Genomic DNA, 230,686 nt, shown 5'->3' with positions numbered 1-230,686 from the left:
AAAATACCCCTTTTCCTGGGCATAATCAGGATTGTTCCCCACTTCTGAAAGCCCGGTTTTGATAGCAGAATCTGCTTCACGGATTTTTCCAAGGTTCCGGTAACAGATAATTAACTGATGCAGACTGTTCAGATAGCCTTTTTTATTGTTGAAAATCTCATTCGGGTGTAGGTTTGACTTTGATTTCTGACCGTAATAATAAATGCATTGCTTAAATAAATCCGAAGCCTCGGCATAATATCCCAAATAGCTTTTGACAACTCCAATATGATATAAATTCTGAAATTTTAAAAATTTATTGTCTGTGTTTTTTGAATATTCATAAGCCGTAAGATACTCATTAAGAGCCGGTTGATATTTTTTATAATGATAATAATAAACAACCCCTTTTTCTATATATGCCGAGCTTATCAGGTCTTTATTTTTTGAGAGCTTTGCAGCCCAGACTGCGCTATCAGCATATTTTAACTTTTCTTCGTTTGAGGATGAATAAAATACTCCGTCTTTATAGCCCTGAAGTAACTTCTCATAGTTTTTTTCCTTTTTAGCTTTATTTATATAAGGTTGGATTAATGGAAGTGCCTTAGAATTATTTTCCTCAAGATTTTCATATCTGAGTCTGAGTTTATAATAATCGCTGTATACTTCTTGACATGAAAGAAGTCTAAAAATTACTACAAATACTAAAAAGTATAGTTTTTTAATCACAATTATTAGTTATATGGTAAAAGTTTATAACCAAAAATACATAAAATCAATTGAATTTTATCAAACTACGTTGAATTAAATTAAATTTTTAAAGACAAAAGGAAAATCAGCGTAAATCATTGATTTTTAAACATTTAATCATGTCCTAATTCATAAATTAGGACGTCATAATTTCTGAATAGAGACAACACTTGTTTTTTTTTTTGATTTTTAGCATATAAATTCGACTTCAGAATTCAGAAAAACTAAACCGGCCGGGATAACCTTTAACTCAAGATTATAAAACTTATGAAAAAGATTATCTCAATAAAAATCATTTCATTATTAACTATAGCTATTCTCACAACTGCATTAAAATCTTGCAGAGAATATGAAGAAGAAATTTATCCTGAAAAAAACAACGTTTCTACTCTGAGCATGAAGATTGTAAAAGGCCAGCAAAAATCAGAACAAGATACAACCAGTGATCCACCTATAAAAGGAGGAACACACTGGAAACCAAAAAGATTTATCAAGTCACCTGATGCAGTGCGCAATGCAAACCAGTGATTTATAAATAACCATGTTAAAAACAATTAACAACAAACAAAAATTAATTATCATGAAAAAAACAATTTTTTTAGCAGCAGGTATTGTTGCTCTGTCTTTGATGTCTTTTGCAAGCTCAACAAACTTAGGTGTTATCCAATTCGATGGAGATGTGATCTCTATGAAAGATACCGATAAAGTGACTCCGGAAGAGCTAAGCTTTTTAAGTGCTAACGTAGCCGGATGGACATACTGCGACAAACAATCTGAAACAAACCAATGCTATACGAGAAACAGAAATTTCCCTTATACAGCAAGCTTTGAAGTTCAGAAAAGATTAAAATCTATCATCGCAAAATATCAATAAATATTTTCAGGATGTCTCTTTATCCTTTTCAGAGGCATCCTTTTTTAAGGAAATTTCTTAAAGTAAATTTATCATTCACCGAAATATAAGAATAGGTGATTATAAATAAACCAATTTTAAATAACAACAAAATTAATTATCATGAAAAAAACAATTTTTCTAGCAGCAGGTATTGTTGCTCTGTCTCTGATGTCTTTTGCAAGCTCAACAAACTTAGGTGTTATCGAATTCGACGGAGATGTGATCTCTATGAAGGATACTGATCTGGTAACTCCTGAGGAACTGGGCTTTTTAAGCGCGAACGTTGCCGGATGGACATACTGCGACAAAAGATCTGAAACAAACCAATGCTTAACAAGAAATAGAAATTTCCCTTATACAGCAAGCTTTGAAGTTCAGAAAAGATTGAAATCCATCATCGCAAAATATCAATAATTGATCAGGATACCCCTGATCGGGGTATCCTTTTTAACTTTCAAAAGAAAGCTTTATGAAAAATACGTTTTTCGAATATGCAATTCTCGCTTTGATTGTTCTTAAAATAATCATTACAGGAATTCTGACTACTACTGAGTCTTTCTGCAGCTTTTACAAATATGAAAATCCTTTTGAAAATGAAGGAAATGAATATGACAAAACCTTTGCAGCCTATACCGGATTTGATACGGGATACGGTTTTTTTGCGCCCAATGTAGCCAGTAATTTTGTTATTATTTCTAAAGATCTGAAGAGCGGAAACACTTATCTCTCAACAGATTTGTTGAGCACCAAGGAAGGAAAGTTGAGATTTTGTAATCTTAATGATGTTTACATGAAAAATATCACTCCTGAAAATAAAAACAGCACAGATGTCAAAATAAATCATATTCTGCTAAAACAAGTAAATAAAGCATTCGAAAGGAAGTATAATAAACAATTTCAATCTACAGCATATTTATACGACCATAATTATCTAACGGATCCAGACAAAAAAACAAGACTCATAAAAATAGACCAGGTACAATGAAAAAAACTTTATCTACATATTTCAACAAGACATTTACTCCAAGCTTTATTGTTTTTCTGAGAGTGAGTATCGCTTTTGTACTACTTGTCCATTTTATTTCCATTTGGAATGATTTTGAACTCTTGTACAGTAACAAAAGTATTATTCCCATCGAAATCCACGGAACAGTCTACGAATACAATATTATTGCATATAGCCAGATAGAGACCTTTTTATCCGGTTATTTCCAAAATCCAAATCTCACATTCAAATATATATACGTTGTACTCACTGTTTTTATTATGTTAGGTTTTTTCAGCAGAATTTCAGCGATGTTCCTATTAATTTTACAGGTTTCGTTGGTGAAAAGCGCATCACTTTTCATGTATGGTGTAGATTTTTTTGCAAGCATGTCACTCTTTTATATTTTTCTGTTTCCTACAAGCAGCTATTTTTCTGTTCAGAAGAAGTTTTTTCCTAAGACAATTTTAAATTTCCCCATACAATCTCTGAATATCTCTAAAAGGATTTTACAGCTTCACGTGTGCATCGCCTACTTTTTTTCAGGTCTAGATAAAATATTGGGCTTCAACTGGTGGAACGGAGAATCTGTATGGAAATCATTGAACCTGCCAAATTTCACACGTTTTTTACATATCCCTTCTTTTTTTGACGAAAAATACAGCATAATGTACATTATCAGCGGCTGGGCAATCATTTGTGTTGAATTATTTTATCCTATATTTATCAATATTAATAAAACAAGAAAACTTTGGCTTACTTTAACGATTCTTATGCATATAGGTATCATCATCAGCTTTAATTTATTCTTTTTTTCATTAATCATGATCATTTGGAATTTAACATCATATTATTTTAATTATTATGAAAAAGATAAAATTTTCTCAGAGAATTCTACTGCTGGTACTGTTTACAATTAGTAATATTCTTCTTTCTCAATCTTATAAAGCTTTTTACGAAATGAAGTGGGGAAATAAAAATGATACTACCAAAAACCAGGAGCTCTGTACTCTTATCATCAATGAAAAAGGAAACTCATATTTTCAGTCTTATGAAAATTTCAGGAGAGACTCTACCCACACAAAAATTGTTAATGAATATTTTGCAAACAAAGCCGGAGGGCTAAGGCTGGGTGATGATGCCAGTAATGCAAAATTCCGCTCACTTATTATCAAAAATGTATCAAAAAACGATATTATTGTGGAAGAACGTTTCTTTACAAGCATCTTTTCTATCCATTATAATACAACCAAACAAAACTGGAAGCTCATCAACAAAACCGATAAAATCTTAGGGCATTCCGTAAGTATGGCCACAACAGATTTTGGAGGAAGAAAATGGACCGCCTGGTATACCACGGAAATCCCAATCAACGACGGACCTTATAAATTCTACGGATTACCCGGGCTTATCCTGAAAATATCAGATTCTGAAAATGAATACAACTTTGAAATAAAGGGAATCGTAAAAGAAAAAAATGATCTCGAACAAAGGAATTTCACGTATGATCAGCCTGTAAATATAACCCCGAAACAATGGGATGTTTTCTGGAAGAAGTACACAAAACAGCCGTCAGTAATTTTTGAAAACTTAAATACCGACCAGACAACTTATGTTATTAACGGACAAGACGTTAACTCTAAAGAAGTAAAAGATAACTATAACCGTAAAGAATTAGAATATTTAAAAATCTTTGAAAATCCAATAGAGCTTGCTCCAACTTATTAAATTTAAACTAATACCTTCAAAATAGATTTAATTGCTATTTCGTAATTAAATTGCAAAGGTTCAGTAAAATGGACCTTTTTCCACAAAATTTATTCTCAGTTATTTATATCGAAAAGAGACTGCTCCACATTGGACAGTCTCTTTTCTTTTTAAAACATTAAGGATTTACAATCACTTCCAGCCTCCGCCTAAGCTTTTATAAATATCAACAACTGTATTCAGCTGTTTTTGTTTTGCCTCAACCAGTTCCATTTTTGCATCCAAAGCATCTCTCTGATTCAGAAGAACTTCCAGATAGTCTGCTCTTGAATTCTTAAATAACTGATTTGCAATATCGATAGATTGTTCCAAAGCCTTCGTTTCCTCAGACTTCAGTTTGTAATACTGATCTATATTTTTCACTTTAGACATTAAATTAGCAACATCCAGATACGCATTCAGAATCGTCTTGTCATATTCATACAAAGCCTGAATCTGTCTTGCATCTGCCGTTTGGAAATTTGCTTTGATAGCACTTTTGTTGATCAATGGGCCTGCCAGTTCACCAACAAGACTCGAAGCAATAGATTCCGGTAATTTTACCAGATATGATGGCTTAAATGCTTCTAATCCCAAAGTTGCAGAGATTTCCAATGAAGGATAAAACTCTTTTCTTGCTGCTTCTACGTCTAATTTTGATGATTTTAATTCTAATTCAGCCTGTTTAATGTCAGGACGGTTCGCCAATAATTGGGTCGGAATTCCTGTATAAACCGTTTGCGGAATGGTAGTCATAAAATCTTCTTTCGTTCTCAAAATTGTTTGCGGATAACGGCCACAAAGCGCATTGATCTGATTCTCTTTTTCGGTGATTTCCTGGCGGATGGTATATTCCGTTGCTTTTGATTTTGCTAATTCTGCCTCGAATTTTTTCACCGCCAATTCAGTAGCCGCCGCAGCTTCCTTCTGAATTTTTGAGATTTCCAGAGCCCTCTGCTGAAGCTTAATATATTGTTGAATAATATCCAGCTGATTATCCAAAGCCAGCAATTCATAATAATTGTCCGCCACTTCTTCAATCAAATTGGAAAGGACAAAATTTTTCCCCTCCACCGTTGAAAGGTAATGGGCAACTGCAGATTCTTTTTCTGTTCTTAATTTTTTCCAGATGTCGATTTCCCAATTGGCCATTAAGCCGCCTTCAAAATTTCCAAGCGGGTCCGGCATTTCTCTTCCAGGCTCAATTTCTGTGGTGGCATCGCCGGCTCCTTCACTTGTGTAGCGGCCGGCTTTTTTTACTCCCGCTCCGATTCCTGCAGAAACCGTTGGTGTTAATTTTCCTTTTTTAGCTAAAACACCGCTTTTTGCAATCTCAATTTCCTGCAGAGTGATCATTAACTCCTGATTATTTTTTAAAGAAGTTTCAATTAAAGAAACCAGATTTGGATCTGTAAAAAACTGTCTCCAGGGAGTTGTTCCACTGTTATTGTTGGCATCTCCCTGTTCTTCCTGGTTAAAATTCTGAGGTACATTTTCTTTCACCTCATCTTTTACAACGGTCGCCATCGGCGCCTTACAGCCCGCTAAAACAAGCGATAAGGCAATGGCTGCTATATATTTATTATAAATCTTCATGTTTGTCATCGTGTTGATAAGGTTCTGTTTGTTCTGTTAAAGGATTTTCCTCTTCATATCTTGCCAGTCTCGATTTTTCCGCGATCGTTCCGAAGATATAATACAATCCTGGAATGATCATTAATCCGAAAATAGTTCCGATCAGCATACCTCCCGCTGCGGCTGTACCAATGGTTCGGTTTCCAATCGCTCCCGGTCCGGTTGCCATTACCAATGGAATCAGACCTGCGATGAATGCAAATGATGTCATCAAAATCGGTCGGAAGCGGATGGCCGCTCCTTCAATTGCCGCCTGCGCTACCGGAATTCCTTCTTCCGCCTTCTTCTGTACGGCAAATTCTACGATCAATACGGCATTTTTACCTAAAAGACCAATCAACATGACCATTGCCACCTGAGCGTAAATATTGTTTTCTAATCCTAATAATTTTAAGCATAAAAAGGCTCCGAAAATACCCGTCGGCAACGATAAAATGACTGGCAGCGGAAGAATGAAACTTTCATACTGAGCCGCAAGAATTAAATAAACAAATCCTAAACACACCAGGAAAATAAATATGGCTTCATTCCCACGGCTTACCTCATCTTTAGAAATACCTGCCCAATCAATGCCGAAACCTCTCGGAAGTGTCTTATCAGCTACCTCTTTAATGGCTGCAATCGCCTGTCCGGAGCTATATCCCGGCGCAGGAGTTCCGCTTACTTCCGAAGAATTATACATATTATGTCTCGTAATCTCCGATAAGCCATAAACCTTTTCCAAGTGCATGAAATCTGAATACGGAACCATCTGATCTTTATCGTTTTTAACATATAATTTCAATAAATCCGTCGGTAATGCCCGATATTGCGGGCCTGCCTGAACAATCACTTTATAAGGTCTGTCGAAACGGATGAAACTCGTCTCATAATTTGAACCTATTAAAGTTGATAAATTATCCATTGCATTTTCTATTGTAACGCCTTTTTGTTCGGCCAAATCATTGTCAACCCTCAACATATACTGAGGAAAACTTGCAGAATAGAAGGTAAATGCAGAACCCAGCTCAGGACGTTTTTTTAATTCATTAACAAAATCGTTGCTTACTTTTTCCATTTTCTGATAATCACCACTTCCGGCTTTATCCAAGAGTCGAAGCTCAAAACCACCCGCTGCACCATAGCCCGGAATTGATGGTGGCTGGAAGAATTCTATATTCGCGCCCGGAATATTTTTGGCTTTTTCTTCAAGTTTTTCAATAATTTCGGCGGCTGATTCTGAACGTTCATCCCAGCTTTTAAGGTTAATCAAGCAAGTCCCGGAGTTGGAACCCGTACCTTCCGTTAAAATTTCGTAACCTGCCAGTGACGAAACGGATTGTACCCCATCAATATCTTCAGATTCTTTTAATAATTCTTTCGCAATCTGGTTGGTTCTTTCCAATGTAGACCCCGGCGGTGTCTGAATAATCGCATAGATCATTCCCTGATCTTCCGCCGGAATAAATCCTGAAGGCAATGAGTTACTCAGGAAAAATGTACAGGCGCAGAAAGCCAATAATAAAGGCAAAGTGATGGTTTTCTTTTTAACCGTTTTATTCAACATTTTCTCATACTTTCCGGCTCCTTTTGTAAATAAACCATTGAATTTATCTAAGAAAATAGTAATCGGAGTTCTTTTCTTCGGTTTCCCGTGATTGTTTTTTAAAATTAAAGCACATAAAGCCGGAGTCAATGTCAAGGCTACAACTCCCGAAAGGATAATCGCAGAAGCCATTGTAATGGAAAACTGACGGTAAAATACCCCAACCGGGCCGGACATAAACGCAATCGGAATAAACACGGATGCCATTACCAAAGTGATCGCGATAATTGCTCCGCTGATTTCGTGCATGGCTTCTTCTGTGGCTTTTAATGGAGATAAATGTTTCTCTTCCATCTTGGCGTGAACAGCTTCAATAACCACAATCGCATCATCAACCACGACCCCAATTGCCATTACAAGGGCAAAAAGCGAAATCATATTCAACGTAATTCCGAAAGCGGACATAATTGCAAAAGTACCCACCAATGAAACCGGAACCGCTAATGCCGGAATTAATGTTGAACGCCAGTCGCCCAAGAATAAAAACACCACGATGGCCACCAAAATAAAGGCTTCAAATAAGGTATGAACAACCTTTTCAATCGATGCATCCAGAAATCTTGATACGTCATAGCTGATATCATAGTGCATGCCTTTTGGGAAGGTGGTTTTCTGCAGTTCTGCCATCAACGATTTTACATTTTTGATAACGTCACTGGCGTTGGAACCGTATGATTGCTTAACGGTGATCGCGGCAGAAGGTTTTCCGTTTAATGTAGAATAAATATCATACATCGAAGAACCGAATTCGATATCTGCAACGTCTTTCAACCTGATAAATTCTCCGTTTGGATTTGCTTTAAGGATAATATTCCCGTAATCTTTTTCATTGTTAAAACGACCCGGATATTTTAAAATATATTCAAATGACTGCGATCTTTTACCCGAGCTTTCTCCCGTTTTTCCCGGCGAAGCTTCCAAACTCTGGGAATTTAACGCTTCCATTACTTCATCTGCTGAAATGCTGTAAGCCGTTAACCTATCTGGCTTAAGCCAGATACGCATGGCATATTCCCGTGTTCCCAAAATATCTGCGAAACCAACGCCACTTACCCTTCTCAATTCAGACATCACGTTGATATCGGCGTAGTTGAAGAGGAATTTTTGGTCGGCCTTCGGGTCATCACTGTATAAATTAATATACATCAACATGTTAGGTTCTTCACGGGTGATTTTTACCCCTTCACGGACTACCAGTGGCGGAAGCTTGTTAACAACCGAAGATACACGGTTCTGAACGTTTACAGCCGCAACATTCGGGTCGGTTCCCAAATCGAAAACTACTTGAATAGATGCTTCCCCGTCGTTTCCGGCATCGGAAGTCATATATTTCATTCCGGGAACACCATTCAGACCTCTTTCCAAAGGAATAACCACGGATTTGATCAACAATTCGTTGTTGGCTCCCGGATATTCTGCAGTGATGTTTACTTTTGGTGGCGAAATGGACGGAAACTGGGTAACCGGTAATTTTACCAGGGATAAAACTCCCATAAATACGATAATCAGAGAGATTACGATAGACAGAACAGGTCTGCGAATGAATTTCTTAAACATAAATAATTATGAATTATTAATGATGAATGATAAATGATTAAATCTGAACAGTTTATATGATCAATTATCATTATTTTTTACTCTGCTTTTAATTTCAATGATTGAAGAACTTTTCTTGGATCCTGAGCTTTAGTCTGAACTTTTTGATCATCTTTCACTTTCTGAATGCCTTCCAGTAAGATTTTATCTCCTGTAGAAAGTCCCGATGCGACCACATAAACATCCGGAAGCTCGTAAGCGACTTTAATATTTTTGGATTTAATAACTCCATTATTTCCGACTACGAAAACGTATTTCTGATCCTGAATTTCGTAGGTTGCTTTTTGAGGTATAATCAGAGCATTTTTCAGCGGTAAAGTCATTCTTACTTTTCCTGTTTCTCCATTTCTTAATAACTTATCGGGATTCGGGAATTTAGCTCTGAAAGCGATATTTCCCGTCTCACTGTCAAATTCCCCTTCAATGGTCTGAACTTCACCTTTTTGAGGGAAAACATCACCGTTTGCCATGACCAAAAAAACCTGGTTGCTTCCCCTTGATGCTGCATTCGTCTGATAACTTAGATATTCCGGCTCGGAAACGTTGAAGTACGTGTAAACATCGTTGTTATCGGATAAGGAAGTTAATAAATCTCCTTCGTCGACCAGGCTTCCTAATTTCAAAGGCAATCTGTTGATAATCCCTGAAAACGGTGCTTTAATGTCCGTGAATGACAAATGGATCTGGGCTAATTTTGCTTCCGCATTGGCTGCATCTAATTTAGCTTTTGCCATGGCCCTTTCGTTTTTGGAAACGATGTTGTTATTGGCCAATGTTGTTGAATTTTTAAGCTCAATGGTAGCCTGTGCAACCTCGGCTTGTGCCTTTAATAATTCTGCCTGATAGAGTTTAGGCATAATCCTGAATAAGGTCTGTCCCTGATGAACATACTGCCCTTCATCCACAAAGATTTTTTCTAAAAAACCTTTTTCCTGTGCGCGGACTTCAATGTTTTTTACAGACCGGATCTGAGCTACATATTCTTTGTCAATCACCGTATCCATCACTACCGGAGTAGTTACGGGATAAACTGCAGCTTCTTCTTTTTCTTCTTTTTTCTTGTTACAGCTGAACAACAAAAGACAGCTTAGCGCAATGCTTGCGACAACTCTTTTCATCATAATTCTAGAGTTTATATAAATCGTTAATGTTTTAATTGAAATAAAAAATGGTAATGAGAATAGCCACGATGTGATGATTACCGCAAACACAACGCAGAATATTTCCCGCCGAACAGATCAGCAGAAAAAAGACGAAAAAATGAATTTTAAATTCTGATAGAACGAATCAGAATGAATTTTTTTACAGTGGCAAACTCAGATAGAAAGCCGTGAACGGTTGGCTTTAACTTTTTGAATTTTTTTAACCCAAAAATATAAACCAATGTAAAAATACTCGCAAAAACAACAATATCCTGTAAAGTATCTGAAAATTGGAAGTCATCTTCCGCAAGTTCCAGTGAATAAACATTTCCGGTATCGTCCGGCGCCTGTTGTATTGAGAGTTTTTCGTAGGTTTGATTCAGGCGGTTTGTCTTTTTGGGTAAATTATGGGAAGCTTGTCCCGAAAAATTATTTTGTAAAGTTTTGACGTTGATTTTGCTTTCCACTACAAATAGCAGAAAAAGGCTTGTCAAAAAATAAACGATATAATTTCTCATTTTTACAGATGCAAATGTAGGTGTTAGTTTGAATACATTTCCAAACAACTTGGTAATAAATCACATATATTAACAATATTTAACGCTCCTTTAAATAAGCTGAAAAGGCCTGCATAAAGCTTTTCCGGTAAATTGAAATAAATAGCCGAAGTATTTCTGGGTGCGGTTACACTTCAACTTTGTTTAAGAAAGTCTGATTAAAATTTTACTGATACAGGAACCCAAAAATGAATCTAGAAACTTTTTATTTAAGATAATTGTGGATGATTTTTTAACATTATTTATTTTGCATTGGCTTTTTTTGCTGTCATAATTTGAAAAATCGGGAAAATCAATAACCTTATTATAGAGATTTCATAAGTTTCACTGCCTTTTTATTATTAAAGAAATTAATTTTATTTCTTAAAAAGTATTATATCGGGAAAATGTATAAGGATAAACAGCAATTTCATTCATCAGTTTAAAGGATTAACCACTTCCCATTTTAATATCAAAAAAATTGAATTAATATTGCCGGAACTTTAAATGATAAAAAACAAACTACAAATGAAAAAAATTATTAAAAAATGCACAGGTCGATATTGAAATTTTCTTTTCTTAACAAAAAGCCCTCTATCTATTTCTAACAACCAGAAAATAAATTATAAGTCTAATTATTTTTAATGAATTTAACGGAATAAAATATCCATTAATTTGATAATGGTGCAAATTTTTAATTAATTTATACAAAATTAACATAATTAAATTAAAAATATTTGTAATTTTATAAAGTATTAATATTAAATTCATGAAACACCTAATCACTCATCACTATGAAAAAGTTATTCTACATCAGCACTATCATTGGCTTATTGGCCTTTATGATAACAGCATGTAAGCACCAGGCAAAAGAAGAAGTTGTCCTGCAAAATCCAATGAATGATAATGCCGATAAAATCACAAAAAATGTTTATACAGATGAATTTGGAGATCGGCTGGAAGTAACAATAAACGAGACCCAAAACACAACAGTAGTACGTCTGGATGGAAAATCTTATGAATTGAAAAAAAGCGAAGAATTACCGGAATACACTGCCACAGATGCTGATTATCAGTATTCTAATATTAGAGGAGATATTACTTTCCTGAAAAAAGACTATAATATGGTTCTTTTTCATCACAAGGAAAAGCCTTCTTCCACTAATACTAAAATGGCCTCGTATTAAACTAAACACCTAATTATTAATATGAAAATAAAAGAAATATGAAAAAAGTACTTATATATTTCAACGTCTTGCTATTAGCAATTGTTGTAACCTCTTGTATGAGCACCATGCCAACACCAAATCCTCCTACACCTCCTAAGAACACAAACAACATCACAGGAAAGATATGGAAGCTTACCGAACTGAACGGACGGCCGATAAGCCTTAAAAACCCAAGTGCAAATCCATATTTCAGGCTGAATACAGCAAATATGAGATATGAAGGGCACGGCGGATGCAACGGAGTAGGCGGAACTTTTGAAATCAAACCGGATATGATGCGTATCAAATTCAATCAGGGGATGTCTACGATGATTGCGTGTGATGATCTGGAAACCGAAAGGGCTTTTGTAGACGCGCTGCTTGCATCAGATAATTATTCTGTAAACGGAAATACACTGACCTTAAACAAAGCCAGAATGGCCCCATTAGCTAAATTTGTTTTGCAGACCCATAACGCGAAATAACCATTTAAGAAACACATCAACATACATGTAAGGCGCTTTTACTTTTGTGAAAGCGCTTTTTTGTGACTTATTTTAATAATGATTTATTTTAAATAAAAACAGGACAAGATTCCTGTATCTTGCCCCGTTTTACAGCTTATATAGCTGATTTAATTATAAAAAAAACACATATATCTTTGCATGAAAATGAAGCAGGAACTTAGATCTAACTTCATTCCCGCTTCTCACTATAAAATAAACTCGATTTTTCTTTTATACTAATTATATCTATTTAATGGCAGTGGCATAGATTGAACTTTCTGACCATGTTCCTCCATACGACCTAATGAAAGTCGCAGAGTCAGGACCTCCCCCGGTTACTGTTTGACCAGCAATATATCTGTAGGTTTTAGCAGCATTGGTATTATTAGTAATAAAAACAGTGCCTTGAAATACATCAAACTGTTGTGGATTTCCGGTGGTTCCGGGACCTTGTACTCTGAAACTCATCAAAGTGGGCCCTCCATTAACATCACTAGACCTGTTTGCAGTCGCACCAACCGCCATAGCTCCTTCTGCAAAAGTACTCCTTACAAACATCCAGTCGTCATTATCCAGTGTTCCGGAAGTCTGTGCAAGCTGAGTAATCGTAACAGCCCATCTTCCCGGAGGAAGTGTTATAAAACGTCCTGTATATTTAAGTGTTCCATCATTAGCAAAGGGTATACTGATTCCTGCATTTGCATCCATCCCTCCAAGTATCGTTTCAGATGCTGGGGTTTTCCATTCTGCCGTACCATTGGTATCTGTTGCAGTAAGTACTGAGCCTACCTGAACAGTTCCTGCCGTAGCATTTTCAAACCTTCTGGTACCGATTGTATGGAAATTTGTTACCGGAACCGTAGTACCGATACCTACTCTTCCATTTTGGTTTAAAGTAATAAGCGGACTTTGTGTAGAAGTAGCCCCTGCATATAGTTGTAAAACATCTGCCGCCGCTCCGAATCCGTAAAAGTCATCTCCGGCCGCGCTGTTCCAAACTGCTAATTTTCTTCCACTAGATGCACCTAAGTCTAAAAGATTATTCGGGGCTGCTGTACCGATACCGATCCTGTTATTTCTCGCATCAACATTGAAAGTATTTCCGTCCACCGTAAAATGACTTGTCCCTGTAGCAGCCGTACTTGTAAAGGCCAGCGTGTTACCCGCCTGAGTTACTGTACGGTTTGCTGTAAGAGATCCGTTTGTGTTATATATATTTGTATCAGTGTCTATTTGAGTGGGAACTTCGGGAATTAGTTTTGTCCAGACTACTCCATTAAAATAATAGTATCCGGCCGCATCTATATTTGCTGCAATACCCGCCTGTGTACCAGTGGCAACACTATTCACGTAAATCATTGTGGAAGTGGCAATCCCTGTCATAGATTGAGCTCTCAGTCTGTCCACATTAGGAATCAGCAAACCTTCCGGAGTTCTTGTGTTACCTGTGGCTGCTTTCGCGGTAATATCTAAGGTTGCTCTAGGGCTAGGTGTGTTGATACCCACTTGCGCGTAAGCTAAACCTGCCAATAGAAGAGTAAAAGCTAAAGTAATTTTATTTTTCATTTTCTTTAGTGTTTGTATCATCTTTCATTCTATTAATCAAATGTTTAATATTTTTTGAAAGCTGAAATTGTTTGAGTTTGTTTTTGTTGTTTTGTTTGTTCTTAATTCCGCAGTTAATACTGTGGACTTAGCGTTATTTTGAAGATAAATAACCTAACTTTCGTTGTCTTGGGAACTATGTATTTGTATTTTTAGAATCTATCTTTTACGAGAATAAAAATCGGCTGTCTGGAAAAGATCTTCATTAATAAAAATTGTACAATTGCTCTCATTTTGTTTTTCATTTTTTTTCTATGCGTGTTAAATTCTTTATCGGTTATCTTAATTTTGTTGCGCTTCAAATATTTTTGGATTAAGATTATCCGACATCGTCATTCCTGGTTGCAAATGTAGAACCAACAGACTAAAAACAGTCTACTGCATTTATACTTTTGACAATTAAAACACTCAAAATCAAAACATTAAAAAACACCCTTCAGTAGAAGTGAAGTATAAAAAAAATGAAAAATTTGAGGAAAATAGTGGAGTTATTTAGCTGAAAAAGTTAATTTCAGCATCTTTGGTATACTAAGAATAATAGAATTGTTGTCTCAGGATTTTTTAAAAATAAAAAAACAAATCAGAAGTGTAACGTTCACAAGAACGGCAAAAGCATTGGACAAGATAATAGGCAATTCATCTTTTATGAAACCGTACCATACCCATAATGACAGCCCAGTAATGAGTACCAGAAGCATCAGCCAGGAAAGATTTTCGGCGTCTTTTTCTTTAATTACTTTTACCAGTTGCGGGATCATTGAGATCGAAGTAAGGATTCCAGCGACAATGCCTAAAAAATTTTCGTTCATAAGCTTAATTCTTCATAGATGAAGATAAGAAAATTCGCAGTATTTTGAAAATAATAGTATTATTTTATTGTATTAAGAACTGCACTTAGTTCTTCTTCTTTTCCAAGTCCTATTTTAGATTTTATTTTCGTTTTATACACCCTTACGCTTCCTGGAGTAATATTTTCCAGCAAAGCGATCTCTTTTGAAGATAAATTCATGCGGAAATACACGCAAAACTTAAGATCATGTTCTGATAAAAAAGGATACATTTCGGACAGCTTTTTCATAAATGCATTACTTTCTTCAGAGCTTTCGCTTACAAAATCATTGTTTTTCTCATCAATCTGAAGAAGATTATTAATTTTAAAGAAAAGATCCTTTACCGTTTCTTCAGCATTAATATTCTTAGATTTCTTTATTTTTTTAAGGTTTTCAAGAAATGCTTTTTCGGTTTCTATTTTAAGGTTCAGATTCATGTGCAGGTTTTTTATTTTTCCTTTTTGCATCTGTATATCTTTTTCCAGAGTTTCTTTACTGCTTTCAAGCAGAAGATTCAGCCGCTCGAGTCTTTCTTTTTCCTTTTTATTCCTTTCTCTTATTTTTAATATGATATTTACAGAAATTATTATGGTTGCAAGAACCAGGCTTAAAAGCAGCATATTCTTCCTGCGATGATCCCTTATTTTAAAATCAAATTTCTGGTTGATATTTTTTATGATATAGCCGTTCAACACATCAGAGATATTATCTACTTCTTTCGTTATTTCATCATTATATCTCTTATTGAGTACATCCAGCTTATCGGAGAAAATTTTCATATTCTGCATATCATTTTGTCTGGCAAAATATCTCCGTAAGAGGGCGCATGCAATGATCTTATTCTTAGTATTGGTTAAGCTCGGCAATATACCGATCAGTAGGTTTGCCAATTTTCTTTCTTTATCCGGTTGCTTTGTCAGCTCATAAAGCTGAAACAACTCATCAGAATTACGGACAATATTAAAGTGATACTTTTTGGCTTTTATCTGAAAATTTATCTGTTCGTTAAAATAAAGCTCAGCTTTTGCATAATCTTTTTTTTCAAGGTAAAAACTTCCAAGATTTCCTTTCATTATATACATGAAAAACAGTTCATCTTCGGTAAGATTTTTTTTATTCCTTAACAGTTGTATCGCAAAACGAATATGATTAATTGCAGAATCCACACTGCGAAGCTTACTGTTGCACATCGCAAAATTATTGTACATGGAGGCTATATATAAAACATCACTTTTTTTAAAATTTCTCAGTGCTTTGGCGAAATATATTTTAGCTAGAGAGTAATTTTTATGTTTAAAATACCACCTCCCTTTTGCATGGTAGAGATGTGGCAGGAAAAAGTGGTTCTCTTTTTTTTCATCTATTTTAATGGCTTCATTCAGGAATTGCAGAGAAAGTTTTGGGGATGTATCTTCAATTTTAAGCGAAAGAAAAAAATTACACGCTATTGTAATGTAGTCATTTTCATCATCATTAATTCTTAAAAGTTCATATATTATGGATATCTGTTTAGATTTATTATCGGGATCCAGAAATGATTCTACATATTTGCTGCTCAGCAGATATTTGAGATCTTTTGTCGTCTGATATTTTTTAAGTTCTCTCTTATAAATAGCATAAACTTTCCACTGGTGTTGGTTTATTTCTGTTACTTCCTTATCTATCCCATGAAAATAGTCATTATCATTCTCAGAATGACAAGAATTCATTATCAGTAATGATATGAGGACAAAAATTAGCTTACGAATCATATTTCCAATTTAGAAAAAAAAACCATTGAAAATCTGAGCAGACTGAAGATTATGCAAATTGACAATTCTGATCAACCCTATCAATAACAAACTGATAATCAGATTAAAAAAATTAATTTAAGATGCAAAATATACCGTATTTTGATAACATCAAGAAAATTGGAAATATCTAAAAATTGAATTGATTTTTCTGTTTTTTGTTCTGTTTGGAAACTTTTGCAAATGAAATTGGAATTTATCCGAGAATGGGTTAAAAGTTTAACCAATAAAATCAAAAACTTCAAATATTGATTAATAAAACAAATTCGTTTAACCACCTGCCTGTTACTTTTTAGATTTTCGTCTAATTTGAAAAATAACATGTTTAAAAACACAATGCATTAAAAATCAAATACATAATAATTTACAAGTTAACACTTACTTAGAAGAAACAACCGCTTTGGTTAACACGAATTAACAGGCAAAAATTTCAATCTCAGGTTAACAGCTATTAGATTTGCTTAAACAATTTCGAAAAAGAATTCCAACTTATAAAAAAAAATTGTTATGAAATCTTTTAAAAATATAAATGCAGGAGCTTTAATCAAGCTAAGATTTTTAGAATCCGAAATGGAGATTGCCAGAGTATGTAATTTTTTTAATTGTTCTGAAGAAGAAATTGAAAAAATGTTTGACTCGAAAAGTATAGATACTGATATTTTATTAAAATGGAGTAAACTCCTGGAATATGATTTCTTCAGAATATACTCACAACATCTGATACTTTTCTCTCCTCAAAGCAACGCATACAGCGGCAATAAAGAGAAGCCGAGCGATATGCCTCAATTTAGAAAAAACATCTACACGAAAGAAGTAATAGATTTTATCACGGGGCTTATCACCTCCGGGGAAAAAAATATCGGACAGGTTGTAGAAAAATATAGTATTCCCAAAACAACGCTACACAGGTGGATTGTAAAATATCAAAACCATGAAAAGAGAATACATAAGGAATATAATACATCAAATATTAACAATTAAATTCAGTATCATGGAACGTAAACAGCCCAATTATAAATTGATATATAGTGATATTATCAGCATCAAATGCCCGGGAAAGAAGGAGGAATGCAGACCAATTCTCAACAAGGAAGTGATCTCAATACTTGATGTGATAAGGCTTAACCTGATAATTTTTGGCATCAGGGATAAAGAAACGCAGATCTTCAATCAGAAACACCGGTCTTATGATGAGAAAACAATTATTGAAATCCTAGATTATCAAGTAAAAAATAATCTAAACAACACCCAACTTGCCAATCATTTCAAACTCAGCAGAAATACGGTAACAAAATGGAGAAAACACTTTAAGAACAGGCATTTGCATTCTATTCAAGGTTAGTTAATATCTTAAAAAAACACAACTAAATAAAATTATTGGCTTTTGTGGCTTATCATGTTCATCTGCTCATCAGAAAATATTTAGAAATGAAGCTAAATATCCGGAAGGCAAAATCTTGTTCCATAATCAGTAAATAATGCCGTTTGAAAAACCCGGAATATTGTCAATAATTTAATTAACAAACCTTACTGAATGTAAATGCTTTTAGAACAATACAGTATTATTAGGTGGAATAGGATCAGCCAAATAGCCAATTGCAGAATTTCATCCCAATCTAAGGTTGGCTATTTGCTTCCTATTATAAAAATTACATTTCATGTTTTATATAGTGTGCAAAATAGGAATAGGGACTTTCACCAACGTGCATCTTGATTGTTCCTTTCCTATTTTATAAAATTAGAAAGATTAATCTCATTATTAGTAAAGTGTGTTTACAGGACTGCAAACATTTAAACATTAAAAGAAATGTTTGCATCCTGTTTTTATCAAAACCAATCACCCAACTCATACATCTTCATAGTATTAAGTAAGTGAATAGGATTGCAAGTATCCGAGTCTTCAAATTTATATCTGTAAAACTGGATATTTGCGCCCTATTTTTAAGAAGTATTACATTTTTCATTTTTTGGCAATATTTTTTTATCAGAGATTAGTTATCTCATCATTTTGTTGTTTTTAATGTTATTGCCTACTCTATTTAAGTTTCCACTTTGTGGGAACTTTTTAAGTATAAGAAACTATTTATTTTAAACTATTTTGAATATTCTTTTGATATTATTATATAAAATTCACTCTTTATTGTTTAATTTTATGTAAAATATAAAACCTAAAAGAAAAAAGAGGTACCACAAAATAAATGACGAGAAGCGAATTATGCCTAAATGATTAATATCCAACTATTTAATATAACCAACAACCATAGTTTGTATTAAGAATAAATCCATAATAGCAATATTAATATATTAAAATCAACTTAATAATATTGATATAATTTAATTTTGTAGGATAAAACATGAATTATGTTCCTAAATTGTTATTTCAAAAAAGCATTTTATGTATTATTTTTATTTTTGATTTTACCTTTATCTGCACAGACTTATACTATAAATGAACTGGACAGTATCACGGAAAAATATCGGACAGAAGGCAATATCCTGAAAAGCATCAGCCTGAATAAGGACGCGATAAAGGGAAATGGTAAAAAAAATAATATTGAAATTTCCATTGCTGCACACATCAATCTGGGCGGCCTGCTTTGGTATCTTCATAAATATAAGGAAAGTCTCAACCATTTGGAAATTGCTGAAGATCAGCTGGAAAAAACAAAAAATCCGTTCCTGATAGCCAAACTTTATGGTGAATACGGCAGAAATTATGCGTCTCTGGGACTGATCAATCAATCAACAGAGAACCTTAATAAATCAATTTTCTATTCTCAAAAAATCAAAAATAAAAGCCAAAGAGAAAAGCTTCTTTACTATCATTACACCTGGAAACTTCAAAATTTTGAGGAACTGCATGTGGTAGATTCCGTGAATGCGGTGTTTAAAAAACGGCTCGAACTTACTGCGCAACCTTTGACCTACGTTCATATTGCAGAAAAATTTCTGAAAAATAAGGAATTGGATTCTGCGGAAAATTATTTAAACAAAGCCATAAAAATCTCCGGAGATTACAGCCCTTATCAGAAATCCATGACATTGTTAGCTTTCGGAAAACTGTATTTAGAAAAAAAAGAATACGAAAAAGCACTGGAATATTACTTTCAATCCCTCGCTCTTTCGCAGCAGCTTTCCAGAAAAAATGATATCACAAATACTTATAAAGCTATTTCTGACACCTACAAACTGATGAATGATGATGTTAAGAAAAATGAGTTCCTGGAAAAATATTCAGATTCTAAAGACAGTATCGATGAATCTGAAAGAGAAGCACTTAGGATTCCCGTAGATAAAATCATAAGCAAGGAAACAAAAAAGGAAAAGAAAGAAAGAACCCAGGCATACGTTATTATTGGAATTATTCTTTTAGTTTCGGCTGCCATATTGGTAGTTCTAACAAGAAAATATATTAAAAAACAAAAGGAAACCGAAGAAATCATCATCGAAACCCTTCACGAAACAGATGAGCTTAAAAGTAAACTTAATGTAGCTTTTGACGAATTATCTAAGCTCGCCAGTACAAATGATCCCTTTTTTCTTACCCGTTTTAAAGAAGTTTATCCTGAGTTTTACGAAAAACTTACCAGCACCTATCCACATCTTACCGCTAATGATATTAGGTTTTCAGCTTTTCTTCGATTAAATCTTTCAACAAAAACCATTGCTCAATATAAAAATATTTCTATCCGTACCATAGAATCCAGAAAGTACAGATTAAGAAAAAAATTAGAGCTTCCTTCGGATGTTGACCTTAACAAATGGATGATGGAACTTTAATTTTTCACCTTAAAAAATAGATTATTATATCCTTTAAATTTTTTTTAAAGGATTTTTTTATGATAAGTCTAAAAATTTACTTTTTTGATACACTTCAATTTTACTGCAAAACAAATCATAAATACCTAAAATTCAATACATTAAAAACTCGAAGTAGTATTGCAGTAATGAATTTATCTAAAATTCATTATACATTTGCCTCAACATTCTCAAGTTAGTATTTAAAACACAAATTTGTTCCCTAGTAAGGATTTTTTTTTAAATAGTGGGTTTAAAGGCAGTTGGCAAAAATGCCCACTATTTTTTTAACAAGAGAATAATGAAAATCAATTTAAAATAAAAGATAGCTTTTTAATTATTAATAATTTACAAAATTAATTAGAGTGAAGTGGAAGTAGGAAAGCAGGTATTTTAATACAAAAACTCATCCCGTTTTATATTAAGTATTTGCTTCCTCTTTTTTTAAATTAAAAATGTTCATAATAAGGTTGAGGTAGTGGGTGACATTCAACAACTTACTCACTACTTCTTTTTATTAAAATAAAGGAATACTTGTCATTTGACAAATATATTTTGATCCGATTATTTTTTAAATTACTTACAACTGTTGTTTATATGTAGTTTGTTATTGTAAGTAATTTCAAAGTAGGCTTGTAAATGCTTTTGGCTAGAGATTCATCCCGCTCTTTCCGGAACTTTTACGGCCTACTTTTCTTTAAACCTATCCAGAGAAACCTCCTCATGCAAAGGAATATTTTCTTCAATAAAATCGTAAAGGCTTTTGGAAAAATAGCAGCCATTCAGGATTCCTCGCGCACCAAGTCCATTGAAAACATACAAATTTTCATGTTCCGGATGTCTCCCAATGATCGGTCTTCTGTCTTTCACTGTTGGTCTGAAGCCAAAGTTCACCTCATTGACCTCAAAATCATAAGGATAAAATTCTGATAATCCTTTTACCAGTTGTTCCACAGCAGAATCATCAATATGGCTATGCAGTTGTTCCCGGTCGTAAGTTCCGCCGTAGAAATATAACCCTCCATTTGTCGGAAACAAAAAGTGCTTCTTTTTAATCGTAATATTTTCAGAAAGAGGCTCAGAAAGTTTTACTTTAATGTGATGGCCTTTATTCGGGATTACAGGAATATCTGAAAAATAGGGATTGTTTTTTACTCCCATACCTTCACAGAATAGTATATTTTTAAATTTAAAATTCTTATAAGTAGAATTTGTAGTATTAATTTTAGAATAATCGAATTTATCCTTAATTAATTGCTTCTTACTTTCTAAAAAAGCGAATAAACCCATGAAAAATCCACTTACATTAAGTCTGGCAGATTGATTGACCTTTCCTGAATCAAAATCGTTTTTTACAGTGTTTAAATGAGTGAATTTTTTATCTAAAAAATTAATTAGCTCATCATTTTGAGATTTTTTCAGCCAAAGTTTCTGTTCATTTTCATCATGGAAAATTCTGTGAATCGGTTCTTCTATGAAATAATTTTCACCGGTGTAGGCTTCAATTTCTTTTAAAGAAGATATAAGAAAGTCGATCTGCTCCTGGGCCTTCCAAAAAGTTGTAAACTTTTTAAGGACAACAGGATTAATGATTCCCGCAGAAACTTGTGACGCACTCTTCTTTCCTTCCGAATAAACAACGAAAGACTTGTTATTTTTTATAAGCTGGTGCGCGAAAAACAAACCTGCATACCCGTCACCAACAATGATATAATCTACATTTTCCATAATAAAAAAACCTGAGTAAAAATACTCAGGTTTTGTATAACTATCAAGTGAAATTTAGTAATTCCACATATCATTTTCCATTGCAAGGATTTGTGACTTGATTCTGTCACTCTCCTCAAGCTGCTCATCAGCATCTCTAGGGATGTAATCTTTGATAACTCCATCACCTAAACCTGTTGAAGATTTGAAAATTACTGAAGAGAATCTTCTAGCGTTGATCAAATCATCGAAAGATAAATCTGCAGACGTATTCTTTCTATTGAAAACGTAGTTATTAGCTAAAATATCTCTCGCGTTCGGATAATATACCCAGAAAAGATCGATCAAATCATTAGCTCCTTCAAGAGGCTGCCCATCAGGACCTACTCTACCGATCATCTGTGGATCAGGACCCATTGCAGCAATACCAAGAGGTCTGTACTTCAATGCTCCGTCTCTTTTGTCGATGAACCACATACCGAATACTTTAAGAACTCTTACTTTATCAGTAGTCGTTTCATAAATATCAGTAAGCTCTTTTTTCTCCTGCTCAGTCAACGGACGTCCACTGTTAAGGATATTTACCGCTTCATCATCAACACGTACACTCACCAATCTGTCTTTGATCTGTTGAGGAGTAAGTCTTGTAACAAAGTTTTCATCGTCATAAACTTCTTTGATGTCGCCGCTTAGAGCTCCATCAAGTAAAAGCTTGTAAAGAGATTTTGTCTCTGTAGATAATAGTCCATCTGGATTGTTATAATAGAAAGGTTGATTGATCTTATCATTCATATCAATAACTTCCCAAACAAACATGCTTTTCAGGATATCCTTGTCATCAACAAATCCGTATTCCAAAGGTTTTACTTTTTTGTCAATAACAGTATCTCCTACTTTCATTTTGTTCTCAGCTCTCATTTTTCTGAATTCTTCCGGAGAAGAAGCATTCAGAATAGTCTGGGAAAACATGAATCCCGAAACTAATACTAAAAAACTGCTAATATATTTTTTCATAATATTCTAATTAGTTTTATTGGATATTAATTAATACAGGTGAGATATTTCCAATTCTTTGATCTCCTAAACCAGTAGCCGTTGCTTTAATTTCAAATATGTAAACACCGTCTCCAGGTCTTAAGTTTTTGAACAATCCTGCTGCATTATTTAACGAATTACCTTGAATCTGCATTGAAGCTCTACCAGGTACTCTTACCATGAACGATGTCACGTTAAATGATACCGGGAAGTCAAAGTCTGGAATAACAGCTTGTAACTGTTGATTCTCAACTGATGTAGCTGGCATTGTCAAGCTATTCTTACCTCTGATCTGACCTTGTGGCGGAGGTACATTTTTAATTCTGTACTCAAATACCTGAGATAATGCCTTACCATAAGGATCTGTTCCTGATAAAGTAATTTTCAGAATATTTCCTGCACCTGGTTTTACATCCCATTTACCTGGACCTGTACTCTTCACAACCGCTCCTGGAGCAGATAATGAAAGTTTAGAGTTATCAGCACCTAAGATAGAACCTGTAACCGGGTTATCAAGACCTCTGTACATTACATTCATCTTATCAGCAGAAAGTAATAATCCTTTTTGAAGTTTTACTTCCTGAGGACCAGCAATTACGTTATAGGTATGCGTGAATGGGAAGCTTTGCGCTTTACCAGAAGCATCTGTTAATGTAATATTTCCACTTAAAGTGTGAGCTCCGATTGCACCTGTATTAAGGGAAGCATATCCTTTTCCGTTTTCCTGTCTGCTAACACCAGAGATGTTAATCTTGTTACTTGTAGAATAGTTTCCTAACATAATAACAGCTTCAGCAGGCTTACCGGCAACTACATCTACCGGAGCAGAAACGATTGCCTCATAGCTTGAGAACTTGATACTTGCATCAACTTTTTCCTGTAACATCAATGCCAAAGCATCAGATTGTACATTTCTCGCATCATTCTGGATAATCTCTAAATTTGAGATTGCAGCAATTAATGGCTGGTGATAGAACTTGTTTTGGAACCAAGTTTTCTCATTCGGAGATTTTCCTTTTGGATATTCAGCAATTAAAGATTTATTAGCTCTTTCTACTAAGTCTTTTAATTGAGGATTATTACCAAAAGTTGTGTTAATATAATTTCTTACATCATCAATTCTCGCTTTCAGATCTGTAGCTCCTTTTGAAGGTGTATTTTCGTCTCCTTCTCTAAAGAAATATTCTGTAGTAGCTTCATTATTATTCAATGCTGCGAAATTTTCACTTACATCGATATCTTTTCCTGTTTTAGGATCTTTATCATGAAACTCTGATTTTTTCTTTAGCAAAACTTTAATTTTCTCCGCATCGCTTACCAGCAAATTGATCTTATCTCTTAAAGTTTTATATTGCTCCCAAGGCTGCGCATAAGTATCTGGTACCTGCTGAGCTTTTGCTTCAAGAGTCTTTTCGAAAATCTTTTCGTTTTTCTTCTCAGTTAAAGATCTAGTTTCGTTAAGAGCCTTTGTAGAGTCATAATATGATCTGATGATTTCTGCATCAATATTTAGGGCCATCATAGCGATGAACACCAAATACATCAGGTTGATCATTTTCTGACGAGGTGTCTGTTTTCCTTGTGCCATTCTCTTTTTCTTGTTTTTTGATTAAGTAGTTAAATTTAGAAATGGTTTGGAAATTAAGACTTCATGGCAGTTAACATACCACCGTAAACTCTGTTTAAATTGTTTAAGTTTGAAGTTAAACCTTGTAGTTCCTGATTGAATTTTTCTGATTGCTCAGCAGATTTTTGCATATCTGCTACATATTTATTAGCAAATTCTGATTGTCTCTTACCGCTTTCCAACTGCATTGCATATAAAGCATTCATGCTTTCCATGTGTTGAGCAGCTTTATTCAATTGCTCGTTATATTTATGAGTAGAAGCTGAAACGTCAACAGTTTGGTTGATCTGATCAACTGAACTAGAGAATTTGTCGATACCAGTTCTTAATCTTTCGAATAATTGAACGTCTAATTTTGCATCCTGAAGCATTTTGTCCAATTTAGTTGAAAGAGAGTTTTCTAATTCAGCAAATTGAGCGGCATTGCTTTTAGCCACATTTGAATGTAGAGGATTTGGGTTTGCATGTTTATCTAATAATTCAGGATATACATTTTCCCAAGCATAAGACTCTTCAGATTTTGGTGGGTCGAAAGCGAAGATGATGAAGATGATCGCTTCTGTGATAAGTCCCACTGTAAGAGCCATGTTACCATTAATAGGTCCCAGAGTAATGTGAGTAATTTTAAGCCAAGCTCCAAGAATTACAATTGCAGCACCGAATGAATAAAAGAAATTCATCCAAGCATCTTTAGTCTTAAACATATAAGTCAGTTTTTTAATGTTAAATAAAATTGTTATTGAAAAATAATGGTTTATAGAATTATCTGTTAACTCTTCTTGGTTTAACAGCAGCTTCAGGGATATCCTGTACAGTTCTAAATCCGATATAGCTTCTCGCTGAATCTTTTCTTTCCCAATCTCTTGCACCAGTCATTAGCATATATCCAACATCTTTCCAAGAACCACCTCTTACAGATTTTCTTGAATCCGTTTTATCTTTAATAGTAGGATTTAGTGTAGATGCAAATCCGTAAGTAGAATTGTTATATCCAGATTCTGTCCATTCAGAAACGTTTCCAGCCATGTCAAATAACCCAAACCCATTTTTCTTAAATTTCTTTACTGGAGCTGTATATGTATAAGTACCTTTCTTATCGTCTTCCATATAGTTACCTCTCTTAGGTTTGAAGTTTGCCAGGTAGCAACCTCTGTCATCCATTAAATAAGGACCTCCCCAAGGATAAGTAGCATTTTCCATTCCACCTCTTGCAGCATATTCCCATTCGATTTCCGTAGGAAGTCTGAAGATCAATGGTCTTTGTTTTCTTCTTTTTAAGCTTTCATTGTAATCAGATTTTAATTTAGATCTGAAGTTACAGTAAGCTCTTGCCTGATCCCAAGTCACCCCAACTACAGGATATTCCTTGTAAGCTTTGTGCCAGAAATACTGTTCAAACAAAGGCTCGTTGTATGCAAAGTGGAAATCTTTTACCCAAACAGTTGTATCAGGATAGATTGCGATGCTTTCACTTCTAAGGTAGTTTACTCCTCTTTCTTTATCAGCTAAAGCAGCATCCATATCTCCCCATCTGTAAGTATATTTCAGTTTACTAACGTCAAGAATTCTTTCATTAGCAATTCTGGAAGAAGCCGGTAAATACATTGATTCTAAAACTTCGGCGTATTCTACATCCGGATATTTAGTTGTATTCCAATGCAATGGAACTTTCCAGTCTAATTTTTTAGTTGGATCAAAGCTGTCATCTTCTCTTCCTCCCTGTCCTTCCAAATATTCCTGATAAGGTGTTAAATTTTCTTCTTTTTGAGCAAGGTAAGCATAATCTCCGATAGCTGTTCCTTTTCCTTTACCTTCACCACCTTCTCCAGCAGCTTCAGCAAGTAAAGTTCTAGCGATAGAATCTCTTACATAATTAATGAATACTCTGTATTCTGCATTAGTAGTTTCTGCTTCATCCATGAAGAAAGCAGAAACAGTAACAGTTTTCAAACCTGCTTTTTCAGGGCTGTTTGTAGGATCCTGATCAGCCAGACCAGCAACAAACGATCCTGCAGGAATGGCAACCATTCCGTATGGTCTTTCCGCTACAAATGATTTTGTTTTTTCTCTTGGTATCAACTCTCCTTTTGTTCCTGGTTTCCCCACAGAAGAAGTACCACCACCTGAACAAGATACCGACGCTACTGACGCAGACAATAATAAAAGAAATATCCTTTTCATGTTAATTTTTATAATTAAGCCGTAAATATATAATTTTTTTAAGAAACTTTTAAGATTTTTTTTGAAATAACGGAAGAAATCTAAATTTATTTTATTTACAACAAATTTTTATTCCACAGTTACGGATTTCGCAAGGTTTCTCGGCTGATCAACATTAGCTCCTCTATACACAGCAATATAGTACGCTAAAAGCTGTAAAGGCACTGATGCAACGATCGGCGAGAAACATTCCGCCGTCTCAGGAATTTCGATCACATAATCTGCCATCGCGCTTACCTGAGTGTCTCCTTTATTTACAACAGCAATAATTTTCCCCTTTCTCGCTTTAATTTCCTGAACGTTGCTTACAATCTTATCATAATGCCCTTTTTTAGGAGCAATAATCACGATCGGCATATTTTCATCAATTAATGCAATCGGGCCGTGCTTCATTTCTGCAGCAGGGTATCCTTCGGCATGAATATAAGAGATTTCTTTCAATTTCAACGCACCTTCCAATGCGGCAGGATAGTTATACCCTCTTCCTAAATATAGGAAATTTGTAGCACCTACGAAATCTTTTGCAATATTTTGCACTAAATCGTGTGTAGAGCTTAACACATCTTCAATTCTTTTAGGAATAGCATCCAATTCAGCAATAAGACGCATGAAATCTGCATTTCCTAAGTTACCGTTATGTTTACCTAATTTAAAGGCAATTAAAGTAAGAATAGTAAGCTGTGCAGTGAAAGCTTTTGTAGAAGCCACCCCGATTTCCGGACCTGCATGGGTATATGAACCTGCATCCGTAATTCTCGCAATAGAAGAATCTACTACATTACAAATACCATATATAAATGCTCCTTTTTCTTTAGCTAATTTTAACGCAGCCATTGTATCAGCCGTTTCTCCGGACTGGGAAATTGCGATAACTACATCTTTGTCTGTGATAATCGGGTTTCTGTATCGGAATTCTGATGCATATTCTACTTCAACCGGAATTCTTGCATATTCTTCAATAAGATATTCACCGATTAATCCTGCATGCCACGAAGTTCCACAAGCAATGATGATGATTCTGTTCGCATTCTTAAATTTCTCAATATGATCCCAGATTCCTGCCATTTTTATAACTCCTTCCTCAACAAGAAGCCTACCTCTCATAGTGTCATGAACAGATTTTGGCTGTTCAAAAATTTCTTTAAGCATAAAATGCTCGTAACCACCTTTCTCGATCTGCTCCAGACTCAGCTTTAGTTCCTGAATTTCAGGCTCGATTTTAGAGTTATCATTAATTGTTCTGATGTCAACTCCACCTTCCAGTGAAATGGTAGCCATGTGTCCTTCTTCAAGATAAATAGCTTCTTTTGTAAACTCTACAAAAGGAGAAGCATCAGATGCAATGAAGTATTCTTTATCACCAATCCCGATTGCCAAAGGAGAACCTAATCTTCCTACCACCAATACCCCCGGATAATCTTCGTGCATCACCGTAATGGCGTAAGCACCGTACACTTCGTTAAGAGCATATCTTACAGCAGTCGGGAAATCCGTCTCTGCATTAGCATCCATAAAATACTGGACAAGATTTACCAGTACTTCCGTATCAGTTTCGGATTTGAAAGTAAATCCTTTTTCAGTAAGCATTGTTTTAATGGTATCATAATTTTCGATAATACCGTTGTGAACAAGTGCTATTTTATCATTATTTGATAAATGCGGGTGAGAATTTCTGTCGCTCGGAACCCCATGAGTTGCCCAACGAGTGTGTCCCATCCCGATTTTAGCTGTTCCTTTTAACTGATTTGAGATGTTAACAAGATCATCAACTTTCCCTTTTGTTTTTTCAACCTCAAATTTATTGTTAATACTTTCCAGAACAATTCCGGCACTGTCGTACCCTCTGTATTCCAGTCTTCTAAGACCATTAATTACTATATTGTAGGCGTCTTGAAAACCTGTATATCCAACAATTCCGCACATATTATATTAAGATTAAGTGTTTGTTTAGTTTAAATTTTATTTTGTACCGTAAATAACTTTAAGCTGTACTCTGTTTGCATTACCTGCCTGAGACCCTACAAATACTGCTCTGCTTGTATTGTATGCTCTGGAAGTAAATCTGGCTCCTGCTAATGTACCGTCAGTATTGCTTTGGAAGGATCCCATATCAATTCTGAAATATTTGGCTGCGTTGCTTTCCTCTCCTTCAACAATATTTTTAACAGACTTGGTAACAATAAATTCATAATATGTTGGATTTTTATCCAAATCATAAATTTTATAAATACTGCTAAATCCTGGAGATCCAATCAAATTTAAAACATCTGCCGTAAAGCCTGTTGTAGTTTTATTATCTTTTTTGTCTTTCTGTAAGAAAGTAAATGCTGTTGGTTTAGCATAATTATTATTCCAATCTACAGGATCAGTGTAAATTCTGATTTTAGCACCAATGATTGCTGCTTTTTTATCTTGATATAATTGCTTAAGCTCATTAATTGTTGCATCAGGAATCTTAACTCCTATTGAAGGGCCTCCCATTCCCTGTAAAAAGAGCTTTGGAGCGCCATTGTTTTGATCACCAATCGTAGCAGATGACCATGCAGAACCTGTTCTGTTATACTCATATTGTCCAATATGTGTATTTGCAGAACCTAATGCAAATGTATAAGTTGCTTGAGGTCTTGTTGCTGGTGTAACATCTGTTTTATCATATTTATAATACATGATAAGCTCCATATCGTTTGGAGAAAACTGGAATAAATAACCATCCGTTTCCTCGACAGAAATTCTAAGTCCTCTAATATGTCTGATAAAGTTAGAAGCATCCTGAAGCTCAGGCTGATCTTTCTTTGCTATAATTTTATTCTGGAAGAAAGTTTTATCCAATGGAATTCTGATTCCCGGGCTTGAAGCCGTAAATAAGGCAGAACCGTCAGAATCCTTTGTAATTGTTACTGAACTTACCTTTCCCTTAAATTCTTTCGAACCCAAAACAGTAGGATCAAATGCAAAAGCCTGGTTGGATTTTACAGTATCGGAAGAACTTTTTAAGAATTCAGTTACTTCATTTACTTTAATATTAAGTGTTTTTTTTGCTTTACCATATTTTACAACAGGATATGTGTTTACGACTTTTTTAGCATCCACATTTCCATCAACACCGGCGAAAACAAAACTTTCATCTGTAGTTGTAGTTACAGAATCACTGGCATAGGTAGGTTTCATTACCAAAACCACAGAATCTACTACTGCATTGGCCCCAAAATCAGGATCATAAGTAGATAATCTCAACTGAGTAAGATAAGAAGCTTTTTGTCTTCCGAACTGAGGTTCATCAAAGGCTCCAAGAACGGCAGAGCTAAGTTTGGAAGCTTCAGTTCTGATACTGTCATTATTATCAATATTAAAAGCAACAACCTCGAAAGACTTTTCGTTGCCCTGTGCTGCTCCGTCTAAAAATAATTGTTCACCTAAGCTGTCTGCATCCGGCTCACAATTATAAAGCAATACACTTCCAAAAATCACCATAGACAAAACGGTGATCGCTTTTTTAATAGTATGAGTCATTAAAATGTGTTTTTTAATAAAGTTGATTTATAGAATCTACGGTAAGATAGTCTGATGTAGGAGTTGCTGTTTCGTTGAAGGCCTTGTCCAGGTCTTCATCCAGAAATTCGTCTCCTTTCACCACCATATCTACATAGTTCATACTTTCGATTACAAAAGTTTTTACACTTGGATTATCTAACGCTTTTAAACCTGAAATATTATCAAACTTAAGTTTTTCATCAATATTCTGATCCAGCGCCGCATCCTTTTCATTATATAAGGAAAGGACAATTTTCGCGTCTTTAAAGTAAGTATCAGATTCGTAATACGTTTTCAGATAGATTGGGACAAACGAAGCCATCCATCCGTTCAGATGAATCACATCAGGCACCCAATTCAGCTTCTTGATCGTTTCAATCACGCCTCTTGCAAAAAAGATCGCTCTTTCATCATTATCGTCGAAAGCCTTGCCTTCATCATCGAAATAATATTGTTTTCTTTTGAAGTATTCGTCATTATCAATAAAGTAAACCTGAAGTCTTTCCCCCGGAAGAGACGCTACTTTAATAATAAGAGGCTGATCCAGGTCATTAATAATAATATTCATCCCTGAAAGGCGGATCACCTCATGAAGCTGGAATTTTCTTTCACTTATTTGTCCAAATCTTGGCATAAAAACTCTTACATCATTGCCTTCATTGTGCATCTTAAGTGCCATTTTGTTTACCACTGCAGCCATATTCGTATCTTCCTGATATGGATACATTTCTGTAGTAATGTACAGTATTTTTTGATTCGGCATAAACTTCTATCTAATTTTTTTTAAAAATGCTTTAATGCGCAAAATTACGAAAAAACATCCAACATTAATTTAATTAACATTTTTTTACGATAATTACCACCCTCAAATTATTAAAAGACCCTCAATTTGTACAATAATTATATGATATTTTTAGTATTTTTGAATTACTATTAAAATAAACTATGGAAGTTCTAAAAAGTAAAAAAGTTCTTCAGGATTTCATTGAAAGACAGAAAGAAATGGGTAAAAAGATAGGTTTTGCACCTACCATGGGAGCCCTTCACAACGGTCATTTGTCACTGTATGAAAAGGCAAGGGAGGAGAATGATCTGGTCGTATCATCAATTTTTGTTAACCCTACCCAATTCAACAATCCGGAAGATCTTGAAAAATATCCGCGGGACATCAACAGAGATATTCTTATCCTTGAAAATTCAGGCTTGGTAGATGCTGTTTATATTCCTGAAGTGATGGATATTTATCCGGAAAAAACTGAAAGTCAACATTATGACTTCGATGGTTTGGAAAATGAAATGGAAGGAAAGTCAAGACCGGGACATTTTGACGGTGTCGGAACAGTGGTTGAGGAACTTTTTAATCAGGTAAAACCTGACAATGCTTATTTTGGAGAAAAAGATTTTCAGCAATTGGCCATTATCAAAAAAATGGTTGACAAAAAAAAACTTCCTGTTAAAATAAAAGGAGTTGCTATTTACCGGGCTGAAAACGGGTTGGCTTTAAGCTCAAGAAATCAAAGATTACAGGAAAACCGTAGAGAAGCCTCCAAAATCATTTATGAAACCTTAAAAAAAGTAAATGACTGGTTCAGGGTTGTAACAATTCCCGAAATCAAAGAAAGAGTACAGGATATTTTTGATAATCAACAAGGGATGCAGCTGGAATATTTTTTAATTGCAGATGAAGATACTTTAAAAGAAACCGATTTTTTTTACAAAGACAGAAATTTCAGGGCGTTTATTGTGGTGGTAGTTGATGGGGTGAGATTGATTGATAATATGCATTTGGATTGAGGTTGGATTAAGATTGAAAACTTATATAATACGTTGCTTTTTGAAGTGACGTTTTTTATTTAAATTAATCTGATTAATATACTACTTTGAGATCCTTCGACTGCGCTCAGGATGACATCGCTAATACTATCCGTAATTAATAAGCGTGTAATTCTGAGCGCAGTCGAAGGGGGCTTTTGCAATAAAATTAGATTTAAAATAAAGGAGGAGTTTTGGTTGAGAACAACATATATAAAAAATCAAAGGCCTCCTGAAGGAAGCCTTTGAAACACCAAATCACAAAATATTAATATGAAAAAAATTTACTTTTCAGTAAACTTGTGACCCGGCTGGGATTCGAACCCAGGACCCATACATTAAAAGTGTATTGCTCTACCAGCTGAGCTACCGAGTCGGCCACAATTAACAACGATAAATGTAAAATTATATTTTAAATTTCCGAAGTAATTATTTTAAATTTTCTGCAGTGTGCCTGCGACTGGACTCGAACCAGCACATCCTTAGGAAACCACCCCCTCAAGATGGCGTGTCTACCAATTTCACCACGCAGGCAAATAAAATCACAAATTTTCGTAATTTTTTTGCTCGTGACCCGGCTGGGATTCGAACCCAGGACCCATACATTAAAAGTGTATTGCTCTACCAGCTGAGCTACCGAGTCGGCCACTTTATTATCAAGTTTTCATTTAAGTAATGTCCCTTGTTTTAAGTGGTGCAAAGATATAGCTTTTTTTTATTTCTCAAAACTTTTTCGCAAATTTGTTTAAAAAAAATTCATGATAATTTCACTGGTAGGATACATGGGAAGTGGCAAATCTCACATTTCCAAAATATTAAGCGAAAAACTAAATTTTAGATTAATTGACCTTGATAAAGAGATTTCCCGAAGAAATAAATTAACCATTCCCGAAATCTTCGAGAAAAAGGGTGAAATATACTTTAGAAAGCTGGAAAGAGAGGCACTGGAAGAAATCCTTGCTTCCGAGGAAAATGTGGTTCTGAGCCTGGGTGGAGGAACTCCCGTTTACTATAATAATATGGAAATTATCAACCACAATTCGAAGAGCGTTTTTTTGAAGGCTTCCGTGGGTACTTTGTCTGAAAGACTTTCAAAACAGAAGGAAAAAAGACCGCTTATTGCAAATATTTCCGAAGAAAACCTGCCGGAATTCATAGCCAAACATCTTTTTGAAAGAAATCAGTTTTATAATAAAGCACAGTTTAGTGTAAATACAGATACCCGGGAGCCTGAAGATATTGTCACCGAAATAATAGAAAAGCTCTATCTCTAGAGCTTTTTTTAATCTTCTTTTTCTTTCGGATCATCTCCCGTTTCCCCAAAGAAATCATCCCAATCTGTAAAATCTCCGGCAACGTCATTTCCTACATAATCATCCATATCCCGTCTGTCTTTCTTGGTAGGCCTTCCTTCCCCTTTGATTCTATAATAATCCTGAGACATCTTACGCATTTTCAGCAATTCATACTGTTCTTTGTCGGTAACATCTTTTATATGGAGGGGGACCAGCTTTGCCCCGATCCTGCTTTTAGGAATCTGAATTACTTTAATTTTATAATCAATTTGATTTTTACGGATTTTAATAACATCTCCTTCTTTTACCTCTTTTGATGATTTTACGGTAGACTCTCCTATAGATACTCTGTTTTTCTTAATCTCCTCAGTAGCAATGCTTCTGGTCTTATAAAAACGAATACTCCATAAAAATTTATCTATTCTCATAATTTTTTATACTTTTGTCGTTATATTATTTGTAAAGTAATTAAAGTTTTTTGAAAAATGAAAAAAATATTTTTATATATCCTTGCTGGATCTCTTTGTTTCACGGCATGTAAAAAGGATGGTGATGATGTGGCAACTTTTACAGAGCCTGAAGATATCGCAACAAGAAATTCATATGACGAGCAGGCGATTCAGAAATTCATGGATGAGAATTACCTGGATGTACAAGGAAATATAAAAGCATTTAGCACAACAGATACAGCTGATGACAATTATAAAAAGTTATCCCAGATGAATCCGGTTAAGCTTCCATCGGGAGTTATATATATTGTAAGAGACGGCGCTCAGCCAAATCCTGGAAAACCTATCACCAATGATGGTAAAACCCAGATCAGAACAATGATCAGAGCCAATTATTATCTTGCAACAGATACTGATGGAAATGTGGCTTTTAATCCTGCATATTCGGCGACTCTGTTGAATACAGTTAACGGGTCCGGATCTCCTATCACCGATCCTCTTTTTTATTATGTTAGAAAATCAGTTTTGGCTGCTGCAACTACAGATGCTGCAAAACAGAGAAGCTATTACGAAATTGAAGGTCTTCAGGAAGGATTACAATATTTTAAAGCACATGATAACAAGCCTGATGGTGATCCTTACAATTTACAGGGCGTGATTATTGTTCCTTCAAAAGCAGCTTTTGCGAGGGATTTGCATTATAATTACAATGGGACGTCACTTCAAAATAGATCTTTCGTATTCAACTTTGAAATATTCAATGCCCAAACAAGGCCTACTCTTGAAGAAAAAAATTAATTTTTTTAAATCATAAAAAAAGCGTTTCAATTATTGGAACGCTTTTTTATTTTTTAATATTTAATAAGATCTTGCTTTCTGCTTTACATTCCCTAATATATCCGGGAAGTAAAGGTCTGCCAGATGATCAAACTCATCTCCTCTCATAAACATGGTGGCATCAACCTCTTCATAAGAACTTTTCCCTGCTGCGGCAATAAGTTCATTACACATGTGAAGCGTATTCTTATGAAAATGATAAACCCTTTCCGCTTTATCGGTAACGTCCAGTCCTTTGATCAACATTTTATCCTGTGTGGCAACTCCGGTCGGACAATTATTAGAATTACATCTTAATGCCTGAATACAGCCCAGAGAAAACATAAACCCTCTCGCATTATTACACATATCCGCTCCCATTGCAACGGCTCTCAAAATATCAAGACTGGTAAGTACTTTTCCGCTGGCGATAACTCTTAATTTATCTCTTAAATTAAAATTTTTAAGCGTCCTGTTCACAAAAATTAAAGCAGGTTCCAAAGGCATTCCCACACCATCGGAAAATTCCGGCGGAGCGGCTCCGGTACCACCTTCTGCACCATCAATAGTGATAAAATCAGGATAAATTTTTAATACATTCATCTGAACGCAGATATCTTCAAACTCTTTGGTATCACCAATACATAATTTAAATCCGACAGGTTTCCCCCCCGAAAGCTCTCTCAACTGCTGTACAAAGTTCAACAGACCGGCTGCATCAGAAAATGATGAATGCGATGGTGGAGATATAATGGTCATTCCCGGGGTGACGTGACGGATCTCCGCAATTTCAGGTGTATTTTTTACTCCCGGCAAAACTCCTCCGTGACCTGGTTTTGCGCCTTGTGAAAGCTTAATTTCAATCATTTTCACATTAGGTATCGTAGCTTTTTTTGTAAATAATTCCGGACTGAATTTTCCTTCATCATCTCTGCAACCGAAATAACCTGTTCCAATTTGCCAACACAAATCCCCTCCTTCCAAATGATAAGGTGAGATTCCGCCCTCTCCTGTATTGTGATAAAAATTACCTTTTTTAGCACCTCGGTTTAATGACATTTGAGCTCTGTCACTTAAGGAACCAAAACTCATTGCCGAAATATTAAATATCGAAGCGTGGTAAGGCTGCGTACATTGCTCTCCGCCTACCCAAACCCTTGGAAGCTCTTCCATAGGAGATTTTGCATAAATGGAATGTTTAATTCCTTCATATTTTCTGTGATTAATCTCCAACTGTGTTCCAAAAGCCACCGTATCATTGATGTTTTTGGCTCGTCTGTACACCGCAGAACGTTCATTTCTCGGAAACGGTTTTCCGTCTGTTTCTCTTTCAATGAAATATTGCTGCATTTCGGGAGAAATACTTTCGAAAAAGTACCTCAGGTAGCCCAATACAGGGAAATTCCTCAAAATAGCATGTTTCGTCTGATAAGCATTGTAAACTCCCAACGCATAAATTGCGGATAACAGAATCGGTATCCAGTAATGTGCTTTTATTAGTAGCGCTATAATCCATGTAGCGACAACTAATACAATCCCCCAAGATAAAAACTTATCTCTCATGAATGTAGTATTTAAGGTTAAATATAAATTTAGTGGAAATTTTGCAAAGAGACTATGCTTTTGCTAAAAAACTTTCGTAAGACGATTGCACAGAAACCGTGCCATCTGACAGGATTTTTTCTAAATTCAAGAATTCGATTTGATTTACTGATGCCTGATCAAAATCTTTCTGTACTCTCACATAATTTTCTGTGAAGCCAAACATTTTTCCGTCTTTATTTTCGTGTTCCCAAAGTACGGGAAGAGTTTTTCCAAGCTGGGTCTGGTAAAATGCCATTTTCTTCTTTTCAGATAAAATTCTAAGCATTTTATTGCGTTTTTTCCTTTCCGGGATAGGAACTATGCCTTCCATTTCGGCAGCTTCGGTATTTTCTCTTTCAGAATATGTGAAAACGTGTAGATAAGTGATGGGAAGCTCATTGAGGAAATTATACGTTTCCATGAACTTTTCTTCAGTTTCGCCCGGGAAACCTACGATCACATCAACACCAATAGCCGCATCAGGCATTACCTCGCGGATTTTGATCACCCTTTCTTTGTAAAGCTTCGTCAGGTAACGACGTTTCATTTTTTTCAATAAATCATCACTTCCCGACTGCAAAGGAATATGAAAATGCGGAACAAAACTTTTACTTTTAGAAACCAGATCGATGCTTTCATCTTTTAAAAGATTCGGTTCGATGGAGGAAATACGGATTCTTTCAATTCCGTTTACCTTATCAAGCTCTGAAATTAAATCCAAGAAAGTATGTTCGTGTCGTTTGTTTCCGAATTCGCCTTTACCGTAATCACCGATATTAACACCCGTAAGAACAATTTCTTTAATATCTCTTTCGGCAATTTCTTTAGCATTTTTAAGAACATTTTCGATGGTGTCGGAACGGGAAATCCCTCTTGCCAAAGGAATCGTACAGTACGTACATTTGTAATCACAGCCATCCTGAACTTTCAGGAAAGCCCTGGTCCTGTCACCAATGGAATAGCTACCGATAAAGAAATCGGTTTCTTCAATTTCGCAGGAGTGAACGATACCTTCATTTTCGGATTTCTCCAAATCATCAAGATAGCTTAAAATATTGAATTTTTCTTTGGCTCCCAACACCAAATCCACGCCTTCAATTTGGGAAATTTCTTCAGGTTTCAACTGCGCGTAACATCCTACAATCACCACCAAACCTTCAGGATTGGCCTTCATGGCTCTTTTCACGTGAAGTTTACACTCACGATCGGCATTTTCCGTTACGGAGCAGGTATTAATGACATAAACATTGGCTTTTTCGTCAAAGCTCACTTTATCATAACCTGCATCTGTTAATTGACGGGCAATAGTAGATGTTTCCGCAAAATTTAATTTGCAGCCAAGGGTGTGAAATGCGGCAGTTCTCTGAAAAGTTGACATTTATGTACTCCTGATTTTTCTGGCTGCAAAGATAGGAATTTTAATACTGATTTCGAAATTGATTCAGTCTATTGCTTAAATTCATCCCGGATTTCGGAGCTGTTTTGATAACAAACGGGCGATGAATTTGAATTTGAATCATTTCCGGAAAACTGATTTTTCATATCATTATTAAATTCCTGCGATTTGTTTCTGGCAATGGATAGTGTTTTCCAATCATCGTTTTTCATCATTTTTGCGATGTAAACAATTTGCCCGATATGGTAAGGATAATGCGCTAACTGACGGAAAACCGCATCAATAACGGAATGTGCTTCTCCTCTTATGTAAATGGTAGCGTACAAATTTTCATCATTGATTTGATGTAATGCTTCAAAAAGACATTTCCAGCCTTTTTCCCAATAATCCAGGACTTCCTGTTTGGTTTTAAAAGTATTGACAAATTCGTCGTCACGGTTTCGCCAGGATTTTTCGCCGTCTTCCGTCAGAAAATTCATCCATCTTGACAGCATATTTCCTGCAATGTGTTTTACAATAACTGCAATTGAATTACTTTCTTCATTGTACTGCCAGAAAATCTGTTCATCGGAAAGCTGTTCGAATGATTTGTCACCAAGTGATTTGTAGTATTCAAAGCGTTTTATGAATAATTCTTTCATGCCTAAATTTTATTATCTAAGTTAAAAAAATTTCAGGGGAAAACTTGTTTGAGCTTTTATTGTTTAATTTAATGGTGTGGAATCTATTTTTAACGCGAAGATCGCAAAGACTTTTTTTAATAATTGTGAATATTTTTTGTTCGCAAAGGCGTTCTATTCAGCAAAGGCTTTACACAAAGTTTCGTAGGACTGTGGGTTTGAGCTTTTTAAATTAATATTTTGCTGAGATCCTTTCAGGATGACAAACAGAGTGTTGAGTTGTCAATTGGATGAAAAAAGACTACAAGTCGTTGGTGATTGAGATTCTCGAAATCATCGTTCCTGCCACCCTAGCCCCGATCGCAGCATTTGTTTGAGCTCATTTTTTTTGTTTCGGCGCGGCGGCTTTGCCGCCGCGCCGAAACAAAAAAAATAGCGAGTGCGGAGAGCGGGAAATAGCTCTTGAAGAAAGGAAGAAAGAAAGGATGATGGAAGCTGGATGATGGAGGTTTACATGATTGAGAATATTGGTTCGTGGCTTTGATTCATAAAAAACCGCCACAATTGCGGCGGTTTTATGTTTAAATTATAAAATTTTATTCTCTGTTTTTCACCATTACCCAACCGGAATATTTGAATAAGGTATTCTTTTTATCATTTTCATTCCATGTTACAGAATACCAGTATGTGCCTGTAGGAACGTTTTTTCCTAAGGTAGTTCCATCCCATTTATAGCCATTTGACTTATCTGCCTGGAAAATTTTAGTCCCGTATCTGTCAAAAATATTGAAGATCAGATTCTGTTTGCTTCCCAAAGCTGAATAATCAATAACATCGTTGACACCATCTCCGTTCGGCGTAATGACATTGACTAAATTGGGAACTATAATTGTCACGTCAATAGGCTCACAATCATAAGCATCTTTTACAAAAATATGACCGTCACCTCGCGGAACATTGCTAAATACATTAGAATCCTGCCAGTTGACATCGTCCATGGAATATTTGTAAGGCGGTGTTCCTCCCGTAACATTGACGGTAACGGTATTGCTGGCAATATCAATATTGGAAATTACCGGCTGTTCGGAAGCATAGACTTTTACGGTTTGTTTGGTTATACATTCCCCTGTTTTCAGCTTAACCCAATAGGTCCCAACTCCTACATTATTAATGGTCTGAGTAGTTGCGCCTGTGCTCCATTCATAGCTCGTGAATCCCGGGCCTGCGTCAAGAGTCGTAGTATCTTCCATACAGATAATTTTATCTTCCAGAATATTGGAATAGGTTGGCGGAAGTACGATCAAAGTTACTTTTGCGATACCAAAACAGCCGTTTCCGTTGGTAACTTTAATAAAAATAACACCATTCGGAGCGATATAAGCAGTAGGAGTGAGAATTTCATTAGTTCCGTTCTCCGCATCCGATAAAGATGGATAATATTGTTTTGTACCTGTTTGTGACGTTACCGCAGCAAGAGTAAGATTAAATAACCCTGTTGAAGGTGTAGATTCTATAAAGCAAGTCCTTAAAGCAGCTTCAGTTACGACAACTACCGGATAAAATTTCAGGGTAATTATGGCTATAGCCGTACATCCGTACTGGGAAGTAATTTTCACATAAACCGTTCCTTCGGCAGAAACAAAATTGGTAGGATTTGTAATTTCATTAATTCCTGCATTAAGATCAGAAATTGTGTTATAATATTGCTTAGTGGCCGTAGGATCAGAAAAGACAGCGGCAGAAGTCAGGTCAAATGTTGCCATTCCGGCATTGTTATTATTACAACTAAAGAGATTGACATTAGTTCCAGCAATATTTCCGAGCTTAAATTTAAAAGGTCCAACCTGTCTGCATGAATTAATAGGATTATTTGGATTTGTAGGATCCTGATAATGGATGCTATAATAATAAACCATTGTTGTACTGACAGTTTGTGGTGTCAAAATAGGATTGGCACCTGACAGTGCATCATTTGGAGAAGTATGATAGGTTACGAAAAAATTCGGATTTCCGTTAAGAATTCCCGCCGATAAAGTATTGAAATCAACAATAGCAGGATTTTCACATACAATTACTTCTCTTGGATCCGAAGGATTCGCGGCCGGAATTCCCGGTGGATTAAAAGGGTGCGGCTGTATGGTAGGATCAGTAAAAGGTGACGCAAGTGTTGCAGTTCCACCCCAGGTTAAAGAAAACGGGGCCATCGTGGTGCTGCCCGCTCCTACCCAGTTATCAATGTATAAATAATAGGTCTGGCCCGGTAAAACATCCAGGTACTTGCAATAAGGGGTCAATGAACCTCCGGGAGCACTTGTAATGGTGCTTGTCATATTCAATCCTGTGTCTGCCCCTACTCCGATAACGGTTGCCGCGTTACAGCGGATGGGCGCTCCTAGGCTTCCGCAACTAACATTCGGGCCATAAATAGCCCAGTCGTAATCCGCATCCGGATCAGTGGGAACAAGATTAAAAGTAAGCGTTCCGCCGGTGGCAATCGTAATTCTGTACCATATAGAATTATGCTCTCCCGTAATCATACATCCTCCCAAACTTTCATTCACAGCACCAATTCCCGTAGGAGAATAGGTAATATCCGAGTTTCCGCATACCTGAAGTGCGGAAGAACAGTCTGCTTGCGAAAAAAATAATTGGGATAGAAAAAAGTAGAAAAGTAGTAGAATTTTTTTCATATATTTTTCAATTTGATTATTAGTTAAAATGATATAAAGTCGTGTGTATCAAATATAAACATTTTACGTTAATAATTGCAAATTTTAAAAAAATAATTCAATGAAAAAGGAAAAACAATGAATTTTTATCAAGAAATTACTTAATACTAGTAATATTCCCGCAAAGATTTTCCAGGTGAAAAATTTTATGAAAAGGGCTTTTTACCTCATTCAAATGTTCCTTATCCTGAATAAAAGTATATCGTGAAGCCAGGGAATTCATATCCGAAACAATGACAAGCCAACACTCATCCACCGTATTGTCGTAATAGGGAAATTTTTCGTTTTTCTTTTCAATCAGCTCTAAAATTTTCTCAGAACAAAGCTCATCAAAAAGGTTCATATTATATTCATGGGTAATGAAAACATTTCTCCGGTGAAAAGATTTTCGCAAACGTTTTACACATCCGCAGGGTTTTCCTCTTTTGATGCTTTTATAAATATTTAAAATAATTTCTTCGTGGCTTTCAACAGTATCAAGTTTAATATTTGGGTAGAATTCTAAAAAATAAACACCACGATATCTCGTAGTGTCTTCTTGTTCCAATAATATTTCTGCCTGACGGAAGATTTTGTTTAAATTACTTTCAACCTTTTTCATTTCAAGATGGTTGATTACTTCTGTCAATTCAATACCAATTTTTTTGTCGTTAAATTTTGCGATAAAGTCCGGACTTTCGCAGGTAAGATTTTCAAACTGTACTTCAGGAAAATGGTGCATGAAAGAGTTCAACAGCAAAATTTCAGACTTCTTTCTGTATTTCTCACGGTCATGAAGCAGAGATTCATCTATTTTACGATGATACTTCTCTATCGGCTTTTTTTTCAAATGTCGATTCAGATAATACAGACTGAGATTCTTAATCAGATCTTCTTCAGAAAATGTCTTTTTCATGTGTTAATTTTTATAATTAATACGGAACACAAATCTATTGTTTCACATCATGAAAGTTTTGATTATCAAAAATTTACACATTAAAGGTAAGTAAAAAAACTATTCAGTGTATATTTTAAAATTAATTTATCTTATAATTAATATAAAGTTTATTTTCATAATCAATACCTTTGGCTCTTATTAAAAACCCGTGTTTATGGATTTTAAAAATTTTAAAATACCCTACAGCGTCAATCCTCAATATTCTAAAAAAGTAGCCTATTTTTCAATGGAATTTGCCATTGAGCAGGTACTAAAAATATATTCCGGAGGTCTTGGATTTTTGGCGGGATCTCACATGAGAAGTGCTTACAACCTTAAGCAAGACCTTATAGGAATCGGCATTCTCTGGAAATTTGGTTATTATGATCAGGCAAGAAATCACGATCAGACTTTACAACCGGTCTGGACGAGAAAGATGTACAGTTTCCTTGAAGATACGGGCATAAAATTCCAAATCGAAATCCATAGCGCACCGGTTTGGGTGAAGGTATGGTATCTCGATCCCGAGATTTTCAATACAGCACCAATGTTTTTGCTTTCAACAGATGTTCCTGAAAATGACCATGTTTCAAAAACAATTTGTCATAAATTATACGATGCCAACGAAGCAACAAAACTAGCCCAATACATTCTGCTGGGAAAAGGCGGAGCAAAATTACTGGATGAAATGAACGTCGTGAGAGATGTCTATCATCTGAATGAGGCTCATGGACTTCCTGCTGCTTTTTATTTGCTGAAAAAATATAATGGAGACCTGAACAGGGTAAAAGAAAAATTGGTTTTCACAACCCACACTCCCGAAGAAGCCGGAAATGAGAAGCATAATATGCACTTGTGCTATGATATGTCGTATTTTTCAGGATTCAGCATCGAAGATGTGAAAAGCATTGAAGGCTCTGATGACGACCGTTTCAACCACTCACTTTGTGCTTTGAAAATGGCAAGGGTTGCCAATGGGGTTTCACAGCTTCACGGCGTGGTTTCCAGGACGATATGGAGTAAATATCCGGGAATTTGCGAGATTATGTCTATTACCAATGCTCAGGAATTCAAATATTGGTCTGATAAACCATTATATAATTCTAAAGATGAAAATGACGAAACTGTATTTGATTACCGTAAAAAGCACTTAAAGAAAAGACTTTTCAAAATTGTAGCCGATCAGACGGGAAACTTATTTAATCCAAACATTTTCACCATAGTCTGGGCAAGGAGATTTGCCGGTTATAAGCGTGCTGACTTGCTTTTACATGATAAAGACAGATTTTATAAGTTATTGAATAACCCGAAATATCCGGTACAAATTATCTGGGCCGGAAAGCCTTATCCAATGGACTATTCGGCGATTTCTACATTCAATTTATTGGTTGAGGAAAGTAAAAACCATAAAAATATGGCAGTTCTTACAGGCTATGAGCTTTCTTTAAGCAAATCTTTAAAACAAGGTTCAGATTTATGGCTGAATAATCCGAGGGTTCCGAGAGAAGCGTCAGGAACTTCAGGAATGACCGCAGCCATGAACGGTTCTATAAATCTCTCCACAGACGACGGCTGGATCCCGGAATTTGCAAAACATGGAGAAAATTCCTTTGTGGTTCCAAAAGGTGATTATTCTAATATGAGTATTTATGAACAGGATAATTACGATTTAAATAAATTATACGAAATCCTTGAAAATGAGATCCTTCCTACTTATTACGACCAACCGGATAAGTGGAGAAAAATCCAGTATAATTCTATGAATGACGTGAAATCGCAGTTCAACAGCGACAGAATGGCGGATGAGTATTATAGAATTTTGTATGATTACAAAGGTTGAGATTAAGACTGAGGTCTAAAATATAAAAGTTTGTCATTCTGTAAAATATCGGCGATTAAAACCTAGATTCCTACAGAATGACAAACTTATTTTTAATATTAATTTTAAACTTAAACTAATCTTTTTTCTTTTTCTCCTTGGGCACTTTTAAGCCTTCTTCTCTTGCTTCAGAAATACCTATGGCTACAGCCTGTTTTCTGCTTTTCACTTTTTCTCCGGAGGAAGATTTCAGCTTTCCTTCCTTGAATTCGTGCATTACTTTTCCTACTTTGTCCTGAGCTTTTTCTGAATATTTTGTCTTACTCATGATAAAAAATTTAAGATTTAGATAAGGATACTCCTATTTCATACACTTTAGCGTGTTTCAAATATTTTGAACGCTCTCTTGAAGTTACCGATTCAAAATGATCATTTTTAATAACAATGATCGGATCTTCAGTATTTTCTATTTCGAAATTGGTTAAATATCTTTCATCTGGTGGTGACTGCATCAGTTTTGCTTTAATTTTCTGCAATTCATCTGCATACTTTCTAAATCCGGGATCAGAAGAATGAATAAATTTGTATTCGTTCCCTGCATCTACAAAAAAATGCAGTTGTTTTTCGATCAGTCCGGCCTCATCCGTAATATCCGGATTGTCGTTACCGTCTTTGAAACTTACTTCCACCAGATCTCCACCTTTTTTATTTGCGCATTCTTCCGCATCTTTAAAACTTGAAAAACCTGTATATATAATTTGATCACCCAAAACGTATCGGTTCAGTTTTTGGTTAAAAGCATTCGTTTCCATAATTATTGCTTGATTTGATTTATATACTAAGAGTATTCAATTTTTTTGCCAAAAGTCTACTTTCAAAAGCTTTTTTATGCATTTATAAATTATTATATTTGAAATCTTTAAAATTTGAAATGAAAAAATTCTTACTAACGCTTACAGTTGCCGTTGCACTTCAGAGTTTATCGGCACAGGAGATCACTTTAGATAAAATATATTCAGGATATTACCGCGGAAAAGGCATTGCCGGAATCGCTTCCATGAAAAACGGTGAAAATTATTTAGTCATTGAGCCTACCGGAATTGCAAAATATTCTTACAAAACTTCTCAGAAAGAAGGAAATATTGTGGATGGGCAGTTCGATAGCTATGAATTCTCTGATGATGAATCTAAAATCCTTTTATTAAAGGAAAGTCAGCCTATTTACAGACATTCTTTTTTAGGAAAATTTGATGTTAAGGATCTGAAATCAGGAAAAACCATCAGCTTAAATGACGGGAAGCCTGTTCAGGAACCAAGATTCTCTCCTGATGCGACGAAAGTGGCTTTTATTTCTGAGAATAATTTATTCTATCAGGATTTAAATTCAGGAAAAATTACAAAAATAACTGAAGATGGCATTAAAAATAAAATATTAAACGGCCTTGCAGATTGGGTGTATGAAGAAGAATTCGGGCACGCAAGATTGTATGAATGGACAAAAAATTCTGATGCCATTGTTTTTGTAAAATTAGACGAAACCGAAGTTCCGGAAATCTACATTCCTATCTACGGAAAATCTCTGTATCCGAAGGAAATGCGTTACAAATACCCGAAAGCCGGAGAAAAAAACTCTGTTGTTTCCGCTCACATTTATCAATTAAATGGTGGTAAAAAAACGGAAATAAATTTAGGAAATTTTAAGAATTATTATATTCCAAACGTTATTCAGACGGCAAAACCTGACGAAATTGTTTTAATTACTTCCGAAAGAATTCAAAATGCTTCTGATGTTTTAAAGGTAAATACAAAAACGGGATCAGTTCAGAAATTATTCACGGAAACCGATGAAAAATGGATCGATACCGACAGTCCGACGTTAGAGTTTTTAGAAGATGATTCTTTCCTTTGGGGCTCCGAAAGAGATGGTTTCCGCCATCTGTATTGGTATGACAAGGACGGTAAACTAAAAAAACAAGTCACAAAAGGGAATTGGGAAGTGACTGATTATTATGGCTTTAACCCAAAATCAAAAGAAATCTACGTTCAGACAACAGAAAAAGGAAGCATCAATAAAGTAGTTTCTAAAATCAATATCGAAAACGGAAAATCTCAGTTGATTTCAAATACCGAAGGAAATAATTCTGCCAACTTCAGCAAAAACTATAATTATTTCATCGAAACATCTTCCACCGCAGCAAAACCTTTCACTTATGTTTTAAAAGACGGAAACGGAAAAGTGGTAAAAGAACTTCAAAATAACAACGACCAGCTTCAAAAATTAAAAGCTGATAATTTTGTTGAAAAAGAATTCATCACTATTCCAAATGAAGCCGGAGATCAGATGAACGCATGGATTATGAAGCCTAAAAATTTTGATAAAAATAAGAAATACCCTCTGTTTATGTATCAATATTCAGGTCCGGGATCTCAGCAGGTTGCCAATTCGTGGGACAATGGAAATGCAATCTGGTTCAATCATTTGGTTCAGAAAGGTTACATCGTAGCTTGTGTTGACGGTCGTGGAACGGGTTACAAAGGTGCAAAATTCAAGAAGGTAACCTACATGAATTTAGGTAAATACGAGATTGAAGATCAGATTGCAGCCGCAAAATGGCTTGGAAATCAATCGTATATCGATAAAACCAGAATCGGGATGTTCGGATGGAGTTACGGAGGCTATATGACGAGTCTGGCCATGACCAAAGGCGCTGATGTTTTCAAGGCAGGAATTGCAGTTGCACCGGTTACCAATTGGAGATATTATGATACGGTTTACACGGAAAGATTCATGAGAACACCACAGGAAAACCCTGATGGATACGATAAAAACTCGCCAACTGAATATGCCAATTTGTTAAAAGGAAAATTCCTGATGATCCACGGAACTGCCGATGACAACGTACATTTCCAAAATTCTATGGAATTCTCGGAAGCTTTAATTCAAAATAAAAAGCAGTTTGAATTTATGGCTTACCCTGACAAAAACCACGGAATCTATGGTGGACAGACAAGACCGCAATTGTATCAGAAAATGACTGATTTCATTTTGGAGAACTTGTAAAAATAAATATTCTGTTTGTCATTCCACAGAAATTTAAGCTTATTATTGTTGAGATCCTTCCTCGTCAGAGTGACAAATTGAATTTAAAACATAATAGTCCCTTTCAGTAATTTTTGAGAGGGATTTTTATATTTATAGAATTAATCATTTTGGTTAAAACTTATTTATTTTATCAATTAAAATTAAAAAGCTATTTTTGGGAAATTTGAAACTTGAAAATATGAAGACTAAACATCCTAAAGGGTTGCCTTTCCTCTTCTTTACTGAAATGTGGGAGCGTTTCGGGTACTATCTGATACTTGGAATTTTTGTTTTATATGTAATCGAACCGACCGGTATGAAAGGAGGTCTTGGACTTCCCGACAAAACTGCCGACGATATCTTCGGGACTTATATTGCGTTGACTTATTTAACGCCATTTATCGGAGGTTTCCTGGCAGACAGAGTGTTAGGATATATTAAATCCATTTATCTCGGTGGGATTTTAATGGCGGCAGGATACATCGGAATGGGTGTTTTCAAGGAATTACCCTTGTTTTATGGATCTTTAGCATTAATCATCATCGGAAATGGTTTCTTTAAACCAACGATTTCTACATTATTAGGAAATTTATACTCTGAAGAACCTTATAAAGCCAATAAAGATTCCGGGTACAATATTTTTTACATGGGAATCAACATTGGAGCGTTTATTTGTAATATTATTGCTGCTTTTATGCGAAATAAATTCGGTTGGGGTGAGGCCTTCATCACTGCCGGAGTCGGGATGCTGATCGGTCTTGTTATTTTTTCCATCGGTAGAAAACATTACATTCACGCAGCTCAGATGAAGCCTGTACAGGAAGGCGATACAAAGCTTTCTGAAATTTTATTAAAAGTTTTCGTTCCTGCTATTATAGCCGGAGTTATCGGATGGTTTATTCCTGGTAATATTTTTGGAAGTGACAGTACGGATGCATTTATTTTTGCCTGTATTCCTGTTATTTACTTTTATGCTTCGCTTTATTTTAAAGCAAAACCGGAAGAAAAATCTTCAATCGGAGCCTTATTATCAGTGTTTTTGATCAGTATGTTTTTCTGGGCAGTTTTCAAGCAAAACGGAACAGCTCTGACAAGATGGGCCAATTATTATACCGACAGAAGTGTTCCGGCAGCTATGGAAAAGCCTTTGGAAGGAATTTATATGGTTGACGGAAAGAGCTATGAGGACAAAGAAGTTCCGGTTTACGATGATCAATATCAATCTCAAAAGGATAAAGACGGAAACACAATCAAAGTACAAGGAAAAGATGTTTATTTTAAAAACATTTCATCCGAACAGCGTGCAGCATTAGAAAAAAATCCTGAAACCAAAGTATATCTTTACAACACCGAGTTATTTCAATCGATAAATCCGTTTTGGGTAATTGCTTTAACGCCGGTCATTGTAGCATTCTGGGCCTTTTTGAGAAGAAGAGGAAAAGAACCTTTAACGCCTACGAAAATCGTGTTGGGATTGTTTATTTCAGCCTTATCCTGTTTGGTTATGGTTTTGGCGGTCATGGCCGGAGACAACGGTGCGGTGAAGGTTTCACCTTGGTGGCTGGTCGCGGGTTACGGGGTAATCACAATTGGGGAATTATGCCTTTCTCCAATGGGACTTTCCTTCGTTTCAAAGCTTTCCCCGGCGAGGATTACAGCATTAATGATGGGTGGATTTTTCCTTGCCAACTCAGTTGGAAACAAGCTTTCGGGAATTCTGGCAAGTACCTGGTACAGCTATGACAATAAAATGAATTATTTCCTGGTAAACTTCGCTTTATTGATATTTGCTACACTTTTAGGCCTTTCTATGTTAAAAAGATTAAACAAAATCATGAAAGAAAAAGGACATTAATCTTTTATTTACAATACATAATATCAAGCTGTGGAGTTATTCTGCAGCTTTTTTGTTTAAATATAAAATTAAACCTTGCTGAAAACACAAAAAAAACTATATTTGTCAGTCTTAACAAAAATTAACAATAAAAATGGATAATACTGAAGCATTAAATCCAAAACAGGATGAATTTGTAGAGAAAGGCAATTCCAGACATCCAAAAGGATTATGGGTACTTTTCGGAACAGAAATGTGGGAGCGTTTCAACTTTTATGGGATGAGAGCACTTTTGACGCTCTTTATGGTAAATTCCTTACTAATAAAAGAAGCTGATGCAGCGATCATCTATGGTGGATTCTTAGCTTTATGTTATTTAACTCCACTTTTAGGAGGTTTTATTGCCGATAAATACATCGGAAACAGAAATGCCATTTTAATCGGTGGATCTTTAATGGCAATCGGCCAGTTCTTATTATTCATCAGTGCTTCTACTTTTTCAGGAAGCCTTGATAGTGCTAAAATGATCATGTGGCTTGCTTTATTCGTTATTATTTTCGGTAACGGATTCTTCAAACCAAACATTTCCTCGATGGTGGGAAGCCTTTATCCAAAGCAGGAAAAATCAAAATTAGACTCTGCGTTTACGATTTTCTATATGGGGATCAACATCGGGGCGTTTTTAGGGCAATTTATCTGCCCGTACCTTGGTGACGTAAAAGATTCTGCAACAGGAGTGAGAGATATTTTCGCTTTCAAATGGGGATTCCTTGCAGCTTCTATCGCGATGATCATTGGGACCATAACATTCTTTATTCTTAAAAACAAATATGTAGTAACACCGGAAGGAAGACCTATCGGTGGTTTACCAAAACATAATACCAGTGCAGATTTTGAAGAAGGTGAAACTCAGACAGCAAAATTCTCAGGACAATCTTTAGGGATTACGGGGCTTATCTTTGTTGCCTTATTCTTCGCTTTCAGATATTTATTGGTGGGACAATTCGGATTTAATTCTGTTGAAATGGGTCAGCTAATCAAAGGAATTATTTATCCTTTCATTTATGCAGCCGGTATTTCTTTGGCATTCCTGATCATGACTTCTGCCGAAAATAAAGTGGAAAGACAGAGAATCTGGGTAATTTATATCGTATCATTCTTCATTATCTTCTTCTGGGCAGCTTTCGAGCAGGCAGGATCTTCATTAACGTTTATTGCAGACAACCAAACTGACAGAAACATCTTCGGATGGAATATGCCACCTTCAATGGTGCAGATTTTCAACGGAATTTTCGTTGTTATGCTGGCTGTTCCTTTCAGTTTATGTTGGGATAAATTAAGAGAAAAAGGAAAAGAACCGGTTTCACCACTAAAACAGGCTATCGGTCTGGCTTTAATTGCTTTAAGTTATTTCATCATCGCACACAACGTAAAAGATCTTGGAAACTCAGGATTATTGGCTATCAAATGGTTAATGCTACTATATTTCATCCAGACTTGTGGTGAGCTTTGCTTATCTCCAATCGGTTTATCATTGGTTGGTAAACTGGCTCCTAGAAGATTTGCATCTTTACTATATGGAGTTTTCTTTATTTCCAATGCGGCAGGATATGCTTTGGCAGGTTCGTTAGGAGCATTGATTCCTGCAACGGGTGATAAGTTTAAAAAAGCACAGGAGATCGGAGTAAATCTTCAGGATGTTTTAGATAAAAAAGTAACTTTAACGGCTGATCAGGCAGTGGCTTTTGAAAAGGCTCAATTACCTTTGGCTAACCCTACTTTTGCAGGATTTGAAATTCATAATTTATTCGAATTCTTCATGGTTTTCGTTGTACTTTGTGGTATTGCTGCTGTTATTTTAGCTTTAATTTCTCCAATTTTAAAGAAAATGATGCACGGTGTAAACTAGCTCGCATCAATAAAATATAATTAAAACCTCTGTTAAGTCGGAGGTTTTTTTTATTTTCGTGTGTTCTTACAATTAGATTCTAAATGTGACGCACTGCGTCACGAATTCAAATTATAGAATAATCCCAAATTAAAATTAATCATATACAATTATGAGCTTAACTTTAGACGAAATACAAAATTTTAAAGGAAAATACCCAAAACAAATCTGGAGCCTTTTCTTTTCCGAAATGTGGGAACGATTCTGTTTCTACGGAATGCGCGGAATGTTGGTTTTCTTCATGATTTCCCAACTTAATTTCCATGAAAAAGAAGCTAATCTTCAATACGGCGCGACACAGGCTTTTGTGTATGCTTTCACCTTTATCGGAGGGCTTTTTGCAGATAAGATATTAGGATTCAGAAAGTCGCTTTTCTGGGGTGGACTTTTAATGATTGTAGGAAGTTTAATTTTAGCAACAGATCCACATAAATTCTTTTTCTTAGGAATCGCATTTACGGTTGTGGGGACAGGTTTTTTCAAACCCAATATCTCCTCAATGGTTGGGCAATTGTACAAACCAAATGATTCAAGAGCAGATGCCGGATTTTCACTATTCTATGCAGGGATCAACCTTGGAGCCTTGCTTGGTGGATATTTATGTATCGCAATAGGAAAAGGAGAACTTTTAGGCCATGTAATTCCGGAAGCAATAAGATGGAATATTGCATTCGGGTTGGCTGCAATTGTAATGGTCATAAGTTTGATTAATTTCGTTTTTACCCAAAAAAGTTTAGGAACAATCGGACTTCAGCCGGGGCATCCTTTAAATGAAATAAAATCTGCACCTATCGAAAAATGGAAGGAATATGGAGTATATATCTTATCATTAATTTTCGTTCCGATCATCATGATCATGGTTGCTAAAACAGCATATACAGATTATTTTATGTATACAATCGGTCCGCTTACCCTTCTTTACCTTTTCTATGAAATGTCAAAAGTAACACCTTCCGAACGTAAGAAACTGTGGGCGGCATTGGTTTTTATCTTATTCTCAATTTTATTCTGGGGAATTTATGAGCAAAGTGGAGGTTCGTTAAGTATTTTTGCAGCGAAAAATTTAAATAAAGACCTTCTTGGCCTAGATCCGAATGGAGTTAATAATTCCGGGGGAGCATTTTTCATTATTTTCCTGGCTCCATTAATCGGATTGCTTTGGATTTGGTTAAATAAAAGAAAAATCGAGCCTAATACCATTATAAAATTCGGGTTAGGATTTATCTTTCTTGGACTTGGATATTACGTCCTATTCGCAACAAGGCTGTTTGTAGACCTTGCAGGAGTTACTTCACTTAATTTCTTCACCCTTGCTTTATTGGTCATTACGTTGGGAGAACTTTGCCTTTCACCCATCGGATTATCGATTATGACTAAGCTTTCCACAAAAAACCTTCAGGGGATGATGATGGGAATGTGGTTTCTGGCCTCGGCTTACGGACAATATGTGGCCGGAATTATCGGTGCAGGACTTGCAACAGCAAAAGAAGGCTCTACCAACTATGATGCTTTTATCACTTATACTAATGGATATAAACAATTGGGATTATACGCTGTAATTGCCGGAGTGGTATTAATTTTGATATCACCGTACGTGAAAAAATTAATGCAAGATGTAAAATAAAAGTAAGCGGAATTATGCTTATTTTTACATAAATAACAAATTATGAAGAAAATTATAAGCCTAATTCTATTATTTTGTGTAAGCTTTAGCTTTGCGCAGGTAAAATGGATGACGCTCGAAGAAGCCTTAAAAGCTCAAAAAGAAACTCCCAAAAAGATACTGATCGATTTCTATGCAGACTGGTGTGGTCCTTGTAAAATCATGGATAAGAAAACATACGGGCATCAGGTAATTGCTGATATTCTGAATCAAAATTATTATCCAGTAAAATTCAATGCGGAAGAAAAAAATTCTATTGATGTTTTCGGAAGAACGTTTTCAAATGCCAATACAGAACAAAAGAAAGGAAGAAATTCTCTACACGAATTTACAGAATACATGAATGTAGGAGCGGTTCCAAGCACTGTTTTTCTGGATGAAAGTGGCGGGCCGATCACTATTTTACAAGGTGAATTATCAGCAAAAGAATTAGAACCTTATTTAGAGTTGATTTCAAAAAATCTTTTCAAAAAAATCCGCTCGAGGGAACAATGGGAAGATTATCAGAAAAAATTTAAATCTAAAATAAAAAATTAAAATATAGAAGGCTTTCAAATCGAAAGTCTTTTTTAATGTCGATTTTTTCCCGAAATTCGTGGCTCTTTTAATGACACTAGAAACTTCCATAGAATACGTCAAAGGGATCGGTCCCGAAAAAGCCAAGCTCATCAGAAATGTGCTGGGAGTTTCCACTGTAGAAGATCTTTTGAACTTCTACCCTATCCGTTATCTTGATAAAAGTAAGGTTCACAAGGTTTCACAATTGGCGGGGGTAACTACTGATGTTCAGTTAAAGGGAAAAATCACAAGCGTACAGGAAATTCAAACCGGGAAAATAAAAAGGCTTTCTGCGAAGTTTAATGATGATACAGGTTCAATGGATCTGGTCTGGTTCCAGTATTCGAAATGGATGAAGGAACAGCTCCCGATTAACCGTGAGATCTATATTTTCGGTAAGATCAATGTTTTTAACAATCAATTTTCTATGCCACATCCGGAAATAGAAATTGAGGAGAAAAAAGATGCTGATAATCGTTTAAAACCAATTTATCCAAGCTCAGAAAAATTAACTAAAAGAGGTTTAAATCAAAAATTCTTTCAGACAGTTTTAAGAAATATCTGTAAAGAAATTCCCAATCTTATTCAGGAAAATCTTCCGGAATATATGATGAAATCCTTTAAATTTTTATCAAGGCAGCATACCTATCTTAATATCCATTTTCCAAAAGATATGGGACATTTTGAGAGGGCAAATTATAGATTAAAATTTGAAGAATCCTTCTTTTTTCAATTAGGATATGGCTTAAAAAAACTTCATCAAAAAAGTCATTCCATAGGAAATCCTTTTCCGATTGTAGGTGATTATTTTAATGATTTTTATAAAAACCATTTACCATTTGATTTAACGGGGGCTCAAAAAAGAGTCTTAAAAGAAATCCGTCTGGATATGAAAAAACCGATCCAGATGAACAGGCTTCTGCAGGGAGATGTGGGTTCTGGAAAAACCATGGTTGCCTTATTGACGATGCTTATTGCAAAAGATAACGGCTTCCAAAGCTGTATGATGGCTCCAACGGAAATTCTCGCCCAACAGCATTATAACGGAATCAAAGATCTATTAAAAGACACTGAAGTCAATGTCAGATTGTTGACAGGTTCCACAAAAGCATCCGAACGGAAAATTATTCATCAGGAACTTGAAAACGGTGAACTTTCTATTTTAGTAGGAACCCATGCCGTTTTGGAAGATAAAGTAAAATTTAAAAACCTTGGTTTAGCTATTATTGATGAGCAACACCGATTTGGCGTTGTACAAAGAGCAAAACTTTGGGCAAAAAATAAAATTCCTCCCCATATTCTGGTAATGACCGCCACTCCCATTCCGAGAACGCTGGCTATGAGCTTTTATTCTGACCTTGATGTTTCTGTGATTGATGAGATGCCGGTGGGAAGAAAACCTATTATCACAGCTCACAGACGCGAAAAAGACAGGGCTTATGTCTATAATTTTTGCCGTGAGGAAATCCAAAAAGGAAGACAGGCTTATTTTGTTTATCCTTTAATTGAAGAATCCGAAACATTGGATTATAAAAATCTAATGGAAGGCCTTGAAAATGTGATGGATAATTTCTCACATTACAACGTAACCATGCTTCACGGGAAAATGAAGCCCGATGAAAAAGATGCTGCTATGCAATATTTTGCGTCGGGAAAAGCGGAAATTATGGTGGCAACAACAGTGATTGAAGTGGGCGTAAATGTTCCGAACGCTTCTGTAATGGTGATTGAAAGTGCTGAAAGGTTTGGCCTTTCGCAGCTCCACCAGCTTCGTGGACGTGTAGGTCGTGGCGCGGAGCAAAGTTACTGTATCTTAATGACTTCCGACAAATTATCATCCGACAGCAGAACGCGAATTAAGACGATGACGGAAACCAATGACGGCTTCAAAATTTCAGAGGTTGATATGCAATTGCGTGGTCCCGGAGATATTCTTGGTACGCAGCAAAGCGGTATTGTCGATTTCAAAAGGCTTGATCTTGTAAACGATTCTGCTATTATAAAAGCTACGAAAAAAACGGTTGAGAAAATCCTTGAAACAGATCCTTTACTCACACATATTGACAATCTGGTGATGAAAAATTATTATCTGAGAAATTATAAAGGCAAAAACAAGTGGAGTAAGATTTCATAAAAAAACCGCGAAAAGAAAAAAAATCTTTACGCGGTCCCCCTTATAAAACTGTTATTTTGAAGAAATTACTTTATTTTGTTAAATAATTTACTTTACTTTCAATCATTAATATTTTGTGATTTAGTATAAATTTTAATTGAAACTTAATTAAAAAATAAAAAAACAAAATGAATTATGTTTCCAACTTGTTATTATAAAAACTAACTGTTTTTCGCCAAAGGATGTAATGAAACGAATAGAATTTCCTTTAACTACTCTTGAGTTTTCATGATTGTACCGTTTTGTTTAAAGATCTTCTATGCTTTAATTGGAAATTGATATAATTCATTTTGTTAACTAACATTGTGATTTATAATTTAGTTTCTATGTTGAAACAATTATTTTCCATTCATTATGCTTTTTATATAGTAAATTTGTGTTCCAACTTTACACTACAAAATGCTTCCGCCGCAAAATAAATCTTATATTTTTTTTCGTTAAATATAAAATTATCACCTTTAAGTGAATATTGCGAGACAAAGATAAAAATTAAATTTTAATCTGAAAACAGATAAAGCAATTTTTTTTCACACTTTCATGATAAAATTATTTTTATTCAAACCTGAGGTATGATACTGCCAGTTGAGGGTAACTATTTCTGCCACAACTTTCTTCAGATTATCATAATTGTCGGGCTTTTTCATAACAATATTAGCCCCATTTACAAAAATCTCCTCTTCTTCAGCTGTCGAAAAATGATCAGAATAAATAGCAATCACCATATTGTCAAACCTAAAATCTGTTTTAATTTCTTCGATGTATTCCAGGCTGTTTTTCTTTGGAATCTCTTTTTCCATGAATAAAATTTCTGGAATCTGAGCCTCTTCACTGTTCAGATAATCCATCAGATTTTCTCCATTACCGAAAATCTGGATCTTAATTCCTACTTTTAAATCTTTAAATACCTTTTTAAAAAGAATCCGGTTTTCCTCACCATTATCAACCAGAATTACATTTAGATATTCCCTATTCATACTGCATCTTAATATTACTGATCATACTTTGAGCCTTTCTTCTCTTGGTTACAATTTTTTGAAATTGAGAGGGCGTAATCCCTGTAGTATTTTTAAATTGAGTGCTCAGATGGGCAACACTTGAATAATTGAGTCTGTGGGCAATCTCCGTAAGACTTTGCTTATTACTGATTATCAATTCCTTCGCATACTCGATTTTCTGAATAATGATAAAATTTTCTATCGAAGTATAAGTAACCTCCGAAAACAGATTCGACAGATAACCATAGCTATGATTAAGTTTTTCTGCGATATAAATTGAAGCTTTCACCGGAATTACCTCATCAGAAAAAACCAGCTCCACAATAACATCTTTGATCTTTTGAACTAAAGCTGTTTTCTGGCTTTCGATAATCTCTATTCCGTAATCTTCAAGGTTTTTCTTAAAATTTTTGTGCTGTTCCTGAGTAAATGATTCGTAAAACTCAACCTCCCCAAAATTCAGCAACCGGTACTTCAAACCGTGTTCTTTAAGCTTTTCATCCAACACTTTTTTACAGAGAGCATTGAAATCAAATTTTACATACATTTTCATCCTTTCTGCGTGTATCAAATTTTAAGTAAATATAGTAATTTATTTCAATAAAAAGTGAAATAGACTACAAATTTAAATAGAATTCCACAAACGCAAAAAACTCCTGCATTGTGGAATACAGGAATTTAAACACTAAGGATGAAAAAAATATACCGATAAAAAGCAAAAAACTGCTTAAGACCAAGCATATGAATGTATTGTTATGAAGTGATTTGGTTCTGATACAAAGATGTACAAAAAAAACACTTCACCTTTTATAGAATTACGCTTAAATGTTATAGAATTTTAAGTCAATTATTTGTGAATTAAAAACTCCATAAGATAATCATCCATTACAAAACCATTACCAATATTTAAAACCACTTCATTATATATTGTAAATCCCTGAGATTCATAAAAATTTTTCGCAATGTTCACTTTGTTTACATTTAAGATAATCCTCTGATCCATGCTTTCCGAAACTTTTTCTTTCAAAAAATCAAGCGCCCTTTTGCCGAAACCTTTTCCTTTACTTTCCGGAACGAGATAAATCCGGTGTAGTTTTGTTGTTCCTTCCTCATATCCATGTTCATACCCGATGAAACCTTCGAAAGAATCATTATTCTCATCAAAAATTAAATAATAATGATAATTTGGATTCTCCAGATGATTTGAAATTTCTTCTTTCGAATACATCTCTCTCAACATATAATCGATTTGTTCATTGGAAATAATTCCCGCATATGCACTCACCCATGATCTTCTCGCCAAGTCCTGAATCAAAGGAATATCATTTTCTGTAGCTTTTATTAATTTCATTAAGTTTAAATTTTTAATATTGTTTTTTAACGCAAAGTTCGCAAAGATTTTCTTTAAATTGTTTGTGCTTATGTTTGCCAAGGCGTTTCACTCAGCTGGGATATTATTAAAAAAGGCGAAAAGCCTTAACTTTTCACCTTAATATGTTTATTGTAACTTTAAAAAGTTACTGGAAAAATCACAATTCACTGCAAAGCAAATTGACAATTTCCCATTCTAAATGTTCGCCATCTCAGCTTTAATTTTTGCATGAAGCCCTTCTGAAGCAGGAACCAGGGGAAGTCTCAAATAGTTTTTAATAATTCCTTTTTCCGCTAAAACAACCTTGATTCCGCAAGGATTTCCTTCAGCAAAAATCAATCTTGTGATTTCAACCAATTTATTGTGGATTTCATACGCTTCTTTCACTTTTCCGTCAAATGCCAACTGAACCATGGTAGAAAATTCTTTCGGATACCCTTGCCCGATCACAGAAATTACTCCGTTTCCGCCCGCCAAAGTTACAGGAAGTGTAAATTCATCGTCTCCCGAAACCAAATTAAATCCTTCCGGTTTTTTTCTTAAAATATCAAAATACTGTAAAATATTTGGTGAAGCTTCTTTAATTAAGAATAAATTAGGGAATTCTTTTGCTAAACGTAAAGTGGTTTCTGCCTCAACATTTTGTCCCGTTCTTGAAGGAACATTATAAATAATAATATTTTTTCCTGTAGAAGCCAGCATTTTATAATGCTGATAAAGCCCTTCCTGATTAGGTTTATTGTAATATGGAGATACGGAAAGTACCGCTTCAAAAGCTGATAAATCCGTTTCTTCAATCTGTTTCTTAACTTCAAGCGTATTATTTCCACCAATTCCCAGCACCAAAGGCAAGCGTTTATTATTTACCTTAATGATATGATCTACCACCTGTTTCTTCTCCTCGTCAGAAAGCGTTGCAGCCTCTGCCGTAGTTCCCAAAACAACTAAATAATTGGTTCCGTTTTCAATATTGTACTCAACAAGTTTCGTCAAACTATCGAAATCAACGGATAAATCTTCATTAAAGGGTGTAATCAATGCCACACCTACTCCTTTTAAAATGCTCATCTGTTAAAATTATTTTTGTCAAATTTAATAATTTAGACCAAGAATTTGTAATAAATAATAATGTTTTATTATACATATAATTATATTTGCATATACTAAAAGATATTATGAAATCGCTATGACTAAAATTATCTTAAAAAACTTTTAAGTACTGGCGATTGCATATGATCTTTAAAAAAATTAATTTGCTGAATATGAAGAATAAATTCTTGTTACTAGGAATTGTTTTGGCTACACTTTCCGCTTGTAAGACGGCTTCTCCGTTACAAGTGGCAAATGTGCAGACCCAGAAGAATATTTCTATTAATAATGAGCTTAAAAATGATGAGGAGTTTGTAAAAATTATTGAACCTTATAAGCAAAAATTGGATAAAGAGATGAATCAGAAGATCTCCCACACCAATGTAGACCTTACAAAACAAGGCGACAATAGTAATTTGGGCAACCTTTTAGCAGATTACACGTTCGATGGAGCTGATGAATGGGCGAAAAAAAATCTTCAAAAAAATATCGATGCTGCGTTGATCAATATCGGAGGAATCCGAACAACGATCGGGAAAGGCGATATTTTACTAAAAAGTGTATTTGAAGTAATGCCTTTTGAAAATGAAGTGATTATCGTAAAAATGAAAGGATCAGATTTACAAGGGCTTTTTGATTATTATGCAAAAACTCAGGTGAATAATCCTGTTTCTCATTTATACATTGAAACCAATAACGGGCAATTAACAAAGTCTTTAATCAACGGAAAAGAAGTAAATCCGACCCAGGATTACTACATTGCAACCTCAGATTATCTGGCTTTGGGCGGTGACAATATGAAATTTTTCGCAAAAGGAGAAGCAATTTCAACAGGAATTAAATTAAGAAATCTTTTCATCGATTATTTTAAGAAAAATCCTGAAGTTGTGGCCAATACGGATGTTCGTTTAAACTTTATCGGTAAGAAGTAATGGATAGAAAAAAGTTTTTAAAAGCAATAGGTAGCGGAACTTTAGCAATGGCTTTAGCTCCGAATATGATAATGGCGGAAGAGCTGAAAATTCTTGATTTAAAATCCGAAAATAAGCTTACAATTCTTCATACCAACGACCAGCACAGCAGAATAGAACCTTTTGATGCAAGTTATACCAAAAATCCCAATCAGGGTGGTTTTGCGAGAAGGGCAACCTTAATTCAACAAATCAGAAATCAGGAATCAAATGTTTTGCTTCTTGATTCAGGTGATATTTTCCAGGGAACTCCTTATTTTAATTTTTTTGGAGGTGAACTGGAGTTTAAATTAATGTCCATGATGAAGTACGACGCTTCTACCATGGGAAATCATGATTTTGATAACGGATTAGATGGATTTTTAAATGTTTTACCGAATGCAAAATTCCCTTTTATCTGTTCGAATTATGATTTTAAAAATACAATTCTCGACGGAAAAACTTCCCAATACAAGATTTTTAATAAAAACGGGATTAAAGTCGGGATTTTCGGAGTGGGAATTCAATTGGAGGGATTGGTTGGTAAAAAGCAATACGGCGAAACCGTTTATTCTGACCCAATTGATGTTGCCCAACATTATTCAAACTACCTGAAAAACGAACAAAAATGTGATCTTGTGATCTGCCTTTCACACATCGGCTATGATTACAAGGATGAGCCCAATAAAGTAAGCGATAAAATTTTAGCCTCAAAAACGGAAAATATTGATCTTATTTTAGGAGGTCACACCCATACTTTCTTACCAGAACCTCAGACTTATCAAAATAGACAAGGCAAAAATGTTCTGGTAAACCAGGTTGGATGGGCCGGACTTCTTTTGGGCAGAATAGATTTCTTCTTTGATTCAAATAAAAACGTAAAACGTATTTCCTGGAACAATCAGGCAATAGACAGCAGCATAATAGCATAAGCATGAAAAAACTCTCTTTAATTTCTCTTGGTGTTTTAGCATCCCTACAATTTGTAAATGCACAGAATATTTCTTCAAAAAAATGGGCAGATTTGTTTTCCTACAACAATGTTTTGGCCATGAAAGAAGATAATGGAAAAATAGTGGCAGCCGCAGAAAACGGGATATTTTATTATACAATTTCATCAGGTGAAATTACCAAGCTGTCTAAAGCAAACGGCTTGCATGAGGTGAAAATTTCTGCTTTCGACTATAATCCTCAGACAAAAATAGGGTTGATCGGTTATCAGAACGGCTCTATGGATGTTGTTACTCCGGACGGAGTTACCTATATTGTGGACATTCCAATTGCTACCGGCTACAATGCAAGCAAAAAAATCAATCATATTTCCATTACGGGAGATCTGGCTGTCATTTCCGTAGGATATGGAGTTTCTATTTTTGATTTAAAGAAAAAGGAATTTAAGGATTCTGCATTTTTCCTTACAGGAGGTGTGTATGAGGCTAGTAACGAAGCAACAATTTTCGGGAATAAAGTATATTCCGTAACTAATACAGGGCTAAAAAGCCATGAAATGAATACAACTTTCCCGGTTTTCTCAACGTGGTCTACCGAAATGGCAGGTTCTTTCAAACATATAGATTCTGAATCTGTACTTACTTTTTCATCACCCACTACAGCTTACCTTTACAATGGGGGTACTCCTACTCCGCTATCACAAACGTTCAGCAATGCTCGCGATTTGGTTGTAAACAGCAACAGTATTGTTGTCACTGATGTGAACAGGATTTATACATTTAATACCAGCGGAAATTTTAATAATAGTGTAACTTTCGGGGAAGAATGTAATACCGCAATCGCCATAGGAAGCAATGTCTATGGTGGGACTGTCTTATCCGGAATAAAAAACGAAAGCAACAATTCTTTCAGACCGGATGGGCCTTACTTTAATTTTGCCTATAAAATCAACTTATACGGCGACAATCAGATTTTAGTATCAACCGGCGGTAGAGGAAACAGATTCAATACGCCTATCTCAAATCCTAAAAATCCAGGATTTTATTATTTTGACGGAATGCAGTGGGTTTATTCATCGTATTTCACATCAGGGACTAAAGTATTCAATGTATTGGATGCTATTGCGAACCCTACCGACAGTAATGAAGTTTTCTTCACAAATTATGTTTTCTCACCGGATCAGGGAGTTTACAAAATGAAGTATAATTCTGCGAATAAAGATTTTGAGTTTGTGAAGCAATACAATCTGGGAGCTACAAGCATTTATTATACACGACCGGTTGGTTTTACTTATGATGATCAGAATAATTTATTTGTTACCGTAGCTTTTACTCAAGATGCGTCAAGTGGATTAGGTTTCTATGATAAAATAACAGACCAATTTACAGTAAAAAGCTTTGGATACAGTAATGGATCCCAAAAGCCGCTGTTCTATGAAAAATTATTGTGGATTCCTTTACCAAGAACGAACCAGTTTTTGGCCTATGATTTAAAAAGTACCCCTTCCAATCTTACTGACGATACAGACTATATTTTAAACCAATCCAACGGCTTTGCAGCCAATTCCGGGGGATCAGTTTCTGTGGCCATTGACAAATCAGGGGATGCATGGATAGGAGGTGATATTGGTTTAAGAATTTTGCCTAATGCTGTTTCGGCAATTAAAGATCCTAACAGTGCGACGGTAGAACCTATTATTATTGAGCAAAATGGCCTTGGTGAAGAACTTTTCAGAGATGCCCAGATTTTGCAGGTTGAAGTGGATGCAGGAGATCACAAATGGGTTTCTGTAGACGGCGGCGGTGTTTATTACCTTTCCGCAGATGGGCAGCAGACAATTAAGCATTTTACAAAAGAAAATTCGCCATTACCTACCAACAGTATTACAGATATCAAAGTAGACAGAAAAACAGGAAAAGTTTATTTCGTTTCTTATGACGGAATTGTGACTTATCAGGGTGATGTTTCAGATGTAACATCAGATTTCGGAAACGTTCTGGTTTATCCGAATCCTGTTGTTTATTCTAATTTTAAAGGAAAAGTTACCATCAAAGGCCTAGCGGAAGTTACCAATATCAGAATCGCTGATGCAACAGGAAATGTGGTACATTCTGCAGTGGCAAGAGGTGGATATTATGAATGGGATCTTAATAATCAAAGAGGAAAAAGAGTGGCTTCAGGGATTTATTTTGTTTTAATGACCAATGAAGACGGCTCAGATAAAGCTACTGCAAAAATAGCTGTGGTCAATTAATGAATTCACAAAACGGATTTTTATTATCATACATAAAATACGGTGAAAACGATGCTGTCCTGCACTGTTTCACGGAAGAAGATGGCTTTCAGTCTTATTTTTTAAAAGGAATTTATGCCAAAAGAAATAAGAAGAAGGCTTTGCTTCTGCCTTTGAGCAAGCTTAATTTTTCTTTAAATCCATTAAAAGGAAGCGGCATACAGACCATTTCCAAATTTGAGATGGTAAAAAGCAATGATATTTATTCGGATATCAAATGTAATTCGGTTGTGTTTTTTATTTCAGATTTTTTAAATCAAAACCTGAGGCACGAAAATAAAAACCAGCATATTTTCTTTTGTCTTGAAGAGTTTATTGATGAATTGGAAAACCAAAATTACCAGTCGCACTTTATATTTTTAATTAAAATCTTAAAAATTAATGGAGTCGTTCCCTTGCTCAATGATGGAAAATATCTTGATCCGGAAACCGGAGTTTTTACTCAAAGTATGACCCATCAATTGTTTGGTGAAGAAATATCAGCGCTCTGGAAATCTATTCTCTATTCTGAAAATCCTTATCAGATAAAAATTCGTTCGGCTTTTAGAAAAGATTTTTTAGACAGCCTTTTGGTCTACTACCACTATCATATCACCGATTTCAAAACTCCGACCTCTCTTGAAGTAATCCAACAGATATTTGAGTAAATCACAAGATATTGTTTAGTGACCCTGCACTTTGTCAAAGTTTAAAATCTTTGACAAAGTTAATTTCTCACAATTAAAACCACTGCCTATTTCACACCTCCCGGCATTCCCGTTTCAGACTCTGCGATTGATTTTTTTGAAAATCTTGGCATAAGAATTTTTGCAATTAAGCCCGTCCAACCCGTTTGATGGGAAGCTCCCACTCCACGGCCGTTGTCCCCATGAAAATATTCGTAAAATAAAATATAATCTTTAAAATCCGGATCAGACTGAAATCTTGGATACTGTCCGTTGAAAGGACGGTTTCCGTGTTCGTCCTTTAAAAATATTTTAGATAATCTTTCACTTAAAGCATCAGCAATTTGATCCAAATTAAGGTAATTCCCACTTCCCGTAGGATATTCTACTAAAAAATCAGGGCTGTAATAAAAGAAAAACCGTTGTAAGCTTTCAATAATTAAAAAATTAATCGGAAACCAGATCGGGCCTCGCCAATTACTGTTGCCCCCAAAAAGTCCACTGTCACTTTCTGCCGGAGTGTATTTTACGGTGTAATCATTTTCATTTAATTTAATATTAAAAGGCTCTTTCTCATATTCTTTCGACAAAGCACGAACCCCGAACTCACTTAAAAATTCATCGGGATTCAGCATTCTGCTCAGTAATCTTTTCAAACGATGGCCTCGGAGAAGTGAAAGCAAATGCTTAGAATCCTGCCCCTTTACTTCCCAATGGGAAACCAGCGCTGCCAGTTCCGGTTTATTTTCCAGAACCCATTCCATTCTTTGTTTGAAGTTTGGAAGATTCTCAATCATTTCATCATCAATAACTTCCACCGCAAACATCGGAATTAATCCAACTACAGTCCTTAATCTCAAATACATATGGCTCCCGTCACTCAAAGAGAGCGCATCATAAAAAAACTCATCTTCCTCATCCCAAAGGCTAAAATCTTCATCTCCCATATTGTCCAGCGAATTGGCTATGGAAAGGAAATGCTCAAAAAACTTCATTGCCATTTCTTCATACACATTGTTGTAAAGAGCCAACTCCAAGGCAATTCTCATCATATTCAGCGCAAACATGGCCATCCAGCTGGTCCCGTCAGACTGCTCCAGATGTTCACCATCCGGAAGTGGTATGCTGCGGTCAAAAATACCGATGTTATCAAGTCCTAAAAATCCTCCTTCAAAAATATTGTTTCCATTGCTGTCTTTTTTGTTGACCCACCATGTAAAGTTCATCAATAGTTTCTGGAAAGCACTTTCAAGGAATTCCAGATCAGGCTTTCCTTTTAAATATTCATCAATTTTAAAAACCCGAAAAACCGCCCATGCATGCACCGGAGGATTCACATCATTGAAATTCCATTCATAGGCTGGAAGCTGGCCATTGGGGTGCATGTACCATTCAAAAAGGAAAAGTTTTAACTGATGTTTTGCAAAATCAGGGTCAATCAAAGAAAAACTTATCGTATGAAAAGCCAGATCCCAGGTTGCATACCACGGATATTCCCATTTGTCGGGCATGGAAATAATATGCTCATTGTTGAGATGTTTCCATTGAAAATTACGGAGCTTTTCACGGGATTTTGGCGGAGTTACTTCTGCCGGATCGCCTTTCAGCCATTTTTCAACATTGTAATGATAAAACATCTTGCTCCAAAGCATTCCTGCAAAAGCCTGCCGTTGAACCAGCTTTTCATCTTCCGTTTTTATTTCTTTTTGAATTTCTGCGTAAAATTCGTCGGCTTCCTGTTTTCTTAAGTTAAAAATTTCATCAAAATCTTTAAATGGTTGTTTTAAGTCTTTATCTGAAATCCTGAACTCAAATATTTTTGTTTCTTTTGGTTTAAAGTTTTCATCAATAAAAAATGCGGCTTTTGTACCGAAATCTTTCGGATTTACGGATTGAGAGTTTCCGTTGACTACAAAATCATTGATTCCGTCTTTACTGTATTTTGATTTATTGGGGCATTGGTAAATCTTTTCATTATTGGTTTCATTATCACAAAACAAGACTTTTGCCGATTGTTTTGCGTAAATATTTTTTATTTCTAAATCTTTATGATGAACGGTAATGGAATCAGATTCTTCACTGGTCATTTGCGGTTTATATTCATCGTAGCCCCAATTCCATGTGTTCCTGAACCAAGCTGTCGGCAAAATAATCAACGGAGCTTTGTTTTCAGATTTGTTGACGATCGTGAGTTTCACCAAAATATCATTCTGGCTTTCTTTTGCATATTCAATAAAAATGTCAAAATATTCGTTTTGGTCAAAAATTCCGGTGTCGATCAATTCGTATTCAGGATCCTCTTTCCCTCTTCCGGCATTTGTCATTAATAAATCTTCGTACGGAAAGGCATTCTGTGGATATTTGTACAGCATTTTCATGTAAGAATGTGTGGGCGTAGAATCCAGATAATAGAAGTATTCTTTTACATCTTCGCCATGATTTCCTTGTCTGTTCGTTAAGCCAAAGAAACGTTCTTTCACTATTTTATCCTTTTTATTCCAGAATCCGATGGAAAAAATTAACTTCTGTATATCATCACAAATTCCGCAGATGCCCTCTTCTCCCCAACGGTAGGTTTTTGCTTCGGCCGTGTCGTGAGTGGTATAGTTCCAGGCGTCACCGTTTGCACTGTAATCTTCACGTACCAATCCCCATTCACGGTTGCTGACGTATGGACCCCATTTTTTCCAGGAAATATCTGATAGTCTTTCTTTTTCTTTCATATTGGTGATGATTTTTTAATATTTCTACAAAAAAGTTTGCCGTTATTTTGTCATTTCGAACGCAACGAAATGGAGTGAAGAATCTCTAAAATAAAGCCTAGACTCTTCCTGCGTCAGAATGACAAGCCGGATGGTGATTTTCAGTATTGACAAGTGAAACAGATTCACTATTCACTATTGACAGTGATAACCGACAATTAAAACGGCTGACATTCCTGTTACGACTGAGATGCGCCCCGGATTGAACGGCCTGTCTGAGCTCTTTTTGTAAGCCCGGAAGATGCAATGGCACAAAAAAGCGAGTAGTGAAAGCCGGAAATGTGCGCCTAAAAACCTATCCACCCGTTGAAAAACTCTCAAAAGTGGTCATACCACCATCCACAAAAATGCTGGCTCCGGTAATGTAATCCGATAAGTCGCTCGCTAGAAAAGCAGCCAGATTTCCGATGTCCTGCGGTTGCCCGATTCTGTTGTAAGGAATAAGTGTTAAAAGTGAATTAAGTGCTTCCGGACTGTTCCACGCGTTCGTATTGATAGGCGTTTGAATGGCGCCGGGACAGATAGAATTCACTCGGATTTTGTCTGCTCCGTATTCTTGAGCCAACGTTTGCATCAGCATCCTGATTGCGCCCTTGCTTGCCGCATAATTGGCGTGGCCTGCCCACGGAATAACCTCATGAACAGAACTTATGTGAATGATTTTTCCGCAGGCAACTGAGCGTGAGGTGTCTATTCCGCGGCGAAGAAATTCTTTAATGGCTTCTCTTGCGCAAAGAAATTGCCCGGTAAGATTCACTCCAATCACAGCATTCCATTGATCCAGCGTCATTTCCGTGAATTTTGAATCTTTTTGAATGCCGGCATTATTGATCAAAATATCAACGGTCCCGAATTCTGAAATGGTATCCTGAAACATTTTCACGACCTGATCTTCTTTAGAAACATCGCATTGATAGGTCATTCCTTTTCCGCCAGCGTCGGTAATTTCTTTTAAAACTGCCTTTGCTTCATCCGTAGACCTTTCCGAAGAGTGATTGACAACGACCGTCGCGCCCGCCGAAGCCAAAGATTTTGCAATTCCCGAACCAATTCCGCTGGAGGCTCCCGTAACTACAGCAACCTGATTTTGAAGTGAGATTTCCATATTTTATTATTTGATGTTACTCAAATTTATGGAAGAATTACGCCAAATGAAGAATTTGCAATTAAAATTTTCTTAAAGTTTTTTGTACATTAAATATTGCAGACCGCTACGTCCCATCCTAGTTTTTCCATCGTAATGATAGCCAACTTTTAAGTATAGATCATAAGCCGAAATATTATTCTGATTGACAGCAAGTACAATTTCGTCGCAGTTGGTGAAATTTTTACGCACAAAATGATCTGTTTCCAGCATTGCCGCCTTCCCTATTCCTTTGCCCTGCATTTCTGGTTTGATAGATAGAGAGCGCAATAGTGTGGAGTTTGGGTTATCCGTTAAGTCCAGCTTATCATCACCGAAATCCAAGGTGAAAAATCCTGCAATTTTCTCATCATTGACAATGATTACCGGAAATTCCAGCCCCGTGTTTCTTTCTGCAATTCTATTTAATGCATATTCTGCTGTTGAAGTATACTGAGATTGAATTTCGTCCAAAGTATAATCTACCTCCGGAAGATCTTCTTCTGTGAAAAATTTTAAGCTAACCATAGAATTAATGATAAATATCTTCATACATAACTCCTGCACGAATTTCAACAGGAAGTTTGTTTTCTTCAGGAACAATCGGGCAATTGTAGTCGTAAGCGTTGTAAGCGCAGTAAGGTTGGTATGATTTGTTGAAATCCAGAACGATTGTATTTCCTTTTGGGATAGTTAAATCCATATATTTTCCTCCTCCGTAGGTTTCTTTTTCATTGGTTGCATCACGGAAAGGCAGAAATAAATAATCCTTATATTTTTCTTGTTTGATTAAATCTAAACTTTGATACAGCGTTAAAGTGTAAGATTCACCGTCCAGTTCAAAAGTTGCTTTGCCATATTCTTTATAAGATTTTGTTTTTCCGGAAGAGGTCGGAAGATCAAATGGCTTCGAGTTTTCTGTTTTGCTAAACTTAGCTTTAATTCTGTATTTTAAATCAAAAGGAAAAAAACGATGTCCTTTGAAATTTGTAAAATTTTCTCCCCGTAAAGGTGTTTCTTTTGGATTTGAATATTCCGCATTTAGTTCTTTTTGAAACTTTTTCACTTCTAGCTCTTCTTTGGAAACCTTTTTCTGTGAAAAAATGAATAACGGACAAAATATTAATAGTAAAATATATTTCTTCATGAATGAATTAAAATAAAAGTTAAAGCTATGAAATTTTAATTTTATCCTTATTAAAAAATGGTTACAAAATAAGTTAATACGGTCAAAAACATAAATAATTCTTAATAAAATTCAAAACACAGTTTCTAGCATATTTTTTGAATAGAATGCAAAAATACTATGATGAACAGAAAAGAGTTTATAAAATCCGGTTTCCTTGCGATAGGAGGTTTTTATTTTTTAAATTCCGGTGTATTGAAAGCCGGCCAACTGCAAAAGTCCAATATTAAAGGAGTTGATGCACCCATAATCATTGTCGGTTCGGGATATGGAGGTGCAGTTGCGGCATTACGCCTTTGCCAAGCCGGAAAGAAAGTAGTGATGTTGGAAATGGGCATGAATTGGGGGAAATCTGGACTTCCTTATTCCAGCTTATTAAAACCTGAAAAAAGTGCGGCCTGGCTGAAAACAAAAACCATTGCTCCTTTTTTCAATATTTTTAGCATAAAACCTTTTACCGGTGTGCTGGACAGATTAGATTTTGAACATATCAATATCTGGGTCGGAAGAGGTGTAGGAGGCGGTTCCCTAGTAAACGGAGGAATGGCTGTAACTCCCAAAAAAGATTATTTTAAGGAGGTTTTTCCTAATCTTGATACAGAAAAATTTTATAGCGTCTATTTCCCGAAGGCGCGGCAGGAACTGAAAGTGAATATCGTTCGGGAGGAGTTTTTAAATGAGTGTCCGTATTACAAATTCAATAAAGTGGGCGAAGAAGAAGCTCATAAAGCCGGTTTTAAAACCATGCGCGTCCCTAATGTCTACGATTTCAGCTATATGGAAAAGGAATATAAAAATGAAGTTCCTCGCTCTGCACTTAACAACGAAGTCATTTACGGAAATAATTACGGAAAAAACAGCCTGGATAAAACCTATTTACAAAAAGCTTTAGAAACGGGAAATCTGGAAATCCTCGATCTTCATGCTGTTGAAGATATTAAATTGAATGAAGATGTATCCTATACTTTAAATGTCCGACAAATCAATACTTTAGGAAAAACCGTTTCCGAGAAAACTTTTCGTTGCCGGAAGCTGATCCTCGCTGCCGGAACTATGGGAACTTTACAGCTTTTGTTGAAATCAAATGCGGTTAATAATTTTCCTGTTAATGAAAATATCGGTAAAAATTGGGGAAATAACGGAAATTTTATGACCGGAAGAAATTGGGTGAGACCACTAACGGGCGGAACCGGCGTGAAGCAATCCACAATTCCGGTAGGCGGAGTTGACAACTGGGATGATCCTGAACATCCTTTCTTTGCAGAAATTGCACCGCTTCCGATGGGCATGGATGTTGCGACTGCTTTGTATCTGCAAATTAATAAAGTGGATAAAAAAGGTTCCGTATCTTACAGCAATGGTAAGCTAAATCTCGATTGGAACGAATCTCATACTTTAAAAATGAAGGAAAACGTCGATTTTTTCATCAAAAAAATGAATAAGGCGAATGGTGGCACAAGAGCTCATTTCCTTTTTAAAGACGGTTTTGGAGCCAATATTTGTTATCATCCTTTGGGTGGATGTGTTTTGGGAGAAGCAACCAATGAATTCGGTAAGGTTAAAAATCATCATAATCTTTTTGTATTGGATGGCTCATTAATTCCGGGAACGATTGGGGTGAACCCTTTTGTAACTATTGTTGCCATTACGGAATATTGCATTGAAAATTTAATTAAACAGAATGAATTTGCTTGATTATTATTTCCCACAGATCACACAGATGTTTGCGCATATAAATCAACCATAATTATCTGTAGAAATCTGTGTAATCTGTGGTTTAAACTCAATTATTAATAGGATTCTGAAATCTTCACCCTGTAAATATCTGATGAATTCCGTTTTATTGAACCAACAAAAAATCCACCTTCTTCGGGAATCACTTCTTTTAGATCAAAGCTTTTACAATCTCTAGGAAGGCCTGAAAACACCAAAGTAAACCAAAAATCCTGCATAAAAGGAACTGCCGTCCAATTAGGAAAAATAGTAATATTTTCTGCGTGAATCAACCTGCTTTTGTGATCGGAATGATTATCAAAAAGATACGTGGAATGCCAGATCCTGATCAGGTTACCCAAAAACGGTGAAGCCGGAAAACAACAATGCACAATGACCTGCTTTTCCTCTTCTATTTTGGTTTGAAGAGACTCCAGGAGTTTTTTTACGATGACAGGTTTTACAATTGTATCAGACATTTTTTATGGGAATAAGTAATTGATAATGAGTAATAGGCACGTTGAAATACTCATTGCCCATTATTCATTCTTTATATTTCAATATTCAAGTTCTAATTTTTCTTTTGAGTAATTTCTTACTTTTTCTGTGAGTTCTGGGTTGCCGGCAAGTTTTTGTCCGTAAGAAGGAACCATTTCCAGTAATTTATCTTTCCATTCTCCGTGAAGCTTTTCGGGGAAGCATTTTTCTAAAACATTGAGCATGGCATAAACGGCTGTTGAAGCGCCTGGTGAAGCACCTAACAGTGAAGCGATCGTTCCTTTTTTATTAACCACAACTTCGGTCCCGAATTCTAGTTTCCCACCTTCACTTTCATCTTTTTTAATGATCTGTACTCTTTGTCCGGCCACTTTCAGTTCCCAATCCTCTTCTTTGGCATCTTTAATAAACTCTCTCAAATGCTGAATTCTCTGGGCTTTTGTCATGGCAACTTGCTGAACGAGATATTTCGTTAAAGGAATATTATGCCACCAAGCCCCGAATAATGATCTTAAATTTTTTGTATTCACACTTTCAGGTAAATCAAGATAGCTTCCTTCCTTTAAAAATTTTGTTGAAAATCCCGCAAACGGGCCGAAAAGCAGTGCTTTTTCGCCATCAATAATCCTTAAATCCAAATGTGGAACGGACATCGGCGGCGCATCCACAGTTGCTTGTGTATAAACTTTTGCGTGATGTTTTTCCACTAACTCCTGATTGTGAGTTACCAACCATTGCCCGGAAACCGGGAAGCCTCCGTAGCCTTCACTTTCTTTGATATCAGAGCTATCCAAAAGAGGTAACGCATATCCTCCAGCGCCGATGAATACGAAGTCTGCCACGACTTCCTGCTTATGATTATGAATCCTGTCTTTTACTTTCATTTCCCATGTTCCGTCTTCTCTCGGGTCGATATCTTTTACTTCATGATACAGGAAAACCTCAACATTGGAATCTTCCAAGAGATGTCTTCCCATTTTTCTTGTCAGCGTTCCAAAATTCACGTCTGTTCCCAAATCCATTTTGGTTGCAGCCATTATTTCAGAAGGGTTTCTTTTGCTCATAACCAAAGGAATCCATTCTTTTAATTTTTCGTGATCTGTTGTGAATTCCATTTCTTTAAACAAAACAGATTCGGACATCTTTTCGTATCGTTTTTTAAGATATTCGGCGTCTTTTTCTCCGAATACCAAGCTCATGTGCGGACAGGAATTGATGAAATTTTTAGGATTTTTAATGTATCCTTTTGTTATTAAATAAGACCAGAACTGTTTAGAGATTTCAAACTGCTCGGCAATGCTTTCCGCTTTTGAAATATCGATGGTTCCGTCGGATTTTTCGGGAGTATAATTAAGTTCACAAAACGCTGAGTGACCGGTTCCTGCATTATTCCAGGCTGCTGTACTTTCTTTTGCAAACCTACCTAGTCTTTCAAAAATTGCGATCTCCAGATTGGGATCAAACTCATGCAATATGGTAGCTAATGTGGCACTCATAATTCCGCCACCTATTAGAACAACGTCGTATTTGGGTTTCGGCGTTCTGCTTGTAAGCGATTGTGACATAACTTAAATTTTATTATCTCAAAGTTCGGGAAAAGTTCTTAAAATAAGGGGGTGTTTGGAGATTTTAACAATGTTAATTATTGTAAATTATTGTTTAAAATCTTAAAAATTATTAAGAAGCTAAGATTTCTTATTTGATAAATATATTGGAGATGCTTCGATTCCGCTCAGTATGACATCACTAATACTAACTGTCTTATTAATGGTTAATTTGTAGCGATGTCATACTGAGCGGAATCGAAGCATCTCCTAATTTTAAATTAAATTTTAAAATTAATTCAACTTTGTAGTCAGTTTTTTGAATTGTTTTTCTGCGTTTTTTCCTTCGTAGAGAATTCCGTAGATGGTGTCAATAATTGGTAATTTAAGGCCTTTTTCCTTAGCTGTTTTATAAATTGAATCGGCTGCATAATATCCTTCTGCTACCATGTTCATCGACTGGATTGCAGATTTTACGGTATACCCTTTTCCGATAAGGTTTCCTAAATTTCTGTTTCTTGAAAACAATGAATAAGCCGTTACCAATAAATCCCCTAAATAGGCACTTTCGTTAACATCTCTCGGTGCTTCGTAGATGGATTCCAGAAAAGCTTCCATTTCACGGATCGCGTTTGAAACAAAAACAGCCGTAAAGTTGTCTCCATAGCCTAAACCACTTGCGATACCCGCTCCAATGGCGAAAATATTTTTTAGAATCGCACTGTACTCATTCCCTAAAATATCTTTGCTGGAATGGACTTTAATAAAATCAGAATTAAAGATATCAACTAATTTCTGTGAAGTTTCATCTTCCACAGTGGCAATGGTAAGGTAAGAAAGTCTTTCCATCGCAACCTCTTCTGCGTGACAAGGCCCTGCAATAACCGCCTGATTCCTGAAACCAATTTTAAATTCATCTCTTAAATAATGAGCCACTACATCATTCACTTTAGGAATAATTCCTTTAATGGCAGAAACGAAGATTTTATCTTTATAATCACAAGTCATTTTATCCAAAGTATCTGAAAGATAGATAGATGGTGTTGCTAAAACAACAATATCGCAAGCAGAAACCAATTCATTGATATCTGTAGTCAGCTTTAAATTTTTAAGGTTGAAAGTAGCGGCCGTAAGGTAAGTCGGGTTGTGACCGCGAAGCTCTATGGCTCCCTTTACAAACTCACTTCTTACACACCAATGCACCACTTTACAGTTTTCGACAAGCATTTTTACGATAGCAGTCGCGAAACTTCCGCTTCCTACAACACCTACGGAAACATCAGTCCTGTTTTTTTTCGGATTCGATTCTGTATTCGTTTTCTTTTTAGCCATAATAGAAATGTGAACTGCAAATATATTAAAACAAAGATTGAAGCAAAGTTTTCAGGGCATGATAAAATCCATTTTTAGATAAAATTAACACTTAAACACAATTAAATATTTAATTAGCCGTTAATTACAGAAATAACTAAAGTTTTGTTAAAAATAACTCTGAAAATTTATTTCTAATTAAATTTGCAACTTTAAAACCGTTTTGTAATTATACTAAGAGAAGAAATATGAAGAAATTTCTAAGCAGCAAAAGGAACGTAAATCTCCTTCTAGGAGGGCTTTTACTAGTAGTTTTTGCACAAGCCATTTTCATAGCAAAGCTGTACTCTTCAAAAGATGACAAGAGCTATGAGGTAAATCTTGTAAAAATAAACACTGAAAGAGACAGTGTGGATTACTTAAAAATGAAAACAGATCTTACTTTAGTGGATCAGACTGTAGCTCAGCTGAACTCTTTCCTAAAATCTAAAGATGTTTCCAGCGAGAAAATAATGGCTTTGAGCCAGGACAGTATTTCAAATTCCGTTTATCTGGCAAAACAAGCAAACCGATACAGCCAGTATCTGATGGATCTTCAAAATAAGCTGATGCAGGTTCCTTTGGGAATGCCGACTGACGGATATATATCATCCAATTTCGGAGTGAGAAAGAACCCGATTCCGTTTAAAACCGTTTTTGCATCTGTAAAATCAAATACTACTGCGGAATCCAAGCCGGTCGCTGTTGCCGCTGCTCCGAAACCGGAAGTAAAAGCTGAACCGGTAGAAAAATTCATAGAAATAACCGACAGCTATGGAGAAAAGAGACAGGTAAAGGTAATGGTAACACCAAAAGCAAATCCGACACCGGCTGCTCCTGCTCCAACTGCAAATTCAACAACAAAAGCTGTTGCTACTAATACTTCCAATAAACCTGCGGAAAAAAACAATCCACCTGCGGAAGCTGATCAGATGCAATTCCATAAAGGATTGGATATTGCTGTTCCTTTCGGATCTGACGTAAGGGCCGCCGCCGCCGGAACCGTAATTTTCTCAGGACAAAAAGGCGGTTACGGAAATTGTGTGATTGTTTCTCACGGAAATGGATTGGCAACGCTTTACGGGCATTTATCTCAGCTTGTTGTAAAGGCGAATGATAAAGTGAAAGTTGGGCAAACTATTGCAAAATCAGGGAATTCCGGACGTTCTACTGGTCCGCATCTTCATTATGAAGTACACAAAAACAATACTCCAGTGAACCCGAAGCTGTTTATGAATCTTTAAAAGAATTAAATTGATATAGAAGTTTCGGCGGCACCTTTGGTGCCGCCGAAACTTTTTAAATATCTTTAGAAATTAATAGACCGCGGTAAAACGTAGAAAGCCTGTTAGAAATGCTGATAAATGATAGTAAGAAAAATAGTTTACGTCTTTACTTATTGTTTTTCAATCGGATTATCAATTCTATTATAGATTTCCTTAACAAAGTTTTCCTGTTTTTTAAGATATTCCCCTATTGTACTGTTAGATCCCGGCATCTTCATCGTATTTAATAATTCAGAAGGTACTTGTTGAATTTCTGCCATCTGTTCTTTGAGAGGATTAGCTTTAAATTCATTTTGTGCTTTATCAAAACGCTCTTTTGTCACTATTTTAACTGGACTTTGTTTTCTCCATTCATCTTCAACTTTTTTATTCCCCATTAATGTCCATGCATAGTTTTTTTCTGAATCTTCTATCTTCACTATCAAACCAGGAAGTCCGCAAAACTTATAAGGTCCATCTTGAAAAGGTATATCTTTACTAAACCAAGCTACCCATTTTCTACCTCCGAATTCTGTAGTTGCCTTTTGGACTTTGTATTCGCCTATTACCTCATTTTCAGGTAAAATATCCCACTTAAATTTCAAATTACTTTCATAACCATATTGTCCCTCCATGCTTATATCATCTATAAACTGTTGTTTCATCTGAGGATAAATTTTTACAATTTCATAGGTGAATTTAGGCTTCTTTATAATTTTTGCAAAATCTGGAAATTCTTTTGTTCTCTCTATTTTTTTCAGCTCTGATTGCAGAATTGTATCTTCTTTTACTAAGGAAAAGGTATAATCTTTATAAATCGACTTTTTCTCATTAATATCCAGAATAGCAATTGCCGAATCTAAAGTTGCTGAATCTTTCTTAGGCTTAAATGTATGTTTATAAAAGAAACGGTTTACATTTTTATCAACTGTCTGCGCATTGGCAAAAATCATCAAACACATCAATAGTATGGAAAACTTTATTTTCATTTTTTGTATTTTGATAATGAGTAGCCCTTAAGCTTAATTTGTTACAAATCATATTTTTCGTGAATTTTAGCTGTCATAATCTATTTTATATCAAAAAATGTTATCCGTATCACCAGAAAGCCCCTGAAAAAGTCGTCATTACATAAAACTTATTCAGGGACTTTCGTTTGATTTCAGTTTCGGCGGCACCTTTGGTGCCGCCGAAACTTTTTAAATATCTTGAAATTAGTAAGCCGCGGTAAAACGCTGGCGAATATGATTATTTTGCTCCAATTCATCTACCAGAGCCACTGCAACATCTTCTACAGAAAGTACACTTCTTCCATTATCATCAAACACGGGACTTTCCAGAGCTGTTCTGTATTTTCCGGTTCTTTCGCCGGGATTTCCGGCATTCATTTCGATGGCGGGACTGAAAAAAGTCCAGTCTAAGGTTTTATTCTCTTTAATTTTATTCAGATAATCCCTTGCTGCTGTTGCTCCGGGCTTGTATTCTGCAGGGAATTCCGGGGAATCTACCAATTGATTTCCGTCGATGTAAAGACTTCCCGCTCCTCCAACGGTAATCAATCTTTTAACACCCGATTTCTCAACTGCTTTCTCAATATTAATAGAACCATTTAAGAAATCTTCATACAAATTCGGATTTGTCCAGCCTGCATTGAATGCACTGATTACGGCATCAGTTCCCTGTAAAGCACCAGCCAATTCATCAATATTGTTTACATCAACACTTTTTGCCGTTACTTTGTCTTTCTGTTGAACTTTTGAGGCATCCCTTACGATCGCTTCCACTTCATAGCCCCTGTTTAATAATTCATTTACTACCTCTGTTCCCACAAATCCTGTCGCACCGATTACTGCTACTTTTTTCATATTTTTTTATTTAAATTAATTGTAATAATATTTGTTACATTTATGATTAAAAAAATTTTATTTGAACTGATCACTGAATTCTTTCAATGATTTATTACTTAAAAACTTTAAAACCAACTTATCTGTTTCAGAAAATAATGTATTTAGATGATTGTTGATCTCTTTCCCAACGCTACAAGCTGGATTTGGGTTATTATTTTTTTTTCCTAAAACTTCTGTGTTTTTTATTGCTAAATAAATATCCGAAATACTTATTACATCAGCATTTTTCGCCAATTGGCATCCTCCTTCCTTTCCTTGTCTGCTTATAATAAGACCCGCTTGTTTTAGAACACTCATTTCTTTACGGACAATCACGGGATTTACGTTAATACTACCTGCAATCCATTCGGAAGTCAGCCATTCATGGGGACTTTGTGCCAATAGGGTCATGATATGTATTGCCGTAGCAAATCTTGTGTTGTTCATCTTATTATGTTGCAAAGATAACAAATTTTTAAATGTAACAAAAATAATTACAATTAAATTTAAAAAATTTACCCGATGCCGAGTAAATTTTAAACTGTTTTAAGTTATTCTTATTTTATTTCCAACAATTCCACTTCGAAAACAAGCGTACTGTTTGGTCCGATTTCTTTGCTGATTTGTTGATCGCCGTAAGCCAGATGCGGAGGGATAATTAATCTCCATTTGCTGCCTACAGGCATTAGCTGAAGAGCTTCTGTCCATCCTGCAATTACCCTGTTCAGAGGGAAAGATGCAGGTGTTCCTCTTTTTACGGAGCTGTCAAAAACTTTTCCCGAAATTGTAGTTCCGTGATAATGGCATTTTACGGTAGATTTTGGTCCCGGCTTTTCACCGTTGCCTTCCGTGATGATTTCGTATTGCAAACCGCTCGGCAAAGTAACCACACTTTCTCTTTTGCCATATTCTTCCATATATTCTTTACCGTCATTCAGGTTTTTTTCTGCCAATTCTTTTTTACGTTTAAATAACATATCTGCTACTCCCATAATTATATTTTTTACAAAGATAGGATTTTTGGGCGGGAAGATGGAGGCTGGGAGATAAAAGAGAACCGGTTAAATTATTTAAATATTTTATTTTTAACACATTAAACTTGCAAACTTCTGACTTCCAACTTCCATCTTTTAAAAAGTTCAAATATCATTAATATTAAATTAATAGCAATTCGGAAACTTGGCGTTATAATTGAATTTAAAAATTAAATGCCAAGTCCACTAAAATATAATAAGAAATTTGATGCGCTGACCGATGAGGAAAAAGAACTCCTTGAAATCAACAAAAAAAGTATTGCCGATTTTGTTGAACAGTCGCCTTCCGTGAGTGATGTGAATTATGCAACCCGAAATGCTCACGCAAAAACATATGCCGTTTCAAAGGGTGAATTTTTAATCGATAAGAAAGTTCCGGAAGAGCTGCAGCCGTTTTTTGATAAAGAAAAATATGATTTGATTATCCGGTTTTCTAATGCACATCTTAAAATCAACAGAGGCAAAAAAGATATTCCCGCTTATGGTTTTGCAGTGAAAATAAAAGATGAAAACGGAGATCTGATCGCCAACTTTCCATTGGTTAATTTTCCATTATTCCCGATAAATTCTGTGAGTACTTTCCTGAAGTTATTTACTTCCGTTAATAGGTTTTTTGTAAAAAAATGGAGCTCATTTTCGTTGATGCTTCAGATTATAAAAGTTATTCCTTCCACTTTTACAGGATCTTTTTTAAAGAATATTTTTAAGCTTTGGAGAAAAAGAAACGATTTTATTTTATCATTTAATTATCATTCAGTTGGAGTTTACCGTCTTGGGGATTTTATGATAAAAATTAAACTTAAGCCAAACTCTGTTGACAGAAATTTTGGAAAGAAATTAAAGGTAAAGGATGCTCTTGAAAATTATTTACAAAATAATGATTTTACTGCAGATGTTTTAATACAAATTTGTTATGATGAAAAAAATCAGCCAATCAATCAGCTGAATGTTGAATGGAAAAATTCTCCATATCTTAAAATTGGTGAAATAAAGATTGAAAAAAATTCCCTTTTGAACCCAAATGCCTGTGAAAACGAACTGCTTTCATTTAATCCTTTCGACAGTAAACCTTTCTTTCAGCCTGTAGGAAAAATCCAGAAACTGCGTGATGAAGCGTATAAGGTTTCGATGCAGACAAGGCTTAAAATCAATAAGCTTTTGAAATACAGGTAAAGTTGAGTTATGAGTTATTAATTATGAGTTATGAGTCATGTGAACTTTTAATTTTAAATAAAAAAGGCTCTACAATTGTAAAGCCTTTCTGTTTATTTTTGATTTAATCTTCTATTTTATCTTTTTCATTATCGCCGGTTACTTTTTCCGGGAACATCACAGATAAAAGAACCGAAATTACCAATACTCCTCCCACAATTCCTAATGAAATAGGCGATGGAATATGGATCCACGGTGCAATTAACATTTTAACTCCAATAAAAGCAAGGATAATTGCCAAACCATAAGGAAGCTTGCTGAACATGTGAATGAAATTTGCAAGTAAGAAGTACAATGATCTAAGCCCTAAAATCGCGAAAATATTCGATGTATAAAGGATAAACGGGTCATTTGAAATCGCAAAGATCGCAGGAATGGAGTCTACCGCGAAAAGTACGTCTGTAAACTCAATTACAGCAACCACAACCAATAGTGGTGTTGCCATTTTGATTCCGTTCTGGATAGTGAAAAACTTATCACCATCATAATTATCCGAAACTTTCCAGAATCTTTTTACAAGCTTTGCTCCGGGTGTATCACCAAAGTCTTCATTATCATCTTCTTCACCTTCACCCCAGGATTTAATTCCGGCATAGACAAGGAATAATCCAAAGAGAGTCATTACGATATTGATTTTAACCGGGTGTCCGAAAACGTTCATTTCAGGAAGATAAGTAAGGTTGATAAGCCCAACTCCCGCAAAAATAAAGATCGCCCTGAAAACCAACGCTCCAATAATTCCCCAGAAAAGAACCTTGTGATGCAGATGCTTAGGAACTTTAAAGAAGCCAAAAACGAGGATAAATACAAATAAATTATCCACCGAGAGCGCCTTCTCAATCCAGTAAGCTGCCTGGTACTGCGTGAATTTTTCCACCGCAATCGCATGACTGTCCGGGCCTAAGTCTGAATTGTAAACCCAATACACGACGCCCGAAAAAACCATTGACAGCGAGATCCAGACAATTGACCAGATAGTAGCTTCTTTGGAAGAAACTTCATGACTTTTTTTGTTAAAAACCCCTAAATCCAGGAGCAACATGATAACGACCGTTATCGCAAATCCCCAAACCAACCCTGGATGAAGATCTAAAATACTAGTATTTTGTCCCACTTTTGTATGTGTTATTATATGATAAAGCAATAGCTGCACGATGTACAATTATTGCCGGTTTAATTTATATTTTTAAAATCCAATACGGTAATAAGTTTTGGCTAAAGCCTGCACTTATTGATATTCGATTTATAAATAATTATTTTTTACAGTTTCAATTGTTTCCTGTAATTTTTTGTCTTTTGTAGGGTCACCAATTGCGTTGAATTTCCACTCGTTGTTTCTCTTGTAGAAAACTCCCATTACCATCGCAACATGGCCTTTGAAAGATGCGTCGTTTGCAATGTCGTACTTTGCAAAAACTTCTCTTACATTCGTTGGAGTTCCTTCATAGATTCTGATCGATGCAAAAGGAATTGTCCCAAAATCCTGGCCTTTATAGCTATTCAAAACCAAAGCAACGTGTTCTACACTGGGTTCAAGATTGCTGAAATCCACTGTGATTACTTCGTTATCAAGACCGTCGTCACCATTCACATCACCTGTTAAATCATCGCCGCTGTGTCTTACAGAACCGTTTTTAGATTTAAGGTTTCCAAAATAAATGATTTCAGTCGCATTCTTGTTGGAATCATATAAAATACAGCTTCCATCCAAATCCACCGCTTCCCTCGTAACTCCACCGAAAAAACCTTTTTTCTCGATTGCTCCCCAGTTGATTCCCACACAAGCCTGTGTAAGAGCTGTCCCGTTTTCCTTCGTAAGGTTAATTCTTTGACCTTTCTGTAAATTAATAGCCATCTTTTTATGTTTATTGTTATATATTTCGTTAATTATTTAAATTTAAATTCAACATCGCGCGGAGGATATTTGTTTCCTCATTGACATCGAATATTTTACTCATTATATCAATACTTTCCAGGTTTCGAAGATAGTCTTTTAAAACAGCTTCTACATCATCGGGCAGCTTCCGTTTTCTCTCGTGAATGGTTTCTTCCAGCTCTTCATTCTTTCTTTTCAATTGATTGATGATCGAAATCTGATTGGATTCATTTTCGGAAGTATTTAAATAAGATAATTCATCATCAATTAAATACATTCGTTTTTCCTCAACATTAAATATAAAATGTTCATTAGACTGAAAAATCTTAAACAATTCATATTCATTCCTGTCAATTCTATATCCACACACAAAACGAACTTTAAACTGCTGTATATTCAGCTTACCCAACAATTTTCTTTCAATCGAATAATCCTGATACTGATAAGATGGAACCGGATGCGCTTTTAATTTGCTTTCATCTGCTTCCGTCCTGTAGAATTCTGCGGCGTATCTTTTTTGAAAATACAAAACATCATTCCAGTTCAGGGTAAATTTATCCTCCGTAAGATCTTTATACAGATTCCTCAAATGCTGGGAAAATATACCGCTGTAGATTTTCCTGTCCGTTTCAAAACTATCGACTTTCCTTTCCTCGAAAGCCTCAATGTATTGATTATTAATATTAATCTCGTTAATAACAGCTAATAGATCGTTTTCCTTTTTCTTTTTTATCTTGGTAAGCAATTCTATTAAACTGTCGGTGTACTGAAGGTGAAAAAGCTCTAATTTATTGTAATCTAAAGTCTTATTTTCTTCAAAAAGCTTGTGTATGATATCCGTTTTGATGTAAATCGAAATGATATCAACATTTTCAAAAAAATTCGAAAGAAGCTTAAGTTTTGTTAACCTTCTTTTACTTTGAGATAGTATGCTTACAGCTTCATCATCCACCTTTGTACTGTATTAACTTCTGATATTTGCTTTTAATTCATGTTCCAATGTCTGAAGATCCTGATCCAGCTTTCTTCTGTTTTCCGCGCCTTGTTTTTGAATCTGTTTTACTTCATTCAACGTATTGATCAACATAGTTGTTGTTTCTCTCAATGTTTCGGCAGACACAATGGTTTGTTCGTTCGCTTTGGCAACATTTCTTGAATTCTGACCCAAACGTTCTGCATTTTTTCTCAAAATTTCTTCTGTTGTAGAAGATACTTTCTGCTGAATTTCAATATTCTGCTGCTGTCTGTGCATCGCAACCGCCAGAGAAAGCTGGTTTTTCCAAACCGGTAATGTTGTTGTTAAAATCGTCTGCGCTTTTTCAGCAATCGAAACGTTGTTATTCTGCACCAATCTGATCTGCGGAAGAGACTGCATCATGATCAGACGAACGACTTTAAGATCTGCCAACCTCCTGTCCAGCCTTGCAATGAAATCTCTCTTGTCTGCAATCTGATAATCAGCATAGCTTTGAGGATTTGTTTCCATTTCCGCCAATTCCTGAGCTGCTTTTTCCATTCTTAAATTTCCTGCAATCACAAGATCTTCAATTTGCTTGATGGAATTTATATTGCTGTCAAAAATCGTCTGTAGAACAGCATTATCTTTAGAAGAAGTGATAATTCCTGCGTTTACTTTATGCGAAATCTGGTCAATATTATTAACGATTTTATCATATTTAGCGAAAAGATTTTCTACCTGCGTCATCATTTTCTTCATAAAAGGCAATCTGCTTAAAAAACCTTTTACAGGATTTTTGTTGTTGATTTCATCAACGTCCACATAGTTTAATTCGACTAATAAATTATTAATCAATTCTCCTACTTCACCGGAATTTGATCTTCTTACATTTCCTAAGAAACTGTCACTCTGGTTGGCCAAAGTTTTCTGAAGGTCTGCCCCGAAATTCACGATAGATCCAGGGTTTGTTTCGTCGATAGCATTCGCCATCGCTTCATATTTCTGACGCTCTTCTACCTGTAATTGGTTTAGATTTACATTTCCGTCTCTATCCACAAGAACCGGAGCTGTTCCCTGAGCCGGCTGGCTCGGTTGGGCTGGTTCAAAGGTTTTAAGAGGCTCAATAGGCTGAAGCGGGTCAATGGGTTGATTAGATTGGTTATCCATAATAATTATTGATAAATTGATACAAATTTCTCAAGACCTTCTCTCTGTCCTGATCCTACTGCTTCGAATTTCCATTCTCCGTTTCTGTTGTAGATTCTTCCGAATTCTACTGCTGTTTCGATGGAGAAATCTTCGTCTAATTCATACTTTAAAAGCTCTTCATTCGTATCTGTATTGAAGATTCTGATGAAAGAATTTCTTACCTGCCCGAAGTTCTGCTTTCTTGCGTCTGCATCGTGGATTGTTACTACCACTGTAATTTCCGCTACTGCAGGGTCTATTTTAGTTAAATCAATTTTAATCTGTTCATCATCTCCTGCACCGTCACCCGTCAAATTATCACCCGAGTGGATCACTGCTTTGTCCGGAGATTCAAGATTGTTGTAAAATATAAAGTGATTATCAGAAACTAACTTTTTATTTTCACCCAACAAAAATAAAGATGCATCCAGATCAAAAGCGGTTCCCGTTGATGTATTGTTGATATCCCAACCTAAACCCACTGTGAATTTTGGTGCATTTATATTTTCTCTCTGTCCTTTCTGTAAGTTAATAGCCATAATATAATTCAGTTTGCGTTAATGTATTAATGTTATTTTCGTATTCTTTTATTAAATGATAATTGTTACTGATCGCCAGTTCCAGAAGATGTTCCATCTGTTCCTTTTTTACTTTAGACGAAAGATATTCAAAATTACTTGATTCCAGGCCTAAAATATATTTTACAATCCTTGTATTAAACTGAAAACTTGGCCTTACCATTACTTCTGCAATGTGTTCTATATTTTTCACTGCATAATAATTAAAATAGTTTTCAATCTTCGGGTCAATATCAAAATTCATCAATTCTGCATAATACATGAATAAAAATTCGCCTTCAACGTTATATTGCTTTAAAATTTTATTCACAGTGTACTCATGACTTCCCGTGATTTTGATATCGTCTATAAAAATACAAAGTTTTCCCTTTAAAAAGTCTTTATCAAGATAATAAGTATCATTGGCTATCAAATTTTTACGGTCTTCAAAACTCAGATTTCCATAATCTGTTGTATAAGTATGATTTCTGTTAATCTTTGATAAAATGCTGGATTTTTTTCCTTTTTGAAATAAATAATAATCCAGCTGCTTTTTAAAGTAAAAACATAAAAAATTAGAAGCCGTAGGAATTGCCATGTACGGGCTTGGCAAAACCACAATTTCTTTATCCGTATTTAAAATTTCTTCGTGCCCGGAAATAAATCCTTCAAACAATTCTTTCGCAAATTTCTCTGCATACGACTTATCGCCATACTTAAAATAGCTGTATTCTGCGGGTGAAAAAGTGAACTTATCCGCCGAATGAATGTGGTGTAAGCTGTATCTTTTATTCATATTATATTTGGTGTTTAAGTAAGTGAGCATTAAAACCAAAGTCTTTTGCGCCTTTGTAATCGGCAATCGGGTTGTCACCGATGTGTAAAATCTGATCCATTGCTAAATCTCGATTTTTAATCAGATTTTTGACCTCCTGAAAGATCTGCGGATTAGGTTTTGAACAATTAATCTCATCTGAATAGATATGGAAATCAATGTACTGATCAAGATTTTCTCCAACCAAAAATTTTCTCATTGTTGTTCCCTTGATAAAACCGGTATTGCTCAGGATATTTATCGTTTTGCCCTGGTTTTTAATTTCATCAAAAAAATCATGTAAATTTTCGAAAATCACAACCGGCCTATATTCCAAAAATAGTTCTTCACTTTTTAAATAGAATTCGTTTAATTTCTCTCTGTTTAATTGCTTTAAATCCACATCTAAAGCACCTAAAATCAGTAAATAAATCTCAAAAGTGTCCACATTTCCACCAATAACTTCATTAATGGAGTTGCAGAGATCATCGTAATATTTTACGACTTTCGCCACTTCATCAATAGGTTTTTCCACATCAAAAAATGATGAGAAAAGCTCAACTCTTTTTGCTTTGAATTCGGGGTGAGATTTGATTAAGGTAAGCCATAAGTCAAAGGAAAAATGACTGTGATTCTGAATGTCGATATCTGTTTTCAAAACGTTTTAAAAGTTAAAAGTTTTATTTAGCTTTCTTGAAAAAGATTTAATTTTTGTATCATCAATTGTGTTTGAATTTTCTGTATTCTTCCCAAAGATATAATTTTTAATATTACCGTCTTGTTTTTTATGATTTTTTAAGATTTTAAGTCTTATAAGTTTTGATTATCTAAGATAGATTTCAACAACATTATCGTCTTCAGAGTGCTAAAAATAACTGGATTTAACACAATATATCCCTTAAGAATGAAAAAATTACACGATATCCTTATTATTAACTAATTAAATATTAAAGCAATACAAATAATGCAAATATATTTAATCAAATACATAAAACACATTACAAAACTATCAAATAATCAATACTTTAACAAAATTTAACTATTATGAATTAAAAATATAATTACATTTATAAAACTTAAAAAAATTATCTATGAAAAAAATTATTCTACTTTCTTCTGTACTATTATCGTTACTTTTCAATGCGCAGACCCCTGCTTATGTACCAACTTCAGGACTTGTGGCCTGGTGGGGATTCAATGGAGCTGCAAACGATTCGAGCGGAAACGGAAATAATCTTACCGTAACCGGAGCTACACTCACAAACGACAGAAACGGAATGCCTAATGCAGCTTATGCTTTTGATGGGTCAGGTTATCTTTCAAAAAGCTCTTTATCCTACACTTTCTCACAGACGGGATCATTCTCAGTATCTTTCTGGATGATGAAAGCGAACAATAATGAGGGTGTTGCCATGATGAGTGGTTCCGGCACCTCAGATAATTTTATCTGGCTTGTACAATGTGACGCCTTCAAAACCATTTATGGTACTACCAAACAAGGTCAAGCATGGGTATGGGTGAATGCCCCTGCATATTCTACATCAAACTGGGAGCATTATGTAGCAGTTTTCAATAACCAGAGCATGGAATTGTACAAAAACGGAGCATCTGTTGGGACTGGAACTAATTCTTACACAAACACGTTGCAGGCTGCATTGCCATTCTACATCGGAAGAGCCATAAGCGGTGGTAATATCGTGGCTAGTATTGATGACGTAGGGATTTGGAACAGAGTGCTTACACCTACTGAAATTACTCAATTATACAGCAGCACTTTATCTACCAATGAAATCGGGACTTCATCAGCTGGAAGCATCGCACCTAATCCTGCAGGAGATTTTATACAAATTAATTTACCTGTAAAATCTTCACAGAAATACAAGATAACAGACATTAATGGCCGTCTTGTTTCCCAGGGAAATATTTCTAATGAAAAGAAAATCAATGTTTCTCAACTTTCCAAGGGAATATATTTCATAGAAATTGAAGGGGTGAAAAGCCTGAAATTCCTAAAAAAATAAATTGATTAAACAAATGACCCATCCGCTTTTAAGAATTTAGAAGCGGATTTTTTATTGGTAATTTTAATGATAAATTGTATAAAATTTTGCCATTTAAATATTTTTTCTAATTTTGCAAGCGATTTACAATCAAACAATGACAAAAAAAATGGTAAATATTATTACAAACAATCCTATCAGAGCTGTGTACTTTGGTAGCACTAAATATTTATCTGAATAACGATCGACCTTTAAAAACAAAACATATTGAGGCCTATCTATTCAGATAGGTCTTTTTTGCTACCCTACTTTCAGCTTTTAGTCGAAAAGGCTGTCTCATTTTTTAACGAAAAAGAAATTTCTTACTAAAATAAAAGTCAGATAAGAAATCTTTACGCTTAAAACATCAATACAACCTTAAAATCAACAATTTAAATTTAAAAAAATGAAGTACAATACACGAAATATAGGGATAATAGCACACGTCGATGCAGGAAAAACAACTTTAACGGAAAGATTGCTGTATTACACAGGAATGATTCATAAAATCGGGAACGTAGACGATGGAAATACTGCGATGGATAGAGACATTCAGGAGAAAAACCGGGGAATTACCATTTCATCTGCAGCAATTTCCACACAATGGAAAAAGGATCAGAATGTTTTCAATATCAACATTATTGATACACCAGGACATATTGATTTTGCAGTGGAAGTTGAACGTTCGTTGAGGGTTTTAGACAGCGTTGTTGCAGTTTTCTGCGCTTCTTCAGGAGTTCAGCCTCAAACGGAAAATGTCTGGTTTCAAGCTGAAAAATATGGAATTTCGAAGATTTGCTTCATCAATAAAATGGACAGAATGGGAGCTGATTTCTTTGCTGTTTTAAATGAAATTAAAACTAAACTTCATGCAGTTCCTTTGGCTTTACAAATCCCGATGGGTTCTGAAGACAATTTTGAAGGAGTTATTGATCTGATCAAGCAAAAAGCTTTGTATTGGATCGATGAAAATGGTGAAACAATTATTGAACAGGAAATTCCCGAAAATTATAAAGCTGACGCCAAAGAATGGAGAATGAAATTAATAGAAACTTTAGCCGAACAGGACGAAATATTTTTTGAAACTTTCTTGAGTTCTGAAGCTCAAATTTCTGAAGAAATGATGATTGAAGCCATAAAAAGAACCTGTCTATTAAGAGCAGTTGTTCCCGTCTTATGTGGTTCTGCTTTTAAAAACAAAGGAGTTCAGCCGTTACTTGATGCGATTGCAAGTTATTTTCCCGCCCCGAATCAACTACCTTCAATTAAAGGAAAAGATGCGAAAACGGAAAAAATAATTGAGCTTGAAAGAAATGATGAAGAAAATTTTTCCGGACTTGTTTTCAAAGTCGTTATTGACAAACACATGGGTAAATTGGCAATGCTTAGGATTTATTCAGGAAAGATAAAATCAGGACACACGGTTCAGAATGTAAGAACTGGTGAAAATTTTAGAATATCGAGGATTTTACAAATGCAGTCTGATAAAACATTAACCATTGAAGAAGGAAAAGCCGGTGATATTGTAGCCTTAACAGGAATAAAAGATGCTAAAACCGGTGATTCTTTATCTTCAACTGAAAAAGCCGTATTGCTAGAATCCATTACGATTCCAGCTCCGGTTATCCGGGTTTCGATTGAGCCGAAAACAAATGCTGATGAAAAATCTTTCGGATTGGTTTTGGCTAAAATACAAGAAGAAGATCCATCGTTGGTCGTTGAAAGAGACCGACAAACCGGTGAAACTTTGTTGAGTGGTTTGGGAGAATTGCATCTTGAGGTTACTTTAGAAAAGATTAGGTTGAATCATGGAATTGAAATCAATCAGGGAAAGCCTAAAGTTTCTTACAGGGAAATTTTAACAAAAACCCGAAAATACAGGGAAAAACTTGTCAAGCAAAATGGTGGAAGCGGACAATTCGCAGACATTACTTTTGAAATAGGGCCTCGTGAGAATAATGAAACCGGCTTGGAATTCATTAATCAAATTAAAGGCGGTGTGATTCCTGGTGAATTTATTCCTTCGGTAGAAAAAGGGTTCAGAGAAGCAATGGAAAATGGAACATTGAAGGGCTATCCTTTAGAAAATATGAAAGTTACTCTATTGGACGGTTCAGCTCATAGTACAGATTCTGCTGCATTTGATTTTGAAATTGCTGCAAGAGACGGTTTCAAGGCGGCTGCAAAAAGTTGTAAACCGAAATTACTGGAACCCATCATGCAGGTTGAAATTCAAAGTATTGAAGAATACACCGGAATTGTAACGGCAGATATCAATAAACGAAGAGGGATTATTACTTCGATTGATGAAAAATCAGGAAGAAAAACCTTCACTGCAGAAATCCCGTTGGCTTCAACTTTCGGATATATTTCCGATTTGAGAACACTGACGAGCGGTAGAGCTTCGATCAGCATGAAGTTGTCACACTATGCTTTAGTGCCGGATTTCATTGCCAATACATTAATAACCTAAAAAGCGAGGGCTGTAAATTTATTTTGCAGTCCTTGTTTGGGTTTTAAGGTGAATTGTCAATTGTCAATTGTCAATAGTGAATTTTATCTCGTGCATGTTACTGGTTTGCAAATTTTTTAGCAATTTTTTTTAAATCACTCACTCTCTCAAACTCTCAACCCTAAAACACCGCAACCTTCCTACTTTCCAGGCATCACTTTATAAGTCGGGTCCTCCTGAATATTAACTTCAATAACTGCTTCTGCATTTTTTAAAAGTTGAATACAATCTTCACTTAAATGTCTTAAATGCAGCTTTTTATTCAGTTGACTGTATTTTTTTGATAATTTATCTAAGGCGTCAATGGCACTCATGTCAACAATCCGGCTTTCCTTAAAATCAATTATGACTTCATCAGGATCATCGGCGGGATCAAATTTGTCTGTGAAAGTCGTTACAGACCCGAAGAACAACGGTCCGTAAATTTCATAATATTTAATTCCATTTTCATCAATATACTTTTTTGCACGAATCCTTTTTGCATTATCCCAGGCAAAAACCAAAGCAGAAATAATAACTCCCACCAAAACAGCCAAAGCAAGGTTGTGAAGAATAACGGTAATTAACGCGACCGTAATTCCGACAAAAATATCAGATTTTGGCATTTTGTTGACAATTCTGATGGAAACCCACTGAAAAGTACTGATTGCAACCATCATCATCACCCCAACCAGAGCTGCCATCGGGATTTTCTCAATAAAAGGTGCCCCTACCAGAATAATAATTAAAATTGTTACTGATGCTATAATTCCTGAAAGCCTGGCTCTGGAACCGGCATTAAGATTCACCAGCGTTTGTGCAACCATCGCACAACCACCCATTCCTCCGAAAAAACCATTTGTAATATTGGCTAAGCCCTGAGCTACGGATTCTTTATTAGCGCTCCCTTTAGAATTAGTGATTTCGTCGACCATTGATAGCGTGAGAAGTGATTCTATCAAACCAACTCCCGCCATTACTATGGCATACGGAAAAATAATCTGTAAAGTTTCTAGGGAAAAAGGAATCCCCGGAATATGAAAATTCGGAAGGCTTCCGCTTACACTGGCGATGTCTGCAACAGTTTTAGTATTAATTCCAAAACCCAGGACGACTCCGAAAACAATTACAATTGCGACCAAAGAAGCCGGGACAACTTTCGTTATTTTTGGAAAGAAATAAACAATTGCAATAGTCAAAGCCGTTAACCCCATCATTATATATAAAGATGAACCATGCAGCCAACTCACAGCTCCGTTTGCGTCCGTAATTTTAAATTGCTCGACCTGCGCCATGAAAATAATAATAGCAAGACCATTCAGGAAACCATACATTACGGGTTGCGGAATGAGTCTTACAAATTTTCCAAGCTTAAAAATCCCAACCAACATTTGAAAAACACCTGCAAGAACTACGGTTGCGAAAAGATATTCCACACCATGGGTTTTTATTAAAGCTATTAAAACAACGATTGTAGCTCCCGCCCCACCAGAAACCATACCGGGACGGCCACCAAAAATTGCAGTAACCAAGCCCATTATAAAGGCCGCATACAAACCAATTAGAGGAGAAAGCCCAGCTAAAATCGCAAAGGAAAGTGACTCCGGAATCATGGTCATAGCTACTGTAAGACCAGCAAGGAGTTCGTTTTTGTAATTTATTTTCTTCGAAAAATCGAATAATGCAACAGTATTTTTCATTCAGCGGCAAAGGTAAGCACTTAGATTTTTTTCTACAATGTTAATAATACATATTTAAGAATTCACAAAATGTTGATCGTGATAATGCGTCTTTATCAAAGCAGAGCATTACATAATATTTCACACTCTATTCCATTTATCTGATTATTTTTAACCAAAACTATATTTTAACAAAAAATTTTAATTTGTTTTTTGGGTTTAATTTCTATTTTTTTATATATTTGAATCTAGGGTAATTGATTATTTTTTAAAATTATTAACCAATTTTCAAAAATCAGTTAAAATATTTTACAAAATAAGATTGCCGTCTATCATAATTAATTACATAAAGAGAAATTGCATGAAAGAGTTTTAAATAGGTAATATATTATTCGATACTTATAAAAAGGTCAGGATATAAAGTTTACTAAGCGAAAAGGATGAGACAAAGGATATCGCACAAAGCATTGAGGGATGTATTATGACGCAAAATTCTTCACATTTACACTTTAATTAATAAACATTTTAATTCTTAATCAGGAACTTACCTTGATCAGAGAGTGCATTTGGTTTTATCTTCAGATATTAGTTTAAAATTTTAATTAACCTTTACTTATACTTACTCAATAATATTCCTATTCCATGCAAGTTGTTTTTAAATAAGTTTTTAACAAAAATGCTATACAAAGAAATAAATATAGGACAATTCATTAAGGAGAGGGTTGATGAATTGGAGATTACAATGGAAAGGATGTGCAATTTCCTGAAAAAAGATGAAGAATTCATTGAAAAAGTATTCACTAGCAAATCCATTGATACAGATCTTCTTTTAAGATGGTCTAAACTGCTGGAATATGACTTTTTCAGGCTTTACAGTTCGCATCTTATTTTATATTCACCGCCGTCAGCTATTAATAAGAATAATAATCCAAAATCTGAGAAAATTCCTTATTTCAGGAAAAATATTTATACTCAGGAAATAAAAGAGTTTATTATTAAAAGAATTCAGTCCGGTGAGATGACACAAAGTGAAGTTATTAAAGAATATTCTATTCCTAAAAGTACTCTGCATCGCTGGCTTCAAAAAAACGACACCAACTAAAAGTAAACACATGCGTCCCAATTATAAAAAAATCTATCAGGATATGCTGAAGCAGGATCAGCCTGAAAAGTTACAAGATCCTAAAATCCAAACACTTCTGAAAAATTTAAAAACTACGGAAGATGTTCTTAATTTCAATGAGCTGGTCTTTAAACAATCTAAGGAAAGTCTAAGGAACAACCAGAAATTGAAAACCTATGACAAGAAAACAATGCTGAAATTGTTACAATATCAAAAAAAGCATGGCTTCTCAACAAGCTATATGTCTACAAAATATAAAATAAGCAGAACTACTCTCGCAAAATGGAAAAAAACATTTGAAGAAGAGATTCAATAAAAGTCGGTAAATGCCGACTTTTTATTTTATATTTATATAGCTTTATTTTGTTACATTATAATCCATGAGATGAAAATTAATATAAGTAAAAAACACAACATATTCAAAAACAGCATTTTATTACTGTTTATACTATTTTCTAATATTGCTATTTCTCAGACTCATCAAGAGGAAGAGATTGATGTGCTTCTTCAGAAGGCAGAGAACAGCAGGCGCCGTTTCAACCATTTAGAGCAGCTACAATATGCTAAAAAAGCAAGTATCGTAGCTGAAGAGATCAAAAATTCTCAGAAAATTGCAGAATCTTATTATAGCATGGCATTGGCATTAGCGCTCATGGAACTTCCAAAAGAAAGCTTTGTATTTGTAAAAAAAGTTTCTCAAGAGCCTTATTATCAGAAAAGTAAACTACTTCAGGCCAAGTTGAAGGAAGTAAAAGCCTTCGATTATTATGCACTGGGCTTGACCTCTCAGTTTGACAAGGAGATGCCAGGAATTGTAAAGCTCCTAAAAGGCGAAACCAGTAAAGATGCCATTATTTTATTACAAAGAACATATTTGAATATCGGGGTCGGAAAACCGGATTCTGCAAAATATTATTCAAAATTGTGCTTTAATGAATTAAAAAAAATTCCAGAAAAAGATATTCACCTTGAATTATCTGACTTCTATCGTTATAAAGGAACAGAATTTTTAAATAAAAAACCTGATTCTGCTTTATATTATTATCAGAAAAGTCTTGCAATAGACCAAAAATATAAAGATCCTATTCTTTTTCTTGATTATACGGCTTTGGGAGATTATTATTCCGTACAAAAAGAATATCAATCTGCAATAGATTTTTACCAGAAGGCCATTCAGAATATTAAAGAACAAAAAATTTCGCCCTATCATTTTGTAAACAATGATTTATATAAAAAAATCGCCGAACAATATGAAAAGCTGGGAAATACCGAAAAAAGTAACGAATACAAAAAAATCTATCTTGATCTTCAAAACAATCTACAGTCTAAAAGAAGTGCTAACGTAGATCATGCACTTAAAATTATTTTAAAAGATAAAGAAGAAGAGCATAAAAAAACTGAGAACAATAAATACATTTGGATTATTGGCGGAATTCTGCTTTTAATAATAATTTTTATTGTTGTTTTTAATATTTTAAGGAAAAATTTAAAACATAAGGAAACCCTTATCACTGAAGTTCATTCTACATTGCAGGAGAAAGAAGAAATTATTTCTCAAAAAACGGTGGAAACAGAAGAACTTCAACTTAAAGTAAATGATGCTTATAATGAAGTGATAGAGCTTGCCAAAAAGAATGATCCCTCTTTTTACTTTCGTTTTCAGGAAGTGTATCCTGATTTTCAGAAAGAACTTTTGGAATATAGCCCGGGACTCAGAACTTCAGAATTGATTCTTTGTGCGTACACATTTTTAGGTTTCAATGTAAAGGAAATTGCAGATTATACATTCAAATCTGTGAACACGGTACGGAACAGAAAACAAAGTCTCAGAAAAAAGTTTGGTTTATCTGGTGAACAAGATATGGGTATTTGGTTAAGAAATTTAATCGATGATAAAACCTAAAACAAATCAATCTCTCTTAAAATCAAATAGTTAAATAAAAATAGTATATGAATAGTATACTATTTTTTTTGTCTTTTCATGAAATTTGTTTCCCTTTGTACCAGAAATCAACAAGCAATCTGAAAATTATTTTTTTCTAAAAAGATTTAAAACGATTTAAAAAATTGCCGAAAGGTTTGACACAAAAACACAAATGAGAAAATGAAATTCTATGTCGGGAACGTCCCAAAGAATTCCCGACGTAAATTTCAATTAAAAAACACAAATGCTGAAAAAAAGTAAACACAAATGAAAGGAATGGAATTCAATGTCGGGAAAGCCCCAAAAGTCCCGACTTGATTCCTGACTTAAGCATTAAATGAAAAACACAAATGAAAATACAATGAAATTTATGCTGGAAACATTTAAATCCTGTCTTAAACTTTATTGAAAAACACAAATGCTGAAGAAAAAGTAAAACACAAATGAAAGGAATGGAATTCAATGTCGGGAAAGCCCCAAAAATCCCGACTTGATTCCTGACTTAAGCATTAAAAAATGAAAAAACACAAATGAAAATACAATGAAATTTATGCTGGAAACATTTAAATCCTGTCTTAAACTTTATTGAAAAACACAAATGCTGAAGAAAAAGTAAAAACACAAATGAAAGAATGGAATTCAAAGTCGGGAAAGCCCCAAAAGTCCCGACTTGATTCCTGACTTAAACTACAAATGATTAGAAATAACAATTAAAAGACAAACATAATAAGGGAAGAAATGGATAATATAACACATATATTATCCATTTTTGTTTTTAATTGTGACAAAACACAGCTATAACAATTTTCCGCACAATTATTTTATTAATTTATAAAGAAAAACTTACAATACATTATTATTTATTAACAAATATTATTCATTACAATGAACAAATAAATTAAAATGGGTATATTTTTATTTATTTTCCAATTAACAACCTTATTTTTGTAGTTAATTAATCTATTCATAATTTTAACTTTAGGGGCGAAAGTTAGTATGGAAAAACTACCTACTTTTTTTAAAAGCAGCATTTTATTGCTTATCATTTTGTTATCAAATCTGGCAATTTGTCAGGACAAGCATTTGCAGGAAATTGATAATTTACTTCTCAAGGCTGATAATTTCAATAAAAAATTTCAGGATATTGATGAATTGAAGACCGCAAAATCAGCCCACATTTTAGCAGAAAAAATTGGGGATGATAAAAGAAAAGTAACGAGCAGCTATTATATCGCCCGGTCCTTATTCAATCTTGGGCTTCAAAAAGAGAGTCTTTCTTATGTAGAAAGAATGGATTCTGAGAAATATCTCTCAAAAAATCCTGTTCAGAAAGCTTTGTTTGAAGAGTTGAAAGCTTATCTGTATAGGTCATTAAATTTAAATTCACAGAGTAAAAAAGAATTCAAGACGGCTTTTTCTTTATTGGAAAATAATAACAGTGAAGAAGCGGTAGAAATCAGATCAAGAATTTACGCAAATCTTGCACAAAATACTCCCAATACTGATTCCACATTAATTTATTTAAACCTACAAAAGCAAGAACTAAAAAAATTACCTGAAAACAAGCATTATTTGGCTTTTTGTGAACACTATAATTATCTTGGAAATATGTATTTGCAAGAAAAAAAATCAGATTCTGCGCTTTATTATTATAAAAAAAGCTATCAATTTAAACAAAAGTACAAGGATCCTGTATTATACGAGCAGTATTATATGTTCGGGTTCTATTATCAGGAAGGAAAACAATACAATAAAGCGTTGGAATACTATCTCAAAGCTTATGAGAATATGCGGAAATATACATCTGATCTTAGATATTTTAGTAATATTTACGCTCAAATCTCATTTTTATATAAACAATTAGGAGACTATAAAAAGCAAAAAGAGTATGAAAATCTAAAAAAACAAACAGATGATAAAATTCTTGAAGAGCAAAACCGTAATATAGAGTATGCTTTAAATATGATTTTGAAAGACAAAGAAAAAGAGCTTGAAAAATCAGAGAATAAAAAGTATGCATGGATTACAGGAGGAATTCTGCTTTTAATAATAATTTTTATTGTTGTTTTTAATATTTTAAGGAAAAATTTAAAGCATAAGGAAACCCTTATCACCGAAGTTCACTCTACATTGCAGGAAAAAGAAGAAATTATTTCTCAAAAAACGGTAGAAACAGAAGAACTTCAGCTTAAAGTAAATGACGCTTACCATGAAGTAACTGAACTGGCTAAGAAAAACGACCCTTCCTTCTATTTCCGTTTCCAGGAAGTTTATCCGGATTTTCACAAAAAACTTATGGAATTCAGTCCGGGGCTTAGAACATCAGAGTTGATTCTTTGTGCCTATACATTTTTAGGGTTTAATATTAAGGATATTGCAGACTATACTTTCAAATCTGTCAACACCGTACGGAACAGAAAACAAAATCTCAGAAAGAAGTTTGGTTTATCTGGTGAACAAGATATGGGTATTTGGTTAAGAAATTTAATCGACAATAAAAGTTGAAACAAATCAATCTTCCTTAAAATCAAACAGTTAAACAAAAATAGTATATAAATAGTATACTATTTTTTTTGTCTTTTCATGAAATTTGTTTCCCTTTGTACCAGAAATCAATAAGCAATCAAAAATTATTTTTATCTAAAAGATTTAAACGATTTAAAATTACAGAAGGTTTGACACAAAAAACACAAATGAGAAAAAATGAAATTCTATGTCGGGAACGCCCCAAAGAATTCCCGACGTAAATTTCAATTACAAAGCACAAATGTTGAAAAAAAGTAAACACAAATGAAAAGGAATGGAATTCAATGTCGGGAGAGCCCCAAAAGTCCCGACTTGATTCCTGACTTAAGCATTAAAAAATGGAAAAACACAAATGAAAATACAATGAAATTTATGCTGGAAAACCTTAAAGTTCCTTTATAAATTCATTACAAAACACACAAATGCTGAAGAAAAAGTAAAAACACAAATGAAAGAATGGAATTCAATGTCGGGAAAGCCCCAAAAGTCCCGACTTGATTCCTGACTTAAGCATTAAAAAATGGAAAAACACAAATGAAATACAATGAAATTTATGCTGGAAAACTTTAAAGTTCCTTTATAAATTCATTACAAAACACACAAATGCTGAAGAAAAAGTAAAAACACAAATGAAAGAATGGAATTCAATGTCGGGAAAGCCCCAAAAGTCCCGACTTGATTCCTGACTTAAGCTACTGAAGAGGGATAACAATTAAAAGCAAAACTCACAATAAGGGAACTCACAGAATGGGTAATATCATGCATATTACTTATTCTGTTTTTTTGTTTTGACAATAAACTATTAATTCCTGCTACAAAATTTATCAATATGCTAATAAAAAATTATATTAAGTTATTATTTCCAATAAAAATTATTCATTATAATAAGAAAATAAGTTAAAATGAAAGTATTTTTATTTTTTTCCAATTAACAATCCTATTTTTGTAGTTTTATTAATCTATTCATTATTTTAACTTTAGGGGCGAAAGTTAGTATGGAAAAACTACCTACTTTTTATAAAAGCAGCATTATATTGCTTATATTTTTGTTTTCAAATCTGGTATTTTGCCAGAATAAACAACTGAAAGAAATTGACAAACTTCTCAACATATCTGAAAAAAGACATGCAGAATATAAAGATTTCGAAGAATTACAGATTGCAAAAAGAGCTAATCTTCTAGCTCAAAAAACAGGTGATTCCAAGAGAATCGCAGAAAGCAGCTACCTTATCTCCAGAGCATTATCATGTCTGGAACTACAGAAACAAAGCTTATCTTTTATACAAAAAACCTTTGATCAAAAATATACTCAAGATGATATTCTTCTCCAGGCGAAATTAAAAGAAATAAAATCATACAATTTCTATGTTTTATCCTTAAAATCTCAAAGCTCACGGGAACAACTTAGCATTATAAAACTTTTAAAGGATAAAAAAGATACTGCTTCCATACGTGTTGTTGCAAGAACTTATGGCAATATTGGAAATCGCTATTTTGATAGAAATAAATTAGATTCTGCTTTTATCTATTATAAATTATCCGGTAATCTGCTTAAAAAATTAGATGAAAATAAAGCCTATAATTCTTTCTCGGAGCATTATATTGCTTTAGGAAATGCTTTTTCTCAAAAAAAAGATTTTGATTCCGCTTTCTATTATTACCAGAAAAGCTATGAATTAAAACTAAAATATGAAGATCCTATTCTGTTTGTGCAATACATGATTTTTGGCAACTATTATAAAAATCAAAAAAAATATGATCTTGCCCTGGACTACTATGTAAAGGCCATCCAAAATATAGAAAAACATTCTATTAATATGGCTCCTTTCAATTCTCTGTACAAGAATATTTCAGAAATATATGGCATTCTTGGTGATAAAAATAAACAAAGTGAATACGAAACTATTTACATCAATGAAGAAAACAAAATAGCATCAGACAGAAGTAAAAGCATGGATTATGCACTTAATATTATAATTGATGATCAGGAAAATAACTATCAACATTCTAAAAGAAAAAAATATATCTGGATTTCTGCCGGAATCTTGCTTTTGATAATAATTTTTATTGTTGTTTTTAATATTTTAAGAAAAAATCTAAAGCATAAGGAAACTCTTTTCACCGAAGTTCACTCTACATTGCAGGAAAAAGAGGAAATTATTTCTCAAAAAACAGTGGAAACAGAAGAGCTTCAGCTGAAAGTAAATGATGCTTATAATGAAGTGATTGATCTTGCCAAGAAAAATGATCCGTCATTTTATTTCCGTTTCCAGGAAGTTTATCCCGATTTTCAGAAAAAACTTATGGAATATAGCCCGGGACTCAGAACTTCAGAGCTGATTCTTTGTGCTTATACATTTTTAGGTTTTACTATCAAAGATATTGCAGATTATACATATAAGTCTATAAACACGGTACGGAACAGAAAACAAAATCTCAGGAAAAAATTCCTTATTCCTACTGAACAGGATATGGGTATTTGGCTTCGGAACTTAACCAACAAGAAGACAAGTTGAGATTAAAACATATTTTTAACAAAAACAATTAATCAGATCTAAGAGTCAGCTTAGATCTTTTGTTTGTCTATATAGAAAGAAAAATTAAAAAAATTAAACAGTAATTAAAAGAAATATTAATTGAATTAAAGAAATTACTACAAGAAGATTATTTTTCGAGTCTATAAAAACGTAAGAAAATAGACCATTTAATGAAATTTATATTATTGAAAATCAAATCATTAAATAAAGATAGTATTCAAATGGTATATCGTTTTTTTTGTTCTTGTACGAATTTTGCTTCTATTTGTATCAGTAAAATTGATCACAAAAAATTATCAAACAATTACTAAACACAAATGATGAAAAATTTTTATATCAATTAATTTCGCCCCAACTTTGATATAAAAGTAATTACACAAATGAAAAAAAAACTAATCAATTGAATTTGGTTTTGACAAAAAACTAAAAACACAGATGAAAAAAAATTTTTAATGAAAAGGGCAATATTAAAATTTAATATTGCCTTTTTTTATCATTTGTTTCTGAACCGTATAATATTTCTTTATATACTTTCTTTAAAGCCGAGGATTTACAATTCGTCGGCTTTATGTTTACAATAAACTTCCAGTTAAGTATTATATTGCTTCAGGCACCAATGTAAAATCTTCGCGATATTTTTTGCATCGTCCACACCTCTGTGATGGGTGCCTTCTAAGGTAAGATTTAATTCATTTAAAGCTCTCGCCATTCCAACACTTTTTCTTACGGTTGGATGTAATTGTCCAAATAATGTTTTTACATTAATATGATCGCCACTTAATGGATAATCTACATTGAATTTCCTTGACTGGTTTTGAAGCATATTCAAATCATAATTTCCATAGCTTGCCCATGTCAAATTTTCTGAATCGTACTCTACTCTCAAAATATCTAATGCATCTTCTAGTAAAACACCGTCATTATCAAGCATTTCCTGGGTAATGGATGTCAGTTCCGTACAAAATGGACTTACTTTTGAATATTGAGGTTTTACTAAAATCCCTTCATTTTTAGAAACCATACCCGTTTTTGCATCCATAATACAAACCCCTATTTCTATGATTTCATTTTCCTGACCTTTTGGCGGCCGGTCATCCCAGCATGTAGCTTCGAGGTCTATGATTAATATATTATCTGTTGTTTTCATTTTATTTAGTTTATCACACCATCATATCAGCACAATTAGAACTCGCGAAAGCATAAGGTTTTGCTTTAAACACATATCCCATTCCCAGAATATATCCCATTGCATCTTTCAAAGCGACGTTGGATTTGAAATCCGGATCGGTATTAATGTCTGCGTGCACCTCCATTTCCACATCATAAGTTTCCAAAATAGAGCAAATTGCATAGGCAATTTCTACGGATTTGTTCACTTCATTCAGCATTCGCTCTTTGATACTGATACTCTGTATTTCTCTTTCTTTTCTGATAAAAGTAAACGCTCCTTTTCCCTCACGAATAATGACTACTGCCGTGGCATAATTAATGGTGTCACCATAAACGTGTGAATCTGAACCCACGCAAACTTTCAGTCGGTGACCGTTGGCCTGTTCGCGGATGATGGCTTCTTCTACCAATTGTGTGATAGCATTATGGAAAATTTTTCCAGTCATGTTTTGCCATGTTTGTTGTTGCGTTTCCATTTTTTCTACATGTTTTAAATTTGTTTTGTTTAAATTTCAATTTGTTAGTTGTGAATCGTCAATTTTTAATTATTGACCATCCATTTTTCTGCATTCCGAACTGGATTTGAACCAATTACCATCAGTTTTGGAGACTGAGATGCTGCCATTACACTATCGAAGCAATTTTTGTTGATTCATCAGGACTCGAACCTAAACAACAAGAGTCAAAGTCTTATGTGCTGACCAATTACACTATGAATCAGTTTTTTGAGTTATGAGTTATAAATTATGAGTTTTGAGTATTACCCATTGCACATCACTAATTACTTATATTCTGTACTCTATAAGGGAATCGAACCCTTATTTTCTGCTCGAAAGGCAGGCGTCCTGAACCGTTAGACGAATAGAGCAATTAAAACAAACTGACTAGGAATCGAACCTAAACAACAAGAGTACATTTCCTGCATGCTGCCATTACATTATCAGCGGTTTTTGTGGAAGTAATAGGTTCGAACCTATTCAGCAATAAAGCAACAGATTTACAGTCTGCCCCGACTCTCCAACTTCGGCGTACTTCCCTTTTCATGAGTAACAAGTAATGGTAATGAGTAATTTTTCCAATTAACTTTTAACTCTAAATTTTGTGAAGAAAAACAAAGCTTGTCATTATTTTTTTAGTTTGATATAAGAACTTCTACGCTCGACAAACTTTTATTTTTCTTCGGAACTAATCTCATTTTAGTTATTTGAGATGGTTATGGGATTCAAACCCACTCAGTTTTCACAACGGTTTTGCAGACCGCCCCGACTCTTCCACTTCGGCGAACCATCGTTTTTATAAGTAATCAGCAATTAGTAATGAGTAATTTTTTAAACTATTTCTAACCTCTAATTTCTAATCTTAAAAAATAAAGCCTGTCTTAATTTTTGTTTGATATAAGAACTTCTGCGCTTTTGACAAGCTTTATTTACCTAAAAATTTATATTATGTTAACCCTCCATCTTTCACCCCTATAGTTTTTGAGTCAAGAAAAAGCCTGTCTATATTATATCGTGTTTTTGGCTTAAAGATCTTCTGCTCTCGACAAACTTTTTCTTTTCTCTTTGAAACAATTAACATTAGTTATTGCGATTCCAGAAAGATTCGAACTTTCAACTATTGGCTTAACAGGCCAACGCTCTACCATTGAGCTACGAAATCGTTTTTAATTTATGAATTGTCAATATTATTCGCCTCACTGTCAATTTTTTTTAAAAATTCACTTGTGAAACAAAATTCACTATTAACCATTCACTTTTTCGTCTGGAAAGCAAGATTCGAACTTGCGACCTCCCGCGTCCAAGACGGGTAAACAACCACCGTTATCTTTCCAGTTTTCAGATCCACTTCAATTCTTCTCCGAGAGACAGTCGGGTCAGAAATCTCCGTGAATCATTGCGGTCTATGCGAGAATCGAACTCGCAGTGCCCAAGAGACAGTCGGACAGGTTAGCCATTACCTCAATAGACCATTTTTGCGGAGAGCAAAGGAATTGAACCTTCACTACTGTCTTAGAACTCATTAGCAGTAAGCCACAACAAACCAATATTTGCCTACCCTCCTTTTGTGACCTCGACAGGACTCGAACCTGTAACCCTGGGTTTAGAAAACCCATGCTCTATCCATTGTGCTACGAAATCATTGAAATGTGAATGATCAGCTGTCAATCGTTTTGCCTGTCAATTTTTGTTAGTTCACTTGTGAAACAAATTCACTATTGACCATTCACATCACGTGTAATCCCAGAAAGAATCGAACTTTCAACCCCCGGTTTAAAAGACCGGTGCTCTAACCAATTGAGCTATGAGATTGTTTTTAATATTGTGAATGGTTAATTCACTTGTGAAATAAAATTCACTACTGACCATTCACTTTAATAACTTTGGGTCTCTCCGGGGATCGAACCCTATTCTCCGGTGCCACAAACCGGCGCTTTACCAAATAAGCTAAAGAAACCATAAAAAAAGCACCTCTTTTCGGGAGGTGCTTTATATTTTTTGACGTGTCACTACATTAGCAGACCCGTTTATATAAACACCTTTCATCCATAAATTCACTATCAAAAATACATACGCATCCTTTCGGCTCTTGTCCGTGTAGTCTTGAATACTGATTAGATATGTTATGTAATTGTTTCATTTTATTCTTGTTTATAAAAATTGTTTTTTTTTGAAAAGATTGAATCGTGTTGCTTTCAATTTTCGGTTGCAAAGTAAATAGGATTTTTTTGAACTCACAAATTTATTTTTCAATTAAGTATTTGAAAATCAAATAATTATATTTAAATTTTAAAATAGGAAATTCCTGTCCGTAATATTTTACAGATGTCTTAATTACCTAAATGACTGTCTCTCATCGGGTTACTTATCACGCTTTATTTTCTTATTAATTGTTCATTGTTGATTAAATAATTTTCACTTTTATGGTTATTTTTTTTCATTCTAAATAATTTCTGCCTTAAAAACACAAAAAACGCCCCGGCTATCGAGGCGTTTCTGCAGTATTTTGATTAATTTTTTACGAGTTTACAGTAAATAATTTCCAAAGCAAGCACATTTCGCCTCATTCCATATCATACATTCATAGCCAAACGATCCCTTTAGTAGAGGTCGATCGCATGGATTTAAACTGATATGTGCTCTTTGTGTTGTCATTATTTTTTCTGAGGCAAAGATAAATGTTTTTATTAAAAGTTTGTTATTTGTCATTGCGAACAGACGGAGGTCTGCGAGCATAGTTCAGAAGCATCGAAGCAATCTTAATGAAAAAGTGAGCTTTAATTTAATACAGATTGCTTCACCTTCGGTTCGCAATGACGGAAAATCAATTCCTAAACATCCGGTTTCTGCCCGTTTTATACCTCGAAATATCTTTCAAAATCACCTCATCATTAGGATTGAAATGCTTTAATTCATTCACAATCTCAGAATGGGTGGCTACTTTCTCGGCAATAATTTCGTAGGCAATATTTCTGATCGTTGACTGTAATTTTTCATCTTTTTTAAATTCATACTTCATTGCTTCCAGATAAGTAAGCTTTTTTTCCTCGGGAGTTTTCTGATACAATTCCAGAATTTCCTGATCAAGTTTTTTAACCTCAAAAATATTAGCAAAATAATTATTCAGACAATTAAAAGCATCCTTATCTTCTTCCCAGCCTTTCAATAAAATCTTCTGAGCCTCCTCGGGTAATTCCATCTTTTTACGATAAATTAGAGAGCCTTTCACCATTTGATTATTGCTTACATAATCGTCCACAACCATCTGATAGTAAGTATTTGCATTTTTTGCATCGTTGATTTCTCTATACAAATCCCCTACTTTTTCTTTTTGCTCAAGTTCTTTATAAAGGTCAATTGCTTTTCTGTACTGTTTTGCTTTTTCATAACAATTGGCCGCTTCTGACTTATTTTTTAATTTTTTAAGATAAATCACAGCTGCTTCATTATAAAAGCTTCCTTCTTCCAATGTTTTTGCACCACGATAATTGTCCCGAAGAAGATTCATGTAGACTCTTGCTGCTTTTTTATAATCTTTCTCGTCGATATATTTTTGGGCAAGCTCTTCATATTTACTCCTGATTCTGTCGAAAAGTGAATTTTCCACATAAAAACTTCCGCCTCCTGCTCCATGTCTTCCACCAGAATTCCGTTCTTTTTCTTTGTCTTCCAAGCGGGTAAGGACAATAAAAATGATAAAAGCAATAATGATAAAAATCACCAAAGTCCCTACCACACTCCAAAAACTCTGATGAAACAGCTGCGCCAAAATCCCGATCACCTTAATGATCACTAGGATAAAAAATGCCGCCATGAATTTATCTATAAACTTCTGCCTATTCATCTTTGTCTGATTTTAAAATGGTTTTGTCTTCGCTGAAAAGGCGGTAAAGCAGCAGTACAACACAGACAATGAGAATCCATACAAACCAGTTGTAGCCGAACATTTCGATTAACGGATAGAAAATATACGCCAACATCGCAACCAATATAATAATAAGAAAAATTTTAATTCCGTTGGGAACATTGTTGCCTCCGATGTTTAAAGATTTTCTTTTTACTATAAAAGAATACAGCCCTACAACTCCAGTCATGAAAATTATCAACCAAATAATTTCCGAGAAAGAAATAGTATGCTTTGAGTACGGTTCTTCCTTTTCAAATGTTTCGGCCTTTTTTGATGTATTAGGATCAATCGGCGTTTCCGGATATTCTTTTGTTCCGTAAAGACGACCCAGAGAATCTTCAATCAAAACCTGTTTCTTTTTCCAGATCTTTTTTACAATTCCCTGGTCGGCAGGTTTCCCTGAACTAATTTTTTTAAGGGAATCTGTAATTTTTTTCTTGTACTTTTCTTCGCTTTGCGCTAAATATTTTACAATTTTTTTGCTGTAAACAGTTTTCAAAGAATCTGTCGCGGTCACTACTTTATTTTCTATTGAATCAGCTTCTTTGGAAATTTTTTCAATAGGTCTTCCTCCATTTTTCAGGTATTCTTGATAAGAATTTTCTTTCTTATAATCATGCTGCATTAGATTTGCAATCATATGCTCGTTCATCAATTCACGTCTTTTTACACCGTACATCGAATCAATCTTCATATCAATATTAGTAACCCCAGATTGGTAAGCCACAACAGGATTCATCATATTTTTATCTGCTTCAGAAACTTTTCCTGATGAAACAATCGGAGCCGCCTGTCCGGGCTCATCCTTACTCACGTGCATAAAAAATCTGAACAAGGCAATGGCAATCAAAAACACCCAAAATACCCAACGGTATTTTTCAGAATAGGTGGAACTGCCCCCATCTGAATTACTGCCGAACAATTTTCCAAGCCATGTTTTTTCCAAAAATTTAAACTTCCTAAAACCATCGCCTCTGGAAGTTCCCATAATATCAAGAGGAACACCTAATTCTACTGCCCGGTCGGGATATTTTTCAATATAATTTAAATATTTTTCAATTTCTTTTTTGTTTCCTTTCATCACTTTTTGCAGGTCGAAAGGGAGGTTTTTCATCCACTCTTCTTCCGTTTTCGGCGTTTGAAGAGCTTCTAGAATCTTCTCATCATCCATTTCTACAGTGTAGCTTTTAATTTCCTGAGGAATTTTTACACCATTTAATGGTTTTTGAAGTTTGTCTTCCGCCTGTTTTGGATTTTGAATTAATGAGATCCAGTCGATTTCCTCATTTAATTTAACTAAACCAAAATCAGGATGCATGATCAAGAATTCAGCATCAATATTTTGCCAGTCTTCCGGATTGATTTTAGGATAAAAAGTTGTGTTTTCAGGAATGAAAAATTTACTATCAACACATTGAAAATAAGAATTTTTTCCAATCTCGTTAGGAGCAATGTCTTGGAAAATTAAAAAACAGCCATACAGAATATTCGATTTATTTGATGGAATCGGAAAAGACTGAACTTCATTTAAATTTATGCCTAAAATTTCCATCTCATAAAGCCATGTCAAAGGAGAGGAACCCTTTATTAAAAGTCCTTTTTTAGGATAATTGTTTTTCGGAAAAGGTTTTATTCTAAGCTCCATATTCCCAGATTTGATCTATAAATCTTTCCAGACATTCATTATACATATCCTCCAATTTTCTCACCTTTAATAGTGTATTTTGAGGTAAATAATATTCTGAACCTCCAAATTCCGTGTTCGTTGCCAATGCCAAAAATCCGTAATCCGTCGATGGAATATAAAATTCCGGAATGTTTTTATTACTGCTTTTAAAAGTCAGCATTCCCCGAGAATCTGTTATAATTTCGCTTCCGTCTGAAAAAGTAAACCGGTTTTTATTCTGTTCAGCATAAATTCTTAATTGATGCCTGTTTCTGTATAACGTTATTGAATTATCGTATAATTTATTTAATTCATTATTCGAAATCACCAGATTTTTTTCTGTATTGATTCCAATATTGCTGAAATTATTTAAAATCTTAATTCCGCTGTTAGATAATTTTTTAATTTCAGCTTCGACTTTCAAAGTGTTTTTATCCAACTCTTTTTCGTTTACAAATATTTCTTCCAAATAAATATTTCCATCAATATTTATCTTACAGCTATAAGGAATGTCATTTTGATGAAGATAAAAGCTTTTATCAAAATATACCAATTTATGGTTGATTGGAATATTTTTCCCGGTCAAATTCAACTCAGAATATTCTTTTGTATTTAAATTTAATTTAGAAATTAATTTTTTATCCGGCTGATACTGACATAAAATAAATTCCTGCTGTTTATTTCTTGCCAAAGCAAATTGCCCTTTCGGTTTTACGGAAATATCTTCAATCAAAACTTCACAGCCGTGATGAATTTTATAATAATCGTAATAGTTTTTATTGTAATAATTATCTGACAAATAAGTCCTTAACAACTGTTTTTTATTGCTTAAAATAAAAAATTCGCCTTCATATAAAAAAGTTGCTATTTTATTAGCAGGTACAGGAAACAAAATTGGATAATTCAAAGGAACATCCGCTTTTTTTCCGCCTGTAGAAGCATTACCTTCTCTTCTCTGTCGTCGCTCCGGCGGATTCGCCCACAATTCCTGTAACGGAAGCACGATTTTCTGGATATGTTTTCTCGTTCCTTTATGATGCTTGTAAAAGTTCAGTTCGCCATCTGCGGAAGTTGTCACCAGAAATTTCAGCCTGTCTCTGTTTTCATGAACGACTTTCTGAACCTTTTGATTAATCAGATTTTCATGATGGGTAATGAAAAAAACTTCAAGGTCTTTTTCTGTATGTTCTTCATTAAAAAACTTTTCCAACGCCTGAGAAACTTCCAAAACAGGACTCACCTGATTCAGGTTTTCTATAACTTCTTCTACTTTATTTAGGGAAATCGGGATGTTGGTTTGCCCCAACGCAAAAACTTTGCATTCTGAATGTGCTTTCGGATGTTTGATCACCGCAATCGCCGAGGCAAACGCCAAAACCTTCGGAGTTCCCCAGTTTTTCAGGGAAGTATCAATTAAAATAACTCTCTCAAAAATGTTTTCCTCCGGCGGAATTTCCCGCTGAATATACAAAGCTTCATTGTTCGCAATACGGCTCATGAAAACCTCATCTTCATTGGCAAATTCCGATAAAAGCATTCGCGGCAATTCTCCTTTATTGGTCATATCGGAAATCCCTCCAATCGGCTGTTCACCGGGAGAAAGATGTCGCATCGGGATTTTCAGACCGCTCCAGATTCTTTTGATTAAGCTTCCGATCTGGAAAGTTTTTGGCTCTTCAATTAATTCCTGAATGAAGTCTTTGTCGGTTTCTACGGTAGTTTCTTCCTGTACAACTTCATCTTCAAGCTCAGGAATTTCCGCAACGCCCTTCATGGCTTCGATGATGGATTCTGTGGTAGGAAATTTTTTCTGAAGAAGTGCTAAAGATTTAATATCATTATTGACAACCGAGAATATTAATTCCTTTTTTTCAGCAGATCCTGAAATTCTATAGGGTCTTTTCTCAAATACTCTTATAATTAATTCTGAATTACCTGCAGAAAGAATGTTATGGGTATTTTTAAAAATTGTTTTTAAAAGGATAATTTTATTCTGTCCTTTTTTGAACGAATTACCCAGCCGATTTAAATTTTCTAAAAAATTGATAGCAAGATCAATCTCCTTACTTTTATCTACTTTAAAGGATTTGCTTTGTTTTTTTAAATAATAAAAAATGCCATCCATATTCAAATATCCATCCTGAACAGCGTACAAAACAAGAAGTAGCGAACCAAAAGACGGAAATCCCTGATCTTTCAACTCCTTCAAAACCTCGATTACATAAGGCCTGTAAGCAATTGCTCCTACATTCGGGATTGAAATAAGGTTGTTTTCATTATAACCGGTAGCATCAGGAACATCCTCATCAGTTGTCCACTCCCAGAAATAATTTTCGTATGATTGGAAATATTCGGTTAATTCCATTCTTTTGTTTTTTCAGTGAGACGAAACGAACTTAGGGACAGTTTTCGGAAATCATTTTTATTAATAGGCAAAACACTTCCATCTTCATTCCATAAAAGCCATTGATCCTGATCTGCATTATATTTTCTCTGTAATAAAGAACTTAAATTTTTAAACTCAAAATCGAAACCTGTCGGCAAAAGATGTCCGTTTTTCGTCCAAAAAGTTTTTCCAGGAAGGCTCAACAATGGATTTCCTAAAAATAATGCTTTATCATTAATAACAATCCAATCCAATTTTTCAAGTTTGAATTTTGGTAAAGCAATAATTATCTCTTTAATTTCAGCTATTGGACTTAATAAGGCGATTGCGGGCTGCTCTTCCTCGCTTGGTCTTAATTTTACTTCAATTTTTTCATCAATTCCAAAAAAATTCTGGTTTGATGGAGGAAAAGTTAATCGCAATGCTTTATCAATCGAAGTCCAAAGCAAAGCTGTTCTCACTTTTTTACTTGGAACCAAGGCATCTTTCCGAAACAAAAGCTCTTCCCTTAGTTCGTATATTAAAAAATTGGGCAGCTGCTGAATTTCCGGTGAAACAGCCTGTTCATCGGTAAGACCTTTCAGCCAGATGACATCATTTTCCAATGCGACCTGTACATTTTTCCAGTCGCGGATTGATCCTAAAAAATCTTCATCCGCACGGGGAAGTTCCGCCCAAAATTCTTTTATACGCTCTGAAGAATCTTTTGCCATAGACTTTCAATTTCTTGTTGGATGTATTGTTTTTGTTCAGGATTTTTGATCCAGTCGCAACGCGTTTGAAGGTATCTTAATTTATCTTTAATTACATTTTGTTCTTCAAAACTCAAGGTTTCGTTGTTCCATTTTTCCACAAGAATTTTCACGTCTTTCATGACTTCTTCCGGATTTGGGGTTTTGTTTTGTAAGGCTTGTGGATGAGATTTCGGGTTCTCATCTTTTTCAATGGTTCTGTTGATGATTCCTTCAAGAATTTCGATCTGTTCTTCGGTATCCCAAATATGTTTCAGCACCCATAAATCAGATAAAATCGCTTCATTTCTTCCGCAAATCAAAGCACTTGCCGCAATCAGATTCTGGAGTTTTACGGCTCTACGGTCGGAAATTGCAATTCCTGTGTTTCTGAGATTGATAATTGTATTTAAATATACTTCGTAAATCGGTTTTAAATCTATTGTTTTACATAAATTCTGCAGTTCCCTGATCTCATCTGAAAGAATTTCGGGAATTTCGGTTTCCGTGTTATTTTCCAGTTTTCTTCCTGCTAAAAGTACCTGTTGCAACAACTCAGGGTTTACATAATCTACATTGATTCTGATCAGAAAACGGTCGAACAGAGCATTCAATGCTTCATCTTCGGGAAGAATGTTGCTCGCTCCCACGAACATCAATGCGGGAAGGTGTTTTGTTTCCTTTCCTCTTTTAAAAATCTTTTCGTTTAAAGCCATTAAAAGGGAGTTCAGAATCGCGGAATTGGCATTGAAAATCTCATCGAGAAACACCATTGACGCTTCCGGCATCATGCCTTCCGTATTGGTTAAAAGCTCTCCTTCTTTCAGCTTTCTGATATCAAAAGGCCCGAAAATCTCATTTGGTTCCGTGAAACGCGTTAAAAGATATTCGAAATTTTTGCCGTCTTTTACGGTTTTTGCCAACGTTCTTACAATAGCAGATTTTGCCGTTCCCGGAGGACCGTACAAAAATGCGTTTTCCCTGGCCAGTAAACAGATTCCTAATAAATCAACGACATCACTTTTTCCTACGAAAGTATCTTTGACGTAAGTAAGTGCTATATTTAATTTTTCTATATTTTGGTTCATTAATTAAGTTTTAAAATTTCCACCATTTCTTCTTTTTTGGTTTTTCGCCTTCATTATTTTCATCTTCTTCATTTCTTTTTTTAAATGAGAAGGCAATTCTCTGATAAGGATCTGTAATATCAAAATACAGCTCTGATCCATCATTGAGCGTAAGAACATCCATCACTTTATCTCCATTATTGATGAGTCTTTGTCTTATATCCTGTTTATTCAAATGATACCTTATCAAATCTCTTTCATCCGAAACTCTTGTAACGACATAAGGTGAACCTTTTGTTCCGTCACCTGTTTTTTCAATGCATTCAAAAATAATCTGGGCGATCATCATCTCAATATTCATCCCTTTTTCATCGCCTAATTCTTTATATGCAAAAAATTTATAGATATGAACACCGGGACTTAATAAGATATTGACGTTCACATATTTTATAACTTCCTCAAACTTACCTTCATCCAACAGATCCTGTACATTTCCAGTATCTTTTGAATAAGGATCATAATCAGGATCATTTATCACAAGTTCTCTGCATTTGAGGAAATTTTCTTTTGTAGGGTCAGTTAAAAAATCAAATACTTTCTCGTATGTTTCCATTATCTTTGGTTATTATTTTCAATTCTTTCCAGAAAATATCTTTGTGTAGCCCGAATTCTGCGATCAATAAGTGATTGATATATGGGATTTCAGCCAATGAATAGGCCTTCTTTTCTACAATTCTTTCAAGATATAATTTTCGGTATGTTTTATTTTTTAATTCTTCTTCCCAATTAATTTTTGGCAGATCCATATCAAACCCAACCGCCGAATAATGAAATTGTTGCAGTATATTTTCCAACATTTTGACCAATGTATCTTCCGGATCGGCATTCTGTAAAGCGGAGATTATTTGTGGTAAAAACCTTAATGACAAATCCGCCGATAAAATGGAAGAAATATCTCTTTTACCTTTAAATTCGGGAATTAATTTTTGTAAATCTTTCGCCGTATTTTCTCTTATTAAATATAACTGCGCACTGTGATACAGAATTTTCGCCGCCCAAACTGCTGTTTCTTTGTCACAGTTGATTTGGTCTGATAAAAATTCCAGTCGTTCTTTTTCGAATTCGGATTCAAAATAATCAGCAGCGTCCTGTTCTTCTTTTTTGGAGATTTCCTGGAGATCCGTGAAAATTGTAATGCATTCATCTTTCCGAAGCAGAAACAAAGTATCTAAAAATGGGGATTTGGTTTCCATCATCTAACAAAAATAAAAATATTATTTGTGAATTATGAATTTTGCCAGCAAGTCAATTGATAATTAACAAACAATGTATCAATTCAAACTTTCAGGGGTATTGAAATCTATCGGTTTTGATAGCCCTGATTGAAGCGGCATCCTTTTTTGTTGCGGCCCGAGCAACGAGAAGGCCATAACAAAAAAGATATAGCGGAAAGCAGGAAACAGCTCCTAAAAATAAATGATAAATAATGAGTAAATAAGTAATTGACATAGCTTTAGAATCCGCGCTCAGCGTTAATTTATCAATGAAAAAGTTATTATCTTTGCTTTTTGAAATAAAAATTATGAGTATTCACATTAGTGCAAATAAGGGAGAAATTGCTAAAGTTTTGTTGATGCCGGGAGATCCGCTTCGTGCACAGTTTATTGCTGAAAAATTTCTTGAAAATGCAGAATTGGTAAGTAAAACGAGAGGAATTTTCTATTATACAGGCCTGTACAAGGGCAAAGAAATCACTGTGGGAGCCAGTGGAATGGGGTTTCCGAGTATCGGGATCTATTCTTTCGAATTGTTCACGGAATATGAGGTTGAAACGATTATAAGAATCGGGACTTGTGGCGCTTACAGTACTGATCTTCAGCTTTTTGATATTTTAAATGTTGAAAATGCAGCCAGTGAAAGCAGTTACGCAAAATATGCCTGGGAAATTGAGGACGAAATTCTTTCTCATCAGGGGAATATTTTTAACACAATCAACCAAACAGCTGAAGAACTTTCATTAAAAACAAAGGCAATCAATGTACACAGCAGTGACATTTTCTACAGAAAAGATCCGGCTGTTCCTGCTATTGCAACGAAATATAATTGTCCGGCTGTTGAAATGGAGGCTTTTGGATTATTCGCCAATGCTCAACATTTAGGAAAAAACGCAGCAACGGTTCTTACAGTAACCGATATTATTCCGACTCACGAAAAAATTTCCGCGGATCAAAGGGAAAGAGCCCTGAAACCCATGATGGAACTGGCTTTGGAAGCTGCTTGGAAGAGTTTGTAATTGCAAAGTGAATAATTAAAAATACAAAAAAGAGCTTTACATTTATTTGTGAAGCTCTTATTCGTTTATAAAGGTTTCGAGAAAACCTATCAATTGTTGCCCGTTCTGACTCCAACGGATTCCGTGGCCGTTCTTTTCCCTGGCTTCAAATACTAATCCGTGTTTGTAATGATAGAATACGTTCCACCAGGTTTTATTGTCCAGGATGTAATGAATTTTTTCCATTACTTTCCCCTGTTTTTGTTGATTATTTCCTTTTACCTCGCCCCAAAACCGGTCATCCATTCTTCCGACATGTTTTTCCCAAGCTCTTTGTGCTGTGGTCACCTCATCGTTAAAAGGTTTTTGACAAGCTTCAATCAACAAAGATTTCAAAGGCGGAATTGCATTTTCATCGCGAATGCTTGCGGAGGTTAATCTTTGTCCTAAAATATTCAGCCAATGTTCAAAAGGGATTTCTTCCAATTGTTTTGCTTTAACCTCATCAGAATCAGTATTTTCAAAAACAGAAATAAATTTTTTGAAGCTTTCATTGCGATCAATTTTTATTTCTTCATTAAAAAATGGTAAGTCTAAATTTAGGGTCTGATTTTTATATTCCTGAATATTTTTATTTAAACTTTTCAGGTGTTCTTCTGCTAAAATTGCGTGGTATTTTTCTTTCCAATCGTTTGAAAATAGGGATATGTGCTGTTCAAATGGAGACATGCTTTAACAGAGGTTTATCGTAAAATTTGATTCAAATATAAATTTTTAAGAGATAATTTTCGGCAACATTAAAAAATTTTTACCAATGTTTTTGATGGGGGCTGTGACAATGATCAACAATAATTTGAAGTTTGAGGCACTTGCAGGTGTTTTTTTCCGGAAATAATCTCCAAGACTTATTTGAAATCCTGATAATTTTAGGTTAAAGATGGTTAATATACTTCTCATCAGTTTTTCTCCTGAAAATTTTTTAAAGAGAAAAATAACATACAAAATGTTATAAAAACAAAAATTAATACAAGTAAAATTACATTTTTATAGAATAAAATATTCAACAATACAATTTAAATCATAATTTTGTGAAAATTAATACCGTACCGGATTCATGAAATCAATTTACCTGTCACAATTGATATTTCTCTGCAACAGTGCAAAAAACGGCATCATAGAAAAGAGCAATACTGATATACATTATGGAAAAAATAAACTGGGATTGAAACCCGGAATCACTTTTCAGAAAAATATCTTGTTAAAAATCCATTATCAAAAATATTGATTATATGAAAAAAAATATACTTATTGCTGATGATCATCATATTATAAGAATTGGCGCTTCCACCATACTGGAAAGAAAATTCCCTAATACCTTCATAGATCACGCCGAAACTTACAGTGAAATCAAACAAAAAATCCTGACAGAAAAGTTTGATCTGCTGATTCTTAATGTTGAGCTTCCGGGAAGTATTTTTAAACCGATGATTAAGGAGTTGAAAACTCTTTCCGAAGGACTCCTGATCCTTGTTTTCTCTTCACATAAGGACAGTACTGCGATACAATATTTTGATGAGGGAGCGAATGGTTTTCTCCATAGATCCAGCACTGCTGAGACTTTGGTAGCCGCCGTACAGTCTGTACTAGCGACCGGAATTTATTATTCCCAGGGGATACTCAATCAATTAATTGAGAAAAATAATAAAAAAAGTCCCGAGGATCTCCTATCTGAAAGAGAATTACAAGTTTTTATGCTTTTGGCTAAAGGGAACGGAAACTTGGAAATAGCAAATATCCTTAATATTCAGGAATCTACAGTCGGGACTTATAAAAGAAGAATCTACAGCAAACTAAATATCAACAACCTCGTCGATCTTCTTGAAATTTATCATACTTTACATTAATTCTATTAAATCAAAATTTTATTGTCCTAAATACACAAAGTAATTCGCATTCAGGGCAGTTGGTGTAATATTTACGGGAGTATTACTTCCTCCTGACGGCACACTGTATGTATGAAGATGGGCTGTGAAACTTGTTGATTTGGAATAATTGGAACCTCCAACAAAACTTCCAGACAACCAATAATCGTGAACGTTATTTCCACCACCATTTTGAGCGTTAGTTCTGATCCTGTCAAAGGTCATTGTATGAGTATGGGCTCCTGTGGAATTGGTGGTATATGTAAAATTGAACAAAGGAAGATTGGCTCTGACAAGGGTAACTGTATTGTTTCCCGTAAAACTTCCCGGAGTAGAAGCTGTACCCATAGAATAACGTCCGGCCGCATCCGGCAACGTGGTGGTAATCCCTAGCACGCTTGTAGCATTGTTCTGCGCGGCAGCAGGTAATGTAGTGATATCCCGCCCGTTAAGAAGATACCATCCGTCGTGATCCGTTGTCATAAAAGAAGGTTTCACGTCTCCTACATCAAAATATTCAGTATCAAGTACAAGAACTCCCTGTGCATCAGAAAGTACGTTTCCTGCATTATTTAAAGCTTGAACTCTTACTTCTCCGTTTACATCTAATGCTTGTGTAGGAGCAGCTGTAAGTATCCCGATCATAGAAGAAGTACCTGAAATATAGAACAGATTAGGTCCGATGTTCAGAGATTTACCATCCATAGTCATCTGTCTTTCCGAGGTAAGAACTCCATCAACGGTATAGACGATATTATTACTATTGATGATATTCTCAAGAAGTGGTTTCCAGCTTCCGGATTGGTAATACCAGAATCCTTTTCTGTTGATGGTAACACCGTCATTGGTTAAAGAATATACCAATTCAGAGTCATCCGGATTTTGAATATTTTGAATCTGAGTGGCTGTTCCTCTGGGAATCAATACTCCGTTTTTTCCTGAAACTACATCCAGTACGGCATTGGGAGAATTTGTCCCGATTCCTATTAATCCTTTTTGTGCGCTTAAAGAAGAGTATATTAATAAAAATAGTGAAGTAACAATTATTTTTTTCATGCTTTCCTGTTTATTGTCCCAAGTAAATAAAGTAAGTATATGTGATGCTTTCCGGAATGATGCTGAATGGTGTTCCGGTTCCTCCTGAAGTAATATTTCCTGAATGTATATGAGCTCCCGCAGAAGCCACTGTAATAGTTGCTGTTGCTGAGGCCGTACCTCTTCCCGCTCTTACTATAAATGCATTTCCTGCTGCGTTAGGAGTCAAATTGAATCCCGTGGCTATCATTGTATGGGTTTGGTCTGCTGATGTAGAAGTAGTTCCTGTCATATTATAGTTCGGAAGGTTTGCCCTGATAAGCGTAACATTCGAAGCACCTCCCGAAGCTAAAGTAGCTCCCTGCCTCATAAGAAGATTACTGGCATTGATAAGATTTCCGGTAATTCCTAATGTAGCGGCTCTGGCCTGTGCTGTTGCAGACAATGTATTTACTGCTCTTCCATCCAATTTGTACCAGCCATTATGATCCGTAGAACGCAGAGATTCTTTTACCGTTCCATAAGGTACTTTCGGACCTAATGCTAAGGTTCCGTCTGCTAAAGAAACTACATTTCCCGCAGATAAGTTTCTGACACGTGTATTTCCGTTAACATCCAAAGTGTGCTGTGGTGTATTGTTTCCAAGACCAACTCTTTGAGCAGTTGAAAGTATCGTTAATTTATCTGAATCAAAAGACAGATTATTTCCACTCATTGTTACGGTACGGTTGGAGGTCAGTGTTCCGTTTCCATTATATAGGTCAATATTAGGTTGTACAGTTGCCCCGAAAGGTTTCCATGTAGTTCCGTCATAATACCAAAATCCCTGACTTTTGATCGTAGCTCCATCATTTGTTGTGGAGTAAATAAGCTCTCCTAATTCCGGATTACTGATTGCTTCAGCCTGAAGCGCAGCCAATCTCGGGATTAAAACCCCCTGTGTGGTTGAAGTAATATCTAATGCAGCCTTTGGTGCAGATGTACCAACTCCTATTTGCGCTTTCAGATTCATTACTGAAAAAAGACACAATAGCAAAGTGATTTTTATTGTAGTTCTGGTTTGCATAAGATTTTTATTAAGTTCCTAAATAAATAAAATAATTAACCTGTATATAATTCGGTGCTAAAGGAATAGCTGTTGCTGTTCCTCCCGTAGGTATAGTAACCGTATGAGCATGAGCCCCATCCGCATTTGAAGTATACGTCTGGCTTGCAGATATTGACCCTACCGCTGCTCCACCCGCTAGCTGATCAGAGTTTGCTGTTCCTGCCGGATCCTGAACAATATCGGTAGCTCGTAAAACAGTAAATCCCGGACTTACTAATGCGTGGTTGTGGTTTACAGATGATGTATTACCTGATAAAGTGAAAGCAGGCATATTTGCTTGTGTCAGCACTACGCTTCCAGCTCCGGTTGTTGCTCCCGGTGTACCTTGCTTCATGTATTTATTAGCAGCATTGGGAAGAGTTCCCGTAATTCCTAAACTTGCAGCTCTTGACTGAACATTTGCGGGTAAAGTAGTTAATGTTCTTCCGTTAAGCAGATACCATCCGCCATGGTCGGTTGTAAGAGAAGAATAACGCATATCTCCATAACGGTACACTGAGGAAGCGTCCGTGGTTAATGTTCCGTCAGTTGTTGTAAAAACATTTCCCTGTGATAAACTTCTTACTCTCATTCCACCGTTTACATCGAGTTTCTGAGTAGGTGTGGAAGTCATAACTCCAATATTTCCCGTCGGATCTCCGGAAATTAAGACCTTATCCGGACCTATATTTAGGTTGTGGTTGTCAAGGCCTACAATTCTGTTTCCAGCAAGAGTACCATCGGAATTATAAATATTGACTCCGCCAGAGCTGGTTGCCACCACCGGTCTCCATGTCGTCCCGTCATAGAACCAAAATCCTATCAAATTAACCGTAGTTCCCGTATTGGTAGTACTGAAAACGAGCTCTCCTTCGGTTGCAGAAGTAATCTGCTCTATTTGCGAGGCTGTCATCCTGGGAATGAGAATTCCGCTTTTGTCTGATACGATATCCAGTGCGGCTTGAGGGTTGGGAGTATTAATCCCCGTTTGGCTGAAAGTTTTAATGCCTATAAGTAGTAAGCACGAAAACAAAACTTTTTTTTTCATATAATCAATTGATTTAACAATAGATATAATTACTATGTTTTACATGGTAAAAATATTACTTTAATCATCCGATTATGTCTACAGAACTGTCATAATATTTGTACATTCTTGTAAATAAAAGCGTACAATATCAATTCTTATTTTTGTTAAAAATTTACTATTTTATAAGGGTTTAAATTAAAATATTTAACAAATAATTAATTAAAAGATAAAATTAATACATCAATTGTTTCTTATCATCTTTAGACCATCCGGCCTGGCTTTCATACTTCACGAAAAATATTTTCAGATCTGCCTGACTTTCATACTCTACAAAGAATATTTTTTTCTTGGCCTGACTTTCGTATTGCGTAAAAAACCACTTCCCGTTGTTGTCTCCGGACTGGCTTTCATATTCAACTTTATATACTTTAAGGTCTGCCTGGCTTTCATATTGCGTTACAAAAACTTTTACATCTGCCTGACTTGCATATTGTACCGAAAAAACTTTTTGGGCATTCATCTGTACCCCGAAAAATACTAAGAAAAGAATCAATAGCTGTTTCATTGTGCTTTACATTAATTAAAATAAAAGATACGAAATTCACGGTTACATATAAATAAAAAGCGCCCACATTTCTGCAAGCGCCAAACTCAATCTTCATTATAAACCACACTTAATTAACATTCACATTCAAAAATTATATACATGAAAAGCTTCATTAAAATTCAAATTCACCTATCAGAATCCCGTCACTTTTTTCTCCGTTTTCTTTCTGATTCTGAAACACAACGGTTTTTCTTTCCTGTTTGCCTGTCGCATAATTGATATAAACTTCCGCCATAATTGCTGTAGGACCCGCAATTCCTACTTGTCTTTCCCCAAAGAAATTAGTCTGGATCTGATATTTTCCTTTGATCGCCTTTTTCAATAGAAACTGTTCCGGGCCAAAACCTCTTGTGAAATCATCACTGAGCCTGCCTCCAATTTCCGTTTCTTTGTGAGAATACATGCAGCGTTCCTTGTTCGGGTCCGTTACCCAAAGGTCAATATCGGTATCATCCTTGTTCCAGTTGATCACCACTCTGATGTTCACCGGAAGGTCTGCAATGATTTTCGGATTGATATTTTTTAAATTTAACCTGTTCCCGTAATTGCTCACCAACTGATTGATTTCCATGATGATAATTTCTTCAATTCCGTTATCACGATCTGCCAGTTCTTTAGTATAAGACTGTGTCAAAACTTTATATAAATTGTCTAAAGCCTCCTGATACTGCTGATTATCTTCCAGAGCCAGCGCATAATCACGGTAGCTTTGAGGATCAAAAGGTCTCCATTCCAGAACTTTTTGAGAGGCAAAAAGCTCTTTGTCGTACACCTCAGCCTGTTTCAATTTGTAGGCTAATAATTTATACAATTCTTCATCTTCAATATCAAGGTCGGCAATAGAGCTCAAGACTTTCAATCCTAATTTCTTATCATTATTTTTAAGCAACAATTGAGAAACATCAAAATAATATTGAGGAAGATTTTCATAGTTTTTTCTTGTTTTAAGATAAACCTGATACATCATTTCCGGGTTTTTGGCTTCATTAAAGAACTTCATATACTCCGCTTTGGATGCGATATCGATCATATTGATTCGGCCCGGATTGATAATATCCTCTATTTTTTCACTCTCAGATCTTCCTTTGATTTCAACCCCGGCAACACGACCTGAAAGTGCTTGAACCGCAAATGTAGATGATCTTTTACTCACTGACGCTATTCCTCTTACCCTGACTTCCTGAATGTCAGATTCTCTACTCGAATCTGCAACATTTCTTCTTTCCTGCGAAGCGTATCCCACTACAACAACCTCTTCAAGTCTTTGCACAACTGCTGAATCGGCCACTTTTTTTGGTTTTGGATAACTTTTTTGTTTTTCGTAATCTTTATTCCACCAATCTTTAAGGTTTTTTGTCATTCTTTCGGCATCATCCATTAAATCTTTTACCCTTTCGTCTTTTTGAGCCTGTTTGTTTTTAACAATTTCATTAAACTGTCCCATCAATTCCGCAGGCGGGGTAATGTCGTATCGCACATAATCCTGTACATTTTCCAATACCATCAGGCTCATATTATTGCTCACTAAGCCAAACTGTCTGCTCAAGTTTTTGATTTCAACCTTATTTTGTTTTTCGAAAATTTCCAGCTCGTTCAGTTTTTTTTGAGCCCAGAATTGCGATATTTCCCAATCTTTTACGGCCTGCTCATTAATGTTTAAAGTAATCGTTTTCGTTTCCGTCACTTCATTTCCATATCCGAATTTTACTTTGATTTGAGTTTGATTCCCATCTAAAATCCCTGCTAAAGTAAAGTCCTGAGAAATTGTCTGCGGCAAAGACGGATACACTTCCGAAAGTGAAGAATTTCCTTCAATTCCCAGATATTTTAAAGGCTGGAATAACAGTTTTTTTACTTCTTTTTTAGGATCATTTTCATTTAAGTTTAAAAATTCCCCTCCTGTTTTGCTGCTGATAAATTTTAACTGGTTAAAATTCACATTATTTGATGAAGAAATCGTGTAAGTCGGCTGATCCCATTCCAATTTCAGGTTCCCGAAAGAAGACAAACCGTCTGTGAAAAATAAAACTTCATCTTCCTTTAAACGTTTTAGTTGCCCGAAATCTGTTCCTCCATCGTAAGTTGTCTGTAATAAATAGGCTTTTAGTTCAGTCCAGTTTCCGTCATTGATTTTAAAAGTTTTTCCTTCATCAAAGGTATTGCTGATAAAATACGTTCTGATGGTCAGATTTTTATTGGTTTTAAAATATTCTTCAAGCAAAATCAATTCTTTTATATGATCACGCTTTGAACCGCTCAAAGAATTGTCCCAGACAATTGCTAATCTGTTCGGAAGTTTTTTTGCCCTCTCATTCGGATTAATATTTACACCAGCCAAAAAGTAAGATGAGTTACCTGCAGCTTTCTGTATGAGAACATTTTGACTCTCATTATTTTGAGGGAAATTTATTTTTAAATTGTTTCCGGGCTTATATTTCGTTTTATGCGTTTCCGCGACCCAAATATTTCCTTTTTTTATAAAATCGAAGCTTCCGTCCGGCTTTTCTTCCAGCTGGGGCGAATCTGCATTCTGGAAAACCATTGTTTTTATAGTAAATTCCGGAATTTCAGATGAATAATTTAACGGTAAAAAATATTGATAATTATTCCCTGATTTTTTTAATTCGTAATGATAAGTAATCTGCACGGTTCTCTCGCCACCATTGGCATTGATAGGATAAACCGTCGTCCGGAAATTGTTTCCTTCTACTTTTTCTAAAACTCCGGGATCTACATTTCGTTTTTTTATGGTCTCATAAACTTCTTTGGCCTTTTCTTTTTCCACGGGAACAGCATTTCTAAGTTTTCCGTTGATATCCAAAGCATAGCCACTTGCATTAACGCCTTCCGGAAGAGGAAAAGTGACCCTTCCCTGCCTCAACCGGTTTGAATTGTTTTTAAAAACCATGGTTACAACATTGGTAGAAATCCTGCCTGTAATTTTGGTTTCGATGGCCAGTTTTTGAAGAACAACGTCATTATTTTTCTTAAATCCTCCCTTTCCGTCCGGAATCTCAATCGTCGGAATCTGTGCAAGACACAAAACGGGAAAAAATAGCAGTAATTTTATATATAAGTTTCTCATAAATACTTTTTTTTGCTTTAGCAGCTGTTTGTATTTATAAAGATGCAGGAATCGGTAACCGAGTTGGAAAGTTTTTGAAAATATTTAATATATAATTAATTATCAGCAACTTAAATTAAAAATAAAAAAAAACACCCGCATTTCTGCAAGTGTCTATAATAATCAATTATAATATGTTTAAAAAAAATTAACTTACGGGTATAAAGTGCTTTTGTAAGTAAAAACAGTTCATCCTTATACTCTTCTGAATGTCTTCGACAAGCTCCTGCAAAACATTTTTGGATAAATCTGTGACATCGCATATCATGATATCCCCTGATCTGCTTTCTTTTATCAACAGTTCTTTTCCTTCCTGAGTATGTTTTATTTTCATATCCTATCACCGTACATTTTGGCAGTTTTACCTGCTTTTCTGCCGTAGATCTGGGAAAATCTTTACTTATAAAAATTAATTTTCCATTCTTGTTTTGATAATCAAATATTTTCATAATGGGAACAATTAAATATTATCAATCAAACTGTTGTTTGTGTTCTATTTTATAAAGTTACTAAAATTTTTCAATAAAAAGTATTTCTGGGAACTTTTTGTGCTAAGTAAAATTAATTTAAGATGTTATTCATTTGTGTTAAAACAATTGGTTTTCCATCAGTTACCACAATTGTATGCTCATGTTGAGCCATGTAACCGCCTTTATTTCCAACCATTGTCCAGCCATCATTAAGTTCAACCGCAAGACTTGAAGACGTCGAAATAAAAGTTTCAATCGCCACAACAGAATTTTTCTTGAACCGCCTGGAATCATAACGGTTTTTATAATTAAATAATTCGTCAGGCTGTTCATGAAGGCTTCGCCCGACACCGTGGCCTGCAAGGTTTTTAATTACTTTAAATCCTCTTTTCTTAGCCTCCGTTTCCATAAGGAATCCTATATCCGCTATTTTTACGCCTCCTTTTATATTATTGATTGCTTTTTGTAAAATATCTTTGGAAGCCTCAACCAATTTCCTGTGCTGATGAATATCTTCCCCGATAACAAATGAACCTCCATTATCCGCCCAATATCCATTGAGCTCAGCAGAAACGTCAATATTAATAAGGTCTCCTTCCTTCAAAACCCTTTTATCCGTAGGTATCCCGTGACAGAATTCATTATCGACGCTTATGCACGTCCAGCCCGGAAAGCCATAAGTGAGGTAAGGAGCAGATTTTGCCCCAAAATCAGAAAGTATTTTAGCCCCAAATTCATCAATATCTTTTGTGGTCATACCGGGTTGAGCATAATTAATCATCTCCTTTAAAGTATATGCTACAGCCTCACTTACCTTCTGCATTCCGATTAATTCTTGTTCATTAGTTATTGACATAGTATTTGTTTTTCAGGCATAAAGTTACGGAAATAAACTTTTTTGGTATAAAACAAAAGACACTCACGTTGTGTGAGTGTCTTTTTGTGGTCCCACCTGGGCTCGAACCAGGGACCACCTGATTATGAGTAAGGAGTCAGGGTATTTACTTCTGTATACTTTTATTCACAATAATACTGTTTTACAAATATTTACAATAATATTTCATTTTAAATTTTGACTTATTTTTACTATTTTTGACCTTCAACCTTGACCTTTAACTTGACCTATGGCAACAACACAACTAATGCTCCGAAATAAATCTAAAGCAGACGGAAGCCTTCCAATTGTTTTTAAAGTATACTTAGGCAACAAATCTAAAATTATCACTACTCCGTTTTCTGTACAAGAGAACCAATGGGATACCAAAAACAAGAAAGTGAAATCTAATCATGGCAAAGCTCGTGAAATTAATGAATCTTTGAAAAGACTAGACACCCGTCTTAATGAAGCTATCGTAGAACTGGAATCCGAAGAGCTTGATTATAATTTAGACGACATTGATGCAAAGTTTAGAGCGCAATCCGCAGGCAACAAAATAAAATCTATTTCTGTGAAAGATTTTTTTCAACAGAGAATTGATGCATTAAACGAGCTTAGTAAATTCGGATATGCCAAAACAATTAAAGAATCCATGCAATCGTTATTCAAATTTGAAAAAAATATGGACTTAAGATTTAAGGATATTGATTTTGAATTTTTAGTGAAATATGAAAATTTTTTAGCAAAATCTTGTAGCAATACAACTATTAGAATCAGAATGACCGATTTAAGAACATTATTTAATCTTGCTATAAGGTCGGGTTATGCAAGAAAAGAAGATTATCCGTTCGGAAGCTACAGTATTCAGAAAAGATTGAAAATGCAGTCTCGCAAAATAGCATTGAGCGAAGGACAGTTTTCAATGTTAAAAATGTTTGATTGTGGAAGTTTTCCCAAATACACTAATACTTACAAAATGTTTTTATTTTCTTACTACGTTGGCGGTATGAATTTTAAAGACATGGCATTCTTAGAATGGGATGATATAAAAGGTAACCGTCTGTACTATACCAGAAGTAAAACAGGTCGGGATTTCAATGTTCCTTTGAGGTCAGAAGCATTGGAAATATTGGAATATTACAGAAATTACTTAAAACCAGAAGAAGTAAAATATATCTTTCCTGTTATCTTAAAAAACAAACTTTCTGATAAGCAATTGTACGGAAGGTATAGAAGGTGTTTAAAAATCTTTAACTCTGATTTGAAATTCATAGCAGAACAAACGGAAATTGATGAAGATATAACCAGTTATGTAGGGAGACATACTTTTGCCACTCACTTAAAATTTAATAATGTTTCTGCGGATGTAATTAGTCAAGTAATGGGACACTCTTCTGTTTCCGTTACTAATTCGTACCTGAAAGATTTTGAGGATGGCATTATTGATGATGCTTTTAGTAAATTAATATAAAATTTTTCTCCACTTGAAAAACATAAGTACATACGACATAAAATCTTACAATAGAATAATGTGTGAGATTGGAATAGGGGGATTGGATGGCATTAAAAATCTGATTGAGCAAAATTTATATTTAGAATACGGATATATTAAGGATTTTATCCCTCAGCAATATAATTTAAGATACCAAAATCTAAATGATAAGGGAAAGATCATTGTCATTAACGATATCATCAAGGAGCTTAATTATGAAAGTAAAATAATTGGAAAACGTGATGATTTTGAAGATTTTAATTGGAAAGGATCTTTATCTGAGGAATTTCCACATATTTTTAATAATTCTGCCGATGATATAGAGAAAAAAGTGAATGACTGGCATTTTGATATATCATTATATGATATAGCTCCTTTTTCTTATAGCCTTTCCGATAATGATTTAATGGTAAATTGTTACGGATTACTCAAAAGTCTTGTTGACGATTTAGAAATTGACCCCATTGGTAAAAATAAAATTTTCAAAGATATTATTAACCAATTGCAAGAATCTATTGAATATAATAGCCTGTTTTTAGATGCAAATACTACAAAAGATGATATTTATTTACTTACTGAAAAAATCACTTTGCTATATCAGCAAGTATTGACAATGATAAAAAATACATTTTCTCAATATCTCAATCTCTCAATTTTTGTAAATCTAGTACATTCTAATTCTACTCCACCCAATAATACAATCAAACAAACTGTTTTTGGAAAGAACTTTGATTTTATTGGGCAACTGCATGAAAACCTATGGACAAAAGGGTTTATTAACGAATCTTGTACTAAAGAAGTATTTTTACAGCATTTTTATATAGATATAATTCCATCAGAACCAATTATACTGATTGGTAAAACCCAATCTGATTTAGCACATTTGATTGATTCTCTAAGAGAGTTTTTCAAAGAAGATTATCAAGATAGTACATTTTTTAATAAGTTTTGGGCAGAAAGATTTCTGTTTTTAACTAATAGTAATAATCAGATTCCAAAAATTAAAGATAAAAATAGTATTAGCAGAATTATTAGTGAAGTAAAAACAGGCAATAGACAACCAACAAAAATTAACACAATTGCTGAAATTGTCGAAAATTTAAAAACTCATTCCGCAGTAATTCCACACAATCTTAACAAAAAGTTTTAAAACTCCTTTATACAGGGAGTTTTTATTTTTTGTGGAATAACCTATTCCTCAACTCTTCCTCAAAAATATACAGAAATTGCGATTGAATTTATATAACATAAAAAAGAAAATTATATGATAAAAATTGTAAATGAATTAAGAGAAATTCTAACGAACATTGCAAGAGAATTAAAAGAGCTGAAAGAAACAGTTAAAATGTCAACTATTCTTAATAAAGAAGTATTAGATGTATATGAAGCTGCGGTACTCACAGGATATAAGGTAAGTTATATACATAAACTTAGTAGTGCAGGAACAGATTTACCTATCTACTCATCTTCTGGCAATGGAAAGCTTTTCTTTAAAAGATTAGAATTGTTGGAATGGATGACAAAACACAAAAGAAACAATTTTACTGATTTCCAAAATAATGTAAATAAATATTTAGCAAGAAAAACAGCTTAATTATTGAAAACACAAAAATACAATAGACTTTGTTTTTAGTCTATTGTATTTTGACAGTTTGGCTAGATTGCGCATAATAATCTTGTTAATTATTCAGACAGTCGGATTTAGATCTCAAATAACAGTCTAAAAATCAACTAAAATTTTAAAACAACACAAACCCCTCAAAAAGTATAGCAAACAAGCTGTATGAGCTATCGCTATGCCCTTATTTTAAATCAATCATTATGAAATACAAACAAAACAAAAAATCAAAATACAAAACCTGTGTAACATCATTTTATCACGAAGGTTTTAATTGGAAAGTCGTAGTTCCAACAATTATTTATAATTATCTGAAGGAAAAATTAGAAGAATGCCCTCCATTCAAAGGATTCAAAATGGATAATGCTTTGTATTTCCTGAGTTTAGTTATCAGTATTCCTGCTTACAAAAAAGATAAAGTTTATCAAAATGGATTCATTCCTATGAATTCCACACGTTTAAAAAAGAAAGATTCAAATTACAATAAGTATTTTGATTATTTTGAACAAATCGAAATTCTGGAATCTAAAAATCATTCAAAAGGTCGTTTTTGCACAAGCTACAGATACAATTGGGAAATTATCAATTTTGAAGGTGTTGAATGCCTGGATTTTTCAATATTTGAAATGACAGATAAATTTCTAGTTAAAAATCTATTGAAAGAAAATGTAAGTAATGAAGACTGTCCGCATCTTTCAAAATGGTTTAATGATGGTTTGTTTCTCGATTTTGACCGTCTGAATTGTGATTTGCAATCAGAATTTTGTTATAATAAATGCAGTTTGAGTTACACTAGACTAAATACAGTAATTGCTAAAGCATACAAATACTGGCACTCTGCATTAATGCTCAAAGAGCAATGTTTTCGTATTTCCCGCAAACCAGATTCGGATAACAGATTGCATACAAACTTAACGAATATGCCATCTAAGTTCCGCCCCTACCTGACGTATTACGGGGAAAACATAAAAAGTCTCGATATTAAGAACTCACAACCCTATTTTATGGTTTTAGTATTAGAAAGTTTGAGTAATAGAAGGATTTTAGAAATTATAAATAGAGTGTATATAAATAGTGATATAGGTACTATGTTGCAGAAATTAAAAGAAACTACTTCTAGTAAGGCTTTTCAAGAGGAATTTGAGTCATTGAAAAAAGCTGTTTTGGTGGGCAAATTTTATGAATTTTTAATGCCACTTTTCACAGATATCTATCCCGATTATGACGGTGTGTTTAGAAAGAAATTTTATGATTCAAATACAGGTGTAGCAGAAATATTTGAGTTTTCTTGTAAACGAGATTTGATGAAAAAACTCACATTACAGATTTTGTATACTCCACTCAAAAGACCGTCAAAAGAATATCTAATATTTAAAAAACATTTCCCTTTATTGTGTGAATGTATAGAAGTTTTTAAAACAACTTCTAATGAAAAAGATTCATTCAAACTGTTTCCTAAACTTCTACAGCAGATTGAATCTGATTGTGTAATTGATACTATTACAAAACAGATTGCCAAGATAAATCCTGATATGCCACTTTGGACGATACATGATTCATTTTGTACTGCACAAAGTTGGTTTTCTGTATTAGAATCTATGGTACAGGAGATTTTTTTAAGTTATTCTCAGGGCATTTTACCGAGTTTTAAAACGGAATTATGGTGTAATAATGATGAGTGTCTTAAAGTGGCTTAAAATAGACAAATTAGCCTTGAACGAATTTGGTCAAGGCTTAATACTTGTTTATCCAATATTTATCATTGCATCATAATGAGATTGGGATAATTCTTTAAAAATAAGTTCAAATGATTCAAATAGGTTTTGAGGTGTTGTGTTAATTATTCTTTGAAAATACATTTCATCCAAAGGAGACGTTTTGTGGCTGCCATCATTGATTTCGGAAATTAATGCACTGCATATTATATATTTCGGATCCTCAACAGAAACGTTTGCTAATGCTCCCCAACTGTCTTTTCCTATTTTTGTAAAGTTGACATAGCTTTCCAAAATTCTTCTCATAATATTACTTGTAGCTATATTTAAAGAAGCATCATTACTATTTTTTAATTTTACTAAGGAACTCCACAATAATGAATAATCATTTAAAATTTTATTAATTTTTCCTTGATGCTCTATAATACTATTTCCATTTTCTTTTGTAATATAATAAAAAGCTTTCTCATGACATATTGGTCTATTATCTAATGAAACTTCTTTATGAAAATAGATGTTATGTGTTAATATAAAGACTTGAGCTATATTGGGATTCTTTAAATCTTTATGATCTGGTCTAAGACCTTTTTTTTCAATTAATTGATGTATTAATGTTGTAACTATAAACAAAACTTGGCTGTCTAAACTTGAAACTGGATCATCAATTATAATAATTTTCTTTTTTGAAGAAGTGTTTTGATTATCTGTCCCTAAGCATAACTGATAAAAGTAAAGAAAAGCTATGAAATTTTTTTCTCCTTCGCTTAATGTTAAGAAAATGTTACCTAAATCATTATCAGTTCTTTGTAAGATATACTGTGATATATTATTTTCTTGGTGTATTTCTTTCAAAAAAAAGTTATCAAATCCACTATAACTCAATATTTTATTAATATTATTTATTGCATCGGTTGTAGTTACTGTTTTTCCTTTCCATTCCGCTATTTGCAAATTTGATTGCTTAATAAGATCTTTGATATAATTTTCAATATCTATATTGAAAAAGAAATCTTCAATATACCTTTTTTCTTGCTCAAAATAATGATTTATTCTGTTACCACATTTCTGAGCTAAATGCTTCCATATATTTTCTTGAAAGTCATTTCTATTAGCATCAATATCTTTAAATTCTTGATTATTAGTATGTATTATCTTATTAATAGCTGTGATACTACTTTTAAAACTAAGTAGAGATTTTAATTCTTTTCTCTCATTTGAAGCTTTGATTTTACTTTCAATAATATTTATATTATCGTCAAAAAGACTCTTTAAATTCTCATATAAAGTGCTGATAGTATTACTTGGATTCAAATACTGTGAGGTATTTTTAATTTCTACGAGAATATCATTTGTTTTACTTTTATAAACATTTTTTAAATATTCTATTTTTTCTAATTTTGTTTTATAAGTTTCATCAAAATAGTTTTCAAATTTTAAAATAAGATTTTTATCTACAGTTTGCTTTTGGCAGAAAGGGCAAACTTGCAAATCTGCATTTTTTTTCAAAAATGTGATTCCTTCTTCAACCCAGCTACTAATTTCTAGGTCATCAATCAGTTTAGCAATATCTATATCTTTATTTCCTACAATTACTTCGTTCAATAAATTGTATAATTCATTTTCTAAAACTCTGATTTTCTTATATGTTTTGGAAGAAATATTTACTGGTATATTTTGTAAATTAGAATCATATAGTTTTTTGTAATTAGTAGAAAGATATTCTAATGTGATTTCCTCATTATTTTCTACAGTAATTAGCATAGATTTAATCTTATTGAAATTATTTTGAGTCTGTTTGTTCGGGAAACTTTCTTTTATCTTAAAAAATGAACTAATCGTTGACTTTCTCTCATTAAAGCAATAGTTTTTCAGGGAGTTATAGTCATTCTCTCTATTTTTGATTATCCTATTTTTTTCAAAAATAATTTTCGATGTAATATATTCCTCGTTTAGATTTACTTTCCTTTGCTCTTCATTAATCAGATCATCAATTTTTTGATTGGTTTCATTTAAAGAAAATATTCCTTTTTGAACATTTTTTTGTATAAAATTTCTTTCTACAAATTGATTATTAAAAACTAATATTTCGTGAATATTTAGATCATATCCAGTTTGACTACATAAGTTGAAACTAGAATTTATATCTTTTTCATTAAGACTAAGTTCATATAAGTATTTTCCTATACTCGATTTTCCTGTGCCATTATTTCCAAAGAAAAAATTAACTTTATTTAAATCAGGAATAATTGTTTCCTTTTTATAAGTTGCAACATTATTTAATTTAATTTCGGTTATCATGGTTTTAGTATATTGTAAAAATAAATATATAAAATTTTTGGTTGGAATCTTGTGAGTTATAAAATCAAAATTCCAAATTTGGATTTTTGTACAGACATTAGTGCATCTATTTTGGCTTGATTTGATATGACATAATCCCCCATCGGCTCATTAGTCTTTTACCTTCGTCAAAAGATTGTAAAATATACATTTTCAGGGTTTGTTTTTCGAGTTTTATCTTAATCGGATTCCATTTGATTATGTTTTCATAACTGCAAGATAAAAAGTACCAGTTACAAATAATATAAAACCATTTAATGTAAAATTAAAGGATCTACTTTTTTATTTAATAACTCAATTTTCTTGTTTTGCTAATTATTTTTAAGGTATCACGCTTGTGAAAAAGAAAGACAAAGAAAATTAGAAATAATGTCAATAATATTTTTTTGAATATGGTGTTTTAATAATTTTTCCAAATATGCCACAACTTTGATGTTGATAAGAAATAATTTTAACAGTTTAATTTATCTTTGTATAAATACAAAATATGAATAGACTTATACTAATTGGCAATGGTTTCGATATTGCACATAAAATCAAAACCTCTTATAAAGATTTTATACTTGATTATTTAAAAAATGCTTTCAGTTCAGCAAGAGATAATGCTGTATATGAAGATCAATTTTTAAAAATAAGAAAGAATAACTATTTTAATAGACAATTGAACACTAACCCATATATAAGTAGTTGGGAATTGAAAAATTTTTATGATTATATTGAGCAAGAAAGTGGCATGAGTGTTTTTATTGGAAATATTCCGACCAATGATTACAGAGAACAAACTCCACAATATGAATATACTCTAAAGATAAAAAGTCGTATAATGTCCATACTTTTATCTTCATGTAAAGAATACAATTGGGTTGATATTGAAAATGAATATTATAAAATTCTTTGTGAATTTTCATCAGAGAATAAAGAGAAAGAAATTGTAGAACTAAATGATAGCTTTCAACTTCTTCAAAACTTATTGTATAATTATCTAGTAAGGATCGAGGAAGAATATTTATCTAATAAATATGATGTTTCAAAAAGTAAATTGATAAACCAATTGCTAGAGCCAATAGAGCATAATGCTGCTCCAAAAGTACAAAAGGGCTTTAGTATTACTGTTACTGGTGATACACCTAAGAACAACACAACTAAAACTGTAAAAAAACCTAAACCCAATAGTATTTTGTTTTTAAATTTTAATTATACATCTACTATTGAAAGCTATATAAAAGAAATTCAAAAAACCGTTCCAAATACTGATGTTATATACATTCATGGGAAATTAAATAATATTAATAATCCTATGATCTTCGGATATGGTGATGAAGAAGAAACTAATTTTGAAGTATTAGAAAAATATGATGAATGTCTGAAATATGTAAAAACTTATTGGTATTTAAGAACAAACAATTATGAAAATTTTTTAAAGTTTATTGATTCTGATGAATTTGAGGTTTACATTATGGGGCACTCATGCGGAATGTCTGATAAAACAATGTTAAGTTCAATCTTTAATAATCCTAATTGTAAGAAAATCAAAGCTCTTACTTATGATAAATCATTTGGAAGTAAAGATTTAACCATTGATACAACTGATTATATTGAAAAAACATATCAGATTGGAAGGTTATTCAAAAACAAAGCTGATTTAAGAAAAAAGCTGATTCCCTTTGAAACAAAAGATTTATTAAAAATTGATATTGAAAACTTAAAGGCATTTAATATGCTAGAAAGTATATAAATAAACTAAATATATTATTAAATTAATTCTTAATTAAAATGGAAATTAATAATAACAATAAGAAGATTATTGAAGAAATAATAGAGGGAATTGCAGAATTTAAAGTAATTCCTTTCTTTGGTTCTGGGATGAGTGCTAACTTCGGAATTAAAACTTGGGGTGAATTAATTAATGAACTAAAACAAGAATTAAAAACAGATACACAAGACTATTTAGATGTTGCTCAGGAATATGAAGATAAATTTGGAAGGGAAAAATTAATACAAAAACTTTTTACTGAAACTGGAAAAACTGAATTTCTAGATAAAGATTTAAGGCTTCATTATCAAATATTAGCAATGAATCCTCCCATTATTTATACAACGAATTGGGATAATGCTATAGAAGTTGCATCAAAAAACATTTCTAGGAAATACAAAAAAATATCTTCATTAATTGATATTACTGAAACACCTCATTATTCTAATGTCATAGTAAAATTTCATGGAGATTTTTCTAATCCTGAAAATATAGTTTTTACTCGTAATGATTATCAAAAAAGGTTAGAAATACAACATCCTTTTGATATTCTTTTTAGGGCTCATTTATTAGGAAAGAAAGTATTATTTATGGGATATAGCTTTTCTGATGAAAATATAGATTTCATCTTTAACAAACATAAGGAATTGTATGGTACAGAATTATTACCTCAATCTTACATAATTTCTTTTAAGGAAAGATTTAATTTAAATAGATCAAAAGAATTAGCTAAAAAAAATATTGAAACAATTGTTTTAGATTCAAAGGATCAGCTTGAAAATTTTATTACTCAGCTTAATGAATCTGTATTTTCTAAAGATATTGATAAGCAATCAAAATCATTTTTTAAATCAAGACCTTTACAAATGGTTTTGAAAACCGACTTACAACATTTAAAAAATTATCTTCTCGATCCTAACAATACCGAAAAAAAGAAATCAGATAAATTTCGATCAACGCTTGAACTGAAAGAAATGAGTTCTGAAGTAGAAAAAGAAGTTTCAGAAATATTGGTTGATTTAATTAGATCTGAGATCACTTTGGAGTTACGTCAAGCAATACTTTTTAGTTTTCGGCACATACAATTTAAAGAGCTAAAAAATATCATAAATGTATGTGTTGAATTAATGAGTTGGACTAAATATGAAGAATTTAATTATAACCTAGAAAGTTTTTCTATGACTGATGTAATGTCGATTATAGAGTCAAGATTAGAGGAAAAACTAACTTGTTTAGTAATATTTTTATACTTGGTTAAATGTAACGAAGAAAACAAAAACTTGAGTGAAAAAGAATTAAGAAGAATATTTGAAAAACTTAGAGATTGTGAATATGAAAATATAGATGATTTTTCTGAAATATTAACAATCGAAGATATAGCACAATTATTAAATATTTATATTATCAAGTTTCCTAATTTAAAACGTGTTTTAGAACAAAAATCAATGTTTGGGAAAAGAACAACTGTTAGTCAAATTAGAAAACAAATGGAGAATATGTTAGGTGTGAATTTTATAAATTTTATGGATGAAGATGTATAAAAAATTTCCTTTATATTAAACCAATATTTTAGGAACAATTTTTGCTTATTAAGCACAGATTACAAAAATTTATATCTTTGTAATTCAAGTTTTATCGAAAAAATATAAAGCATTAGCTATTATTCTGTCAGTTGGAATCTGGTAAATTCATTTGAAGTACAGAATAAGCAAGTTGAATGCTCATGTCCTATATGGGCATGAGATTCGCTTACTTATACTTCAAAGTTTACCAGAACTTCAACTGATAGGTAAGAACTACGAACTCATGCCTTTTTCTTTTTTAAATTAATATTTCTACTTAGAGTTCAGGTGGGTTAATAAATTCATCTTATGAAAAAACTATTATTCACAGTTTTTACAGCATTATCATTCATTAGTTGTTCAAATCACGATGATGACAACACACAAACAACAAACAATCCAGTAACAACACAGTATTTTCACCCTCCAACATGGATTCAGGGAAAATGGCAAAAAGACGGAACGGCATTGTATAAGTTCACTAATGATGATTTTTATACTATTGCAGGAAGTATCGAAACAAGCTACAAATCAATATTACAACAAAGTGCAAATTTAGGAGCTTCTTCCAATGTTTCCGAAATTATTTCCGAAACTGTTTATGAATTTACAATTAAATCAGGTTCTGCAAACGCAGAATACAAATTCAAAAAGATCAATTCTACCACAATTGAGTGGGTGAATTATCCTTATGTTTCGACAGTGGGTGCATTTTATTTAACTAAACAATAATATTATCATGAAAAAGTTTTTAACAGCAGTAGTAATAGTCGTTTCAACAATGACTCTTGCACAACAAACAGACAAGTGTGATTTGCCTAAAGACTATCAAGAGCCCAAACCTGAAAAAAGGCTACAATCCAGTTTAAAAAGAGTTAATGCAACAATTAATGATCTAAGAAAACACATTGCAGTTGAAAATGATTGTGACGAGAAAGATGTGGTTTTTCTTAGAATCTCAGAACAGTTGGGTAATGGAATGTATTCCGTTTGCGTAGCAGGAAAGCCAATGAAATATAAACGAATGGGCAGTGTTTTTATGGGTGCAAATGAAAATCCTTTTGATACAGTTTCTAAGTAAAATAGTATAATTATGGCAATTCATCAAGTTAAACAGTATAGGTACTATTTTACAAAACCCTACAAACCAGTTTCTGAAAATGAATATCTACAATTAAAAAGATCATTACCACCAATTCCCGAAAATCCTTCAAATGCAGTTTTGAAAAAGTATTGGTGGTGTATCTTATTGATTCCTGTCTTTCCCATATTATTTATATTAGCTCTTACGGGGTTAGTTGATGAAATAATTAGTTACAGTGATTATATAAAGGATAAAAACAGATTTATTCAAAAAAATTATCACATAATACGTTAAATCTAAAATATTTATTAAATACAAAGAATACAATTTTTCACCTTTTAAAAAGTGGTAAATTGCATAAAACAGAAAACTATATCGATCAAGGTTGTCTAAATAATATTTTGGCACAATTAATAACTGTAAATATTTAAATAACAGAAATGAGAATTTATCTAGATAAACAAATTTTTAGTCATTTATTCAAAGGAGAAAAAGTACCATATATTAATTTGTTACAAAAAATAATAAGCTCAAAAAGCAATCATATTTATTGTTATTCTCATGCTCATTTACAGGATTTAAAAAATGACAAAACTGACATAAAATATAAAGAACTTGAGTTCATGGAAAAAATTGTTGATGATAACTATCTACAGTATGATTCTTCTAGTAAAGATGCATTCTGTTATCTTGCTAAACCAATAGCTGCATTTAAGGACATTGAAAATACTAAAGAGGAAATTATAGATTTTACAACTATTTTTGATGATATTGATTACAGTCTTTTAAGTAATGAACAAATTGAGCAGTTTGAAACAGCAAAGAATTTTTTGCAAAATTTTAAATTTGATTTCAATTTTATGAAACTTGATGATGTATCTGAAGAAATATCAGATCCCTTAAAAAAAATAATCCCCTTTAATTCAGAGCCGATGAATGTTTTTGAAATGGCTCAAAAATTTGTAGAAACACATAAATTAATGGAAGAAGATAAAAGTGTATATAAGGGATTAAGAAATATAACGGATAAATATATCAATAATGGAAAATTCACATTAGATTATAATAGCTTAGATTTTAATGATGATATGAAAAATTCCGTTTTGAAGAAAAGTTTTGTTGAATTTGTAAATAACAATTTAAATCCTAATGGAGATAAAGAAGTTTCCAGATATGATTTTTTTAATAATGCATATTTTTCTCTAGATATACTTGGTATTAGCAAAGAGCCTTCAAAATCAGTAAAATACAGAAATGTTCTCAACGATGGCTTACATAGTTTTTATGGCGCATACTGTGATTATGTTGTTTCAGACGACAATGGCTTTTTAAAGAAAACAAAAGCACTTTATAAATTATTAGGAATTGATACTGTTGTATTGCATATTGATGAATTTATTAGTTCATTCTCATTTGTAATTTACAGCTCAGAAAAAAGTTATTCTAATTTTATTTCTCTATTGACTAATGATTTAGAAAACGCAATTATAACAAATACAAAAAAATCACTTAAATATAATCGTGTTACCATAGAAATAAAACCAAATCATATTTATTTAGGGCATTTTAATAAAATAGATCAAATGCTTGAAAATGATATTATGCTTGAAAATGATATTACTTATATTTATTTATACAAACAAAGGTTAAATTATTCTTTTTTTAATTTTTACAGGGAAACCGAAATAATTGTAAATAATTGCTATAAAATTTTCGGTGTGGATGATAATGGAAATGGAGAATTTAATTGGGACGTTGAAAGAAAAGAACTAAAAAGATCGGATTGGAATGGCAGATTTTGGAAAAAAGGTCAATTTACATTACTTTTAGATATTAACGAAGGAACTGAAAAAATAGGTTTATTACTCACAAAAATATAATTCATTTTTTCATGTAATAAAATATTTTGAATAATTTATCATAGTTGTTATTAATGAAATTTAATAGTTGTATTATATAGTTATGTGGACATTAGATAAGCTTAATACTTTTATAAAAGAAGGAGTTGAAGAAAATTTACACCTTGACTATAAAGCTTCTGGCTCAATTTCTAGAAAGAATGATAAAAAGAATGAAATTTCTAAAGATGTAAGTGCTTTTGCAAATTCTGATGGAGGGGTAATAATTTATGGTATAAAAGAATTTGATGATCCCAATAAAAAACATCTTCCTGAAAAAATTGATCCAATTGATGGAAACGAATATACAAAAGAATGGTTAGAGCAAATAATAAATAGTACTATTTCACCTAAAGTGCATAATATTGTTATTACTCCTATTCAAGTAGAAGAAAAAGACAAAAATAAACTTGTTTATGTAGTTGAAATTCCAAAAGGTAACACAGCGCATCAAATGAGTGATAAAAGATATTATAGAAGATATAATTTTCAATCAATTGCAATGGATGATTGGGAGATAAAAGATATTATTAACCGAACATCAAAAACACAAGTTAATTTAGTGTTTAAGGCTAATACTCCAAAAAAATTTCTGTTAAAAATGTTAACACCCAAAATTGTAATAGGAATTTATATTGAAAATACGGGTAACAAAATAATTCAATATCTTGATTGTTTTGTAAATGGTAAAAAGGATTCATCGAAATTTATTATAAAACCAAAAGTTTCAAACGATAAGGATTTTCAAATACCTTTTTCAAATACTATAGAAAGAGAAATATCACTTGGAGCGGAAACATTTACAATTAATACTGAGAGAATTCCCATACTGCCAAAAACGTATACAAGAATTGGGGAGATTGAGCTAAAAGAGGAATTTATTAATGAAAATCTAACATTGACATTTCAAATTTCTACCGAAGATAATGTAGAATTTTTCGAGTATACGGGAATGGAAATAATTAATAATCTGGTCTAATAAAGTTTTATTCTGAATCAATTAATTTCAAATAATGAAGCCTCAATTAAGAGGCTTTTCTAATTTGCTTAAAACATTATCAAAACGATCATCAAAATATGAAATTACTATCCCGTTTTTAATCATTTTGATTTCATCATGTGAAACATGAATTTCTGCATCTTGTATCTCAAATATGAAATATCTACCTGCATTTCTATGTGACCATTTAATGTTTCTTTCCTCAATCATGGATGCAACTAAATCCAACTTAGATTTTCTAGCTTTGTTTCTTTTTATTGACATATTATTTTTTTTTATTGGAAACAAATATATGATACAACTTAATCTTCTTTTGGTTTGCTAAAATATTGCTTAAATAATTATTGTAAATGGATTTTTTAAGGTGAATTAATCAGTTAAAATTATATTCTATTTTTATTTGGGTGAAAAAGCACAATGGTGATTCCCCTTCCACAAAAACACCCCACCAAATCTTTCTCAAAAATTAAACAAGCCTTTATAGTAGAATTTACAACAATTTAACACCAAAAAATATTTTGAGTGTACGGAGGCTATCTACTACCTCTATTCAGCACCCCTTCCAAAGTTCTTTTTTGGGTAGCCCCTACTAACTGTCACACCTTTTCTCAAAAGTAAGTTTTACTTTATTTGATTTTTGTAGATCTGTTTTTATTTTCCACTTACATTTTCTACTGGCTATACTATTCAAACTATATGTCTTATTGATCTTTTTTTGACAGTTTTCGTTTGTTGCGGTTTGTACTTAAAAATATTTTAAAAACTTTAATTTTTAGATTAAAACCTCTGTCAGTTGGCATGAATATTGACTTTATTAATATGGCAAAGAACTATTCCAGGTTCTTTTTTCTACATAGATTTTCACAATATATATAAAAAATGCCTAGAAGTATTGGCGTACTGCTAGGCAAGTCAATAAATTTTAAAACCAACTTAAAACTTATCAACATGACAAATTTAACAAATTGTCTTGATTCTTGCAGTATCTATGTAGGAACCTATCAGAAGTACAACAGCAGAAACCTTTACGGAAAATGGCTCAATCTTTCGGATTATTTAGACTATGACGAGCTATTAGAAGCAATGAAAGAACTTCACCAGGACGAACACAATCCAGAATTTATGTTTCAAGATTATGAAAACTTTTCTTTTTTTGAAAAGCTAGGATTAATTGCAGAAAGTTATTTATCCAATGAAATATTTGAAATAGCAGAGCAAATAAATGATTCTAACTATGAACTTGAAATTTTTGAGGCTTATGTAGATTGTATTGGAAAAATGGATTTTCAAAGTGTTTATGATGGTGTAATAAATTATTATATTGGTGAATATTCAGACGATGAAACATTTGCACAGTATATTTTAGAAGAAAGTATTCCTGAAAGTTTGCCCAACTATATTTTTATTGATTGGGAAAGTACAGCAAGAAATATAATGTGTGATTATTTTGAAAGTAACGGACATTATTTCCGAAGTTAAATAAAGATTATTCAGCTTACTTGCGTTTACTTTTAAACTTGACCTATACCTTGACCCATTACAAAACAAAAGCACCTACTTTCCCGTAAGTGCTTGATTTAAAAAGTGGTCCCACCTGGGCTCGAACCAGGGACCACCTGATTATGAGTCAGGTGCTCTAACCAACTGAGCTATAGGACCTCAAAACTTGGTTAAATTTTGTGATTGCAAAAATAGCAAAATTTATTTCACGACAAAACTTTTTATTGCTTTTCTTGACAAAGCTCTACCAATACTCCGTTCGTGGATTTCGGATGCAGGAAGACAACTAATTTGTTATCAGCACCTTCTTTCGGCTCATCGGAAATAAATTGGAATCCTTCATTTTTTAATCTTTCAATCTCTTCAAAGATATTTTCGACTCCAAAAGCCAAATGATGAATACCTTCACCCTTTTTATCAATAAATTTTGAAATCGGACTTTCTTCTTTACTTGCTTCAAGAAGTTCGATTTTACTTTCTCCTGCTGCATAAAATGAAGTTATTACACCTTCTCTTTCCACAGATTCTTTTTTATAAGATTCTTTGCCTAAAAGCTTGGTAAAAAGTTCGTCAGAGACTCCTAAAGATTTTACGGCAATACCGATATGTTCTAATTTCATAAATAATTAAAATAATTTAAGTCTTAAATTTGATACAACAACAAATTTCAAAGTATCAATTCAAACAAAAGTAGTAAATTTGCATAAATTATGGAAAGTAACAGACAAAGAAAAGTAGCACAGATTATACAGGAAGACTTCGCAGAACTTTTCCGCAAACAGGCTGCAGAAAGCAAGCAAAGCATTTTAGTATCAGTTTCTGATGTGAAGGTAACTGCCGATCTTAGTATTGCCAAAATTTATTTAAGTATATTTCCACAGGAACACCGTCAAGCTGTGATGAAAGAAATAGAAGAAAACAAAGCTCAATATAGAAATTTCATCGGTCAGAAAATGGCAAAACAGGTCCGTGTAATTCCTAACCTTAATTTTTACTTGGATACTGCTCTTGATGATGTGGAAAAACTGGAACGAGAATTAAGAGGTGAAGGTGACAATCCTATTTTATAAAACTTGAAAAACATTGCATTTTATATAGCTTCAAGGTACCTTTTAGCCAAAAAAGGTAGTACTGCCGTTACGTTTATTACGTGGCTGGCTGTTGGAGCCATGACGGTTGCCGTTACTGCAATGTTCGTGATTATTTCTGTTTTTTCGGGGCTTGAAGATCTTAATAAAGACCTGATATCCAATCTGCATGCTGATCTTACCATAAAAAGCACTGCCGGAAAAGCTTTAAAAGATTTTAATAAAATCAATGCTGTTTTAAAAAGCAATAAAGAAATCAGTCATTTTTCAAGGGTAATTGAAGAAAAAGTTTACATCAATTACAACGGGAAGGGTGATATTGCTTATTTAAGAGGTGTTGATTCTGCTTATACAAAGGTAAATCCTATTGATGCGGATGTTTTTTATGGAGCTTATCCCAGCTTCAAATATTCCAATGAAGTGCTGATGGAGAACTCTTTGGATAACAGATTATCCATTCCTGTACCTTCCAGTACAGATTATTCAACGATTTTTATGCCCAAACCTGGAACTGGAATCATTAATAAGGAAGAAGATATTTATAATAAAAAAGATATTCTGGTAACCGGAGTTTTTCCCGGAAAAGATCAGCTGGACAATTATATTATTTCCCCGATTGAGCTGACGGAAGAATTACTGGATTTACCAAAACACTCTGCCTATCAGATCGTTGTCAAATTAAAAAAACCAGAGCATACAGATGATGTAAAAAAACAGCTGCTTTCTTCATTGGGAAAAAATATTGAAATTAAAACCAAAGAAGAAGAAAACGCTGCGTTTTGGAAAATGATTAATACAGAAAAATTATTCATTTATTTAATTTTTGCTTTGGTAATTTTCATTACTACCTTTAATCTGGCGGGTGCGATTATTATTTTGCAATTGGATAAGAAAGAACAGGCAAGATCTTTAATTTCGCTTGGATTTCCTTTGAGTCATTTAAGACAGATTTATTTATATACCGGGATTCTTATTGTAGTTTCAGGAATTATTACCGGCTTAATTCTCGGGACAGCACTTTGCTATTTCCAGCAATATTCAGAGTTTTTCAAAGCAAACGAAACATTACCTTTTCCTGTAAAAATTGTAGGCAAAAACTATTTTATTGTTGCATTGACAGCTCTTCTATTTGGCTCTGTTATTTCTTGGGTATTTTCAAAAATAAGTAAGGAGTATATTACTAAAAATTAACGTATTAAGCTTCTAATTTTTTGTACCTTTACCGCCCAATTTTTAAAGATGAAACGAACTTTACTCTCTTTCTTACTGACATTTGCCTTTATCAGTGCATTTGCTCAAATTCCTACGGGATATTACGATGGTACGGCAGGCCTTTCCGGAGCTGCTTTAAAAACTAAACTTAAACAAATTATTACCAATGGTCACGTTGATCATGGATATGGCGGTCTATGGATTGCCTACCAAACTACCGATCTTGATAATTTTTACGAAAATGACAATACCATTTTAGATATTTATTCTGAAAATCCAACTGGAGCCGACCCTTACAATTACAATGTAGGAACAGGTCAATGTGGCTCTTATAACAGTGAATCAGATTGTTATAATAGAGAACACATTGTTCCGCAGAGTTTATTTAATGAAGCTAGCCCAATGGTATCAGATATCCATTTCATTCGTCCGACAGACGGATGGGTCAATAACAAAAGGTCCAATTACCCTTTTGGGAAAGTAGGAACCGCTTCTTATACTTCTTCAAATGGTTCAAAATTAGGAACTTCCGCATCTTCCGGATATTCAGGAACTGTTTTCGAGCCAATTGATGCTTTTAAAGGTGATGTTGCCAGAATGATCTTTTATTTTGTAACAAGATACGAAACCCAACTTGGAGGTTTCACTTCCGGAGATATGCTTGGAGGTTCAGCTTTTCCTGGTTTACAAACCTGGGAACTCAACCAGTTATTAGCCTGGAGCGCTGCAGATCCGGTTTCACCTGTTGAAATCGCAAGAAATAATGCTTCATATACTTTTCAGGGGAATAGAAACCCATTTATCGATCATCCGGAATATGTAAACCAAATCTGGGGAACACCGGTTGCAGATACTCAGGCTCCGACTGCCGCTACCAATTTAGCAACAAACACGCCTACCTCCAATTCAATTTCATTAAGCTGGACGGCAGCAACAGATAATATTGGAGTTATAGGTTATGAAATTTACGTAAACGGAGCTTTATACGCCACAGTATCCGGAACTACTGCAACTGTTTCAGGATTAAATCCATCTACAACTTACAATTTTTATATTATTGCTAAAGATGCAGCCGGAAATTCTTCTGTCGTAAGCAATACTGCATCAGGAACAACTCTTGCAGGAGGCCAAACTGGCGGAACTTGTGGAACAGAAGATTTTGAAGCAATCCCTGACGGTGGAAACGGCTATGCATTAAGAACCTGGACTAATGCAGGAATTACATGGAATGCAACTGATGCAAGAACAGATCAGACTATTAATAATAAAGCCATCACTCTAAGAGTTGGAAGCTTGACAAGTTCTTCAGTTTCAGGAGGTATCCAGAGTCTTACTGTAACAACTTCCTTAAAATTCGGGAGCGGTGCGGGTGTTTTAAATGTTGAAGTAAATGGCGTACAGGTAGGTACAATTCCTTACAGCTCTACGTTGCAAGCTACAACTACAACAACTATTAATAATATTAATATAGCTGGAAATGTAATAATTAAAATCACAAATCCGGCAAGTGGACCAAGAGTAGCGATCGATGATCTAAGCTGGACATGCTATAACAATACATTGGGAACTGTTGAAACTGCAAAAGAGAAATCTTACGGTGTTTATCCGAATCCTGTGAAGAACAACGAGTTATTTGTAAAAGGTGAAAACTTAAACAAAATTTCCCAAGCTCAGATTTACGATCTATCGGGAAAATTAATTGAAACTCTTGAAAATCCTTTCAAAAATTCAAATAAAATCAATCTTAAAGGCTTGGTAAAAGGAAATTATATTCTGAAAACGGATGCCTTCTCTACAAAATTCATCGTAGAATAATAAGTAAAAAATATTTTAAATTGAAGACCGGTTTGTCCGGTCTTTTTTTTATTTTTGATTATATGGATTCCAACAAAAAATTAGGCTTAATAGGAAGAAATATTTCTTATTCCTTTTCAAAAAAATTCTTTGAAGACAAATTTCACAAGCTAATGTTGAAGGGCTATTCCTACAATATTTTTGATCTCAGTGAAATTAATGAAGTTGAAAACCTGTTTTCCACAGCTGATCTTTTAGGCTTTAATGTGACAATTCCCTACAAGGAAAAAATCATTGATTACCTTGATGAATTAAGTGATGAAGCTGAAAAAATCGGAGCTGTGAACTGTGTTTTAATTGAGGACGGAAGAAAAAAAGGTTATAACACCGATGCTTATGGATTTGAAAAGACACTTCTTCTTCATAAAAAAAACCATCAAAATTCTGCTCTAATCTTAGGAAACGGCGGTGCTGCAAAAGCTGTAAAATACGTCTTGGATAAATATGGAATTCCTTCAGTTGTGGTTTCAAGAAACACTGAAATTAATTTCGAAAATTTAAATAAAGAAACGGTTGAAAAACATAAAATCATCGTCCAATGTACTCCCGTAGGCACTTTCCCGAATGTGGACGATTGCCTGAACTTTCCTTTTGACGGAGTTTCACAAGATCACCTTATTATTGACTTAATTTACAATCCAAATTATACCCGTTTTATCATCAACGCAGCCGAAAAAGGAGCAAAAACAGTGAATGGATATTACATGCTGGAACAACAAGCAGAAAAAGCCTGGGAAATTTGGAATTTTCAAAAAAAATAACATAAATTAGTACTTTAATTGGCATTTTTGCTATATTTAAACGATATTAAACGCCACTCATAAAAGATTTGCTATGACTACAGAAAACAACCTTTCTGAAAACGAAGAAAAGAAAAATTCTCACGAAGTATCTCATGAAGAAGCATCGGAAAACACTGTACCTCACGATGAAACACCTCATGAAAATGAAGCTGAGCACGAAGAAGAGCATGAAGATGAAGAAATTTCCCTGGCTGATGCCCTGAAGGAAATGGAAAAAATCATCAATGCACCGGATGCAGGTGAAAATTCTAAAAAATTTAATCAGCTTAAAGAAAAAGCAAGTCATTACATTCATGATGAGGTAGAAGACAAAAAGCACGAATATGCAGAAGCCGGGAATGCCCCTGAGAACTTCAGCTACGAGCATCCGTCACAAGCAAAACTTTCGGCACTGGTGAATATTTTCAGGGAAAAATATGATACCTTCCAAAAAGGTCAGGAAGAAGAGCAAAAGAAAAACCTTGAACACCGAAAAAGCATTATAGAAAGGCTTAAAAATCTTTATACAAATTCTGAGCCCGGAACCAATCTTTTCAAATCCATCCGTGAGATCAAAGAAGAATGGTCACATGCGGGGCAGGTTCCTAAATCTGAATTCAGGATTCTTAACAATAATTATTTTCACCATCTAAATCAGTTTTATCAGATGTTGGATTTAAATAAAGAATTTCTTGAACAAGAATACAGCCATAATCTTGAAAAAAGACAGCATATCATTGAAAGAGCAAAAGAGCTTGAAAATGAACCCGTTATTCAAAAAGCATTAAACGAATTACAATATCTGCATAAGCTTTGGAAAGAAGAAGCAGAACCTGTAGCAGAAGAGTTTCGTGAAAAAACATGGGAAGAATTCAAAGAAATTTCCAATAAAATTCATGAAAGAAAATCTGAACTTTCTGCTGCCATTGAAACTGAGCAAAACGCCAATCTGGAAAAGAAAAATCAGATTATTGCTGAAATAAAAAAACTTTCTGAACCTTCTGAAACGCCAAACCATAATTATTGGCAAAACGCCATCAGAAGAGTGGAAGACCTCCGTTCTGAATTCCTGAAAACAGGAAGTGTTCCAAGAAAACTTTCCAACCAGAACTGGAATGAATTCAAGACAACCCTGAGAGGTTTTAATACTACTAAAAATACGTATTACAAATCTTTAAAAGGTTCTCAACAAACGAATTTGGAAGAAAAATTAAAATTAATCCAAACCGCAAAAGATAACCAAAGCAATGAGGAGTGGGATATTTCCGTTCCGTTGTTCAAAAAGCTTCAGGAAGACTGGAAAAAAATCGGGCATGTTCCAAAAAGCATGACGAATAAAATCTGGGACGAGTTCCGTGACGCCTGCAACGCTTTCTTCAATAATTACAGAGAAAAAAGCAATACTTCTACAGATAACTGGAAAGAAAACTTCAAGCAGAAAAGAGCTCTTCTTGATGACCTGAAAACCGTTACCGATGAAGAAGGCAGCATCGAAAGAATCGAAGCTATCAAAACGGCATGGAATAATATAGGAAAAGTTCCGAGAGATAAAATTGCAATCAATACGGAATTCAACAAAACGTTGAGAGAAAAATTGAAATTAAACAAAATCAACGAGTTAGAATTAAAAGAGGAAGGTCTTTCTGAAAATCAATTAACAGATAAGGCAAGAAAAATCAAGAGCCAGATTTCTGACCTTGAAGCTGAAATCGTAAAACTGGAAAACAACCTGGCGTTCTTCAACAAACCGTCGAGAGAAAATCCGATGTTAAGGGATACCTTTATTATGATTGATGAAAAGAAGGCTCATCTGGAAACTTTAAAACAAAATCTTCACAGCATCATCGCTGGAGAATAAGATAATTTAAAATCTAAAAAGGCGGAGCAAAGTAATTTGTCTTCGCTTTTTTCATACCTATGCAAGACGAATTTTACATAAAAAGATGCATCGAGCTGGCTCAGAAAGCCATCGGTAAAACTTACCCGAATCCTTTGGTGGGAAGTGTGATCGTTCATCAGGGAAAAATCATTGGTGAAGGCTATCATCACAAAGCCGGGGAAAATCATGCTGAAATAAACGCGATCAATTCCGTTAAAGACAAAAGCCTTATTCCGGAATCTACGATTTATGTATCGTTGGAGCCGTGCGCTCATTACGGAAAAACACCGCCGTGCGCTTTAAAAATCAAAGAACTAGGATTCAAAAAAGTGGTTATTGGTGCGATGGATTCTCATGACAAAGTGAACGGAAAGGGAAAAAAAATCATTCAGGATGCGGGAATTGAGGCTGTTTCGGGAATTTTGGAAAAAGAATGTATTGAATTAAATAAAAGATTTTTCACCTATCACGAAAAGAAAAGACCATATATTATTTTGAAATGGGCGGAATCTGGTGATGGTTTTTTAGATAAAGATTTTAAGCCAACTTCCATTTCAAATTCTCTTGTAAATCAATTTGTACATCAGTTGAGAGCCGATGAACACGCAATTTTAGTCGGAACACAAACTGCACTGAATGACAATCCGGGCCTAACGGTAAGAAATGTTGAAGGCACAAATCCAGTAAGAATTTTAATTGATTTTGACTTGAAAGTTCCTCAGGATTTCAGAATTTATAATCAGGAAGCTAAAACTTTGGTTTTTAATTCCGTTAAAGAAGAAGATTTTGGTCATATTCAGTTTATTAAAATAGAAAAGGAAAATTTCTTGCCTGATCTGATGAATGCTTTATATAAAGAACAGATTCAGTCGGTGATTATTGAAGGCGGGCGTTTTACTTTGCAGGAATTTATCAATGCTAATCTTTGGGATGAAGCGATTGTTATAAAAAATGAAAACCTGAAACTGGAAAATGGTACAAAAGCTCCGGAATTTGATTTTACACCAAATACTATTGAAAATTTTAGAGATAATTTAATTCAATTTTATAAGAAAGAGGGATAATGCAGTTCGAGTACAAAACCATAGAAAAACCCGTTGAAAACACTTTATTAAAAGAAAAAGGAAGCAAGTTTATAGGATTTGCCTTTCCGGTGAATAATGAAGAAGAACTAAAAAAAGCGTTAGAAAAAGTAAGGTCCGAACATCCAAAAGCGACCCATCATTGCTATGCTTTTAGGATGGGATTAAACGGAGAAAACTACCGCGCCAACGATGACGGAGAACCTTCCGGAAGTGCCGGTTTACCAATTTACAATCAGTTATTGGCGCATGAGATTACCAATGTCCTGGTTATTTCAGTCCGGTATTATGGCGGTACAAAATTAGGAGTTTCGGGTTTGGTAAAAGCTTACAAGGAATCCGCAAAAATCACGTTGGAGGAAGCCAATATTATCACCAAAGAACTAGAAACAGAGATTGAAATCCTGTTTAATTTTAATCAACAAAATATTATCTTCACTTTACTTTCAAAATACGATGCGAAAATCATCAACTTCGATTCGCAGGAAAAAGCTTCAATTTTAGCCAAAATAAAAATAAAACATAAGGACGAAATTGTGGAATCCCTCACGAACCTGCAATTTGTAGAATTTAGTTTTAATTAAAAGATCACAATTCCACACTTTTTTGAGTATGGGCATTGTAAAGGATTATTTTTAATTGATTATTGGGATACTTGTGCTTCAGATAAGCACCGATCTTTTTATAAATTTCGATTTCAGGAATTGGTGAAGATTTTATCTCTTTCATTGCCCAGTTTTGTAAATTGATACAGTCGGTTCCTTTGCAGTGAAAATTGCCTTTGGTCTCAAAATAAGGACTCAGTTCTTTTTGATGTCCGGAAATACAGATATACATCTGATCTCCTTTCCCAGAATATAAATTGAAGGAAAAATATTGATACCAACTTCCGAAAAGACTGAAAACCGGCATTACAAACCAAAGCAAAAACCAATAGAGTTGGGAAACAAGCATATTTCTGTTAACCACTTCAATCGGTTGAACATAAATAATCATTAAAATAAAAATCATAGCCAAATTCCAGAACCAGACCACAGAATTGTAGCCTAATCCAAACGGCCCGATGAGAACAAGAATACCAAGGTGAATCAACATTAAAAGGTAACTGATTTTTCTTTTTGATTTTGAGGAGAAAAGCAATATTGCCAGAAGAATTTCAACAAAAGGAATTATTAAACCAACAAAAAAGAGCTTATACTTTAAAATAGAAACCATTGGAAGACCAAGAAAATTGGTTAAAACCATATTCAGCCATGTTGCAACAAGAAAGTCTCTGTTTAATTTATGTAAGCCACTAAAAAGATATATTGAAACTAAAAATAAGTGACTTAGAAATACTATATTTTTCGGCTTGTGAAAATTAACTATCACAATTAAAATAAAGCACATATATGTATATTCCCAGGGCTGCCATCTTGCGGTATCCAATAAGCAGCTCAACAATTCAGAAAAAAACAGAAATACAAGAAGCAATCGGCTTTCTTTGAATAATATCATTAACAAAGCCAAAAGAGAGCATCCAAATAAAAATACATGCAAAAAATCGGGAACATTTTTTAAAATATCCAAAGGCGGAATTACCGGATATATCCTTTCCGTAATCCAGGTTTTGTAACTCCAAACTTTAGTTATCAACCAGAAAAAAGCAATTATCTTTATTAAATAATCAACTTGTTTTTTTCCTGATATTTCTCTTTCGTGCATCGAAACTTTAGTAATGTTTCATCAAAAATATCAAATTTGACAGAGTTATTATCATTAAAATAAAAAAGCATCTCAGAAAACTTCCAAGATGCATATGTTTCTTTTTGAATTAATATTAATCCCTCCTACTACCAAGTAATAAAGATCCCCAGTAGAGAAGTTGTGCCAGTGAACCAATAGCTGCCACCACATACGTTCTGGCGGCCCATTTTAAGCTGTCCTGAACTCCGATATATTCTTCGGAAGTCACTGTTCCTGTGTCTTTTAGCCATTTCATCGCTCTATTACTCGCATCATACTCCACCGGAAGTGTGACAAAGGCAAAAAGAGTTGTAAATGCAAACATCAATACCCCGATTGCTAATACCGTTGTATTTCCGTTAGGATCTTCTATTGATCTCGTTGCTGCCATAATGGCAATACCTGCAATAAGAACGAACTGCATTAAATTAGAACTTATATTAACAACAGGCACTAATTTTGAACGCAACTGTAGCATTGAATAACCCACCGCATGCTGTACAGCATGACCACATTCGTGAGCTGCAACAGCCGCTGCTGCTGCATTTCTCTGCATATATACTCCTTCTGAAAGATTTACTGTTTTATTTTCCGGATTATAGTGATCTGTTAATCGTCCCGGAACGGAAATCACCTGGACATCATTGATCCCGTTATCTCTCAACATTTTCTCTGCCACTTCTTTTCCTGAAAGCCCGTTTTTAAGGTGCACTTTGGAATAATACTCAAATTTCGACTTCAATCTTGATGAAACCCACCAGCTGACCAACATTGAAATTCCGATAATTATGTAATAACCCATCATTTCTATCTATATTTATACAATAACGATGTAAAAACTATGCCAAAGTATTACATTTAAATTATTTATATTTGCTCATTAATTCTCCCCAAAACACTATGTCAAAAGTCTCAGTTATTGAAGTAAAAACTGCCGGTCAGTTGAAAGAATTCGTAAAATTTCCGATGAATCTTTATAAGAATAATCCATATTTTGTTCCTTCCTTTATTAAAGACGAATTTAAAATTTGGGATGCAAAGGAAAATCCGGCTTTACAGTATTCAAAATCCAAGCAGTTTCTTGCCTTAAAAGACAATAAAGTGGTGGGAAGAATTGCTGTGATCATCAATCACAAAGAAGAAAAAGAACTGGGCATTAAAAAAGTTCGTTTCGGGTGGATTGATTTTATTGATGACAAGGAGGTCTCCTCAGCTTTAATTCAGAAAGCAATTGATTATGCCAAAGAGAACGACATTAATAAAATCGAGGGACCAATGGGCTTTACCAATCTCGACAAAGCCGGAATGCTGACCATGGGCTTTGATAAACTGGCAACTATGATTGGGATTTACAATTATGAATATTACCCAAAACATCTTGAAGATCTCGGTATGGTCAAGGAAAAAGAATGGGTAGAATTTGAAATGAATTTTCCAAAAGTTTTACCTGAAAAAGTGGAGAAATTCAGTGGATTAATTGCTCAGAAATACAAACTAAAGGTTCTTCCTTTCAAATCAAAAGAAGAGATTTTGCCTTTTGTGGAACCTATGTTTAAACTATTGGATGAAACTTACAAGCATCTTTCTACATACACCCCTATTTCTGACGAACAAATAAAGACTTACAAGGAAAAATATTTCCCTTTTATTAACAAAAACTATGTGATTTGTGTGGTTGATGAAAATAATGAATTGGTTTCCTTCGCCATCACAATGCCTTCATATTCAAAGGCTTTACAGAAATCGAAAGGAAAACTATTCCCATTCGGATGGTGGCATTTTTTACAGGCTAGCAAGAAAAACGACCGCGCTAATTTTTATTTAATAGGAATTCACCCCGAGTATCAAAGACGTGGCGTGACAGCGATTATTTTCAAAGAAATTTTCGTGAGATTTACAAGTATGGGAATTGATTTTGCCGAAACAAACCCGGAACTGGAAGAAAATAAAAGCGTACAGGTTCTTTGGCAGGATTACAATCCCGTGAACCATAAAAGAAGAAGAACATATTCATTAAATATTGATAATTAACTGGTTATGAGTTATAAATTATGAGTTATGAATTAAATTCAGACTACTTAATTATTAAGTACTTTAAGAATAACTCTAAAAATTCATAATTAAACTAAACTCATAATTTATAACTCAAAACTCATAACTCTTTTCATGAAGCCACAACTTATTATTTTTGGGATTTTAGTAGCCGGATATATCACTTATAATCTGTTCTTTCAGATTGCAGATGACAGAACCAATACCGCTGTCAACATTATCTATGCAAGTGTGATTTTTGGATATATTTCGTTTCTGGCCTATTCCCTGTTAAAAAAAATGAAGAAATAAGTCTTATTTTTATTGATTCTAAATTATCGTTTTTCCCTAATTTCATCCCACTTTTAAGCTTATTAATTTCATGCTTTCTTGTTTATTCTGTAAATTTGCAAATTGAGATAATAATGCAAAAATGAATTTACCTGAAAGTTATATTCCAATCCTTTTACAGGCAGGTGTTGCGATAGCATTCGTAGCGGTTTCTTTGCTTGGAGCGCATTTTTTAGGTCCGCAACAGAAAAAAGGAAATTCTGTGAAAAACCAAAGCTGGGAATGTGGAGTCCCGGTAGAAGGAAATGCAAGAACACCGTTTTCCATTAAATACTTTTTGACTGCGGTATTATTCGTATTATTCGATATAGAAATCGTATTCTTTTATCCTTATGCTGTAAATTTTAGAGAATTCGGAATGGAAGGATTCCTGGCAGTACTTACCTTCGTGGCGATTTTCTTCATGGCATTTTTCTATGTATGGAAACGTGGCGCTTTGGACTGGGATAAATAAAAAGGAATAGAAATTTTAAATGACCATTTTAGATCAGAAAAATTAGAGTTAAGTTAACATTAACACCGATTTTGAATCTAAATTAAAATCATTAAATCAAACAAAATGTCAGATAACAAACCAGTAATAAGAACAGATGCACCTGCTCCCGAAGGATTTGAAGGAGAAGGATTTTTCGCAACGAAACTGAGCAGTGTGATCGGGATGGCAAGAAAATTTTCTCTTTGGCCGTTGCCTTTTGCAACCTCTTGTTGTGGTATCGAGTTTATGGCTACCCTGAACCCTACTTATGATGCTTCAAGATTTGGTATGGAAAGAAACTCTTTCTCACCAAGACAGGCAGATATGCTGATGGTTTGCGGAACTATATCTAAGAAATTAGGCCCTGTCCTAAAAGAAGTTTACACTCAGATGGCAGAGCCGAAATGGGTGGTTGCAGTTGGAGCTTGTGCTTCCAGCGGTGGTATTTTTGATACATACTCTGTTTTACAGGGAATCGATAAAATTATTCCGGTTGACGTTTACGTTCCGGGATGTCCTCCAAGACCGGAGCAGATTATTGAAGGTGTAATGCAGGTTCAGGCTTTAGCAGAAAGCGAAAGCATCAGAAGAAGAGATATGCCGGAATACCAGAAATTGTTAGATTCTTACAACATTAGCAACTAAAACGGAAATGACGAACGAATTTGTATTAGAAGCAATCACAAGAGAATTTCCGGAATCTGTAATCGAAAGTTCAGAGCCTTATGGAATGTTAACCATTGAGGTGAAGAAAGATGATATCAAGAAAATCATTCATTATCTGAAAGATTCATCATTGGAATTTAACTTCCTTACAGATATTTGTGGAATCCATTACCCAGAATTTCCAGACAAAGAAATAGGCGTTGTTTATCACTTACATAATATGATGGCTAATTTCAGATTACGCCTGAAGATCTTTATGACAAGAGAAAATATCGAAGTTGATTCTTTGGTAGATTTATACGCAGGAGCCAACTGGATGGAAAGAGAAACTTATGATTTCTACGGAATTAAATTTAAAGGACATCCGGATCTTAGAGCTATTTTAAATATGGAAGATCTTGGATACCACCCCATGTTGAAGGAATATCGTCTTGAAGATGGCACAAGAACAGATAAGGACGATGCAATGTTCGGAAGATAAAAATAATGCAATAAGCAATAAGCAGTAAGCAATAAGCTTAACGCCTAGAGCCTAGAGCCTAAAGCATTTAAATTATTATGAAAGATAACTCATTATCTAATATACTTAACCAATACGACAGCAAGGAGCAGATTGACGGTCAGTTATATACCCTCAATTTAGGACCCACTCACCCTGCAACGCACGGGATTTTCCAGAATATCTTAACGATGGACGGAGAAAGAATCCTTCACGCTGAGCAGACTGTAGGTTATATCCACAGAGCATTTGAAAAGATTTCTGAAAGAAGAAATTATTCTCAGATCACTACCCTTACCGACCGTATGAATTACTGTTCTGCACCTATCAATAATTTAGGTTGGCACATGACAGTTGAAAAGCTGATTGGCGTTGAAGTTCCTAAACGTGTAGATTATATGCGTGTCATTTTGATGGAATTGGCAAGAATTGGTGACCACTTGATCTGTAACGGGGTAACCGGAATGGACTCCGGAGCAATTACCGGTCTTACCTATATGTTCATCGAAAGAGAACGTATTTATGATATGTACGAGCAGATTTGTGGAGCAAGAATGACAACAAATATGGGAAGAATCGGAGGTTTTGAAAGAGATTTCACTCCAAAATTCCATGAGTTGTTAAAGGATTTCCTTAAAACTTTCCCACCAAGATTCAAAGAATTCTGTACTTTATTGGAAAGAAACAGAATCTTTATGGACAGAACCATCGGTGCAGGAGCAATTTCTGCAGAAAGAGCATTAAGCTATGGTTTCACCGGCCCGAATTTACGTGCAGCAGGAGTAGATTATGATGTGAGAGTGGCACAACCTTATTCTTCATACGAGGATTTCGATTTTATCATTCCGGTGGGAACATCCGGAGATACTTACGACCGTTTCATGGTTCGTCAGCAGGAAATCTGGGAATCTATTAAAATCATCAAACAAGCATACGAAAATCTTCCTGAAGGACCATTCCATGCGGATGTTCCTGATTTCTATCTTCCTGAAAAGGCTGATGTTTATCAAAAAATGGAAGCATTGATTTACCATTTCAAAATTGTAATGGGAGAAACCGACGTGCCGAAAGGTGAAGTTTACCACGCTGTAGAAGGGGGAAACGGAGAATTAGGTTTCTATTTGGTGAGTGACGGCGGAAGAAGTCCTTACAGGCTGCATTTCAGAAGACCATGCTTCATCTATTATCAGGCTTATCCTGAGATGATTACAGGTTCTGTAATTTCAGATGCAATCGTTACGATGTGTAGTATGAATATTATTGCGGGAGAATTAGACGCATAATATATAGACAAAAAAGATAAAAGAAGAAAGAATAAAGACTTTCTTCAAATTAAATAAAATTGAATTTAGATCACGGATCAAAAGTCTTTTTCTCTTGGTTCTTTGTTCTTTAATCTATAAATAAAATGAGCGAAACAATAGCTTTTAAACCGGAAAGTTTAGAACAGGTACATAAAATTATCGCGAGATATCCTGAAGGAAGACAAAAATCTGCTCTTCTTCCTGTCCTGCATTTGGCACAGAAAGAATTCGGGGGATGGTTGGACGTTCCTGTGATGGATTATGTTGCGGAATTGTTGAGTATTAAGCCAATTGAAGTATACGAAGTGGCAACTTTCTATACCATGTTCAATATGAAGCCGGTTGGTAAATACGTTTTGGAAGTTTGCAGAACCGGACCTTGCATGGTTTGCGGAAGCGAAAAAATCCTAGACCATATCAGAACAAAACTGAACATTAAAGACGGTGAAACTACAGAAGACGGAATGTTCACATTAAAACCTGCTGAATGTCTTGGTGCCTGCGGATATGCACCGATGTTGCAGTTAGGAAAATTTTATCACGAAAATTTAACGATAGAAAAAGTAGATGAAATCCTTGATCTTTGCAGACAGGGACAAATTGCTTTGGATTAATAGAAATTTTAAATTCTAAATTTTAGATTTTAAATTATCACTTAACGTTTAATCATAATTAATGCAAGAAGCCAAAAGCCAATTGCAATAAGCAAATAACAATGAGTAAAAAACTTTTACTTAAAGACGCACATATAGAAGGTATTCGCTACTTTGAAACTTACCGTAAACAGGGAGGTTACACAGCAGCTGAAAAAGCCTTGAAAATGACACCCGACGAAATTTTGGAAGAAGTAAAAACTTCCGGACTTCGTGGTCGTGGTGGAGCCGGATTCCCAACCGGGATGAAATGGAGCTTTCTGGCAAAACCGGAAGGCGTACCAAGACACCTGGTAGTAAATGCCGATGAATCTGAACCAGGAACTTTCAAAGACAGATATTTAATGGAGTTTCTTCCTCATTTATTGATCGAAGGAATGTTGATATCATCTTTCTGTTTAGGTTCAAATGTCTCTTATATCTACATCCGTGGAGAATATTCATGGATTCCGGATATTTTAGAAGAAGCGATTGAAGAAGCTAAAGCTGCAGGATTTTTAGGTAAAAATATCTTAGGAACAGGTTTCGATTGCGAAATCTACGTTCAAAGAGGTGGTGGAGCTTATATCTGTGGTGAAGAAACGGCATTGCTGGAATCTCTTGAAGGTAAAAGAGGAAATCCGAGATTAAAACCGCCATTCCCTGCTGTAAAAGGACTTTGGGAAAGACCAACGGTGGTAAATAATGTTGAATCTATCGCAGCAATCGTTCCAATCATTGATATTACAGGAGCTGAATACGCTAAAATCGGAGTTGGAAGATCTACAGGGACAAAATTAATTTCTGCCTGCGGAAACATCAATAAACCGGGAGTTTATGAAATCGATATGACCATTACGGTTGAAGAATTCATTTATTCCGATGAATATTGCGGCGGTATCCCGAACGGAAAAAGATTAAAAGCTTGTATTCCGGGCGGAAGCTCTGTACCGATTGTTCCGGCAAATTTATTATTGAAAACAGTAAACGGAGAACCGAGATACATGAACTATGAATCATTGGCAGACGGTGGTTTCGCTACCGGAACAATGATGGGTTCTGGAGGTTTCATCGTATTGGATGAAGACCAGTGTATCGTAGAACATACCATGACTTTAGCGAGATTTTATCATCACGAAAGTTGCGGACAATGTACTCCATGTCGTGAAGGTACGGGATGGATGCACAAAATTTTAAAGAAAATTGAGAAGGGAGAAGGAAAAATGGAAGACATCGATCTTCTTTGGGATATCCAGAGAAAAATCGAAGGAAATACCATCTGTCCTTTGGGTGATGCAGCAGCTTGGCCTGTCGCGGCAGCGATACGTCATTTTAGGGATGAATTTGAGTGGCACGTAAAAAATCCGGAATTGTGTTTGACACAAAACTATGGTTTAGCGAATTATGCAGATCCTATTCCGGCACCGTCCATTTAAATTCTAAACTAACAAAACTAAGGTGATAAAAAAGTGTTTATTACTGTTATTATTAACAGTAACTTTGGGCTTGAATGCTCAAAAAAGTCACGTGGATCCATTTAAAAAAGGGTCAGTGATGGTTTTCTGGGGGTGGAACAATTCAGTATATTCGAATTCAGATATTCATTTTAAAGGGGATGGATATGATTTCCAACTGAATAACGTGGTAGCGCACGACAGACAGACGAAATTTGATTGGGGAGTGTATTTCAATCCCGGTTCAATCACAATTCCGCAGGTGAATTATAGGATTACCTATTTTCCTAAAGATAATTTAGGCATTACTTTAGGAATGGATCACATGAAATATGTAATGGATCAGAACCAGACAGTAGATTTTAAAGGATATATCAATAATCCCGAATATGCTTCCCTGGTACAGGATGGAAAGGTAGATTTAAGTGATGCAAAATTATTGACATTTGAACATACAGACGGTCTTAACTATATCAACGTTGGTGCTCAGAAATATCATAATATTTTAAACAAAAACAATATTGATATTTTTGTAAGCTACGGAGCCGGAATTGGAGCTTTATTACCAAAATCCAATGTAAGGCTGATGGGAAATGAAAGAAGCGACAGATTCCATCTTGCAGGTTTCGGGGCAGATATCAGAGCGGCATTGAGTATTGTTGCGATAAGACATATTGTGGTTCAGGTAGAAGGAAAATTCGGGTACATCAATATGCCGGATATCAAAACTACTCTCAACAACAAGCCGGATAAGGCTTCACAGGATTTTGTGTACGGGGAGGTAGATTTTGGAATCGGATATACATTTAATACAAAGAAGTATAATTAAAATATAGCTGAACTGCTTAAAACAGCATAAGCGAAAAGCATAGAAATATGAGCGAAGAGGTTAAAAAATTCAAAATAACAATAGACGGACAGACTACTGAAGTTTTGCCTGGAACTTCTATTTTGGAAGCAGCAAGACAAATCGGTGGAAAATCTGTACCTCCTGCAATGTGCTACTACAGCAAATTGGAAACCAGCGGAGGTAGATGCAGAACTTGCCTGGTAGAAGTTTCTAAAGGGTCTGAAGCAGATCCTCGCCCTATGCCAAAATTGGTTGCAAGCTGCAGAACGAACGTAATGGATGGTATGGAAGTGAAAAACCTTTCTTCCGAAAAAGCTCAGGAAGGCAGAAAAGCTGTCACCGAGTTTTTATTGGTAAATCACCCGTTAGACTGCCCTGTCTGTGATCAGGCCGGTGAATGTCATCTTCAGGATTTAGGTTACGAATACGGAAACCCGGAAACAAGAACTGAATTTGAAAGAAATACCTACGATGCCGATGATCTTGGTCCGAATATCAAATTGAACATGAATCGTTGTATTCTGTGTGCAAGATGTGTATTGACCGCTAATCAATTAACTGAATCAAGAGATCACGGAATTCTTTTCAGAGGAGATCACGCTGAAATTTCTACTTATTTAAATAAAGCTTTAGATAATGACTTTATCGGAAACATTATCGATGTTTGCCCGGTAGGTGCATTAACAGACAGAACGGCTCGTTTTGCAAGCAGAGTTTGGTTCACAAAACCAATGAACGCTTCTTGCAAATGTGATAAATGTTCAGGAAAAGCTACGGTTTGGATGAAAGGTGACGAAATCATAAGAGTGACAGCCAGAAAAGACCAGTGGGGAGAAGTTGAAGAGTTCATCTGTGACACATGTCGTTTCGAAAGAAAAGAACTTTCAGACTGGAATCTTGAAGGTCCTAGGCATATCGACAGACACTCAGTTATTTCATTGAATCATTATGAAAAACCTAAGGATGAGCTAAGAGTTTTAGACAATCCGATGGCGAAAGAAATAAGTGAAAAAGACGAAAAATAATTTTAATCTTTAAGACATGAGATTTCAGACAGCAGACAACAGATTTTAAAATCTGACATCTAACATCTGATATCTAGTATCTAAATAAATAAAAAATGGATTTACTTACATTTAAACTTATACTTGTACTAGCGCTTTTCCTGCTTTCGTTGACGATTGCGGCCTACTCTACATGGGCAGAAAGAAAAGTTGCCTCAATCATGCAGGATAGAATTGGTCCCAACAGAGCCGGACCTTTCGGGTTGCTGCAGCCTCTTGCAGACGGTGGAAAGTTTTTCTTTAAAGAAGATTTTACGCCTGCTAATGCAGAGAAATTCCTTTTTGTACTGGGACCTGCTTTGGTGATGTTTATTTCATTAATTACAGGAGCGGTTATTCCTTGGGGTAAAAGTTTAAATATCGGAGGTACTTCTTTTGATTTACAGGTTGCCAACATTGATGTTGGGGTACTTTTCATCATCGGAATGGCTTCCATCGGTGTATACGGAATCATGATCGGAGGTTGGGCTTCGAACAATAAATATTCATTATTAGGTGCCATCCGTGCTTCTTCTCAAATGATTTCTTACGAATTGGCAATGGGATTGGCTTTACTTTCTATCATTATGATGACTGGAAGTTTAGATTTAAAAGTAATTACCGAAAATCAGACAACGGGAAAACTATGGGGAGTTATTCCTTGGGTTTCCGGTCTGAACTGGAATATTTTCTACCAGCCAATTGCATTCTTAGTATTCTTTACAGCCGCTTTGGCAGAAACCAACAGACACCCTTTCGATTTGCCTGAGTGTGAATCTGAATTGGTAACAGGATATTCTACGGAATATTCATCAATGAAGTTAGGGTTGTATATGTTTGGTGAATATGTGAATATGTTTATCTCCAATGCGTTCATGGTGGTTCTCTTCTTCGGAGGTTACAACTACCCGGGCATTGAATGGGTAACTCAGAACTGGGGAGAAAACGTTGCCGGAATTATTAGTATTGGAGCATTTTTAACAAAAACGGTAATCGGAATTTTGATCTTTATGTGGATCAGATGGACGCTTCCAAGATTCAGATATGACCAATTAATGCACTTAGGTTGGAAAACTTTAATTCCAATGGCATTGGTAAACCTGCTGATTACAGGAGCTGTAATTTTAGCATTTGGAAATTAAATTAATTTGAAATTTGATAATGTGATGATGAGTTGATGTGATGATGCGATAAACTTCCATCTCCCAGCTTCCATCTTCTAACATTTAATAATATAAAAAATGAAACTTACGAACAGATCAAAAGTTGTTTCAAACAAAGAAATGACCCTTGCTGAAAAAATCTACCTTCCTGCCATTTTTACAGGAATGGGGATTACATTCAAGCATGCTGTAAGAACCGTATTGAAAGGTGCTCCCGCAGTATATTCATATCCGGAAGTACAGAAACCGAGAGCGGATATCTGGAGAGGCCAGCACGTTTTGAAAAGAGACGAAGAAGGCAGAGAAAGATGTACGGCTTGCGGGCTTTGTGCAGTGGCTTGCCCTGCAGAAGCAATTACGATGACTTCCGCCGAAAGAACTAAAGAAGAAAAACACCTTTACAGAGAAGAAAAATATGCTTCAGTATACGAAATCAATATGCTGAGATGTATTTTCTGCGGTATGTGTGAGGAGGCCTGTCCAAAGTCTGCGATCTATCTTACAGACAGATTGGTGGATGTGGAAACCAACAGAGGTTCTTTCATCTATGGAAAAGATAAATTAGTTGAAAAAATAAACGAAAGGATTGATATCACTGAAAGACAATCCGAGAAACAAAAAAATGCGGTAAAATAATGGATCAGTTTTTATTTTTCTTGGTGGCGTTTTTAGCAGTGGCAAGTGCGGTTTACTTCGTATTCGCCAGAAATCCTTTATATGCTATTTTGTCATTAATTGTTACAATGTTTTCTATTGCGGGCATGTACATTCTTCTGAATGCACAATTCCTTGCGATTATCCAGATTATAGTGTACGCCGGTGCCATCATGGTACTATTCCTTTATATTTTGATGATGCTTAACCTTAATAAGCAAGACGAAAGTAAGAAGAACAATACTTTAAAATTTGTTGGAGTTTTTACAGCCGGTCTCTTATTAATTGGAGTTTTAGGCGTATTCAGAGGGGTTCAGCAGGATCATATCGTTGTTGAAAACGTAGATAAAGGAGTTGGTCTTACGAAAAATCTGGGAAGACTTTTGTTTAATGAATATGTTTTGCCGTTTGAGCTTGCATCCATCCTTATTTTGGCAGGTATTGTAGGTGCGGTATTAATCGGTAAAAAAGATTTATAAAATTATGGGAGAAGTAAATACATTTATACAAAGCATCCCTCTGAATTATTTCATCATTCTTTCGTCAGTATTATTCTGCCTGGGAGTGTTGGGAGTATTGTTGAGAAAAAATGCTATTGTTATTTTGGGTTGTGTAGAGCTTATGCTGAATTCTGTAAACCTTTTATTGGCTGCATTTTCAGCGTACAAAGGTAACGGCGACGGACAACTTTTAGTTTTCTTCATTATGGTGGTGGCTGCTGCGGAAGTAGCGGTAGGCTTGGCAATTATTGCTATGCTGTATAGAAATACCCGTTCTGTTGATGTAAGTATATTTAATAAATTAAGAGGATAAGAATGGAAAATCTAGTATATGCAATAATACTTTTACCACTTTTAGGGTTTCTTATAAACGGTTTATTCGGGAAAAATCTTCCAAAAATATTGGTGGGCTCCTTAGCTACGGCAATGGTTTTTATTCCGTTCTGTATCGCTGTGAGTATTTTCATGAATTTCGATTCAGAAAGCCCTGCTGTCATTGTAAGAGCTTTTGAATGGTTTAGAGTAAATGGAGTTCAGATCAATTTCGGATTCCAGATCGATCAGTTGTCATTAATGATGATTATGATCATTACAGGTATCGGCTCTTTGATTCACCTGTACTCTATCGGATATATGAGCCATGATAAAGGTTTCTATAAGTTTTTTACTTATTTAAATCTATTTATCTTCTCCATGTTATTATTGGTAATGGGAAGCAACTACCTGATCCTGTTCATCGGATGGGAAGGTGTAGGATTGTGTTCTTATTTACTAATCGGATTCTGGTATACCAACGAAGAATATGGTAAAGCAGCAAGAAAGGCTTTCATCATGAACAGAATCGGTGACCTTGCGTTATTGATCGGTATCTTCATGATTGCCGGACAAACCAACGCTGTTGATTATCTAACAGTAGCGGAAAACGCAGGCAAATTTGAATTAGACGGAAGCGTAATTATCTTCATTACGGCGAGTTTATTTATCGGTGCAACAGGTAAATCTGCTCAGGTTCCATTATATACATGGCTACCGGATGCGATGGCCGGTCCGACTCCGGTTTCTGCGTTGATTCACGCGGCAACGATGGTAACGGCGGGTATCTATTTAGTAGTAAGATCAAACTTCTTATTTACTTTGGCGCCAACAGTTCAGGGAGGAATTTTATTCATCGGATTTCTAACCGCTGCCTTAGCAGGATTCTACGCACTTCGTCAAAACGATATCAAAAAAGTCTTGGCATATTCCACAGTTTCACAACTTGGATTTATGTTCATCGCTTTAGGATTAGGAGCTTATACAACGGCTATGTTCCACGTAATGACACACGCTTTCTTCAAAGCACTATTGTTCTTGGGAGCAGGTTCTGTAATCCACGCCATGAGCAACGAACAGGATATGCGTTTCATGGGAGGTCTTAAAAAATATATTCCTCTTACTCATGCTACTTTCCTTATCGGAACACTGGCAATTTCAGGATTCCCTTTACTTTCGGGGATGATTTCTAAAGACGAAATTCTAGTCGCAGCATTTGCTAAAAATCCGGTTTACTGGGTGATTTTATTCATTTTAGCAGCTGTTACGGCAACTTATATGTTTAGATTGTATTATTTGACTTTCCACGGAGAGTTCAGAGGTACGGACGAACAGAAGCATCACTTACACGAAAGCCCGTCTAATATGACAATTCCATTGATCGTATTGGCTATTCTTTCTGTTTTGGGTGGTTTAATTAACCTTCCTCACTTCATCGGCCACGGTCATTACGCCAAATTAATGGAATGGCTGAAACCGGTTCTTACTGCGGAAAGCTTTAAACAAATGGAAACTACATTGTCTGCAGTTCCGTTTGGTACTGAAATGATGTTATTGGGAGCGACAGTTCTGATGTTCTTCTGTGTTTGGTTTATTGTTAAAAATACTTATGTTAACAAGAAAAAACAGGCACAACCGGAAGAAATGTACACAGGATGGGAAAAACTGTCTGCCAGAAAATTATATATTGACGAACTTTACAATGCATTGATTGTAAAAACTGTTGAAGGGTTAGGACGCGGAGGAAAGATGTTTGATAAAGGTATTCTTGATCGTTTTGTGGACTTTGTGGGCGACGGTGCTGAAGATAGCGGAAAAGCTATGAAACGTATCCAGAACGGAAATGTTGAGAATTACATTCTTGTCATGTCTTTAGCTGTGGGAATTATACTGATTGTTAACTTTATATTACAATAATGTCTTATTTACTATTAACATTATTACTATTACCTCTAGTAGGTTCGGGATTAGTTTTTGCCTGGAAAAACAATTCCAGCAAATATTTGGCACTGGGAATTGCATTGATTCAAATGCTTGTAACTTTCTACATTGCGGCGGATTTTAATTTTAATCCAACGGTAGACAGCGTTTTACAGCACGAGATCAATTATCCATGGTCACAATTCATTAAAAGCTCTCTTCACTTCGGGATCGATGGGATGAGTTTGCTTCTTTTGTTGTTGACTAATATTTTAGCGCCAATTATTATTTTATCTTCTTTTAACGAAAATGTAAGCTACAGAAATACATTCTACGGTTTGATTTTGCTAATGCAGTTCGGGCTTGTAGGAGTTTTCACTTCGCTTGACGGATTATTATTCTACATTTTCTGGGAAGTAACTTTGATTCCGATCTGGTTCATTGCCGGACTTTGGGGACAGGAAAATAAAAGATTTGAATTCACTACAAAATTCTTCGTCTATACATTCGTTGGATCATTATTCATGTTAGCCGGATTGATTTATGTTTACAATCACTCCGCTTCATTTGCATTAACTGATTTATACAATGCTCAATTAAACGAAGTACAGCAAACAGTGGTTTTCTGGTTTATTTTCTTTGCTTTTGCAGTGAAATTACCGGTATTCCCTTTCCACACATGGCAGCCGGATACCTACACCTACTCTCCTACTCAGGGATCAATGTTATTATCAGGGATCATGCTGAAAATGGCGATTTATGGAGTTATGCGTTATTTATTACCAATTACTCCCCTTCCAATTGCAGGAATTTCCGGACAGATTGTAATCATCCTTGCTATTATCGGAATTGTTCACGGTGCATTAATCGCGATTATTCAAACAGATATGAAGAGAATCATTGCGTATTCTTCTTTCTCTCACGTTGGACTGATGGTAGCGGGTATTTTCGCTTCTGCGGTGATTACTTTAAGAGGAACTTTCAATATTGAAGGTGCCGAAGGTGCATTGGTACAGACTTTTGCTCACGGTATCAACGTGGTAGGTCTATTCTACTGCTGTGATATTTTATATAAGAGATTTAAATCAAGAGATATCAGACAAATGGGAGGTCTTGCAAAAGTAGCTCCTAAGTTTGCCGTATTATTCTTGATCATTATACTAGGTTCAATGGGAGTTCCATTGACCAACGGATTCATCGGAGAATTTATTTTGTTGAAATCGATTTATGATTTTAATGGAACTGCAGCGGTAATTGCAGGTCTTACGATCATTCTTGCTGCTGTATATTTATTGAGATTTTACGGAAAAGCAATGTTCGGGCAAGGTGATGAAGCGGTTTTAAGTACAGCAAAAGATTTATCCGCAGTAGAATTTTCCGTATTGGCAAGTTTAGCGGTTTTTGTGATTATACTTGGTATTTTCCCACAGCCGGTAATCGAAATGGTGAGTAGTTCAGTGAGGTTTATCTACCAATCAATGGTAAGTTAATTTGATATTTTAAAAAATGAGTGTTTTAATTATTGTTTTCCTAACGGCAGTTGTTGCGTTATTTTCAGGAGTTTTTGAACAAGGGAAATTCGCAAGATACATTGGGATTTTGGGATTAATCATCGCATTATGTGTAAGTTTCATGCCGGAATGTGCGTTCTTCGAACAGTACAGACACATGTACGACTATACTGCAAATACTGCGTTATTCACTAAAATATCAATCGTAACGACATTATTGTTGTTCTTTTTGGGAGGTTTTGCATTCAGCAACCACAGAAGCCACCAGTCAGAATTATATGCATTGATGCTTTTTGCACTTTGCGGTGGAATTACCCTTTTCGGATTCCAGAATTTAGTAACGCTTTTCCTGGGAGTTGAAATCCTTTCTATTCCTTTATACGTAATGGCCGGAGCTAATAAAACTGATTTAAGATCAAACGAGGCTTCTATCAAATATTTCCTGATGGGTGCATTTGCAACAGGTTTCTTACTGTTCGGTATTGCATTTATCTACGGAAGTACCGGAAGTTTTGATTTATATAAAATCCAGGATTTCGGAGTTTCAAATCCTAAAGATGCCATGTTTATTTTAGGAGTTTTATTAATCCTTTGTGCATTGGCATTTAAGGTAGCATTGGCCCCTTTCCACATGTGGAGTCCTGATGTGTATTACGGAGCACCTTCACTGATCACGGCGTTTATGGCGAGTGTTGTGAAAATCTCAGGATTTTTTGCCTTGTTCAGATTAATGACCATCGGATTCGGTGGTGTTACAGAAGAATGGATTAATGTTTTCGGAGTATTTTTAATCATTACTTTGCTTTTGGCGAACGTTATGGGTCTTGCTCAAACGAATGCAAAAAGAATGTTGGCATACTCTTCAGTTTCACACGCAGGATACATCGGGTTGGTTTTCTTCGGAATGACGAGCCTTTCCACTTATAATTTAGCATTTTACTTATTTGCTTACTCTTTATCGACAGTAGGAGTTTTCATGTGTCTTATTTATGTAGAAAAACTGAAAAGAGAAACTTCTTTCGGAGCTTTCAAAGGATTGGCAAAATCTGAGCCTCTATTAGCAACCGTAGCTGCAATTTCAATGCTTTCTATGGCTGGAGTTCCGTTAACGGCTGGTTTCATGGGGAAATTTGCATTATTCTCCCAGGCAATGAATTCTAAACATGGGGTTTTCTTAGTATTGATCGCGGTTTTAGGATCTGCAGTTTCAATTGCTTATTATTTAAGATTAATTATATCAATGTTCTTCTTTAAAGAAAGCACATTCAAATCTTCGGAGAAAGTAACGATTACTTATAATATTGTTGCCGTTTTTGTTATCGCTTCAATTATTATTTTAGGAGTATTTCCGGATTTATTTGCAAGACAATTCGGACTGTAAAAAGTCAATAAAAAATATCAACCACAACCCTGAAGTTGTGGTTTTTTTTTAACTTTACTTAAATTTCAGCTTTTGTCAAATCTTTACAAAAAAGAAGCTCCATTTCAGGTATTCATTTCGTTCAAAAAGTATTTGGATGTGTTGGAACATATCCGGTACAATGACCGTTTGGAATACCGTGTCAACTATGCCCAATCGCTGATTGACAAAACAAAGAATTTTCAGGAATTCAAAGATGGGTTTCAGGATATTGCTCTGCTTGAAAAACACGAAGAGCTTATCAAACTTTTGTTAGCTGATCTTTTCCCAACCGGTCTCACCAATAATGAAATAAAAGCGGCAAGTATTCCACTGTCAAATATTACTTTTAATTATACGGAAAGATTTAAAAACATTCTGAAAGATGCCGGAAAAGACTTTGAAATAGAGCTCAGAAACATAGATGACGATGAATTTTATGTCTTCTGCTGTTGCCTTATATTGCAAAGCTACTTTAAAAAGAATATAAAAATCACACAACCTTTTTACTATGATATTCCCAACAAACAGGGAATCATGAAACATTATAAAATTACGGTAAACTCAGATTTTACAGAAATTTTTCCTACCGATAATGCTAAAATTCCTTCTGATGAAGTATTGGATACTCTTTTAGAGAACATAGATGATTTTAAGCTTTGGAAAAAATATTTTCCACCAAGTTCATGGATATTGAAGGGTTTCACTATTATTTCCCTTGTTGATTGCACTTCCGAGGTTGCCCTATCAGATTTAAAGTCAAGCATGATAAGCATTGATCCTGAAAATCTTTCGCCGGATGAAAACCTGATCGAGATTTTTAAGTCATATTTTGATGTACCTGAACTTAATTTCGGGTTAATGCTTTTCAACAAAAAAGATCAAAGGCTTGAAAAACTTCCTATTTATGAAAATCTGTTTACAAATCATATTTTAGATTTCTGGATTAATGCTTTTGATGAAGAAACCAGAAAAAATACATTTAACAATCTGAATCACAATTCCAAACCGATCGTTATTTCAAATGTAGAAAAACTGGATCATGAGATAAAATCATTACCATCATTTAAAATTTTAAAGAACAATAAAATCAACAGTTTCATGGTCATTCCAATCATGAAAGACAATGAATTACTGGCGATTATGGAATTCACCTCTCCTGTCCCAAACAGCTTCAACGGATTAAAGCTAAAGAAGATGGAATTCTTTACGGATATGATTTTGTTTTCTCTGAACCGTTTCAGCTTTGAAAAAAATTATCAGATCGAAGCAATTATTCAAAGGGAGTATACGACCATTCACGACAGTGTGGTCTGGAAATTCAGAAATGAAGCGGAAAAATATTTCAATGCTTCCCTTTCAAAAAAAATATACACTTTAAAACAGATTTCGTTTAAAAACCTTACGCCGTTATTTGGTTTTTCAGATATTCGTTCGTCTTCGGAGAAACGTTTTAATTTAATGCTGGAAGATCTTAATCAGCAGATTGAATGTCTCCATGGAATTTTTTCGCTCGTAAATTCGGATTCAGAAAAATATTTATTAGCATTGGACATTTTTGAGAATGAGCTGAATAATGAAATTAAAGCTGACAGCGAACAGCGTTTTCAAAGGCTGTTGAGGGAAGAAATCCATCCTTATTTACAGGCCAAACTGGAAATAAAATCTTCAAGTGAAGTAAAAGCAAAAATTAAAGATTATTTCGCACAGGTTTTTACTCAAAATGATCTTTTTTACGGCAACAGGAAAAGCCTGGACGATTCTATTACTTTAGTTAACAGAAAGTTAGCCGACATGTTAGATGAAAGTCAGGTAAAAGCGCAACAGATTTTTCCTCATTATTATGAAAGGTTCAAATCCGATGGTGTTGAACATAACTTATATACCGGCCAGAATATTGCTCCGGAATTGCATTACCATTCAAAAATTGTCCATAAACTAAGATACTGGCAGTTGAAAACGATGTGTAATATGGAACTTGAATTTCAGAATTTTAAGAAAGATCTTCCCATTTCACTCGATATTGCTTCATTAATTTTTGTCTATAATGAAAAAATCGACATCCGTTTCCGAATGGATGAAAAACGATTTGATGTAGATGGGGCCTACAATTCTTACTACGAAATCATTAAAAAAAGACTCGACAAAGCCCACATTAAAGATTCAACAGAAAGAATTACATGTCCCGGAAAAATCACAATTGTCTATTTCGGCATGGAAAATCAAAAAGAATATCTGGAATATATTAATAAATTACAGAAAAAAGAGATTCTTCAAAATGATATTGAATTCTTAAAAGTCGAAGATTTACAAGGAATTACAGGTCTGCTTGCATTAAGAGTTTCTTTAGCATAAAACTAATTATCTGAAATGAGTTTAATATAGCTTATTTTTCATCTTTTAAAGTGATAGAAACGCATAACCAAAAGATAATACTGAAATAATAATTCCTGCCATAAAAATTTTATACGTAACGGACAAAAGCCTGTATTTTCTATCTAAAACCTTTCCCAAATAGTATAAATCTTTCACCATAGAATCGTAAATATACTCACGATCTTTGATTAAATCTTTCATTGCATAGCTGTAATCATCGAAAATCATTCTATTAAAATTCCCAAAGAATAAAAGATTTACTTTTCTGTCCGCTACATCCTGGTTGGTAAATTTTGTCTTTGTAACGTTTGGTTTCGTAGACAATATGGCAAAAATAATCGTCAAAACACTTGAAAACAACAGCAAAAAAGTTGGAATAATCAAGTGAGAATTTTTAGGAGTATCCAGTTTCGGAACCAAAACAGAAAGGCAAACCGAAATGATAATCGCATTTACGGAAAGCAAAATATTGGCTTTGCTATCGGCAATATCACTCAATCTTGTATGGTTATTCAACGTAACTCTAAACAAAGTATCGACACTTCTGTCTGATTTTGATTCTTTTTCTTTTTTGTTTTCAGAGCTTTCTTTTTTATCTTCTTCTTTTTCTAGTTTTTTCTCAATTTTCTTAATATTTTTCTCTTTCAAAGGTTGCCAGTATTCTTTTGCAAAATCAGTATAAAATTTATGCTTATTTTTCAGCATATCGAGATTTCCTGCGTTCCATTCATCATTAGAAAAACATCTTACATTCGTAAGTTCCCATTCTTTCCTTAAAGCATCTGAAATATCATTGTAATCATGGCTTGCAAAGTGGCTGCAATCTGCATCTTTTACAATTTTTTCCAAAAGGTTTTGAGGTTCATAAGTGATCTTTGTTGCCAAAATTAGTTTTGTAACATCATCAATATAGCTTTCGGGATAATTTTCTTTTTGAAGAAAATTCTTCATAATTCCAACTCCTTTTTCTTCATGATTTTCAGCTGATTCTGTATATCCCGCATCGTGAAACCAAAGTGCCAATAATACTTTCTCCTGGTCTTCTTTGGAAACAGATGTATTTTTCATAATTTCCTCAGCCTTGTTGACTGTATACGTAGTATGTATAAAATTATGATAAAAATATACCGAAGATAGCTTATCTTTGAATAAGATTTCAACATAATCTTTGGCTTTTTGTAAAATGTTCATCATCGAAATTTTGTTAATGTAAATTTATGAATTTATCCTTGAAAACTCATCTAAAAAACACTTCCGTTGTCCTTAGAGTAGTATTATCTGCCGGAGTTCTCTATTCCTGCGCAACATATAACGTAAAAAAGGGTAAAAACTTATCTGAAATAGAAAGTTCTGATATAAAATCTGAAAATGACTTTAAAATTTTCTTAATTGGTGATGCCGGAAATGCAGATGAAGCTCAAGCTCAAAATACATTGAATTTACTTAAAGGCCAACTAGAAACAGCGGATAAAAATTCAATGCTAATTTTTTTGGGTGATAATATTTATCCCATCGGAATGCCTAAAGAATCTGATAAAAATTATTCTTTAGCAAAACAAAAACTCGAAAATCAATTAACCATTACAAAGAATTTCAAGGGAAAAACATTGATAATTCCCGGGAATCACGACTGGTACAACGGCTTGGACGGCCTGAAAGCTCAGGAAGAATTTGTAAAAAACTATTTTAACGATAAAAAAGCTTTTCTCCCGAAAAACTCCTGCCCAATTGACGATATAAGCTTAACAAAAGATATAAAATTAATTGTCATTGATACGGAATGGGCTTTACTAAACTGGGATAAATATCCGGGTATCAATAAAAATTGTGATATCAAAACGAGGGAAGATCTTTTCATTGAATTTAAAGATTTGATTAATAAAAATCAGGACAAAAAAATTATTGTCGCCCTCCATCATCCCATTATCAGCAGTGGGACCCATGCAGGCTATAATTCTGCAAAATCACATCTTTTTCCTTTAAAAAGTAAAATTCCGGTTCCGGGAGTGGCCAGCGTAATCAATGTATTGAGAAGTTCTTCGGGAGCAAATCCGGAAGATATTAATAATCAACATTATGCTAATTTAGCTGACCGAATAAAAAGTATAGTTCAGGAAAAAGAAAATGTTATTTTCGTTTCGGGACATGACCATAATCTGCAATATCATCAGGATAGGAATATCAGACAAATCATCAGTGGGGCCGGTTCAAAAGTTGATCCCGCAACCATTGGCGAGAAAACTGATTTTTCTTATGGAGGAAGTGGTTTTGCTATTTTAAATATTAGAAAAGATCAAAGTTCAGACGTTGAATATTATTCTACGAAAGATAATAATTTAGGGAAAATTTCACACATTCAGGTGATGGATAAACCTAAAGGATTTGTCAATAATTACCCGAACTCATTTCCTTCAACTCTTTCAACTACAATTTATCCTAAAAAATTAACAGAAAAAGGAAAATTTTACAGATGGCTTTGGGGAGAGCATTACAGAAAATATTACGGAATGCCAATTGAAGCCTCTACAGCCAATCTTTTCGAGCTTGACGGAGGATATACACCTTTCAGAGAAGGTGGTGGAAATCAATCAAATAGCTTAAGACTAAAATCTAAGGACGGACAGGAATTTGTAATGAGAGGCGTTAAAAAAAGTGCAGTTCGTTTTCTTAACAATATGGCTTTTAAGAAAAGTACTTTCGGAAATGAATTAAACAATACTTTCCCGGAAAAATTCTTACTCGATTTCTATACAACCAATCATCCGTTCACCCCTTTTGCAGTGGGAAATATGGCAGACAAACTGAATCTTATCCACAGCAACCCGAGATTATATTATATCCCTAAGCAACAAGCTTTAGGTGAATACAATGTCAATTATGGCGATGAAATGTATATGGTTGAAGAACGGTTTTCTGCAGATCCGAAAACTTTAGAGGCTTTAAATAATGCAAAAGACATTGTTTCAACAGATGATGTTCTTAAAAATTTTAACAAAAATTACAAATATTCTGTAGATCAGGAAACTTACATCAGAGCAAGAATTTTTGACATGCTGATCGGTGATTGGGACCGACATGCGGACCAATGGAAATGGGCAGAATATCAGGATGGTGACAAAATAATTTACAAGCCGATACCGAGAGACAGGGATCAGGCCTTCAGTAAATATGATGGTGCTGCTTTCAAAATCATCATGAATATTCCGGCAATCCGACACATGAAAACCTTTAAAGATGATATTAAAAGTGTAAAATGGCTGGCGATGGAACCCTACCCTCTTGACCTTATTTTCTTAAAAGGCTCAACTGAAAATGAATGGATCGAACAGGCAAAATATATCCAGGAGCATTTGACAGATAAAGATATTGACGAAGCTTTCAACAATTTACCGAAAGAAGTAAAAGATGAAACGATTGCAGATATTCAACGAAAATTAAAATTAAGAAAGACCAAATTACAGTCTTACGCTTCACAATATTATGATGTTTTACAGAAAAAAGTTCCGTTGGCAGGAACGGTAAATCCGGACAAATTCGTGATTACAAAAACCGGAAATTCAGTTAATGTAAAACAGTATAAATTAGACAAGAATAAAGAAAATCCCGAATTGGTTTTTGAAAAAACTTACGAAGATTCCAAAACGAAAGAGCTGTGGATTTATGGTCTTGAAGATGACGATATTTATGAAGTATCAGGTGATGGAAAGCCTAAAACCAACATCAGATTAATCGGAGGATACAACCACGACACTTATAACGTTGCGAATGGAAGCAAGGTGAGAATTTATGACTTTAAGTCGCAAAAAAATACATATAATACGCATGGTACGACGAAAAATATTTCGGACGACTATGATATTAATACTTACAACTACAAGCACCCCAAATATAATTTCTTCGCAGGCTATCCCAACGCAGATTACAATCCGGATGACGGGGTGATACTGGGCGTTTTGGCAAATTATACCGTGAATAATTTTATCCGTGCACCTTATACTCAAAAACATAGTTTAAAAGTTAATTTTTACACTGCTACGGGTGGATTTAATGCTGTTTACAGAGGAATTTTCAAGAAAGCAATTGCAGGTTGGGATTTTAACCTTGATGCCGGTTTTACCACTCCGCGTTTTACTGAGAACTTCTTCGGGCTGTCCAATGAAAGTGAATACGATAAAGACGTTACAGAAAGGGAATACAACAGGGCAAGAATTTCTAAATTTAATTTCGCTCCTTCTATTTCCACAAAAAGCTGGGCGAATTTATTTCATCAATTTCAATTAACTTTTGAAAATAATAAAGTTCAAAGGAATGGTGACCGTTTCGTAGATATCTCTCCAGATGTAAGACCAGATGTTTTTAATAATCAACAGTTTGCAGGAGCAAATTACACTTTCAGTTATAAAAATCTGGACAATACGGCCTTCCCTACTCTAGGCTTGGAATTCACCGTAAATGCTGATTGGAAAACCAATCTTTCAAATTTTGATAAAAACTTTTTAATCCTGACAGGAACCTTATCTTTTGATCATAGAATCGATAACAGAGGCAATTTTGTTTTTGCCAACTCCAGCAATGCTATGTGGATCAACAATAACAATTTTGAATTCTATCAGGCTGCAGCAATCGGCGGGAATAACGGGATGAGGGCATTCCGAAACGACAGATTTTCAGGAAGATCCTACTTTACAAATAATTCGGAAATCCGTTGGGATTTTGGAAGAGTAAAAAATAATATTGTCCCTGCAAATATGGGAATTCTAATAGGTTATGACATCGGAAGAGTATGGAATGACCATGAAGATTCTAATAAATGGCACCAGTCAATTGGTGGTGGATTCTGGCTGAGCATTGTAGAGATGTTCTCGGCAAGACTGAATTATTTCACGGGTTCTGATGGCGGAAGAATTTCTGCCGGTGTTGGAATGACTTTTTAAACCAAAATAACGAAAAGCAAGAATTTTATTCGTTTGTTGAATAATAAAAATCCGCAGAGAAATTTCTGCGGACTTTGTTTTTAGTTTAAATTAAATCTATAGGCATTTCCTCCTTCTTTTTTATCCTTTTCATCAGCAATCAGAAGGGTTTTGTCGTCAAGAAAAACGATGGCTTCTTTTTGAGAATTATGATTTAATGATATTCTTTGGATTTTTGTTTTGCTAAAATCATTTGTATCAAATCCAGAAAGAACATGAATATTTTTATGTGTTAACAAAACAATCTTATCTTTTGTACTGTTAACCGTAGCGGAAGTAATGGCGGCATCACTGTAACCTCCCTGAAGCTTTAATTTCCCTATTAATTTTGCCCCAAAATCACCCTCTTTATTTGGAACTTGGAAAACCAGAAATGTACCGTCAAAACCTTTGCTTCTGTTTTTTGTGAAAAGATAAAAATTTCCGTCCATTTCTATAAAAGCTTCACAATCATATAACCAATTTGATTTTTTTGGAGGAAATTCTACCTGACCTTCATAATGGAATTTTGTAGTTTGAACTACCTTTGTGGTCGTCTGAGAAGTATCTTTTAAATCAACTTTTAAAATAGCTAAATCCTGCCTGTCATTGTCATTATTCCCAAAATCTCCGATGTAAATGTTTCCTTCCGGATCGTTGGTAATATCTTCCCAGTCATGGTTTTCAGTATTTTCTACCAAGACATCGTTTGTAAGATTTCCTTTTTGATCCAGTCCGTAGATAACATTTTTATTTCCCTGATCCTCAATAGCCCAAATTGTATTTTTATCCTTTGATAAGGTAATTCCTGAAACTTCCTTCAACTTTTTGGGTAAAGAAAATTCAACGGCCAAAGTATCTGATTTTGACTGATCTGCTTTAGGGTTACAGCTTAAAAATAAAAGTGTTGTGGCTGTAAAAAAAATATTCATTTTCATTAGGTTTTATTTAAAATTTTCGCTTCTTCCCAAAGCATATCCATTTCTTCCAGAGACATATTTTCCAGTTTCAAATTCTTATCCAAAGCCAAATTTTCCATTTGTTGGAATCTCGAAATAAACTTCAAATTCGTTCTTTCTAATGCTGAATCCGGATTGATCCCGGAAATTCTCGCATAGTTAATTAATGAGAAAAATACATCTCCCAATTCCTGTTCTTTTTTATCCAAATCTGTTTCCGTATGAAATTCCTGAATTTCTTCATCTACTTTTTTCCACGCATCTTCCGCATCATGAAATTCAAATCCTATTCCTTTTACTTTTTCCTGAATTCTATATGCTTTTACCAAACTTGGCAGGCTTTTCGGAACTCCGCCCAAAATGGATTTGTTTCCTTCTTTTAATTTTAACTTTTCCCAATTCTGCTTTACTTCTTCCTCGTCTTTCACCTTTGTATCACCGTAAATATGGGGATGACGGAATATCAGTTTTTCATTTAAAGAATTAATTACATCAGCAATATCAAAACTTTCTTTTTCTGAACCTATTTTCGCATAAAAAACTAAATGCAGCAGAACATCACCCAATTCTTTCTTAATTTCCTGTAAATCTTCCTGCAAAATAGCATCCGAAAGTTCATACGTTTCTTCCAAAGTAAGGTGACGAAGCGATTGCAAGGTCTGTTTCTGATCCCATGGACATTTTTCACGCAGATCATCCATAATGTCTAATAATCTTCCGAAAGCTTCCAGTTTTTCCTGTTTGGTGTTCATAATTGAGAATTCAAAGTCTTACAAATTTAAGTAAATTATTAAGTTTTTATGTCTAGAAACAAAAAACCTCGCCATTTCTGGCAAGGTTTATATTTTTAATTCAAAGTAATGAATTATCCTTGTTTTCTGTGCGTACTTTTTGGAGCTGATTTTGCCGTAGAAGTAGCTTTTACTTTTGGAGTTGCAGGTTTTTCAGCTTTCGCAGCCTTTTTAGGAGCTTCTTTTTCAATGCTCACTTCTTCTGCAGGTTCACCCTCCAAAGTTTCGGGCTCAGCTTTTACGAAGCTGTCCGGAGTGATATATCCTGCTTTGTGAAGAATGTTGTACCATTGAGCCAATTTCTTGATATCAGAAGCATAAACTCTTTCTGTATCGTAGTTTGGAAGAGAAGCTGTCATGAATTCTTTCAGTTCTGCATCGTTTGATTTGTGAGAAATCGTTTCTTTGTAATCGTTGTTTTTAGCAATATTTTCAAAAACTTCGAACAAAGGAACCTCTTTATCAATCGTAAACATAGCGATATTATCCAACAAGCTTACCTGGCTGGAGTTTCTGATGCTTACTTTTTTCTTAGTTGTAACATCTTCAATGATAAATCCGTTTCTTAGTTGAGAAACTAATTTGTAAAGTCCTGGTTTTCCTGAAATTGAAATTATTTTTTCTAACAGCATAATTTTATTTTTTGTAAATCCTGCAATCAGCTTCAGCTTTTTGCTCTTTATTATTTATTTTTTTAATCCTTAATTATTATTTTGGAAATCTCATTTTATAATTGATGCTTACTTCACCCTGGGTGATTTTTGTCAATTTACCTTTTACCAGCTTCTTTTTCAAAGCACTCAAATGGTCAGTAAACAAGATTCCTTCAATATGATCATATTCATGTTGAATTACGCGGGCTCTAATATCGGAAAAAGTTTCTGTATGTTTCACAAAATTTTCGTCATAATATTCAATTATGATCGTATCCTTTCTTTTCACATCTTCTCTTACGTCCGGAATAGAAAGACATCCCTCATTAAATTTCCATTCTTCGCCGGATTCTTCAAGAATTTTAGCATTAATGAAAACTTTTTTAAATTCTGTCAGCTCATCCTTAATATCTTCATAATCCTCATCTTCTGCCAAAGGACTAACGTCAATCACAAACAGGCGAATATCCAACCCGATCTGTGGTGCAGCCAATCCTATGCCATTTGCACTATACATCGTTTCGAACATATTGTCTATCAATTCTTGTAAATCCGGATAATTTTTGTCTATATCCTTACTTACTTTCCTTAAAACTGGATCCCCAAAGGCTCTTATCGGTAAAATCATCTTGTTCTTTGTTCTAAAAAATTCTGCAATATGATGGTTGCGCTTACTTTATCTATTAATCCTTTTTCCTGTCTCTGCTTTTTGCTTTTTCCACTTTGGGAAATAAAAAACGAAGCCATTTTGGATGTAAATCTCTCATCAAAGCGGTTGACTTTAATAGTTGGAAATTCTTTTTGAAAAATTTCTATAAACTTTAAAATATCTGTTTCCACTTCAGAAATATTCCCTTTCAAATCTACAGGAAGCCCGATTACTACTTCATCCACTTTATTTTCATTGAAATATTTTTTTAAAAATTCCACTAAAAGCGAAGTTTTTACCATATCCAGACCGCTCGCAATGATCTGCATATCATCCGTTGCAGCAATGCCACAACGCGCCTTTCCATAGTCTATTGCAAGGATTTGTCCCATAGGATTGCAAATTTAGTAAATTTTAATGATTTTATTCCATACACAGTTTTTTTTATAAATCATGTTTTATTCCATTATTTTTTTTATAATTTTAATCTTCCAAAAAGCAATAATATGAAGAAACTCATCCTTGTAAGACATGCAAAAAGCGACTGGCCTGAAGATACAGAGGACTTTGACAGACCACTGGCAGATAAGGGACTGAAGGAAGCTTTGCACATGTCTCGATTCATGAAAGATAATAATGTATCGATCGATTATTTCGTATCGAGCCCGGCCGTACGTGCCTTAAATACTTGTGAAATTTTCAACCAGGCGTATAAAATCAATATTTTAACGGATGAAAAACTTTACAATCCTTCAGAAAGAAATTTTGAATCGGTAATTTACGACTTGGATGATAATCACAGTTCAGTAGCCTTTTTCTCTCATAACAACGGAATTTCCAATTTCGCCAATTCTATTTCCGAAGACATTTTCCACTTTCCGACTTGCGGTGTCGCCGGTTTTGAAATCGACTGCAATTCATGGTCAGAATTCGATGGCGCAAAAAAGAAATTATTATTTTTTTATGATCCGGGGAAAATTTAGTTATATCAAAAGAAACTTAGTCTACACGCAAAAATTCCCCTCCTCTGGAGGGGTGGCGAAAATTCATAAGAATTTTTGACGGGGTGGTTTATTATATGAATTTTAAAAGTGAATGGTCAAAGTCAATTTTGGCTAAAGCCAATCTCAACCTAAAAAGAAAAACGGGCTAAAGCCCACTCCTATTAATAAAATTAGTTATTTTCTTCTCAAATCCAGATCATCAAAATCAAAGCTAAAATCCGTAATATCCGAAATTGCCTTTAATCTTGCTGACTCAGCTTTTCCTGTCTCATCATAATCAAAAATAATGTAGGCATCGGCATCATAGCTTCTGTCGTCCCATTTAATAATGAAAGTATTATTTGAGAAAGGCAGCAATTCACCTTTTAGTCTTGGAGAATTTTTACATAAAATCCTATATCCGTTTCCTTGTTGAGAAATTTCTACACCTCCGAACCATTTGTCATTATAGATTCCAATAAATTGTTCTGCTTTTGGCTGAAGATTTTTCTCTTTTTTGAAAGCCTCGGATTTTGCAAAAGCTTCTTTCTTTTCTTTATTAAATCCTTCTTCCATTTTAGACATTCTTTCACTGTATGTTTTCAGCCAATTTCTGTCTGCAACGCCAAGATAAGAATCTTTAACTGTATTGGTTATGGTATTGAAAGCCGCACCGGATTGCTGATTCGTCAACACTACAATTCCTAATTTCATGTCCGGAATTAAGGTAAATTGAGTCACTGTTCCGATTAATCCGCCGGTATGCTGAACTTGTTTATGACCTTTAACATCACTTAAGAACCAACCCAGCCCATATCCGTAAAAACTTGTATCATAAGGATTTTTTGCTGCAACTCCCGCAGGAATCTGCAAACTCCAGAGCTGCTGTACATTTTTATCCGAAACTAATTTCTTGCCGTCTTTTGTCGTAAAATTATTCAATAAATATTCTGCCCAAAGCGTCATATCCTTAATATTACTCATAATTCCGCCGGCTGCATTAGCCGTTTCGTTCCAATCATGAGGAACCGCAATTGCTTTTCCATCAACCGGAGCGTGTGCATCAATTTTATTTGAAACAACTTTAGCCCTGTTATAGCTTCCAAAACTTGAAGCCATTCCGACAGGCTTCATAATTCTCTGTTCGACAAATTCTGCCCAACTTAACCCCGAAACTCTGTGAATCACTTCTCCGGCAACAATAAACATGATATTATTATAATCTAAAGTCGTTCTGAAAGGGTTCTCAGGCTTTAAATATCTTACATTATGAACAATATCGTTCACCGTTAAGCTTCCGCCTTCAGGGAAAAACATTAAATCTCCCTGCCCAAGGCCTAATCCTGCCCTGTGAGTCACTAAATCTTTAATCGTAACATTTTGAGAAACATACGGATCATACATTTGAAATTCCGGGATATATTTTGAAACTTTATCGTCCCAATTCAGTTTTCCTTCATCCGCTAATATCGCCAATGCTGTACAGGTAAAACCTTTTGAATTTGATGCAATTCCGACCAACGTATTGTCATCCATCGGCTGTTTTGAGGTTAAAGAACGTACTCCAAATCCTTTTGAATAAATAACTTTTCCGTCTTTGATAATTCCGACAGACATTCCCGGGACATCGAAGGTTTTTAAGGTATTTTGGATTAATTCGTCCAGTTTTTTCTCCTCAACCTGCGCATTGAAAATCCCAACAAAAAAAAGGAGAAGGAAAAAAGAAAGTTTCTGCTTCATTTTTTTAATTTTCCCCAAATTTAATCAATTCAAGTTTTATAATTAAATTTGAACTAAATAACCAAATAAATATTATTTCAAATCTTACAGAAGATCAATTGACATTAAAGATGTTTGTAAATCTTAACAAAAAATAATTTCAAACGTTATCTTTGCAAAGAATTTCTCAACAATGACCAAAATCCTTCTCCTTTCCGATTCTCATTCTTATATTGACGACCGTATTTTAGAATACGCCAAACAAGCCGACGAAATTTGGCATGGCGGGGATTTCGGAAGTCTGGAAGTGATTGAGCAACTTGAAAAAATTAAACCATTAAAAGGAATTTACGGAAATATTGATAATGCAAAAATCCGTTCTGAGTTTCCTGAAGTGAATCGTTTTTTTTGTGAAAAAGTGGAAGTTTTGATGATCCACATCGGTGGTTATCCTGGAAAATATACACCTTTAGCAAACAAAGAAATTAATGAAAAAGCTCCGAAGTTGTTTATTTCCGGACACTCTCATATTTTAAAGGTTATGTTTGATCAAAAAAATAATCTGCTGCACCTCAATCCCGGTGCTTGTGGAAAGCAGGGTTGGCATAAAATGAGGACGATGATGCGTTTTGTGATTGACGGTGAAGAGATTAAGGATTTGGAAATTATTGAATTAGGTCCAAAAGTTTGATTTTTCAAACACGAATATCACTAATTTTTTCACAAATATTACGATTTAAATTCGTGGAAAATTAGTGAAATATTTATGTCTTTTGTGTTTACATTTAAAAATTATGAAAATAGGTGATAAAGTTTCTGTGGTAGATGAAGATTTAAGCGGGGTTGTAACTTCCGTGAAGGGAAATATTGTTGTTTTTAAAGATGAATACGGATTCACTTACCAATATCCACAAGAGAAACTTGTTCCGAAAAATGCATCTTTATATGAAAATATTAAAGTTGTAAAAAAGCCTGAGCCCAGAAAATCCGTTTCTAAAAAACATCAGAAAAATCATTTGGTTTTAGATTTACATTTTCATAATTTGGTTAAAAATCCGAATGATTACGACAGTTTTGAGAGACTCTTCATCCAAAAGGAAAAATTATTGGAAGTGATTTCTTTTTGCAGGAAAAATAATTTAAAAAAACTGGAAATTGTTCACGGAATCGGTGATGGTGTGCTTCAGAAAATGGTTTGGGATGTTTTGGAAAGCCAATCTAATCTGGATTTTTACAATAAGGAAATACTTCATCATCAATCGGGTGCGGTAATGGTAGAATTTAACTAAATTTGCAGGAATTGAAATATGAACGTACTTAAATTACTTTTTACCAAAGACGGATTAACCTACCAAATTGCTAAAAATAAAAGCATTATGGAAGAAAAATCCTATTTCGTAAACGAAGAATCTCCGGAAAATTTCATCGGTGACAAACTGGATGAAGTGCTGATCAAGCAAAGGTTTGAAGAAATTCATGTAATTTCTGCGCTGAATCATTTTACCCTGATGCCTGAAGGATTTTCTGAACATGAGAGAGGATTTGAACTCATTTCCTACAATGCGCCAGTAGATAAGGAAAAGGAAGAACTGATGCTTTCTATTAATGAAAAATTCAAAATTCAGTTTTATTATACTTTTCCGAAAAATTTTTATAAAAAAATTAAAGAACTGGCATTGCCTGTTAGCTTCAACTTCTCCGGTGAAAAGTTTTTAAATTCAATCAATAATAAAAATAACAAGGAAATTCACATTAATCTTTATCATAATCAGTGTGAGTTTTTCGCTATAGACAATAAAAAAATTATTTTATACAATAATCTGGATGTGAACTCTGAGGTGGATTTTCTTTATTTCATCATGTTTACATTAAGCAAAATAGGTTTTGGGATCAATGAAACCAGTTTCTTTGCTTACGGGGAAACCACTGAAAATGAAACCTTTATTTCAGAATTACAGAAGTTTGTGAAGAATCTGAAAATTGTATTTGATAATATCCCGAACAAGAATTTTATCCTCAATTAGGTTGCAGGTTGCAGAATTAGGCTTATTCTTGCCTGCGACCCATTACCTACAATCTAAAACCTAAAAATATGTACAGAATAATCTCAGGCAAATGGAAAGCCAAGAAAATAGCCGCTCCGAGAAACTTTGATGTAAGACCAACAACGGATTTTGCGAAGGAAGCGCTTTTTAGTATTTTGGATAACAAATACGATATGCAGTCGATTTCTGTGCTTGATCTTTTTGCGGGCATTGGTTCTATTACCTTCGAATTTGCTTCAAGAGGATGTCAGGACGTGACTTCTGTGGAAATGAATCCAAAACACACCAGTTTTCTGAATTCTACAGCTTCTGAGTTAGGATTTAGCTTACAGGTAAATGTTCAGAGAGGTGATGTTTTTGACTGGTTAAAAAAATTCAGGAATAAAAAATCTTTTGAAATAGTATTTTCTGATGCTCCTTTTGAAATGGAAGAAAAAAAATACTACGAATTGCTGTCTTTAGTTTTAAATAATAAATATTTAAAGCCAAACGGAATTCTCATTGTAGAGCATCAGAGCCGCTTAAAATTTGATCATCCAAATTTAATTGACTCCCGAAAATACGGAAATGTAAGCTTCAGCTTTTTTGAGCCAAATAAAGAAGAAAATACAGAAATAACAGATAATCAGGAATAATTTTCCTGATTTTTTATTTTATTATAAAGCAACCACTTCCACTTTCTCGGAAGTATTAACTGCACTTTCGCCCCATTTTGCAATTTCTTTTAAAACCGGCAGTAAAGTTTTTCCAAAGTCTGTTAATGTATATTCTACCATTAAAGGTGGTTTTTCTGTGTAAACTTTTCTATCAATGATATTATCTTCTTCTAATTGTTTTAATTGAAGGCTTAACGTTCTTTCTGTTATTGTAGGAATTAATTTCCTTAATTCATTATACCTTTTGCCGCCATCTGCAAGGTGATACAAAATGACCGCCTTCCATTTTCCTCCGATGAATCTCATGGTAACTGTCGTGCAGCAGGGATATTTTTTATTGTCGATTGAATACATTTTCATACTATCATTTTAGACCGTTATTGCAAAGTTAATAAACTTACATTAATTTTGCAACTATAAAAAATATAGTATAAATATTATGAGCTTTTTAGAAAAAATGAAATCGAGATATACTGTAAAAAAGTATAATCCTCAAGGCATAATCAGTGAAGAACAACTACAGCAGTTGAAAGAAATTTTACAGTTAAGTCCGTCTTCCATCAACAGCCAGCCATGGAATTTTGTTTTTGTAAATAATTCTGAAATTAAACAGCAACTTGCCGAAGCGTCTTATTTTAATAAAGAAAAAGTATTGGAAAGCAGTCAGCTGATTGTTTTTCAGGTAATAAAAAATCCAGAAGATTTTGAGAGACAAATTGAAGAAAACATCCCTGAAAGCTCCGTAAATTATTACAGAACTTTTGTAAAATCTCATGGAAATGATTATATAGAATCATGGTTAAGAAGCCAGGTCTACTTATCATTGGGAGTTTTACTTTCCGCCTGCGCCGATATGGAGATTGATTCTACGCCAATGGAAGGAATTGAAACCGAAAAATATGATGCTATTTTAAATAACGAAAAATATGAAACTCTGTTTGCAGTTGCAGTCGGACGAAAATCTGAAGATGATAAAAACCAGCCAATTCATACTCCAAAAAAGAGATTGGAAAAGAGAAAGGTGATTTTGGAGTTATAATTGAATTAACAAAATATTCTCAGTAATTAAAAAAAGCTGTTTCAAATTGAAGCAGCTTTTTATTTTTATAATACTTTTAATTCTAAATCTATACTTTTCCCGAAGAATTTTTTTGAAATTTTTTCGAAATTTTTGGTTAAATCAGATAAATAAAAATGATAATTCGGTTTTGGATTGCTGTCATTCAACAGATTATATTTATCCAGGATGATCTTTAAATGATTCGCCACAATATTTGGTGAGTCGATCACACGAACACGATTTCCGTAGTACTGCTTGATTTCATCAATTAACAAAGGATAATGTGTACAACCCAGAATGAGTGTTTCAATATTTTTTAACTTACTATTGCTTAAATAATTATAAATTATCGCATGGGTAATCGGATGGTTTTTAAAACCTTCTTCAATGGCAGGAACCAATAATGGTGTTGCCAGCTCATCTACCTTAATCCATTTATTATGTTTACGAATACTTTTTTTATAAAGCCCCGAATTCACGGTTGCTTTTGTTGCAATCACCCCAACATTATTATGAATTTCATACGAAACCTTTTCCGCGACAGGATTTATTACATCGATCACAGGAACTGTTCCCGCAACAGATTCCATTACTTCATTCAAAGCGTTTGCAGTCGCTGTATTACATGCAATTACGATTGCTTTACAATTTTGTTCAAGCAAAAAATTAGTGATTTTCGTCGAATATTCGATGATGGCTTCTTTAGATTTTTCACCGTATGGAAGATGTTTCGTATCCCCGAAATAAATCAGATCCTCGTTTGGGAGAAGCCTTTTGATTTCTTTAGCTACCGTTAAACCTCCAACTCCACTATCAAAAATACCGATAGGCTGCTTTGGTGAAAGATGCGAATAAGCTTGCTTTTTAGTTTTCAAATTGAGTTGAAATTTTATACAAAAATAGTGAAATTGTTGATGCTGGAAGCCCAATGTTGGAAGTTTTTCGCAAACAACTCTTCCAGCCTCTGACTTCTGGCTTCCAATCTAAACCATAAACAGATCCGAAGCAATACCATCCGCCATAAACCAGTGCTTTTCCGGGATTTTTAAATGATTGTTTTCTATAATCAAAATCTCTTCTTCAAGTTTTAATTTGGTTTCATATTGAAAATGTTCAATAATCTGATCACTAAATTTACTTTTAAGGTTCTCAATATCAACACCCCAAATCGTCCTTAAACCAATCATGATCATTTCATTAAACTGATCATTCTGAGAAAGAATTTCTTCTTCTTTAGCCAGAAGATTTGAATTTAATTTCTTAATGTATTGTTGATTATTAGCCACATTCCAGCTTCTAACATCAAAACCGTTGTAAGAATGTGCAGACGGGCCAATTCCCAAATACTCCCTGTATTTCCAATATGAAGAATTGTGCCTTGAATAAAAGCCCGGTTTTGCAAAATTGGAGACTTCGTAATGCTCAAAACCGTTGTCTTTCAAGAAATCTGATAGGTAATAAAACTCTTTATTTTGCTCCTCTTCTTTCGGGCCTATTACTTTTCCTTTTGCAATCCAGTTTTCTAAAGCTGTTTTTGGCTCAACCGTTAAGGCATAAGATGAAATATGTGGAACTTCAAGCGCTATCGTTTTATTTAAATTTTCTTTCCAGATTTCAAGATTGGAAGTTGGCGAACCGTAAATTAAGTCAATACTCAGGTTTTCAAAGCCAAAATCCTGCGATCTTTTGATTGAATCTTCAGCTTCTGATGCGGAATGTGCCCGATTCATAAGCCTTAAATCCGCTTCAAAGAAACTTTGTGTCCCAATTGACAGGCGATTAACCGGAGAATTGGACAAACCTTTTAAAAAATCTTTATCTAAATCATCCGGATTGGCTTCCAAAGTGACTTCAATATCATTCTCAAAACTGAAATATTTCAAAACCTCATCAATTAAAGACTTGACTTCATCAGCAGAAAGGATCGACGGAGTGCCACCCCCGAAGTAAAGTGACTGTAAATTTTTGTTTTGTAATTCGTCTTTTCGCAGGAAAATTTCCTTTTTGATGGCAGAAAGCATTTCATCTTTAAAGCTTAAAGACGTTGAAAAATGGAAATTGCAATAGCTGCATTTTTGTTTACAAAAGGGAATGTGAATATAAATCATAAAAAAAGCCCTGAAAAAATTCAGAGCTCAAATTTATTTAAATTAAATTGATTAATATCTATAACCTCTGTGATTAATGAAGTTATCAAAGTTATATCCTAACCCGATCATGAAGCTGTTTCCTCCATACTCCTGAATATCAGACAATCCCAGGTTATAAGTAGCTCCAATCATGAATTTGTTGAATCTTACTTTCACCACCGGCGCAATCTGTAATTGCTGGCTGTCGAATCTGTTCTGAACAGATCTGTAGCTTACCCCGAAAGAGAATGAATTGATATCATTAAAGAACGTACCCATTAGGTTGTAATCAATCGTTCTTGTAGAGTTTGTGTTAAGGTTGATCAAAGCAGATGGAGTGAAATAAATATTATCTCCTACATGCCAGTCATATCCTAAGTTTAAGAAGAATTTAATTGGAGAAGGTTCACGTCCGTTTATAATCGCTTCGTCGTTTGTAAGGGCAATATCATTTACAGAAACCCCTGCAAAGATGTTTTTATACGTAGCCTGCGCTCCAAAGTTGGCATAAGCCATAAAGATATTACTTTCATTTCCCTGCAATAATGGGTCTGAAGCATCCTGTGTGTTGATTTTTGAGTAATCAAAATTCATATTATAGAAGCTCACACTTGTACCGAAAGAGAACTGGTCTTTTCTGTCTCCTTCGCTGCTAAGAGGAATAAAATATGAAGCCCCAGCCGTAATACCACCAGCGGAAATAGGGCCATTACTGTCCCTGAATACAGAGATACCTGCTCCTACTCTATCAAAGATGTTCGCGTTGATCCCAATCGACTGTACGTTTGGCGATTCGCTGAACTTCGAAAATTGCTGCTGATAGTTAAGATTAAGTTGCACATAGTCTGTTTTTCCGTATTGTGCTGGGTTGAACAGAAACTCACCATCTAAAAGATATTGTTGATAGTACGGTAATGTTTCTTGTGCTTTGTATGCATTTGACAAAAGAGCTAAACATACGATAGCATATAGTTTTCTCATAACAAATCTTGATTTCAATTCAACAAATATAAAAAAATTCTCAATATATTTTTAGTTTTCTAAATAATTTCTCCATTTTTTTACGGCATCCGCCATATCTTTCGGCATTGGGCTCTCAAAATATAATTCTTTCTTCGTAGTGGGATGTATAAATCCTAAAGTATGGGCATGGAGCGCGTGTCTTGGCAAAATTTCGAAAACATTTTTTATAAACTGCTTATACTTAGGCAGGTTAACACCTCTGAGAGGAGTATGTCCTTCATATCTTTCATCATTAAACAGCGTATGGCCAATATGTTTGAAGTGCGCTCTAATCTGGTGAGTTCTCCCCGTTTCCAGCTTACATTCCACCCAGGTCATATATTTAAATCTTTCTAAAACTTTATAATGGGTCACCGCATGCTTTCCCTGGCTTCCGTCTTCATAGGTGTGCATCTGCATCCTGTTTTTGGGATGGCGGCCGATATGGCCCTGTATTGTACCTTCATCATCCTGTACATTTCCCCAGACAAAAGCCCAATACAATCTTTTTGTTTTTCTTTCGAAGAACTGCTTTGCCAAAAAGCTTAAAGCATATTCATTTTTGGCAATTACCAAAAGACCCGAGGTATCTTTATCAATTCTGTGGACCAATCCTACTCTGTCCAAGTCTGATTTTTCGTGGTTTTGCTCAAAATGATAAGCCAAAGCGTTTACCAATGTCCCGTCCCAGTTCCCGAATCCCGGATGTACGACCATTCCCGGATCTTTATCAACAACGACTAAATCATCATCTTCGTATATGATATTAATAGGAATATTCTGTGGGATAATAACATTTTCCCTTGGAGGGTGCGCCAGTAATACAGAAATCTGATCTCCGGGCTTTACACGATAATTTTGCTTAACAGCTGTTCCATTTACAATAACGTTTCCCGCTCTGCAGGTCTGCGAAATTTTATTTCTTGAGGAATTCTGACGATAAATCATTAAAAACTTATCTATTCTCAATGGCTCCTGACTTTTTTCAACAGTGATATTGAGATGTTCGTACAATCCCTTATTTTCCTCATCAATATCGATATTATCAATACTGTTTTGGTCTAATAATTCTTCATCAATAAAATCTTCGTTATCTTCTGTCATTGTTTTATCTTTTATACAAAAAGCTTCAACATAATGAAAGTTGAAGCCTGTATTTTTTATAATATTTACTTTATTATTCTACGACTACTTTTTTAGCTTTTGGCTTTTCTGCCGGCTTTTGTGCTGTAGTGGCAGTTTTATTATTTGAAGTAGTGGTATTATTGGTTGATTTCGGTTTAGTATCCGTTGTAGAAGTTCCCGGTTTTGCAGTGGTGGTTTTTGGCACCTCTGTTTTTGTTTCGGCAGGCTTCGGAGTTTCCTTTTTCGGAGCCGGAGCTGGAATATTCGCCGGAGCTTCATAAACAGGTTCCTGATGGGCAGGAATTTCATGATACTCAATTGGTGGCAATCCCGTATCTACTTTCATTCTGTAGACAGAATTCAACTGCTCGATTTTTGCACTCAGCTCAGCAGGTGTTTTCTTACTTGCCCAAAGGTCAATCTGCATACCCTGATCTCTCACATCCCCAGAAGCAGGATCCTGATAATAAATAATATCAGATTCATCTTTACTTCCGTCTTCATGCTCTACAAGGCCCACTTCAAACATGCTTCTTGCAATGACTGCTCTTGCTTCTTTCACCGTTAACCCTACTACATTAGGGATTGCGATATTTCTCATCGGCCCGGAGCCAATTACAACATCTACTACAGAAAATCTCGGAAGTTTTGTTTTAGGCTTTACAGGTGCCCCTTTAAATAAAATCCTTAAAACTGCATCTTTTTGGATACTTGGTTCAAAAAGGGTGTCTCCCACTTTCAATCCTACCTGTTCCAATCTTTGGAATGCAAGACCTGAATATTTATTGATCACGTCCGGAACCTCAACTCTTGCCCAAGTTCTCGGATTTACTTTTAACTGAATAGCTCTTCCATCCTTTACACGGGAACCCGGAGCCGGATATACCTGTAATACTTGAAAAGGCCTGTATTTAGGATCATACTTAAAACTATCAACCTCGTATTCCAATCCTGAGTCATCTAATATTTTGATGGCTTCCTGCACAGATTTATTTACAATATTAGGAACTGGAATTTCCTGACCGTGATTGGTATGGTATTCCAACCAACGAAACGTAAGCCAGACCAACCCCACAAAAACGCCGATGGCTACGACTAAGTTCAGTAAAACTTTCCAATTGAAAAGCGATTTAAGCATACTTAAAATTACTATAATTAGACAGCAAATATAATTAATAATTTTAGAATGTCCTTTTTATTTAACACATTTCACTTTTGATTTTAAAATTTGTGAATTTGCAGTTGACCATTATATAAAATCATTAAATTTGCCTCAATTGATACTATTTGATTATGAGCAAAAAAAGTGTTGCCGTAGTAATGGGAGGCTATTCTGACGAATATGTTGTATCATTAAAAAGCGGACAATTAATTTATGATTCCCTGGACAGAAACCTTTACGATGTATATAAAGTGGTCATCCTTAAAAATGAATGGTATTTTTTAGGCGAAAATGATAAAAAATACGACATTAACAAAGGTGATTTTTCGGTGACATTGGATGATAATAAAACATTAAAATTCGATGTTTGCTTCAATATTATCCATGGAACACCGGGTGAAAACGGAATTCTTCAGGCCTATTGGGACGCGATCGGGCAGAAATATACCGGTTGTGATTTTTACCAAAGCGCTTTGACATTCAATAAAAAAGATACGCTGGCCGTACTTTCAAAATACGGAATTCCTTCCGCAAAAAGTGTTTATTTAAGAAAAGGAGAAGAAATTAACGTTGATGAAATTGTAGAAAATCTTGGCTTACCTGTTTTCGTTAAGCCTAATCAGTCCGGTTCATCGCTGGGAATTTCAAAAGTAAAAGATAAATCAGAATTAATTGCTGCCACAGAAGTTGCTTTTAAAGAAGATGATGAAATTTTAATTGAAAGTTTCCTGGACGGAATGGAAGTTTCTGTAGGAGTAATCGATTATAAAGGTGAAACCATTGTTTTAGGAATTACAGAGATTGTTCCCCAAAATGAGTTCTTCGATTATGAAGCTAAATATGAAGGAGCTTCGGAAGAAATTACACCCGCAAGAATTGACAACGAAACAAGAATCCGCGTAGAAGAAATCTCAAAAAGAGCCTACAATTCCCTTGGGATGAGCGGTTTTTCAAGAAGTGAATTTATTTTAATGGACGGCATTCCCTACATGTTGGAAATGAATACAAACCCGGGCTTCTCTCCTGCGAGCATTCTACCTCAACAGGCGAAAATCTACGGAATTTCTATTACAGACCTTTGTGGAAATGAGGTTGAAAAAGCTTTAAATAAATAAAATTAGAGGCTGGAAGATGGAGGTTGGAAGATGGAAGCTAATTACTCATACAATTTCACCTCATCATTCATAACTCATAACTTATAACTTTATAAGAAATGAAAATTGCTGTTTTTCCGGGATCTTTTGATCCTATTACTTTGGGACATTATGATATTATAGAAAGAGCGGCTCCGCTTTTTGATAAATTAATTATTGCGATCGGGCAGAATTCACAAAAAAAATACATGTTTCCGCTCGAAAAAAGAATGGAATTCATCCAAAATTCCGTTGCCGAATTTCCGAATGTGGAAGTAGATTATTTTGAAGGCTTAACCGTTGATTTCTGTTTTGAAAAAAATGCACAGTTCATTTTACGAGGCCTTAGAAATCCTGCCGATTTCGAATTTGAGAAAGCTATCGCTCACACCAACAGAACATTAGCTCATAAAAAGCTGGAAACCGTATTTTTATTAACCTCATCCGGAAAATCTTTCATCAGCAGCAGCATTGTAAGGGAAATTATAAACCACGGCGGGGAATACGGATTGCTTGTTCCGGATTCGGTGAGAGTGGAAAAATGAGTAATCAATCATAAGTAATAAGTGATAATTGATATATAATGGTAGAATATTTGCTTAACAAGAAATCATTCATCAATTATCATTTATTTTTTATAAGCCATGCACGAACAGTTCAATTTTGCCATAGAAGTCCTTGGAACGATCTCCTTTTCGATGTCGGGGAGCTTTGCTGCGATGCAGAAACGCCTTGATCCGTTTGGAGTATTGATTATTGCTTTCGTGACTTCTGTGGGAGGGGGAACTGTGAGAGATTTGTTATTAGACATTCCGGTTTTCTGGATGCATGACCTATTGACTTGTGCCCTGATTATTCTGACCAGCATTTTCACGATGGTTTTCAAGTCTTTTGAAAAAAATTTCAGGGTAACTTTATTTATTTTTGACAGTTTCGGATTGGGATTATTTACGATAATTGGAGTTCAAAAAGGTTTGAATGTTGGTATTCACCCTTTGATTTGCGTGGGATTGGGTACCATTACCGGGTGTTTCGGAGGGATTATCCGGGATATTTTACTGAACCGGATCCCTTTGATTTTCAGGAAAGAAATCTATGCTACGGCCTGTATCGTAGGAGGTTCTATATTTTTACTTTTAACAAAATTCACTCCTCTTTCTTATACAATTATTCAGATTTTTACAATTTTATTAATTGTGGGCATCAGAACATTAGCCGTGAAGTATCATTGGCAGATTCCAAAATTCTATGGGCATGATCATAATTCTGAGATGTAATAAAATCAAAGAATAAAAATCATAAAAAAAGGCAGAAAGTATAATTTTCTGCCTTTTATATTTTTAAAAAATCTATCTTATTTTTCCTCCTCTCTGTCTCATATTAGGATTGTGCATGTGCTTTTGCATGGTTGGCATTTTCAGCTGATCTTTCATCATTTTGATCTGATCCGTCATCATTCCTGCACTGTCAAGCCTTTTTGCTTCTTCCAGTAATTTTTGGCCTTCCTGTTTTCTTCCTTTAGAAATAGCCGCTGCTGCAAGGTTCAAGGTTGCCATTGCTCTATCGTGTTTCATATTTAAACCGTACTCCAAGGCTTTTTTCATCAAAGGCTCCACTTTTGTCGGGTGATCCTGAGCCTGCGTAAGTCCCAATAAATAATGGTAATAACCGTATTGAGATTTATGGAGTTGTGATTCATAATTTTTAATTTTCGTAAGCCATTCTGCAGCTCCGCCCATATTTTGCTTTCTCAATTGCCAGAAAGCCAATAAGATATATTCATTTTTAAAGAAAAGTAAGATAGGCGATGAGGCCAGAAGAAAAATCACAATTCCCCAACCAAGATTTCTTGTGAAGATCATCATCCAAAGTCCTAAAAGTATAAGAACCGCCGCAATTACAATTTTTATGTACTTATTCATTATTCAATTTTAGAAATGCAAAGATAAAGAAATTAGAGGTTAGAAGCTAGAAGTTGGAAGCTAGATTTTATCAACTATTCGCTTTTGATTTTCTCAAATCGCTGAAAACAAAAATCATATTGATTTTTTTCGTCTTTTTCATAGCAAACCTCATCTGTTTTTTTCCATACTTTAGAATCAATTTTAGGAAAATAAGTATCCGCTTCAAGATCCGCTTTCACGAGCGTGACTTCAAGTACATCAACAATATCCATAGTCTGCTCATAAATATTACCACCACCGATAATGAAAACTTCTTCGTCGATTTTTTTAGCAAATTTTATAGCTTCCTTAATGCTTCCTACAATCAGGATTCCTTCTTCAAACCAGTCTTTTTGCCTGGACACAACAATATTCGTGCGGTTTGGAAGCGGTTTCCCGATGCTTTCGTATGTTTTCCTACCCATGATTATCGGATGACCCGACGTAATATCTTTAAAGTGTTTTAAATCTTTCGGAAGATGCCAAAGCAACTGATTTTTAAAACCAATTTCGTTCTTCTCCCCCATTGCCACGACTATTGTTGTCATTAAAATATTTTTTACAAAATTAGTACATAATTTGTATATTTGATAAGCACAAAAAATTTTAAAAAAAATAAACTATGAAAAACAAGGGCTGTTTGAGCGCCGGAACCATCGGCATTGCTCTCCTTATCATTGTTGTGGTACTATTCTTCTGGGGAAAAAGCGGCTACAATAGTTTTGTGACAAAAGAACAAACTGTAAATACAAAATGGTCAAACGTAGAAACCGTTTACCAAAAAAGAGCAAACCTTATCCCGAATCTGGAAAGAACCGTAAAATCTTATTCCAAATTTGAGCAGGAAACACTTACTAAAGTAATTGAAGCCCGTTCTAAAGCTACTTCTATCAATGTAGACCCTACGAATATGACAGAACAGGATATCGCAAGATTCCAGGCTGCACAGGGTGAATTAACGGGTGCATTGAGCAGATTAATGGCTGTTGTTGAGCAATATCCGAACTTAAAAGCGGATCAGCAATACATCAATTTTCAAAGAGAATACACCGCCATCGAAAACAGCATCAGAACAGAAACTGTTTACTACAACGAAGCAGCTCAGGATTACAATACATCGATCAAAACTTTCCCGAATAATATTTTGGCGAATTTTACAAACTTTAAAGAAAAACCTTATTTCAAGGCGGATGCAGGAGCTCAGAAAGCACCTGAAGTTTTCTCAGAATAATGGGCAATTTCCTTACAAATCAGCAGATAGCTTCCCTTGTGGAAGCTATTCAGTCAGCAGAAGAACACTCTACCGGCGAGATCAGAGTGCATATTGACTCGAATACCGAAGGTGATAACGCAAAAATTGCCTTTAAAGTTTTCGAAGAATTGTGCCTGAACAAAACCAAAGAAAAAAATGCCGTGCTTTTTCACGTGAATTTCGAACAAAAATATCTTACCATTATCGGTGATACCGGAATTCATGAAAAGGTGCATCAATCTTACTGGGATCATCTGCATGACTATATTACCTCTGAATTTGCTAAAGGAAATTATTATAAAGCCTTAAAAAGTGCCATTCTCGAAACCGGCTTAGAATTAAAAAAATATTTTCCTGTAACAGGAAAAAACCACAACGAACTTCCTAATGAAATTACATTCTCTTAAAATAGTATTTTCATTTTTACTGATCTGCTTTTACACTTTTGTATCAGCACAATACACCGTTCCTGCAAAACCCAAAATTCTTTATCCTGTCTACGATGAAGCCAATATATTAAGCCAGCAGGAAAAAGATGATCTTAATAAAAAGCTGATCGCATTCGCAGATTCTACCTCAACGGAAATTGAAGTAGTGATTATTCCCTCTACAAAAGGTGAAGATGTGAATTTTCTGGCAACCATGTTCGGACAAAAATGGGGAATCGGGAAAAAAGGCGTTGACAATGGCGTTGTTTTCTTAATTGCAACCGAAGATCACACCATGTCTATCCAACAAGGAAGGGCTGTGGAACAATATCTCACGGCATCCGTTGCGGGACAGATTTTGGACTATATCGTTACACCACATTTCAAGCAGGGTGAATGGTATGAAGGAATCAACCGTGGGACTTCAGCAATCATGGAAGCCGTTCAGGGAAAATTCAAACCCTTGAATGATCCGGGTGAAGGTGGCAACGTAAGCATTTCTAAAATTCTTATCATAGCTTTTGTTATTCTCATCATTCTTTCCATTCTTTTTGGAAACAGAGGCGGCGGAAAAGGTGGCGGAAACTATGATGACGACGACGTGATCCTTTCCAGAAGAGGTCGCAGAAACTATCCGGGAGGGTTTTTCCCTTTTCCAGGCAGCTTCGGAGGAGGTGGCTTTGGCGGTGGAAGTTCCGGCGGTGGAGGCGGATTTGGAGGCTTCGGCGGTGGCGGAAGTTTCGGAGGCGGGGGTGCTTCCGGGGGATGGTAGAAATTATCGCCTTTAAATTCTTTAAGTTTAAAGTAACTCAATAAAGTTTTCATCTTTGCTGAGTGCCTTTGCGAACGAAAATATTCTTAATTAAAAATCAATAAACCTATCCAAAACCTACCTTTAATTTAAACTTTTTTCATTAAATTTACTGAAAACAGCTTTATGAAGAAGACGTTGGTAGTTTTTGCGCATCCTTATCTAGAGCACTCAAACTCGAATGTAGAGCTCATTAATTTCTATGTCCGGCACCAACATTTTACGCTTCGGGATCTTTATGAGGAGTATCCGGATTTTCATATTGCCGCTTTCCGGGAGAGAAAAAGATTAAAAAATTATGATCGCTTTATTTTCCAGTTTCCGCTAATCTGGTTTGGAATGCCACCTTTGTTAAGGCTTTGGATTGATGAGGTTTTTGATCGTGACTGGCTAAAAGAAGGTGAAGAAAATCCATTGGAAGGCAAAGAAGTGCATATTCTTGTCACAACAGGAGGGAAGGAAAGATCTTTCAGTAAGGATGGAACTTATAAATACACCATAGAAGAGCTTATCAGCGGTCTTATTGTTTCCCTGAATGTTTTTAAAGCCAATATTAAAAACATCAAAATCGTTTACGAAGCCAATAAATTATCGAAAAAAGACATCATTCTACATAAACAGGAATTCTCAGAACTTCTCAATCAATAGTATGGAAACCAGCTTGGCCATGAATACTCTTCTTTTCTTAGGCGTTGCCATTATTATGGTTCCGCTGGCGAGGAAATTCGGGTTAAGCTCTGTGATTGGGTATATCGCAGGCGGAATTATCATTGGCCCCTACGTTTTACGACTGACGGGAAAGGATGTCGACGACATTATGCATGCCAGTGAGTTTGGTGTGATTATGCTGTTGTTTCTGGTTGGCCTTGAGCTGGAACCGAGGAAATTCTGGGAAATGCGGAAGAAAATCATCGGGTTGGGACTGACCCAGATGCTGTTTACGATTTTATTGCTTTTCCTTGTTTTTATATCTGCCGGCTGGCGTATCGACAAGGCCATTGCGATTGCGATGTGTTTTGCATTGTCTTCTACGGCAATAGTCTTGCAGACTTTACAGGAAAAAAATAATTTAAAAACATTAGCCGGAGAAGCTTCTTTTTCAACGCTTTTGTTTCAGGATATGGCGGTAATTCCCATTTTGGCAATTCTTCCTCTCATTGCCAACTATAAAGCAAAGCATAATGACAGTGATATCCAGGTTCTGATCCAAACGTTACCGGAATGGCTGCAGTTTGCAACGGTGATTTTAGGCGTTGTTATTTTAATTTTACTCGGACGGTATGTTTTTGTACCTTTTTTAAGATATATTTCAAAAACAGGAATGACAGAGCTTCTGACGGCTTCTTCCCTGTTTTTAGTCATTGGAGTTTCAGAATTGATGGTCACGATAGGGTTGTCCCCTGCTTTAGGCGCTTTCCTGGCAGGAGTAATGTTGGCCAATAGTGAGTTTCGGCATGAGCTGGAGGCCCAGATTGACCCATTTAAGGGTTTACTTCTCGCCGTTTTCTTCGTGAGTGTGGGCTCCACTATGAATTTTAATGTAATCCAACAGGATCCCGTTTTTATTTTCAGTACTGTTTTTGCAGTTTTAATGATAAAATTCGTTGTTCTTTATTCCATCGGAAAGTTTTTCAAAATTGATACTCCACAAAGTTTATTCTATGCTTTTGCCCTTTCGCAGGTGGGTGAATTTGCCTTTGTATTGATTAATTATGCTTCAAGCCTTTATCTTTTAAGCCCAGAATTGAATGCGCAAATGATGGTCGTCACCGCAATCACAATGTGCATTACTCCTTTTCTTTTAATTATTAATGATAAGCTGATTATATCAAAATTCATCAAAGAAGTCCCGGAAGGCGATCACGATTATAATATTCTGGACAGCAATGTTTCCCAAAAGAGAATCATCATTGTTGGCTTCGGGCATTTTGGGAGTACAGTCGGGCGGCTTTTGAAAGCGAATAAAATCTCCGCAACCGTTCTGGACAGAGATTCTGACCGCGTGAAGCTTTTAAGAAGCTATGGTTTTAAAGTATATTACGGTGATGCTACGAAAATCCCGACTTTAAGAGCCGCCGGAATCGAAGAGGCGGAAATCCTGGTTTTATGTCTGGATGATACTGATGATAATAAATTCATTGCTGATCTTGTCCGTGAGCATTATCCCTCCGTGAAAATCTTTGTAAGAGCCAAAAACAGGATTGATGCTTATGATTATTTAAATAACGGAATTACTAATATTTATCGTGAAACCTTAGGGACAGCCGTGGATATGGCAGTAGATGTTCTTCATGAAACCGGAATGCGGAAATATGCCGCACGACGTCTCGCACAAAGGTTTATGGCCATTGATAAAGCTTCCGTAAAAAAGCTGGCAAGGATGAAAGACGAGGAAGATGAGCTTATTCTCTTTGCAACAAAAGAAATCCTCCAACGAGAGGAGGAATTATTGGCTTATGATAATCTTAATTTTGATAATCGTGAGTGGGAAGGTTCCTCATCAGGGGAAGATGATGAGGAAACCGAACAATAATTTTACTGGATGCTTACACTTCCACCACTACTTTCTTCTTTCGTTACCGTTGTAACGTTTCCTTTTTTATAAGCATTCACACTTCCACCTGATGATGCTTCTGCTTTTATAGATGATGTTGCACTGATCTGCACGCTTGCACCGCTTGATGCTTCTGCGTTTACATTATCCGCAACCACATCTTCTGCAGAAATACTACCTGCTGAAGAAGCGGTAATCTCAGCATTTTTTGCCTTTCCGGAAATATTAATACTTGCAGCAGATGAAGCATCTACATCAAGATCAACAGCCCAGATTTTCCCAGTGAAATTACTGCTGCTGTCTGCGGAAATATCAAAATCATTGGCTTCAAGATCTCCGGAAACTGTTCCCGCACTTGAAACTTCGATATTCATTTTTTCCTGAACGAATTTATCTTTTACCGTAATTTTTGCAGAAGAATTTGCATTTAATTTTGAGAAATCTTTAGTGTAAATTTTAGCTGAAACATTGTTCGAATTCATCACCCTGATTCCGGGTCTGTAATGAATGTGAAGGTTTCCGCCGCTGTTATCCACCAAAATCTCGTCAATAATATTTTCAGGAGCAGAAATCACTACTTTTTCTACATCTGCTTTTATAACCTCAGCATCAATTGCCTGAGAAACTTCAATCTCATCAAAATCGCCTGTTACCTCCTTTTGTTTCATGGGACCGTGATCTTTGTCTACAACCTTTTCTACCCAATTGTTTTTTTCATTATCATGGTTTCTGCGCTCATTTTTTTCACACGAGGTTAATAGCACAAAGGCTGAAAAAATAAAAATAGTTTGTGATTTCATGTTTATTGCTTTATAATTTTAGTTAATGTCTTTTATTAATAACAACTAATTTATAAAAAATATTACATCTGTTTAAATTATAATATTACTTCAATCATAATTAAGCTTTTTCTTATATAATTTTTCTATAGAAATTAAAATAAAACATTCTAAAAATCAATAACTTATACCACATCTTTTCTTTTGATGGTACAAAAGTTGAACTAAAACAGACCACACCACAAAAAATATTATTATGATTTCATCAAAAACTCATGCCGTACTGGATTACCTTGTGGGCATACTGTTAATTGCCGCCCCATGGCTTTTAGGATTTGCTGATAACGGCGCTGCAACCACGATTCCTGTTGTACTCGGGATATCAACAATAGTGTACAGCCTTTTTACAAATTATGAGTATTCAATTGCTCGTATGCTGTCTTTCAAAACCCATTTGACCATTGATTTTGTCGCCGGTTTACTTTTACTGGTATCTCCATGGCTGTTTGGTTTTCATGAAGAGGTTTATCTGCCACATGTCATTGTGGGAGCATTTGAAATATTGGCTGTACTGATGACAAGAAAAGTAACATCAACTGCACATAAGCCGAAACAGATCTAGTCATTTTTCGAATATAGTAAGAAGGTTTTTCTGATTCTTCAGGAAAGCCTTTTCTATTTATTTAAGCATCGTTTTAGCTTAAGTTTTAATATCTTTATGCTTTAATAAATAATTTATGAAGAAGATTTCATCAGTATTATTAATTTCTGCATTAGCATTTAATCAATCCTGTACTACAATGAAAAATACGGATACAAAATTGGAGGCTCCCACACCGGACGCTTCCCTCTCATCCAATCCCTTTATGAAGAAAAGCAGTCTTCAGTACGAAGCTCCTGAGTTTGATAAAATTAAAGATGAACACTTTAAGCCGGCTTTTGATTTCGGACTTAAGCAACACGATGCCGAAATTCTGAAAATTGCCAATAATTCTGAGGCCCCGACTTTCGAAAACACCATCGTGGCTCTGGAAAAAAGTGGTGAAATCTATAAAAGGACACGCATTGTATTTTCAAATCTTACAAGTGCCAATACAAATCCTACTTTACAGGCTTTGGATGAACAGTACGCTCCTATTTTTGCAGCGCACTCCGATAAAATGTATCTTAATGAAAATCTTTATAAAAGAATAAAAGCCATTTCTGAAAACGGTCTGGATTCTGAAAGCAAAAGATTACTACAATATTATAAGCAAAATTTTGAAATTGCAGGTGCAAATCTTTCTGCAGCCGACAAAGAAAAATTAAAACAAATCAATCAGGAGCTGGCTTCATTGTCCACCCAATATTCAAACAAGCTATTGGAAGCGAGAAAACAGGGCGGAGTTTTCTTTACAGATGAAAAAGAATTAGACGGGCTTTCTGCAGATGAAATCGCAGCTGCCGCGACCGATGCCAAAAATGCAGAGAAACCCGGGCAATATCTTCTGGCGTTACAAAACACAACACAACAGCCTCTTTTACAAAACCTTAAAAACAGAGCATCAAGGGAAAAGCTGTTCAAGGCATCTTGGCTGAGAGCAGAAAAAGGTGGTGCGAGCGACACAAGAGAAACGGTTGAGAAACTTGCAAAATTAAGGCTTAAAAAGGCCCAGGTTTTAGGCAAAAAAAGCTTTGCAGAATGGAAATTGCAGGATCAGATGGCGAAAAACCCGACGGCTGCAGTGAAATTAATGAATCAAATTGCAACACCTGCCGTAGAAACGGCAAAACGTGAAGCACAGGATATTCAGGACCTCATCGATCAGCAAAAAGGCGGCTTCCAAGTTGAACCTTGGGACTGGAATTTTTATGCTGAACAGGTAAGAAAAGCAAAATTCGATTTGGATGAAAACCAGATTAAGCCTTATTTTGAAATTACGACAGTTTTGGAAAAAGGAGTTTTCTTCGCTGCAGAAAAGTTTTATGGATTGACATTCAAAAAGAGAACAGACCTTCCAGTATATCATCCCGATGTGGTTACCTACGAAGTTTTCGATCATGACGGGAAATCCCTTGCCATTTATTACCTGGATTTTTACACCAGAGATTCTAAAAACGGTGGCGCCTGGATGAGCAATTTTGTTGAGCAATCTTATCTTTTGGCAACAAAACCGGTTATTGTCAACTGCTACAATTATCAGAAACCGGCACCGGGAAAACCTTCATTAATTAGTTATGATGATGTTTCAACAATTTTCCATGAATTTGGACACTCTATCCACGGGATGTTTGCGAGCCAGAAATATCCATCACTTTCAGGAACCAATGTACCGAGAGATTTTGTAGAATTTCCTTCTCAAATCAATGAACATTGGGCTTTGGATCCTATGGTCTTAAAAAATTATGCTCTTCATTACGAAACAAAACAGCCGATTCCACAGGCTTTAGTTGATAAAATCAAAAAAGCGGCAACCTTCAATCAGGGATATATGACAACGGAATTAGTTTCTGCTGCTGCGCTGGATATGGACTGGCATACTGTAACCAATGAAAATCAGTTGATTCCTGTTTTAGATTTCGAAAAACAATCTCTGGCAAATCATGGATTTACGTTAGCATCGGTTCCTCCACGTTATCATACTCCTTATTTTGCTCATATCTGGGGAGGTGATTATTCTGCGGGATATTATGCTTATTTATGGTCTGAAACTCTTGATAATGATGCATGGGAATGGATTGAAAATAACGGTGGGCTTACCAGAGAAAATGGTGACCGTTTCAGGAAATATATTCTTTCCGTTGGAAATTCTGTGGATCTGAACCAGGCCTTCAGGGATTTCACAGGACATGATCCGGATATTAAGCCTTTATTGAGAAGCAGGGGGTTTATTAAATAAAATCTTAAAAGCATTCATTTACTTGGATGCTTTTTTTTATTTAACACAAATTTACACGAATATTTTTTCACAAATAACACGAATCGCATATAAGTAGGAACGGGCTTTGGACCAAACCTAAATATATTGCGTCATTTGTGAAAAAATATTCGTGTAAATTTGTGTTTAAAATTAAATCAAATCAAAAAAATGAATTGTCCCTGCTGTTCCGGAAAATCATACGAAGAATGTTGTAAACCTTACCACACCGGAGAAAAACATGCCCCGACCGCTGAAGCATTGATGCGCTCAAGGTTTTCCGCATTTGCAATTCCGAATGGTGAATATCTGATGGAAGCAACCCTTCCCGGAAAAAGGAAATATCATAATAAAAAAGATCTTCAGGAATGGGGAGAAATCAACCAATGGACAAAACTGGAAATTATCCGGACACCGGCCTTGAACCAGGTTGAATTTAAAGCATATTATACTGATCAGGACGGAAATCCACAGGTTCATCATGAGTTTTCAATATTTCAGAAAATGCATGAGCGTTGGTATTATGTTTCAGGTGAGTTTATGGATTAAAATAATCAAACTTCAAATTAAATTTAACCAAAAGATTATATGTTAATTATATAAGTTCATATAAACTGTAATAAGAACATATAGCTTTAAAATTTTTGAAAATGTCTTTTGTGTTAAAGATCAAAAAAAATGCCCGATAAAATCGGACATTTATAATATATATAATATTTTTTAGTGAGCGTCGGTTCCGTCAATTCCATGAGCGTGACCATGTGACAACTCTTCTTGTGTCGCAGGACGTGTGTTCAAAATTTCCACCTGGAAATCTAAAACTTTCCCAGCCATTGGGTGATTAAGATCTACCACTACAGCTTCAGGTGTTACTTCTACTACAAATGCCTGGAAGTTATTCCCCTGATTATCAGATAGAGGTAAAATTGCTCCCACAGGCGGAGTCCCAGAATCTTTGAACATTTCAAGCGGCAATTGCGCAATGGCATCCGGTTGTTTGTCACCGTAAGCTTCTTCCGGCTGAATTGTAAAAGCAGCTTTATCACCAGCTTTTAAACCAAGAATATTTTGTTCAAACTTTGGGATCATCATTCCTACACCGTATAAAAATGTAAGTGGATTTTCTGCTGTTGTTTCTTCTACAAGAATCTTACTCCCATCCTCTTCGATAGTATGAAGTATGTAACTTACAGCTACAACATGATTGTTTTCGATTGTCATATTTTCTTTTTTTGACGTGATATTATTCACGATTAATCGCACAAATATACTGTTTTTGAAATAATTAAACGGGAGAAAAACTTATGCACCATTCGGTTTTCAGTTTTCGTTTTTTGTTTCATTCCGTTTTTTCTGCCTTAAAACATATAGATACAAACTCTCCACTTTAGCTCTTGCCCAGTCTGTTTTACGTAAAAACTTCAGGGAAGAATTAATGCTCGGATTGTCTGTAAAACATTTGATATTAATCTGTTCGCCCAACTTTTCAAAACCATTATAATATTCTACCAATTCCTCAAGAATGGCATCAAGTCGTTTTCCGTGAAGAGGATCTTTGGATGGCTGCTGCATGTTTTTTTTGTAAAATTAAGATATTAATTATAAAACAATAAAAACCCTCCGTTGAAATTCAGCGAAGGGTTCATTTTTATAAATCTTTAATAACCGGTTTTACTTCTTTCCCGAACAATTCAATTGATTTCATCATAATATTGTGAGAAGGATCTCCTACATCCATGTGACCAATAAACCTTGTAATCCCGAAGATTTCTTTTAAATAAACAATTTTATCTGCCACTTCTTTAGAGTTTCCGATGAATAAAGCTCCATCTTCCCCTCTTCCGCTTTCATATTGCATTTTGGTGAAAGGAGCCCAGCCTCTTGAAGCGCCGATTCTGTCCACCTGTGACTTATAATTAAGGAAATATCCGTCAATTACTTTAGGATCGTCACTTACAAAAGTATGAGAATGTACTGCAATCTGCATTTTTGATTCATCATGTCCTGCTTTTTTATACTCCTGTTTGTAGAATTCAATTAAATTTTTAAACTGAATCGGCATTCCTCCGATAATGGCAACTACCAAAGGCATTCCTAGTTGTGCAGCACTCAAAACCGATTGCGGAGTTCCGCCAACTGCTCGCCAGATCGACAATTTTCCATCATTTTTTGCTCTTGGATAAACGGTTTGGTTATTCATCGGGGCACGTAATTTTCCGGACCACGTTACGTTTTCTTCTGAATTTATTTTTAATAATAATTCTAATTTTTCATCGAAAAGCTCCTCATAATCTTTCAAAGAATAGCCGTAAAGAGGAAAAGATTCTATAAAACTTCCACGTCCCACAAATATCTCTGCACGCCCGTCAGAAATCAAATCTAATGTTGAAAAATCCTCATATACTTTTACCGGTTCGGATGAACTTAAAACCGTTACCCCACTCGCTAATTTTATATTTTTTGTAATACTTGCAGCCGCAGCGAGAACAATTTCCGGAGACGAAACCGCATAATCCGGACGGTGATGCTCTCCCATTGCAAAGACATCAATTCCTATTTCGTCCATTAATTTTACCTGCTCAAGAATTTCACGGATTTTTACGCCCGCATCTCTATATTTTCCGGTTGTCTGGTCAATTGACAAATCTCCAAACATTCCTATTCCTAATTCCATATTGTTGATTTTAGTTGAACAAAATTAGTGTAATAGAAAACCAAAAACATTGATCTTTGATAAGAAGTAAGGTAAGGCTGAGGCTAAGATTGAGATTGAATTAATTTTTAAGTTTTAAAAATTGTTTTTCAAAAAGATGATAGGATAATACTGAAAATATTACAGTTAAAGTAAATGATAAGGCGGTTATTGCAACCCAATTTAATTCAAAATTAGTTCCTATTTTTAAGAATAAACTAATGCATATTGTGTGGAACAAATACAAACCATAGGTATATTTTCCCAATTTGGCTAAGATACTTTTATCAGAAATTTTAAATACATTTTTCTCTCCAAGCGTAAATAAAATCAACCCAGAAAATAGAATAGCAAAAAGAAATGAGCTTATTTTAAGATCAGGAATTGCATTTGTATTGGCAACAATTAAAATAATTCCAATGATCGAAACGGCATAAAAATATTTATAAATAGCCGGAATTTGACCTAATTTTTCAATAATATCTTTCTTAAAAACAAAAATATAAGCCGGAATCGCCCCAAAAGCAAAAAAGTGAATATTCGTAAAAAGATCTAACATATTAAGATCATATTTTTCATAAACAGTCTGCATGATGAAAGAAAAAATAATACACCCAAAAAGCAGTTTCGGAATATTTTTTAAAGAAATAAAATAAAAAGCCAGGCCCCAGACAATATAAAAATGCTCTTCCACACAAAGCGACCAAATCACAGACAACGGCGCTACATTCGGAAGCTGATGGGTGAACATGGACACATAATTTTCCAAAAAGGTGAGTGTAAAAAACCAATTCGGCTGATACCCTTCATCAGAATAAGAAATATTAAAAGAATCAAGAATAAAAGGCGTGCACATCGCAAATAAAACCATGGCGTAATACAATGGCCAGATTCTTAATATTCTTCTTTTAAAAAACTTTTCCAATGAAATTTTTCCCTGATTATTAACTTTTTCAAGAATAAGAATATAAGTGATTAAAAAACCACTTAAAACAAAGAAAAAAGAAACACCAATCCCTCCTTCATGAGAGAAATAGTACAAAATACTATCTTCAGGAACGGGGGAATGGCGCAAGAAAACTAATAAAAAAGACAGGAATCTCAGAGAATCAAACGTATGAAAGTGGATTCTGTCTATTTTTACTAAGTTCATTCTGTATTTTTAGAGATTATTTCTTCAAATATAAGTCAAAATAATCTGTCACTTTCTGCATCAGATGCACTCTGTCTTTTCCGATCACATTGTGCGGATGTCCCGGATACATAAAGTAGTCCAACTGAACTCCGTTATCAACTGCAGATTTGATGAATTTCACCGAATGCTGCCAAACCACCACGTCATCCTGAGCTCCGTGAATCATTAATAATTTACCTTTTAAATTCTGAACTTTATCCAAAAGATTCGACGTTGCATACCCTTGCGGATTTTCCTGTGGCGTATCCATATATCTTTCGCCGTACATGATTTCGTACATGCTCCAATCGATCACGGGACCGCCTGCAACACCTACTTTGAACACTTCAGGATGACGAAGCATGAAACTCGTCGTCATAAATCCGCCAAAACTCCAGCCGTGAATTCCCATTCTTTCTGAATCTACGTATGGAAGTGATTTTAAATATTCCACCCCTTTCATCTGGTCATTCATTTCGGTTGTTCCTAAGTTTCTGAAAACAGCCTGCTCAAACTTCAAACCACGATTCGCAGAACCTCTTCCGTCCATCGTGAAAATGATGTAGCCATTTTGAGCCATATATTCATACCAAAGATTTCCGGAAGCCGGGAAAGTGTTCGTAATCAACTGTAAATGTGGACCGTTGTATAAATAAACAATGACCGGATATTTTTTATTCGGGTCAAAATTCGTCGGAAGAATGATTTTTCCGTATAAAGGAGTTCCGTCGTCTGCTTTTAATTCTACATTCTTAATTTCCGGACGCTGATAATTTTTTAAAGTGTTTTCAGAAGTTAAAATATTATTGAATTTTAAGGTATTTGTATTAATAATATTCGCAACTCTTGGGGTATTTGCATTGCTGTAGATATCGTAAAGATAATTTCCGTCACTGCTCAAAATTCCCGTGTGAACACCTTCCGCACTGTCTAAACGCTGCATTTTGAAGTTGGTCCAGTTGATTTTATAGATATGTTTTTCTAAAGGCGTTTCCTTCGTAGAAGTGAAATAAATTTCCTTTTTCTTTTCATTAAAGCCTAAAATATCAGTAACCAGCCAATCTCCTTTTGTAATCTGTGCAATCAGTCCTTTTTCTAAACTATAATGAAATAAATGATTGTAACCCGTTCTCTGACTTTGCCAGATAAAATCTGTATTGGAATTCGGGAAGAACGTCAATGGATGTTGTGGTTCAACATATTTGTCGCTTGTTTCTTCGAATAAAGTCTTTACCAAATCTCCTGTCGCAACGTCGTATTGATTCATTTTCATGTGATTCTGACCTCTGTTCAGCACTCCCACGAAAATATATTTTGAATCCGGGCTCCACGTTACAGCCGTTAAATACTGATCTTTTTCACCTTCAATTTTTAAGAAAGTTGTTGCCTGAGTTTTAATATTGAAAACTCCCAAAGTAACCTGATGAGAAGTTTGCCCGGCCATCGGGTATTTGATATTGTGATTAACTGCGGGAGTTACAGACCAATCGATAATCGGATAATCTGCAACCATTGTCTGATCCATTCTGTAGAAAGCCAGACTTTCAGAGTTCGGAGCGGGAAAAATTCCTGTATCAATCCCGAATTCGTTTCTGTGGACATTTGAAGCGCCGTTTAGAATATTTTCATCCGAATCATTCGTTACAGCAATTGTTTTTCCGTTTTTATTGACAAATAAATTATTTTTTACTGTAAAGGCAAAAGTTTCATTATCTCCGAAAACTTTTACATTAGAAGCATCTTTATCTATGGCAACAGAGGTTTTCGTTTTCCAGTCGCTTCCGGATTTTTCTACCCAGACCATTTTGTCACCAGAATTGAAATAACCGTGAGAATTGCTGATAAATTTAATCTGCGGAACTGCATTGAATTTATTGTCTGCAAGGTTTTTATTCAATTGCATCAGAGACAGTAATGTATCTTGTTTGCTTGTTTTCAAATCAGTGATTAAATATCCTCCTTTTACCGCCTGAATGTATGATTTCCCATCATTTGACCATGAAAATTGAGAGATATTTTTAACCGCCAGATTCGTTCTCAAGCCGTTAACAGCTTCCGCCATCGTAAATTTTTGGGTCTGAGCAAATGCCGAGCCGCCCAAAACCATCATCAATAAAGAAAACTTATATAATTTCATTGTATAAAATTGAATCCATCAAAAATAAGAAATAAAAACCATACGTTAAGAAGTGTTAAAATAAAAGATTCATAAAATGATATTAATGGATTGATAGGATTTATTTCTTAAATTAATAGTGGTTTTGGTTGACAGTTGTTATTGATATTGGTGACTTCGAGAACCTCAGTCACCAGTTTTGGGTTGAATATTGTAATAAAGACTGCAATCCTAGCCCCGATAGAAACGGCATCCTTTTTTGTTGCGGCTGGAGCAAAGCGGAAGCCGTAACAAAAAAGATATAGTGGATAGCGGGAAAAGCTTCTAAAGGATGGAAGTTAGGAGATGGAAGTTGGGAGATGGAGGATGGAGGTTTACACGTTATGGATATTTGTTTAAAATATAGCGGAAATCATTTCTTATCCTAAATCAATGATTTGTACCCGTAACCTGTACTACATTTGCATCATACAATAACAATAAAAAATATAATACAATGGCTACAAAATGGAACCTAGACCCAGCGCATAGTGAAATTACTTTCAAAGTAAAACACATGATGATTTCTAATATTAAAGGAAATTTTACCAATTTCAATGCAGAAATCGAAGCTGAAGATGATACTTTTGCGAACGCTAAAACTACGGCAACAATCCAGACAGATTCTATTTCTACACACAATGCAGACAGAGATAATCACCTGAAATCTGCAGAGTTTTTCAACGCTGAAGCAAATCCTACCATCACATTCGATGCTCAGGCTCTGAACGGTACTGTTACAGGAAATCTTACCATCAACGGAATTACAAAACCTGTAACTCTTGATGTAGATTTCAACGGAATCAACGTTGACCCGTGGGGAAATACTAAAGCAGGTTTTTCTTTTGAAGGTAAAATCAACAGAAAAGATTTCGGATTAAACTGGAATGCAGCTCTTGAAGCAGGAGGTGTAATGGTAAGCGAAGATGTAAAGCTTGCCGGAGAATTACAGTTTGTGAAACAAGCTTAAAAGTATAAGAACAATGATAAAAGAGTAAGGAATAAAGATCAAAGTCTTTGTTCTTTGCTCTTTTTTCTATTATCTAAATAAAAATGAACCTCAACGATCTACAAAATATAAGCGAAAATTTTGGGAATACTCAAAGAATGCCTGTTTTATTTCTCGGGCATGGTTCGCCTATGAATGCAATTGAAGAAAACCAATTTGTACAGGGTTTCCGAAAAGCGGCGACAGAGATCCCGAAACCGAATGCTATTCTGTGTATTTCCGCACATTGGTTTACGAACGGAACAAAGGTAACCGCCATGGATCTGCCGAAAACCATTCATGATTTTGGAGGCTTTCCCCAGGCTTTGTTTGATGTTCAATATCCCGCTCCCGGAAATCCGGAATTGGCGAGAGAAACAGCTGAACTTTTGGCTCCTGTTTTAGTTGAAGAGGATCACAATTGGGGTTTGGATCACGGCGCGTGGTCGGTTATCAGGCATATGTATCCTGATGCGGATATTCCTGTGATTCAGATGAGTATTGATTATACAAAATCTCCGCAATATCATTTTGATTTGGCAAAACGGTTGAATAAACTTCGTGACAAGGGAATTTTAATTATCGGAAGTGGAAATATTGTTCATAATTTAAGATTGATTGACTGGCGAAATATCAACACGGTCGGATCCGGCTGGGATTGGGCAATTGAAGCCCGTGAGAAAACCAACAACTGGCTGTTGGACGGGAATTTTCAGAACATTATTGATTATCAAAAACAAGGAACTTCTTTGCAGTATGCAATTCCTACGCCTGATCATTACTTACCGCTGATTTATAGTTTAGGTTTAAAAGATAAATCTGAAAATCTGACCTTATTTAATGATGCGTTAATCGCCGGTTCGCTGAGCATGACGAGCGTGAGAATTGGATAAATAAAAAATCGGAAGATAGCTCCTCCGATTTATGACAATTAAAATGCTGCAATTAGATTCTATGAATAGAAACAACATGTGGCTCTCCATTAATTGGAGCATAAATTTCCACAATTGCTTCCCAAACCACTTGCGAAGGTGGCATTGAAGCAATACATCTATAACGGTAGTTGGTACCGTTTACCAATTGTGTAGATACTTCCTGAGGCGTGTATTTTACCCCAACGAATCCGCGCATTGCTTCATCAAATACTTTTTGATCTTCTGGTGTAAGAGCATGATATTTTGTCCACCCTCCTACTACTAATTCTTCTGTTGCCATGATTAATATTTTGTTTTCCTACTCTTGTGGCTTTTCGGATTTCGCCCCGTTTGGATGGTTTCTGGTCTCCATGGTTATAAGTTTTTAGATTGTGATCACATGACAAATTTATTACACTTATAATGAATTTGTTAGCGTACAATTACTAATTTTTCACCATAAGTAGAAATACTTAATTATTAAAATTAAAAAAAGTAATGCTGCAAACAACATTACTTTTTTATTAATTTATTTTAAAACTGATTTATTGAACAGCCTGTAAAACATTGATATTTCCGTAACCGTAATCTGAATTCGGGGTTGGATAATACGTTGCCGACTGTCTCATTTTGTTTAACACCTGATCTCTTGTCCATGAAGGGTTTTTAGACCACACCAATGCTGCAATTCCTGCTGTAGAAGCCGTCGCTACGGAAGAACCACCTACATAATCTGTTTGTCCGTTGTAATAGCTCAACACCGGAATACTGTTTCCGGAAGCTCTTTCCATCTGATAGGTAAAGTCGATTTCCGATCCGGAATGACACACATCGCATTTTTGGTTGGATGTATTTTCTTTCACTCCTGTAATGGCTTGTGCTTCAGACATCCATGCCGGGAAAATTACCCCAACGAAATTCGTAAAGCTTGTAGAAGTTCCTCCGGCACAGAAAATTAATTTCCCTTTGGAATAAGCGTATTTTACACCATCCTCAATTTTCCCGACAGAGAAAATGTGCCCCATTGACATGGAAATGATTTTAACATTGTTGTTATTTCCCAATTCTGTAAAAGCGATTTTCACACCATTTTGCTCATGATAACCATCCAAAACCACGTTGGAAGCAGCTCTATAAGTCACCAGATTCGCATTGTAGGCAACACCAACCGGCTGTCCCAGATTATTTCTCGGAGCCACCATCGCTGAGGCCATGCTTGTTCCGTGCCCGCATTGATCATTTGGACCGTCGAATCCGCTACTCCAAGGCCAGACAGAATCAACATAGACTCCATTTTTACTGATCGTCCTTCCAGACGAAAGCCCGTTGTTGAAACTGCTTCCCAATAAACTTTGCTCCGGTGAAGTCCCACTGTCAATGACTCCAATGGTGACTCCGGCTCCGGTGCTGTAGCTCCACGCATTGATGATATTATGTTTTGTGAAAGACCAAGGTGCTTTTGCATTTGGGGTTATGGTGGTATAATCTGAAGAGCTTAATGCTGTTGATTCAAATCCGCATCCTGATGACGAACTGCTCGATTTTGCTGCACCGTTGAACTTTCTTTCATTTTCAAAATAATGATAATCGGCAGGCTCCAGATAACGGATATTTTCCATTTTTCTTAAAGCAATTACCGTTTCCTGTCTTTCTATGGCAACGTCAATTTGATTTAAATATTGATCTGAAGACAATAAAACTCTCTCTTTTCCTTCGTACTGCTCAATAATACTTAAAATCTCCTCCTCGATAGCTTTGTTATCAGGTGTCAGGCTTCTGTCGAACGAAGAACCGAACCCAATAGACGCTATTTTATTTCCCTGATAAATTGCACTCCATACAAAATGATCGGAGGATTCTTTCCATGAAAATCTTCCTTTGGTTTTGATGGTTTCATTAATTTTTTCATTAATCTGTTTTGCTGTCAGTGGATCTTTTTGGACAACTTCCATGTTTTCTGGATTGTTTTGAAGATCATCTCTGTTACATGCTGTAAAAACAAAAAACAGCATCAATAGGTAAAATACGTTTCTTTTCATATAAAATAATATTTGGTTGGTAACACCAAGATATCACTTTACATTGAAATACAGACAGTTGAAATTTAAATTAATCTTACTTTTATTATGTTGAAAATAACAATTGAAGAAAATGTTTATAGTGATTTTTCATAGCAGACACTTTTATCAATTCCAATATATTGTCCGTAATTTGGAATTCTTTGGTAGCCACTTTTTTCATAGACAGAAAGGGCTTCGTTTTGTTCTAATGAACTTTCCAGAACTGCTTTTTTGTAACCTAATTCTTTTGCCCAAGCTTCCAATTCATTTACAATTGTGGTAGCCAAGCCTCTTTTCCTGAAATTTGGGTTGGTGTACATTCTTTTGATTTCAACTGTATTCTCTTCAAATTTTTTGAAAGCCCCGCAAGCCGCCGGAATTTCATCAATATAAATAACAATACAGTTTTTAATTGCATCAATTTTATTGAACTGGTCGTAAAAGGCATGGTCATCTCCGTTACGAATCGCTAAATCCGCGTCTAAAAGTTTAACTAAGCTTTGAAAATCTGTGTTGGAAGAATCTGTTCTTTTAGTAGTCATTTGATTGTTTTATGTTGCTAAATTAATATTTTTTTATTTCCCCACAGATCTCACAGATTTACACAGATGTTTATGTTTTTATTTCATTATGATTAATTTTTAAAATTAAAAAAGAATATGCGCAATCTTCAGCGTAAATCTGTGAGATCTGTGGGAAAATAAAAAGACTTCCATTTCTGGAAGCCTTTAAAAATTTTATGCTTAAAAAATTAATTAACTACAAATTTTCTTTCATTAATCAATTCTGCGATAGCCAACATGTCTTCCCCAATTAATCGGTCTTCTTCAAGCTTGGCGACTTTTGAACGAATAACTGCATAATTTTCTTCAATAATTTTTGAGCATTTTGCAGGTCTTCTGAATTCTAACCCTTGCGCTGCAAACATCAATTCAACTGCTAAAATATTCACTAAATTACCCAAAACCTGATTGAATTTTCTTCCTGAAATACTTCCCATCGAAACATGATCTTCCTGACCCAAACTCGTTGGAATAGAATCCGCAGAAGCCGGAAAACACAACGTTTTATTTTCTGTAACCAACGCCGCAGAAGTATATTGAGGAATCATAAATCCAGAATTTAAACCTGAGCTTTCCGTTAATAATCTTGGCAATCCGTATTTTCCTTCCAATAATAAATAACTTCTTCTGTCTGAAATATTTCCTAATTCAGCCGCCGCCAATGTTGCATAATCTAAAGGTAACGCCATTAATTGTCCATGAAAATTTCCTCCTGAAATGGATTCTTCGGCACTTAAAACAATCGGGTTGTCTGTTACGGAATTCAGTTCCGTTTCTGCCATCATTCTCAAATGTTCGAAAGCATTTCTGCTTGCCCCGTGTACCTGAGGAACGCATCTCATAGAATATGGATCCTGCACTCTTTCACAGTCTTCATGAGCTTTAAGGTTTTCAGAACCTTTTAAAAATTTCAGCATTCTAGCCGCTACTTTTTTACTTCCTTCAAATGGCCTGATGTCATGAAGCTCTTTTTTAAACGGACTTGCCGAACCTCTGTAAGCTTCAAGGCTCATCGCAGCCGTCATATCCGCAAGATCCAATAAATATTCGAACTTTTCCAGACCTTTAATGGCATGAGCAAGAATAAACTGAGTTCCGTTGATTAATCCCAGACCTTCTTTTGGACCTAAAGTCAACGGTTCGAGGTTATTTTTCTCTAAAATTTCTGCCGTTTCGAAAATTTCATTTCCTACCCAGACTTTTCCTAATCCCAAAAGCGGTAAAACCAAATGCGCCAAAGGAGCCAAATCCCCTGAAGCTCCCACAGAACCCTGCTCCGGAACGACAGGAATAATGTCTTTCTGCAACATCATAATCATTCTCTCAATTACATCAAGAGAAACTCCCGAAAATCCTTTTGACAAAGCATGAACTTTAGCAATCATCATAATTTTTGAAAGCTCTTTATCAATCGGTTTTCCTACACCTACCGCATGAGAAATAATTAAATTATATTGTAATAATGCAGTTTCATCAGCAGAAATTTTCGTATCACAAAGCGGCCCGAAACCTGTATTGATTCCATAAACACAACGATCCGACTCTACAATTTGCTGTACATTTTTCTGGGATTTTAAAATCTGATCTTTTGCAGCTTTGTTTAGCTTAGCTTTATTTGGAGCTTTACAGATTTCCAAAACATCATGGAATCTGAAAACATCTACACCGTATATCATTCTCTAAAAATTTGTTCTAAAATTACGCATTTAGCCATAACTGGGAAAACTAAATTTCACAGCCTTATATTTTTTCTGAAAGAATCAAATTAATTACTATTTTTACCGCCAAATAAAATTAATACCTTATGAAACTTAAAACATTATTGCTTGCATTGTTTCTTGTAAGCACAGCTTCTTTCGCGCAGAAAGTAAAGTATTCCAAAGAAGAAATAAAAAAAATGGAACAATACCTTTTTAATGAAGGTTTCAATACTCCATCCCCAAAGAAAACTTCCACGATAATTTTAAAAGACGGAAGCGAACACAAAGGTTTCTGTAATAAAATCGATACCAAAAAAGGGCAAATTTTCGAAGTATCACTTAAAGACAGTATTTCTAAAAAAAGTATGGTTTTCAATGCTGATCAAATCGGTGAAATGTATGTTTATCCAAGTAATGCAGAGAAATTTGCAAAAGTGGCAAAGTATATGGGAAACATCAGAAGCATCGGGACAAAAAGTTTAAATAAAAGTACGACCAACGGACGTATTCATTTTGTCAATCAGACCGTTTCTCTGAAAAACAAGAAAGACGACCAAGAATTTTTAATGCAGGTGATCAACCCTGGATTTGATAATATTATTTCTGTTTATCATGATCCTAGAGCGAAAGAAACCGGCGGAGTTTCATTTGGTTATGGCCCTCAATTAGGTGGTGGTGTGATCAAGTCTTTTTATGTAAAAAAAGGAGATAAAGTAATGTGGCTTCACAAAGATGATTTTGAAGACAATTATGATTTTCTTTTTGGGGATAATGCTGAATTCATGAAAAAATATCCTAAAAACTCTGTGGAATGGGATTATTTCAGCTTCCTTGTTAGTGAATATACTCAATTGACGAACGGATAAATAATTTTAACATAAATATTTAAAGCTGTAGAATTTCTACGGCTTTTTTTGTGCATTTAAATTCCTTATTTTTGTTATATGAATCCTTCTTTAGAATTACAACTCAAAACTTTACCTTCCGAGCCCGGTGTTTATCGTTATTATGATAAAAATGATCAGCTTTTATATGTAGGAAAAGCGAAAAATTTAAAGAAAAGGGTTCTGTCTTATTTCAACAAAAACCTTCCGGGTTACCGTACCAGAATAATGGTCGGGAAAATCCAGCGGCTGGAAACAACCATTGTAAACAGTGAATATGACGCTCTTTTATTGGAAAACAATCTGATCAAAGAACATCAGCCATTTTATAATGTCATGTTGAAAGATGACAAAACATATCCCTGGATCTGTATTAAAAATGAAGCTTTTCCTAGAATATTTTTAACGAGAACCGTGATAAAAGACGGTTCGGAATATTATGGGCCTTATGCGAAAGTGCGTCCTGCAAAAATTCTTCTCGACACCATTAAACATATTTACAAATTAAGGACTTGTAATTTAAATCTTGCTCCCAATAAAATTGACGAAGGAAAATATAAAGTTTGTCTGGAATATCATATTAAAAATTGTGAAGGGCCATGTGAAGGTTTGGAAAGCAAGCAGGATTATGATGAAAAAATTGACGCTATCCGTGGAATTATCAAAGGAGATTTCCGTAAAGCAAAAGATTATCTCATCAATCAGATGATGAAACACGCTACAAATCTTCAGTTTGAAAATGCTCAGATTATTAAGGAAAGATTGGATATACTGGAAGATTATCAGGCCAAAAACACTGTTGTAAATCCAAATATTGATGATGTGGATGTTTTCGGGATGACAAGTGATGAAACGGCAGCTTATGTGAATTTCTTTAAAATAAGAAATGGAAATATTATCCAGAGTTTCACAACTGAGATTAAAAAAATCCTTGAAGAAAGCGACGAGGAAATCATGGAAGAGGCTTTGATTGAAATCCGTCAAAAATTCAGTTCTGACTCAAAAGAAGTGCTTTTACCGTTCCATTTATCTGTTGAAATCCCTAATGTAAAGCTGATCGTCCCGAAAGTCGGGGACAAAAAACGTATTGTTGAACTGTCTGAGAAAAACGCGAAGGAATACCGTTTGGAAAAATTAAAACAGGTGCAGATCGTTGATCCGGAAAGACATACGAACAGAATCATGGCGGAGATGCAAAAGCTGTTGAGAATGCCTGTGGAACCAAGACATATTGAAGGTTTTGACAACTCGAATATACAGGGGACAAATCCTGTTTCCGCTTGTGTTGTATTCAGAGACGGAAAGCCCAGCAAGTCCGATTACAGAATCTTTCACCCAAAAACTGTGGAAGGCCCGAATGATTTTGCCACGATGGAAGAAGTAATTTATCGTCGTTACAAAAGAATGTTGGATGAGGGGGAAAATTTACCGCAATTGATTCTGATTGATGGTGGAAAAGGTCAACTTTCTTCTGCTGTAAAAAGTTTACGTTTATTAGGACTTTACGGAAAAATTACCATTGTAGGAATTGCAAAAAGGCTGGAAGAAATTTTCTTTCCGGAAGATCCTATTCCTTTATATCTAGATAAAAAATCCGAAACACTTAAAATTTTACAAAGAGTAAGAGATGAGGCGCACCGTTTTGGGGTAAAACATCACAGAACAAGAAGAAAAAATTCAACTATAAAGTCAGAATTGGAAGAAATTCCGGGTGTTGGTGGAAAAACGATTGAATTGCTTTTATCTAAATTAAAATCTGTAAAACGCATCAAAGAATCAAATCTGGAGACTTTGGAAGAGATTTTAGGTAAAAGTAAAGCGAAAATTGTTCATGATTTTTTTAATAATAATTAAAATGATTTCATTTTCATTCTAAACAATTTAATTTATCAAACTATCTGCGCAATCTTTATTTAATTTAATATAAAGTTTCATTTTAAGTATTTTTTTCATATTTTAGTATCATAAACTTTAACTATATGAAAAATAACTACGTTTTCGCAAAATTCTTTGCATTATTCTTTACATCTGCATTTGCTAACTTTTTTTCTGCACAAACCTATTGCAACCCGACCTATCCAAGCGGATGTTCCAGCTGGAGGATTACTCAGGTTACCATTCCACAGGCCACTTTCGACAATACCTTTGCGGCAGGAACCTGTACGAGCGGAAGGGACAGAACTGCGGTAAGCATGAATCTGACAGCAGGTGCCACTTATGACATCAATGTTACAACAATTGGATGGATCGCTTGCGGAATGGCTATTGACTTCAATAAAGACGGTGATTTTGATGATGCGGGAGAAGCTTTATTTTTACCGGGCTATATTGCCAATTCAACACAAGTTTACAGCGGAACATTTACAGTTCCTACTTCTGTAATGGCGGGAGCCTACAGAATGAGAATCTGGAACCGTCTGGCAAATGCTGGGGACGGAAATCCTGCACAATCAGCATGTGGAACTTATGCATACGGAACATGGACAGATTATACGGCTAATATTGTAGGAGCTTTGGCAACTTCTGAAGTTACAAAATCTACTGCTAAAGTCTATCCAAATCCTGTTTCTGACGTTTTAAATATCGAGGGTAAAAACACAATTCAATCTGTAGAAATCTATGATGCTAACGGAAAATTAATTAAAACTGTTTCAAATAATAACAATACTGCTTCTGTAAAATTATCCGAGCTTGTTCCCGGAACATATACTGCAAAAATAAAAGGCAGTAAAGAAAATCAAACTGTAAAGTTTATTAAGAAATAAGAATCTTCTTCATATTTATTTAATAAAAAAAGTCCTCAATGCGAGGACTTTTTATTATTTAAGTTTTAAATTATTTTATTTCTTCAAAAATATTTCTTTAGCGTATTCTCCATTAGACTGTGGAATTTCGATAACAATATTTCCATTTTCAAAGTATCCTAATGTAGAATCTCCGTTTTGTAATTTCACTCTGAAAACATCGCTTTTTGTCGTGGGTTTAAAAGTCGCGAATGGAGATGAACTGTTGGAATTAACCAAAATAAACTGATTGTTGTCAATCTGTATTCTCTGCACATCCATTTTCCCATTACTGAATTTTACAGCGTTGTTATCAGCCGCAGAAGCCGTTGTTGTAAATGTTTGTGTATTATTTACAGTCGTTTCCTGAGTTTGTGTTTGTGTTTGCGCCTGTACTGGTAATTCGGTTGGATTAGAAACAGGAATACCTGGAAAAGTCTGTTTCAAAGCATCATTAAATCCTTCCTTGAAGTCCTTAATACTTGAACCACCTTTAATAGCCTGAACAACTTTGCCATGACAATCCTTAAATTCTAAAATCACTTTATTTCTCAGAAAACCGCTATCGTCCTTGAGGTCTGCATTTAAAACGCTGCAGGAATTTACTTTTGCTTCTAATGGCCATTGATCTCTATCTGCCTGAAGTACCATATATTTTTTTCCTTTTAAAGCCTTTGTTAAAGAAATATCCAAATCGAACGGCTCCTTAAAAGTCTCAAACTTTGCAGGAATTGAAATATATTTATAATCTGAAACCTTTTGTCCAAAAGTAACTATTGAACAAGCGGCTAATAATAGTACTGAAAGTTTTTTCATGTAGTTTTAATTTTAATCGTTTCTAAACTGCCCCATATCCAACTTCAACGAAAAGAAATTAGAATAGAAATTCGATCCACCAATTCCTGAATTGGTAATCGCATAATCCAACGTAAGACCTCTGTATCTGATCCCGATCCCCGCGCTTGGCTGGAAAGAAACCTTTCTTTTAAGGTCTTCAATATCTGTAATAGATTGGAATCTGTTTACCCCTAATCTCACAAAAATCATTTTCTGATAACCTAATTCTGCACCGGCGTATGGTGTAATACTTGCGAAATCGGTTGAAATAAGTGCTGCTGTTTTTGCAAAATCAACATTAATTCCGGCTTCCGGTAAAACATACACGCTGCTGTTGATCTCAAATATTTTACTAGCCCCTACATTCAGTTTAGGCATGGTTAATTCCATTTTATCTTTTGGAGCCGGGTTGAATTCTTCCCCATTTACAATCGTTGAAAGTTCTTTCTGATTAACGCTCCAAAAGTTGACTGTAGTTGTGGCATCTCTCAACATACCTCCCAATTTCCATCCGTTATCCAATTTATAAATGGCTCCAATATCAAAACCAAAACCATATCCATTGGCAAATTTACCTACGTTCCTGTAAACAATTTTAGCATTAATACCTACATCCAGCTTCGTATTTCCACCGGGATTAAAAGCATAAGAAAGTATGGCAGCATAATCAGACTGTGAGAATTTCGTGATTTTATCATAATCAATATTCCCTTCAGTATCAATCAACTGGGTTGTATTCAAAATATTATCAACCCCAAGTCTCACTATAGAAACTCCGAAAACTCCTGTTTCCAGAACTTTCGCATAGGCCAGATAATCATATTTTGCAATAGACTCGAAATATTCTGCGTGCATTGCTGCTCCCTGCCAGTCTTTTTCGATAGCCATCAACCCTGCGGGGTTCCACATCGGAGAATAGACGTCATCCTGGTTGGAAACTACAGCTCCTCCCATTGCCAGACCTCTGGCTCCCGCTCCGATATTCAGGAATTCATTGGAATATTTTCTGATAATCTGAGATTGGGACATCCCAAATAACAGGGAAAATACAAGTAAAAGATATTTTTTCATCATATAAATTGATGCTTAATTTAAAGTTTTTTGTTTTTTAGCTTTTATTAATCCGTTGGCAATGATTGCCAGTATCATAACCCCTGAGGCGATGTAAAAAATCGGGCTCATGTGTTCTGATTCCCCAAAGATAAAAAAAGCTAGTATAATTCCGTAAACCGGTTCTAAATTAACTGTTAAAATTAGTGTAAAAGGCGAAATATATTTCATCAGGTTTACAGATTCCAACATCGGAAAAGCCGTGAAAACACTTGCCAATAAGCATATTAACGCAATATCTCGGTAACTTATTTCATCCATGTGAAAAATTTGTCCCGTGAACAAATAAATGACCATTAAAATGAACCATCCGGAGAAAATTTCATAAAAAATAATGTTCCCCGAACTTGTCTTGCCAAACATCTTTCCATTAAAAACAGAAAATATGGTCCCGAAAACAGCACAAAGAACCCCATAAAGGATCCCTTCCTTAAATCTAAACTCTGTTTTGAATATCAATAAAATACATGCCACAATCACTACTCCCATGACGACTTCCGAAATATCTATTTTACGTTTGAAAATGACAGGTTCTAAAATGGAAGCAAATAATGTAGATAAAGAAAGGCAGCTCAAAGCAATCGAAACATTGGAAACTTTGATGGAATGAAAAAAACAATACCAATGAAGCGCCATGGAAAAACCAATGGCAGCCAACTGAAAAAAGATTTTTTTTGAAACCTTGATACTGTCCTTTTTGAAAATCCTGATGTAGATGAAAAGACAGATCGCAGCAAACAACATTCTGTAAAAAACCAGGATCTGGGCATTAGCATGAATCAGTTTTCCCAAGATTGCCGTAAATCCCCATAAAAACACAATCAAATGCAATCTGAAAAGAGCTAATTTATGCATATTCTACTACTTTGAATTTTTGCAAATTTACAAATAGCATTTACAAATCCCGCAAAAATTTTGTCTTAAACTTATCAATTTTTTGAAGAAATTTTCTTTTCGAAAACTATTTTAAAAATAAAATTAATCATTTCTTAGCTTTAAAATAAAATACAACAAAAAACCCTGAAAATTTGTTCAACTTTCAGGGCCTTCAAATAATAAACTATTAAAAAAATAAACTAGGAACTTAGAGTATTAATAGAGACTATATCCCTATTACTCTGATGTAAAGTTAGAAAAAATATCAATTATTTAAAAATATTTTTATGTTAAATATTTCACAAATTTCTGAGTACCAACAAATTAAACATCTGTTTTAAATCAATTTAAAATCCTCTGAAAAATAGTATCTTTAAGCGGAAAAAATTGAAATTTATGGACATTGAATTCAACAAACGAGAAGATCAAAACAGATTAAAGTTATCAGAAATAAATCGTTTACTCGCCAATATTAAAAAAGGTGGCGGAGAAAAGAGACTTCAGAAGCTTCGTGAAGAGGGAAAAATGACAGCAAGAGAAAGAATTGATTATCTTCTTGACAAAAATTCTGAATCCATAGAAATTGGTGCATTTGCAGGATATGAAATGTATGAAGAGCACGGCGGTTGCCCAAGTGGCGGCGTTGTTGTAGTCATCGGTTACGTTTCCGGAAGACAATGTATCGTTGTTGCCAATGATGCTTCCGTAAAAGCCGGAGCTTGGTTTCCGATCACAGGAAAGAAAAATCTGAGAGCACAGGAAATTGCCATGGAAAACAGGCTTCCCATCATTTATTTAGTTGATTCCGCCGGAGTTTATTTGCCAATGCAAGATGAGATTTTCCCCGATAAGGAAATGTTCGGACGTATTTTCAGAAATAATGCTAAAATGAGCGCTGCAGGAATCATCCAGATTTCCGCTGTAATGGGCAGTTGTGTTGCCGGTGGTGCTTACCTCCCGATCATGAGCGATGAAGCGATGATTGTTGATAAAACAGGTTCTATTTTCCTTGCAGGAAGCTATTTGGTGAAGGCTGCCATTGGAGAAAGTATTGATAATGAAACTTTAGGTGGTGCAACGACTCACTGCTCGATTTCCGGAGTTACGGATTATAAAGCTAAAGATGACAAAGATGCTTTAGATAGAATCAAAAATATAATGAAATCTATCGGAAGTACTGAAAAAGCAGGCTTTGACAGAATTGAAAGCTTTCCGCCAAAAGAAAACCCAGAGAATATTTTCGGAATCGTTCCTGTTTCCAGAGCTGATCAATATGATACTTTAGATATTATCAAATGTCTTGTAGACAATTCTGAATATGAAGAATATAAGTCGGATTATGGTAAAACCATTATTTGTGCAACTGCCAGAATTGACGGATGGTCTGTGGGAATTGTTGCCAATCAAAGGAAATTGGTAAAAAGCGGTAAGGGTGAAATGCAGTTTGGCGGGGTAATTTATTCTGACTCAGCGGATAAAGCAACCCGATTTATTGCCAATTGTAATCAAAGAAAAATACCTTTGGTCTTTTTACAGGATGTAACTGGTTTCATGGTGGGCTCAAAATCTGAACATGGAGGAATTATTAAAGACGGAGCAAAAATGGTAAATGCGGTTTCCAATTCTGTTGTTCCAAAATTCACTATTATCACAGGAAACTCTTACGGCGCAGGAAATTATGCAATGTGCGGAAAAGCTTACGATCCGAGATTAATCGTTGCCTGGCCGTGGGCTGATTTGGCTGTAATGGGTGGATCTCAGGCGGCAAAAGTTTTAGCACAAATTCAGGAATCAACCTTGAAAAAACAAGGAAAAGAGATCACGGAAGAGGAGCATAATGAAATTTTAGATTCAATTTCAAAAAAATATCAGAAACAAACGGAATCCACTTATGCAGCAGCTAGATTGTGGACAGATGCAATCATAAATCCTGTAGATACTAGAAAATGGATTTCTATGGGTATTGAAGCTGCTAACAATTCGCCTATTACTGAGAAATTTAATTTGGGAGTTATTCAGGTTTGATGATGTATTAATTATATAAAATAAAAAGATGTGGAATTAGTTTTCCACATCTTTTTTTATTTTCAAAAAATCTTCCACTTTGTCATCAGAAAGGTTCACCACTGGATCCTTCTAGGATGACAATTTTGTGGATAATTTACAAATATTTAAATCACCGACTGCAACCCTAGCCCCGATTGTAGCAATTGTTTGAGCTCATTTTCAGGTTTCGGCGGGGCTCCGCCCCGCCGAAACCTGAAAATAGCGAGTGCGGAAAGCGGGAAAAAGCTTCAAATAAGATTAAAATTAAGAAAAGAAAACACCTGTTCGGAACCTTTCTTTATTCAATTTTTTATTAACGGCCAGTCCCCAGAGAATAAACTCTTTTAAGAATAAAATATCTTCCGGTTTTGTATCTGGCTGATATTTTTCAATAAGATCATTAAGCGGATTAATACGGTTAAGCGCTTTTGCGTAGCTTTCATCGGGAGATTCGTCGGTAATTTCTAGAAAGCCATCATCCTCAAGAAACCAGTCAGTAATTTGTTGGAATGGACCTTCGACACCCTTTTTCTCCAATTTTTCAACTTTTGGGAAATGAACGGTAAATAAACTTCTGATTGCATTATCAATCAACATCTGAGCTACAGCTTCTGCACCTTCCTGTTCGCCTTCATACACCAGCTCAACTTTTCCGGTAATTGCCGGGATAATCCCTACAAAATCACTTAATCTTACAGAAGTTTTTTCTTCCCCTGTCAACAAAGCTCTACGTTCCGCCGTACTCAGTAAATTTTCAAAGGCAGTAATACTCATACGGGCACTTACCCCACTTTTGGAATCTACATATTCACTTTCACGAGCCTCAAAACCAATCTGTTCCAAAAGATCTTTGGCTAAAGAAGGAATATAAATGGTTTCTGTTTGCCGGTTATCCAACCTAGATTCATACTTCGTGATTTCTTTTGCAACATGAATATTTTCAGGATAATGGGTAAGAATTTGTGATCCGATACGGTCTTTTAAAGGAGTGACAATGCTTCCTCTGTTCGTATAATCTTCTGGATTAGCAGTGAAAACAAACTGTATGTCTAAAGGCATTCTCACTTTAAAACCACGGATTTGAACATCACCTTCCTGCAAAATATTAAATAACGAAACCTGTATACGAGCCTGAAGGTCCGGCAATTCATTAATCACAAAAATACATCGGTTAGCACGCGGAATCATTCCGAAATGTATCACACGATCATCCGCATAAGAAAGTTTAAGATTAGCAGCTTTAATAGGATCGACATCACCGATAAGATCTGCAACCGTCACATCCGGAGTCGCCAATTTTTCAAAGAATCTGTCATCGCGGTGCAACCATTCAACTGGTGTATTATCTCCTTCTTTTTCAATAAGTTCTTTGGCATAGCGTGAGATTGGATTGAAAGGATCATCGTTAATTTCACTTCCTGCGACAAATGGAATCCATTCATCTAATAAAGCAGTCATCATTCTTGCCAATCGGGTTTTCGCCTGGCCTCGAAGACCTAGTAAGTTGATATTATGACGGCTGAGAATAGCGTGTTCCAATTGAGGAATAACTGTATTTTCATACCCAAAAATCCCTTCAAAAACAGGCTCTTTTTTAAAAATTTTATTTCTTAAATTATCTCTTAACTCATCTTTGATATTTTTAGATTTATATTCTGTTGCTTTTAACGAACCTAATGTTTTTATATCTGGCTTTGCAGTCATTTTATTAATTTTAATATCTGATTTATAATTTATTAGAATATTATTAGTGCCTAATTGTTTAAAAATTGATTTAACGGATTCTTTTTTTACGGTTAGTCTCGTAATCTTCAAAAATCATTTGACCTAAACCGTTAAGTCCCGTATAAAAAGCTTTTCCCTGATTGGCTTCTGTAAATTCTCTCACAAACTGTTGAAGATAAGCATCCTGAGCAATCATAAAAGTAGTGATGGGAATATGCAATCTGCGAGCCTGAGCCGCCATATTGTAACATTTTTGAACCACATATTCGTCCAAACCAAAAGAATTCATGTAATAAGAACCATCTGCCTGTCGTACACAGCTTGGTTTTCCATCAGTAATCATGAAGATCTGTTTATTGGTATTCCGTTTTCTTCGCAATATATCCATCGCCAGCTGAAGACCTGCAACCGTATTGGTGTGATACGGCCCGACCTGCAAATAAGGAAGCTCCTGAATCTTAACCGGCCACGCATCATCTCCAAAAACAATAATATCCAAAGTATCTTTCGGATAACGGGTAGTAATTAGTTCTGCAAGCGCCATTGCGACTTTTTTGGCAGGAGTAATACGGTCTTCTCCATACAAAATCATACTGTGGCTGATGTCTATCATGAGAACCGTACTCATCTGAGATTGGTGAATACTGTCTTCAACAATTAAATCATCTTCAGTAAGATGAAAATCACCGATACCATTGTTGATCTGTGCATTTTTAAGGCTTTCAGTAATAGAAATTTTCTCAACAGGATCTCCAAAACTATAATTACGGAATTCCCCCGTTGTATCTTCGCCTGTACCGCTTTTATTGGTCTTATGATTTCCACTTCCACTTTTCTCGAGATTTCCGAAGATCTGTTTAAGAGCCTGTTTACGGATATTTTGTTCCATTTTTGCACTCAACTGTACGCTACTCCCGTTTCCATTGGGATCTATTTCCTCGCGGATATATCTCTTTCTCTTAAGATCTTCGATAAAATCATCTATAGTATATTCTGGTGTAGTAAGTTTGTATTCATCATCAAGCATTCGAAGCCAGTCTATCGCTTCATCAAAATCTCCTGAAGTATGGGTCAACAGATCCGTAAAAATCTCCAGCAACCGATCAAATACGGACAATTCCGGTGCTTTATAAGTTTCAAACCTGAACCCTCTCACAATATGCTCTTTCATAAGATAAAGTTACAACATAAAATAAAAAGTTTCCAGAGATTTTATCTATCAATGTCTATTAACCAAACAATTTTCGTAAAATAATTAGGAGCTATTTCCAGCTATCCGCTCATACTCCTCACGCCATTGCTTTTCTGTTACATGTCCTCCAACTCTCCTACATCCAGTTGCGGGGTAACCGCTCCTATCTGGGCTAGGGTCTTCCTGCAATTCAGGCAATAGAAGTTGTGAAACAATCCCCGCTTTATCAATCAAACCATTTACAACATTATCATTAACAGCATTAAATTCCCCTCCTCTGGAGGGTGGCAAAAAATTCAAATATTTTTGACGGGAGTGGTTTCAAAGTAGCTCCCATAAGCACAAGAACCTCAAACCTCTTAAGTTTCTTCCGGTATCTAACAATGGATGATTTTTAAATATTTCTATACTACATTAATATCTTTGTAGTTACAGGCCGCCCTTACAGGGCTCATACATCCAAACATATAATCTGGGCTATTAACAGGTCGCTCCTCCGGAGCTCCCCGCATTTAGCATTTAGCATTTAGCATTTAGCATTTAGCATTTAGCATTTAGCATTTAGCATTTAGCATTTAGCAAAAATAAAGGAGCGGAAGATAATGAACAGTTTTTTTGGTTATTTGGATTTTTTAACGCAAAGCAAGACAAAGAATAATTTAATTTTAAATATAAAAGGTAAACAAAGGTGTAAACTTAGCCAGGTAACACAAGACGATAATATATAAATGGTAATTAAGAATGAAGAATGATCTCTCGCAGATTGGTGATTAAGCAGATTTTTAAATGTAAATAAAAGCTCATTGTTCGTAAAATGTATAATGAAGATTTCCTATTAAAGAAGATTTTAGATCCTTCCAGGATGACAAAGAGAGTATGAAAGTTAAAGGGGTTTAAGATTGTTTTACTTCGACAGGCCGCCCTTACAGGGCTCATAATCCAAACATATAATCTGGGCTATTAACAGATCGCTCCTCCGGAGCTCCCCGCATTTAGCATTTAGCATCTAGCATCTAGCATCTAGCATCTAGCATCTAGCATCTAGCATCTAGCATCTAGCATCTAGCATCTAGCATCTAGCATCTAGCATCTAGCAAAATTATTAATTACCATTGCTTATTACTCATCTATTTTTTTTGGGGTATGGAGTTGTTATGGTATAAAACGAAAAAAGTCTCATACACATTTATGTATGAGACTTTTGTTTATTCTTTTGTTTTTGATTTTAGCGTTTGTAGTTTTTTGCTTTTTGGGCATAAAAAAACTCCTTCATCGATTGATGAAGGAGTTTTAAATAAAAACCGGCGGCGACCTACTCTCCCGCTTTCGCAGTACCATCGGCGCTGGTGGGCTTAACTTCTGTGTTCGGAATGGGAACAGGTGAGCCCCACCGCTAAAACCACCCTAAAGGTTGTATATAAGATATCAGAGGTGAGATTTCAGATTTCAGACTTTTAATGGTCTTAAATCTGATGTCTTCTATCTGACATCTGTTTTAATCGATAAAAACTTTCACAAAGACAAAACCTTGGTTGCACTTATAAGGCTTGTTTTATAGTAACCAATAGGCTATAAATCTACGGGTAATTAGTACTACTCGGCTATGCTGTTACCAACTTTACACCTGTAGCCTATCAACGTTGTCATCTCCAACGACCCTTAAAAGATGTCTCATCTTGAGGCGAGTTTCACACTTATATGCTTTCAGTGTTTATCTCTTCCAAACGTAGCTACTCAGCGGTGCACCTGGCGGTACAACTGATACACCAGAGGTTTGTTCAATTCGGTCCTCTCGTACTAGAATCAAGCCCTCTCAAACATCTAACGCCCGCAATAGATAGAGACCGAACTGTCTCACGACGTTCTGAACCCAGCTCGCGTGCCACTTTAATGGGCGAACAGCCCAACCCTTGGGACCTTCTCCAGCCCCAGGATGTGACGAGCCGACATCGAGGTGCCGAACCTCCCCGTCGATGTGAGCTCTTGGGGGAGACTAGCCTGTTATCCCCGGAGTACCTTTTATCCTATGAGCGATGGCCCTTCCATACGGAACCACCGGATCACTATGTCCTGCTTTCGCACCTGATCGACTTGTAGGTCTCACAGTCAAGCACCCTTATGCCATTACACTCTACGCACGGTTACCAAGCGTGCTGAGGGTACCTTTGAAAGCCTCCGTTACTCTTTTGGAGGCGACCACCCCAGTCAAACTACCCACCACGCAATGTCCTTCTAAAAGAAGTTAGGCTCCAAGTAAGTAAAGGGTGGTATTTCAACGTTGGCTCCACACACACTAGCGTGCATGCTTCAAAGCCTCCCACCTATCCTACACATTACTTACTCAAAGTCAATACGAAGTTATAGTAAAGGTTCACAGGGTCTTTTCGTCCCATTGCGGGTAATCGGCATCTTCACCGATACTACAATTTCACCGAGCTCGTGGCTGAGACAGTGCCCAGATCGTTACACCATTCGTGCAGGTCGGAACTTACCCGACAAGGAATTTCGCTACCTTAGGACCGTTATAGTTACGGCCGCCGTTTACTGGGGCTTCAGTCAAACGCTTCGCATTGCTGCTAACGCCCTTCCTTAACCTTCCAGCACCGGGCAGGTGTCAGACCCTATACAGCATCTTTCGATTTAGCAGAGTCCTGTGTTTTTGATAAACAGTCGCCTGGGCCTCTTCACTGCGGCCACCATTGCTGATGGCGTCTCTTCTTCCGAAGTTACGAGACTATTTTGCCTAGTTCCTTAGCCACGACTCACTCGAGCACCTTAGGATTCTCTCCTCGACCACCTGTGTCGGTTTTGGTACGGGTTGCTTCACTTCGGCTTTTCTTGGATCCGATTTCACTATAACAGCTTCGCCCGAAGGCTAGGCCTTGACACTTCCGTCCGTCTTCAATAGCTACGTCGAACCGTCCCCTTTTTAGTGTGAGCAAGTATGGGAATATTAACCCATTGTCCATCCACTACCCCTTTCGGGTTCGCGTTAGGTCCCGACTAACCCTCAGCTGATTAGCATGGCTGAGGAAACCTTAGTCTTTCGGTGAGGGGGTTTCTCGCCCCCTTTATCGTTACTTATGCCTACATTTTCTTTTCTGTCCGCTCCACAATACCTCACGATACTGCTTCGGCGCAAACAGAATGCTCTCCTACCAGATATAATTAATTATAAATCCATAGCTTCGGTAATATGCTTATGCCCGATTATTATCCATGCCGAACCGCTCGACTAGTGAGCTGTTACGCACTCTTTAAATGAATGGCTGCTTCCAAGCCAACATCCTAGCTGTCAATGCAGTTCAACCGCGTTGCTTCAACTTAGCATATATTTGGGGACCTTAGCTGTTGGTCTGGGTTCTTTCCCTCTCGGACATGGACCTTAGCACCCATGCCCTCACTGCCGCAGAACATTTATTAGCATTCGGAGTTTGTCAGGAATTGGTAGGCGATGAAACCCCCGCATCCAATCAGTAGCTCTACCTCTAATAAACTTTTTTGCGACGCTGCACCTAAATGCATTTCGGAGAGTACGAGCTATCTCCCAGTTTGATTGGCCTTTCACCCCTACCCACAGGTCATCCGAAGACTTTTCAACGTCAACCGGTTCGGTCCTCCACTCTGTGTTACCAGAGCTTCAACCTGCCCATGGGTAGATCACAAGGTTTCGCGTCTAATCCTACTAACTATGCGCCCTATTCAGACTCGCTTTCGCTCCGGCTCCGGACCTGAAGTCCTTAACCTCGCTAGTAAAATTAACTCGTAGGCTCATTATGCAAAAGGCACGCCGTCACCCAACTTGTGGGCTCCGACCGCTTGTAGGCGTACGGTTTCAGGTTCTATTTCACCCTTCTATTCGAAGTGCTTTTCACCTTTCCTTCACAGTACTTGTTCACTATCGGTCTTTCAGGAGTATTTAGCCTTGGAGGATGGTCCCCCCATATTCAGACAGGATTTCACGTGTCCCGCCCTACTCATTTATCATCTATATATACCTTTCATATACGGGGCTATCACCCTCTATGGCTGCACTTTCCAGTACATTCTATTAAATATATAAAGACTTTTGGGCTAATCCGCGTTCGCTCGCCACTACTTACGGAATCTCTTCGATTTCTTTTCCTCCGGGTACTTAGATGTTTCAGTTCTCCGGGTTTGCTCCTCTTGCGAGGTGACAGGTCTTCAACCTGCCGGGTTGCCCCATTCGGACATCTCGGGATCAATTCGTGTGTGCCAATCCCCCGAGCTTTTCGCAGCTTACCACGTCCTTCTTCGCCTCTGAAAGCCTAGGCATCCGCCATACGCCCTTAACGATTTCTTTCCTATTTTTAGGTTACTCAAGCACTTATAAGTGCTCGGTTTTCTCTTTGTGATGTCTTTACCGTTAATGTCAATGATCAAATTCTTCTTGTCAACTTAATGAACAGATGTTGTTTTTGGCTCCATCCGTAACTTTTAAACTAAGTCTTCAAAACTGTGGAGAATAAGGGAGTCGAACCCTTGACCTCCTGCGTGCAAGGCAGGCGCTCTAGCCAGCTGAGCTAATTCCCCCTCTAGTAGACTTCAGATTCCAGATTCCAGATCTCAGACTTTTAAATCTGATGTCTAGCATCTTATATCTTCCCGTCTTTTACAATTAGTAGTCTCGGGCAGGCTCGAACTGCCGACCTCTACATTATCAGTGTAGCGCTCTAACCAGCTGAGCTACGAGACTGTCTTTTAGACTAACAGATCCTAGATGCTAGATACAAGACTTTTGCATTCGTCTTGGTTCTTGGCTCTCGGCTCTTGTATCTCTATCCCTATACTAATTTCTAGTGGGTTTTGTATGTTTTTAAATATAAATCAACCAAATAAAAAACTAAAGCCTCTCTTTAAGTAAGTACTTTGTATCTTGCGATACTAATTTTGTTTATCGTCCCGAAAGACGCTCTAAAATGAGATGTTCCAGCCGCACCTTCCGGTACGGCTACCTTGTTACGACTTAGCCCTAGTTACCTGTTTTACCCTAGGCAGCTCCTGTTACGGTCACCGACTTCAGGTACCCCAGACTTCCATGGCTTGACGGGCGGTGTGTACAAGGCCCGGGAACGTATTCACCGCGCCATGGCTGATGCGCGATTACTAGCGATTCCAGCTTCATAGAGTCGAGTTGCAGACTCCAATCCGAACTGAGACCAGCTTTCGAGATTAGCATCCAGTCGCCTGGTAGCAGCCCTCTGTACTGGCCATTGTATTACGTGTGTGGCCCAAGGCGTAAGGGCCGTGATGATTTGACGTCATCCCCACCTTCCTCTCTACTTGCGTAGGCAGTCTCACTAGAGTCCCCAACTGAATGATGGCAACTAGTGACAGGGGTTGCGCTCGTTGCAGGACTTAACCTAACACCTCACGGCACGAGCTGACGACAACCATGCAGCACCTTGAAAATTGCCCGAAGGAAGGTCTATTTCTAAACCGATCAATTCCCATTTAAGCCTTGGTAAGGTTCCTCGCGTATCATCGAATTAAACCACATAATCCACCGCTTGTGCGGGCCCCCGTCAATTCCTTTGAGTTTCATTCTTGCGAACGTACTCCCCAGGTGGCTAACTTATCACTTTCGCTTAGTCTCTGAACCCGAAAGCCCAAAAACGAGTTAGCATCGTTTACGGCGTGGACTACCAGGGTATCTAATCCTGTTCGCTCCCCACGCTTTCGTCCATCAGCGTCAGTTAAGACATAGTAACCTGCCTTCGCAATTGGTGTTCTAAGTAATATCTATGCATTTCACCGCTACACTACTTATTCCAGCTACTTCTACCTTACTCAAGACCTGCAGTATCAATGGCAGTTTCATAGTTGAGCTATGAGATTTCACCACTGACTTACAGATCCGCCTACGGACCCTTTAAACCCAATAAATCCGGATAACGCTTGCACCCTCCGTATTACCGCGGCTGCTGGCACGGAGTTAGCCGGTGCTTATTCGTATAGTACCTTCAGCTTTCCTCACGAGGAAAGGTTTATCCCTATACAAAAGAAGTTTACAACCCATAGGGCCGTCGTCCTTCACGCGGGATGGCTGGATCAGGCTCTCACCCATTGTCCAATATTCCTCACTGCTGCCTCCCGTAGGAGTCTGGTCCGTGTCTCAGTACCAGTGTGGGGGATCACCCTCTCAGGCCCCCTAAAGATCATTGACTTGGTAGGCCGTTACCCTACCAACTATCTAATCTTGCGCGTGCCCATCTCTATCCACCGTAGTTTTCAATATCAAGTGATGCCACTCAATATATTATGGGGTATTAATCTTCCTTTCGAAAGGCTATCTCCCTGATAAAGGCAGGTTGCACACGTGTTCCGCACCCGTGCGCCGCTCTCAAGTCTCCGAAGAGACTCTACCGCTCGGCTTGCATGTGTTAGGCCTCCCGCTAGCGTTCATCCTGAGCCAGGATCAAACTCTCCATTGTATGTTTGTTCTGACTCACTCAAAGTTTTGACGCTTTAGTTTTTCCTTACTTGGTTGTTATATCTATTTTTCAATGATCTCTTTTCTTCCGCTTTCCCGGCTGCCTTTTTCTGTCGTTAAGCATTGCCGTATTTGCGTGTGCAAAAGTAAAAATTATTTCCTAATTGACCAAATGTTTTTACAAAGAATTTTAAAGTTTTTTAATTCACCCTAATCTCTCCATTCCCACTCAATCAATCCTACTCCTGCGCTCCCGTTTTACCGGACTGCAAAGATACAAAAACTTTTAAAACTCACAACTTTTTTTTATTAAAAAATTAAAGTTTTTTGTCCTATCCTCCTATAGTACTGATATACTACAAAGTAGTTCTTTTTAATCTTAACCGCTTTCCTTAAAGCTCCTCTGCGCTACTGACATACTCTCGTTTTCAGTGGGGCAAAAGTAATCACTTTTACCCCATACTTCCAAATCTATTTAACATAATGTTCATATTTTATTCATAGACAATCATAAGTCACTGAAAGCCTGAATCAATAATTTTAAACGAGGGGGTGATAGGTATTGTGCGACGGGTTAAAGAGTCAGAGAGTTGGAGGGCTGGAAGGGTGAGAGTAGGAGAACAGAGGTTGTGATACCCATTAGGCTAAGTTGTTGATGAAGGTTGGTGGCTGGTGGTTTTCTAATAAACCTTATAGGTTTTAAAAACCTATAAGGTTGGGGTTGGGGAGTTGGCGGTAAAGATTATCGTGCCCAAATAAAGTAATGTAAAAGAATTCTTTTTTCTTTACTGTTTCGTTTGTCATTCTGATGAAGATCTAATTCTACATTTTCTTATTCTGAGATTAAAAACTTTTAGATTATAAAAATTAAAACTAATTTGATTTATATACATTACTGTCATTCCGAAGGAATCTAAACTGCATTTTTTGTATACAAACTCTTTTCTTTAGATTTTAATTTTGGAGAAGGCTAATTCCAGTTGGATCAAAAATAGTCTTTTAGTATAGGGCATTAAGAAAAAATTTTCAAGGGTTTTTAAAAGCTTTGAGGATTTAGGTAAGTGTAAGTTATTTTGTTTTTTATTTAATCACTGATAACACGGATTTGCACAGATGTTTGTGGTATTTTTTTGATTAAAAAGTTGTCCTGCTCAAAAGCTTAATGTAGTTTAATGGGCTACTAAAAAATATTAATAATCCTTTGTTTAGATTCTTTCAGAATGACAAGCTTTGAGATATTGATAGAATAAAAATATAAAATTCTTTCATCACATTTTCTACC

General features: G+C 35.1%; 199 protein-coding genes, 15 tRNA genes and 3 rRNA genes (1 of these 217 cut by a window edge). 99 read left to right on the top strand and 118 right to left on the bottom strand.

The window, feature by feature from the left end; genetic code table 11:
- Positions 1 to 708, bottom strand: the 5' end (the start) of a protein-coding gene (locus tag ATE47_RS01085; RefSeq protein ID WP_062160221.1) for a helix-turn-helix domain-containing protein. Its footprint begins 1,014 nt before the window's first position; only the first 708 of its 1,722 coding nucleotides appear in the window; it begins with the start codon at positions 706 to 708; its stop codon lies beyond the left edge, outside the window.
- Between the two features lie 288 nt (positions 709 to 996).
- On the opposite strand from ATE47_RS01085, the gene ATE47_RS01080 reads away from it, so the two are divergent.
- From ATE47_RS01080 to ATE47_RS01055, 6 genes are all read left to right on the top strand, one after another.
- Positions 997 to 1,257 (top strand): hypothetical protein, encoded by a 261-nt coding sequence (locus tag ATE47_RS01080; protein WP_062160220.1) that lies wholly within the window; start codon positions 997 to 999, stop codon positions 1,255 to 1,257.
- Between the two features lie 52 nt (positions 1,258 to 1,309).
- Positions 1,310 to 1,603 (top strand): hypothetical protein, encoded by a 294-nt coding sequence (locus ATE47_RS01075; protein WP_147297024.1) that lies wholly within the window; start codon positions 1,310 to 1,312, stop codon positions 1,601 to 1,603.
- A 141-nt stretch (positions 1,604 to 1,744) separates the two neighbouring features.
- A complete protein-coding gene (locus ATE47_RS01070) occupies positions 1,745 to 2,038 on the top strand; it encodes a hypothetical protein (RefSeq protein ID WP_062160218.1) in 294 nt (97 codons plus the stop codon).
- A gap of 55 nt (positions 2,039 to 2,093) precedes the next feature.
- A complete protein-coding gene (locus ATE47_RS01065) occupies positions 2,094 to 2,609 on the top strand; it encodes a hypothetical protein (protein ID WP_062160217.1) in 516 nt (171 codons plus the stop codon).
- Positions 2,606 to 3,529, top strand: coding sequence for a hypothetical protein (locus ATE47_RS01060; RefSeq protein ID WP_062160216.1), 924 nt, complete (start codon positions 2,606 to 2,608; stop codon positions 3,527 to 3,529). The genes ATE47_RS01065 and ATE47_RS01060 overlap by 4 nt, the downstream gene beginning before the upstream one ends.
- Positions 3,474 to 4,337: a GLPGLI family protein gene (locus ATE47_RS01055; RefSeq protein ID WP_062160215.1), complete on the top strand. Its 864-nt coding sequence runs from the start codon at positions 3,474 to 3,476 to the stop codon at positions 4,335 to 4,337. Before ATE47_RS01060 ends, ATE47_RS01055 begins: the two co-directional genes overlap by 56 nt.
- A 171-nt stretch (positions 4,338 to 4,508) precedes the next feature.
- Here the strand turns inward: ATE47_RS01055 and ATE47_RS01050 are convergent, their stop codons facing one another.
- The 4 genes from ATE47_RS01050 to ATE47_RS01035 form a co-directional block, all read right to left on the bottom strand.
- A complete protein-coding gene (locus ATE47_RS01050) occupies positions 4,509 to 5,951 on the bottom strand; it encodes a TolC family protein (RefSeq protein ID WP_062163399.1) in 1,443 nt (480 codons plus the stop codon).
- A complete protein-coding gene (locus ATE47_RS01045; RefSeq protein ID WP_062160214.1) occupies positions 5,938 to 9,132 on the bottom strand; it encodes an efflux RND transporter permease subunit in 3,195 nt (1,064 codons plus the stop codon). The genes ATE47_RS01050 and ATE47_RS01045 overlap by 14 nt, the downstream gene beginning before the upstream one ends.
- A gap of 77 nt (positions 9,133 to 9,209) precedes the next feature.
- Positions 9,210 to 10,289, bottom strand: coding sequence for an efflux RND transporter periplasmic adaptor subunit (locus tag ATE47_RS01040; protein WP_062160213.1), 1,080 nt, complete (start codon positions 10,287 to 10,289; stop codon positions 9,210 to 9,212).
- 149 nt (positions 10,290 to 10,438) lie between these two features.
- Positions 10,439 to 10,831: a hypothetical protein gene (locus ATE47_RS01035; RefSeq protein ID WP_062160212.1), complete on the bottom strand. Its 393-nt coding sequence runs from the start codon at positions 10,829 to 10,831 to the stop codon at positions 10,439 to 10,441.
- Positions 10,832 to 11,643: 812 nt separating this feature from the next.
- Here ATE47_RS01035 and ATE47_RS01030 point away from each other — a divergent pair.
- Complete coding sequence (locus ATE47_RS01030) at positions 11,644 to 12,036, top strand: hypothetical protein (RefSeq protein WP_062160211.1); 393 nt, start codon at positions 11,644 to 11,646, stop codon at positions 12,034 to 12,036.
- Positions 12,037 to 12,074: 38 nt separating this feature from the next.
- Positions 12,075 to 12,542, top strand: a complete 468-nt coding sequence (locus tag ATE47_RS01025; protein WP_062160210.1) for an META domain-containing protein — start codon at positions 12,075 to 12,077, stop codon at positions 12,540 to 12,542.
- Positions 12,543 to 12,809: 267 nt separating this feature from the next.
- Here the strand turns inward: ATE47_RS01025 and ATE47_RS01020 are convergent, their stop codons facing one another.
- The 3 genes from ATE47_RS01020 to ATE47_RS01010 form a co-directional block, all read right to left on the bottom strand.
- Positions 12,810 to 14,129, bottom strand: a complete 1,320-nt coding sequence (locus ATE47_RS01020) for a hypothetical protein (protein WP_150114749.1) — start codon at positions 14,127 to 14,129, stop codon at positions 12,810 to 12,812.
- A gap of 590 nt (positions 14,130 to 14,719) precedes the next feature.
- Positions 14,720 to 14,977 (bottom strand): SemiSWEET transporter, encoded by a 258-nt coding sequence (locus ATE47_RS01015; RefSeq protein ID WP_062160208.1) that lies wholly within the window; start codon positions 14,975 to 14,977, stop codon positions 14,720 to 14,722.
- Positions 14,978 to 15,036: 59 nt separating this feature from the next.
- Positions 15,037 to 16,749 carry a hypothetical protein gene (locus tag ATE47_RS01010; RefSeq protein ID WP_150114748.1) on the bottom strand — a complete coding sequence of 571 codons (1,713 nt, stop codon included), beginning with the start codon at positions 16,747 to 16,749 and terminating at the stop codon, positions 15,037 to 15,039.
- 546 nt (positions 16,750 to 17,295) lie between these two features.
- Between ATE47_RS01010 and ATE47_RS01000 the strand changes: the two genes are divergently transcribed.
- The 3 genes from ATE47_RS01000 (at position 17,296) to ATE47_RS00990 (ending at position 20,568) form a co-directional block, all read left to right on the top strand.
- The gene (locus ATE47_RS01000; protein ID WP_062160205.1) at positions 17,296 to 17,769 is read left to right on the top strand and encodes a hypothetical protein; all 474 of its coding nucleotides are present in this window, start codon (positions 17,296 to 17,298) and stop codon (positions 17,767 to 17,769) included.
- Between the two features lie 10 nt (positions 17,770 to 17,779).
- On the top strand, positions 17,780 to 18,130 hold the full coding sequence (locus ATE47_RS00995; RefSeq protein WP_062160204.1) for a hypothetical protein: 351 nt from the start codon (positions 17,780 to 17,782) through the stop codon (positions 18,128 to 18,130).
- A gap of 1,019 nt (positions 18,131 to 19,149) precedes the next feature.
- Positions 19,150 to 20,568, top strand: a complete 1,419-nt coding sequence (locus tag ATE47_RS00990; protein WP_062160203.1) for a tetratricopeptide repeat protein — start codon at positions 19,150 to 19,152, stop codon at positions 20,566 to 20,568.
- A gap of 705 nt (positions 20,569 to 21,273) precedes the next feature.
- On the opposite strand, the gene ATE47_RS00985 is transcribed toward ATE47_RS00990, so the two are convergent.
- The 8 genes from ATE47_RS00985 to ATE47_RS00950 form a co-directional block, all read right to left on the bottom strand.
- Positions 21,274 to 22,314: an NAD(P)/FAD-dependent oxidoreductase gene (locus ATE47_RS00985; protein WP_062160202.1), complete on the bottom strand. Its 1,041-nt coding sequence runs from the start codon at positions 22,312 to 22,314 to the stop codon at positions 21,274 to 21,276.
- Positions 22,315 to 22,368: 54 nt separating this feature from the next.
- Positions 22,369 to 23,307 (bottom strand): type IX secretion system ring protein PorN/GldN, encoded by a 939-nt coding sequence (gldN, locus tag ATE47_RS00980; protein ID WP_062160201.1) that lies wholly within the window; start codon positions 23,305 to 23,307, stop codon positions 22,369 to 22,371.
- A gap of 16 nt (positions 23,308 to 23,323) precedes the next feature.
- A complete protein-coding gene (locus ATE47_RS00975; protein ID WP_062160200.1) occupies positions 23,324 to 24,916 on the bottom strand; it encodes a type IX secretion system motor protein PorM/GldM in 1,593 nt (530 codons plus the stop codon).
- Between the two features lie 53 nt (positions 24,917 to 24,969).
- A complete protein-coding gene (gene gldL, locus ATE47_RS00970; protein ID WP_062160199.1) occupies positions 24,970 to 25,659 on the bottom strand; it encodes a type IX secretion system motor protein PorL/GldL in 690 nt (229 codons plus the stop codon).
- Positions 25,660 to 25,717: 58 nt separating this feature from the next.
- A complete protein-coding gene (gene gldK, locus ATE47_RS00965) occupies positions 25,718 to 27,136 on the bottom strand; it encodes a type IX secretion system lipoprotein PorK/GldK (RefSeq protein ID WP_062160198.1) in 1,419 nt (472 codons plus the stop codon).
- 108 nt (positions 27,137 to 27,244) lie between these two features.
- On the bottom strand, positions 27,245 to 29,098 hold the full coding sequence (gene glmS, locus ATE47_RS00960; RefSeq protein WP_062160197.1) for a glutamine--fructose-6-phosphate transaminase (isomerizing): 1,854 nt from the start codon (positions 29,096 to 29,098) through the stop codon (positions 27,245 to 27,247).
- Positions 29,099 to 29,134: 36 nt separating this feature from the next.
- Positions 29,135 to 30,685, bottom strand: coding sequence for a DUF4270 domain-containing protein (locus tag ATE47_RS00955; RefSeq protein ID WP_062160196.1), 1,551 nt, complete (start codon positions 30,683 to 30,685; stop codon positions 29,135 to 29,137).
- 13 nt (positions 30,686 to 30,698) lie between these two features.
- Complete coding sequence (locus ATE47_RS00950) at positions 30,699 to 31,469, bottom strand: glycogen/starch synthase (RefSeq protein ID WP_062160195.1); 771 nt, start codon at positions 31,467 to 31,469, stop codon at positions 30,699 to 30,701.
- Between the two features lie 182 nt (positions 31,470 to 31,651).
- On the opposite strand from ATE47_RS00950, the gene panC reads away from it, so the two are divergent.
- On the top strand, positions 31,652 to 32,500 hold the full coding sequence (gene panC / locus ATE47_RS00945; protein WP_062160194.1) for a pantoate--beta-alanine ligase: 849 nt from the start codon (positions 31,652 to 31,654) through the stop codon (positions 32,498 to 32,500).
- Positions 32,501 to 32,821: 321 nt separating this feature from the next.
- Here the strand turns inward: panC and ATE47_RS00940 are convergent.
- The 3 genes from ATE47_RS00940 to ATE47_RS00930 form a co-directional block, all read right to left on the bottom strand.
- Positions 32,822 to 32,894 (bottom strand) — tRNA-Lys (locus tag ATE47_RS00940).
- A 75-nt stretch (positions 32,895 to 32,969) separates the two neighbouring features.
- Positions 32,970 to 33,052 (bottom strand) — tRNA-Leu (locus ATE47_RS00935).
- Between the two features lie 36 nt (positions 33,053 to 33,088).
- Positions 33,089 to 33,161 (bottom strand) — tRNA-Lys (locus tag ATE47_RS00930).
- A 115-nt stretch (positions 33,162 to 33,276) separates the two neighbouring features.
- On the opposite strand from ATE47_RS00930, the gene ATE47_RS00925 reads away from it, so the two are divergent.
- On the top strand, positions 33,277 to 33,792 hold the full coding sequence (locus ATE47_RS00925; RefSeq protein ID WP_062160193.1) for a shikimate kinase: 516 nt from the start codon (positions 33,277 to 33,279) through the stop codon (positions 33,790 to 33,792).
- A gap of 8 nt (positions 33,793 to 33,800) precedes the next feature.
- Here the strand turns inward: ATE47_RS00925 and ATE47_RS00920 are convergent, their stop codons facing one another.
- Positions 33,801 to 34,241 carry an RNA-binding S4 domain-containing protein gene (locus ATE47_RS00920; protein WP_062160192.1) on the bottom strand — a complete coding sequence of 147 codons (441 nt, stop codon included), beginning with the start codon at positions 34,239 to 34,241 and terminating at the stop codon, positions 33,801 to 33,803.
- Positions 34,242 to 34,298: 57 nt separating this feature from the next.
- Between ATE47_RS00920 and ATE47_RS00915 the strand changes: the two genes are divergently transcribed.
- Complete coding sequence (locus ATE47_RS00915; protein ID WP_062160191.1) at positions 34,299 to 35,060, top strand: hypothetical protein; 762 nt, start codon at positions 34,299 to 34,301, stop codon at positions 35,058 to 35,060.
- Positions 35,061 to 35,120: 60 nt separating this feature from the next.
- On the opposite strand, the gene ATE47_RS00910 is transcribed toward ATE47_RS00915, so the two are convergent.
- The 5 genes from ATE47_RS00910 to ATE47_RS00890 all read right to left on the bottom strand — a co-directional run bounded on the left by ATE47_RS00910 (position 35,121) and on the right by ATE47_RS00890 (position 42,302).
- Complete coding sequence (locus tag ATE47_RS00910; RefSeq protein ID WP_062160190.1) at positions 35,121 to 36,641, bottom strand: FMN-binding glutamate synthase family protein; 1,521 nt, start codon at positions 36,639 to 36,641, stop codon at positions 35,121 to 35,123.
- A gap of 52 nt (positions 36,642 to 36,693) precedes the next feature.
- Complete coding sequence (gene mtaB, locus ATE47_RS00905; RefSeq protein ID WP_062160189.1) at positions 36,694 to 38,040, bottom strand: tRNA (N(6)-L-threonylcarbamoyladenosine(37)-C(2))-methylthiotransferase MtaB; 1,347 nt, start codon at positions 38,038 to 38,040, stop codon at positions 36,694 to 36,696.
- Positions 38,041 to 38,108: 68 nt separating this feature from the next.
- Positions 38,109 to 38,699, bottom strand: coding sequence for a DUF1572 family protein (locus tag ATE47_RS00900; RefSeq protein ID WP_062160188.1), 591 nt, complete (start codon positions 38,697 to 38,699; stop codon positions 38,109 to 38,111).
- 575 nt (positions 38,700 to 39,274) lie between these two features.
- Positions 39,275 to 41,368 (bottom strand): T9SS type B sorting domain-containing protein, encoded by a 2,094-nt coding sequence (locus tag ATE47_RS00895; protein ID WP_062160187.1) that lies wholly within the window; start codon positions 41,366 to 41,368, stop codon positions 39,275 to 39,277.
- A 136-nt stretch (positions 41,369 to 41,504) separates the two neighbouring features.
- On the bottom strand, positions 41,505 to 42,302 hold the full coding sequence (locus tag ATE47_RS00890) for a hypothetical protein (protein WP_062160186.1): 798 nt from the start codon (positions 42,300 to 42,302) through the stop codon (positions 41,505 to 41,507).
- 196 nt (positions 42,303 to 42,498) lie between these two features.
- On the opposite strand from ATE47_RS00890, the gene glgP reads away from it, so the two are divergent.
- Positions 42,499 to 44,163, top strand: coding sequence for an alpha-glucan family phosphorylase (gene glgP, locus ATE47_RS00885; RefSeq protein WP_062160185.1), 1,665 nt, complete (start codon positions 42,499 to 42,501; stop codon positions 44,161 to 44,163).
- 115 nt (positions 44,164 to 44,278) lie between these two features.
- On the opposite strand, the gene ATE47_RS00880 is transcribed toward glgP, so the two are convergent.
- Together ATE47_RS00880 and ATE47_RS00875 are read right to left on the bottom strand one after the other, a co-directional pair.
- Entirely contained in the window at positions 44,279 to 44,470 is a 192-nt protein-coding gene (locus tag ATE47_RS00880) for a DUF6496 domain-containing protein (RefSeq protein WP_062160184.1), read from the bottom strand.
- Between the two features lie 10 nt (positions 44,471 to 44,480).
- Positions 44,481 to 44,954 carry a hypothetical protein gene (locus ATE47_RS00875; RefSeq protein WP_062160183.1) on the bottom strand — a complete coding sequence of 158 codons (474 nt, stop codon included), beginning with the start codon at positions 44,952 to 44,954 and terminating at the stop codon, positions 44,481 to 44,483.
- Between the two features lie 119 nt (positions 44,955 to 45,073).
- Between ATE47_RS00875 and ATE47_RS00870 the strand changes: the two genes are divergently transcribed.
- The 6 genes from ATE47_RS00870 (at position 45,074) to recG (ending at position 55,361) form a co-directional block, all read left to right on the top strand.
- Positions 45,074 to 47,203 carry a S9 family peptidase gene (locus ATE47_RS00870; protein ID WP_062160182.1) on the top strand — a complete coding sequence of 710 codons (2,130 nt, stop codon included), beginning with the start codon at positions 45,074 to 45,076 and terminating at the stop codon, positions 47,201 to 47,203.
- Positions 47,204 to 47,423: 220 nt separating this feature from the next.
- Positions 47,424 to 49,079 (top strand): peptide MFS transporter, encoded by a 1,656-nt coding sequence (locus ATE47_RS00865; RefSeq protein WP_062163398.1) that lies wholly within the window; start codon positions 47,424 to 47,426, stop codon positions 49,077 to 49,079.
- 133 nt (positions 49,080 to 49,212) lie between these two features.
- On the top strand, positions 49,213 to 50,967 hold the full coding sequence (locus ATE47_RS00860) for a peptide MFS transporter (RefSeq protein ID WP_062160181.1): 1,755 nt from the start codon (positions 49,213 to 49,215) through the stop codon (positions 50,965 to 50,967).
- Positions 50,968 to 51,118: 151 nt separating this feature from the next.
- Positions 51,119 to 52,630, top strand: a complete 1,512-nt coding sequence (locus ATE47_RS00855; protein ID WP_062160180.1) for a peptide MFS transporter — start codon at positions 51,119 to 51,121, stop codon at positions 52,628 to 52,630.
- A gap of 42 nt (positions 52,631 to 52,672) precedes the next feature.
- On the top strand, positions 52,673 to 53,206 hold the full coding sequence (locus ATE47_RS00850; RefSeq protein ID WP_062160179.1) for a thioredoxin family protein: 534 nt from the start codon (positions 52,673 to 52,675) through the stop codon (positions 53,204 to 53,206).
- Positions 53,207 to 53,276: 70 nt separating this feature from the next.
- Positions 53,277 to 55,361: an ATP-dependent DNA helicase RecG gene (gene recG, locus ATE47_RS00845; RefSeq protein ID WP_062160178.1), complete on the top strand. Its 2,085-nt coding sequence runs from the start codon at positions 53,277 to 53,279 to the stop codon at positions 55,359 to 55,361.
- Positions 55,362 to 55,927: 566 nt separating this feature from the next.
- On the opposite strand, the gene ATE47_RS00840 is transcribed toward recG, so the two are convergent.
- The 4 genes from ATE47_RS00840 to dapA all read right to left on the bottom strand — a co-directional run bounded on the left by ATE47_RS00840 (position 55,928) and on the right by dapA (position 58,835).
- Positions 55,928 to 56,374, bottom strand: a complete 447-nt coding sequence (locus ATE47_RS00840; RefSeq protein WP_062160177.1) for a response regulator — start codon at positions 56,372 to 56,374, stop codon at positions 55,928 to 55,930.
- Positions 56,367 to 56,948, bottom strand: coding sequence for a helix-turn-helix domain-containing protein (locus tag ATE47_RS00835; protein WP_062160176.1), 582 nt, complete (start codon positions 56,946 to 56,948; stop codon positions 56,367 to 56,369). The genes ATE47_RS00840 and ATE47_RS00835 overlap by 8 nt, the downstream gene beginning before the upstream one ends.
- A gap of 294 nt (positions 56,949 to 57,242) precedes the next feature.
- Positions 57,243 to 57,746: a GNAT family N-acetyltransferase gene (locus ATE47_RS00830; RefSeq protein ID WP_082632448.1), complete on the bottom strand. Its 504-nt coding sequence runs from the start codon at positions 57,744 to 57,746 to the stop codon at positions 57,243 to 57,245.
- A 216-nt stretch (positions 57,747 to 57,962) separates the two neighbouring features.
- Positions 57,963 to 58,835: a 4-hydroxy-tetrahydrodipicolinate synthase gene (gene dapA / locus ATE47_RS00825; RefSeq protein WP_062160175.1), complete on the bottom strand. Its 873-nt coding sequence runs from the start codon at positions 58,833 to 58,835 to the stop codon at positions 57,963 to 57,965.
- A 194-nt stretch (positions 58,836 to 59,029) separates the two neighbouring features.
- Here dapA and ATE47_RS00820 point away from each other — a divergent pair, with 194 nt between their 5' ends.
- From ATE47_RS00820 to recO, 4 genes are read left to right on the top strand one after another with little or no spacing between them, the layout of a single operon-like run.
- Positions 59,030 to 59,788 (top strand): 5'-nucleotidase C-terminal domain-containing protein, encoded by a 759-nt coding sequence (locus ATE47_RS00820; protein ID WP_062163396.1) that lies wholly within the window; start codon positions 59,030 to 59,032, stop codon positions 59,786 to 59,788.
- Positions 59,788 to 60,738, top strand: a complete 951-nt coding sequence (locus ATE47_RS00815; RefSeq protein ID WP_062160174.1) for a bifunctional metallophosphatase/5'-nucleotidase — start codon at positions 59,788 to 59,790, stop codon at positions 60,736 to 60,738. Before ATE47_RS00820 ends, ATE47_RS00815 begins: the two co-directional genes overlap by 1 nt.
- A 2-nt stretch (positions 60,739 to 60,740) precedes the next feature.
- Positions 60,741 to 63,011 carry a type IX secretion system anionic LPS delivery protein PorZ gene (porZ, locus tag ATE47_RS00810; protein ID WP_185097114.1) on the top strand — a complete coding sequence of 757 codons (2,271 nt, stop codon included), beginning with the start codon at positions 60,741 to 60,743 and terminating at the stop codon, positions 63,009 to 63,011.
- On the top strand, positions 63,011 to 63,697 hold the full coding sequence (gene recO, locus ATE47_RS00805) for a DNA repair protein RecO (RefSeq protein WP_062160173.1): 687 nt from the start codon (positions 63,011 to 63,013) through the stop codon (positions 63,695 to 63,697). The genes porZ and recO overlap by 1 nt, the downstream gene beginning before the upstream one ends.
- Positions 63,698 to 63,783: 86 nt before the next feature.
- Here recO and ATE47_RS00800 read toward each other — a convergent pair whose 3' ends face one another.
- From ATE47_RS00800 to ATE47_RS00785, 4 genes are all read right to left on the bottom strand, one after another.
- On the bottom strand, positions 63,784 to 66,438 hold the full coding sequence (locus ATE47_RS00800) for an MGH1-like glycoside hydrolase domain-containing protein (RefSeq protein WP_062160172.1): 2,655 nt from the start codon (positions 66,436 to 66,438) through the stop codon (positions 63,784 to 63,786).
- A gap of 334 nt (positions 66,439 to 66,772) precedes the next feature.
- The gene (locus tag ATE47_RS00795) at positions 66,773 to 67,582 is read right to left on the bottom strand and encodes a glucose 1-dehydrogenase (protein ID WP_062160171.1); all 810 of its coding nucleotides are present in this window, start codon (positions 67,580 to 67,582) and stop codon (positions 66,773 to 66,775) included.
- Between the two features lie 72 nt (positions 67,583 to 67,654).
- The gene (locus ATE47_RS00790; RefSeq protein ID WP_062163394.1) at positions 67,655 to 68,128 is read right to left on the bottom strand and encodes a GNAT family N-acetyltransferase; all 474 of its coding nucleotides are present in this window, start codon (positions 68,126 to 68,128) and stop codon (positions 67,655 to 67,657) included.
- A gap of 4 nt (positions 68,129 to 68,132) precedes the next feature.
- The gene (locus tag ATE47_RS00785; RefSeq protein WP_062160170.1) at positions 68,133 to 68,747 is read right to left on the bottom strand and encodes a DUF1684 domain-containing protein; all 615 of its coding nucleotides are present in this window, start codon (positions 68,745 to 68,747) and stop codon (positions 68,133 to 68,135) included.
- Between the two features lie 159 nt (positions 68,748 to 68,906).
- Between ATE47_RS00785 and ATE47_RS00780 the strand changes: the two genes are divergently transcribed.
- A complete protein-coding gene (locus tag ATE47_RS00780) occupies positions 68,907 to 70,481 on the top strand; it encodes a GMC family oxidoreductase N-terminal domain-containing protein (protein ID WP_228376298.1) in 1,575 nt (524 codons plus the stop codon).
- A gap of 95 nt (positions 70,482 to 70,576) precedes the next feature.
- Here the strand turns inward: ATE47_RS00780 and ATE47_RS00775 are convergent, their stop codons facing one another.
- From ATE47_RS00775 to ATE47_RS00765, 3 genes are all read right to left on the bottom strand, one after another.
- On the bottom strand, positions 70,577 to 70,978 hold the full coding sequence (locus ATE47_RS00775; protein ID WP_062160169.1) for a hypothetical protein: 402 nt from the start codon (positions 70,976 to 70,978) through the stop codon (positions 70,577 to 70,579).
- 78 nt (positions 70,979 to 71,056) lie between these two features.
- The gene (mqo, locus tag ATE47_RS00770) at positions 71,057 to 72,562 is read right to left on the bottom strand and encodes a malate dehydrogenase (quinone) (protein WP_062160168.1); all 1,506 of its coding nucleotides are present in this window, start codon (positions 72,560 to 72,562) and stop codon (positions 71,057 to 71,059) included.
- Positions 72,563 to 72,835: 273 nt separating this feature from the next.
- Complete coding sequence (locus ATE47_RS00765; protein WP_062160167.1) at positions 72,836 to 73,873, bottom strand: NAD(P)H-dependent glycerol-3-phosphate dehydrogenase; 1,038 nt, start codon at positions 73,871 to 73,873, stop codon at positions 72,836 to 72,838.
- Between the two features lie 227 nt (positions 73,874 to 74,100).
- Here ATE47_RS00765 and ATE47_RS00760 point away from each other — a divergent pair, with 227 nt between their 5' ends.
- Positions 74,101 to 75,135, top strand: coding sequence for a M23 family metallopeptidase (locus ATE47_RS00760; protein ID WP_062160166.1), 1,035 nt, complete (start codon positions 74,101 to 74,103; stop codon positions 75,133 to 75,135).
- Positions 75,136 to 75,287: 152 nt separating this feature from the next.
- Here ATE47_RS00760 and ATE47_RS00755 read toward each other — a convergent pair whose 3' ends face one another.
- The 4 genes from ATE47_RS00755 to ATE47_RS00740 form a co-directional block, all read right to left on the bottom strand.
- Positions 75,288 to 76,145: a GLPGLI family protein gene (locus ATE47_RS00755; RefSeq protein WP_082632447.1), complete on the bottom strand. Its 858-nt coding sequence runs from the start codon at positions 76,143 to 76,145 to the stop codon at positions 75,288 to 75,290.
- 225 nt (positions 76,146 to 76,370) lie between these two features.
- Positions 76,371 to 77,021, bottom strand: a complete 651-nt coding sequence (locus tag ATE47_RS00750) for an NAD(P)-dependent oxidoreductase (RefSeq protein ID WP_062160164.1) — start codon at positions 77,019 to 77,021, stop codon at positions 76,371 to 76,373.
- A 57-nt stretch (positions 77,022 to 77,078) separates the two neighbouring features.
- A complete protein-coding gene (locus ATE47_RS00745; protein ID WP_062160163.1) occupies positions 77,079 to 77,489 on the bottom strand; it encodes an Rrf2 family transcriptional regulator in 411 nt (136 codons plus the stop codon).
- A 110-nt stretch (positions 77,490 to 77,599) separates the two neighbouring features.
- Complete coding sequence (locus tag ATE47_RS00740; protein ID WP_062160162.1) at positions 77,600 to 78,034, bottom strand: FKBP-type peptidyl-prolyl cis-trans isomerase; 435 nt, start codon at positions 78,032 to 78,034, stop codon at positions 77,600 to 77,602.
- Positions 78,035 to 78,250: 216 nt separating this feature from the next.
- Here ATE47_RS00740 and ATE47_RS00735 point away from each other — a divergent pair, with 216 nt between their 5' ends.
- The gene (locus ATE47_RS00735) at positions 78,251 to 79,249 is read left to right on the top strand and encodes a catalase (protein ID WP_062160161.1); all 999 of its coding nucleotides are present in this window, start codon (positions 78,251 to 78,253) and stop codon (positions 79,247 to 79,249) included.
- A gap of 103 nt (positions 79,250 to 79,352) precedes the next feature.
- On the opposite strand, the gene ATE47_RS00730 is transcribed toward ATE47_RS00735, so the two are convergent.
- The 7 genes from ATE47_RS00730 to ATE47_RS00700 all read right to left on the bottom strand — a co-directional run bounded on the left by ATE47_RS00730 (position 79,353) and on the right by ATE47_RS00700 (position 85,339).
- Positions 79,353 to 80,402, bottom strand: a complete 1,050-nt coding sequence (locus ATE47_RS00730; protein WP_062160160.1) for a TerC family protein — start codon at positions 80,400 to 80,402, stop codon at positions 79,353 to 79,355.
- 129 nt (positions 80,403 to 80,531) lie between these two features.
- The gene (locus tag ATE47_RS00725; RefSeq protein ID WP_062160159.1) at positions 80,532 to 81,143 is read right to left on the bottom strand and encodes a TerD family protein; all 612 of its coding nucleotides are present in this window, start codon (positions 81,141 to 81,143) and stop codon (positions 80,532 to 80,534) included.
- Between the two features lie 28 nt (positions 81,144 to 81,171).
- Positions 81,172 to 82,116 (bottom strand): hypothetical protein, encoded by a 945-nt coding sequence (locus ATE47_RS00720; protein WP_062160158.1) that lies wholly within the window; start codon positions 82,114 to 82,116, stop codon positions 81,172 to 81,174.
- 12 nt (positions 82,117 to 82,128) lie between these two features.
- Entirely contained in the window at positions 82,129 to 83,289 is a 1,161-nt protein-coding gene (locus ATE47_RS00715; protein ID WP_181898048.1) for a toxic anion resistance protein, read from the bottom strand.
- Between the two features lie 5 nt (positions 83,290 to 83,294).
- The gene (locus ATE47_RS00710) at positions 83,295 to 83,849 is read right to left on the bottom strand and encodes a TerD family protein (protein WP_062160157.1); all 555 of its coding nucleotides are present in this window, start codon (positions 83,847 to 83,849) and stop codon (positions 83,295 to 83,297) included.
- Entirely contained in the window at positions 83,839 to 84,663 is an 825-nt protein-coding gene (locus ATE47_RS00705; RefSeq protein ID WP_062160156.1) for a phosphoribosyltransferase family protein, read from the bottom strand. The genes ATE47_RS00710 and ATE47_RS00705 overlap by 11 nt, the downstream gene beginning before the upstream one ends.
- Before the next feature lies 1 nt (position 84,664).
- The gene (locus ATE47_RS00700; RefSeq protein ID WP_062160155.1) at positions 84,665 to 85,339 is read right to left on the bottom strand and encodes an HAD family hydrolase; all 675 of its coding nucleotides are present in this window, start codon (positions 85,337 to 85,339) and stop codon (positions 84,665 to 84,667) included.
- 433 nt (positions 85,340 to 85,772) lie between these two features.
- Here ATE47_RS00700 and ATE47_RS00695 point away from each other — a divergent pair, with 433 nt between their 5' ends.
- Positions 85,773 to 86,702 carry a LamG-like jellyroll fold domain-containing protein gene (locus ATE47_RS00695; protein WP_062160154.1) on the top strand — a complete coding sequence of 310 codons (930 nt, stop codon included), beginning with the start codon at positions 85,773 to 85,775 and terminating at the stop codon, positions 86,700 to 86,702.
- 424 nt (positions 86,703 to 87,126) lie between these two features.
- Entirely contained in the window at positions 87,127 to 89,193 is a 2,067-nt protein-coding gene (gene fusA / locus ATE47_RS00690) for an elongation factor G (protein ID WP_062160153.1), read from the top strand.
- Between the two features lie 179 nt (positions 89,194 to 89,372).
- Here fusA and ATE47_RS00685 read toward each other — a convergent pair whose 3' ends face one another.
- Positions 89,373 to 90,911, bottom strand: a complete 1,539-nt coding sequence (locus tag ATE47_RS00685; RefSeq protein ID WP_062160152.1) for a SulP family inorganic anion transporter — start codon at positions 90,909 to 90,911, stop codon at positions 89,373 to 89,375.
- Positions 90,912 to 91,566: 655 nt separating this feature from the next.
- Between ATE47_RS00685 and ATE47_RS00680 the strand changes: the two genes are divergently transcribed.
- From ATE47_RS00680 to ATE47_RS19125, 6 genes are all read left to right on the top strand, one after another.
- Complete coding sequence (locus ATE47_RS00680) at positions 91,567 to 91,992, top strand: helix-turn-helix domain-containing protein (protein ID WP_062160151.1); 426 nt, start codon at positions 91,567 to 91,569, stop codon at positions 91,990 to 91,992.
- A gap of 10 nt (positions 91,993 to 92,002) precedes the next feature.
- Positions 92,003 to 92,329 carry a hypothetical protein gene (locus ATE47_RS00675; protein ID WP_062160150.1) on the top strand — a complete coding sequence of 109 codons (327 nt, stop codon included), beginning with the start codon at positions 92,003 to 92,005 and terminating at the stop codon, positions 92,327 to 92,329.
- A gap of 69 nt (positions 92,330 to 92,398) precedes the next feature.
- Positions 92,399 to 93,916 (top strand): hypothetical protein, encoded by a 1,518-nt coding sequence (locus ATE47_RS00670; RefSeq protein ID WP_062160149.1) that lies wholly within the window; start codon positions 92,399 to 92,401, stop codon positions 93,914 to 93,916.
- A 1,017-nt stretch (positions 93,917 to 94,933) separates the two neighbouring features.
- A complete protein-coding gene (locus ATE47_RS00665) occupies positions 94,934 to 96,442 on the top strand; it encodes a tetratricopeptide repeat protein (protein WP_062160148.1) in 1,509 nt (502 codons plus the stop codon).
- Positions 96,443 to 96,727: 285 nt separating this feature from the next.
- The gene (locus ATE47_RS19130; RefSeq protein WP_185097113.1) at positions 96,728 to 96,865 is read left to right on the top strand and encodes a hypothetical protein; all 138 of its coding nucleotides are present in this window, start codon (positions 96,728 to 96,730) and stop codon (positions 96,863 to 96,865) included.
- Between the two features lie 593 nt (positions 96,866 to 97,458).
- On the top strand, positions 97,459 to 98,979 hold the full coding sequence (locus ATE47_RS19125) for a tetratricopeptide repeat protein (RefSeq protein WP_062160147.1): 1,521 nt from the start codon (positions 97,459 to 97,461) through the stop codon (positions 98,977 to 98,979).
- A 610-nt stretch (positions 98,980 to 99,589) separates the two neighbouring features.
- On the opposite strand, the gene ATE47_RS00655 is transcribed toward ATE47_RS19125, so the two are convergent.
- From ATE47_RS00655 to ATE47_RS00575, 19 genes are all read right to left on the bottom strand, one after another.
- Entirely contained in the window at positions 99,590 to 100,147 is a 558-nt protein-coding gene (locus ATE47_RS00655) for a 3'-5' exonuclease (protein WP_062160146.1), read from the bottom strand.
- Between the two features lie 13 nt (positions 100,148 to 100,160).
- Positions 100,161 to 100,646 carry a ribonuclease H-like YkuK family protein gene (locus tag ATE47_RS00650; protein ID WP_062160145.1) on the bottom strand — a complete coding sequence of 162 codons (486 nt, stop codon included), beginning with the start codon at positions 100,644 to 100,646 and terminating at the stop codon, positions 100,161 to 100,163.
- A gap of 89 nt (positions 100,647 to 100,735) precedes the next feature.
- A tRNA-Trp gene (locus ATE47_RS00645) sits at positions 100,736 to 100,809 on the bottom strand.
- 8 nt (positions 100,810 to 100,817) lie between these two features.
- Positions 100,818 to 100,890, bottom strand: a tRNA-Gln gene (locus ATE47_RS00640).
- 75 nt (positions 100,891 to 100,965) lie between these two features.
- Positions 100,966 to 101,038 (bottom strand) — tRNA-Glu (locus ATE47_RS00635).
- Positions 101,039 to 101,067: 29 nt separating this feature from the next.
- Positions 101,068 to 101,214, bottom strand: coding sequence for a hypothetical protein (locus ATE47_RS19120; protein ID WP_185097112.1), 147 nt, complete (start codon positions 101,212 to 101,214; stop codon positions 101,068 to 101,070).
- Between the two features lie 163 nt (positions 101,215 to 101,377).
- Positions 101,378 to 101,459 (bottom strand) — tRNA-Cys (locus tag ATE47_RS18985).
- A 298-nt stretch (positions 101,460 to 101,757) separates the two neighbouring features.
- Positions 101,758 to 101,829: transfer RNA gene (locus tag ATE47_RS00630), tRNA-Asn, on the bottom strand.
- A gap of 101 nt (positions 101,830 to 101,930) precedes the next feature.
- A tRNA-Pro gene (locus tag ATE47_RS18980) sits at positions 101,931 to 102,002 on the bottom strand.
- Positions 102,003 to 102,235: 233 nt separating this feature from the next.
- A tRNA-Arg gene (locus tag ATE47_RS00625) sits at positions 102,236 to 102,308 on the bottom strand.
- Between the two features lie 97 nt (positions 102,309 to 102,405).
- A tRNA-Lys gene (locus ATE47_RS00620) sits at positions 102,406 to 102,479 on the bottom strand.
- A 73-nt stretch (positions 102,480 to 102,552) separates the two neighbouring features.
- A tRNA-His gene (locus ATE47_RS00615) sits at positions 102,553 to 102,625 on the bottom strand.
- Positions 102,626 to 103,491: 866 nt separating this feature from the next.
- Positions 103,492 to 104,511 (bottom strand): tetratricopeptide repeat protein, encoded by a 1,020-nt coding sequence (locus tag ATE47_RS00605; protein ID WP_062160144.1) that lies wholly within the window; start codon positions 104,509 to 104,511, stop codon positions 103,492 to 103,494.
- Positions 104,504 to 106,219 (bottom strand): hypothetical protein, encoded by a 1,716-nt coding sequence (locus ATE47_RS00600; RefSeq protein WP_062160143.1) that lies wholly within the window; start codon positions 106,217 to 106,219, stop codon positions 104,504 to 104,506. Before ATE47_RS00600 ends, ATE47_RS00605 begins: the two co-directional genes overlap by 8 nt.
- Positions 106,209 to 108,605 (bottom strand): hypothetical protein, encoded by a 2,397-nt coding sequence (locus tag ATE47_RS00595; RefSeq protein WP_062160142.1) that lies wholly within the window; start codon positions 108,603 to 108,605, stop codon positions 106,209 to 106,211. Before ATE47_RS00595 ends, ATE47_RS00600 begins: the two co-directional genes overlap by 11 nt.
- Positions 108,596 to 109,339 (bottom strand): hypothetical protein, encoded by a 744-nt coding sequence (locus ATE47_RS00590; protein WP_062160141.1) that lies wholly within the window; start codon positions 109,337 to 109,339, stop codon positions 108,596 to 108,598. Before ATE47_RS00590 ends, ATE47_RS00595 begins: the two co-directional genes overlap by 10 nt.
- Positions 109,312 to 110,445 (bottom strand): AAA family ATPase, encoded by a 1,134-nt coding sequence (locus ATE47_RS00585; protein ID WP_062160140.1) that lies wholly within the window; start codon positions 110,443 to 110,445, stop codon positions 109,312 to 109,314. The genes ATE47_RS00590 and ATE47_RS00585 overlap by 28 nt, the downstream gene beginning before the upstream one ends.
- Positions 110,446 to 110,455: 10 nt before the next feature.
- The gene (locus ATE47_RS00580) at positions 110,456 to 111,037 is read right to left on the bottom strand and encodes a DUF4919 domain-containing protein (protein WP_062160139.1); all 582 of its coding nucleotides are present in this window, start codon (positions 111,035 to 111,037) and stop codon (positions 110,456 to 110,458) included.
- Positions 111,012 to 111,680: a hypothetical protein gene (locus ATE47_RS00575; RefSeq protein ID WP_228376297.1), complete on the bottom strand. Its 669-nt coding sequence runs from the start codon at positions 111,678 to 111,680 to the stop codon at positions 111,012 to 111,014. The genes ATE47_RS00580 and ATE47_RS00575 overlap by 26 nt, the downstream gene beginning before the upstream one ends.
- A 326-nt stretch (positions 111,681 to 112,006) precedes the next feature.
- Here ATE47_RS00575 and deoD point away from each other — a divergent pair, with 326 nt between their 5' ends.
- The gene (deoD, locus tag ATE47_RS00570; RefSeq protein ID WP_062163389.1) at positions 112,007 to 112,717 is read left to right on the top strand and encodes a purine-nucleoside phosphorylase; all 711 of its coding nucleotides are present in this window, start codon (positions 112,007 to 112,009) and stop codon (positions 112,715 to 112,717) included.
- A 57-nt stretch (positions 112,718 to 112,774) separates the two neighbouring features.
- Here the strand turns inward: deoD and ATE47_RS00565 are convergent, their stop codons facing one another.
- The gene (locus ATE47_RS00565; protein WP_062160138.1) at positions 112,775 to 113,425 is read right to left on the bottom strand and encodes a hypothetical protein; all 651 of its coding nucleotides are present in this window, start codon (positions 113,423 to 113,425) and stop codon (positions 112,775 to 112,777) included.
- A 560-nt stretch (positions 113,426 to 113,985) separates the two neighbouring features.
- On the opposite strand from ATE47_RS00565, the gene ATE47_RS00555 reads away from it, so the two are divergent.
- Positions 113,986 to 114,600: a LuxR C-terminal-related transcriptional regulator gene (locus tag ATE47_RS00555; RefSeq protein WP_062160136.1), complete on the top strand. Its 615-nt coding sequence runs from the start codon at positions 113,986 to 113,988 to the stop codon at positions 114,598 to 114,600.
- An 18-nt stretch (positions 114,601 to 114,618) separates the two neighbouring features.
- On the opposite strand, the gene ATE47_RS00550 is transcribed toward ATE47_RS00555, so the two are convergent.
- The 7 genes from ATE47_RS00550 to map form a co-directional block, all read right to left on the bottom strand.
- Entirely contained in the window at positions 114,619 to 115,674 is a 1,056-nt protein-coding gene (locus ATE47_RS00550; protein ID WP_062160135.1) for a hypothetical protein, read from the bottom strand.
- A gap of 10 nt (positions 115,675 to 115,684) precedes the next feature.
- Positions 115,685 to 116,719, bottom strand: coding sequence for a hypothetical protein (locus ATE47_RS00545; protein ID WP_082632446.1), 1,035 nt, complete (start codon positions 116,717 to 116,719; stop codon positions 115,685 to 115,687).
- Positions 116,720 to 116,729: 10 nt separating this feature from the next.
- Positions 116,730 to 117,788 (bottom strand): hypothetical protein, encoded by a 1,059-nt coding sequence (locus ATE47_RS00540; RefSeq protein ID WP_062160133.1) that lies wholly within the window; start codon positions 117,786 to 117,788, stop codon positions 116,730 to 116,732.
- A gap of 214 nt (positions 117,789 to 118,002) precedes the next feature.
- Positions 118,003 to 118,335, bottom strand: a complete 333-nt coding sequence (locus tag ATE47_RS00535; RefSeq protein ID WP_062160132.1) for a DUF6150 family protein — start codon at positions 118,333 to 118,335, stop codon at positions 118,003 to 118,005.
- A gap of 154 nt (positions 118,336 to 118,489) precedes the next feature.
- Entirely contained in the window at positions 118,490 to 121,462 is a 2,973-nt protein-coding gene (locus ATE47_RS00530) for a VIT domain-containing protein (protein ID WP_062160131.1), read from the bottom strand.
- Between the two features lie 110 nt (positions 121,463 to 121,572).
- Positions 121,573 to 121,950: a hypothetical protein gene (locus tag ATE47_RS00525; RefSeq protein WP_062160130.1), complete on the bottom strand. Its 378-nt coding sequence runs from the start codon at positions 121,948 to 121,950 to the stop codon at positions 121,573 to 121,575.
- A 112-nt stretch (positions 121,951 to 122,062) separates the two neighbouring features.
- A complete protein-coding gene (map, locus tag ATE47_RS00520) occupies positions 122,063 to 122,827 on the bottom strand; it encodes a type I methionyl aminopeptidase (RefSeq protein ID WP_062160129.1) in 765 nt (254 codons plus the stop codon).
- 268 nt (positions 122,828 to 123,095) lie between these two features.
- Here map and ATE47_RS00515 point away from each other — a divergent pair, with 268 nt between their 5' ends.
- The 4 genes from ATE47_RS00515 to ATE47_RS00500 all read left to right on the top strand — a co-directional run bounded on the left by ATE47_RS00515 (position 123,096) and on the right by ATE47_RS00500 (position 127,655).
- The gene (locus ATE47_RS00515; RefSeq protein ID WP_062160128.1) at positions 123,096 to 124,319 is read left to right on the top strand and encodes a site-specific integrase; all 1,224 of its coding nucleotides are present in this window, start codon (positions 123,096 to 123,098) and stop codon (positions 124,317 to 124,319) included.
- Between the two features lie 13 nt (positions 124,320 to 124,332).
- Positions 124,333 to 125,490, top strand: a complete 1,158-nt coding sequence (locus tag ATE47_RS00510) for a hypothetical protein (RefSeq protein WP_185097111.1) — start codon at positions 124,333 to 124,335, stop codon at positions 125,488 to 125,490.
- Positions 125,491 to 125,604: 114 nt separating this feature from the next.
- Complete coding sequence (locus ATE47_RS00505) at positions 125,605 to 125,934, top strand: hypothetical protein (RefSeq protein WP_062160126.1); 330 nt, start codon at positions 125,605 to 125,607, stop codon at positions 125,932 to 125,934.
- Positions 125,935 to 126,161: 227 nt separating this feature from the next.
- The gene (locus tag ATE47_RS00500) at positions 126,162 to 127,655 is read left to right on the top strand and encodes a hypothetical protein (protein WP_062160125.1); all 1,494 of its coding nucleotides are present in this window, start codon (positions 126,162 to 126,164) and stop codon (positions 127,653 to 127,655) included.
- A 48-nt stretch (positions 127,656 to 127,703) separates the two neighbouring features.
- On the opposite strand, the gene ATE47_RS00495 is transcribed toward ATE47_RS00500, so the two are convergent.
- Positions 127,704 to 129,971 carry an AAA family ATPase gene (locus ATE47_RS00495; protein ID WP_062160124.1) on the bottom strand — a complete coding sequence of 756 codons (2,268 nt, stop codon included), beginning with the start codon at positions 129,969 to 129,971 and terminating at the stop codon, positions 127,704 to 127,706.
- 526 nt (positions 129,972 to 130,497) lie between these two features.
- Between ATE47_RS00495 and ATE47_RS00490 the strand changes: the two genes are divergently transcribed.
- The 7 genes from ATE47_RS00490 (at position 130,498) to ATE47_RS00460 (ending at position 137,286) form a co-directional block, all read left to right on the top strand.
- Positions 130,498 to 131,745, top strand: a complete 1,248-nt coding sequence (locus tag ATE47_RS00490; protein ID WP_062160123.1) for an AbiH family protein — start codon at positions 130,498 to 130,500, stop codon at positions 131,743 to 131,745.
- 38 nt (positions 131,746 to 131,783) lie between these two features.
- Entirely contained in the window at positions 131,784 to 133,304 is a 1,521-nt protein-coding gene (locus tag ATE47_RS00485; protein WP_062160122.1) for an SIR2 family protein, read from the top strand.
- A gap of 330 nt (positions 133,305 to 133,634) precedes the next feature.
- The gene (locus ATE47_RS00480; RefSeq protein ID WP_062160121.1) at positions 133,635 to 134,057 is read left to right on the top strand and encodes a hypothetical protein; all 423 of its coding nucleotides are present in this window, start codon (positions 133,635 to 133,637) and stop codon (positions 134,055 to 134,057) included.
- 7 nt (positions 134,058 to 134,064) lie between these two features.
- Positions 134,065 to 134,406: a hypothetical protein gene (locus ATE47_RS00475; protein WP_062160120.1), complete on the top strand. Its 342-nt coding sequence runs from the start codon at positions 134,065 to 134,067 to the stop codon at positions 134,404 to 134,406.
- A 12-nt stretch (positions 134,407 to 134,418) separates the two neighbouring features.
- The gene (locus tag ATE47_RS00470) at positions 134,419 to 134,703 is read left to right on the top strand and encodes a hypothetical protein (protein WP_062160119.1); all 285 of its coding nucleotides are present in this window, start codon (positions 134,419 to 134,421) and stop codon (positions 134,701 to 134,703) included.
- A 146-nt stretch (positions 134,704 to 134,849) separates the two neighbouring features.
- Positions 134,850 to 136,289: a hypothetical protein gene (locus ATE47_RS00465; RefSeq protein ID WP_062160118.1), complete on the top strand. Its 1,440-nt coding sequence runs from the start codon at positions 134,850 to 134,852 to the stop codon at positions 136,287 to 136,289.
- Between the two features lie 82 nt (positions 136,290 to 136,371).
- Positions 136,372 to 137,286 (top strand): AlbA family DNA-binding domain-containing protein, encoded by a 915-nt coding sequence (locus ATE47_RS00460; protein ID WP_062160117.1) that lies wholly within the window; start codon positions 136,372 to 136,374, stop codon positions 137,284 to 137,286.
- 42 nt (positions 137,287 to 137,328) lie between these two features.
- Here the strand turns inward: ATE47_RS00460 and ATE47_RS00455 are convergent, their stop codons facing one another.
- Positions 137,329 to 137,571: a hypothetical protein gene (locus tag ATE47_RS00455; protein ID WP_062160116.1), complete on the bottom strand. Its 243-nt coding sequence runs from the start codon at positions 137,569 to 137,571 to the stop codon at positions 137,329 to 137,331.
- A 684-nt stretch (positions 137,572 to 138,255) separates the two neighbouring features.
- Here ATE47_RS00455 and ATE47_RS00450 point away from each other — a divergent pair.
- Positions 138,256 to 138,786, top strand: coding sequence for an antirestriction protein ArdA (locus tag ATE47_RS00450; RefSeq protein WP_062160115.1), 531 nt, complete (start codon positions 138,256 to 138,258; stop codon positions 138,784 to 138,786).
- A gap of 106 nt (positions 138,787 to 138,892) precedes the next feature.
- Here the strand turns inward: ATE47_RS00450 and ATE47_RS00445 are convergent.
- Together ATE47_RS00445 and mce are read right to left on the bottom strand one after the other, a co-directional pair.
- Positions 138,893 to 138,966 (bottom strand) — tRNA-Ile (locus tag ATE47_RS00445).
- Between the two features lie 62 nt (positions 138,967 to 139,028).
- Positions 139,029 to 139,427 (bottom strand): methylmalonyl-CoA epimerase, encoded by a 399-nt coding sequence (gene mce, locus ATE47_RS00440; protein WP_062160114.1) that lies wholly within the window; start codon positions 139,425 to 139,427, stop codon positions 139,029 to 139,031.
- A gap of 90 nt (positions 139,428 to 139,517) precedes the next feature.
- Here mce and rbfA point away from each other — a divergent pair, with 90 nt between their 5' ends.
- From rbfA to ATE47_RS00405, 7 genes are all read left to right on the top strand, one after another.
- The gene (gene rbfA, locus ATE47_RS00435) at positions 139,518 to 139,877 is read left to right on the top strand and encodes a 30S ribosome-binding factor RbfA (protein ID WP_062160113.1); all 360 of its coding nucleotides are present in this window, start codon (positions 139,518 to 139,520) and stop codon (positions 139,875 to 139,877) included.
- 3 nt (positions 139,878 to 139,880) lie between these two features.
- Positions 139,881 to 141,086: an ABC transporter permease gene (locus ATE47_RS00430; protein ID WP_062160112.1), complete on the top strand. Its 1,206-nt coding sequence runs from the start codon at positions 139,881 to 139,883 to the stop codon at positions 141,084 to 141,086.
- A 48-nt stretch (positions 141,087 to 141,134) separates the two neighbouring features.
- Positions 141,135 to 142,922, top strand: a complete 1,788-nt coding sequence (locus ATE47_RS00425) for an endonuclease (protein WP_062160111.1) — start codon at positions 141,135 to 141,137, stop codon at positions 142,920 to 142,922.
- A gap of 62 nt (positions 142,923 to 142,984) precedes the next feature.
- Entirely contained in the window at positions 142,985 to 143,722 is a 738-nt protein-coding gene (locus ATE47_RS00420; protein WP_062160110.1) for a shikimate dehydrogenase family protein, read from the top strand.
- A 73-nt stretch (positions 143,723 to 143,795) separates the two neighbouring features.
- The gene (locus ATE47_RS00415) at positions 143,796 to 145,601 is read left to right on the top strand and encodes a DUF349 domain-containing protein (protein WP_062160109.1); all 1,806 of its coding nucleotides are present in this window, start codon (positions 143,796 to 143,798) and stop codon (positions 145,599 to 145,601) included.
- A 59-nt stretch (positions 145,602 to 145,660) separates the two neighbouring features.
- Entirely contained in the window at positions 145,661 to 146,686 is a 1,026-nt protein-coding gene (gene ribD, locus ATE47_RS00410) for a bifunctional diaminohydroxyphosphoribosylaminopyrimidine deaminase/5-amino-6-(5-phosphoribosylamino)uracil reductase RibD (RefSeq protein WP_062160108.1), read from the top strand.
- Positions 146,686 to 147,288: an IMPACT family protein gene (locus ATE47_RS00405; protein WP_062160107.1), complete on the top strand. Its 603-nt coding sequence runs from the start codon at positions 146,686 to 146,688 to the stop codon at positions 147,286 to 147,288. Before ribD ends, ATE47_RS00405 begins: the two co-directional genes overlap by 1 nt.
- 4 nt (positions 147,289 to 147,292) lie before the next feature.
- Here the strand turns inward: ATE47_RS00405 and ATE47_RS18975 are convergent, their stop codons facing one another.
- Positions 147,293 to 147,949: a hypothetical protein gene (locus ATE47_RS18975; protein WP_150114744.1), complete on the bottom strand. Its 657-nt coding sequence runs from the start codon at positions 147,947 to 147,949 to the stop codon at positions 147,293 to 147,295.
- Positions 147,950 to 148,523: 574 nt separating this feature from the next.
- Positions 148,524 to 149,234 carry a zinc metallopeptidase gene (locus ATE47_RS00395; protein WP_185097110.1) on the bottom strand — a complete coding sequence of 237 codons (711 nt, stop codon included), beginning with the start codon at positions 149,232 to 149,234 and terminating at the stop codon, positions 148,524 to 148,526.
- Positions 149,235 to 149,329: 95 nt separating this feature from the next.
- Here ATE47_RS00395 and ATE47_RS00390 point away from each other — a divergent pair, with 95 nt between their 5' ends.
- The 18 genes from ATE47_RS00390 (at position 149,330) to ATE47_RS00310 (ending at position 167,548) form a co-directional block, all read left to right on the top strand.
- Positions 149,330 to 150,460, top strand: a complete 1,131-nt coding sequence (locus ATE47_RS00390; protein WP_062160104.1) for an N-acetyltransferase — start codon at positions 149,330 to 149,332, stop codon at positions 150,458 to 150,460.
- A 135-nt stretch (positions 150,461 to 150,595) separates the two neighbouring features.
- The gene (locus tag ATE47_RS19115) at positions 150,596 to 150,772 is read left to right on the top strand and encodes a hypothetical protein (RefSeq protein ID WP_181898052.1); all 177 of its coding nucleotides are present in this window, start codon (positions 150,596 to 150,598) and stop codon (positions 150,770 to 150,772) included.
- Between the two features lie 121 nt (positions 150,773 to 150,893).
- Positions 150,894 to 151,265, top strand: coding sequence for an NADH-quinone oxidoreductase subunit A (locus ATE47_RS00385; protein WP_062160103.1), 372 nt, complete (start codon positions 150,894 to 150,896; stop codon positions 151,263 to 151,265).
- A 105-nt stretch (positions 151,266 to 151,370) separates the two neighbouring features.
- On the top strand, positions 151,371 to 151,931 hold the full coding sequence (locus ATE47_RS00380; protein WP_047397471.1) for an NADH-quinone oxidoreductase subunit B: 561 nt from the start codon (positions 151,371 to 151,373) through the stop codon (positions 151,929 to 151,931).
- A gap of 7 nt (positions 151,932 to 151,938) precedes the next feature.
- The gene (locus ATE47_RS00375; protein WP_062160102.1) at positions 151,939 to 152,433 is read left to right on the top strand and encodes an NADH-quinone oxidoreductase subunit C; all 495 of its coding nucleotides are present in this window, start codon (positions 151,939 to 151,941) and stop codon (positions 152,431 to 152,433) included.
- Positions 152,434 to 152,510: 77 nt separating this feature from the next.
- A complete protein-coding gene (gene nuoD, locus ATE47_RS00370) occupies positions 152,511 to 153,734 on the top strand; it encodes an NADH dehydrogenase (quinone) subunit D (protein ID WP_062160101.1) in 1,224 nt (407 codons plus the stop codon).
- A 125-nt stretch (positions 153,735 to 153,859) separates the two neighbouring features.
- Positions 153,860 to 154,369 carry an NADH-quinone oxidoreductase subunit NuoE family protein gene (locus tag ATE47_RS00365; protein ID WP_062160100.1) on the top strand — a complete coding sequence of 170 codons (510 nt, stop codon included), beginning with the start codon at positions 153,860 to 153,862 and terminating at the stop codon, positions 154,367 to 154,369.
- Positions 154,370 to 154,470: 101 nt separating this feature from the next.
- On the top strand, positions 154,471 to 155,823 hold the full coding sequence (gene nuoF / locus ATE47_RS00360; RefSeq protein ID WP_062160099.1) for an NADH-quinone oxidoreductase subunit NuoF: 1,353 nt from the start codon (positions 154,471 to 154,473) through the stop codon (positions 155,821 to 155,823).
- A gap of 91 nt (positions 155,824 to 155,914) precedes the next feature.
- Positions 155,915 to 156,670, top strand: coding sequence for a hypothetical protein (locus ATE47_RS00355; RefSeq protein ID WP_228376296.1), 756 nt, complete (start codon positions 155,915 to 155,917; stop codon positions 156,668 to 156,670).
- 47 nt (positions 156,671 to 156,717) lie between these two features.
- Positions 156,718 to 157,716, top strand: coding sequence for a 2Fe-2S iron-sulfur cluster-binding protein (locus ATE47_RS00350; protein WP_062160097.1), 999 nt, complete (start codon positions 156,718 to 156,720; stop codon positions 157,714 to 157,716).
- A 95-nt stretch (positions 157,717 to 157,811) separates the two neighbouring features.
- Positions 157,812 to 158,876, top strand: coding sequence for an NADH-quinone oxidoreductase subunit NuoH (nuoH, locus tag ATE47_RS00345; protein ID WP_062160096.1), 1,065 nt, complete (start codon positions 157,812 to 157,814; stop codon positions 158,874 to 158,876).
- Positions 158,877 to 158,975: 99 nt separating this feature from the next.
- Positions 158,976 to 159,533 (top strand): NuoI/complex I 23 kDa subunit family protein, encoded by a 558-nt coding sequence (locus ATE47_RS00340; RefSeq protein WP_062160095.1) that lies wholly within the window; start codon positions 158,976 to 158,978, stop codon positions 159,531 to 159,533.
- Entirely contained in the window at positions 159,533 to 160,030 is a 498-nt protein-coding gene (locus ATE47_RS00335; protein ID WP_062160094.1) for an NADH-quinone oxidoreductase subunit J family protein, read from the top strand. The genes ATE47_RS00340 and ATE47_RS00335 overlap by 1 nt, the downstream gene beginning before the upstream one ends.
- Positions 160,031 to 160,034: 4 nt before the next feature.
- On the top strand, positions 160,035 to 160,364 hold the full coding sequence (gene nuoK, locus ATE47_RS00330; protein WP_027380123.1) for an NADH-quinone oxidoreductase subunit NuoK: 330 nt from the start codon (positions 160,035 to 160,037) through the stop codon (positions 160,362 to 160,364).
- A 2-nt stretch (positions 160,365 to 160,366) separates the two neighbouring features.
- The gene (gene nuoL / locus ATE47_RS00325; RefSeq protein ID WP_062160093.1) at positions 160,367 to 162,280 is read left to right on the top strand and encodes an NADH-quinone oxidoreductase subunit L; all 1,914 of its coding nucleotides are present in this window, start codon (positions 160,367 to 160,369) and stop codon (positions 162,278 to 162,280) included.
- On the top strand, positions 162,280 to 163,773 hold the full coding sequence (locus tag ATE47_RS00320; protein ID WP_062160092.1) for a complex I subunit 4 family protein: 1,494 nt from the start codon (positions 162,280 to 162,282) through the stop codon (positions 163,771 to 163,773). Before nuoL ends, ATE47_RS00320 begins: the two co-directional genes overlap by 1 nt.
- Positions 163,774 to 163,789: 16 nt before the next feature.
- Positions 163,790 to 165,175 carry an NADH-quinone oxidoreductase subunit N gene (locus ATE47_RS00315; protein WP_062160091.1) on the top strand — a complete coding sequence of 462 codons (1,386 nt, stop codon included), beginning with the start codon at positions 163,790 to 163,792 and terminating at the stop codon, positions 165,173 to 165,175.
- A 72-nt stretch (positions 165,176 to 165,247) separates the two neighbouring features.
- The gene (locus ATE47_RS00310; protein ID WP_062160090.1) at positions 165,248 to 167,548 is read left to right on the top strand and encodes a GAF domain-containing protein; all 2,301 of its coding nucleotides are present in this window, start codon (positions 165,248 to 165,250) and stop codon (positions 167,546 to 167,548) included.
- A 45-nt stretch (positions 167,549 to 167,593) separates the two neighbouring features.
- Here the strand turns inward: ATE47_RS00310 and ATE47_RS00305 are convergent, their stop codons facing one another.
- Positions 167,594 to 168,760, bottom strand: coding sequence for a Pycsar system effector family protein (locus tag ATE47_RS00305; RefSeq protein ID WP_062160089.1), 1,167 nt, complete (start codon positions 168,758 to 168,760; stop codon positions 167,594 to 167,596).
- A 38-nt stretch (positions 168,761 to 168,798) separates the two neighbouring features.
- Between ATE47_RS00305 and ATE47_RS00300 the strand changes: the two genes are divergently transcribed.
- A complete protein-coding gene (locus tag ATE47_RS00300; RefSeq protein WP_335338440.1) occupies positions 168,799 to 172,503 on the top strand; it encodes a metallophosphoesterase in 3,705 nt (1,234 codons plus the stop codon).
- 80 nt (positions 172,504 to 172,583) lie between these two features.
- On the opposite strand, the gene ATE47_RS00295 is transcribed toward ATE47_RS00300, so the two are convergent.
- The 5 genes from ATE47_RS00295 to ruvX form a co-directional block, all read right to left on the bottom strand.
- A complete protein-coding gene (locus ATE47_RS00295; protein WP_062163388.1) occupies positions 172,584 to 173,453 on the bottom strand; it encodes a hypothetical protein in 870 nt (289 codons plus the stop codon).
- Positions 173,454 to 173,458: 5 nt separating this feature from the next.
- Entirely contained in the window at positions 173,459 to 174,232 is a 774-nt protein-coding gene (mazG, locus tag ATE47_RS00290; protein WP_062160087.1) for a nucleoside triphosphate pyrophosphohydrolase, read from the bottom strand.
- Between the two features lie 113 nt (positions 174,233 to 174,345).
- Positions 174,346 to 174,903, bottom strand: coding sequence for a DUF5606 family protein (locus tag ATE47_RS00285; protein WP_062160086.1), 558 nt, complete (start codon positions 174,901 to 174,903; stop codon positions 174,346 to 174,348).
- A gap of 76 nt (positions 174,904 to 174,979) precedes the next feature.
- Positions 174,980 to 175,552 carry a peptide deformylase gene (gene def, locus ATE47_RS00280; protein ID WP_062160085.1) on the bottom strand — a complete coding sequence of 191 codons (573 nt, stop codon included), beginning with the start codon at positions 175,550 to 175,552 and terminating at the stop codon, positions 174,980 to 174,982.
- Entirely contained in the window at positions 175,549 to 175,965 is a 417-nt protein-coding gene (ruvX, locus tag ATE47_RS00275) for a Holliday junction resolvase RuvX (RefSeq protein ID WP_062160084.1), read from the bottom strand. The genes def and ruvX overlap by 4 nt, the downstream gene beginning before the upstream one ends.
- 114 nt (positions 175,966 to 176,079) lie before the next feature.
- Between ruvX and ATE47_RS00270 the strand changes: the two genes are divergently transcribed.
- Complete coding sequence (locus ATE47_RS00270; RefSeq protein WP_062163387.1) at positions 176,080 to 176,556, top strand: SixA phosphatase family protein; 477 nt, start codon at positions 176,080 to 176,082, stop codon at positions 176,554 to 176,556.
- A 195-nt stretch (positions 176,557 to 176,751) separates the two neighbouring features.
- Here ATE47_RS00270 and ATE47_RS00265 read toward each other — a convergent pair whose 3' ends face one another.
- Positions 176,752 to 178,296, bottom strand: coding sequence for a serine hydrolase (locus tag ATE47_RS00265; RefSeq protein WP_062160083.1), 1,545 nt, complete (start codon positions 178,294 to 178,296; stop codon positions 176,752 to 176,754).
- 172 nt (positions 178,297 to 178,468) lie between these two features.
- Between ATE47_RS00265 and ATE47_RS00260 the strand changes: the two genes are divergently transcribed.
- From ATE47_RS00260 to ATE47_RS00245, 4 genes are all read left to right on the top strand, one after another.
- Complete coding sequence (locus tag ATE47_RS00260; RefSeq protein WP_062160082.1) at positions 178,469 to 178,966, top strand: metallophosphoesterase family protein; 498 nt, start codon at positions 178,469 to 178,471, stop codon at positions 178,964 to 178,966.
- A gap of 103 nt (positions 178,967 to 179,069) precedes the next feature.
- A complete protein-coding gene (locus tag ATE47_RS00255) occupies positions 179,070 to 179,564 on the top strand; it encodes a Smr/MutS family protein (protein WP_062160081.1) in 495 nt (164 codons plus the stop codon).
- A gap of 18 nt (positions 179,565 to 179,582) precedes the next feature.
- A complete protein-coding gene (locus tag ATE47_RS00250) occupies positions 179,583 to 180,299 on the top strand; it encodes a DUF3822 family protein (protein WP_062160080.1) in 717 nt (238 codons plus the stop codon).
- 68 nt (positions 180,300 to 180,367) lie between these two features.
- A complete protein-coding gene (locus tag ATE47_RS00245) occupies positions 180,368 to 180,955 on the top strand; it encodes an RsmD family RNA methyltransferase (RefSeq protein WP_062160079.1) in 588 nt (195 codons plus the stop codon).
- 21 nt (positions 180,956 to 180,976) lie between these two features.
- On the opposite strand, the gene ATE47_RS00240 is transcribed toward ATE47_RS00245, so the two are convergent.
- A complete protein-coding gene (locus tag ATE47_RS00240) occupies positions 180,977 to 181,330 on the bottom strand; it encodes a winged helix-turn-helix transcriptional regulator (RefSeq protein WP_062163386.1) in 354 nt (117 codons plus the stop codon).
- A gap of 103 nt (positions 181,331 to 181,433) precedes the next feature.
- Between ATE47_RS00240 and ATE47_RS00235 the strand changes: the two genes are divergently transcribed.
- The gene (locus tag ATE47_RS00235; RefSeq protein WP_335338439.1) at positions 181,434 to 182,015 is read left to right on the top strand and encodes a nitroreductase family protein; all 582 of its coding nucleotides are present in this window, start codon (positions 181,434 to 181,436) and stop codon (positions 182,013 to 182,015) included.
- 65 nt (positions 182,016 to 182,080) lie between these two features.
- Here ATE47_RS00235 and murI read toward each other — a convergent pair whose 3' ends face one another.
- The 5 genes from murI to ATE47_RS00210 all read right to left on the bottom strand — a co-directional run bounded on the left by murI (position 182,081) and on the right by ATE47_RS00210 (position 187,430).
- Positions 182,081 to 182,911: a glutamate racemase gene (murI, locus tag ATE47_RS00230; protein WP_062160077.1), complete on the bottom strand. Its 831-nt coding sequence runs from the start codon at positions 182,909 to 182,911 to the stop codon at positions 182,081 to 182,083.
- 108 nt (positions 182,912 to 183,019) lie between these two features.
- Entirely contained in the window at positions 183,020 to 184,144 is a 1,125-nt protein-coding gene (hemW, locus tag ATE47_RS00225) for a radical SAM family heme chaperone HemW (protein ID WP_082632445.1), read from the bottom strand.
- Positions 184,145 to 184,195: 51 nt separating this feature from the next.
- The gene (locus ATE47_RS00220) at positions 184,196 to 185,146 is read right to left on the bottom strand and encodes a PorP/SprF family type IX secretion system membrane protein (protein WP_062160075.1); all 951 of its coding nucleotides are present in this window, start codon (positions 185,144 to 185,146) and stop codon (positions 184,196 to 184,198) included.
- 51 nt (positions 185,147 to 185,197) lie between these two features.
- On the bottom strand, positions 185,198 to 186,271 hold the full coding sequence (locus ATE47_RS00215; RefSeq protein WP_062160074.1) for an RluA family pseudouridine synthase: 1,074 nt from the start codon (positions 186,269 to 186,271) through the stop codon (positions 185,198 to 185,200).
- A 73-nt stretch (positions 186,272 to 186,344) separates the two neighbouring features.
- The gene (locus ATE47_RS00210; protein WP_062160073.1) at positions 186,345 to 187,430 is read right to left on the bottom strand and encodes a PASTA domain-containing protein; all 1,086 of its coding nucleotides are present in this window, start codon (positions 187,428 to 187,430) and stop codon (positions 186,345 to 186,347) included.
- A 155-nt stretch (positions 187,431 to 187,585) separates the two neighbouring features.
- Between ATE47_RS00210 and ATE47_RS00205 the strand changes: the two genes are divergently transcribed.
- The 3 genes from ATE47_RS00205 (at position 187,586) to ATE47_RS00195 (ending at position 189,864) form a co-directional block, all read left to right on the top strand.
- Positions 187,586 to 188,569 carry a D-alanine--D-alanine ligase gene (locus ATE47_RS00205; protein ID WP_062160072.1) on the top strand — a complete coding sequence of 328 codons (984 nt, stop codon included), beginning with the start codon at positions 187,586 to 187,588 and terminating at the stop codon, positions 188,567 to 188,569.
- Positions 188,570 to 188,667: 98 nt separating this feature from the next.
- The gene (gene coaD, locus ATE47_RS00200) at positions 188,668 to 189,132 is read left to right on the top strand and encodes a pantetheine-phosphate adenylyltransferase (protein ID WP_062160071.1); all 465 of its coding nucleotides are present in this window, start codon (positions 188,668 to 188,670) and stop codon (positions 189,130 to 189,132) included.
- A gap of 99 nt (positions 189,133 to 189,231) precedes the next feature.
- Positions 189,232 to 189,864, top strand: coding sequence for a trimeric intracellular cation channel family protein (locus tag ATE47_RS00195; RefSeq protein ID WP_062160070.1), 633 nt, complete (start codon positions 189,232 to 189,234; stop codon positions 189,862 to 189,864).
- Between the two features lie 72 nt (positions 189,865 to 189,936).
- Here the strand turns inward: ATE47_RS00195 and ATE47_RS00190 are convergent, their stop codons facing one another.
- Together ATE47_RS00190 and ATE47_RS00185 are read right to left on the bottom strand one after the other, a co-directional pair.
- Positions 189,937 to 190,509: a hypothetical protein gene (locus tag ATE47_RS00190; protein ID WP_062160069.1), complete on the bottom strand. Its 573-nt coding sequence runs from the start codon at positions 190,507 to 190,509 to the stop codon at positions 189,937 to 189,939.
- Between the two features lie 74 nt (positions 190,510 to 190,583).
- Positions 190,584 to 191,078 carry a dihydrofolate reductase gene (locus ATE47_RS00185; protein WP_062160068.1) on the bottom strand — a complete coding sequence of 165 codons (495 nt, stop codon included), beginning with the start codon at positions 191,076 to 191,078 and terminating at the stop codon, positions 190,584 to 190,586.
- 74 nt (positions 191,079 to 191,152) lie between these two features.
- Here ATE47_RS00185 and ATE47_RS00180 point away from each other — a divergent pair, with 74 nt between their 5' ends.
- The 5 genes from ATE47_RS00180 to ATE47_RS00160 all read left to right on the top strand — a co-directional run bounded on the left by ATE47_RS00180 (position 191,153) and on the right by ATE47_RS00160 (position 195,554).
- Positions 191,153 to 191,761, top strand: coding sequence for a LemA family protein (locus ATE47_RS00180; RefSeq protein ID WP_062160067.1), 609 nt, complete (start codon positions 191,153 to 191,155; stop codon positions 191,759 to 191,761).
- Positions 191,761 to 192,189, top strand: a complete 429-nt coding sequence (locus tag ATE47_RS00175; protein WP_442857070.1) for a TPM domain-containing protein — start codon at positions 191,761 to 191,763, stop codon at positions 192,187 to 192,189. Before ATE47_RS00180 ends, ATE47_RS00175 begins: the two co-directional genes overlap by 1 nt.
- Positions 192,170 to 192,982, top strand: a complete 813-nt coding sequence (locus ATE47_RS00170; RefSeq protein ID WP_062160065.1) for a TPM domain-containing protein — start codon at positions 192,170 to 192,172, stop codon at positions 192,980 to 192,982. Before ATE47_RS00175 ends, ATE47_RS00170 begins: the two co-directional genes overlap by 20 nt.
- A 165-nt stretch (positions 192,983 to 193,147) precedes the next feature.
- Positions 193,148 to 193,669 (top strand): NAD(P)H-dependent oxidoreductase, encoded by a 522-nt coding sequence (locus ATE47_RS00165; protein ID WP_062160064.1) that lies wholly within the window; start codon positions 193,148 to 193,150, stop codon positions 193,667 to 193,669.
- A 1-nt stretch (position 193,670) separates the two neighbouring features.
- A complete protein-coding gene (locus tag ATE47_RS00160; protein WP_062160063.1) occupies positions 193,671 to 195,554 on the top strand; it encodes a monovalent cation:proton antiporter-2 (CPA2) family protein in 1,884 nt (627 codons plus the stop codon).
- A gap of 2 nt (positions 195,555 to 195,556) precedes the next feature.
- On the opposite strand, the gene ATE47_RS00155 is transcribed toward ATE47_RS00160, so the two are convergent.
- Positions 195,557 to 196,375, bottom strand: a complete 819-nt coding sequence (locus ATE47_RS00155; RefSeq protein WP_062160062.1) for a head GIN domain-containing protein — start codon at positions 196,373 to 196,375, stop codon at positions 195,557 to 195,559.
- 235 nt (positions 196,376 to 196,610) lie between these two features.
- On the opposite strand from ATE47_RS00155, the gene ATE47_RS00150 reads away from it, so the two are divergent.
- The 3 genes from ATE47_RS00150 to ATE47_RS00140 all read left to right on the top strand — a co-directional run bounded on the left by ATE47_RS00150 (position 196,611) and on the right by ATE47_RS00140 (position 199,800).
- Positions 196,611 to 196,976, top strand: a complete 366-nt coding sequence (locus tag ATE47_RS00150; RefSeq protein ID WP_062160061.1) for an SPW repeat protein — start codon at positions 196,611 to 196,613, stop codon at positions 196,974 to 196,976.
- 115 nt (positions 196,977 to 197,091) lie between these two features.
- Complete coding sequence (locus tag ATE47_RS00145) at positions 197,092 to 199,233, top strand: M3 family metallopeptidase (protein ID WP_062160060.1); 2,142 nt, start codon at positions 197,092 to 197,094, stop codon at positions 199,231 to 199,233.
- 189 nt (positions 199,234 to 199,422) lie between these two features.
- Complete coding sequence (locus tag ATE47_RS00140; protein ID WP_062160059.1) at positions 199,423 to 199,800, top strand: YchJ family protein; 378 nt, start codon at positions 199,423 to 199,425, stop codon at positions 199,798 to 199,800.
- Positions 199,801 to 199,971: 171 nt separating this feature from the next.
- Here the strand turns inward: ATE47_RS00140 and ATE47_RS00135 are convergent, their stop codons facing one another.
- The 5 genes from ATE47_RS00135 to ATE47_RS00115 form a co-directional block, all read right to left on the bottom strand.
- Positions 199,972 to 200,472 carry an FKBP-type peptidyl-prolyl cis-trans isomerase gene (locus tag ATE47_RS00135; RefSeq protein WP_062163385.1) on the bottom strand — a complete coding sequence of 167 codons (501 nt, stop codon included), beginning with the start codon at positions 200,470 to 200,472 and terminating at the stop codon, positions 199,972 to 199,974.
- 99 nt (positions 200,473 to 200,571) lie between these two features.
- Complete coding sequence (locus tag ATE47_RS00130; protein ID WP_062160058.1) at positions 200,572 to 200,823, bottom strand: VF530 family DNA-binding protein; 252 nt, start codon at positions 200,821 to 200,823, stop codon at positions 200,572 to 200,574.
- Positions 200,824 to 200,899: 76 nt separating this feature from the next.
- Positions 200,900 to 201,925 carry an LLM class flavin-dependent oxidoreductase gene (locus tag ATE47_RS00125; RefSeq protein WP_062160057.1) on the bottom strand — a complete coding sequence of 342 codons (1,026 nt, stop codon included), beginning with the start codon at positions 201,923 to 201,925 and terminating at the stop codon, positions 200,900 to 200,902.
- A 100-nt stretch (positions 201,926 to 202,025) separates the two neighbouring features.
- Complete coding sequence (locus tag ATE47_RS00120; RefSeq protein WP_062160056.1) at positions 202,026 to 203,096, bottom strand: acyltransferase family protein; 1,071 nt, start codon at positions 203,094 to 203,096, stop codon at positions 202,026 to 202,028.
- A gap of 16 nt (positions 203,097 to 203,112) precedes the next feature.
- On the bottom strand, positions 203,113 to 205,254 hold the full coding sequence (locus tag ATE47_RS00115; RefSeq protein WP_062160055.1) for a S9 family peptidase: 2,142 nt from the start codon (positions 205,252 to 205,254) through the stop codon (positions 203,113 to 203,115).
- 475 nt (positions 205,255 to 205,729) lie between these two features.
- Here ATE47_RS00115 and ATE47_RS00110 point away from each other — a divergent pair, with 475 nt between their 5' ends.
- Positions 205,730 to 206,242 carry a YceI family protein gene (locus ATE47_RS00110; RefSeq protein ID WP_062160054.1) on the top strand — a complete coding sequence of 171 codons (513 nt, stop codon included), beginning with the start codon at positions 205,730 to 205,732 and terminating at the stop codon, positions 206,240 to 206,242.
- Between the two features lie 83 nt (positions 206,243 to 206,325).
- A complete protein-coding gene (gene ygiD / locus ATE47_RS00105; RefSeq protein WP_062160053.1) occupies positions 206,326 to 207,153 on the top strand; it encodes a 4,5-DOPA dioxygenase extradiol in 828 nt (275 codons plus the stop codon).
- Positions 207,154 to 207,205: 52 nt separating this feature from the next.
- On the opposite strand, the gene ATE47_RS00100 is transcribed toward ygiD, so the two are convergent.
- The 4 genes from ATE47_RS00100 to hutH all read right to left on the bottom strand — a co-directional run bounded on the left by ATE47_RS00100 (position 207,206) and on the right by hutH (position 211,473).
- Entirely contained in the window at positions 207,206 to 207,475 is a 270-nt protein-coding gene (locus ATE47_RS00100) for a hypothetical protein (protein ID WP_062160052.1), read from the bottom strand.
- A gap of 244 nt (positions 207,476 to 207,719) precedes the next feature.
- Positions 207,720 to 209,213 (bottom strand): S8 family peptidase, encoded by a 1,494-nt coding sequence (locus ATE47_RS00095; RefSeq protein WP_062160051.1) that lies wholly within the window; start codon positions 209,211 to 209,213, stop codon positions 207,720 to 207,722.
- Positions 209,214 to 209,329: 116 nt separating this feature from the next.
- Positions 209,330 to 209,776, bottom strand: coding sequence for a GNAT family N-acetyltransferase (locus tag ATE47_RS00090; protein ID WP_062160050.1), 447 nt, complete (start codon positions 209,774 to 209,776; stop codon positions 209,330 to 209,332).
- Between the two features lie 209 nt (positions 209,777 to 209,985).
- Positions 209,986 to 211,473 (bottom strand): histidine ammonia-lyase, encoded by a 1,488-nt coding sequence (hutH, locus tag ATE47_RS00085; protein ID WP_062160049.1) that lies wholly within the window; start codon positions 211,471 to 211,473, stop codon positions 209,986 to 209,988.
- A gap of 128 nt (positions 211,474 to 211,601) precedes the next feature.
- Between hutH and ATE47_RS00080 the strand changes: the two genes are divergently transcribed.
- The 3 genes from ATE47_RS00080 (at position 211,602) to ATE47_RS00070 (ending at position 215,146) form a co-directional block, all read left to right on the top strand.
- Positions 211,602 to 212,363 (top strand): hypothetical protein, encoded by a 762-nt coding sequence (locus tag ATE47_RS00080; protein ID WP_062160048.1) that lies wholly within the window; start codon positions 211,602 to 211,604, stop codon positions 212,361 to 212,363.
- Positions 212,364 to 212,441: 78 nt separating this feature from the next.
- Positions 212,442 to 214,235: an excinuclease ABC subunit UvrC gene (gene uvrC / locus ATE47_RS00075; RefSeq protein ID WP_062160047.1), complete on the top strand. Its 1,794-nt coding sequence runs from the start codon at positions 212,442 to 212,444 to the stop codon at positions 214,233 to 214,235.
- A gap of 125 nt (positions 214,236 to 214,360) precedes the next feature.
- A complete protein-coding gene (locus ATE47_RS00070) occupies positions 214,361 to 215,146 on the top strand; it encodes a T9SS type A sorting domain-containing protein (RefSeq protein ID WP_062160046.1) in 786 nt (261 codons plus the stop codon).
- Positions 215,147 to 215,221: 75 nt separating this feature from the next.
- Here ATE47_RS00070 and ATE47_RS00065 read toward each other — a convergent pair whose 3' ends face one another.
- The 3 genes from ATE47_RS00065 to ATE47_RS00055 are packed head-to-tail and all read right to left on the bottom strand — an operon-like array spanning position 215,222 to position 217,966.
- Positions 215,222 to 215,980, bottom strand: coding sequence for a hypothetical protein (locus ATE47_RS00065; protein ID WP_062160045.1), 759 nt, complete (start codon positions 215,978 to 215,980; stop codon positions 215,222 to 215,224).
- Positions 215,981 to 215,992: 12 nt separating this feature from the next.
- Positions 215,993 to 217,075: a PorV/PorQ family protein gene (locus tag ATE47_RS00060; RefSeq protein ID WP_062160044.1), complete on the bottom strand. Its 1,083-nt coding sequence runs from the start codon at positions 217,073 to 217,075 to the stop codon at positions 215,993 to 215,995.
- 12 nt (positions 217,076 to 217,087) lie between these two features.
- Positions 217,088 to 217,966: a DMT family transporter gene (locus ATE47_RS00055; protein ID WP_062160043.1), complete on the bottom strand. Its 879-nt coding sequence runs from the start codon at positions 217,964 to 217,966 to the stop codon at positions 217,088 to 217,090.
- A 417-nt stretch (positions 217,967 to 218,383) separates the two neighbouring features.
- On the opposite strand from ATE47_RS00055, the gene ATE47_RS00050 reads away from it, so the two are divergent.
- Positions 218,384 to 220,012 carry an acyl-CoA carboxylase subunit beta gene (locus ATE47_RS00050; protein WP_062160042.1) on the top strand — a complete coding sequence of 543 codons (1,629 nt, stop codon included), beginning with the start codon at positions 218,384 to 218,386 and terminating at the stop codon, positions 220,010 to 220,012.
- A gap of 285 nt (positions 220,013 to 220,297) precedes the next feature.
- Here ATE47_RS00050 and ATE47_RS00045 read toward each other — a convergent pair whose 3' ends face one another.
- From ATE47_RS00045 to ATE47_RS00010, 7 genes are all read right to left on the bottom strand, one after another.
- Positions 220,298 to 221,737, bottom strand: a complete 1,440-nt coding sequence (locus tag ATE47_RS00045) for an AAA family ATPase (RefSeq protein ID WP_062163384.1) — start codon at positions 221,735 to 221,737, stop codon at positions 220,298 to 220,300.
- Between the two features lie 70 nt (positions 221,738 to 221,807).
- Positions 221,808 to 222,929, bottom strand: a complete 1,122-nt coding sequence (locus tag ATE47_RS00040; RefSeq protein ID WP_062160041.1) for a vWA domain-containing protein — start codon at positions 222,927 to 222,929, stop codon at positions 221,808 to 221,810.
- A gap of 1,320 nt (positions 222,930 to 224,249) precedes the next feature.
- Positions 224,250 to 224,357 (bottom strand): 5S ribosomal RNA (gene rrf / locus ATE47_RS00030).
- A gap of 160 nt (positions 224,358 to 224,517) precedes the next feature.
- A 23S ribosomal RNA gene (locus ATE47_RS00025) occupies positions 224,518 to 227,274 on the bottom strand.
- A 156-nt stretch (positions 227,275 to 227,430) separates the two neighbouring features.
- Positions 227,431 to 227,504 (bottom strand) — tRNA-Ala (locus ATE47_RS00020).
- A gap of 89 nt (positions 227,505 to 227,593) precedes the next feature.
- A tRNA-Ile gene (locus tag ATE47_RS00015) sits at positions 227,594 to 227,667 on the bottom strand.
- Between the two features lie 221 nt (positions 227,668 to 227,888).
- Positions 227,889 to 229,405, bottom strand: a 16S ribosomal RNA gene (locus tag ATE47_RS00010).
- The 16S, 23S and 5S rRNA genes sit together here with 2 tRNA genes alongside, the layout of an rRNA operon.
- Positions 229,406 to 230,686 lie beyond the last annotated feature (1,281 nt).

The organism is Chryseobacterium sp. IHB B 17019, from assembly GCF_001456155.1.
Lineage (GTDB): Bacteria > Bacteroidota > Bacteroidia > Flavobacteriales > Weeksellaceae > Chryseobacterium.
Note: the sequence above shows the minus strand (reverse complement) of the source record. Positions and strands in the feature narration are given on the sequence as shown.

Excerpts from the sequence above, each read along its gene's own strand:
- ATE47_RS01080 (WP_062160220.1), top strand. The coding sequence starts at position 997 with ATGAAAAAGATTATCTCAATAAAAATCATTTCATTATTAACTATAGCT.
- ATE47_RS01075 (WP_147297024.1), top strand. The coding sequence starts at position 1,310 with ATGAAAAAAACAATTTTTTTAGCAGCAGGTATTGTTGCTCTGTCTTTG.
- ATE47_RS01070 (WP_062160218.1), top strand. The coding sequence starts at position 1,745 with ATGAAAAAAACAATTTTTCTAGCAGCAGGTATTGTTGCTCTGTCTCTG.
- ATE47_RS01065 (WP_062160217.1), top strand. The coding sequence starts at position 2,094 with ATGAAAAATACGTTTTTCGAATATGCAATTCTCGCTTTGATTGTTCTT.
- ATE47_RS01060 (WP_062160216.1), top strand. The coding sequence starts at position 2,606 with ATGAAAAAAACTTTATCTACATATTTCAACAAGACATTTACTCCAAGC.
- ATE47_RS01055 (WP_062160215.1), top strand. The coding sequence starts at position 3,474 with ATGAAAAAGATAAAATTTTCTCAGAGAATTCTACTGCTGGTACTGTTT.
- ATE47_RS01050 (WP_062163399.1), bottom strand. The coding sequence starts at position 5,951 with ATGAAGATTTATAATAAATATATAGCAGCCATTGCCTTATCGCTTGTT.
- ATE47_RS01045 (WP_062160214.1), bottom strand. The coding sequence starts at position 9,132 with ATGTTTAAGAAATTCATTCGCAGACCTGTTCTGTCTATCGTAATCTCT.
- ATE47_RS01040 (WP_062160213.1), bottom strand. The coding sequence starts at position 10,289 with ATGAAAAGAGTTGTCGCAAGCATTGCGCTAAGCTGTCTTTTGTTGTTC.
- ATE47_RS01035 (WP_062160212.1), bottom strand. The coding sequence starts at position 10,831 with ATGAGAAATTATATCGTTTATTTTTTGACAAGCCTTTTTCTGCTATTT.
- ATE47_RS01030 (WP_062160211.1), top strand. The coding sequence starts at position 11,644 with ATGAAAAAGTTATTCTACATCAGCACTATCATTGGCTTATTGGCCTTT.
- ATE47_RS01025 (WP_062160210.1), top strand. The coding sequence starts at position 12,075 with ATGAAAAAAGTACTTATATATTTCAACGTCTTGCTATTAGCAATTGTT.
- ATE47_RS01020 (WP_150114749.1), bottom strand. The coding sequence starts at position 14,129 with ATGAAAAATAAAATTACTTTAGCTTTTACTCTTCTATTGGCAGGTTTA.
- ATE47_RS01015 (WP_062160208.1), bottom strand. The coding sequence starts at position 14,977 with ATGAACGAAAATTTTTTAGGCATTGTCGCTGGAATCCTTACTTCGATC.
- ATE47_RS01010 (WP_150114748.1), bottom strand. The coding sequence starts at position 16,749 with ATGATTCGTAAGCTAATTTTTGTCCTCATATCATTACTGATAATGAAT.
- ATE47_RS01000 (WP_062160205.1), top strand. The coding sequence starts at position 17,296 with ATGAAATCTTTTAAAAATATAAATGCAGGAGCTTTAATCAAGCTAAGA.
- ATE47_RS00995 (WP_062160204.1), top strand. The coding sequence starts at position 17,780 with ATGGAACGTAAACAGCCCAATTATAAATTGATATATAGTGATATTATC.
- ATE47_RS00990 (WP_062160203.1), top strand. The coding sequence starts at position 19,150 with ATGTTCCTAAATTGTTATTTCAAAAAAGCATTTTATGTATTATTTTTA.
- ATE47_RS00985 (WP_062160202.1), bottom strand. The coding sequence starts at position 22,314 with ATGGAAAATGTAGATTATATCATTGTTGGTGACGGGTATGCAGGTTTG.
- gldN (WP_062160201.1), bottom strand. The coding sequence starts at position 23,307 with ATGAAAAAATATATTAGCAGTTTTTTAGTATTAGTTTCGGGATTCATG.
- ATE47_RS00975 (WP_062160200.1), bottom strand. The coding sequence starts at position 24,916 with ATGGCACAAGGAAAACAGACACCTCGTCAGAAAATGATCAACCTGATG.
- gldL (WP_062160199.1), bottom strand. The coding sequence starts at position 25,659 with ATGTTTAAGACTAAAGATGCTTGGATGAATTTCTTTTATTCATTCGGT.
- gldK (WP_062160198.1), bottom strand. The coding sequence starts at position 27,136 with ATGAAAAGGATATTTCTTTTATTATTGTCTGCGTCAGTAGCGTCGGTA.
- glmS (WP_062160197.1), bottom strand. The coding sequence starts at position 29,098 with ATGTGCGGAATTGTTGGATATACAGGTTTTCAAGACGCCTACAATATA.
- ATE47_RS00955 (WP_062160196.1), bottom strand. The coding sequence starts at position 30,685 with ATGACTCATACTATTAAAAAAGCGATCACCGTTTTGTCTATGGTGATT.
- ATE47_RS00950 (WP_062160195.1), bottom strand. The coding sequence starts at position 31,469 with ATGCCGAATCAAAAAATACTGTACATTACTACAGAAATGTATCCATAT.
- panC (WP_062160194.1), top strand. The coding sequence starts at position 31,652 with ATGGAAGTTCTAAAAAGTAAAAAAGTTCTTCAGGATTTCATTGAAAGA.
- ATE47_RS00925 (WP_062160193.1), top strand. The coding sequence starts at position 33,277 with ATGATAATTTCACTGGTAGGATACATGGGAAGTGGCAAATCTCACATT.
- ATE47_RS00920 (WP_062160192.1), bottom strand. The coding sequence starts at position 34,241 with ATGAGAATAGATAAATTTTTATGGAGTATTCGTTTTTATAAGACCAGA.
- ATE47_RS00915 (WP_062160191.1), top strand. The coding sequence starts at position 34,299 with ATGAAAAAAATATTTTTATATATCCTTGCTGGATCTCTTTGTTTCACG.
- ATE47_RS00910 (WP_062160190.1), bottom strand. The coding sequence starts at position 36,641 with ATGAGAGATAAGTTTTTATCTTGGGGGATTGTATTAGTTGTCGCTACA.
- mtaB (WP_062160189.1), bottom strand. The coding sequence starts at position 38,040 with ATGTCAACTTTTCAGAGAACTGCCGCATTTCACACCCTTGGCTGCAAA.
- ATE47_RS00900 (WP_062160188.1), bottom strand. The coding sequence starts at position 38,699 with ATGAAAGAATTATTCATAAAACGCTTTGAATACTACAAATCACTTGGT.
- ATE47_RS00895 (WP_062160187.1), bottom strand. The coding sequence starts at position 41,368 with ATGAAAAAAATTCTACTACTTTTCTACTTTTTTCTATCCCAATTATTT.
- ATE47_RS00890 (WP_062160186.1), bottom strand. The coding sequence starts at position 42,302 with ATGAAAAAGACATTTTCTGAAGAAGATCTGATTAAGAATCTCAGTCTG.
- glgP (WP_062160185.1), top strand. The coding sequence starts at position 42,499 with ATGGATTTTAAAAATTTTAAAATACCCTACAGCGTCAATCCTCAATAT.
- ATE47_RS00880 (WP_062160184.1), bottom strand. The coding sequence starts at position 44,470 with ATGAGTAAGACAAAATATTCAGAAAAAGCTCAGGACAAAGTAGGAAAA.
- ATE47_RS00875 (WP_062160183.1), bottom strand. The coding sequence starts at position 44,954 with ATGGAAACGAATGCTTTTAACCAAAAACTGAACCGATACGTTTTGGGT.
- ATE47_RS00870 (WP_062160182.1), top strand. The coding sequence starts at position 45,074 with ATGAAAAAATTCTTACTAACGCTTACAGTTGCCGTTGCACTTCAGAGT.
- ATE47_RS00865 (WP_062163398.1), top strand. The coding sequence starts at position 47,424 with ATGAAGACTAAACATCCTAAAGGGTTGCCTTTCCTCTTCTTTACTGAA.
- ATE47_RS00860 (WP_062160181.1), top strand. The coding sequence starts at position 49,213 with ATGGATAATACTGAAGCATTAAATCCAAAACAGGATGAATTTGTAGAG.
- ATE47_RS00855 (WP_062160180.1), top strand. The coding sequence starts at position 51,119 with ATGAGCTTAACTTTAGACGAAATACAAAATTTTAAAGGAAAATACCCA.
- ATE47_RS00850 (WP_062160179.1), top strand. The coding sequence starts at position 52,673 with ATGAAGAAAATTATAAGCCTAATTCTATTATTTTGTGTAAGCTTTAGC.
- recG (WP_062160178.1), top strand. The coding sequence starts at position 53,277 with ATGACACTAGAAACTTCCATAGAATACGTCAAAGGGATCGGTCCCGAA.
- ATE47_RS00840 (WP_062160177.1), bottom strand. The coding sequence starts at position 56,374 with ATGAATAGGGAATATCTAAATGTAATTCTGGTTGATAATGGTGAGGAA.
- ATE47_RS00835 (WP_062160176.1), bottom strand. The coding sequence starts at position 56,948 with ATGAAAATGTATGTAAAATTTGATTTCAATGCTCTCTGTAAAAAAGTG.
- ATE47_RS00830 (WP_082632448.1), bottom strand. The coding sequence starts at position 57,746 with ATGAAATTAATAAAAGCTACAGAAAATGATATTCCTTTGATTCAGGAC.
- dapA (WP_062160175.1), bottom strand. The coding sequence starts at position 58,835 with ATGAGCATTTTAAAAGGAGTAGGTGTGGCATTGATTACACCCTTTAAT.
- ATE47_RS00820 (WP_062163396.1), top strand. The coding sequence starts at position 59,030 with ATGAAGAATAAATTCTTGTTACTAGGAATTGTTTTGGCTACACTTTCC.
- ATE47_RS00815 (WP_062160174.1), top strand. The coding sequence starts at position 59,788 with ATGGATAGAAAAAAGTTTTTAAAAGCAATAGGTAGCGGAACTTTAGCA.
- porZ (WP_185097114.1), top strand. The coding sequence starts at position 60,741 with ATGAAAAAACTCTCTTTAATTTCTCTTGGTGTTTTAGCATCCCTACAA.
- recO (WP_062160173.1), top strand. The coding sequence starts at position 63,011 with ATGAATTCACAAAACGGATTTTTATTATCATACATAAAATACGGTGAA.
- ATE47_RS00800 (WP_062160172.1), bottom strand. The coding sequence starts at position 66,438 with ATGAAAGAAAAAGAAAGACTATCAGATATTTCCTGGAAAAAATGGGGT.
- ATE47_RS00795 (WP_062160171.1), bottom strand. The coding sequence starts at position 67,582 with ATGGAAATCTCACTTCAAAATCAGGTTGCTGTAGTTACGGGAGCCTCC.
- ATE47_RS00790 (WP_062163394.1), bottom strand. The coding sequence starts at position 68,128 with ATGGTTAGCTTAAAATTTTTCACAGAAGAAGATCTTCCGGAGGTAGAT.
- ATE47_RS00785 (WP_062160170.1), bottom strand. The coding sequence starts at position 68,747 with ATGAAGAAATATATTTTACTATTAATATTTTGTCCGTTATTCATTTTT.
- ATE47_RS00780 (WP_228376298.1), top strand. The coding sequence starts at position 68,907 with ATGATGAACAGAAAAGAGTTTATAAAATCCGGTTTCCTTGCGATAGGA.
- ATE47_RS00775 (WP_062160169.1), bottom strand. The coding sequence starts at position 70,978 with ATGTCTGATACAATTGTAAAACCTGTCATCGTAAAAAAACTCCTGGAG.
- mqo (WP_062160168.1), bottom strand. The coding sequence starts at position 72,562 with ATGTCACAATCGCTTACAAGCAGAACGCCGAAACCCAAATACGACGTT.
- ATE47_RS00765 (WP_062160167.1), bottom strand. The coding sequence starts at position 73,873 with ATGGCTAAAAAGAAAACGAATACAGAATCGAATCCGAAAAAAAACAGG.
- ATE47_RS00760 (WP_062160166.1), top strand. The coding sequence starts at position 74,101 with ATGAAGAAATTTCTAAGCAGCAAAAGGAACGTAAATCTCCTTCTAGGA.
- ATE47_RS00755 (WP_082632447.1), bottom strand. The coding sequence starts at position 76,145 with ATGAAAATAAAGTTTTCCATACTATTGATGTGTTTGATGATTTTTGCC.
- ATE47_RS00750 (WP_062160164.1), bottom strand. The coding sequence starts at position 77,021 with ATGAAAAAAGTAGCAGTAATCGGTGCGACAGGATTTGTGGGAACAGAG.
- ATE47_RS00745 (WP_062160163.1), bottom strand. The coding sequence starts at position 77,489 with ATGAACAACACAAGATTTGCTACGGCAATACATATCATGACCCTATTG.
- ATE47_RS00740 (WP_062160162.1), bottom strand. The coding sequence starts at position 78,034 with ATGGGAGTAGCAGATATGTTATTTAAACGTAAAAAAGAATTGGCAGAA.
- ATE47_RS00735 (WP_062160161.1), top strand. The coding sequence starts at position 78,251 with ATGCCAAGTCCACTAAAATATAATAAGAAATTTGATGCGCTGACCGAT.
- ATE47_RS00725 (WP_062160159.1), bottom strand. The coding sequence starts at position 81,143 with ATGGCTATTAATTTACAGAAAGGTCAAAGAATTAACCTTACGAAGGAA.
- ATE47_RS00715 (WP_181898048.1), bottom strand. The coding sequence starts at position 83,289 with ATGGATAACCAATCTAATCAACCCATTGACCCGCTTCAGCCTATTGAG.
- ATE47_RS00710 (WP_062160157.1), bottom strand. The coding sequence starts at position 83,849 with ATGGCTATTAACTTACAGAAAGGACAGAGAGAAAATATAAATGCACCA.
- ATE47_RS00705 (WP_062160156.1), bottom strand. The coding sequence starts at position 84,663 with ATGAATAAAAGATACAGCTTACACCACATTCATTCGGCGGATAAGTTC.
- ATE47_RS00695 (WP_062160154.1), top strand. The coding sequence starts at position 85,773 with ATGAAAAAAATTATTCTACTTTCTTCTGTACTATTATCGTTACTTTTC.
- fusA (WP_062160153.1), top strand. The coding sequence starts at position 87,127 with ATGAAGTACAATACACGAAATATAGGGATAATAGCACACGTCGATGCA.
- ATE47_RS00685 (WP_062160152.1), bottom strand. The coding sequence starts at position 90,911 with ATGAAAAATACTGTTGCATTATTCGATTTTTCGAAGAAAATAAATTAC.
- ATE47_RS00680 (WP_062160151.1), top strand. The coding sequence starts at position 91,567 with ATGCTATACAAAGAAATAAATATAGGACAATTCATTAAGGAGAGGGTT.
- ATE47_RS00675 (WP_062160150.1), top strand. The coding sequence starts at position 92,003 with ATGCGTCCCAATTATAAAAAAATCTATCAGGATATGCTGAAGCAGGAT.
- ATE47_RS00670 (WP_062160149.1), top strand. The coding sequence starts at position 92,399 with ATGAAAATTAATATAAGTAAAAAACACAACATATTCAAAAACAGCATT.
- ATE47_RS00665 (WP_062160148.1), top strand. The coding sequence starts at position 94,934 with ATGGAAAAACTACCTACTTTTTTTAAAAGCAGCATTTTATTGCTTATC.
- ATE47_RS19130 (WP_185097113.1), top strand. The coding sequence starts at position 96,728 with ATGAAAAGGAATGGAATTCAATGTCGGGAGAGCCCCAAAAGTCCCGAC.
- ATE47_RS19125 (WP_062160147.1), top strand. The coding sequence starts at position 97,459 with ATGGAAAAACTACCTACTTTTTATAAAAGCAGCATTATATTGCTTATA.
- ATE47_RS00655 (WP_062160146.1), bottom strand. The coding sequence starts at position 100,147 with ATGAAAACAACAGATAATATATTAATCATAGACCTCGAAGCTACATGC.
- ATE47_RS00650 (WP_062160145.1), bottom strand. The coding sequence starts at position 100,646 with ATGGAAACGCAACAACAAACATGGCAAAACATGACTGGAAAAATTTTC.
- ATE47_RS19120 (WP_185097112.1), bottom strand. The coding sequence starts at position 101,214 with ATGAAAAGGGAAGTACGCCGAAGTTGGAGAGTCGGGGCAGACTGTAAA.
- ATE47_RS00605 (WP_062160144.1), bottom strand. The coding sequence starts at position 104,511 with ATGAATAGGCAGAAGTTTATAGATAAATTCATGGCGGCATTTTTTATC.
- ATE47_RS00600 (WP_062160143.1), bottom strand. The coding sequence starts at position 106,219 with ATGGAGCTTAGAATAAAACCTTTTCCGAAAAACAATTATCCTAAAAAA.
- ATE47_RS00595 (WP_062160142.1), bottom strand. The coding sequence starts at position 108,605 with ATGGAATTAACCGAATATTTCCAATCATACGAAAATTATTTCTGGGAG.
- ATE47_RS00590 (WP_062160141.1), bottom strand. The coding sequence starts at position 109,339 with ATGGCAAAAGATTCTTCAGAGCGTATAAAAGAATTTTGGGCGGAACTT.
- ATE47_RS00585 (WP_062160140.1), bottom strand. The coding sequence starts at position 110,445 with ATGAACCAAAATATAGAAAAATTAAATATAGCACTTACTTACGTCAAA.
- ATE47_RS00580 (WP_062160139.1), bottom strand. The coding sequence starts at position 111,037 with ATGGAAACATACGAGAAAGTATTTGATTTTTTAACTGACCCTACAAAA.
- ATE47_RS00575 (WP_228376297.1), bottom strand. The coding sequence starts at position 111,680 with ATGATGGAAACCAAATCCCCATTTTTAGATACTTTGTTTCTGCTTCGG.
- deoD (WP_062163389.1), top strand. The coding sequence starts at position 112,007 with ATGAGTATTCACATTAGTGCAAATAAGGGAGAAATTGCTAAAGTTTTG.
- ATE47_RS00565 (WP_062160138.1), bottom strand. The coding sequence starts at position 113,425 with ATGTCTCCATTTGAACAGCACATATCCCTATTTTCAAACGATTGGAAA.
- ATE47_RS00555 (WP_062160136.1), top strand. The coding sequence starts at position 113,986 with ATGAAAAAAAATATACTTATTGCTGATGATCATCATATTATAAGAATT.
- ATE47_RS00550 (WP_062160135.1), bottom strand. The coding sequence starts at position 115,674 with ATGAAAAAAATAATTGTTACTTCACTATTTTTATTAATATACTCTTCT.
- ATE47_RS00545 (WP_082632446.1), bottom strand. The coding sequence starts at position 116,719 with ATGCAAACCAGAACTACAATAAAAATCACTTTGCTATTGTGTCTTTTT.
- ATE47_RS00540 (WP_062160133.1), bottom strand. The coding sequence starts at position 117,788 with ATGAAAAAAAAAGTTTTGTTTTCGTGCTTACTACTTATAGGCATTAAA.
- ATE47_RS00535 (WP_062160132.1), bottom strand. The coding sequence starts at position 118,335 with ATGAAACAGCTATTGATTCTTTTCTTAGTATTTTTCGGGGTACAGATG.
- ATE47_RS00530 (WP_062160131.1), bottom strand. The coding sequence starts at position 121,462 with ATGAGAAACTTATATATAAAATTACTGCTATTTTTTCCCGTTTTGTGT.
- ATE47_RS00525 (WP_062160130.1), bottom strand. The coding sequence starts at position 121,950 with ATGAAAATATTTGATTATCAAAACAAGAATGGAAAATTAATTTTTATA.
- map (WP_062160129.1), bottom strand. The coding sequence starts at position 122,827 with ATGTCAATAACTAATGAACAAGAATTAATCGGAATGCAGAAGGTAAGT.
- ATE47_RS00515 (WP_062160128.1), top strand. The coding sequence starts at position 123,096 with ATGGCAACAACACAACTAATGCTCCGAAATAAATCTAAAGCAGACGGA.
- ATE47_RS00505 (WP_062160126.1), top strand. The coding sequence starts at position 125,605 with ATGATAAAAATTGTAAATGAATTAAGAGAAATTCTAACGAACATTGCA.
- ATE47_RS00500 (WP_062160125.1), top strand. The coding sequence starts at position 126,162 with ATGAAATACAAACAAAACAAAAAATCAAAATACAAAACCTGTGTAACA.
- ATE47_RS00495 (WP_062160124.1), bottom strand. The coding sequence starts at position 129,971 with ATGATAACCGAAATTAAATTAAATAATGTTGCAACTTATAAAAAGGAA.
- ATE47_RS00490 (WP_062160123.1), top strand. The coding sequence starts at position 130,498 with ATGAATAGACTTATACTAATTGGCAATGGTTTCGATATTGCACATAAA.
- ATE47_RS00485 (WP_062160122.1), top strand. The coding sequence starts at position 131,784 with ATGGAAATTAATAATAACAATAAGAAGATTATTGAAGAAATAATAGAG.
- ATE47_RS00480 (WP_062160121.1), top strand. The coding sequence starts at position 133,635 with ATGAAAAAACTATTATTCACAGTTTTTACAGCATTATCATTCATTAGT.
- ATE47_RS00475 (WP_062160120.1), top strand. The coding sequence starts at position 134,065 with ATGAAAAAGTTTTTAACAGCAGTAGTAATAGTCGTTTCAACAATGACT.
- ATE47_RS00470 (WP_062160119.1), top strand. The coding sequence starts at position 134,419 with ATGGCAATTCATCAAGTTAAACAGTATAGGTACTATTTTACAAAACCC.
- ATE47_RS00465 (WP_062160118.1), top strand. The coding sequence starts at position 134,850 with ATGAGAATTTATCTAGATAAACAAATTTTTAGTCATTTATTCAAAGGA.
- ATE47_RS00460 (WP_062160117.1), top strand. The coding sequence starts at position 136,372 with ATGTGGACATTAGATAAGCTTAATACTTTTATAAAAGAAGGAGTTGAA.
- ATE47_RS00455 (WP_062160116.1), bottom strand. The coding sequence starts at position 137,571 with ATGTCAATAAAAAGAAACAAAGCTAGAAAATCTAAGTTGGATTTAGTT.
- ATE47_RS00450 (WP_062160115.1), top strand. The coding sequence starts at position 138,256 with ATGACAAATTTAACAAATTGTCTTGATTCTTGCAGTATCTATGTAGGA.
- mce (WP_062160114.1), bottom strand. The coding sequence starts at position 139,427 with ATGAAATTAGAACATATCGGTATTGCCGTAAAATCTTTAGGAGTCTCT.
- rbfA (WP_062160113.1), top strand. The coding sequence starts at position 139,518 with ATGGAAAGTAACAGACAAAGAAAAGTAGCACAGATTATACAGGAAGAC.
- ATE47_RS00425 (WP_062160111.1), top strand. The coding sequence starts at position 141,135 with ATGAAACGAACTTTACTCTCTTTCTTACTGACATTTGCCTTTATCAGT.
- ATE47_RS00420 (WP_062160110.1), top strand. The coding sequence starts at position 142,985 with ATGGATTCCAACAAAAAATTAGGCTTAATAGGAAGAAATATTTCTTAT.
- ATE47_RS00415 (WP_062160109.1), top strand. The coding sequence starts at position 143,796 with ATGACTACAGAAAACAACCTTTCTGAAAACGAAGAAAAGAAAAATTCT.
- ribD (WP_062160108.1), top strand. The coding sequence starts at position 145,661 with ATGCAAGACGAATTTTACATAAAAAGATGCATCGAGCTGGCTCAGAAA.
- ATE47_RS00405 (WP_062160107.1), top strand. The coding sequence starts at position 146,686 with ATGCAGTTCGAGTACAAAACCATAGAAAAACCCGTTGAAAACACTTTA.
- ATE47_RS18975 (WP_150114744.1), bottom strand. The coding sequence starts at position 147,949 with ATGGTTTTAACCAATTTTCTTGGTCTTCCAATGGTTTCTATTTTAAAG.
- ATE47_RS00395 (WP_185097110.1), bottom strand. The coding sequence starts at position 149,234 with ATGATGGGTTATTACATAATTATCGGAATTTCAATGTTGGTCAGCTGG.
- ATE47_RS00390 (WP_062160104.1), top strand. The coding sequence starts at position 149,330 with ATGTCAAAAGTCTCAGTTATTGAAGTAAAAACTGCCGGTCAGTTGAAA.
- ATE47_RS19115 (WP_181898052.1), top strand. The coding sequence starts at position 150,596 with ATGAAGCCACAACTTATTATTTTTGGGATTTTAGTAGCCGGATATATC.
- ATE47_RS00385 (WP_062160103.1), top strand. The coding sequence starts at position 150,894 with ATGAATTTACCTGAAAGTTATATTCCAATCCTTTTACAGGCAGGTGTT.
- ATE47_RS00380 (WP_047397471.1), top strand. The coding sequence starts at position 151,371 with ATGTCAGATAACAAACCAGTAATAAGAACAGATGCACCTGCTCCCGAA.
- ATE47_RS00375 (WP_062160102.1), top strand. The coding sequence starts at position 151,939 with ATGACGAACGAATTTGTATTAGAAGCAATCACAAGAGAATTTCCGGAA.
- nuoD (WP_062160101.1), top strand. The coding sequence starts at position 152,511 with ATGAAAGATAACTCATTATCTAATATACTTAACCAATACGACAGCAAG.
- ATE47_RS00365 (WP_062160100.1), top strand. The coding sequence starts at position 153,860 with ATGAGCGAAACAATAGCTTTTAAACCGGAAAGTTTAGAACAGGTACAT.
- nuoF (WP_062160099.1), top strand. The coding sequence starts at position 154,471 with ATGAGTAAAAAACTTTTACTTAAAGACGCACATATAGAAGGTATTCGC.
- ATE47_RS00350 (WP_062160097.1), top strand. The coding sequence starts at position 156,718 with ATGAGCGAAGAGGTTAAAAAATTCAAAATAACAATAGACGGACAGACT.
- nuoH (WP_062160096.1), top strand. The coding sequence starts at position 157,812 with ATGGATTTACTTACATTTAAACTTATACTTGTACTAGCGCTTTTCCTG.
- ATE47_RS00340 (WP_062160095.1), top strand. The coding sequence starts at position 158,976 with ATGAAACTTACGAACAGATCAAAAGTTGTTTCAAACAAAGAAATGACC.
- ATE47_RS00335 (WP_062160094.1), top strand. The coding sequence starts at position 159,533 with ATGGATCAGTTTTTATTTTTCTTGGTGGCGTTTTTAGCAGTGGCAAGT.
- nuoK (WP_027380123.1), top strand. The coding sequence starts at position 160,035 with ATGGGAGAAGTAAATACATTTATACAAAGCATCCCTCTGAATTATTTC.
- nuoL (WP_062160093.1), top strand. The coding sequence starts at position 160,367 with ATGGAAAATCTAGTATATGCAATAATACTTTTACCACTTTTAGGGTTT.
- ATE47_RS00320 (WP_062160092.1), top strand. The coding sequence starts at position 162,280 with ATGTCTTATTTACTATTAACATTATTACTATTACCTCTAGTAGGTTCG.
- ATE47_RS00315 (WP_062160091.1), top strand. The coding sequence starts at position 163,790 with ATGAGTGTTTTAATTATTGTTTTCCTAACGGCAGTTGTTGCGTTATTT.
- ATE47_RS00305 (WP_062160089.1), bottom strand. The coding sequence starts at position 168,760 with ATGAACATTTTACAAAAAGCCAAAGATTATGTTGAAATCTTATTCAAA.
- ATE47_RS00295 (WP_062163388.1), bottom strand. The coding sequence starts at position 173,453 with ATGAATATTTTTTTTACAGCCACAACACTTTTATTTTTAAGCTGTAAC.
- mazG (WP_062160087.1), bottom strand. The coding sequence starts at position 174,232 with ATGAACACCAAACAGGAAAAACTGGAAGCTTTCGGAAGATTATTAGAC.
- ATE47_RS00285 (WP_062160086.1), bottom strand. The coding sequence starts at position 174,903 with ATGCTGTTAGAAAAAATAATTTCAATTTCAGGAAAACCAGGACTTTAC.
- def (WP_062160085.1), bottom strand. The coding sequence starts at position 175,552 with ATGATTTTACCGATAAGAGCCTTTGGGGATCCAGTTTTAAGGAAAGTA.
- ruvX (WP_062160084.1), bottom strand. The coding sequence starts at position 175,965 with ATGGGACAAATCCTTGCAATAGACTATGGAAAGGCGCGTTGTGGCATT.
- ATE47_RS00270 (WP_062163387.1), top strand. The coding sequence starts at position 176,080 with ATGAAGAAACTCATCCTTGTAAGACATGCAAAAAGCGACTGGCCTGAA.
- ATE47_RS00265 (WP_062160083.1), bottom strand. The coding sequence starts at position 178,296 with ATGAAGCAGAAACTTTCTTTTTTCCTTCTCCTTTTTTTTGTTGGGATT.
- ATE47_RS00260 (WP_062160082.1), top strand. The coding sequence starts at position 178,469 with ATGACCAAAATCCTTCTCCTTTCCGATTCTCATTCTTATATTGACGAC.
- ATE47_RS00255 (WP_062160081.1), top strand. The coding sequence starts at position 179,070 with ATGAAAATAGGTGATAAAGTTTCTGTGGTAGATGAAGATTTAAGCGGG.
- ATE47_RS00250 (WP_062160080.1), top strand. The coding sequence starts at position 179,583 with ATGAACGTACTTAAATTACTTTTTACCAAAGACGGATTAACCTACCAA.
- ATE47_RS00245 (WP_062160079.1), top strand. The coding sequence starts at position 180,368 with ATGTACAGAATAATCTCAGGCAAATGGAAAGCCAAGAAAATAGCCGCT.
- ATE47_RS00240 (WP_062163386.1), bottom strand. The coding sequence starts at position 181,330 with ATGTATTCAATCGACAATAAAAAATATCCCTGCTGCACGACAGTTACC.
- ATE47_RS00235 (WP_335338439.1), top strand. The coding sequence starts at position 181,434 with ATGAAATCGAGATATACTGTAAAAAAGTATAATCCTCAAGGCATAATC.
- hemW (WP_082632445.1), bottom strand. The coding sequence starts at position 184,144 with ATGATTTATATTCACATTCCCTTTTGTAAACAAAAATGCAGCTATTGC.
- ATE47_RS00220 (WP_062160075.1), bottom strand. The coding sequence starts at position 185,146 with ATGAGAAAACTATATGCTATCGTATGTTTAGCTCTTTTGTCAAATGCA.
- ATE47_RS00215 (WP_062160074.1), bottom strand. The coding sequence starts at position 186,271 with ATGACAGAAGATAACGAAGATTTTATTGATGAAGAATTATTAGACCAA.
- ATE47_RS00210 (WP_062160073.1), bottom strand. The coding sequence starts at position 187,430 with ATGCTTAAATCGCTTTTCAATTGGAAAGTTTTACTGAACTTAGTCGTA.
- ATE47_RS00205 (WP_062160072.1), top strand. The coding sequence starts at position 187,586 with ATGAGCAAAAAAAGTGTTGCCGTAGTAATGGGAGGCTATTCTGACGAA.
- coaD (WP_062160071.1), top strand. The coding sequence starts at position 188,668 with ATGAAAATTGCTGTTTTTCCGGGATCTTTTGATCCTATTACTTTGGGA.
- ATE47_RS00195 (WP_062160070.1), top strand. The coding sequence starts at position 189,232 with ATGCACGAACAGTTCAATTTTGCCATAGAAGTCCTTGGAACGATCTCC.
- ATE47_RS00190 (WP_062160069.1), bottom strand. The coding sequence starts at position 190,509 with ATGAATAAGTACATAAAAATTGTAATTGCGGCGGTTCTTATACTTTTA.
- ATE47_RS00185 (WP_062160068.1), bottom strand. The coding sequence starts at position 191,078 with ATGACAACAATAGTCGTGGCAATGGGGGAGAAGAACGAAATTGGTTTT.
- ATE47_RS00180 (WP_062160067.1), top strand. The coding sequence starts at position 191,153 with ATGAAAAACAAGGGCTGTTTGAGCGCCGGAACCATCGGCATTGCTCTC.
- ATE47_RS00175 (WP_442857070.1), top strand. The coding sequence starts at position 191,761 with ATGGGCAATTTCCTTACAAATCAGCAGATAGCTTCCCTTGTGGAAGCT.
- ATE47_RS00170 (WP_062160065.1), top strand. The coding sequence starts at position 192,170 with ATGAAATTACATTCTCTTAAAATAGTATTTTCATTTTTACTGATCTGC.
- ATE47_RS00165 (WP_062160064.1), top strand. The coding sequence starts at position 193,148 with ATGAAGAAGACGTTGGTAGTTTTTGCGCATCCTTATCTAGAGCACTCA.
- ATE47_RS00160 (WP_062160063.1), top strand. The coding sequence starts at position 193,671 with ATGGAAACCAGCTTGGCCATGAATACTCTTCTTTTCTTAGGCGTTGCC.
- ATE47_RS00155 (WP_062160062.1), bottom strand. The coding sequence starts at position 196,375 with ATGAAATCACAAACTATTTTTATTTTTTCAGCCTTTGTGCTATTAACC.
- ATE47_RS00150 (WP_062160061.1), top strand. The coding sequence starts at position 196,611 with ATGATTTCATCAAAAACTCATGCCGTACTGGATTACCTTGTGGGCATA.
- ATE47_RS00145 (WP_062160060.1), top strand. The coding sequence starts at position 197,092 with ATGAAGAAGATTTCATCAGTATTATTAATTTCTGCATTAGCATTTAAT.
- ATE47_RS00140 (WP_062160059.1), top strand. The coding sequence starts at position 199,423 with ATGAATTGTCCCTGCTGTTCCGGAAAATCATACGAAGAATGTTGTAAA.
- ATE47_RS00135 (WP_062163385.1), bottom strand. The coding sequence starts at position 200,472 with ATGACAATCGAAAACAATCATGTTGTAGCTGTAAGTTACATACTTCAT.
- ATE47_RS00130 (WP_062160058.1), bottom strand. The coding sequence starts at position 200,823 with ATGCAGCAGCCATCCAAAGATCCTCTTCACGGAAAACGACTTGATGCC.
- ATE47_RS00125 (WP_062160057.1), bottom strand. The coding sequence starts at position 201,925 with ATGGAATTAGGAATAGGAATGTTTGGAGATTTGTCAATTGACCAGACA.
- ATE47_RS00120 (WP_062160056.1), bottom strand. The coding sequence starts at position 203,096 with ATGAACTTAGTAAAAATAGACAGAATCCACTTTCATACGTTTGATTCT.
- ATE47_RS00115 (WP_062160055.1), bottom strand. The coding sequence starts at position 205,254 with ATGAAATTATATAAGTTTTCTTTATTGATGATGGTTTTGGGCGGCTCG.
- ATE47_RS00110 (WP_062160054.1), top strand. The coding sequence starts at position 205,730 with ATGGCTACAAAATGGAACCTAGACCCAGCGCATAGTGAAATTACTTTC.
- ygiD (WP_062160053.1), top strand. The coding sequence starts at position 206,326 with ATGAACCTCAACGATCTACAAAATATAAGCGAAAATTTTGGGAATACT.
- ATE47_RS00100 (WP_062160052.1), bottom strand. The coding sequence starts at position 207,475 with ATGGCAACAGAAGAATTAGTAGTAGGAGGGTGGACAAAATATCATGCT.
- ATE47_RS00095 (WP_062160051.1), bottom strand. The coding sequence starts at position 209,213 with ATGAAAAGAAACGTATTTTACCTATTGATGCTGTTTTTTGTTTTTACA.
- ATE47_RS00090 (WP_062160050.1), bottom strand. The coding sequence starts at position 209,776 with ATGACTACTAAAAGAACAGATTCTTCCAACACAGATTTTCAAAGCTTA.
- hutH (WP_062160049.1), bottom strand. The coding sequence starts at position 211,473 with ATGATATACGGTGTAGATGTTTTCAGATTCCATGATGTTTTGGAAATC.
- ATE47_RS00080 (WP_062160048.1), top strand. The coding sequence starts at position 211,602 with ATGAAACTTAAAACATTATTGCTTGCATTGTTTCTTGTAAGCACAGCT.
- uvrC (WP_062160047.1), top strand. The coding sequence starts at position 212,442 with ATGAATCCTTCTTTAGAATTACAACTCAAAACTTTACCTTCCGAGCCC.
- ATE47_RS00070 (WP_062160046.1), top strand. The coding sequence starts at position 214,361 with ATGAAAAATAACTACGTTTTCGCAAAATTCTTTGCATTATTCTTTACA.
- ATE47_RS00065 (WP_062160045.1), bottom strand. The coding sequence starts at position 215,980 with ATGAAAAAACTTTCAGTACTATTATTAGCCGCTTGTTCAATAGTTACT.
- ATE47_RS00060 (WP_062160044.1), bottom strand. The coding sequence starts at position 217,075 with ATGATGAAAAAATATCTTTTACTTGTATTTTCCCTGTTATTTGGGATG.
- ATE47_RS00055 (WP_062160043.1), bottom strand. The coding sequence starts at position 217,966 with ATGCATAAATTAGCTCTTTTCAGATTGCATTTGATTGTGTTTTTATGG.
- ATE47_RS00050 (WP_062160042.1), top strand. The coding sequence starts at position 218,384 with ATGGACATTGAATTCAACAAACGAGAAGATCAAAACAGATTAAAGTTA.
- ATE47_RS00045 (WP_062163384.1), bottom strand. The coding sequence starts at position 221,737 with ATGACTGCAAAGCCAGATATAAAAACATTAGGTTCGTTAAAAGCAACA.
- ATE47_RS00040 (WP_062160041.1), bottom strand. The coding sequence starts at position 222,929 with ATGAAAGAGCATATTGTGAGAGGGTTCAGGTTTGAAACTTATAAAGCA.